Raw genomic sequence first — 230,686 nt, forward strand, 5'->3', positions numbered from 1 at the left:
TGAGCACCTTACTCAGGTGCTGTCGGTTCATTCGTGATGGGTGGAGTCTGCAGCGGTGGTGCTGCCGGTCCTTCCTCCGGAGTCTTGCGGCTTACACTCGGTACGTGACGCGACTCGTACTCGATCTCTGGAAAGGAATGCACCGAGACATACATACTCCCGCCATACGCCTTCGCCCGGATTAAGACGGGATAGGCGTATTTGTTTTGAAAGACGAAATCAGGACCATACCAGCTAACAGTAGCATCCCGTCCTGGCCGCACATAAGCGACGTGCCTGCTATGTGAATAGCGCTGGATAATTTGCAAGCCAGCCTTGTCCACCGCATTAAAAAGCGTGGAGGAAACCTGGCAGATGCCTCCACCGATTCCTTCCGACAGCTCTCCTCTGACGATGACAGGGGCTTGGAGATAGCCTTTTGCTTTCGTACGCTTGCCGACCACCTTGTTAAAGGAAAAGATCTCACCAGGCAAGACCACCGTGTTGTTGATCGCCTGTGAGGCTAGCGCGATATTATGTGAACGGTTTCGGTTGCCCGAATTAAAGTAGGTCGTATACTGTCCAATCACTTTTTTGCGCACCTGTGCCAACAAGGCTTGATCTACCTTGGGGTAAATCTCCTGGTAGGTAGCCTTCAGCGTTCCTGAGCCTGTTCCGTAATAATATTCATAGAATTGCTGTAGAAAGTCCGTCTCATTCAGCTTTCGTCCCTTTTTGTCCGGAACGACAGCGCCACTTTCGTTGATCGTCGCATTGATTGGCTCGACGTGCACTTTCTTTCCCAACCGTTCCATCGTCATCCTCAGATGGTTTTCATCAACGGTAGGCACGCCCTCCCATGGCACGGTGTAGTCGGATCTATCCAGCATCGCGACCGTCTCCCCTTCCATCTCTACTTGCAAAAAAGGAATGGGATCGAGGGGATTGACCAGCATCAGCAAAGCCAGAGTCCAAGCATAACCCATCCGGCTGCTCACCTCCTATGTGTAGTATGAGCAGCCTTTCGGGTTTCATGCGATTATTTGGTGACGGCTCACATTCTCACCAAAAACCGGCTCACATTCTCGCCAGTCGGCTCATGATAGCCTGGGCTACTGCTTTTAGCCGCTGCTGATCGGTCGCTTCGATGTAGATGGCATTCAATTGATCACGCAGCTCCTGCGCCACTGCGAGTGCAGCTGTCCCTTCTTTCATTTTTTGTGTGTACCGGGCTTTGATGTCGAACAGTTCATCTGCGTACTTCTCGTCTGTTCCGGGGGTAATCGCTCGTTCGTACATGTCTACAACTTCATCGGATGGCTTGCTCGGGAAGTATTCATGTGGTGCTGTACTGTCGAAGAGCGCCACGCTCTTTTCCGGCAAAATCACCATGTCCAAGCTATGCGGATCCAGACCACAGTGGTAAACTTCTACGTCCAGGCCTTGCTTCTGCGCTTCAGCGACCAGCTTTTTCAGCATGGTTGATTTTCCTGATCCAGGGCGTCCTTTAATGAAGTATCGTTTGTCCAGATGATCCGTCAGCTTCATGATGTGGTCGACTGGCCCCTGAGGCGTGGCTGCACCCAGATACATTCGTCTGACATGGGCGGTCTTGTTCAGAGGCTCTCCGGCAAAAAGCAAGCCCTTCAGCTCTTCCGTAACCTGATCGGCTTTTTCGCGATCCAGGTTTTCAATGTAGGGAGCCTCCCATTCGTCGTGGATTCGCAGCGCCTCCCCATAGGCCGCATACGCCTCCTGGCTTTTTTTGTCGATGCCTTCGAACCACCCTGCGATTTGAACCGCGTAGGGAGTCAGCAGGTCCACGTTCAATGCGGTCTGCAGATTTACATGAATCTCAATGACTCCCGGTGCCTGCGGCCGATATAGCCTCGGATAGCTGCTATCCATGATCGCAACCTTCCAGTCGTGTAAGATGACGCCATCGTATTTTCCATTTTCAAAAGGGGAATGAATCCACTCCACCTGCTCTATTTTTCTGCCCATCTCTTTGCCGATGCTCTCGATGATGGGAGACGTAATGCCCTCTACGACACCAGACAGGTAGTAAATTCGTCCGATGCCCTCCAATACCGAATCGTAAAACGTCCGGTACCCTCGCGCTGTGTTTCCTGCAGCATAAATATGTCGCTCTCTCTTTGTCAAAGCCATTCCCTCCTGTACTTCCTGATGCAAGTGAAATCCCTGTATTGTATGCATCAAGACACAATTAGGCATCTGCCTCCTTCCGTCAACGTTAGAAAACTTGGCTCAGGCACGCCTCTTGGAGGAGCCTTCGCTGCACAAACAAAAAAGCCGATGCAAGCGATGCTCGCAACGACTTGTTCCATCCATGACTATCGTTTTTATTTATTTGTTCAAATCCGTCATTTTGCCGGTGGACATGTAAATAATCCACTCGCATATATTCGTCACGTGATCGGCAATCCGCTCCAAATATTGGGCAACCAGAAGCAGATGTGTCCCTTGGGAGATCGCCGTACCATTTTTGGTCATGACTTCCATCAGGTCGCGGAAGATCGTTGAAAACAACTTGTCGACGATATCATCGCGTGCTGCGATTTCTTCTGCCGCGTCTTTGTTGCGTGCGATATACGCATTCAAGCAATCACGTACCATCGCTTTGACGTGATCCGCCATCAATGGAATATCGATGAGCGGCTTGACGTACGGCTCTGCCATGAGTCGTCGTGTCGTCTTGGAGATCGAAACTGCGTGATCGCCCATCCGCTCCAGATCCGTCACCAGCTTGAGCATCGTCCCCAAGCGGCGCAAATCGCTCCCCACCGGCTGCTGCAGAGCAATCAGCCGAAAGCATTCGCTTTGGATTTCCTGCTCCAGCTCGTTGATCACATGGTCGTTGCCAATGACCTGTTCGGCCAATTGCACATCCCGCTCGACCAGGCTTTTGATCGATTTATGAATCGCTTCTTCTACCAGCGTTCCCATCGTCATCAGCTTGCGGTGCAGGACGTCTTGCTGCTCTTCAAAAGCATGTCGTGACATATCCTCGTCCCCCTTTATTTGCTCTATCGCGCATCCATTTCGCATGTGTTTTTATCTGTCACGACAAATAGTACAAGGGGATTGTATAGAGTCGGTGAAGGCAATATGATCTTTGTGTAAAGGTTTTACAAGAACGGCAGCGTGACCGTAAATGTCGTTCCCTGCCCTTCCCTGCTTTGCACACTGATCTGCCCATGCAAATTCTCTACGAGATGTTTGACGATCGCAAGACCCAGCCCTGTTCCTCCAGAGTCGCGGCTGCGCGCTTTGTCTACCCGATAAAACCGTTCAAAAATACGTGGAATGTCCTTTTCCGGAATCCCAATGCCCGTATCAGACACCTGGATCAAGACTCGCTGTGCATTTTGTTCCGTATGGATGGTGATGGCCCCTCCCTCGGGGGTGTAGGCGACCGCATTTGAAAGCAGGTTGAGTACGATCTGCTGCAGACAATCCCGATCAGTCATGAGCAAAATCTCAGGCGTCTGATTCGGCAATGCGATCGACAGCTGCTTACGCTGTGCCTGATCATTCATGATCGCTACAGCTGACGTGATGAGTTCCTGCAGATGAACCTGATTCATTTGCAGTGGCAAACGTTTTTGCTCAATCTTGGACAAGTCCAAAATATCCCGGATCATCCGATAGAGCCGTTCACTTTCATCAGAAATGATCTGCAGGAAGTTGCGGCAGGTCTCTTCATCCTGCATCGCTCCCTCAAGGAGAGTCTCTGTAAAGCCTTTGATGGAAGTAATCGGAGTACGCAGCTCATGGGAAACGTTGGCGACGAAATCACTGCGCATTTTCTCCAGCCGGCGAATTTCTGTAATGTCATGGAGCACCACGACTACTCCTCGCGCTTCCCCTTTGAAGTTGATGTAGGGGGCGAAGTTGACATCCAGCACACGCTCCTGCGGGTAGTAAATGTGTACTTCTTCCCGGAACTTTTCGCTGTTGTCCAGACAGCGGTCGATATATTTGCTAAGCCCAAAGCTTTTACCTGCCTCGATGTGCAGCTTTCCTACGATTTCGTGACCCGCCGTCCCGAGCAGCTTCTCTACGGCCGGATTGACCAGCATGATCCGCCGCTGTTCGGAAATGAAAATAACCCCGCTCGTCATGTTCGTCAGTACGCCAGATAGACGCTGCTGATTTTCCGAGATTTCGTACATCTGCTGTTCCAGGCTGGAGGCCATGAAATTGATGGCACCGGCTAGCTGACCAATCTCATCCTTTGCCTTGATTCTGACGCGGCTCTCGTATTGTCGCTGCGTAATATTGCGGGCTACTCGGGTAATTTCCTCAATCGGTCGAATAATAGAAAAAGAAATGCGAGAAACAACAATCGATCCCACCACAAGTGTAACCAAAAGTCCTGTAAGCAAGCTGTACCACATGTTGTGGATGGTATCCGTAATATCCTTCATAGACATGGCGGAGCGAACGGCACCCACGATCTGCGTGTCTTGTATGATCGGAACAGCTACATACATCATGTCGTGACCGAGTGTTTCGCTGTAACGACGCGAAATGCCCGTCTCACCCTTTAAGGCGGCAAGAAACTCTGGCCTGTCATGATGATTTTCCATCTCCGGGGCATAGGTGGAATTGTCGTAAAGCACATTTCCCTTGGTGTCGATCAGGGTGAGTCTCACTTCATCCGTTGGGGCAACTTGTAGAATACGCTGCTCCAGTGTCTTCCTATCAGAGAAAACATCGGGAAATTGAACTGCCTGGGCGATCAGCTTCGATTCCCGTGACAGAAGCTCATTTAGAGACTGCAGATAGGAGTTTTCCAGGACCTTTGCGAAGTACATCCCCATTAGCAGCAGAACAAGTGAGATCAAGCCGAGAATGGTCAAGGTTAGTTTGATGCGAAAACGAGTCAAAAGTATTGCCCCCCGTTACCCTTCCAATTTATAGCCAAGCCCCCGAACCGTTTTGATGTAGCGCGGATTCTTCGTGTCATCCTCCAGCTTTTCACGCAAATGGCTGACGTGCACGTCTACAATACGGGAGTCGCCGATAAAGTCGTAGTTCCAGACAGCATTGAGCAGCTGATCCCGGGTCAATACACGTCCGTGGTGGCTGGCCAAATAATGAAGAAGCTCAAATTCCTTTGGCGTCAGTTCGACTTTGGCGTCTTTGCGAAACACTTCGTATTTTTCCGGATAGATGCGAATATCCCCGAACTGCAGGACGATATCCTCCTGGGTAACGGATACTTCGGGAGTCGCCTGAATCCGACGGAGAATCGCCTTCACCCGTGCAACGACCTCACGCGGACTGAACGGCTTTGTCAGGTAGTCATCTGCCCCCAGCTCGAGTCCCAAAATTTTGTCCAGCTCATCATCTTTCGCTGTCAGCATCAGGATCGGGGTGTTTACCCGATCTTGGCGCAAGGTTTTACACACGTCCATGCCATCCATTTTGGGCAGCATCAAATCAAGAATAATGAAGTCAGGCTGTTCGCTTTTCACCATGTCCAATGCCTGTTTTCCGTCAAAAGCGGTTACCACCTGAAATCCGGACTTCTCCAAGTTGAATTGCAACAGCTTCACGATGGAAGCTTCGTCATCCACTACTAATACTTTAATCATGTAAAATTCCCCCTAGAGTGTTACCTTGTTGCTGGCATAGAACTGGATCGTATGGAATCGCTTTTCTTCTCTCTACCTTCTCAGTCTGCCAAATCGGAGTTACGAAAGACAAGTTATTTTTTTGTAAAGACACCTTAACAATCCATTTACGTCATGTCGAAAAGCGGGGCTTTCGTTTTTCGGCAAATGCAAGACAGCCCTCAGGAAAATCGACGGGATCCACAAAGCTCCATGGCCCCTCCTGCTTCCACTGGCTCAGCTGAGCGGCTTTCTTGACCGCTCGCAGGACGGCACCGGACTGCTCCATGATCGTACCCGCCAGGCTTAATGCTGCTTTGTCCAAGTCCTCAGAAGGGAGCAGCTGATTCAGCAGGCCGATTCGCAACGCTTCCTGTGCTTCTATTACCTTTCCTGTGTAGATCAGTTCAGTAGCGCGGCTGGGTCCAATCAGTCTGATGATTCTCTGCAGAAAGGATGGGCCGATGGTGATGCCCAGCTTGCCTACCGGTATGCCCATTCTCGCATTCGCCGTCCCTACGCGCATGTCACAAGCCAATGAAAGGATAAAGCCTGCCCCCATTGCTGGGCCATCCACCACTGCCACGACTGGCATGGGCACATTTTCAAAAACACGGATGGCTTCTTCCATCTGTTGAAAAGCATGCTCTGCCTCTTCAATCGACATCTCACAAAACTCTTTGATATCTGCCCCCGCTGTAAATTGGCCCGGTGTGCCGCGCAGCAGGATCACTTTTGCTTTTGACGATTGGCCCGCCAGTCGCCCCAAACGAGCCAGCTCTCCCCACATATTTGCGGTCAGCGCATTGCGAGCAGCTGGTCGATTGATGGTGATGATGGCTATCTTTGACGTCTCCTGCAGGGTTATTTTCCCATCGGGTACGCGTTTGATGTGGACTCTCATGACAGGCAATCCCCTCTCCCTGTTCAGATTTTCACGTCATTGTAGTCTATTATTCCTCCGGGCATTTAAAAAGACGCCTTCCAGATGAAAGGCGCCTTTTGTATAGCGTTTGTGATCTTTATTTCAAAACAGCCAGTACGTTGCGTACGGAGTCAGCAGACTTGTCGAGAGCTACTTTCTCCTCAGCAGTGAGTTCCAGCTCAAAGATTTTCTCGATACCGTTTGCACCGAGCAGAGTCGGTACGCCCAGGTATAGATCTTGGTAGCCGTATTCGCCTTGCAGCAGAGCGATGGAAGGCAGAATGCGCTTCTTGTCCTTCAAGATTGCTTCCGCCATTTGAACCAGAGAAGCGGCTGGAGCATAGTAAGCCGAACCGTTACCCAGCAGGTTGACGATTTCGCCCCCGCCAGTGCGTGTACGCTGTACGATCGCATCCAGACGATCTTTAGGAATCAAGGTTTCCAGTGGAATACCACCCGCGTAGGAGTAGCGTACCAACGGAACCATGTCGTCGCCGTGACCACCCAATACAAAGCCCGTCACGTCTTCTACGGATACGTTCAGTTCCATCGCCACAAAGGTACGGAAACGAGCGGTATCGAGTACACCGGATTGACCAATGACGCGCTCTTTCGGGAAGCCGGACGTGGTGTAGAATGTGTAGGTCATCGCGTCGACCGGATTGGATAGAACGATAACAATGGAGGCAGGAGCATGCGTTTTTACCTGCTCCGCTACGGATTTCATGATGCCAGCGTTTGTGTTTACGAGATCATCGCGGGACATACCAGGCTTGCGTGCGATCCCTGCTGTGATGATAACCAGGTCAGCATCCTTGATGTCTGCATAGTCAGCCGTACCTGTAATGGTTGCATCAAAGCCGAGTACCGGAGCAGATTCCATCATGTCCAGTGCTTTACCCTTTGTCGGGTTTTCCAACTGAGGAATGTCAACCAGAACGACGTCACCCAGTTCTTTTTGAGCCAGGATGAATGCTGTAGTTGCACCTGTAAAGCCGCTACCAATCACCGCAATTTTTTTGCGTTGGAAAGCCATGAATAATCCCCTCCAAATGTGTGGTTTCTTATCCAATCAAGTACAACTTCTATCTTACATGTTTTTGATCAAAGCGTCAGCAAACTCGGAGCATTTCAGCTCGGTTGCGCCATCCATCAGACGTGCGAAATCATACGTTACTGTTTTCGCAGAGATGGTTTTTTCCATGGAGTTGATCAAGAGGTCAGCTGCTTCGTTCCAACCCAGGTGACGGAGCATCATTTCACCGGACAGGATCACGGAGGATGGGTTTACTTTGTCCAATCCAGCGTATTTAGGAGCTGTACCATGCGTTGCTTCGAAGATCGCATGTCCAGTCAGGTAGTTGATGTTGGCACCTGGAGCGATACCGATACCGCCTACTTGAGCAGCCAGAGCGTCAGATACGTAGTCACCGTTCAGGTTCAGGGTAGCTACTACATCGTACTCAGCTGGACGAGTCAGGATTTGTTGCAGGAACGCGTCAGCAATCACGTCTTTTACGATGATTTTGCCAGCTGCTTCTGCTTCTTTTTGTGCTTTGTCAGCGTCGCCGCCTTCAGCTTTGATACGATCGTATTGTGCCCAAGTGAACACTTTGTCGCCGTATTCTGCTTCAGCCACTGCATAACCCCAGCTTTTGAACGCGCCTTCGGTAAACTTCATGATGTTACCTTTGTGTACCAGGGTAACGGATTTGCGTTTGTTATCGATTGCGTAGTTGATCGCTGCACGAACCAGACGCTCTGTACCGTCTTTGGAAACAGGCTTGATACCGATACCAGAAGTTTCTGGGAAGCGGATTTTCTTCACGCCCATTTCTTTTTGCAGGAACTCGATCACTTTTTTCACTTCTGGAGTACCTTCAGCCCACTCTACGCCAGCGTAGATGTCTTCGGTATTCTCACGGAAGATGACCATGTCAGTCAGTTCTGGGTGTTTTACAGGAGATGGAACGCCATCGAAGTATTGAACAGGACGTACGCATGCATACAGATCCAGCTCTTGACGCAGCGCTACGTTGATGGAGCGGATACCGCCGCCAACTGGAGTCGTCAAAGGACCTTTGATTGCGATCAGGTATTCACGAACAGCAGTGAGGGTATCTTCTGGCAACCATTCGTTGTATTGGTTGAAGGATTTTTCACCAGCGAATACTTCGAACCAAGCGATTTTCTTTTCGCCTTTGTATGCTTTTTCTACAGCTGCATCCAGAACGCGTACAGAAGCATTCCAGATGTCAGGACCAGTACCGTCGCCCTCGATGAAAGGAATGATTGGATTGTTAGGTACTACAAGTTTGCCGTTATCAACAGTGATTTTTTCACCGGCAGTTGGTTGCGTCAGGTTTTTAAACACAGGAACCCCTCCAGAGTTGAAATAGTTGTAATAGGATTATTTCCAGACGTAGGGAGAACTACCACGGTTGGTGGTAGTTCTCCAGCAGGAACAGGACAGTTCGCCTGTTCCTGAAACAGGAAAGATCACCCGTTCCTGAAACAGGACAGTTCGCCTGTTCCTACACGCTCGGAAAAGCAATGAGTGTAAGCTTCGCTAAATGATGAGTTTAGCGGCGGTCGATCGGCACATAGTGCTGATTCACAGGACCCGTATAATCCGCGCGTGGGCGAATCAAACGGTTGTTTTCATACTGCTCCATGATGTGTGCAGTCCAACCGGACATACGGCTGATTGCAAAGATCGGTGTGAACAGATCGATTTCCAGACCCAGAGAAATGTAAACAGATGCGGAGTAGAAATCCACGTTTGGCTTCAGGCCTTTTTCGCCGGTAACCATATCGTCGATTTTTACAGACATCTCATACAGCTCAGGACGTCCGATTTGGGTAGTCAGTGCTTTGGACATTTGTTTCAGCCATTTCGCACGTGGGTCACCGTCTTTGTATACACGGTGTCCGAAGCCCATGATTTTTTCTTTGTTGTCCAGTTTGCTGCGTACATAGCCTTCTACTTTGTCCATGCTGCCGATTTCTGTCAGCATTTTTGCTACTGCTTCATTCGCACCACCGTGCAGAGGGCCTTTCAGTGTGCCGATTGCAGACACGATGCCGGAGTAGATATCCGTCAGAGTGGCAACGGTTACACGCGCTGCAAAAGTGGACGCGTTCAGCTCATGGTCAGCATGCAGGATCAAAGCTACATCCAGAGCTTTTACAGCTGTTTCAGTAGGCTCTTCCCCTTTGAGCATGTACAGGAAGTTTTGCGCGATGGTGTACTCAACTTTTGGAGCAACTGGCTCAAGGCCATTGCGCAGGCGTGCATAGGCTGCGATCAGGGTAGGAGTTTGAGCCATCAGGCGAATTGCTTTTCTGTAGTTGGCTTCAGTAGACATGTCCTGCGCTTCTGTATCGTAGAGCGCTAGCGAAGAGACAGCTGTGCGCAAAGCAGCCATTGGGTGAATGCCTTGTGGGTAGTTGCGGATGCTTTCGATCACTTCCGCAGGTACTGCGGCAGACTCGCCCAATTGCTTTTTCAAAGTTTCCAGCTGATCACGCTTCGGTAACGCTCCATGCCAGAGTAAGTATACAACCTCTTCAAAAGTTGCATGTTCTGCTAGCTCATCGATGTTGATCCCGCCGTAGCAGAGAACTCCATCTACGATCGAACAGATTGATGATTCGGCTGCAACGATGCCTTCCAGTCCACGGGTTGCTGTCATAGAACTCCCTCTCCTTTTCCACTTAAGTAATAATGCCTGACCAGTCGTCGCTTGTCCCGCTGACTGGAACACGCAGTGACGTAAAGCTATATAAATTTTGCAGGCAGCGGTTTCTTTCATCCACCACTCTTGTATAGAATGTCATCCACGCAGTCAGAAGTTGGTGCATGGAGAGAGAAAAGAATCCACTCAAGTCGACCCAATTATAAAAGATTATTGCAGTTTTGTGAATAAGGTTGGCGAAAAAATGTTTCAAAGGGTGAAACCCGGTTTTGTTTTTTTCGTTAACTTGCTCGACCTATCCGCATATTGCATAATAGTTACATAAGTATTAGCCCTCACGAATGGGTCAGAAAGGAGAACACTTTGAATCAGCAAAACTGGGTGGAGAGATTGTTCCAAATCATTCGGTTTTTATGGGTTTGCGTGCTTGTCTATCTGGTAATCTGGGTCTTCCAGTTTGCAACACCCTTACTTTACCCATTTCTAATTGCTTTAGTCATTGCGCTCCTGATCAACCGGCCCGTTACGTTCATGACGAGGAAGTTCAAAATCCCTCGTTGGTTGTCCGTGACGATCTCACTTCTGCTCCTTATGCTTCTGGCCGTAGGTGTGGTTACTCTAGTCGTGACAGAGACAGTCGTAGAAATTGGCGAGCTTGCGAAACGTCTACCTGGTTTTGCGGCTGAACTCTCTGATTATCTGCAGCGGACGATTTCCCAGGAGTTTCTCATGGGGCTATACAATCAAATCCAATGGATCTACACGCAGCTTGATCCTGACTTCAAGTTAAAAGTGGATGCTACGATCGGGAGCGGGATCTCGACCATCACACACACCGGGCAAGATCTGATTGTTACATTCTTGAATGGTCTTAAAAATTTCCTCGTTTCCTTGCCGAACATGGCAACCGTATCCGTCATTTCCCTGATGGGTGCCTTCTTTATCTCCAAAGACTTTCACTTGTGGGAAGCACGCTTTCGCCGCATTTTGCCGAAAGGCTTCAATAGCCGGATCGATCAAATCTTTCGAGATCTACGCAATGCCTTGGTCGGCTTTTTGAAGGCACAGCTGACACTCATCTCCCTGACAGCCGCCATCGTCATCATCGGGCTTTTAATCATGCGTGTGGAATACGCCATCACGATCGGGCTGATTACCGGGCTCGTGGATTTGCTGCCTTATCTGGGTACCGGGACGGTTTTCGTTCCATGGATTATTTACCTGTTCTTCAAAGGCAACTACACACTCGTGATCGGGCTGTCGATCCTGTACGCCGTCGTCCTGATCTTCCGCCAAATCATCGAGCCGAAAGTCGTTGCTGAAAACGTGGGTCTCGACCCGCTGCTGACGCTGGTTGCCCTGTTTGTCGGCCTGCAGCTCTTCGGATTTTTGGGACTTATTATCGGACCCGTCGCGCTTGTGATGATCAACGCCTTGGTCAAAGCGAATGTCTTTTCGGACGTATGGGGGTACATCAAGGGCAAACATACATAAGCAACGAAAAACCGCTCCGGGCATTACGCCTGCGAGCGGTTTTTTCTAACTTCCTATCTTTATCTGCGAAACAAAAGCTGGATTTTCCCAGTGGAAATCATGGACCACAGCCATTTTTTCAAGAAGTGCCGGATAATCAGACGCGTGTACGGGAGCAGCAGAATCAGCCCCACAACGTCCGAGAAGAACCCTGGCGACATGAGTAGGATACCGCCTGTCAGCACAAGAGCGCCATCCAGGAGCGTCTCTGTGGGCATCTGCCCCCGCGAGAGCTCAAACTGGAGAGTTCGAATGACCGCAATCCCCTGCTGCTTGGCGAGCCATGCCCCGACGACGCCAGTCAGGATCACCAGAGCGACGGTGTTCCAGCCGCCAATAATACTCCCTATGGAAATCAGCCCCCACAGTTCGATTGCCGGAATTACAATGAACAGAACCACAAGAATACGGAACATGATGCTCGCCACCCCTTTCTGCTGAATAGCCTGGACAGTCTGGACAGTCTGGACAGCGCGCAGCCTACCCGACAGTCACACCAGCATGCTGCTTCGCCAGCCACTCGTATAAGTCTGGCTCCGTACGCGATAAACGAATCGGCTTAAACTCGGCGTTCGTAAAGACATGCATGGTCCTGCCTGTCACCAGTACTTCCGAATCATCCACCCTCACGATCTCATAGGAAAAAGTAAGGCGAACCGGACTGATCTCAGACACATGTGTGCGTACTTCGACCTCATCGTCATACTTTGCCGGTCTTTTATAAGAAATGTCAGCGTCGGTCAATGGCAAAAGGATGCCTTGCTCCTCCAGCTGGCGGTAGGTTAAGTCCGCATGACGAATGAATTCGGTACGTCCGACCTCAAACCAGTTTAAATAATTCGTATGGTAAACCACACCCATTCGATCCGTTTCGCCGTAGCGGACACGCAAGCGATGGGAATGAACGACGGGATTCACTTTCAATCGCCCCTTTCTCTTTCTCCTTATTGTACCATAGACAAGCGGTTCTTTTGACTCACTACGTATGTCCATTTTGCCGTTTCGTCCATACTGGTACGGTATGACTGCAATTTTTCCAAAAGAAGGCGGGGTGGGCTCATGTGGGGGGTTTTTGGGATTTTACTGGTCGGCGTCTTCCTTGCTTGTCTGGAAGTGCCCTTGCTTCGGCGTCCAGGCTACCGCAAAGATTTGATCGTCTTTTCCATCCTGCTTATTTTCGGTATCAGCCTCGCCTGTGCCAAAGTGCTCAATGCCCCCATCCCGAATCCGGGGGACTGGATAGCCGCCCTCTTTCGCCCACTAAGCGATGCGTTTTCCCCACTACTACACTAGGAGGAAGTACGTTTGCCGACTACTGTCAAGATCACGGTCCGTCAAATGATGATCATCATCATCATGTTCACGATCGGAACGACGATTCTCGTGGCACCGTCCACGATGGCACAGGCTTCGGGACAGGACGCCTGGATCAGCGCATCCGTCGGTGTCCTGGTCGGTTTGGGCATTGGCTGGCTGTACGCCTCTATCGGAATGCTTTACCCAGGACACAATCTGCTACAGATCCACGAGCTCATTTTGGGAAAATGGATAGGAAAGCTTGTATCGCTTCTGTTCGTCCTGACGATGCTCCTTTTTTGCTCGCAGGTTCTCTATTACATTGGCAACTTTCTTGCCACGCAATTTTTTCCGAGTACCCCTATCCAGTTTCTGATTCTCTTGTTTTTGATTATTCCTGTTGTATCCCTGCGCTTGGGGATTGAACCCTTTGCCCGTGCCGCTGAAATCTTTTTTCCCTGGTTTCTTTTTTTGTTCCTCTTTCTCGTGCTATTCATCCTGCCCAAGGCGGAAATCACCAACATCCAGCCTGTTTTGGAGGCAAGCCCCAAAGATCTAGTAAAAGGTGTTCTCTGGTTCATCAGTATCACCTATTTGACGGCACCCGCCCTGTTGATGTTTTTCCCGCTGTGCATAAACGACACGTCTACTTTCAGAAGAGGATTCATGCTAAGCAATCTGATCGGCGGTTTTATGCTCGTATTGATCATCATGCTGAGTATTCTGGTTCTTAATCCGAAAATTACCGTTCTGTATAACTACTCTAGCTTTATTCTCGGGCGTCAAATCAATATCGGTGACTTTTTTCAGCGAATGGAAGCTGTCGTTGCCATTATCTGGTTTCTTACGATCTTTGTGAAGCTGACGATGTACTGCTTCTCTGCCATCACGGGTTTGGCTCAGCTGCTCAAGCTGCGATCCTACCGCTCGATCATCGTGCCCACAAGCGTGTTGATCGCCACAGGGGCGCTGATTGTGTATCCCAACAACGCTTACATGCAGAAGTGGGATACGGACACCTGGATCCCTTACAGCTTGCTGCTAGGCATCCTCTACCCTCTCCTGCTGTACGTCATCGGAAGCATACGAAAAAACAGGGAAGGACGAAAATCTAGTCCTTCCCTGTTTCTCTTTTTCCTCTCTAGCTAGCGGATTAACGAATGGGGCAAGCGCCACCCTCGCAAGATTCAGCAGTCGACAGGTCGGCATCTCCACCGGTTTCGAATTGCTGCAAAATCGCAGGGTCAAACGGCTTCATCGTTTGCTTCAAAGCCTCGTATTCAGCCTGTGTGCACTCCTCGTAAGGAGCGAGCTGGTAGTTTCCTCCATCCAGCTGCAGGAAGGAAACCCCTACGAAGTTGTCCCAATTGCCGTAAACGATCTCTTCCACTTCGCTCCACTCTTCTTTGCGAACCGTGATGGTGTTGGAAGAGTTGTGCTCGGTGTATTCCTTCTGGAAACGGAAGTAGGTATCGAACTGGCGTTTTGCGCTCACTTCGTTCTTCGTTTCCTTCGCCCCGGAAGCAACCGGGAAGTCGATAACCAACGTACGGGCATTCGCCATGCGCTCTTCATACGTATCGCCCGGCGTACCTACCTCTGGGTTCACTGTCCAGCCAAGCGCTTGCACCGCTTTTGCCAGTGGATCTTCCGCATTGATACGGATGCGGCGAATGTAGTAAGGCGAGTGAGACCAGTGCAGACCGCTGGAGACGCCGCCTGCTACCTGTGAAAGCGTACCCTCTGGCTTTACTGTGGTTACGAGCAGTGGCGAGTTCACGCGCAGCTCATATGCATAACGGTTGGCTTCATCACGTGCAGCATCTCCCAAGAGGCGGAGCAGCTCCAGCTCTTGCTCTTCGGTATAGCCCAAGGAAGCCAGGGCGTCTTTTACACCTGTCAGCGAGGTACCGAGCAAGCGGTCCCGCTGCTGTACCGTATCCCAGTGCGGCAGCTCCAAAGTCACCAGTGTCATACGCAGACCGGCACGCGCCGATTTTCGTTGTGCCTCCAAAAGGCCGTCCAGATCCAAATATTTGGAGCCATCCGGGCTGGTCTTCACGAACTCAGCCAGATTGACGGTAGTCAGGTTGCAGACACCATAGGAATCCAGCAAAATTTCCGCGCAAGGATTCAGGCCTTCTGCGTTTGGACGGCGGCGATTGGCTTCTTCCAGATTGACGAAGCCAGGCTCACCTTCCAACTGCATCAGGGTGAATACGAGATGCAAAAACTCGCGAGTCGGTTGCTTGGTGAAGGCGATCGAGTTGTTCGACATACGGCGATGGTCCAGTCCATGACGACCATCCCCAACTTTCTGGATGCTGTCAAACCATACAGGCTTGTGCTCGCCCAGCAGTTCCCCCACCCGGCGATGGTGTGCCAGCTGATCTTCTGTCCAGAAGCCGTTAATCCCGTATTTCGCCATCATGCACTCATAATCGTCATGGTCGAACAAGAAGATCTCCGCTGTACGGCGCACTCCGCCAACCACAACGTTTGCTCCAATCAGATTGCCGATGTCCAGGATGTGGATCGGGCGAATTTTGCCGTAGCCCTTTTCATCGCTGCCGATCGGTGCCAGATGTTGATCGATCTGGTTTTTCAGAACTTTATCGATACCCTCAAACATTTCGCGAAGCGGCTCATGTCCACTCGCGGTCCCGCCAAAGCGCTGCAGACGCTCTCCTTTTGGACGGACGCTGTTGTAGGAGATTTTCACGGTATGAATATGCTCATAGGTCTTGTCAGTCAAGATTTGCAAGTATAGGCGAAGCGATTCTACCCAGCCTTCTTTGCTGTCACCCACATAAATTTTGGCAAAGCCGTTTTCCAGTACGTTCAGCTCAGAGCGCTCCAGGCGTTGGTGCTTCGGCAGAGGCTTGTACTCAGAAGACAAGAGAGACACATTTGTGCGGATCGGCGTCAGTCCCTCTGCCATCTCCTTCGTGCACTTGAAGCCTACTCCAGTGCCTACCAGCAGCAGATAGAACAAGTCTCCGAGGTCATCCCATGACTTGATGTTCAGGAAGGAGCAGTTGAAGTTGGCTAGTGGATACAGGTCTGCCACGCCATTCTCTGCGCCTCCAACCCACAGTGTACGACCGGAAAGAAACTGGCGAAGGTTGAACATGTTGTCAAACAGGCCCTCCGCTTCTTTTTCCATCAGGCGCGAATCTGGGCGCAAGCCGATTTTGTTCAGATGTTGATAGGCGAGCTTGATATTGTAATCCACCGAGCGACGGCAGGTTTCCTTCCAGGTTTCCCGTCTTCCTTTTTCCGGTATAAAGCGAGAATAAGTACGGTAATAAACAAACTGCCCAAGCGGACTCATATGTTCAGGAAAATCTGGATATTGTTGCAAGAAATCATCCGTCAGAAAACGGGTTCTGGTAATCAGCTCAGTGGCCAGCATATCGGTTCCTCCTCTAAATGGTTCCTCTCTAGTTAACTATCTTTATCTAAAAAACTCAATAGTTTTACCTACATATAGTACGAAATAATTTTCGACAACACTAGATATAGTATTCCTGATAAAAAAACACTTGACACAGATTTCCCAGCGATGACGGGAGTACCTCCCTTTGCAGCCCCTATATGTATCGGTTTTCCTATCTGTGACAAATATGATTCTTTTACCCCAAAAATAGGGAGACCCTTGTCGAACGGTTCAAAATCTTCATCTCGTAAATGCTCCTCTAAGAGGCAACCAAACGATTTTACCAGATTGCCCCCCGCTTTTCATTACCTAAAACCAACCGTTATCTGGTAAATAACAGCAAATCAGGCGCTCGTTTTACTCGCCAAGCGCATGACAAAGAGGGTGACGAATAGTCACCCTCGAATCGGCTATGCAACAAAATGATTCTTAATACCTAAAACTAAAGTACGCGTGCGTGTCCAGAATATATATGTCCCCGCTCGGAGTCAACGGTCACGACTTGACCTTCCTTCAGGATCTCCGTAGCAAACGGCACCCCAACAATGACCGGAACGCCCACGTTGAGCCCTACGATCGCGGCATGAGAAGTCAAACCGGCCTCTTCCGTAATGACAGCGGCCGCTTTTTTGAAGGCATCAATCATGTCAGAATCCGTTCCGATGGTCACCAGAATGGAGCCTTCCTCCGTTTTTGCCAATGCTTCCTCTGCCGAACGAGCCAGCACGATTTTCCCTGTCACGACTTTGCGCCCAATTCCTTGGCCTTTGGCTACAACATCGCCAATGACATGGATTTTCATCAGATTCGTGGTACCTACTTCACGAACCGGTACACCCGCAGTAATGACCACGAGATCGCCATGGCGTACAAAGCCTGCTTCCAGCGCTTCCTGTACAGACATGTCCAGCATCTCGTCTGTCGTATTCGCCATTTCACCCAGGACAGGATATACCCCGTTGATCAGCGACATACGCCGAATCACGCTGGCATGTGGAGTCACCGCGACAATCGGTGCCTTTGGACGGAATTTGGCTACCATGCGCGCTGTATGACCGCTCTCTGTAGCCGTAATGATCGCAGCAGCATTCAGGTCCAGTGCTGCATTGGAAACGGCCTGGCTGATCGCGTCCGTGATCGTTACTTGCTTCAGCTGTGCTTGTGCGTACAGGATCTCCCGATAGTTGAGCTCCTGCTCAGCGCGCACGGCGATACGATCCATCGTTTCCACCGATTCTACCGGATATTTCCCCGCAGCCGTTTCCCCGGAAAGCATGATGCAATCTGTTCCATCAAAGATCGCATTGGCTACGTCACTCGCTTCCGCACGGGTTGGGCGTGGGTTGCGCTGCATGGAATCGAGCATTTGTGTCGCCGTGATAACCGGCTTTGCGAGCTCGTTACATTTTTTGATCAGCTTCTTCTGTACCAAAGGCACTTCCTCAGCCGGAATTTCTACCCCAAGATCCCCACGCGCAACCATGATTCCGTCTGTGACGACGAGAATTTCATCTACATTGTCTACGCCTTCCTGGTTCTCAATCTTGGCAATGATATCGATTTTGGCGTTGTGGCGTTCCAGAATTGCGCGGATCTCCAGGATGTCAGATGCTTTACGCACAAAGGAAGCCGCGATAAAGTCCACCTGCTGGGCAATCCCAAACTCGATGTCCTGTGCGTCCTTTTCCGTAATTCCTGGCAGATTGATTTTCACACCTGGAACGTTTACGCCCTTCTTGCTTTTCAGCGTGCCGCCGTTCTTGATAAAGCACACGATGTCTGTGCCTTTTACTTCTTTTACGGTCAGCCCGATCAGACCATCATCAATCAGGATCGTATCGCCTGGCTTGACATCCTCTGGCAGCTCTCCATACGTGATGGATACGCGCTCAGCCGTTCCTGCTACCTCTTCCGTTGTGAGAATCATGGTATTTCCTTCTACCAGCTCCACTGCATCGACAGCCAATGTACCCGTACGAATCTCTGGTCCTTTCGTATCGAGCAGGATCGCAATCGGCTTGCCTGTTTCCTCAGCGGCCTTGCGAATATTTACGATCCGTGCCGCGTGTTCTTCATGAGAGCCGTGTGAGAAATTGAGCCGAGCTACGTTCATCCCGGCATGGATCAGCTTTTTCAACGTCTCGACCGACTCGCTCGCCGGTCCAATGGTACATACAATTTTCGCTTTTCTCAACATAGGATTCTGCCTCCTCTTTTACCTAAAACCTGTCCTGTGTTAAATGGACAGCGTACGTGCCAGCTGATAAACGGATAAGTCCAGTTGGTGCTTCTTCGCCAATGCTTCATTGAAGTCGACATCGACAATTTGATTGTTTTGGATTCCTACCATACGGTCCCGCTTGCCTTCCAAGAGCAAGTCAACTGCTGCCGCACCCATACGGCTTCCCAGCATGCGATCCATCGCCGTCGGAGAACCGCCGCGTTGGATATGCCCAAGTACAGTTACGCGTGTCTCCCAGCCGGTTGCCTTGGTGATGGCATCCGCGTAGGAGGAAGCACTTCCGACACCTTCTGCTACGATGATGATGGAATGCTTCTTGCCGCGGCGCTGACCAGCATGGAGCCGCTCCAGAATGTCTTCCATATCCTGCGCTTCCTCCGGGATAATAATGGACTCTGCCCCTGCAGCAAGCCCTGCCCACAGAGCCAAATCTCCGGCATCGCGCCCCATTACTTCAATGATATAGGTGCGCTCATGCGAGGTAGCCGTATCGCGGATTTTATCGATCGCTTCCACAATCGTATTCAATGCGGTATCAAACCCGACCGTAAAGTCCGTGCACGGAATGTCATTGTCAATCGTCCCTGGAACGCCAATCGTCGGAAATCCTTTTTCCGTCAGTTTTTGTGCCCCGCGAAACGATCCGTCTCCTCCGATGACAATCAAGCCTTCGATCCCAAACTTGCGCAGCTGCTCTACAGCCCTCTGCTGTCCAGCCTCTGTCTTGAACTCCTCGCTGCGTGCCGAATATAGAATCGTTCCGCCCCGTTGAATAATATCCCCAACGGAACCAAGCGACATCTCTTGAATATCCCCACTCATCAGTCCCTCATATCCATGGTACACGCCGTACATTTGTACCCCGTGATAAGCAGCTCGTCGAACAGCCGCCCGTACAGCAGCGTTCATTCCTGGAGCATCGCCACCGCTGGTCAGAACCGCAAGCTTTTGCATGGAATCCACCTCTCCAATCGTGTCATCTTTAGCATGTCATGAAACGCCAACAGTATGTACCATATAGGGTATGAATCACACTGTATCATTTCACTTTTCATATCTGTTATACTAAGAAAAAGATATGTGTCATACTTTTCAAAAGATCTGATGATTTCTTGATTCGACTACGATTGTAGCAGATTTCCCTTGCAGAAAAAAGCCAAAAAACGCCCCCTGCAATCACAGGGAGGCGTATTCACCAATCTGTTTAAACTTTTCGTAACGATCCTGTATTAGTTCATCCGGAGTCATTTTACCGAGCTGTTCCAGTTGGTCTACGATCGTGGCTTTGACCATACTCGCCTGCTGAATCAAATCGCGATGCGCTCCTCCAAACGGTTCTTCGATGATGCCATCGATCACACCCAGCTCAAGCAAATCTGGCGCCGTAATTTTCATCGTCTCAGCTGCACGCATACCCAAGCTGGAATCTCTCCACAAAATGGCAGCGGCACTCTCCGGAGCAATCACGGAGTAATAGGAATTCTCGAGCATAAAAATACGGTTGCCCACACTGATCGCGAGCGCTCCGCCACTACCGCCTTCCCCGATGACAATGCAAATAATCGGTACACGGAAAGTAGCCATTTCACGCAGGTTGCGAGCAATTGCTTCACTTTGGCCGCGCTCTTCAGCAGCCTTGCCGGGATAGGCACCCGACGTATTGATAAAGCAGATGATCGGGCGACCGAATTTGTCAGCCTGCTCCATGATGCGGAGCGCTTTGCGGTAGCCTTCCGGATGCGCCATCCCAAAATTCCGCTTGATGTTATCCTTGGTATCTTTCCCTTTTTGATGCCCGACGATGGTTACTGGGCGTCCATCCAGCTTGGCGATCCCGCCCACAATGGAATGGTCATCCCCGTATAACCGGTCTCCATGCACTTCGATAAAATCAGTAAAAAGTAACTGTATGTAGTCCAGTGTTGTCGGACGTTCCGGATGGCGAGCCAGTTGTACACGCTGCCACGGTGTCAGGTTTCCATAGATTTGCTGAGCAAGATCTTTTGACTTTTGCTCCAGTCGCTTGATTTCATCCGAGAAATCAATGCCTTTTTCCTCGGTAAAACGACGCAGCTCCTTGATCTTGTCCTGTAATTCGACTAATGGCTTTTCAAAAGGGAGTTCTCCTGCCATGCTTCCACTCCTTCCCGCGACGTGTGCATCTCTACCAGTTTGGCTAGTGTAGCACGCATATCTTTGCGGTGCACCACCATATCGAGCTGACCGTTCTTCAACAAGAATTCCGCTGTTTGGAAGTCTTTCGGCAACTCCTGGCGAATCGTTTGCTCAATGACACGACGTCCGGCAAAGCCGATCATAGCTCCTGGTTCGGCGATATTGTAATCTCCCAATGAAGAAAAGCTTGCAGACACGCCGCCATACGTTGGATTTGTCATAACCGATACGAACAGCAGACGCTCCCGATCGAGTCTGGACAAAGCCGCACTTGTTTTTGCCATTTGCATGAGGCTGAGAACGCCCTCTTGCATACGCGCACCACCTGAAGCAGAGAACAAGATGAACGGCAAACGACGAGCGATTGCTTGTTCGATCGCTCTAGTAATCTTTTCACCTACGACAGAGCCCATACTGGCCATACGGAAGCGTGAATCCATTACCCCTATCACAATCCGGTTGCCGCCAAGCACACCTTCACCGGTAATGATCGCTTCATTCAGGTTCGTATTTACCTTGTCCTGCTCGAGTTTTTCCAAATACCCTGGGAAACCGAGTGGATTGGCTGTAGTCAAATTCGCGTCGAATTCCTCTGTCAGTGCACCTTCATCCAAGAGAGACACCAGACGCTCAGGAGCAGACATGGAATAATGGTATTGGCACCCTTTACAGACGCGCAAATTTTTCTCCAGATCCTTGGAATAGTGAATCGTCCCGCAGTGAGGACATTTATTCATCAATCCTTCAGGGACTTCCTTTTCTCTCGTTCCTGCTTCCTTAGAAGGGTCGGTGGAAGCAGGGACACGTGCGAGTGTCTCCGAAGGGACTGTAGCAAACTTGCGCTTTTTCCCAAAAAGATCTTTTAGCACTGGTACACCCCACCTTTCTCTTCAGTGAAGGATCGTGGCGAGTACTTCCTGGACTTCTTGCAGCTCGCCCTCCGGCACCAAAATCTCGTATTGCTTCGAGACTTTTGCCTCGCGAACCTTTACCAGGAATCCTTCATCTGTCAAACGTTGTTGAATCCGTTCTGCGATTCTTGCGCTAGGAGCGATGTAGATGACAGTCCACACGCTGGCTTCCTCCTTCATCGTCCAATACAGGTCTGCATCATCATATCACAGCCTTTGCGCCTGTCGCAAATGGGGGAAAATCATAGCTTACTGTTCTCCAAATGATGCCTCATTTTTTCAACAGCCGCTGTCGCATCGCCTGCGCGGATCGCTTCCATGATCTCGCGATGCTCCGCAACAGCCATCCTCGCCCTGCCCTCGCGAGACAATGATTCAATGCGGACACTGTTGCTGTATTCGACAAGAGGCGCCCAGATCCGATGCAGGATCGAATTGCGGCTAGAGCGGCAAATGACGCGATGAAACTGGTAGTCTTCTTCCGTGGGTACTTCCCCCCGCTCGACCCGTTCCTCGGCAATCGCCAAAATGCGTTCCATCTCTTCAAAGTGCTTGTCAGTCGCTCGTCTGCAGGCGAGCCGCACCGCATCCAACTCCAGGATTCGGCGCATCTCGATCAGATCCTTCTTTGTCTTGGCATCCCGCAGGATGAAAAATCCGAGGATGTCAATCAGCCGATTGTGCCGGTAACTCTTTAAGAATGTGCCTTCCCCTCTGCGAGTCTCGATCAATCCGAGAAGCTCCAATGCTCGGAGCGCTTCACGGACAGAGGAACGACCTGCACCCAGCTGCTCCGACAGTTCCCGCTCGGACGGAAGCTTGTCGCCGGGACGCAGATTTCTCTCTTGAACGATCTCATGAATCTGCAGGAGAATCCCTTCGTATACCTTTCTCTCTTGGGATGAGTCGAGCACCATTCGTCCTCCTTACGTAACACTTACTGTGAAGTGAAGCACCCCCCGGCGGCGCCTGGAAACACGGTGTCTCGGAGGGTGATCTTTACACGATTCCTATACTTGCTGGTAGGAGATCGCTGCCAGGTTCATGGTTTTTTGTTTCACATCTTCTGGATCGACAGTGATGCGAGCTACGCCGCTTTCCATTGCCGCTTTCGCTACCGCTGCAGCTACATTTGGAGCCACGCGAGCATCAAATGGAGCCGGGATTACTTTATCGGCAGACAGCTCTTCTGGCGTGATCAAATCTGCGATTGCGTACACAGCTGCCAGCTTCATTTCTTCGTTGATGTTGGTAGCACGAGTATCCAGAGCACCGCGGAAGATTCCTGGGAAGGCCAGTACGTTGTTTACTTGGTTCGGGAAGTCGGAGCGTCCGGTACCTACTACTTTTGCACCTGCCGCTTTTGCTACATCCGGCATAATTTCCGGAACTGGGTTTGCCATCGCGAAGATGATTGCGTCGCGGTTCATGGAGCTTACCATCTCAGCTGTTACAGCGCCCGCTACGGAAACTCCGATGAATACGTCGGCACCTTTCATCGCATCTTCCAGGTTGCCTTGGATCTTGTCGTGGTTCGTGATTTTTGCCATTTCCTCTTTTACCGGGTTCATCCCGAACGGACGGCCTTCATATACGATCCCTTTGGTGTCGCACATGATTACGTCTTTCACACCCATGGAAACGAGGAGCTTAATGATGGCGATACCTGCTGCACCAGCACCGTTTGCTACGACGCGAATATCCTCGAGCTTTTTGTCCACCACGCGCAGGGCGTTGATCAGACCTGCAGCGGTTACGATCGCTGTACCGTGTTGGTCATCGTGGAATACGGGAATGTTGGTTTCACGCTTCAGGCGCTCTTCTACTTCAAAGCACGCAGGGGCCGCGATGTCTTCCAGGTTTACGCCGCCAAAGGTAGGCTCGAGCAGCTTCACGGTTTCTACGATTTTGTCTACGTCTGTGGTATTCAGGCAGATTGGGAAAGCATCCACACCTGCAAAGGATTTGAACAGAACGGCTTTCCCTTCCATAACCGGCATAGCAGCTTCTGGGCCGATATTGCCGAGGCCGAGTACAGCAGTCCCGTCGCTTACTACCGCTACGAGGTTGCCTTTCATCGTATATTCGTACACTTTTGACTTGTCGTCAAAAATATCTTTGCATGGTTCGGCAACCCCTGGAGAATAAGCAAGGCTCAAGTCACGTGCATTGCGAACTGGCACTTTTGTGACAGCCTCCAATTTACCTTGATGTTTTCTGTGAAGTTCTAATGCTTCCTCTCGCAGATTAGACACTCATAACCACTCCATTCACGTTTATCTTTTTCTAGTACTGCTTCTAAAACCGCCTGTTGCTTTCCAATAATCGTCCAGTGGTCTGACCACTTTTCAAGTTATGTTCTCAATATATAGCAAACCCGTTCTTCTGTAAACCTGCCGAAAACGGCGAAAAAGGGAGGACATTCTTCATCCTCCCCACATTATGGGCATTTTTTTCGAGATTACGCTGTCACGTCCCACAATTTCTCTTGCTAGCTCCAAAAATGACTCGTCCAGCTCGACAGCAATCGTCTCTGGCAAGCGAATTGTCTGTCTTTTTCCCTCGTAGAACAAAATGACAGGAATCGTTCCTTTTTTTTCGACAAACAGCTGTTGAAGCTGTTGAAGCGTCGAATCTCGCTCCTGAGCCTCTGAAATTTTGACAAAAAGCACAGTCTCCTCTGTCGGCTTCGGAATCGCATCGGCTGACCAGAAACGGGATGCTAAAAGCTTGACCAGGTCATCCTGATGGTCGATGCGCCCCTCGACTACCACCATGCTCTCTTTGGTCAAAAGCTCGGCATGCTTGGCAAACACCTGCGGGAACACGACTACTTCGACCAGCGCCGTTTTGTCCTCGATGGTGATGAAAGCCATCGGGTCTCCTTTTTTCGTCTGGATGCGCCGCTCCTCCGTAATCATCCCGAATACCTTCACCGTTTTTTCCCGGGGCAGCTCCCCCAGTGCAAGGATCGCCGTCACCTCAGTACGACTGGCCAGATGCGCGTACTGATCCAGAGGATGTCCGGAGATGTAAACACCGAGCAGCTCACGTTCTTCCTTTAGCTGCTGGGCGCGCGAGAATGGCGGAACCTCCGGGTATTCCGAAAGCTCCCGCACCGGGGCAGCATCTTCCCCTGCAAAAAGGTTCATCTGGTCGGCATCCCGCTCCACACGTTTGCCATTTGCCTTGCCCACTGCTTCATCGAGCAGGACCAGAAGCTGACTGCGGTGTCCTGGCAGCGAATCCAGTGCGCCGCAAAGTGTCAACGACTCCACCACTCGCCTGTTCACGAGTCTGCCGTCTACTCGAGCGCAAAAATCAAATACATCGCGATAGGGTCTGCCCTGCCTCTCCTTCACGATTGATTCGATCGCACTGTACCCGACATTTTTGACAGCCGCCAGACCAAAGCGGATGGCATCCTGCTCGACAGTAAAATGCGCCTCACTGCGATTGACGTCAGGTGTGAGTACTTGCAAATGGAGACGGCGGGCTTCCTCCGTGTACTCTGCGATGCGCGTCTGGCTGCCGATGGACAGAGACAGGAGCGCCGCCATAAAGGCCAGCGGATAATTGGCTTTCAAATACGCCATCTGATACGCAATGATGGCATAGGCGACCGAGTGAGCCTTATTGAAGCCGTAATCGGCAAAGCGCACAATCAGGTCGTAGATTTCGTTGCCCAGCTCATCTCCATAGCCTTGCTTGACGCAGCCCGCGACGAATTTCTCCCGCTGCTCGGCTAAAAGATCCCGTTTCTTTTTCCCTACGGCCCGGCGCAAAATGTCCGCTTCCCCCAGACTAAAGCCCGCGAGCGTGGAGGAAATCTGCATGATCTGCTCCTGATAGATCATAAAGCCATGCGTCTCACGCAAGATCGGCTCGAGTACAGGATGAGCGTAGTGGACCTTGGTCTGACCGTGCTTCGCCGCGATGTACTGCGGGATGATCTCCATCGGTCCCGGACGATACAATGCCAGGACAGCAATAATGTCGTCCAAGCTCGTCGGCTTCAAATCGCGCAGCACGCTGCGCATACCGGAGGACTCCAGCTGAAAGACACCCGTCGTCTCCCCGCGCGTCAGCATGCGATAGGTCTCGGGATCATCAGTCGGAATGGTCTCGAGATCGACGTGGATGCCTTGCTGTGCAAGATTGCGCAAGGTTTCCGAGATGATCGTCAGGTTGCGCAAGCCGAGGAAGTCCATTTTCAAAAGTCCGACCTCTTCCAAAATCTCCATCGGGTACTGCGTGAGCGCCAGACCTTCGTTACCCGTCTGCAATGGCACGTATTCCGTCAGCGATTCACGGGAAATGACCACTCCCGCTGCATGCGTGGAGGCATGCCGCGGCAGCCCCTCTACTCCCCGCGCCGTCTCAATCAGCTGAGCCGCCTGCTTGTTCTCGGCACACACCTTGGCGATGTCCGGATTGATTTGCATGGCACGCTCGATCGTCATCCCGGGCGACTGCGGAATCATTTTCGCCATCCGGTCAATCAGCCCTAGCGACAAGCCTAAAGCACGCCCTACATCCCGAACCGCCGCACGTGCCGCCATCGTCCCAAAGGTAATGATCTGGGCAACGCGGTCATGGCCGTATTTTTTCGCCACGTAATGAATGACCTCGTCCCTGCGCTCCACAGCGAAATCGATATCAATATCCGGCATCGTGACCCGCTCTGGATTGAGGAACCGCTCAAACAGCAGGTTGTAGCGCAGTGGGTCAACATTGGTGATCTTAAGCACATAGGCAACCAGACTGCCCGCTGCCGACCCCCTGCCCGGACCGGTAGAGATTCCGTGCTGATGTGCGTAGCGCATGAAGTCCCAGACGATTAAAAAGTAATCGGTAAAGCCTGTCCCCGTAATAATTGCCAGCTCGTGGTCCAGACGCTCGCGAATTTGCGGCGTCAACTCTTTGTAGCGCTCGCGGCAGCCCTGCTCGCAAAGCTCACGCAAAAACGTCGTCGAATCCTGCCCCTCTGGCAAAGGAAATTTCGGCAAAATATGCTCGCCAAACGACAGCGTCACCTGGCAGCGCTCGGCGATCCTAGCGGTGTTTTGCAGAGCCTGCGTGGCAAAGGCAAAAGACTCTGCCAGCTCTTGCCCGCTTTTCAGATAATACTGATCCGTTTCATAGCGAAAACGGTTTTCTTCAGTAACCGTCTTCCCTTCTCCGATCGCGAGCAAAATGTCGTGGATGGCGTGGTCTTCTTTATGGATGTAGTGAACGTTGTTGGTGACGACCAGTGGGATGCCGGTTTCTTCGCTCAGCCGGACAAGGCGCGCATTCAACCTTTTCTCCGATTCCAGCCCGTGGTCCACCATTTCCAGATAGTAGTGGTCAGGTCCATATGTCTGGTGATACCACATTGCCGCTTCCTTCGCTCCTGCAGCATCTCCTGCCAGCAAGAGACGAGCTACCTCTCCCTCGCGGCTGGCTCCAAGTGCAATCAGCCCTTCCGTGTGACGGGCAAGGGCTTCTTTATTCAGTCTCGGCAGAATGTAATTTCCTTCTGTCTGTGCGATGGTCGCCAGCTTGAGTAGATTCCTGTAGCCCTGATCATTTTCCGCCAGCAGGATCAAGTGGCTGGGAGCAGGTGCGTTGCGTACGCGATCTGACAGATTCCCCTCGATTACGTACACTTCCATGCCGATGATCGGTTTGATCCCGGCTTCCAGGCAGGCTTTATAAAAAGGAATGGCTCCGTACAGATTGGCATGATCCGTAATGGCGAGCGCGTGCATCCCCAGTTCCTTTGCACGTGCTACCAGCGGTTCAATCCGTGCCGCACCGTCCAGCAAGCTGTATTCCGTGTGAACGTGCAGATGGACAAAGGTGTTCATCTTTGTTCCTTCCTCTCTCAATTCCGCTTCCGAATCGTTGTCTATTCCTCGCTTCGCCTTCCATTATACCCAAAAGCGAACAGGCTGTGGGAAAATAAGAACAAACGTTCCTTAGATATTTGCCACACTTCCTTTCTTTTGGTAGGATAATACCAGATTGGTAGAGAGGATGTATGCAGGATATGTGGTCCGCCTTTTATTTGACTGGCGTGCTAGCCTCGCTTGTCGCCAGCGTTTATTTCAGCATTCATGCCCGCAGACAGGGTACCCACCCGCTTGCTTCCCGCATGATATTGGGAAAAATGAATATCGCCCTGGGGCTTTTGGTTACTTTGTTCGGGATCAACCAGTTTACCTTTGAAGAGCTGGATACGATCCGCATCGTGGTCGCTCTCGTGATGCTTGTTGTGGGTGTGATCAATCTTTATTTGGGGACGCGCAATTATTTCCGTTATAAGACGCTTTGGCTTGCTGAAATGAAAAAAGGCGTATAGGGCTGCTGCCAGCACCTAGCGGATGGGAAGAGAGCTGGAAACATCTTTCCTCCGTTTCCAGCCGTTTCGTGTAGCAGACTGTTTTTCGGTACGCTATAATGACCCTTGTGTGATATCTTATTGCTTCAGACAACCCGAGTGCAGTGCCGACGGTTGTCCTTTTTTATTTTCTCCCTGTTGGCTCGCTTACGGCTTCGCCCACAGCTCCTCCGGGTTCAACTCGTAGATTCCGTTTTCCCGATACATATATTGATTCATGACAAATTCGCGCCGAATCGTGGCAAAATCCTCATGGAACGTCTTGATATACTCGTTGATTTCCTTTTCCTGATACTTTCTTCCTCTCTCCAGACCGCGGACCATGTGCTCGAAAACAAACAGCTTTTTCTTGCGCTGGGCCGGGATTTGCTTCAGCTTTCCATCCGGGGTAATAAAGCTTCGAATCACCTGCAGTGCCTCTTGTGCCATGCTCTCCCTCCTCTGCTCTGCTACCGAAATGTCATCCTGGAACTCATCGACACTCTCGTCCTTTGCCTTTGCCAGGAGATCCAGAATTGCCTGCGACTGTCGCTTCATATTGGCTTCATGCAGATAAAAATAAATGGTGTTCTTGTCCCTTCTCTCGTACACCGCTCCTGCCTCACGCAGCTTTGCCATATGGTGGGTAATCGTTGGGGCAGTCACGCCCATTTTTCCTGCCAGTGCCTGACCGTGCAGCGGTCCATTCGCCAAGACGGCGAGGATGCGAATGCGTGTCGGATCGGCCAGTGCTTTATGAAAGGTCACCAACTTATCTAATTGCATTTGTTATCACCTTTTTCCGTTTTACCTAATCCACATCCCCGATCGGGGTGAACATCTAATTAGACCTATATTTAATCAGATCGTACTCATTTTCTCCCCGTCTGTCAACGCGCTGGAAATTTGAAACAAGCCACTCAGTGGACAAACGACAGCGTAGTCCACGAGGATTTCATGAGCGGAGCGGATCAGCTCGACATTGACGGCGAGCTGGCAGGCGGCACCCGGGAGCCGATTTACGCCAAGGAACCTGGGTCCTTTTTCTTTAAAACAAAAAGCCATCTGACGAAGAAAATTCGTCCGGATGGCTTTCTTTCGTATTATCTTTCAATGATTTGCGCAGTCACCATTGCCTGGCCCACTAGCTGATCCCCTTGGTAGACCATTACTTCTACTTTCCCAAAGCGACGGCTGATATCAAGCAGACGGGGCTGCACTTCGATCTGGCTCTCCATTTGCACCGGCTTTAAGAAGTAGACCATCACATTTTCGGGAACCATATCGCCTCTGCGGTGCTGACGCAAAAGGTTACAGGCTGCCTCCACCATTACCGTCGTCATGATTCCGCTCGCGATCGTCCCGAGATGATTGGTCATCTGCGGGCTGACCTCTCCCAAATAAAGAAGCTCATCTGATTTTCGCTCTTCCCGGAAATGGGACATGATCAGATTCGGGAACGTCTCGCTCATCTGCGGCTGTTTGGCTGTGTACTGCAAAGCTTTTAGCACGTCATTTCGGCTGAGGACCCCGACCAGCTTCCGGTGATTGTCTACGACAGGCAAAAGCTCGATTCCTTCCCACACCATCATGTGTGCAGAGGAAGCTACTGATACGCGCGGAGAGGTCGTGATCGGGTTTTTGGTCATCACTTTATCGATCGTCGCGGTTTCTTCGTGTCCGATGATATCTTTGGACGTTACAATCCCGATCAGGCGCATTTGCTCATCCACGACCGGAAAACGGGTATCCTGGTAAAGTTCTGTGTACTGATGCCATTTTGCCACAGGATCGGACGGCAAAAGGACGGGTGTTTCCGCCAGTGGCTTGAGCACATCCTCAACCATGACGATCTCCTTTTTGATCAGACGGTCGTAAATGGCCCGGTTGATCATCGAAGCTACCGTAAACGTATCGTAGCTGGAGGAAATGATCGGCAGCGCGAGACGATCAGCCAATTGCTTGATTTCCTCGCTCGTGTCGAAGCCCCCGGTAATCAATACCGCTGCCCCTTGCTGCAGCGCAATTTTATGCGCCTGATAGCGATTCCCTACAATCAACAGGCTGCCTGCATCGATATAGCGCATCATCGCTTCGAGCTGCATCGCACCGATGACGAATTTATTCAGCGTCTTGTGCAAGCCTTCTCGCCCGCCCAAAACATGCCCGTCTACAATATTGACTACCTCGGCGAAGGTCAGCCGCTCTATGTTTTCCTTCTGTTTTTTCTCAATTCGCACCGTTCCGACACGCTCAATGGTACTGACGTATCCCTGGGTCTCTGCTTCCTTGATGGCCCGGTATGCCGTACCCTCACTTACGTCCAGGTCTTTGGCAATCTGCCGTACCGAAATCTTTGAGCCGATCGGAAGGCGATCAATGTATTGCAAAATTTGTTCGTGTTTCGTTGTCAAGTCGCGTATCCCCCTTCCTAATCTCCCACCCGTTCCATCTCTGGCTCCTTGGAACAATATACCCGAAGGAGAGGCAAAAAAAAAGGGTAGCTTTTTCAAGCTACCAAATCAGAAAGTATATCATTAAGGGGGTTTTCATCGTATGTTTATCTTATCCTTCTTATATTACAGGAATATTACAGGCGGTTTACAGTTTCTTTTCAGTTTTGCTAACCCAGCCAAATCGCTAGGAAGCTTTGAATCAAACCAATGAAACCGCCCAATATAAAGCCCAGAATGGTAATCATACGGAACTCTTTTCCCGAGATTCCCACTACCATCTCCTCGATCCTCTCAATTGGGAAGCCTTCTACCTGGCGTGTCACGATCTCTCGAATCGCCAGTCTCTGGAAGATTCGCTCCACATTCTTTTCCAAAGAATCTACCATCCACCGCGCCATGCGTGGTACGAGTGAAGTGGTTACCGCCTCTTGAATGGGGGAAGTTAACCGCGACACAGGCTCGTCCACAATACGCAAGCTCTGCTCCTCCAGCTTTGCAAACACAGCACGGGACCAATCCTCGACCTGCTGCGTTCCAATCCACTGCACAATCTCACCTACGTTTTTATCCAGCAGCTTGTCCGCTTCGCCACCGAGCATCTCACGCAATTTCTGGGATAGCTCCGGGCGCCCTAACAGATCGTCGAGATGAGGCAGCAGCTTGCCCAAAATCTTGTCGTCTCCGAGGAACATCCCAACCAAGCCGCCGAACATCCCCCCTCCACCACCGAGCAGCCCACGAATCATCGATTGCAGCGACTGCTGGCCCTCCGGAGAGTGCAAAAATTCACGGAATCTTTGGAGCAAAAGCTGGCTTACTGAATCCAATGCGCTTTCCAGCCGTTCTTTGCCTGCTGCTGGAATCAGCTCCCGCAATGTTTTTTCTTCATACTGATAGAGCTTACGATTGACAAAGGACTGCCAATGCAAAAGCACGGGCTGGCGAACGGATTCGCTCCACGCGCCATCCTCCTGGAACATCTGTGGAGCAGCCGCTTGTAAAAAATGACGCAGGCTTTGCTCGTCCTGCATCCAATTTTGCGCCACCCGATTGAGCCAGTCTGCCAGCTGATTCTCAAGCCCGCTCTGGGTAAGGGCACGCCTGACCCCTTCCATCGTTAGTAAGTGCTCTTCTACTAATCTGCCCATTTGTATGGCGATGTCGTCTCGCCGACTCGGGATTAAACCCGGAGTAAAGGGAACGCGCCAACGCCCGATATACCAAGGCTTCAGCGGACGGAAAAGCATTCGGATCGCCAGTTCATTCGTCACTCCACCAATGACGGAACCGATTCCAACGTTTATCAATATCATCCAAAAGTTCATAAACACTAACAACCTCTCTTCTCTGCAAGGAACCAAACCATTTCCCTACTCATACCATAGACTAACTTCATGCCTGATGGGAAGGGGATAACCATGTCTTACGTTCCAACCATCGTTCAAGCATACGAGCCAAAGTCGGAAGTAGACCTTTACCTGCCCCAGGCGCACATGCGCAAATGGAATCTCTCTTCGCCCACCCTCACCGTTCAATTCGGAAGTAAACAAGTTCGTGCCCGTGTAAGCAGTATGGATCGTACTAACCGTACGTTGATACGCCCTTCCATTGCCCAAGCGCTCTATCTGCCTACGGGAATTCCCCTGCTGGCCCGATACCAAGCGAACCAGCAGTCCCTTGTATTCGGCCCTTATGTGGGTGTACTTGTCTCGACCTACAACGCGCAATTCCCTCAATCCCCTTTTGGACCCCTGACTCCGTTCTTCAATGAAGTAGCGGATATTTGCCGAAAACGCGGTGGCGTCATCTGCGCGTTTCGATTGCAGGATGTCAACTGGGATGCGGGAATTGTCCGTGGTCTCACGAGAGTTGGCAGCGTCTGGCGACAAAGAGTTTTGCCGCTTCCCCAATGCATCTACAACCGTCTCGTTTCCAGGCAACGGGAACGAAGCGAACAGATGACCAATTGGGTGCAGCGATGTAAGGACGCTAACATCCCGTTCTTTAATGAGCAATTCCTAAATAAGTGGCACGTGCATTCCGCTTTAGAAAACCAGGAAGCTGCCGCCGATCATCTCCCCAGTATGGTCCGCTATCAGAGCCTAGATGATGTAAAGAATATGCTGTCCGCGCATCGCGTGGTTTACGCAAAACCGGCGAACGGCAGCATGGGTCGGGGAATCATCCGGCTGCGCCGAACAGATCAAGGCTATCAGCTCGCCAAACCAGGAGGACTCACCAAGACCTTCTCCAGTATACAAGGGCTGAACCAGTATCTCTCCAAACAGACAAAAGGCAAACCATACTTGCTACAGCAGGGTTTACCACTGATTGGCATCCAAAATCGACCAACTGATTTTCGCGTATTGGTCCAAAAAGATCGAAAAGGGGAATGGGCGGTCACCTCAATGGTGGCGCGTTTGGGGCAAAATCGGATCGTCTCCAACATTTCTCGAGGCGGCTCCATGCTGCCTCCCCAACAGGCTCTGCGCCTTTGCGGTCCGTGGGTAAGCGGGAATCGCCCCACACCGCAGACACTCAGAGCTGTTGCTTTAAAGCTGTCCGTGCTGTTAGAAGAAGCACTTCCAGGGAATTACGCGGAATTTGGGGTCGATCTCGGTGTAGATGTCCGGGGGCATGTGTGGCTGTTAGAAGTAAACAGCAAACCATCCAAGACGGCCAACACCGTACCCCTTCCAGAAGGTGAGGAAGAACCTCCCCGCCGCGCAAGGCCATCGGTTGTGCGGATGCTTGAATATGCCACATATGTAAGTGGTTTTCCCCGGGCAGCTAAACCAAAGCCAAAACCAGCAGCCAAGAAAATCAGGCGAAGGTGACCTTCATGAGAGCAAACCAGAGAACCTTAGGCATCATGACTCGCTGCCAAGGCTCCCACTTTATTGACAAAGGCTATTACAAAAAGCTGACGCTCTTCGGACGCAAGCAAGGCATCCGTGTCTTTGTATTTTCCCCGCGCCAGGTAAACTTTTCCTCCCGAACGGTAGCGGGCTTTGAATACAGAAACGGCGCCTGGCAATCGGACACATTCCCATTGCCAGCGTTCGTTTACGACCGATGCTTTGTCGGGCCAGCTTATCGCAACTATAAACCATTTGTGGAAAAGTTGCAAAACGATCGCAACATTACATTTTTGGGGCACGGCCTGTCCGGTAAGTGGCAGGTGCATCAAATGCTCATCCACTCGAAACAGCTCTCTCCACTGCTGCCTCCCACCGAGCTTTTCACGCACTCCGCCCTACAGGAAACACTGGATAAATACAACGCCGCCATCCTCAAGCCAATGGCGGGAACCCATGGGATCGGTGTCGTACGAGTCAAGAGGCGCAAGGGAGATTTTGAAGTATCCGGGAGAAGCAAAGATAACCAGCCTTTCCGCCGCATCCTCCAGGGAGAGGCCGGCCTCAAACGCTTTGTCTCTACCTTTACAAATGGACGCAAGTTTCTCGTACAGCCTTACCTCGAGCTGCATACACCCGATGGCTCACCATTCGACGTCCGTGTGCTGGTGCAAAAAAACGGGGAAGGAGAGTGGGAAACCACCGGCCGTGCTGTGCGGATCGGTGATAAACGAAGCATTACCTCCAACCTGCACGGTGGAGGCAAGGCCGTCCCGCTCGCCCCCTTCCTCTCTCGCCATTACAAGCCAGCGCTGCAGACGCGGATCATGCAAACCATCGATCAGGTGGCAGTTGAGCTCCCCCGTTTTTTAGAGCAGTCCCACGGCAGACTGGTAGAGCTCGGGATCGATGTCGGGATTGATACAGCAGGCAACGTCTGGATCATCGAAGTGAACAGCAGACCTGGCCGGACTGTATTCACCATGATCAACGATCCTGCTGCCCAATTCCATTCCATCACCCAGCCTGTTCGTTATGCTCACTATCTCATGAAAGAGCGTGTAGGAGGTTACTAAGCATGGAAACAACCCGAGTGCGACTCCGCTTCCTTCCTCATCCCCATGTCTACGGGATCATCCTGCCGATCAATCTCATGCAACAGCTGCAGCTCAGACCACGCCAACGAATTACGATCACGCTGGGTAAAAAGGAAGCAGTCGCCGTTGTCCTGAATGACAAGCGAAATCCCGATAGCAACGTCGTGAAAATCACAAGCCTGCTACAAGATGAGCTGAGCATTCCCCACGGCGGCTTAATCAATCTGAAGCGCGAAGGAGAAACGCTCCGGATCGGACCTGCGATCGGCATCGTCACCACAGGCGTTCGCAGGGATCCCCGAAATCCAATTGGACCTAGGACCTCGTTCTTCCAAAAGCTCTTGCAGGCACAGGAAGGCAAAGGCGTGTTTTACTATATTTTTTCTCCCCACGATGTTGACTGGAGCAAAAACGAAGTCGTTGCCTGGTTTTTGCGCAAAGGCAAGAACGGCAGCTACGTCTGGCGAAAAATGAAAACTGCCATGCCTGATGTCATCTATGACCGTGTTCCTTCTCGTTCTGCCGAAAAACACGAGGCCGTACGGGATTTCAAATACAAGCTGGCAAACTACCCGAACACCCCGATGTTCAATCAGGGCTTTTTCAACAAATGGGGCGTTCACCAGCTTTTGTACCCCAATCCAGAAGTCAACGAACACATTCCAGAAACCTATACCTCCCCATCCCTGCAAACGGTTCGCAATCTGATCAAAAAATACCCGATTGTCTATCTGAAGCCGAAAAACGGTAGTCTTGGATACGGAATCGTCAAGGTCGTGCGGAGTGGCGGCGGATACGATGTGTCTTACCACAACGGCTCTGGCAACGTCAAACGGCATTTCACCAAGCTGTCGGCTCTGTATCAGCATATTTTTCGCAGCCGTCGTGTCAGCTCCTACCTCGCTCAGCAAGGGATCTCCCTGATGACGTACCAAGGGCGCCCTTTTGACTTCCGTGTTCATCTTCATAAAAACCAGCTGAATCAATGGGTCGTTTCCTGCACAGCCGCCAAGGTCGCAGGCTCTGGAAGCGTCACTACCCATGTGCGCACAGGAGGTACCGTCATTCCTGGAGATGAATTGCTCCAGCATCTCTTTGGCAGACAAAAAGCGATGATGGTGGAGCGTATATCGGATGCTTCTATCCGCCTCGCCACAGCCATTGAAATGGCGAAGGGCATTGATCTGGGTGAGCTCGGACTCGATATGGGTATCGATACGCATGGTCATGTCTGGATGTTCGAAGCCAACTCCAAGCCAGGGCGTTCTATCTTTAAACACGCAAGGCTCAAGCAAGCGGACTATGAATCTCGCAAGCTGCTCGTCGATTACAGTTGTTATCTTGCGAATTTTTAATCCATGCGAACACGACCGTTTTTTCAGGAAGGAGGAACACCCATGCCTAAACTGAGCTCCGGGTGGTTAACCATCCTCCCAAGCGGCAAATGGTTTCTGCAACTTCCACGGCAAGCCCTAGCCAATCGCCCCAAAAAGCCGTTAATCGCCAGTCTTGGACCATTCGCTCATCAGAAACGGCTGCATACGGGTCTACCCAATCAACAGCCCGGCCGCATCCGCACACGGATCAACTGGAAGATGGTCAATAACTCCGTGCGACTCGGGCCATTGATCGGTATTCTGACTGTCGGCGATGGGGCAGCATTCTTGGGAAATCGGGATAACTTCAAAGACATTGCCCTCTCCGGTAAAAAATGGGGAGCACTTGTTTTCGTATTTACGCCGCAAGGGATCAACTGGGAAAAAAAGAAGGTCCGCGGTTATCTGTATAACGAGCGACAAAACCTCTGGCAGGAACTGATTCTCCCGTTCCCGCATGTCGTCTACAACCGCATACCCACCAGGAAAGCGGAACAGCGGCCGGAAGTACGCAAGACCCTTTCCCGGATCAACGACTTGCCAAATGTCACTCTGTTCAATCGCTGTTTTTTTGATAAACAGGAGCTTTTTCAAATGCTTGCCTATTACCCAAGCGTCCAGTCCTTTTTGCCAGAGACGAAAAAACTCGATAATCTCGCTCGCTTCCGCACTTTTTGCACCGAGCATCGCTTTGTCTACTTAAAGCCGGTGCGCGGGAAAGCCGGAGAAGGAATCATGCGGATCGACTACAAGAATGACATGTGGCGACTGGAACGGTTAAAGGATCAAAAAGCGATCATCCGCCGCTTTAGGGATTTGGAGGGTCTCTGGAAGCACGTCAAAGGTCATACCCGGGATAAACGGTATATCATGCAGCAAGGAATCAAGCGTGCCAGGTATATGGGCAAACCTTTTGACGTACGGGTTCTCGTCCAAAAGGATGGAAAAGGAGAATGGGGCGTCACAGGGGTGGGCATCCGAAGATCCGGATCCCAAAGCATTACCACCCATGTCCCTCGTGGAGGTTCCATTCACTCCCTGTCCAGTGTGCTGCATGCACTCTTCTCGACCGATCCAGAGAAAATGGAGTCGACGATCCACCATACCTCATTGACGATCGCGCAAGCACTAAACGAGGAGATTAAAGATTTGGCGGAAATGTCCATGGATTTGGGGCTGACGGAGGACGGGAAGCTCTGGTTTTTTGAGGCAAATGCGAAACCCGAGAAATTCGACGAACCTACGATCCGCCGCTTGTCACTGTCCAATCTCATCCATTACGCACAGTATGTATCCCGCCTGCCAAGCGGGCGAGGAGTAGTAGCGGGGTAACGAACATGAAGCTGAAATACATTATCATGCCGCCACAGGCATTGGCCGAATCCCAGACGACATTGGTCCGATTTACCCGCCAGGAAGGGGACCGCCGGATTACCAAGCACGCCATCAACTGGCTCACACAGCTCACTCCCAAACGGATGGCGGAGCAAGGGACTACCTTGGCTCTCGCAATGAATGGCAAACGGGTTGTCGGATTGTTCGCTGTCTCTCGCTGCGGTCTCGGCCAGTCTTTTCTGGTAGTCGACAAGCGATATCGCAACCGAGGAATCGGGAAGGCGCTCACGGCTCATCTCTGTCAAAAGCTGCCGAAGCTCTATGTGCGAGTCGCTCTCGACAACGAAGCCAGTCTCGCCTTATTTCGCGGGATGGGGTTCGAGCCGGTCAAAGCAAGCATCGGTCCTACGGGAAAGCCAACGCTGTGGCTTGCCTTCGGGCATTGGAATCCGAACGATTTGCAGGAGCATGCCGGTTGATTCATCCGGCATGTTTTTCATGCTTTCCCTCTCCAAAAATTGAATTTTCTTGTTTTACCACTTCATGCATGAGTTGGCCATCGATGGAAATGATATGGTTCAGGAGGTGGTCTTCTCATGACCTACAACAACAATATCATGCACTCACAACAACTACATATTCCAGGAGCAATGGGCCAAGCTAGCGCCATGTTCCAACCTGGCTACGCCAACACCAACACGCAGGAAGTCCAATACTGGAATCAGGGTGGTCAAACTTCGCATGCCCAAATTCCTTCCTATGGCATGTCCTACGGCGGCGGATTGGGTGGCACGCAAGCGATGTTCCAGCCTGGCTATGCAGGCACCAACACGCAAGAAGTTCGTCAGTTTAACCAAGGCTACTCCACCCCAAGCCAGCAAGGTTACCAGCAAACGCAAATGAACAGCTACCAGCAAGCGCAGCCAATCAACTATCTCCATCCAAACCAAGGAACAAACTACGTCCAGGCACAATCCACTTATCAGCCTGCGTTTGGTGCTGCTACGAACTCCATCTTTTCACCAGGCTTTGCCGGCACGAACGTCCAAGAAGTGCAACAACGCAACAACACGGGCTATGCGGGCATTTCCAACTATCAAGGCCAGGCTAACTACACCAACAACACTGGATATTCAGCCCAAACAGGAGGCAGTATTTTCTCTCCTGGCTTTGCAGGAACCAACGTTCAAGAGGTTCGTCAGCTCAACCATGGCGGCACCGCTTCTTCCGGGCTCATGAATGCTGGATACAATGCTGGATACAGCCAACAACCACAGCAACAAATGAGCCAGCAGCCCTACCAAAATTATGGCAATGCGATGGGAATCGGTTCCCAATCCGTCTTCTCCCCTGGCTTTGCGGGCACGAACGTTCAGGAGGTTCGCAGCCTGAACAACGGCGGTCAAGCGACTGCGCATACGGGCTCTATTTTCCCAGGAAGCTTCTAGGGAAATCTACGTAAAAACCTGGCTGCGTTTGACGATGGTGCCGTACAAAAAAGGTGTGGCTGTCTTTTCCGACAGCCACACCTTTTCCTATTTTCGCGCCTGCAAAATCGCCTCGTACAAGGCATGCAAAGCTTGCAAGCTCCGTTCATCCACAGTAAAGGAGATTCCTTCAAACCAGTAGGCATCCTCCTTCACGCACGTCCATTCCGGTCCGCTGTGCATCAGCTGCGCTTCGATACACACCGCTGTCTGATCCAGCTGGGATCGAACGCTGACATGCCTTTCCAACTCGGTACGAAAGCGCGCAAGCACCGCTGCCTGCCCCTCGTCCTGCTTAGCCAGCCGGAAAAGCGCCATTTCGATTTGCAGCCAGCAGGTCACATAAAAGTGAAACTCGAGAAACAACGTATGCACGGCCTCTCGAAGCTGGGCGTCATCGCCGCCTGCTTGCAGACGCTCCCATGCAGTACGCACCTCGTCTTTTTTCTCCTGGATCAAATCGTAATGACTGACAGCACCCCGATAAAACTTGCGCACGATGTTGTACAGCATCTCTGGTGTGCGCGGTGGAAGTGAGCTGTGACGGTTGGATACATCCCGCATGGCTTCTGTCGCCTCTTTCTCTGCACTCATTTTTCCCTATTGTACATGAAATCGGCTCGCCGTTGCGCTATGCGTGAATCAGTCTTTGCCGTTTTTCCAATATTCATAGGCATGCACAGCTTGACCCAGGTAAGAGGAGTACCCTCCCAGAAGCTGCGCCACTAGCTGCAACTGCTGGTTCATTTCTCCCATGCCTTCTTCAAAAAAGGTGACAAACTCTCCTTCGTGACTCTCTTTTGACTCTACGGCTACAACCAGCTTCTTCCCTTTGCTCTCGGCGTACTTCATCTGGCTTTCCACCAAATTCACGATTTGCTCTGCCTTGTCGCGAAAGGCCATCAATGTTGTATGATCCAGCTGATCGATCATCCAGTGGGAGAGTGGGACATCCGGATTTCCCGGTACAGCGGTATTATCCAGCCACGCAGCCAAATCGACACTGGTCTTTAGACCGTCTTTCTTTGCCTCGGCCACAAAGGACTCGATATTCCCCATCCATTGACGCAGAACTTCTTCTTTGTTTTCTTGCCAGCGCGGCAGCACGTACGGCTCGATGTCCAGATGCACCCCGCGAAGCTGTTCATCCGAATCCGCCTGCGCGTTGTACACTTTCACCCAGTTGACCAGCTTCAGGATCTTGCTTCTGTTTTCCTTGAGTGCCCAAATAGGGTGACCTCCTAAAGCGTGCACTTCGATTCCAGCTGCGGTTGCCTTCTTGAGAAACCTCTGATACATGGCCGGCGGCTGCTGCATGTCGATTCGGATATACAGCAGGTTGATCTCATTCTTTTCGGCAAAGGCGAGGATCTCGTCCTCCTCTGATTTCAAAGTCTCTGCCCGCCAGATGTAGGTTCCCCGATACTGGCTCGGAGCTGGTGGTGGAGCCGGTATCGTTCCGCTGGCTTCCTGCCAGTACCGATAATCGTGAATAGCCGTGCCGCTGTAAGACGAATGCTCACCCAGCCTGTCCGGCAGCTGATCCAGCATCCGATTCATTTCGCTGGCACCTTCTTGTGCGAAAGAAGCGTGGTCATCCTCGATTTCCTTCATATTGACAGCGATGAGAACCCTTCGTTCCAGCTTGTCGGCCTGTTCCATTTCCTCGTCTACCAAGGATAAAAGCCCATTTGGCCCGTCGAGCTTGTCCCGATAGGCCATGATGTTAATTGTATCGAATCGGGAAATCATCCATTCGGATAGTGGCAGATCGGGATTGTCTGGCGTGGGGATGTCATCCAGCCAAAAAGGAATCGCCACACTTGCCTCCAAATTCCCTATCTCGTTCAACTCAGCTGCAAATACCTTCACGTTTGATTGCCATTCCCGGATCACACGCTCCTGCTCCGTCTCCCATTGCGGCAGCAAATACGGCTCGATATCCAGCTGAATCCCCTTTATTCGTTCTGCTTGGGCCACAGATTCATTGTACTGCTTTACCCAATTCACAATCTTCAGCATTCTCTTCTGGTTGCTGACCAGTGCCCAAGCTGGGTGTCCCGCGACCGCATGGACCTCTACACCCTTCGCGGAAGCATCCCGGATAAAGGAGCGGTAGTAGTCATAAGGCTTGTTCATATCGATGCGCAAATAGATCAAGGTAATGTCGTTCTCTTCGCAAAAGGTCAGGACCTGCTGCTTGTTCTCTCCGACCGTCTCGGACTGCCAGATCCACGTGGCTTTACTCTTTTTTTCCGCAGGGGAAAATCCGTATAGAAAGCCGAGCGTAAGGCAGAGAACGCTCAGATAGATGCGCGCGGCTTTCAATCGTCATTACTCCTCTCGTTTGCTCGCATGAAGCCAGCTCTCGTAATCGTGGATCGCGCTGCCAGCAAAGGAAGGATTCTTTGCCAGCTCCTCTTGCAGAATCGCCAGCTGCTTCTCCATCTCTGCCGTGCCATCTGCATGAAAGCTGGTATTTGCACCTTCCTTGGATTCCAAAATGTTGACACCCACCACGACTGAGCCGCTTTTTCGAGAGTCGGCATCCGCCACAACCCTGTGAACGATGTCAATAATGCCATTCTGCCCCATGGCGTGATTTCGGTAGGCCATCAGTGTAATACTGTCCAGTCTTTCCACCATCCAGTTGCTGACCTTTTCCTTTTCTCCCGGAACAATCACAGAATCGATCCAAAAGGGAAGATCAGCACCGACCAATAAATCCGAGTCTTTCTTCGTCTCGGCGACCAAGTAGACAATGTTTTTCATCCATTGCTCAACGACAGCATCCTGGTCCTTTTTCCACTCCGCTAGCAGATACGGCTCGATATCCACGTGTATGCCCTGAAATCGTTCATCCGGCTTGGCGGAATGGTTGAAGGCTTTCACCCAGGACACGAGATCGCCGATGCTGCCGCGATTGGCGGCCAATGCCCAATTTGGATCGCCGCCCAAGGCTTCAACCTGAATGGATGCCCTTTTCGCCGTGCGGATGAAATCACGGTAAACCTGTGGGGAAACCGTAGTCGGCTCGACGTGCACATAAATCAGATTAATCTCGTTTTGCTTGGCGAAAGCGACAATCTCTTCGGTATGCGCAGGCAATATCCGGGCATTCCAAATCCAGGTCGCTTTTGTATAGGCAGGTTCAGGACGTAATTGCAGCATGCTCCCAGCGACGACCGATACACATAGGACAATCAACAGCCATACCCAATTGCGATGTATGGCTGTCCTTGCCCAACGCAGAATCAGCATCTTCCTCCTGTCATCTGCGCTTTCGGTGCTTGACTGTCATCGCTATTCTGCCATTCCTGAACCTCGCCGCCTACAAAAGCATACGGACCGACGATCGTATTCATCGGAACCTTGCTGCCTACTACGGTAGAGGAACTCACCTGCACGCGGCTGGAAATCACACTGTCCAAGATATGGGCGTTTGGACCGATCGCGCATCCATCTGCAATCCGTGTGCGTCCACTCAGGTAAGACCCCGGGTAAATGACGGTATCCAGCCCGATCACCACATCTGCCTCGATATACGTCGCTGCCGGATCAATGATCGTCACCCCATTCTTCATGTGGCGCTCGTTGATTCGCTTACGCAGCTTGTTCTCCATCTGTGCCAGCTGGATGCGGTCATTAACGCCTGCCCCTTCATCCGGATTGGCAGCCGCATACGCTCCGATCAGGCAGCCTTGCTCCTGCAGGATCGCCAAAACATCCGGCAAATAGTATTCTCCTTGCGCATTATCGTTGGATACTTGCGGAATGGTCTCAAACAGCTTGCGATTGTCGAAGCAAAAGATGCCTGTGCTGATTTCGCAGACCTTTTTTTGGCCTAAGGTAGCATCTTTTTCTTCCACAATCCGTCGGACATTTCCACTCTCGTCCCGGATGATCCGTCCGTAGCCAGTCGGGTCATTCACGATGGCGGTCAGCACCGTTGCAGCAGCGCCCCTCTCCTGATGATAGGAAAGGAGCTGATTCAATGTCTCTTTTTGTACGAGTGGCGTATCCCCATTCAGCACGATCGTCATGCCGTCCTGTTTTTCCAAAGCCTCTCGGCACATCCAAACCGCATGCGCCGTTCCCAGCTGCTCTTGCTGATGGGCGTACTGGACCCGGTTGCCGAGCTGATGCATCACGGCTTCTGCCCCGTGACCGATCACGACGACCGGCTTGTGGAAAGCAAGGTCTTCTACTGCTGCGACAACGTGCTCGATCATCGGCTTGCCGCACACGGGGTGCATGACTTTGTACAAGCTTGACTTCATGCGCGTTCCTTTTCCTGCTGCGAGTACGATTGCATATATATTCATCCGATTCCCTCCGTTCCGTCCAGCTCGCCTTTTCGATAGGGGCGAAGCTGAACGTCATGCTCGAAGTAAGGCTTCAATTCGTAAGTTAAATTGTCAATCATCATTCCCAGGTTGATGTCTTTCCTCTGCACGCCCAGCTGATAGGCCTGGAGCATGATCTCCAGCAAAACTTCCTGATTCAACGTCCGATTCGAGGTGCTCATTTGCCATGTCCTCCTTTTCGTCCTTCATTGAGAGTAAGGACGAGAGTGGCTATTCGACTGTTACACTTTTGGCCAAGTTTCGTGGACGGTCCACGTCATTTCCCAGAGCAACCGAGGTGTAGTAAGAGATGAGCTGCAAAGGAATCACACTCAGGACCGGGGTAAGCAGCGATTCTGTCGAAGGGATCAAGCACACATCATCCACAGATCGATGCAGCTCCACGTTGTCTTCGAGTGCGATTCCAAGCACGTTTGCTCCACGCGCCTTCACTTCCGTAATATTGCTGACCATTTTCTCGTGAAGCTCCGCTTGCGTAGACAACGCAATCACTCTTGTCCCCTCTTGGATCAGGGCGAGTGTTCCGTGCTTCAGCTCTCCGGCTGCGTACGCTTCCGAGTGAATGTAGGAGATTTCTTTCAGCTTCAAGGAGCCTTCCAGAGAGACCGCATAGTCCAAGCCACGGCCGATGAAAAACAGATGACCCTCGTCCTTGATCGAGTGAGCGAAAGAGTGGATGCCCTCTGCGTTAGCCAGCACCTGCTCCACCTGATCAGGCAGCTTTTGCAAAGCGCTGATCAAAGTCTGTCTCTCCTGTGCAGGCAGCGTCTCTTTCTCCTGTGCCAAATAAAGCCCGAGTAGATAAAAAGCGATCAGCTGCGAGGTATACGCTTTTGTCGATGCCACGGCGATTTCCGGACCGGCATTCGTCGTGATCAAGTGGTCGGCTTCCCGTGCAATGGAGCTGCCTACGACATTGGTAATCGCCAGAATGCTCGAGCCGTGGCGTTTCGCTTCCCGCAAGGCCGCCAATGTATCCGCCGTCTCTCCCGACTGGCTGACGACGATCGTGAGGCTCTTCCCTTTGAAAAGGGGGCGTCTGTAGCGAAACTCGGATGCTACATCTACCTCTACCGGAATTTGCGCCAAGCTCTCGATAACATGCTTGCCGATCATTCCCGCATGATAGGCTGTGCCGCAAGCTACTATGTAAACTTTCTCAATCTCTTTGATTCCTTCCGTGGACAATCCCAGATCCGGGAACAAAATGCGTTGGCACCCCTGGTCGATGCGTCCCGTCATCGTATTGCGCAAAGCGCGAGGCTGCTCATGAATCTCTTTGAGCATGTAGTGCTCGTAGCCATCCTTTTCCGCCTGCTCTTTGTCCCACTCGATCCGCATCAGGTCACGTTCGATCCATTCCTTTGTATCCAGACTCATGACTTGGACCGAATCCTTGGTCAATATAGCCAGATCGCCATCCTCGAGGACGTAGACATCGCGTGTATGCTCCAGGACAGCAGGAATATCCGAACCGATGAAATTTTCGCCCTTTCCTACCCCGATGATCAACGGGCTGGCGAGCCGTACCGCAATCAGCTTGTCCGGCTCATATTCCGTCATGACGCCCAGTGCGTATGCGCCGCGAATCTTTGCTGCCACCTTTTGTACAGTGGAAACGATATCTCCGTCGTAAGCCTCGGCGAGCAGATGGACGATGACCTCGGTATCCGTCTGCGAGGTAAAGACGACGCCTCGCTCCTCCAGCTCCTGCTTGAGATCCAAGTAGTTTTCGATGATGCCGTTATGCACGATCGCAAATTTTCCGGATTGGTCAAAATGCGGGTGCGAGTTTTCATCAGACGGACGGCCATGTGTCGCCCAGCGTGTATGCCCGATGCCGATCGCTCCCTGGAGAACGGATTTCCCGGCTTGCTCCTCCAGCACATCGATGCGTCCTTTGGCTTTGCAAATCGAGATATTCTCCCCGTCGCACACGGCTATCCCTGCTGAGTCATAGCCGCGGTACTCCAGTTTTTTCAGTCCATTGATCAAGATGGATTGTGCTTCTCTGTTGCCGATATATCCCATAATTCCACACATGTTACGCAATCCTCCCTTTTCCAAGCTTCCTAGTGAAAAGCTCCCATGCTTTACGCGAGCATGCTGACGACTTCTTTTTCCTGACGGATCGCAACTGGATTTCCCAGCTTGTAAATGTTCGGGTTGGTGATTCCGTCAAAGGCATTGCGGGTATCAATGATCGCCACTCCCAAATCAGCGAGCGCCTGATAGTCAAAGCAACGATGGTTCGTGATCAAAACCATGCAATCGTACTTCTTGAAGGCTTCCGGGTCGTTCTCGATGGACTGGACGACTCGCCCTTCCTTGTCTCGGAAGCTTTGGGCATACGGGTCAAAATAATCGACCTTCGCCCCGTTTTTCGCGAAGAGCTCATAGACTTCCAATCCCGGCGACTCGCGCAGATCGTCTATGTCTGGCTTGTACGCCATACCCAGAATCAAAATGCGAGAGCTGTTGATTGCTTTCGCGTAAATATTGAGTACCTGACCCGTCTTGTTCAGGACATAGTCTGGCATATTGTCATTAATCGACTGTGCGATTTCAATAAACTGGCTGTGGAAGCGGAAGCCTTTAGCTTTCCAGGACAGATACATCGGGTCGAGCGGGATGCAGTGTCCCCCAATTCCCGGTCCCGGGTAGAACGGCATAAAGCCAAATGGCTTCGTGGATGCCGCTTTGATTACTTCCCAGACGTTGATCCCCATCTTGTCGCACATCATCGCCATTTCGTTCATGAACGCGATGTTGACGCTGCGGAACGTGTTTTCCAAGAGCTTGGACATTTCCGCCACTTTCGGGGAGGAAACCGGTACGACTGTTTTGACGAGGTTGCCGTACAGCATCGTCCCCAGCTCGATGCATTTCGGAGTGGTTCCTCCGATAATTTTGGGTGTGTTGTGTGTCGAGAACGAGCGGTTGCCCGGATCGACGCGCTCTGGCGAGTAGCAGAGGAAGAAGTCTACTCCTGCCTCGTAGCCGAGCTTTTCGAACTCCTGCTGGATCAATTCCTCTGTCGTACCCGGATAGGTGGTGCTCTCGAGTGTGATCAGCAGGCCCTGTCTCATATACGTCTTGATCTGGTCGACGACATGGATGATATAGGAAGTGTCCGGGTCCTGATTGGGACTGAGCGGAGTCGGTACGCAAATGCTGACGGCATCCAGGTCTGCCAGAATACTGTAGTCCGTCGTAGGAAGGAATCTTCCCTGTGTCATGCACTCCTGCAGCGTTTCATTGGTGATATCCTGAACATGCGAGATTCCTGCCTTCAGATTCTCTATCTTTCTCGCATCCAGGTCGATTCCTGTTACGGGATAGCCGCTTTTGAGCGTTTCGATAGCCAAAGGCAGTCCCACATAGCCCAATCCGATAATCCCTACCTGTGCGGTTTTCATTTGAATCTTTTGTTTCAGTTCCTCGTATCTTCCCATTGTTGTCCCACTCCTTGTCTCTTTAGGAAATCAGTCGTTTTACACGCGCCTCCAGCTCCACGGGGGAAAAAGGCTTCGTAATATAATCAGAGGCGCCCAGTGCAAACGATTTTTGAACATCCTCTTCCAGACGTTTGTCTGTCAAAATCACGATTTTACTTTCGCGGTCATTCTCCGCATGCTTGATACGCTCCATCAGCTGATAGCCGCTCATCACAGGCAGATTCAGATCGGTGATGACCAAATCCGGCATGCTTTCCTCGTACTTCTGCATGCCTTCCACCCCATCGCTCGCGACAATGACCTGATAGCCTTTGCGCTTCAGATAGATGGTCAAAAAGTCGTTCACCGTTTGATCCGGGTTGACCAAGAGAATACTCGTCGGATCTTTTTCACTGCCTCCCGATACAGGATCAAAAATGTGGATCTCACCCTGGCTCTTTTGCTGTTCGAGGTTCTGCAGCATTTTCAAGAGCATCTGTGGAGTCGTGCGGGCGTTTTCGGGAAAGCTCGCAATCGCCACGCTGCCTGCCAGCAGCTGCTTCTCCCGTAAATAGTCTTTGACTCGCAAGGCGTGAAAATGGGTTGTTCCCAGCTTTTGCTCTTCCAGCAACACACCCAGTATATTTTTTGTCTTGTCGTAGTTGTAATGGGTCACAGCTGCAGGTGGTTCCTGCTCAAAATGATTTTTCAGGACTTCCAGATCATCCTTCGAGAGATTGCTGCAAGCCACGAAAATAATCCCTGACGATGTCTGTTTCGCTTCCATTTCACTCAACAGCTGAAAAAAAGCGGGTACGAGATTACTCATCCTCTTGCCTCCAAGCTCGAAATATTTTTGTTGCCCTCAGCCTGCCAGCTCTTGCGCGTCATCGTTCCCCACGAATTGTTGTTTCGCAGAAATTCGATGTGGCCCAAAAATCTCCAGATGACGCCCACCTGGCGATAGCCGAAGAACATCAAGATGGTATAGAAAAGCATTTTGACGATATCCCGAATTCGTGGATAGCGGCGAAATGCGATTTCTTCAAGGAGCAGCGCACCGACTCCCAACAGTACGCCGTAGATGACATTCAGCAGTCCATAAAGCACCAGAACGTTTGCATTCGTCATGTCCAGGAGCGTGTAGCCGATCAGAGCCAGCAGCCCTGTGATGCGGAAGTACGGATTGAGCGTCTCAAACAAGATATTGAAAGGCAAAGTAAGCATCCCGAATAACTTGTATTTCGGACGCAAAACCATGTGTTGTCCGTACTCGATCATGTTTTTCAGATTGCCGCGCCCCCATCTGCGACGTTGACTTCCCAGGATTCGGAACGAGTCCGGGGCTTGTGTCCAGCAGACCGCATCCGGGCAGAAGGCGACGCGATAAGGGAGTTTGTTTTCCAGCATGTATTTATGCAGCTTGATGATGATGTTCATGTCTTCACCCGGATAGCCTTCACGATAGCCGCCGACTTTGATGACGTAATCTTTGCGGAAGACGCCAAAGGCCCCTGACACGATAATCAAGCCGTTGATCGCGCTCCAACCGATCCGTCCTCCGAGAAACGCTTTGAGGTATTCGACTGACTGCATCATCGGCAAAAACTTGTCGGGCAAACGGATGTCGCTGACTACGCCGTCTTCGATTTTGCAGCCATTGGCGATCCGGATATCTCCGCCAATCGCGACCGTCTCTTCCGGATTTTCCATGTAGACCTTGGCGATCCGAATCAACGCATCCTTTTCCAGCAAGGAATCGGCATCGATCGAAGCGATCAGCGGATAGTGAGACAGGTTGATCCCTGCGTTCAGCGAGTCTGCCTTTCCCCCGTTTTCCTTGTCGATCAAATATAGATTGGGGTAAGCCGGATTGTGGTAAATCCCTCGGATGTTCGACGTTTGCAGCAGTGGCTGTATCGGCATATGCGCCGATGCTTCCAGCTTGAACTCACGAGTCAGCACCTGCAGCGTATCGTCTTTCGATCCGTCATTGACGACGATAACCTCGTACCGCGGATAGTTGAGTGCCAGCAGCGACCGAACATTTTCAATGATGGTCAGCTCCTCATTGTAAGCCGGTACGAGAATCGAAATCGGTGGAACATGCTCCGAGCCTGACAGCTTCTGAAACCTAGAATAGACGGAGCTTTTCAAGATCCCGAGGATGTTCTTGAAGGAGAACATCATGATGATGAAGTACAGCGAGTTAATCGCGATTACATAGTAGACGGCGAACATGCCGTAGTAGAGCAAAAAATCCCGCATAGCTTCCTCCCCTCCTGCTTATCTTTGCATCGCCTGCACGGGCGAGATCGTTTTTCGTCTCGAGCTCTGATAGAGATGCAGCTTTAGATTGTATTGCAGCTGTTTTTCCTGATCGGCAAGCTCCAGCTGCATTTTCGCTTTTTCCAGCTCCTCCAAGGCAACCTGATGAGCGATTTCCAGATGTCTCCCAAAGCGGCCCTCCTGCAAAATCTCGCAAAGTGCCTGAAAGCCTGCCACTTGAAGCTGTGCCAAAGAGTAGGCACTGTGATGGCTGACCCACCAGTTGGAATCGCCTACTGCCTTTTTCAGCGAAGGGATATGGGCGGATAGCCCGTGTGCACCGATGGCTTTAGCTGCCGCTGCCCGGATCTCCCAATCCTGGTGCGCCAAAAACTCTCGCACGCGCTTGTCTGTCAGCAGGCGCGAATCTTTGCACAGCAGCTTGACCGCTTTGATCCGTACCTCTTTTTCCTGGGCATGTACGAGCTTGTGCAAATAAGGCTCCACATCGGATGGATTGTGCACTGAAAGGCCGATCAGCCCGATCTCGATCAGATCAGCATCTGTCTCCTGCAGCAGGGCGATAAGCAGCTTCCCTGTATCCAGCTCGGATTCACTCAGGATATCGACGATCAGCTGATGGCAGTTTTTTCGATGCTTCACAAGCTGCCGGATCATGTCCCCCAAATCGTTTTGGCTGCGCGCGCACTTGGCGACCGCTCGCGCCACAATAAACAGGCTGGGATCGTACTCGAGCTTTTCCAAAAGCTGCAGCAAGCCAGGTACAGCCCGCTGGGAGCGCATGACTCCCAGATTGTAGGCCGCATCCACTCGCGTCCATTTCCACGTCCCATCCAGTCGCTTCAAATCAAGCTCTACCAGCCCCATATCCTCGCAAAGCGCTGCGAGCTTTTGACGATGCACGCCCGTGAAGGACTCCATCAGCTCAAACAGCTTCTTCTGGATGATTCGCTTCTCTTTCTGCTCCAATTTGCCATAGGGTGTATGCAGGCGCTCTTCCTCTTCTCCATGAGCCTGCAGGTAAACAAAGTAATCCTCATATTCAGCCAAAATGCGCTTGGTTCGTTTCTCTGCCGCTATATTGCGCAGCTTCAGTCCGAACAGAACGATCAGACCTAGCGTGGTTACCCCACACAGCACGTACAGAAATACGTATGCCGTCGCGAATGGTGTTTGCACCTCTTTCACACTCCTCTATCACTTTTGCAAGATGGACGGCTTGATTTCGCGATAAGCTTTTTGCAGGATCGAGTAGCTCTGCTTCTTACGTTCGTGATAGCGTACTTGCTCCCATGTCGGCCACGAATAGAGAGGAAGCTCGGTGACCCGAAACGGATTCGGCGACTCTGGCAGACTCGTCGTCTGCGGCTTCTCCCGATTGACAATCCACGGCAAGACACGAATTCCTTTCGTCGTCACTGTTTTGAACGTCTTGCCTTCTCCCTGATAGCTCATGACCGCAAGCGAGCTCGGATCCGTAAAACCGAGGAGCATCCACGGCACGCGCATCTCCACGACCTTGCCTTTTGCTTGCCACGCTGCCAACGAGTTGTAGTTGGGATCTTCGGAATTGGATGTCCCTTGCAGCAGCTTCCCTGCATCTACTTCTTCCATCGGGTAGTATTTTTTGCTATCTGGCGGCTCCATCTCAAGTCCCACCGCCAGCTTCCACGGTTTGAACACCCCGGAGTCATCTCGCTGCTCCTCTTCTTTGAGAGGAAGCATTCCGTACGCTTTTCCGTAAAGCCGCGTGTGGAAATCGTAGTTGGAGGCGATCCGCACCTCACTCTCGTCGTCCTTCCCCAAGCGGATGAGCGTCTCCAGCCCTTCATCGAGCTTGGTCCCGCCGAGCTCCGGTGCGTGGCGATTTCCGCCTGGCGTTGTGTCTACCCCGAAGTAGAGCTGTTCCTTTTGCGGATCAAACGAATGATCCAGCTGCGCCATCAGATAGACATAGCCTTCGTCGTGCGCCATCCATATTTCCTCAAAACCTGGAAGGGAGAGGTTGAGCTTCTGCTTTTCCTCTGGCTGCAGCTTGTCCCAGTCCGATCGTTCCCCATCGATGTTCAGCACACCATCCTTGTTTGGGTACATTCCCAAAATTCCAAACAGCGATTCGTTCGTCAGCACGTTGACCCAAAAGGAACGGCGATCCTCCGGCAGCTCAAAGCGCATCGTATTCCAGGTCTTTTTAAACCACTCATCCTGCCATGCAAACACGATTCCGCCTGCGTAGCCTTCCTCGCCGATTTCCTTCAGCAAGGCTGCATTAATCTCGCCTTGCTCCTTTTCGGTATGTCCGCCTTGATCTCGCCCGAGGTTGCCCAAATGTGCGATTCCCCAGGAGGCAGGAACACCGAACTCCGTCACCAGAATGGGCAGATCTTTGTGATAGGCTTTCAATTGGCGTAAATAAGCTTTGTAGGTATCGATCTCTCCTGCCTCGTTCTTCACCTGCTGCAGCGCTGTATCGTGTCTGAACAAGTCTGGATAGTACGGATAAACGTGATAGGAAGCGAAGTAGCCCGCCTCCCACGAAGCCGCCTTTACGTGCGTAGGGTCTACACTAACCAGGTCTTCCTGGTAGAGCGGCTCTCCCGGATGAGACAGCGGATCGGTTGTTACCCAATTCGTGAAGGTCATCGGGTGCTGCCAGCCTTGCTTGCTCTCCTCTTTTGCAACCGTATCTACCATCTCGGCCAGCCATGCTTCAAATGCAGTAGACTGCTCCGTAGTTCGGAAATAGGCACCTTGATAGGATGCTGACTTGGCATGGAGCTTGTTCGTATTCTGCACCATCACGGGATCCCATTCCGTTCCTGTGTGCCAGCCGATGAGATACTGACCCGCATTTGCCGTGTATTTCCCGCTTGCCTTCCCTTGTTTTTCGGGCAGTGTAATGTCTCCGTATACCGCCCCTACTGCATCCTGAATCTCGTGTCGAAACTCCTCTCGAATCTCAGGCAGGTAGGCGTCCTTCTTTTCGATGAGCATCTCCTCTGGGCTCCAAATCCCTTGCATTAAATAGAGAGGCTCTCCCTCCTTTTGGCGATTGTAGGAAACCAGTGCTTCATAGAAAGCAGGAGGATGAATTGTATACACCCGGATGACGTTGGCTCCCATCTCGTCAATCATGGCGAACCAGCGCAGGTAATCTTCTTTTGTAATTGGCAGCTCACCGGGATAATGACCGGGTAACGATGCCCCTAAATTCACCCCTTTTACAAAAAACGGCTGCCATTTCTGATCTTGATAAACTTCAATCTGGTCTCCCGTGGTGCGGAATTTCATATGGAACCCGCTTGCTGACTCCATACTCTCGACGCGGCTGCTATCCCAATACCACCAGAGATAGCTTATGCCTGCCACCATCAAGACGGTGAGACTCACCCATTTCACGCGACTTTTCTTTTGTTTCACACCCGTCAACCTCCGATTCATCGCCTAGCGCTTCTGATCAAATCAGCGGGCCTACCGACATAGTCATTGTAAACATAGGGACAAAAGCCTTCCCATAAGCTGAAATCACTATTATGCTTTTGTGAATGTTGTAACCAAAATGTAATATTCCATCGCAATAACCCAAATTGTCCTACGTTTTTTGGCGGTAAGTCCTGCAACCTCCCCTGCCATCCGTACCAGAACTTTTTGTAATTAGGTACATATGCTTGAGCCTTTTTTTTCCTGATCTCAAAGAAAAATGGTAGGTTGCTACCAACTAAAAAAATGGTTGTAAAGATTTCATGACCCTTTCTGTACGCTCTGTATGAACCTTTTTATCCGAACGCAAAAAATCCGTTGCCTTTTCTGGCAACGGATTCTCCTATTTATGTGAGATTTACTTGTACGTCCTACCTAATTTGAAAAGCTTCCCAGCATACGACCAGTTCGCAAGGCGCATCTCCCCCTATGCAAAGCTGGCAGGATCTGTGATTTTCGTCTAGGAACCGATTGCAAATACGGACGTGCAGTTCTTTCCTCTGCGCTTGGAGCGGTATAAAGCCTCGTCGGCAGCTCGCTTCAAGCCGTCAGCCGTGTTTGCATCAGCCGGAAAACGGGCGATTCCCACACTCACGCCAATCGGAATAACGCCGTCCTCCAGCACGAGTGGATGCGCGTGCAGATAATCTCGAATCGCCTGTACCTTTTCCTCTGCCTCTTTCAGGGTAGCTCCCGGCGAGAGGAGCATAAACTCATCTCCCGCATAGCGATAAGCGGAGTCCCTGTTGCCCAGGTTCACCTTCATTGCCTCCGCGATACGCCTGATCAGCTCGTCTCCGGAATGATGGCCATACTGATCGTTTACCGATTTCAAGTTATCGGAATCAAGCATGATCAAAGCAACAGAGGAACCGTCCTCGCCAAGCAGCTTTTCCAGCTCATTGTGAAAAGCTCGGTAATTACAGATCCCCGTCAGCTCATCCATAAACGACATCTGATACACGCGCTCGTACAATCTCGCTGTCTCGATCGCACTGGCTACCTGGAAGCCAATGATTTTGAGCAGCTCCTCATGCTCCTTTTTGTACGCGAACTCCCGATAGGACTGCGCGGAAATGACACCCTTCACCTGATTCCCCAGCATGAGAGGAACAAAAATACACGTGCTGGTGTCGATTTCCGGGCTGCCCCAGCGAATCATCTCCGGTTCGCTCGGCTCCTCTGCCCTGGATCGGATGTGAATGGTCTGCCTCGTATCGATGACATGAGAGATCATTCCTTGTCCGTACGGAACGGTGATCGGCCCGTAGTTTATCCCGCTATCGATGCTGATCGGTATGCGAATCTCGCTGTCTCCCTCGTCAAAAAAGGCGATGAAAAAAGCATCCGCCCGCATGACTCTGGAGACTAGCTCAAATGCTTTCCATAAAATCTTGCTCTCTTCAAATGTTTTCGCAAAGATGTGGCTGAGATCGTGCAAGATCTTCATGTGCTCCGATATCCACAGCATCTCGGTCACTCTACCTTGCAGCTCCCCGATCTGCTTCATGACGGTCCCGTGAAGACGGCTATCCTCTTTGGAGAGAATCGCTTCCAGCTCACTTGCGACCGCTTCGATCTCCCGGCAATCCACTTCTTCGATACGGCTCAGCCATTGGCTATAACGTTCCAACAACTGCCGTGCATATGCTTCTCTTACAGCGAAGTCGTCATGCATGTACACCCCTCCGGCTTGGGTAGCTTACATTTTTTTCTCATGATATCGCTCGACAGCAGCACGGATCGCTTGCAAAACAGCCCCCTGACCTGGTGCCAGAAATCGCTCCTGCACGACTTGCGTTATTTCCTGCATGCCTCCTGCTACAGATTTTCCTATCAGCAGTGCAACGAGAAACTCGCTCGTCTTGTCCATGACAAATGTAAAGCTAGCATCGCAAATCACATCATGATCCATGTCAATAATGAGTACACAGCCTATCATGGTGGAAACTTCATAGAGGGAGGTTCCTTTTGGAATTTGGGCAAAGCCCGCTGTCAGAACTGTCTTTTTCCCAGCATGATCAGCCATTTTTCGCTCCTCCCTCCCCATCTCTCATCCCCTGTTCTGCTTATCCATGAACAGGCAAGGACACTTCAACCGTAGTCCCTTGTCCGAGAACACTCGTCAGCCGCAGAGTCCCCCTGTGGTTTTCAATAATTCTACGGCTGACCATCAAGCCGAGGCCCGTACCTGACTCCTTAGTGGTAAAAAAGGCCTCGCCCAGCCTCGCCAGCTGATGAGGGGGAATCCCTACCCCGTTGTCCTCGAAGCGGATCACGGCTCGGTTGTCCTCGCAGCGCAGGCGCACGACGATCTCTCCGCCCCCCTGCATCGCTTCTATCCCATTTTTCAGAAAGTTGATAAAGGCCTGCTTGAGATGATTCTCATCACAGCGAATCATCGGCATTTCCGTCTCAAAGATCACTTGAATCATTACTTTTCGCAAAATCGCTTCTGTCTCCAGCAACGCCACCACATGACTGACCAGGTTAGATAAATCACGAGTCTCGAATGCAGCTTCGTGCGGCTTTGCCAAAACCAACAATTCATTGACGATCAATTCAATCCGAACAAGCTCAGAGCTCATGATGGAAAAATATTCAGCTTTTCTCATTCCATCTTTCTGCATCAATTGAACGAATCCTTTTAAGGATGTTAAAGGATTACGTATTTCATGTGCAATCCCCGCAGCCAGCTGCCCTACTAAAGCAAGCTTTTCCGAGTTTTGCAAAAATTCCTGCGCCCTTTTCCGCTCGGTAATATCGCGGATTAACAAATAACAAGACGGCTTCCCCGATATGACTGCGTACGTCCCGAGCACCTCCGCATCGATCATGATCCCATCCATGCGAATCAACTCTATCTCGAGAGGATGAACCGTCTCTCCACGCTCGGTCCGCTTCAACAGATCATCTACTACAGGGATGTCATGCGGGTGAAACAGCGAGAAAAAGGGCGTCTGCAGAACCCTGTTCAAATGCGGAGCACCTACCAGCTTCACACCGACCTGATTGGCATACTGCAAGCTGCCCGAGCGATAAATAAACACGCCCTCCTTGGATAAATCCGCAGACGCACACGACTCGCTGTCATTCCTCGTGCCCATGATCTCCTGGACAATCGCAAAATACCCGACAACTTCGCCATCTGTTTGGAACGAATCAAAAGTAATGCTCACTTGTACCGCATAATCAGTCTGATGCGCCAAATACGTACAAAATGGCCGCGGCTTTCCCTCCATGGCAAACTGGGTCTGTAATCTCACCATTTCCCTTTCTTCGGGGATCGCTAAACTCCAAAATGGCTTGCGCTCCCATTGCCACGGATCATATCCTGTCAAAGACTTACAAGCAGGGTTGCCGGTAAAAACCATGCCTGTCCGATCTAATAGAAAGGCTGCCTGGCCCAATTGGTCAAAGAAGGAGCGATAGAAAAGACCGCTCCTGATGCCACTCTCCAACAAGTCTCTCATCGTTTCCCTCCTCCTGGGACAAGAAAACGGCTACCCCAATGTAAAGGAAATAGCCTTACCCGCTCTCAATCCAGCTTTCATACCCAATATTACCCTATTCCCTGTGCTGTTTCCATCCCTTCCCATCGGAAAATATGCTGGAATCATTTTCGATAGACATAGAGAATGCCAGATTTCCAGATCAGACCGTCCAGGAAAAATCCTATTGAATAGGGAGAGAGTTCTTCTGAACGGCGAGAAGCAGCGTTATCGCTCCCAAAACGCGAAGAATCGGCTCAGCAAAAAAAGAGAGCGGCCACCCCAAATACAAATCCCATCCCTGTCTTAGGCTGTGGCCTCTTCTATTTTTCCTGCGCCGATGCTCAAAGTGATGAATGAAGAAACCGAAACCGATATCCCCGCTGCCGTAATATTCGCCATGAACACAAGTATCATGGCATTCACTAACCTCTGCGGCGATGTCAGGATCAGGCCGATCCTTGCTCGCCTAGCACATCCTCGATTGCGGGACGAACCTTGCTGCCTGCGCGCTGCAGTCTTTCCGCTGCCTCAGCGCGAGGCAAGCCTGATTTTTGCATCACGATTGCCAGCTTGACGTCCCCCATTGCCTCTGTAATCAGGCGCTCTGCTTCTGGATAGTCGACCCCTGTGACCTGCATGACAATATGTTTTGCTCTTTCCTTTAGCTTGTGATTGGTCGCCTGCACATTGACCATCCAGTTGCCGTATACTTTGCCTACACGGACCATGCTTGCGGTCGTCAGCATGTTCAGAACCATCTTGGTGGCACTGCCCGCTTTGAGTCGGGTCGATCCGGTCACGACCTCGGGACCTACTGACAGATTGATGCAAACATCCGCCTCCTGATTAATATCGGAATCGGGATTGCACGAGAGAGAAATCGTGACAGCAGATCGTGCCCTCGCCTCGGCCAAAGCGCCGATGACATATGGGGTTCGACCGCTCGCTGCTATGCCGACAACAACGTCTCCTGCCTGCACACCTCTTTCCCGGATGTCCTCCTGGCCGAGTGCAAGCGAGTCCTCGGCTCCTTCTACTGCGATCGTGAGCGCTGCGGGACCTCCTGCGATAATTCCCTGTATGAGAGCAGGATCTGTGCCAAAGGTTGGCGGGCATTCCGCTGCATCCAGCACACCGAGTCGGCCACTCGTGCCGGCTCCGATGTAAAACAGGCGCCCTCCGTTGTTCAACGCCTCGGCAATCAGCTCAACCGCTTGCGCTACTTCCGGCAGCACTTGCTGTACAGCCTGCGCGACCTTTTGATCCTCTTGATTCATCAATGTCACGATTTCGAGCGTGGACATCTGATCCAATTGCTCACTTGCAGCATTTCGCATTTCTGTCTGGAGTTGGTGCAAGTTTTCTCCCACTGCCTTCACTCCTCTTCTGATACCCTACCACTCAGCTGCAGCTGGTGTTGGATGTCTGCATGTATGGTCCATCCTGCCCTCTTCATGGCAGCGACTAGAGCACCTACTACTGGCGCCACATTTGGAATTCGGGCTTCAAAGGTCGCTTTTAGAAGCAGTTCTTCGCGCAGTCGCGTATTCGCCGTGAGCAGCCCTCCCGCGAGCACGACAGGCAAAAGGCTCTCTATTTTCCTTTGGCAGGCGGAGGCGAGCTCCTGCAAATCATCGGCTGCCAAAGAAATCAGCTCGCAAGCAATCGGATCGCCAAGTCTCGCCGCTTTTTCCACCAGCGTGCTGGTATCCGCCAGGTCCTTTCGGGGATTGCTCGCTCCGTAAATGCAGGCAATCAGCTCCTCGGGACGGCTCACTTGGTAATGCTCGAGATAGAGTTCGGTGAGCAGCGTCTCTGCTCCACGGCCATCCGACGCCCGCATCACGGCAACTGCTGCCCTGCGACCCAAGTCAAAGCCGCTCCCCTCATCTCCGACCAGATAGCCCCAGCCACCTGTGCGATACCTCTTGCCTTGCTGCGTGACCGCATAAGCGATCGACCCCGTGCCCGCGATCAGCACGATCCCCGGCTCCCCCCAGGTTCCCGCGTAAAGAGCAGCTACCGCGTCGTTGTCGAGCAGCAGTCGCTCCCCCCATTCGGCTCCAAATTCCGCCTGCAGCCGCTTCGTGATTTCTGGACGATCCGCTCCTGCAAGTCCGAGATAGACCGCTGCTACCTCTTCTTTTTTCACCCCTGCGTCTTTCATGACCTCGCTTATAAGCTGGCGAATCGTGGACGCTACATCCTCAAAGGAGCGAGAGAGCGGATTGCTCGCTTCGCCGTCAACGATTGCCTTGATTTCCCCTTTGTCATTGCAAATAGCGGCTCTCGTCTTGGTCCCTCCGCCATCAAGCGCGATAAACCATTGCGATTGATTATTTGACTGCACCAGCTGTCAACCCCTCCATGAACTGCTTGGACGCCATGAGGAACACGCCGATCATCGGCAACGCAGACAGCGTGAGTCCCGCAAACAGCAGGCTCCAGTCCGTTTCATACTCGCCAAACAACACCATCATGCCAACCGGAATCGTTTTTAAGGTATCTTCCTGGATGAATATCAAGGGAAAGAAAAAGTCGTTCCAGGCGTGGATGAAGTTGATGATGACAACCGTTGCCAGCGCAGGACGTATCAACGGCAAAAGCACGCGCCAAAAGACTTGAAAGTTGTTGCAGCCATCGATTCGCGCCGCCTCCTCCAGCTCTACGGGCAGCGTTCGGAAAAAACCGGTCAAAATAAAAACCGCCACTGGAATCCCGCTCGCCGTGTAAATGAGGATGAGCGACCAGAGGGAATTGAGCAAGCTCAAGCTTTTCATCAATAGAAACAACGGCACAATCCCCAGCTTGACCGGAATCATCAGTCCCAGGAGAAACACGAAGTAGAGCGCGGCTGTCCACTTGAAGGAAAAGCGCGCCAGGTAAAAAGCAGCCATGGCTGAAAAGATCGTGATCAAAAGGACAGACATCAGGCTGACGAAGATGCTGTTCCACAGAAAGTCAGCAAAAGGAACGACTTCCCACAGCTTTTGGTACGTCTCAAAGCTGAACGCTTTCGGCAGCGACAGTGGGCTTGTAAATATTTCCATATTTGTTTTGAACGAGGAGGCAACCATCAAGACGATCGGATATAGTGCTACCAACATAAACAGATACGCGACCACGTATTGCACGGCTTTGCCACCCATGCTCGTTTTCAAATGGATCTCCCCCTTTCTCGCCAAGCAGTACGTCTCAATGCTGGACCTCACGCTTGCGCATCAGGTAGACGGAGATCGCCGACACCGATGCTACGATAATGAACAGTACGACAGCCAGCGCCGAGCCAAGACCGAGGGCGGTTTCCCCTGCACCACCACTGCCTCCGAACGCCATGCGGTAAAAATAGACAGCCAGTGTGTCCGTAGAATAAAATGGTTCCCCCATGGATCCTTGCATCGCGTATACCAGCTCGAAGGCTTCGAAGGCCTGAATAAACGTAAAGACAGTCATAATGGTGATCGAAGGCATGCACAGCGGCAGAATGATCCTCCAGAGCATCGTCAAGCCTCTAGCTCCATCCAGCCTCGCTGCCTCGATCAGCTCCTCCGGAATAGATTGCAGCCCCGCCAGAAAGATCAGCATGGCAAAACCGACACCGAACCAGCAGTTGACGAGGATGATGGCCATCAGAGCCGTATCCGGGTCTCCCAGCCACGGCTTCGCCCAGTCCGCGAGCCCGACGCTCGTCAGCACGCTGTTTAACGCACCGTAGTTCGGATTAAAAATCAGCTTCCACAAAAATCCGATGACGATCACAGACAACAGGCGTGGCATGAAATAGGCGATCTTTAAAAATCCTGCGCCGCGAATTTTCCGGTAAATAAAGAAGGCTAGCATAAAGCCAATCCCGTTTTGTACCACCATCTCAACCACGAAATACAGGACGTTATGGCTCAATGCATTCCAGAACATTTCATTGAAGGGCTCCACCGTGAACAAGGTTGCAAAGTTTTTTAGACCAATGAACGCACCGCGCTTGATCCCTTGCCAATCGTACAAGCTGTAAACAAAGGCAGAAAAAATCGGGTAGACCAGAAAAACGAGATAAATGGCCAGAGCCGGAAGCGGAAACAGGTGGATCAACCAGCTTCTTCGTCTCTTTGGCCGGATGGATTGACTGTCTGTAGCGATGGTACCCACCCCTTTCTGTAGAGACGGAGGGAAAAGCCAGCTCTCCCCTCCGCATCCTACCCAAGCGCCCTTATTTTTTAAACGGTTCAAACCACGTTGCGGCCGATTTCTGTACTTCATCCACGACCTGCTCCGGTGTCAATTTGTTCAGGTACATCCCCTGAAGGGCATTCTCCAACGTTTTCTTGGTTGTTGGATTGCCTTCCGAGAAATGAACGATCATCAAGTAAGGAGTCGCGTTTGTTTGCGTCAGCTCTGTCAGTCGGTTTACGAGTGGATCCTCTGCGGATACTCCCGGAATCGGGCTGATCATTTTGAACTGGTTCGCATACAATTCACCAAACTTTTTGGTAGTCATAAACTCCATGAATTTCAACGCTTCCGCCTTGTGCTTCGATTTTGCGTTCACCGCGTAAGAGCCATCTACCCATGTCGTGATGACCTGTTTGCCATCATCCGTAGGCATCGGGAAAAAGTCCAGCTGCAAGTCCGGATTCAGCTTCTTGATCCCTTCCATTTCAAAGCTTCCGTTGATAAACATGGCAGCTTTGCCAGTGGCAAACAAAGTCCGCATATCATTTAGCTCAAGCCCAACAAAATTTTCCGGGAAATAAGGAATCAGTTCCTGCATGCGTTGAATAGACTTGAGGAATTCTGGGCTCTTCAGGTCGCTTTCGCCCTTTAACAATTTGTCCATGTAGCCATTTGTAAAGCTCGCGGGTGCAATGACACCGTGGCTCAGGGAAAGCAGCCAGCCTTCTTTTGCTCCAAAGGAGATGGGGATGATGCCTTTTTCTTTCAGAGCTTTTGAGGCAGCAATCAGCTCATCCCAGCTCTTCGGTATACTCACACCGTTGTCGTCAAAGATTTTTTTGTTGTAGAAGAACTGTGTAGTACTGAGCGTCAGCGGAACTCCGTATACTTTTCCATCTTTGCCTGTCGCACCCGCTAGTACCTCTTTCGGAATGTTGCTGATGCCAGGAAGGTTGTCGAGCGGCTCTAAATATCCGGCTGTAGCCAGGGCAGCACCTGTCGCATACGGGCGGAGCTGCAGGATGTCAGGACCGCTGTCGCTTTGCAGTGCCGTGTTTAAGATCGTGTTGTACTCCGTTGCCTTGAAAGGCTTGAAATCAATCTTGATATTCGGATTCTCTGCCTCAAATGCAGCAATGAGCTTGGCATAGCCCTCTGTGTCCTCCACACGCCAGCTATGCATGGACAATGTGACCTGCTGGCCTCCCCCTGCTTGATTCCCCCCTGAGTTGTTTCCTGGATCACTTGATGGCTTCGCCTCGTTTCCTCCGCCACCACTGCAGCCTGTCAGTGCCAGGGCAGCTGCGAGCACGACTGATGCTGCTGTGTGTAACCGAAATCGCTTCATACCTAACCCTCCCCCATTTTTCTCATGCCTTATTGTGACTCATGCTCTATCAAGTCAAGCCCGCTTTAAGTGGGCTGTGACTGCATCGTGAATCATTGGCCGCAGCCGCCGCAATTGATTATCGCGCCCTAGATGTACTGCGTTTGTAAGAAAAATGACGGCCCACTCGTGTACAGGGTCGATCCAGATGCTCGTTCCTGTAAATCCGGTGTGACCGTAGCTGTCCGGATGAAAGGTAGAACCGCAGCTGAGAGGATGGCTGGGATCGTTGGACTGCCAGCAATACCCTCTGCGCTCTGTTCCTGCAGGTGTCTGACAGCGAATAGCAGCCGCTCGCCACTCTTTGCTGATGATGGCGCGATCCTCGTCCATCCAGCTTTGTGCGTACCGAGCCAAATCGTCTGCTGTCGCAAACAGCCCGGCATGTCCGGCGATTCCGCCCATCACGAAGGCCTTCTCGTCGTGAACCTCTCCGACGATGTACGCCCCCGTGAGTGAATCAAACTCTGTATTGGCAATATTTTTTATAGAATGATTATTCGGACAATAAAGAGTATGATTCATCCCAAGCGGCGCGAAGACGCGCTGGGTCACAAACTGATCAAGCCGCACACCCGTTACCTTTTCAATCAAAAGGCCGAGCCAGATCATCCCCAGATCACTGTAGATGACCTTTTTTCCGGGTTCTTGGAGAAGCTTCTGCTGATACAGCAGGTCTGGCAGCAGAATTTGGCTTTTGCGCGTACGCTCCTCGAGGTCGGCAGGAAGACCGGACGTATGGGTAAGCAGCTGAGCAATGGTGATTGCCTTTTTGTCAGTAGGGCAATCGGGAAAGAAATATCCGATCGGGTCCTCCAATCGGATCTTCTCTTCTTGCAGCAAGAGCAGGAGGGCTGGCAGCGTCGCCGTTACCTTCGTCAGGGAAGCCAGATCGTACAGCGTCTCTCGTGTGACTGGCTGGCTTTTATCCACACTTGTAGTGCCTACATCGCAGGAGAAGGCTAGCTCACTCCCCTGCAAGACGCGCAGGGCTGCTCCTGGAAGCCACCCTTTGTCCACCCACTCCTGCAGCAAATCCTTCACATCGTCCATAGCCTCTTCCCCCTCAATTGGATGAGCGTTTTGTCCGACTCACAGCTACGCGCGTTTTTTCCAACAGCAAAATGACGTCCTCCTGCTTGCGGCTGACCATGGCGATGAACAAAATGTCGATTACATTCAGCTGAGCAATCCGCGATGCCATTGCGCCGCTGCGCACGCTTTTCTCGACCGAGCTGGTAAACAGCCGAATACTTGCCAAATCCGCCACAGGCGATGAGCCGAACTTCGTCAGACTGATGATCGTCGCCCCCTGTTGCTTGGCCTCCGTCAGTGATTGGATAATATCCTCCGTTTGGCCGGAGTAGGAAATGCCAAATGCCACGTCCTGCTCCGTCAAATTGACGGCAGAAGTCAATTGGGCATGAAAATCGGAATAGGCTTCGCACCACAGATTGATGCGGGAAAGCTTTTGTTTGATATCGTCAGCGATTACCGCAGATGCCCCTACACCATACACGTCAATCTTCCGCGCCCGGGACAAAGCGTCAGCAGCCCGCATGACTTCTTCACTGGACAGAACAGACAGGGTATCCTGGATCGATTGGATATTATTCCAGCTTACGGCCTGCATGATGGAATCGACCGAGCCCTCCATCATGATTTCCTGGTAGCTGCCGACTGCGGATGTCTGCTTGTTCAAATCACCTGCAATACGCAGCTTGAGCTCCTGGTAGCCTTTCATATTCAAGGATCGAGCCAGTCGAATGATGGTCGCTTCGGATACGCCGCTCAGCTCCGCCAGCTTTTGCACAGACAGTTTTACTACGTCTTCTGGATGAGCCAGAATGAACTGAGCCACTTTTCTCTCAGATGGCTTCAACTCGTCCAATATCGCTTGTAGACTGACAAGACCCCCATTTAGCATAAATGACACCGCTTTCTCCAGATCTTACCTCTCATTTTATGAAGCAATATTTCTTTAGTCAACCATTATCTAATAAACAATATTTCAAAAGTAGGAAAATAATGACTTCTCTGTCGATTCTCCCTCTTGACCTTTCCGTCACGTGGAGCCTTACGCTCAGTACCAGAACGTGAATGAAGGAGGATTTTTCATATGAATAGCAGGAAACGTTTCGTAATCAAAGGGTGCCAGATCCTCACAATGGTCCGGGGAGACCAGCCATTCTTCGGAGACTTGCTCATCGAAGGCGGATACATCACCCGCATCGCAGCATCCATCGATGAACAGGCGGATCATGTCATCGACGGGATTGGCAAGGTCGCGATGCCCGGGCTGATCAACGCCCACAACCATGCCGGGATGTCCTTGCTGCGCGGCTTTTCTGATGACTTGAAGCTGATGGATTGGCTGGACAAAAAAATGCTACCTGCCGAAGCTCGGATGACCAAGGAAGACATCTATTGGGGAACCATGCTCAGTGCTGCGGAAATGATCGCTTCCGGCACAACTGCCTTTGCTGATATGTACGTACAGATGGATGCTGTCGCACAGGCTGTCGTGGACAGCGGTATGCGTGCTGCGCTGACTCGCGGGCTCGTTTTTCTGGAGGATGACGGTGGGCAGCGTATGAAAGAAGCCCTCGATCTCATTGAAAGCTGGACAGGCGCTGGCGACGGACGCATTACGACCATGCTCGGCCCGCATGCTCCCTACACCTGCCCCCCTCAGCCTTTGAAAGAAGTGATCGATCTGGCGCGAAGCCGGAATATCCCGATCCACATTCATCTGGCAGAGACGGTCGAGGAAGTGGAAAAAATCAGTGAGCGGTATCAAAGGACGCCAACGGAATACTTGCATGAGCTGGGACTTTTCGCAGGCAATCACGTCCTGCTCGCCCACGGTGTTCACCTCACACAGGCGGACATAAAGCTCTTGTGCGGCATGCGCGGCGGGGTGTCGCATAACCCCGTCAGCAATCTCAAGCTGGCTTGCGGCATCGCTCCCATCCGCGGGATGATCGAGCAGGGAATTACGGTCGGTATAGGGACAGATGGAGCTGGGAGCGCAACGACGCTCGACATGTTTGCCGAAATCAAGGCTGCGGCGTGGATGCAAAAGCTGGACGCCGGTGATCCAACCGTCCTGCCCGCTGAGCAAGCCATGCGCATGGCGACGATCGAAAGCGCCAAGCTGCTCAGGATCGACTCGGAGGTAGGTACATTGGAGGTCGGAAAACGCGCTGATCTCATTCTCATCGACCTGAACAAACCGCATTTGCAGCCTGTGCACGACCTCTACTCCCTGATCGCCTACAGCGCCACCGGAGCCGATGTCGACACGACCATCGTCAACGGTCAGATCCTCATGCAAGGCCGTCAGCTTCTCAGCCTGTCCTGGGAGGAAACCCGCCTGGAGGCAGCAAAGCGGGCGAAACGATTAGTGTCGGGTTTATAGAACAGATGCCATAGGAGAACCCTTTATGGAGCCTTATGCTTATCCGTATTAGAAAACTTGGCTCCGCCAAGCTTTGCGGTGGAGGCTTAGTACCCAAAGGGCACAAGTCTCGCTAACTCTCTTCGTTCGAAGTCTCACTATGTTGCACTTATACTGGCTAAGAATCTTATAAATTCTTACTGTACAAAAGAAGCCGCCTTCCTCTCGCAAAGGAAGACGGCTTTTCACGCTCGCGTGCCTTACGACAAACGCAACGATTCTCCTGGCTTCAATGCTTTCCCGCGAATATCCTTCTCCGCCAGCTCTGCTACAAACGCTTCGCCATCTTGCTTGATCGGTGGGAAGGTGTCGTAGTGAATCGGAATCACATAATCTGCTTTCACCCACTCTGCAGCTGTCAGTGCATCTTCTGGACCCATCGTGAAGTGGTCACCGATCGGCAGAAAGGCAAGATCGATATCGTGGCGATCACCAATCAGCTTCATATCGCCGAAGAGACCTGTATCCCCTGCATGGTAGACGGTTTTGCCACCGATTTCAATGACAAAGCCACCTGGCATTCCCATGTACACGATCTGTTTTTGATCGTCCAAAACAACCCCTGAGCTGTGGAAGGCTTGGGTCATTTTTACTTTACCAAACGGTAGCGTAACCGTTCCGCCGAGGTTCATCCCGATCGTTTTGGCGCCTTGCCAAGCCAAGTAGGTCGCCAGCTCATGCGTCGCCACGATCGTCGCATCATTGGCCTTTGCCAGCTCGACCGCATCCAGAATATGATCCTGGTGACCGTGAGTCAGCAAAATATACTGCACCTGGATGTCTTCCAGCTTTGTTGTCGCCTGACCATTTCCCGTGATGAACGGATCGATCATGATGGAGTGTCCTTCTGCAGTCAATTGAACGGAAGAATGTCCGTGAAACCTTACATCTAACATCGTTTCCCCTACCTTCTTCGTAGTCTTTCAATCTCCCTACTATGTTACCACGAAGGGGGGTGGGAATAAAATCCACTGCACGGGCGCAAATGTGCCGCCATCTCGCCATGCCTTGGCAAAGCCTTAGTTGCACTTATACTGGCTAAGAATCCTATAAATTCTTACTGTACGAAAAAAGCTGCCGATTGCTCGACAGCTCGAGGGACCATGCAGGCTTTGTCAGCATGCCCGGTCTACTCTCTTAGCAGTTAGGGTCGTGTTCGGTTACCGCAATAATTTTGGAATCGCGAATAATGGTCCTGCGATTATTGTCATGCTCGCGGAGGATCAATGTCGTCGATTTTACTTCAACCAGTCGTCCAAAAAAATTGCCACGTACCGTTTCTACTCTTACATTTTTTCCTTGAAGCTTCTTCACCTGGTCACTAAATGCCATAGTCAATCCCTCCTTCTACAGCATCCTATGTACATTTGGCGTAGCCCTACTAGAGCAAAAGCGGAGAAGGACAGAAAATGTACTTGTACCCCTACATCATCTGTCCCGATTCCACGACTTTCATCACAGTCCGCCGGTATTTGTACGAACACTGCAGGAATTTGTCGCACGATTCGTTACAGGAAAACCACCATCTATCCAGAAACCGTATGGAAGATGGAAGGAAGAAAGACTGGAGGGATGAACGATGGGAAATGTCATTGAGCTTGTGGCACGGGAACGCACGTACAGCGGCAGAGAGGTTGCAGAAATGCTGGGGATTGGTGCAAGCACGCTGAGAAAGTGGAGCATGCTGCTCGAACAGCATGGCTACTGGTTTTTGCGAGACAGCCAAAACCGGCGGGAGTACAGGCAGCTGGATGTTGCCGTACTGCAGCGCTTTTACCGTTTAACCAAGGACCAGCTCTTCCCACAGGAGCAAGCGGCCCTCATGGTCGTCAATCATGTGACTGATGGTCCGATGCTTGCACAGCAAGAGACCGCTGTCACACTCGCTCCTGCGTTGAGTGTTCCTGCCTCCGTACCCGCTCCTGTTCAAACCAACAACTGGGAGGAAAAGCTGCATGCCCTTGCCGCTCACGTCCAGCAGCAGGACGCAGCCCATCACGCTTTGGTAGAACGTGTAGAAAAGCAGGAAGCCTATATCCGCTCCAGCCTGAAGGAACGGGATCGACGGTTGCTGAAAGCGATGAACGATATCATGGACGCCAAGGTACAGCTCGCCAAAATGAAGGACGAGCAGCGCAAAACCTCGATCTGGCACAAGCTGTTTCGCATGCAATAGCCAAAGGACAAGAAAAAACCTCCCGTCGCAAAGGACAGGAGGCTGATCATAACTGTTGCTGCGTGTTTATTCCACTTCCATCACGATTTTTCTCGCAGCATGGACGAACATTTTTACGCCTACCGCAAGCGCATCCTCGTCGATCGTAAAACGTGGATGGTGATGTGGATAGGTGATGCCTTTCTCCTTGTTGCCTGCTCCTACGTAGAAGAAGCAGCCCGGAGCTTTTTGCTGGAAGGCCGAGAAGTCTTCCCCGCCCATGTTCGGGCGCATATGATCAACCCACTCAGCTCCCAGAGCTTCTACGACGACGTCTTCCATCAACTGGGTTACTTCGGCATCATTGATGACTGGACGATAGCCAAATTCATAGGTGAATTCATAGGTTGCACCATGCGCCTCGGTAATCCCTTTGATTACACGCTCCATGAGCTTTGGCACTGTCTCGCGCAATTCTTTGTCAAAGCTGCGCACCGTTCCGCAAATTTCTACAGCTCCCGGAATGACGTTGTGCGTCGTACCGCCCACGAACTTGGTCACAGAGAGCACCAGATTGTCCAATGGATCGGTAGTGCGGGAGACGATATGCTGCAGGTTGGTTACGACCTGCGACGCAATCGCGATGCTGTCGATGGTTTGATGCGGAAGTGCTGCGTGACCGCCTTTCCCATACACGTTGATCCAGAACGTATCAGGGGCTGCCATCATCGGTCCAGGGCAGATCCCGATGGTTCCGTACTCCATCGTCGACCACAGATGGGTACCGATCACCAGGTCAACGCCGTCCATTACGCCTGCTTGCACCATTTCTTCTGCGCCGCCCGGATAGATTTCCTCAGCATGCTGAAAGAAAAAGCGCACTTCCCCTTTGATTTTATCCTTCATGCCAGACAGGATCTTGGCCGTTCCGAGCAGCATGGAGGTATGCCCGTCATGACCACAAGCATGCATGACACCCGGGTTTGTGGAGATGAAATCGAACGTGTTTTCCTCCGTGATCGCAAGCGCGTCAATATCCGCGCGCATCGCCAGCACCTTGCCCGGCTGGGAGCCGATCAGACGTGCCATGACACTGTTTTTGGTTGGACGTGAGAGCTCCAGATTGTCAAAGGTCGACAAGATATCATAGATGAACTGCGCCGTCTTCTCTTCGTGAAAGGACAGTTCTGGATGCTGGTGCAAATAACGCCGCCATTCAATTACTTGTTGCTTGACCTGCTCTACCGCTTGGTTTAGCTCTGCTGCTACTGTCATTTCCTTCTCCTCCTCCAAATGCCTCTCGTTTATCGCTTATTTCCCACTCGCCAAAGAAAGCACGGTACGATACAGGACTTGTGCGCCGTTCCCACAATCTTCTTTGCTCGTATACTCCGCCGGATTGTGACTGATACCATCCTTGGATCTGGCGAAGATCATCCCCACGGGACACAGCTCGGTAAGCTGCATGCAATCGTGTCCAGCCCCGCTTGGAAGGGTAATCGTCTCGAGTCCCTCGGCCGCACACGCAGCCTGGATCGCCGATCGAATTTCCTCGGAGCACACAGCTGGATTGATCCGCTGCAGCAGTTCTACTTGCAGCTTGACACCACGTTTGGCACAGATCGCTTCTGCTTCGGCCATGATCGCTTGCTCCACCTGATCACGCACCTGAATATCCACGTCCCGCAAGTCCAGCGTAAATTCTACGCGTCCCGGAATGATGTTGACGCCTCCCGGGAAAACCTGCAGCTTTCCGACTGTTCCGACACTGATTTCCTGACGAGCTGCCTGGCGCTCGATGACGAGCATCACTTCTGCTGCTGCTGCCAACGGGTCTTTTCTCATGTTCATCGGCGTGGCACCTGCGTGACCGGCCTCGCCCTCCAGAATGAACTTCAGCCAGAGCGGACCTGCTACCCCACTGACGATTCCGACAGACAGATCGCGGCTTTCCAGTACTTTTCCTTGCTCGATGTGCAGCTCCACGTACGCCTTTACGCTGCCAGGCTCTCTCGCTGCCTTGCTGATCTGAGCTGGGTCCAGGCCGACGTTTGCCATCGCTTCGGCAATCGAAATCCCTGCTTCGTCCCGACTGACCAGCTCGTCCTCTTTCAGCAAGCCCGCAATACCGCGGCTGCCGATCATTCCGTAGCCAAAGCGGGTACCTTCTTCATCTGTAAAAGCAATCACTTCGATGGGATGCTCGGTCTCAACGCCCTGCTCATTCATGGTTTGCAGCGCTTCGACACCGGAGAGCACGCCGAGCGGTCCATCGAAATTCCCTCCGCTCGGTACCGAGTCCAGGTGAGAACCAATCAATACCACAGGAGCATTTGGGTTTGTTCCCTCTTTGCGGCCGATCAGATTGCCTACCTCATCTTCTCTCACAGAGAGTCCCGCTTCTTTCATGAATCCTGTAACCAGGTCTTTGGCTGCACGCTCTTCCGGGGAAAAAGACAGCCTCGTGATTCCTCCCACTTCCTGAGTACCAATGGAACTCAGCTGCATCAATCGGTCCCACAAACGATCCGCATTGATCAAGATGAAGCACCTCCTCGTACGTCTATTTTTTACGTCGATTCTTTAATAACGGTTGATTTTCGGTTATGTCCTTTAATTGTATAGTAGTCTGTCTATTTTGAAAAGGATAACCCGAGTTGTCGATTCGGATTTTTTCTAGAAAGCTACCACGTAATCCGGTAAACTTTGCGAGGACGTCCCCGCGGATTCGGGCTTTCTTCTCCAACCACCTTCGCGAGCCCTTTGGATTCCAGCTCCATGAGGATTCGGCGAGCGCTGCGCGGCAAGATTTGCATCGACTGCGCCAGCTCATGGGCATTGATCTCCATGGTCTTTCGCTTACGGAGAATCGAGTCCAGCTTGGATAAGGTGAGCACGCTGAGCGATGTTTGTTCGCCGAGCTTCTGCAGCCGTGCAGAGACACTGCTGTAGGACAGCTGCTCACTGCTGCCCAATGGGCCAACAATGCTCTTGTCGTCAAAAAACACCATCCAGTTGGCAGCCCCTCTCTCCTTGGCATGGAGCAAAGCCGTTCCCGCATGGATTTCCGCTTCGTTGGCCGTCTTGCCAATCCCGATCCCGCATGTGACAGCGTCCGCCTCGATTCCAAAGCCTTCCTCCAGATCCGGCATCGTCGTAAAGCCAGTCGTCGCGTTCTGCAAAATGCCTCGGGTCGTAAAGATGGCATAGCGTCCCGGTCCCGCTGTTTTTAAAGAGCCGTGCAAATGCTTGGCGTAGCGCAGCAGCTTTTCCATCGTCTTGATTTCCGCATTTTGCCAGTCGTCTGTCGCAAACGTGCCTCCTGCCAGCTCGCGGAACGGGTCGATCTCCATCATCTGCACCGCGATCTGTGTGTCTTTGAAGTGCAGCATTTCATTGGTTCTCAGCAGCATGTGGATCACTGCCTGCACACCTGAACGAGTCGGAAGGACACGATGCACGGGTACTCCCCTTTCCCGCAGCTCCAAATCAGCTGTACGCAAGCAGGTCACCGCCGCACGGGTCTTGCCTTCCTTCCACAGCTGCTCATGGTAGTCAGCGAGCTCGCCTGCCGTGATCACGCCATCGTAATGCTTGAGCCAGCGATGACCGCCCTCGATCCCTGCTTCCTGCAGAAACAGGTCCAGCTCATCGACAGAAAACGTATCGAAGCTGACATCCTGAACCCGGATATTTTGTTGATGGGACAAATAAAGCAGTGTTCGATAAAGGCTTGCCCCCATATGCGGGACATACGCCATGGGGACCTTCACCTTCCCCCATGCCTTCACCAAGCTGTACGGTACTTTACCGGAAAATAGCCACATATCCGCATCGTGAACGTGCGGCTCTAGTAAATCAACGATGTCTTCTTCCTTCCAATAGACGATTTTCAGACATTCCAATTCCGAAAATTCTCGTGTGACAGACTCGATAATCTCCAAGGAATCGTCCGCGCCCAAGACCCCTAGACGTAGCTTCAAGGCGTGCCCTTCTTTCCTTCGATGTTTCTTTTACGATAGCAGATATGCGTTTGCGAGGAAACGCTTGCTTCTTACGTATCCTTTGGCTTGCTGACAAACTGCCCCAAACGATGGGCGCCATACAGGAGCGGGATGATCAAAACGACGTACGGCAGCGTGCTGAACACCATCGACCAGGTAATCACTCCCTCTGTGAACAAGCGGCTATACGCGAATAAGCCGTAGGGCAGCGTCAAAGTAACTGCAGTCACCACACCTGGCGTGTATGTGCGCAGCAGAAGACTCTGACCGATGTGGGTAAAGCTGTGCAGGAAAAGTACGTGTAGGCAGACGAGAAAAAATGGCAGAAACGTTCTCTCTTCCCAAGTGAAAATGGTGAGTATGACAGCGGAAGCCAGCACTACGAAGATACAGGTGACCGCTACTGCAAACTGCGCCGTGCTCATGGTCAACGACGGCTCGACCATCCCTTTGAACCAGCGCGGAGCTTTCTTGATGACGACCCCATTGTATTTTCCCAGCCACTCTTCTACGACGATCAATTCTTCCATGTCATGCAAGACAAAAACGACCAGCAAGAGCCAAATCCAGCTCGTTACCTCCAGCATCACACTACGCCTCCCATGCTTGATTCGATTAGGCTTGAAGCATACCGCCCGCCAACAGAGCCACGGCTTCATCTGCGAGCTGCTCCGCCGTCTTTTCTCCTGTCAGCAAAAAGCGAATGGTCAGCCGATGCAGCATCGCCACTATGGATTCAGCCGTGACCTCGACAGACAAATTTGCCTTCACATGACCTGCCTCCTGATTTCTCCGCAGATTGTCAGCTACGATCCCAGCCAGCCTGCGATGCAGGTCTTCCCCCTCCGCTTGAGTCAATACGATAGTGGTCAGCTCTGGCATCTCCATGAAAAAGCGAAACAAGTCCAGCAGATTTTCCTTCAATCTGCTCTGCACCTCGTGCGACTTCAACGGTGTGACTTTGCGTCCTGCATCGGATAGCTCCCAAAGCTTTTTGAAAAAACGATCCATGAGCTCCTGGTAGAGCAATTCCTTGCTTTCGAAATACAAGTAAAACGCTGCCTGCGTCAAACCAGCCTGGCGAACGATGTCACTGACTCGGGTGCGATGGTAGCCCTTGGCAGCAAATTCGGATGCCGCTGCTTGCAACAGGCGCGCACGGCTCATCTCTCCTTTTCGGACTTTCGCTTGTGTCATGTGTTCACCTCAAAAGTAACTCTAAAGTTATATAACTATATAGTTAGTTTTACATTATCTGGATCACCAGTCAAGTACCCCTTGCTTTTTTCAAAATCACTAGGTAAAATGATTGCTCAAAGGGAAACATTTGATGGCAATGAGGAAGAAGAGTAGGCATTGATGAGACTTCAGAGAGCTGATGGTTGGTGCGAATCAGTGTCAAGTGGATGTTGAATGGGCTTCCGAGCTCCAGACCGAACCCGCTTTTTTGCTGGCGACAGTAGGCTCTGGCGTATTCGTCCGTACGTTATCATCGGACACCGTATCATAGGTACGGGTTAAGAGATTTTGCGCATGACTTTTTGTGTGCGTGAAATAACAAGGGTGGCACCACGGTTCATTCGTCCCTGTCCAGGGCGGATGGACCTTTTTGTATTTATGTGAGCTTTTCTCCAAACGACTATGGGAAACAAGAAAGGAGCTTCACCACTATGAAAACCATTTTCTCCGGCATTCAGCCCAGCGGTATTCTGACCTTGGGCAACTACCTGGGCGCCATGAAGCATTTCGTACCCCTCCAGGAAGAATTCAACTGCTTTTACTGCATCGTGGACCAGCATGCGATCACGGTTCCGCAAGACCCTGCCGTTCTGCGCGAAAACATCCGTCGCCTGGCTGCCCTCTATCTGGCTGTCGGCCTCGATCCTGAAAAGGTGACCCTGTTCATCCAATCCGAAGTGCCTGCTCATGCCAAGCTGGGCTGGATCATGCTCTGCACCTCCTACCTCGGCGAGCTGGAGCGCATGACCCAGTTCAAAGACAAATCCGACGGGCGCGGTGAATCTATTCCTGGCGGTCTCTTGGCTTACCCGCCGCTGATGGCAGCAGACATTCTTTTGTACGACACCGACTTCGTGCCGGTTGGCGAAGACCAAAAGCAGCATCTGGAGCTGACCCGCGACCTGGCGACCCGTTTCAACAACCGCTACAGCGAAGTCTTCAAGATCCCCGAAATTCGCTTGCCGGAAACAGGCGCACGCATCATGTCCCTGCAAGACGGCACGAAGAAAATGAGCAAATCCGACTCCAACGTAGGCGGATTCATCTCCATGCTGGATGACCCGGATACCATCACAAAAAAGATCAAGCGCGCGCAGACCGACTCTGACAGCGCGGTACGCTACGACAAAGCCGAAAAGCCTGCCGTATCGAACCTGATGACCATCTACTCGCTTTGCTCTGGCAAGTCGCTGGAAGAGATCGCGTCGATGTACGAAGGAAAAGGCTACGGCGCTTTCAAAGGCGATCTGGCTGAAGTCGTGGTAGAGACCCTGCGTCCGATCCAAGACCGCTACAATCAGCTGATCCAGACCTCCGAGCTGGACGATATCCTCACAAAAGGTGCCGAAAAGGCGAGCGAAACAGCAAACAAAGTGCTTCATCGCGTGGAAAAAGCAATGGGTATGGCTCGCCTCGGATAATCGAGGAGAAAACGAAAAAGACGGGCAGAGACATCTCTGTAGCCCGTCTTTTTGCTATTCGGTCAGTCTTTACTTCGTTGTTTCCGAAACCGTCATCTGTCCCGGCTCGGTTACTTTTCTCGTAGCGAGGCTCGCCACCAGCATCACGATAACATTGACCACCAGGGCGAATACCCCGTTGTTCAAATCCTGAATCCACTGCGGCATTCCTGCAAACAGCATCGCCATCGTCGTTTTGGTAAAGGTCATGTAGACCACGATCCCTACCCCAAAGAAAATCCCCAAAAACGCTCCCTGCTTGGTAATGGCTCATTCGACCGCAGGCAGAGGAAAAGAATTCGGCAAAGGTAGCCAAAGTGTTTGTCGTTCTCCTGTCTCTCGTATGTGGAGGAATGGCTCTCGGCGAGAACAACACGCTGGCAACGCTGTACCTCACGTCCTTCTCGCTCGTGACACAGCTCGCACCCGCTCTGTATTGCAGCTTGATGAAACGCAAAACCGTATACATTCTTGGTTAGCATGGTTGCCGTCGACATCAGCATCATGGAGCCTGGTACCAGCGTGGACAACAGACCTGTCGCACCGATGATACCGACAAACCAAGGATCAAAGGTCTTCATCGATAGCTTCAGCAGGGCGTAGTCGCCATCTGCCCCCACCAAGCCCGGCACTTCCACAATCGCGGTGAATCCGACGAAGTAAACAAACAGGATCATCAGGGCATACAGCGGAAGGAGAATCGCATTGGTTCGGAAGGTTCGAGCACTTTTGGCGGCAAAGATCGTCGGCGCATTGTGCGGCCACATGAAATAGCCAAACGCACTGATCGCGACTGTTGAAATGAACCAGCTTAGGCTCATGCCTTTTTCAGGCAAGGTCAGAATGCCTTCTTTGGCTGTGTTCACGGCTTCAAACATCTGTTGAAAGCTACCGTGGTAATGGATAGGCAAATAGATTCCGAGGAACAGGATCACAAAGAAAATGAGAAAATCTTTGACGGTAGAAGTCCATGCCGATCCGTGAATACCGGAAATCATCACGTACACCACCAGCGCCACCATCCCGATCAGAATCGCGACACTAGGAGATATCGCTCCATAGGATGTAGCGGATACGAGAATCCCCATCGATTTAAACAAGAGGACAATATAAGGAACCAGCGCTACAACCCCGACGATCGTTACGAACACACCCAAAATCGGGCTGTCGTATTTCGAGGCGAAGAACTCCGATTGGGACACCAGATTATGCTTTTTGGCATATTTCCAGATCGGAGGCAAGAGCCAATAGGAGGTCATCGCGCCCAGGGTCGTAAAGGCGATCAGATAAAAGCCGACTGCCCCTTTCGAGTAAGCAAGACCGCTGGTACCGAGCAAGGTAAAGACCGAGTAGGTTTCACCCGCAAGCAGCAGGAAGACAAACAAGCTGCCGAAGCCACGGCCACCAATCGCCCACTGCTCCATCCCCATGTCCTTCCCTCTCCGTGGTCAGAGGAGATCAGCTCGATATCGCCTGCCTCCAGATGCTGCCACAGTCCTGCTACTTCCTCCGGATGACGCAGCGGCGGGTTGTTTTTCGCTTTTGGACCAAACTCATCCAGAGCGTTTATATCCAGCAGCAGGTACGGGTAGCAGGTCTCGCAGGTCACTTTTACGCCTTGAGCTTTGAACTGCTTGATCAAATCGATGGTACGAGGATGGCTCACATGGACGATGTGCAGCTTGACGCCTGTCCAGTACGCGAATTCCATCAGTTTGAGCACAGCACTCGTCTCCGTCAGAGGCGGGCGCGTCTCGTTGTGCGCTTTTGGATATACCTTGTTCGCCTGTTTGTATTCATCGATCATATCTACGATAATCTCGTCGTTTTCCGAGTGGAAGGCTGCCCGCAAGCCTGTCTGTTCGATCAGCTGCATCGCCTTGAGGATCTCTGGATCGGGAATGCGCGGGAAGCGATAGGCATCCGTCTCGAAGGTCGACATTTTAAAGGCAACGGCTCCTGCTTCTGCAAGCGGCACGATCTGTTCGGTACCGCCTGTTTTGGAGATCGTTCCCCACAAGCAGATGTCGACAACGGCTTCTTTCTCGAGCTGTTGTACCTTTTTTTCAAAGATTTCTACATTGGAAATGGGATTCGGCAGGTCGTAGGGCATGTCTAAAAAAGTCGTGATGCCTCCTGCTGCCGCGGACATGCTTGTCGGAATGAAGCCCTCTTTCGGATTACTGAAACAGTGGACGTGCACATCAATGGTACCTGGGAACACATAAGCGTTTTCAAAATCGAGTACCTTGTCTCCCAGAAGCTGCTCACCCGCAGGCTGGATGGTCGCGATCTTGCCATCCTTTACCCCGATCTGTCCCGAAATCACGCGGTCTTCGCCAACAATCTTGCCTCGTACTACCAAATCGTACTTCTCCATTATGTCTCCCACCTATCTTTACAGATAGCGCTGGATCGACTCCACAGCTGCTTTCAGCATGGCAACCAGTTCTTTTCCGTCCTTCTCGAGCATTCGGTCACGCGGTCCCGCGATGCTCAGCGATGCGGCTACTTGCTGATTGGAATCTAGGATGGGTACACCGTAGGACACGACTCCTTCGTCGATCTCGCCGTCCGAGAAGGCATAGCCTTTTGCTCGTATATCAACGAGGTCTGCTCGCAAGGCAGCCAGATCCGTAATCGTCTGATCGGTGTGCTTGCGGACATGTCCCTCAGCGAACAAGCCTTCGAGGACCTCCTCTCCCAAATAGGCCAGCAGCGCTTTGGAAGAGGCGCCGCCATACAGAGGGACGATTTGTCCTTGCTCCGAGGAAACCTTGATCGGCTGATGCGAAGGGACGGCCTCGAGGCAAACTGCCTGCAGATTGGAGTGAACCAAAAGAATCGACGTCTCTCCCGTATCTTTCGTCAGCTGTCTCATGACCGGCTGCGCAATTGCGGATATGTTCATGTCCAAACGAACGATTTTCGCCAGTTTCAAAAAGCGGTAACCCAAGCTGTAGTGGCCATTGGCCGATTCCATGACGTAGCCTTTTTCTTTCAGCAGCCGCAAATGACGGTAAACAGAGCTCTGGGGCTGACCCAGCTTGTCAGCGATCTGCGGAACGCTCAACGCTCTTGTATCAAAATCAAATAAATCCAAAATGTCTAATGTCTTTTCAGCACTCATCGGTATGTGTATCCTTCTTTCTTCTAGTGATCTCCCTCCTAACAGATTAGCACATGAGCGGATCACGTACCATTATCAATATTCGATAATTGATTATCAGTTATTAAATTTTGTGTATTTACTATAGCGTACGGGGAATCCAAAACACAACTCATTTTTTCATTTGCCAGAAAATAAAGCGCAAAAAAAAAGCCGCCATCCTTGTCGGATGGGGCTTTACGCTGCTTTTTTGTTTTCTCCTCGAAGCGGGATTCTCCATTTTACGATGGCCGACCCCAGCATAAGGACTAGACCAGAAAAGACAAACACATACGACACCGAGAAATGACCAGCGATAAAACCGCCGATCAAAGGCCCTGTCAAGTTGCCGAGAAATTGGCAGCTTGAGTTCAAACCATACGACCTTCCCGAAATGAAGTCAGGCGAACGCTTTTTGATCAGTGTCTGAATCGAAGGAAGCATCCCCCCGAGCAACAGTCCTTGGCAAAATCTCCAGGCATACAGCGGATAAATGGAATCTGTCCAGACCTGTTGAAAAATGACCAGCCCTGTGCAAAACATGATAATGGGGAGAATCTTGCTCTGACCAAACCTGTCCCCCAGCCTCCCCAGTATAGGAGAACCGATGATGTTCGCGATGCCTGTAACGGAGGTGACCAATCCCGCGAGAAACGCCAGATTGTTCACATCACCTACAATCGATCGCACAAAGATGGACATCATGGAGCTGGTGCTCATCGTCGCTGTCTGGATGGCAAAGGTCGCAAAAAACAGGATTGTCAGATTGGGATTGGCCAAAACTTCGCGAAACGTGCCTGTTTTTCTTACTTCCCCTGCTGCGACCTCTACCCGATCAGGAGGCAGAAGCCACTGCACCAGAAGCACCGTTATGATCATCAAGCCCCCCGTGACAGCAAAGACGGTATGATACCCAAACCAGTCGGACAGAGCCCCTCCAAACAGCGGTCCGATAATCCCGCCGCTCATTCCGCCCGTATAAAGAAAACCGATTGCCTTCCCGAGCTCCTCCCTCGGCGTCGTCTTCGATAAGTAAGAGTAAGATACCGTGATAAAGCCGGAGAAAAATCCGAACACAAAGCGCAAAACGAGCAAATACAACGGAGTCGTGGTGAAAAACATCAGGATGTTGATGATCCCCATCCCAATCCCTGCTCTTACCAGATTTGTCTTCTGGCCGTATTTGTCCGCTACAGCCCCCCATACCGGCGCCATAATCGCCGCAGACAAAAAAGTGGCCGAGAAAATCATCCCGGTCCACATACTGACTTCCTTCCCATGAGGCACTCCCATATCCATCAGGAACAGTGGGAGAAAGGGCATAATCATACTCATCGAGCCTGAAATGATAAAGTTGCAGATCCAGAGGATTCTCGCATTTCTTCTCCAACTCATGGCGCATCCTCCCTTTATTGTTAGAATATACCGAAAATTACTTTGTTCTGCTCATCCATTCCCCATGCTTGCTCATAGGGACCCGTAGCGGAGGCAGCTCCACGTGCAGCATTATATACCTAAGTAATTAAATTGTCCAGTTAGAGCCGCCATAGATCAATCCGCCATATGAATATCAATAAAAAAGCATGCTTGCCTGCGAGGAGGCCTGCATGCCTTTTTCTCCCAAACGGAGCTGCTCTTACTCCTCGGGCACTTTCATATTGCGAGCGATATACAGGATTGGCGTCGACGCCGCAGATACGAGGAATTTGATCAAATACGTAGTCAACAGGATCTCCCACCATACATCCATCGGGTACACGCCCCAAAAAGCAATGGTGCAAAAAATGATGGAGTCAAGCAGCTGACTGACCAGCGTGCTGCCGTTATTCCGAATCCAAAGCTGATTGCGTCCGGGACACTTTCGTTTCAGCCAGGAGTAAATTTTCACATCCACGAACTGACTGATAAAATACGCGCACAGACTTCCCAAAGCTACTTGCGGCATGAGCCCGAATATCGTTTTCAAGGCTGGCTGGGAAATATCCGATGCTTGCGGCTCGAACAGCAGAACAAGCTGCATGATGATCGTCGTCGCAATCAAGGTAAAAAATCCAAACCAGACGACTTTCTTGGCGGCCTTCTCGCCGTATTTTTCATTCAAAAGATCGCTTGTCAAATAGATCGACGCATAAATCGTGTTTCCCAGCGTCATCACCAGTCCGAACATCTCGATCGTTTTGACAACTTGAATATTGGCTAGCACAGTAGCCATTCCAAGCCACGCATACAACCCCATTCTCCCGAACAGGCGGTAGCAGAGCAGAAAGAGCCCGTAGTTTACCAGGGCAAATCCCACTCCCAACAGCACATTAAACATAGATAATGCCTCCTAGTTTTGATAACGCGGGAGTTTACGAACCGCGGCCCTTTTTGGGCATTTCATCATTGTACTTTTTTTCATATGCCTTGGCAATCCTGATCCTTCATCGATCCAGAAAACAAAAAAACAAAAAAAGCCCGTAACAGCTATTTGCCGTTACGGACGACTCCATCATTTATTTTTCGCGTACAGCCAGTTGTAATAACTGGCATGCTTCATCTCATCGGTCATGATTTCGAAAATGGTATCACGATATTGAACGGGAATGTATTTGTAAATCACTCGATATTTCTCAAACGCCTTCAACTCACCCATCAGTGCTTGCTCAATCCCATCCAGATAGCTTGCTGGCTTCTGAAAGGTTTCACCCTCTTCACTCACCCGCGGACGCTGGCCCGTCAGTTGCGTGTAAATTTGCCGGAAGTAACTATTGTGCTTTCGCTCGTCATTTCGGATCCCTGTAATGACCTGCTTTTCTTGTTCGGTAGGAGCAACGCTGAGCAAATAGTCGTAAAAAAGCTCGTCATGTCTTTCACCAGCAATCGCTTCTTGGATAAGTCGAAGAACGGTTTGCATCCGTTCCTGTTCTTGGCCGTGGTCATCGTGCTGCATGAACGGTTGGTAGGAAGCGTAGGCATAAGGGCCGTACCAATAGCCATTCATCGGAGAACACCCTTTCTTTTTTAACAAGTTATTCGCCTATGATTGAATGGGAGCCTGACCCGTTCCTGTCCCTTTTTACCAGATGCTTCATCTTGATGCGAACTTAGCCAATCTTTCCACTTTTTCAAAGTCTTCGTGGTACTCAAAAAAGCCGATGCGATTCCCCCAGGGATCGGCGAAGGTGGCCCATTTAACTGGCACTTCCTCCCTCTGGTATATCTCAAACCACTCTACCTGCAGCTCGTGAATCACGCGCTCTCGTTCTACCTCCAAGCTCTCTACGCCTAGCCGCAGCGGACCGCAGCCCGTGGCTTGCTCTCCTTCTGCTACCTGCAGCCAGCAGCCCGGGATCAGCTCCCATTCTGCGAACCCTTCATGTGGAATAAAATCCGGCTCGCGTTGAAGCAGCATCTGGTACCAGTGCTGCCCCCTCTCCATATCGGCGACACGGAACTGTATGGTCATCTCGTAGATCCTCAAGTGAACGCCTCCTCTCTTTCTTAACCAATTCGTGACAAATGAGCCGATTCCTTGAATAAGAGAAAAACCTCGCCGGTGCATAACCGTGGCGAGGGCTTCAACTGTTTTCCGCATGTATTTTATAGCACAAGCTCGTACGATTCGTGACGTTAAACTTGCGGTAAATGCTTTGCAGATGCTTTTTCACCGTATTGATACTGACAAACAGCCGCGCAGCGATCGCATCGTTTCCGTAGCCTTTCTGCACGAGCGCAAGCACCTCCTGCTCTTTCGCGGTCAACTCCCTCTCCTGTCCGGATTTGGCGGAAGCCTCCGGTTTGGAGAGCATGAGGGGAGCCATGCTTCGGCTCAGGAAACGGGCGATAAGCTCGAGGCACATCCGCTCTCGTTCTTGAAACGGGCTTTCTTTTTGCGAACGGACAAACGCGATACTGCCGAGCATCTGCCCATCGTTTATCAGGTAGGCCACCATCTGATGATAATAGTTGTGGCGAGACATAAACTCATGATAGTATTCGCTTTCCTTGTACTCATTTTCAGACAGCACGTCATGAATGCGCAGAACATGGTGATCGCCTAAGCGTTGAACAACCTTGTGCGGCATTAGTATATCGTGCTGGTAGCAGGAGGAAAGGTAGCTGTCCATGGCGTTGTCATCGATATTGTGCATGACGGGCCGGATGAGCTCGTCATGCTCATTGACCATCCAAAAGTTTGCCCTGTACAAGCCAAAGCGTCTTTCAAAGGACTGCAGAGCTCGATGGCGGAAATCTTCGACAGAGCCAGCCATATCGTCCATGAAAGCAAGCACATTTTGGTAATCCCTGTTTGAGAACGCTTCCATAAAGAATCACTCCCAGCCACAAATCTTCCCTGTCCTTGTATTATAGCAAATTTTCTTCGAACAAAAGATTACCCGATCGGGTAATTGTTCGAAGCAAACCCGTTTTTCCATAATGGAGGTAAGCCTATCGACGAGGAGTGACACTATGAGCTATTTAAATCTGGCACTGGTTCAAATCGCTTCCCCTAGCACAAACCCTGATCTGGAGGCACGAAAACGAGAAAATTACGAGAAGCTTGCCTATTATGTCGATACGATTGCCGGGATGAATCCGGCGGTTGATCTGATCGCTTTTCCCGAATTGTACCTAAACGGTCTAGACCCGGTGAACTGGCTGCAGATGGCAGAGACCATCCCCGGACCACTGACAGATTTGCTTTGTGAAAAAGCCAAGCAGCATAAAAAATGGCTCGCCCCCGGCTCTTTGCAGGAACGCGCTGAGAATAGTGATGAAGCCTACAATACCGCCATTTTGATTTCTCCCGAAGGAGAGATCGTCATGAAGTACAGAAAAGTGTTTATTCCTTATCCGCTCGAGCAATCAAAGCCCGGGAGCGATTTTCCTGTCTACGAGATTCCCAATATCGGCAAGGTCGGCTTCATGATCTGTGCAGATGGTCACTATCCCGAGGCTGCGCGCAATCTCGCGCTGAAGGGCGCGGAGGTAATTATCAAGCCAACCCTGCAAGGGGATTGGATCGGGGGAACGAGAAACAACCTTCCGATCGCTATCACCCGTGCCATCGAAAATCAGTGCTTTGTCGTCAGCATCAATCATCCGAACCCAATCGGAATGGGCCACTCGGTAGCCGTAGACCCTGAGGGCAGAATTATCGAGGAGCTCGGCGACTCCGAGTCCTTCACGATCGTTTATCTGAATCTGGATGAAGTGCGCCGTGTCCGGGAAAACGGATCGCTCGGCATGTTCGGCTTCCTGAAAATGCTCAAGGGCTTTAAGGAATCCGGCATTGAGGTGGATGAATGCTATGCCGCCGACCTTACAAAGGCAGCTGTCTATCAGACTTTGCAAAAGCCATACCCGAAAACACCTGCAGACATCGAGAAGTATCGAGGCAGCGAAGAAAAAGTGCAGCCTGTACGCAGCTAGTTCTCCCAAAAGAAACCACTGGTGGAAGGTTCACCAGTGGTTTTTCTACGTAAGGACGGGCAATACCAGATTGAGCAGGAACAGCCCGGAAATGACGTACATGAGAGCAGGTACCTCTCTTCTTTTGCCCAAAGCCAGCTTCAAGAGCGGGTACGCGACAAACCCAAAGGCGATACCGTCCACAATGCTGTAAGACAACGGGATGATCGCAATGATCAAAAAGGCAGGGAAGCCCTCTGAGAAGTCCTTCAGATTGATGTTTTGCACGTTTTGCAGCATCAATGCACCAATGATGATCAGGACCGGAGCGATGGCGCCATCCGGGATCATTTTCACCACCGGAATGAGTCCCAGTGAGCCCAGCAGAAGCGCGCCTGTCACGAGCGAGGTGAGCCCTGTCCGTCCGCCTGCAGCGATCCCGGCAGCACTCTCGACTGTCGCTACGGTTGGGCTGCTTCCCAGCATTCCCGACAACGCCGCAGATACAGCATTTGCCTGAAGCGCCCTGCGAAACTTCTGTGGCTGTCCCGCCATCGCCGTATGTCCATGGATCAACCCGATATTTTCAAAGACGATGACCATCGCCAGCGAAAACGTCGCGATCCAAAATGGCAGCGTCCAAATTCCGCCAAAAGAGAAGCCGGAAAAGACATTTGCGTATTCAGCAAAGGAAAACGAGCTGCCACCGCCTGGCGTAACGATCCCAAACAAAAAGCCAAGCCCGGTACCTGCCGCAATTCCGATCAGGAAGTTACCTGGCACGTTGCGTACAAACAAAATCAAGGTAATGACCAGAGTCGCCAGTGTCACAATCACATGCGGACTGGACAATTCCCCCAATGCCACAAAGGTGGACGGGTTCGTCACGATCAAGCCACCCTTTTGCAGGCCGATAAAGGTGAGAAACAGGCCAATCCCGACTGTAATCGCTTCTTTGAGGGAAGCTGGAATGGCGCGGGAGAGTACGGTCGCAGCCCGAGTGAATGCAATCACGGCAAACAAAATTCCCGAAACAAAAACCGCAGCCAAAGCTTCCTGCCAGGAGAGCCCCATCGTATGGCACAGCGTATATGTGAACAACGCATTGATCCCCATCCCAGGAACCAGTATAATCGGCGCATTCGCCCAAAAGGCCATCAGCAGCGCCCCGGCAAAGGCAGTGAAAACGGTAGCGAGTATGCCTGCCTCCATAGGAATCCCCGCATCCTGCAAGATCGAAGCGTTTACGGCAACAATGTAGACAATAGTGACAAAGCTGATAAAGCCAGCCATTAATTCTCGTCTGATCGTCGTGTCGCAAGCGCGCAGGTGAAAAATATTCTCCATCCACGTACGCACAAATCGTCCCTTCTTTCCGTTGTATCTTTTCTTAGAAAACTTGGCTACGCCAAGTCTATTGGCGGAGCCTTAGTTGCGCTTATACTGGATAAGAATCTTATAAATTCTTACTGTACAAGTCATGTGATGCAGATTATGCTATCATAGAGAGATCAATATGAAAAATATCCAGTAACTCTGTTTTCCATATCGAAATCATATAGTAATGTACTTGGTTGAAAGAAGGGACACCTATGGATATACGTCAGCTGCGCTACTTTATTGCCATCGCGGAGGAAGGACAGATTACGGGTGCTGCCAAGCGCCTCAACATGGCTCAACCGCCTTTAAGCCAGCAGCTCAAGCAAATGGAGGAGGAACTGGGTGTCATACTGGTGGAACGCTCCGGAAAGCGCATGGAGCTCACGGAAGCTGGCCATATCCTTTACCGGCAAGCGCTCAGCATCGTTCATCAGATGGAAGAAGCGCTCTTTGAAGTAAAAGAAACAGGCGAAGGAATTCGAGGGAGCCTGTCCATTGGTGTAAGCGCTTTATCCGCCTACTTCCTCCCTGAGCAAATCCGCCTGTTTCAACAACGATATCCACGCATTACCTACAAAGTCTGGAAGGGCGACACCCAGCTGCTCAATCAATGGCTGGAGCGTCGGACGATCGAAGTCGCCATCGTCCGCTTACCTCATTCCCTGACGAACTGCACCACGATCCCGCTGGAAGAGGAATCGTTCGTGCTGATTGTGCCAGCTGACACCCCGCACGCCTCCCTCCAGCAGATCCAGATGCGAGATCTCGCCGAGGTCCCTCTCATCATGCCGAGCATCCCTGGTCTCGGGATTTACGATCTGATTGTGAAGGAGTTTTCCCGGCTTGGCGTCGAGCCGCATGTCATCTGCGAGTGCCCTGACATCTCCCTCATCGTCAGCATGGTCGCGGCCAAGGTCGGTGCCTCTATTGTCCCTCGTTCGGCATGGGAGACGCACCGCAGCGAGCAAATCCATGCCATCGAGATCGCCGGAACCTCCATCACATCATCTGCCGCTGTCGTCTGGCAAACCGGACGACATCTGTCCAAGGCTACCAAGCGATTTATTGAGATGTTTTCGTAACAAATACGCGATTTTCCTGTGCCTGCTCGATCATGCGCATCGCGGCTGCGACTTCTCGTTCCCCTTCACTGCCTGTTTCCAAGCGGGAGATGATGGCCAATCGATCCTGCTGGCTGCGGTTCTGGCTCAGCTTGTATTTCGCCTCCATGCGCTCGACCTTGATTTCAAAACAAGTGATCCCCTTGAGCAAACCATCCATGAGCTTTTCCGGCACGGCATCCCATTTGACCGGTGCTGCTTGCCCTTGCTCATACTTGATCAGCAGCGCTTGCATCATCTCGGTGATCTTCGCCTGTTCGCGAACGATCCGTGCATGTCCGTAGGCGTGTACCGCCATATAGTTCCAGGTCGGCACGTTTGGCTGGCTGTACCAAGAGGAAGATATGTACGCATGCGCTCCCTGAAAAACAGCCAGGACCGAAGCTTCCGCCTGCTCAAGCATGTCGCCAATGGAGTTGTTGCGCGCAATATGTCCTGTCAGGTACAGCTCCTCGCCCCGTTGCTCTACCTCCAGAGGAATATGGGTTGCTTCCGGCTCTCCGCCTCCTGCCGAAATCAGCAGGGCGAACGGATGCTGCTGCATGAAAGCAACCATCTCCTCTCGCTGTGTTACTTCAAAATGTGCTGGTGTATACATCCTGTCGTTCACTCCCTTTTTCCCCATCGTAGCATGCAGACAGCATTCTGCTAGGGGCAATTTCGTTGGAACGGGCGAGGTCAATTCATGATTTTCGAAGGAGGCATGTGCGTCATGGATCTTGTTTTTCGCACTCACGAAGGCGTGTTCAATTATCGGGTGGCTGCCGTATGGATCCGCAGTGGACGAGTCCTGTTGCATCGTCTGCACTCGGAGCAAACCTGGTCTCTTCCCGGTGGCCGAGTCGCGATGGGCGAGGATTCTCGCCAAAGCCTTTCCCGGGAGCTGCTGGAAGAGCTGGGGATCAAGGTCAAGGTCGGCGATCTCCTGTGGTCGGTAGAAAACTTCTTTACCTACGCCGAACAGCCCTACCATGAATTCGGTCTATACTACCTGATCGACTCGGAGGATACACAGATTCCCGATACGGACGCTGCCTTTTATGGAGCAGAAGGTCCGCGCCTGATTTTCCAGTGGACTCCACTATCTCAGCTTCCCCAGACAAGCCTGTACCCTGCTTTTCTACGGACAGCGCTCACAGATCTTCCCGCCCATCCACGGCATCTCGTTGTGCGAGAGCCTTAGCCGAGCCGTTCAAACAACCGCTTTGGCGGACTGGACTCCACGATATGCCCGACAGTCAGCTCACACGGATACTGCTCCCACGCCCACTGCGTCGCCTGATCCTTTTTCATTTTCCGAACGATCGAGAAGAGAATTTGATGCAGGAATTTCTATTCGTGCAATAAGGCATTTACGCTCATCAGTATCCCCCTTTTAAAGAGTCTTTCTTTTTCAAAAGAAGGAAGATCGAAAAAATGTAATATGGTATAATATGTAAAAATTACAAAGGATTTGATAAGATTGCTTCCCCTGCAAAAAGTCCAGGTCGAAAATAAAACGTATTGGCAATTGGCTGCTATCGTTTTGTATCTCATTGGTGCACTCGTCACATGGAATGCGGTGAAGGATCAAAACAGGCAATTCAATGAAGATGCTTGGTCACAGCGTTCTCTGTTTACAGGGTACATGTATCAGATCGAGTTCGACAAAGTGATTGATGGCCAAAAAGGGGATCTGTACACATTCGGTACCCCCAGCGAGAAGTTGGAGCGAATGCAATATGATCAAGATGTTCAGCATGTGTTTTCCAGGATGGAAAGAGAAATCCGTTCCATGGCAAACGAAGAGGATGAAATTGTTTTTTCTGTCATCATGCTGTCATACGTTTGGCTCTGCTGGTTGGTCCTGCGCAAGTATCTTATCCATACCAACATTCTTTTCCTTCCTGTCCTCGCTTCCTACTATTTTGGCATGTCGATCTGGCATGATTGGCAATCTCTTCAGGATCGTGCGGAGGATGTCGCAAGATTTGTAAGCAGGCTGTAGCATTACTTGATGGACAAAAGGAAAAAAAAGCTCTCCGACAAAAGAATGAGAGCTTGCGTATTTCCTATGATTTTCTCGAGACGAGAATCCTCGCGGCATGACGAAGCGGGATTCCGCTCGATTGGCAATCAAAAATCATTTCTTCCGTGTGTACAGTTTCCCAGTCCGGAGCGATCTCCACCTCGGGATGCCGGGTGAAGGCAAATAGGACATGCAAACCGGCCGGCGCGGTGCATTCCTGCCACTGCTTGAATTGTTTGGCCCGATTTTCGGGATGAATATATTGCAAGGCTCCTATCGAATAAAGCAGGTCAACAGGCTCCGTAAGAAGAATTTGATTGATATCACCTTCCACCGTATGGAGCGTCGTTCCCAGTTCCTTTGCCAGTCGTTTGGCTTTTTCCAGACCGGCAGGAGCAAAATCCATAGCCGTTACAGCAAAGCCTTGCTTGGCCAGAACGTTTTTTCTTTTTCATCGTAGGGCTTCACGCGGCGTTAAGGTCAATCCTTTTTGAAAAAAAGATAAGAAAACCTCTATCGAGGCCTGTTCAAGGAAGAGCGACCGCATTTTAGCGGAAAGTTTTACCGAAGTAATGCCAGAATCGGACGCTGAGGCACTTCGTCATGCGCTCCGGAATTCATAATCGTAAAACGCTTATAAATTCCTACACGTTCAAAAACCCTCTTGCACCTTACGCGACGTCAGGTTTTAAGCTAAAGTCACCGGTAAGCAGCTAGCGCCTTGAAAGGAGTGGATTATGCAACAGCATTGGAAAGTCGGGGATCTTGCCAGTTTGACTGGACTTACTGTCCGCACTCTGCGTTATTACGATCAGATCGGCTTGTTTTCACCGTCCGAGCATTCCGATTCAGGTCATCGCATGTATAACGAAGCGGATATCCAGCGGCTGCAGAAGATCTTGTCTCTCAAGGATTTGGGATTATCCCTGGAAGAAATAAAAAGGGTTTTGGAAGGTCAAACATACAGCTCGTCCGAAATCGTATCGATTCAAATCGAGCGTGTCCGAAAGCAAATAAAAATCCAGCAAAAGCTTCTGGCTGAGCTCGAGCGTGTAGCTGAAAAAATGAACCAGCAAGAGCCACTTTCCATTGATGCCTTTCTTTCCCTTCTCGAATCGATGAAGCAAAGCCAGGAGAAATACGTGATTGCGCATCGGCTAAACTGGGAACGCCATTTGGATTTGCTCGGCGAATTTCTAAATGATAAATAATTTGGGAGATACATTTTCCTACAGGGAGGTTTTTTGGATGAGCCAACGCTTTACCACTCACTCTACTTTCAAAATTGAGCGGATGTACCGCGCTACCTTGGAACGTGTCTTTGCGGCGTGGTCGGAGCAAAACGCCAAAGCTCGCTGGTTTCAGCCAGCTGAGGAGTTCGATTTCCGCGTCGGTGGCCGTGAAGTTAGCCGCGGGGGTCCCCCAGGTGGACCTGTCTTTACCTTCGAGGCTCTCTACCAGGAAATCGTGCCGAATGAACGCCTCGTCTATACCTATAGCCTGGACCAGGAGGATATCCGGATATCCGTCTCCATCGCGACTGTCGAATTTATGCCCACCGCTGAAGGCGTGAAGCTGTTATTCACCGAACAAGGAGTGTTTTTCGATGGGCACGACACTCCAGCGCAGCGTGAACAGGGCACGCATGAAATGCTGGATCTTCTCGGCATCTCTCTCGGGGAAAGCCATCCCGACCGCTTCGAGCTTCTGTCTCGCCGGACACTGCCTGCCCCTCGCAGCCTCGTCTACAGGGCTTGGACAGAGCCTGCGCTGCTCGCCCAGTGGTGGGGCCCAAACGGATTCACAAACACCTTTCATACGTTTGATGCCAGCCCAGGAGGCATCTGGGAGTTCACCATGCACGGGCCGGAGGGGGCCAACTTCCCAAATCGAAATGTGTTTCACGAAGTCAGCGAAGATCGTATTGTCCTCCGGCACGAATCCAGACCCCACTTTATTCTGACCGCCACATTTGCGGACGTCAGCGGCGGGACCGAGATTACTTTCCGCCAAACCTTCGAAACCGCAGAGGACTACAACAATCTCAAGCCCATATGCGAGGAAGCGAACGAACAAAATTTAGACAGGCTCCGTGCAGTTTTGAAAGGACTGTCTTCCGCTGATTGATAGTCGCAAGGGGTAGTGTAGTGTATCAAACAAAAAGGGTCCAGACCTGGACAAACCACCAGGTGGACCCTTTTTCACGCTTTTAGAAAGGCAGCTCGATTTTATTCCCCATGCGTTTGCTCCGACTGTACTTCGATGCCATGCCGGCGAAATAGTGCTGCTGTCAAACCTGTCCCCGTCACCTTTTTGCCAGAAAACGTCCCATCGTATACGAACGTGCTGCCACAGGATGGACTGTTTTCTTTCAAAATCGCAGACGTGGCTCCCACGGTTTGAGCCAGCTTCAAAGCCTGGCGTGCCCCAGCGAGAAATTCTTCCGTTACGTCATTTCCTTTTTGATCGACGATGCGTGCTTTACCGTCCAATACGTCAAAGCCGTCTCCTCCCACGATCTCGGCTGGCGGACGAGGGGTAGGCAATCCTCCCAGCTGCTCTGGACATACCGGAATCACCTTGCCTTCTCGCAGCAGCTGCTCCAGCTCCTGGTCGCGGCAAGACTTTTGATCGTAACGGCACTCACAGCCGATCAAGCAGGCACTGATCATTTTCATAGTTCCCCGCACTCTCCTCTACAGCTTGCGAAGTTTTACACTCTGCACCATATGATCCTGCCCCTTATCGAGAATCAGCTGCGCACGGACACGGGTTGGCAAAATATTTTGGCGGAGATTGGCTCCGTTGATTTCTTGCCAGATGCCTGTCGCGACTTCCGTAGCTTCTTCATCAGAGAGGCTCGCATAGCGGCGGAAGTAGGAGGATGGATTGGAAAACGCCGTCTGCCGCAGCAGCTTGAAGCGCTCGACGTACCAATGGCGAATATCTTTTTCATCGGCATGAACGTAAATTGTAAAGTCAAAGAAATCGGAAACGATCACTTCCGAGATGCGCTGATCTTTATCCGTATCTCTTGGCGGCTGCAGCACGTTCAGCCCTTCGACGATCAGGATGTCGGGCTGGCGAACCATTTGCCATTCGTCAGGGACAATATCGTAAACCAAATGAGAATATACAGGTGCTTTTACTTCTGGAATCCCTGACTTCACATCGGACAGGAAACGTATGAACTTGCGCAAGTCATAGCTTTCGGGGAAACCTTTGCGTTTCATGATCCCCCGCTCTTCCAGCACACGGTTTGGATACAAAAAACCGTCTGTCGTCACCAGATCTACCTTGGGGTGGTTTGGCCAGCGGGACAGCAGCGTTTGCAGAATCCGCGCAGTCGTGCTTTTGCCTACAGCCACGCTGCCGGCAATCCCGATAATAAACGGGACTTTCCCGTCTTGATTCCCAAGAAACATATGGGTCGCCTGGTACAGCTCCTGAGTGGCACCTACATGCAAATTGAGCAGGCGTGAAAGAGGCAAGTAAATCTCCGCTACTTCTGTCATGGAAATATTCTCGTTCACGCCCTGCAAACAGGCTAGTTCCTCGTCAGATATGGTTAGCGGCGTGGAAGCCCGCAGAGCTCTCCACTGCTCGCGGTTAAACGTAACGTATGGTGATGCCATGGGAACGTACATCCTTTCCTGCATGAAAGTGCTTTCTTTTTATCATCACACAGCTAGTTTACACCAGCGGACGACTCTTGGGAACAAGGGGGTTGTCCTCATTACCGCAGAAAAGCATTTTCACGATCGAGAAAACCTTGGATGGAGACTCATACTGGGAAGAGTGAACTCGCCTGATACCATGATCTTCCTATCTCTGCATAGTAAGTAAAACGCGGAAAGTGCACCGCGTCCTTTGGTTTGGTGGTCGGTGGGGCTGTAGTGGAGGAGCGGAAAAGGGAGAAAACGCTCCAGCTTCTTGGTTCCCTTGCTGAGGGGTCATTCCTGCACGGTTCCATGAAAAAAGGGAAACCGCGTCCAAAGTGGCGGATTCATGATGCTGTTCAGAAGTGGACGCTTAAAACCGTGTTTCTCTTTTTTCATTCCACCTCGGCCGGGCCCCAAAGATCTTCGCTTTTTTCTCCCTTTTCCTCGTCCAGCTTTTCCTCTCCCTGCCTTCTTAATGATTTACACAAATAACCGTTAGGGTTTACCCTAACGGTTATTTATTCTTTAGCGGATATCTGAAAGCTGGTATTCATAACTATGCACCCCCTTGCAATATTCAGGATACATGAGACTTCCGCACAGCTCGTAGCCGAATTGAAGTAGCACTGTAGGATCTCATTCGTCCGTTGCTTGAAAGCTCCGAACAACTCCCAACGCGATTTCTCCAGTTTCATAGCACATCAAGAATAATAGTTGACGAATTCGTTCTCTCTTGCTTCCTTAGGAGACTGTTGAAAAAGGGCCAGCCCTGTAGCTATCCCAAATTTTATAAATTCCTATACGTTGAAAAAGACAAGCCAATACCAGCACTACCTGGCATCAGCTCGCCTTTTTGTCCCTCACGATTATTTGCCTAAAAACGATTTCAGCATCCAGACGTGTTTTTCCAGCGTCTCAGTCATGCCTAAAAACATGTCGCCTGTGGCTTCGTCATCAGCCGCCTCAGCAGCTGTGATTCCTTCTTTCAGTTCACTGACCATAGTCGTAAAGTCGCTTACGACCGCTTGCACCATTTGGTCAGCAGACTCTCCACCAGCTGCTTCCTTGATGGACGCGTTCTCCATACAGGATTTCATCGTCGAGACAGGCTTACCTCCGACAGCCAAAAGGCGTTCTGCCAGATCATCCACGTACTGGGCGGCTTCGTTGTAAAGCTCCTCGAACTTGGCATGCAGCGTAAAAAAATTCGGGCCTTGCACATACCAGTGAAAGTGATGGAGCTTTATATACATCACCGACCAGTTGGCCACCTGTTTGTTCAATACCTCAGTCACAGGACGGGTCATCGTCATGCTCAAAGAGACGCACCTTCTTTCCATGGGAATAGGTAGATCGTCTGTATTGTGCCGCCGTCCACCCCCAGATATACTCGTTATCCTCTGGGAGCCGTTTACTTTTCCGTCTGCAGACGCTTTGCGCGCTCCTGCAAAAAGGTCATGGCATTGAAGGCTTGCATCGCTGCTCCGACAGCCAGGCTCTTTTCATCCAGATCGAAGCGCGGGTGGTGCACCGGGTATACGCAATCCTTTTCCTCATTGCGTACGCCCAAATGGTAAAAGGCACTCGGAACATGCTCCGCAAAGAAAGCGAAGTCCTCTACTCCCATCATCGGAAAATCGTTTACGCGAACGTTTTCTGCCCCTAGCAGCGCTTCCCCGCAGCGTTTTACCTGATCCACCATTTCACTGTCATTGATCAGAGAGGTGTACCCTTCCTCGAAGAAAACATCTGCCTCGCCCCCCAGGCTGCGTGCTGTCAAATCGGCTACCTCGCACACGCGCTCTTTTACAAAAGCCCGGACGTTCTTATCCAGTGTGCGGATCGTTCCCGTCAGCTTCACTTCCTGCGCCAAAATATTCGATGCCGTGCCGCCGGAGATGACGCCCAAGGTAATCACTGCTGCCTCACGCGGATCTACGTTGCGACTGACAATGGTCTGCAGAGCTGTGATCACATGAGCCGCAATCACGATGGCATCCTTCCCTTTATGCGGATAGGCGCCATGTCCGTTCTCTCCACGCACCGTGATATGCAGATCGTCCGATGCAGCATTCATCTGCCCGTATTTCACGGCGATTTTCCCCACCGGCAGATCAGCTGAGACGTGCAGGCCGAAAGCAGCCTCGACGCGCGGATTTTCCAGCACGCCCTCACGAATCATCGGCAATGCTCCGCCTACCGTTTCCTCAGCCGGCTGGAAGAACAGTTTGACGACTCCTGCCAGCTCCTGCTTGGAATCGTTCAGAATCCGCGCCGCTCCCAAAAGGCAGGTCATGTGGGCGTCGTGTCCGCAGGCGTGCATTTTTCCTTGAACCTTCGAGCGGTAGGGCGTCTCGTTGCGTTCATCAATCGGCAGGGCATCCATGTCCCCGCGAAGCGCGACGACCGCGCCAGTCATCGCCCCTTCGATCAGCCCGACGACTCCCGTGCCAGCGGACTTGTAATAAGGAATCCCCATTTCCTCCAGGTAACGAATGATCTGCTCTTGTGTGCGGAACTCCTCCATGCCAAATTCGGGGTACTGGTGAAAATCACGGCGAACCTCTGTCAGCCACGGTAAAATCTCCTGCGCTTGTCGCCAAATGCGAGCGGTTTGTTCTGTACTCATACCGTCACACTCTCCTCGATCGTCAATTCGCAGCCCGTTGCATCCAGACTTGCTTCCACCCCGAAAGGCAGAGCCATATTGGTCGTGCCGTGTCCGATCTGCACATTCCAGAGCGTAGGTTTTCCATACGGTACGACGATGTTTTGAAAGACATCCAGAACGCTGAAGCCGTCCCGTTTTTTCGGCAAGCAATCCGTCCACGTCCCGATGATCACCCCTGCGCAATCGTCGAACAAGCCGCCAAGAGCCAGCTGTGTCAGCATGCGATCGATTCGGTACGGCTCCTCGTCGATATCTTCGAGAAACAGCAGCTTTCCTTTTGTATCCACTTGGTAAGGGGTGCCCATCAATGCAGCGACCAATGCCAGATTTCCACCCACGACCTGACCGCTTGCCTGACCTTCCACCAGACACGAGATCTCTTCACCTGGCGGGTTGACGATTTTTCCCAATGGCTCTGGACGTGTCATCGCGCGCAGCAAGTATTGCTTGGTCCAGTCGTTCAGACCGTGTGCAATATCAGAGGTCGCCATCGGGCCGTGCAGCGTTGCCAGACTCGCATGCTGCCCAAATGCCGAATGCAGGGCAGTAATATCGCTATAGCCGATGAACAGCTTTGGGTTTTGCGCGATTAAATCGTAATCGAGGTAGTTCAGGATTTGAGGAGCCCCATATCCGCCCCGCATGCACATGATTCCGTCTACTTCCTCATCCGCAAACATCGCATTCAGCTCAAACGCGCGCTGCTGGGGAGTTCCTGCAAGATAGCCTCCATACGTTTCCCGGCATGTACCGGAGACTTTCACCTTGAACCCGAAGTCCTCCAAGGCTGCTATCGATTTGACGAGCACTTCTTCTGTCGCCGGACTCGAAGTGGCAACTACTCCAATCGTGTCACCTGCACGCAACGCTTTTCCTTTGTTCATCCCGCATTTCTCCTCTTAGTCCATATATGCCCATTTGAAGTCGATTTTGCCGAGTGGATGGATTCGCACACCTTTGACCTTGTCGCTCTGCACCCAGGTGTTTACGTCGCTGAAAATGCCTGTTACCGGCATTTCCTCCATCAACAACGCTTCGGCTTCCAACAGGATTTGGGCTCGTTTTTCTGCATCTGACTCTGCGTATGCCTTTTGTATCAGCCCGGAATAGGCGGGGCTGTGCCAGCGCGTAATGTTGGTTGCGCTGTACTTATCTTTGAACTTCTGCAAAAAGTTGATCGGGTCGTTGTAATCCGCTGCCCAGCCAGATCGGGTGATCGCAAACTTGCCTTGCTCCTGATCGTCCAGATATACCTTGGTCTCTTTGTTTAGCAGCTTGACCTCCACACCCAGGACGTTTTTCCATTTTGCCTGCAGCGTTTCTGCGATGGCCTTGTTTCGATCGGACGTATTGTAGAGATAAGTGATCGGCGGGAGCTTCGTGATGCCGAGCTCCCGCATTCCTTCGGCCAACAGCCTTTTCGCCTCTTCGGGTTGATTGTCTGCAAAAAAACCGTCTGGCTTCAGACTGGCCGTGTACGCGGTAATGCCCATCAACGGCTTTTGGCCTGCCTGACCGATATACTCGGCAATCTCTTGCCGGTTGATGGCATAGGCAAAGGCTTTACGTATTTTCGCATTCGTAAATGGTGGACGCTCGGCATTGAAGCGCAGGTAGTAGGAACTGGCCTTTGCCTGGCTCCTCAGCCTGCCTTCCCGCTTGAGAGGCTCTACAGCATCGACAGGCAGTGCGCTGATCGGACCTCCCGCCCAGTCGAGATCGCCATTTTCAAACATGGCAAGCTCTGTGCTGGGATCCGCAATCATGGAGAACTCGATTCGCGCAAGCTTCACGACATCCTTTTCCCAATAGGTGTCGCTCTTTGTCAGGACGATTTTATTCTTATGCTCCCACGCTGCAAGCCTGAACGGTCCATTGCTGACCAGCGTCTTCGGGTCGTTCGCCCATTTTTCATTGGCCTGCACCGTCTCTTGGTGAATCGCCGGAAGAAAAGCAGCTGTGGTCGAAAAAAACGGAGAAGGATGCTCCAGCCTGACCTGCAGTGTCTTGTCGTCGAGTGCCTTGACCCCTACCTCCTCCGCTTTTGCCTTTCCCATCGTAAACGCCTGCCCATTTTTCAGGACATAGTACCGATAGGAAGCTGGCGATCCTGTCTTCGGGTCCAGTGCATGCTTCCAAGCAAATTCAAAATCGTGAGCCGTGACTCTATCACCGTTCGTCCATCTAGCGTCTCTGAGCGTAAAGGTATAGGTCAGCTTATCAGCAGAAACCTCCATGCCTGAGGCCATCGATAAGATCGGCTCCCCTTTGTCGTTCAATCGTGTCAGTCCGTCAAAAATAGCGTAGATAATCGCTCCAGAGGTAGAATCCTCCGCAAAGGTAGGATCGAGCGTTGCTGGCTCCTCCGCGTTCATACGCAGCACTTGCGGCACGCTTTTCTCAGGCTCCCTCTGCTCTGCAGCTGGCGAATGAGAGAGAGGGGATGCCGCAGCGTGTGCTGCTCCATCACCTGCCATGCTCGCTATCAGCAAGGTCGCCATGATGCTTCCAGAACGAATCAAGGTAAATAGAAACGACAAGTCATCCCTCTTTTCCATGATTACTGTTTCAATTTTGCAAAAACGATGCCAATCCGAATTCCTTTTGATTCGTGATCAGCCTATTCAACGGAGAATACGGATTCTCCCAAACGCCCGGTCAGCTTGTAGTTTCTCACTATTCCACGCTGAATACGACTATTCACGAGAGAATACCCATTTACGCAGCTTTCGACTGGCAGAAGGCTGGCTGATTCCGAGCGCTTCCGCTACCTTTATCGACGTCTTATGGATGTCAAAGGCGCGCTGCATCAGCTGCTTCTCCACCTCCTCCATCGCTTCCTGCATTTGCATGACCCGCTCCACCTTTATTCCCTGACTCGCACTCGCCTCCTGAGCATGGATGTATCGCGGGATCTGGGCCGGGGTGATCACCTCTTCATGCGAAGTCACAACCAGTCTCTCCACCACATTTTCCAGCTCGCGAACATTTCCGGGCCAGTCGTAGTCCTCAAGGATGCGGTAGCACTGGTCGCTGAGCTGCCGATCCAGGCTGTACTTTTCGGAAAAGACGCCGAGAAAGTAATGAACGAGCACGGGAATTTCTTCTCTTCGTTCTCGCAGCGGCGGGATCTCCAGCGGCACGACGTGAATCCGGTAGTACAGATCTTCGCGAAACTTGCCGTCCCTCACCATCTGCCGCAGGTTTTTATTCGTTGCCGTGATCAGCTTGACGTCCACTTTTCTCGGTACGGAGCTGCCAATCGGGGTGATCATTTTCTCTTGCAGTACCGTCAGCAGCTTCACTTGCAAATTGAGCGGAAGTTCACCAATCTCGTCCAAAAATAGAGTGCCCCCGTTCGCCTTTTCAATCAATCCTGATTTGCCGTCTTTATCCGCGCCTGTAAACGCCCCTTTTGCGTAGCCGAACAGCTCCGATTCCAGCAGCGTCTCCGGAATGGCACCACAGTTGATATGCACAAAAGGCTTGTGCGTGCGGGGACTGCACTCATGAATGTATTTCGCGAGTACGCCTTTGCCGACGCCGGACTCTCCCAGCAGGATCATGGAGGACTCCACCTGCGCTAGCTTTTCCGCCATAGCGGCAACCTGCTGCATGGAAGGGCTGCGGTAGATCAGAGCGGTATTTCCCTTTTGCCGCCCTCTCTCCTTGGTGATTTCACTTTGGTAAAGTGTCCCAATGTATTTGATTTCATTCAGCCCTTGCTCCAGCTTGTCCTGATCCGTGATGTCCACGTACGTATGCACGACCCCGCTTAAGCTGCCCTCCTGATCCCAGATCGGGGTTCCCTCCACGAAGAGCTTGCGGTTGCGGATGGTAGTCTGAATCGTTTGCACCTTTTTCCTGTCCCGAATCACACGCATGGTAATCGTGGGTAATAAGAGACCTTTGTGAAAAAAATCCTCGATGGGCTTGCCGAGCATATCCTGTGGATCGATGCCGAAGTACTCTGCATATCCGCTCGAGCAGTAGAGCGTCTTGCCTTGCGCGTCCGTGACATGGACCATGTCAAACAGCGAACCCAGGACGGCCTCATGATCGATCATCTGGCTGCCCCCTCCCGTTATTATTTGTGCACCTGGATGTAACGATTGGTCGGTCTGCCGATTCCACCGTAGCTGACGTCCAGTCGTACCTGTCCGACCTTCACCAGATAGTCCAGATAGCGTCTGGCTGTTACCCGTGCGATCCCGACGCGCTCAGCTACCTCTTCGGCAGAGAGAGACTGGCTTTCCTCGGCCAATTGACGTGCTATTTGATCCAGTGTAACAGCGTGCAATCCCTTGGGCAATGCCTCTGTTTCCCGAGCTGCATCGCCAGCTCGACCGGCCGGCTCGGACGTTTTGCGAAACAGGAGACGATCCACCTCCTCCTGCGAGGCAAAGCCGCCTTGTCCCAGCTGTAGACGGTACTGCCGGTACGATTCGAGAGATTGCCGAATCCGCTCGAACTGGAAGGGCTTGATGATGTAATCCACCGCTCCATTTCGCAGCATCGCCTGGATGGTCGGCTTGTCCTTTGCAGCGGTGATGACGATGACATCAACGGCCTCGTTATTGGCACGCAGCTGTGCCAGTGCTTTTAACCCGTCCTGGACAGGCATGAACACATCCATGACAACCAGATCGGGCGACAGCTCCCCAACCAGCCTCACTCCCTCTGCGCCATTTCCGGCAACGCCCACAACCTGATAGCCTGCGACACGCTCGATGAACTGCGTATTGATTTCCTGCACCATCGGATCATCCTCGATGACGACTACCCGTATCACTTCCTCTTTCACTGCTCGTCCACCTCCTTCATAGGAAACGTAATGAGAAAGCTTGCCCCTTCTCCTTGCCGAGACTGGCAGGACAGCTCCCCTCTTCCTTTTTTCACTTGCTGATGCACCAGATACAGGCCCAGTCCCCGATGCTGCCTTTCTTTGGTGGAATACCCGCGCTCCAGCATACGCGACAGTGTCTCTTCGTCCATACCGTCTCCATTGTCCTCTACCAATAGGGAGCAGATCTCGCTGTCCTGCTCGATGCTGATGGTGATTTCCTTGTCGGGGCGATCACTCTTTTCCAAGGAGTCAAAGGCATTTTCGATGAGGTTCCCCAGAATGAGCACAAAGCTGTGATGATCCATATAGGGAGGAAATTGCTCCAAATGGCTGAACCGGTCAATCGTGACACGGATGCCCAGCTCTCTGCCCCGGCTCACTTTGCCGAGCAAGAGGCCGGATACATTCTCGTCCGCAATCTGGCTGCTTAAAAAGGAGGTCAGCTCCTCCTGCTGATCGTGGACTTCAAACAGATAAGCAAGCGCCTTGTCGTACTCCTGGAGCTGGAGCAAGCCTGCGATCGTGTGCAGCTTGTTCATATGCTCGTGGTTTTGGACGCGCAGGGCTCCCACGAACTCCTTGACCCCTGTCAGCTCCTCCGCCATCCGGGCCACCTCCGTGCGATCCTGGAAAATCGCCAATGCACCTACGACCTTCTCTTCCACCCGGATCAGAAAACGATTGGACCACAGCAGGGTATTTCCTACGTGGATTTCCGTATTCGTGAAGTTCGTTTGCAGCTCCAGCACCTCTGGCAGTCTCGTGTCATGCAAAATGGAACGAATCGGCTTGCCTAGCACCTCGATGTCGTTATCGATACCGAAGATCTGCTTGGCGCGATCGTTGAATATCGTAATCCGCTCGTGGTTGTCAATCGCGATGACCCCCTCATGCATCGCATGAAAGGTCGCTGTCCGCTCGACCAGGATACGAGCGATTTCATCCGGCTCCAGATCAAACATCTGCTTCTTCATATGGCGGGCAAGCCGATACGAACCCCACACTCCAAATACCAAGGAAAGAAAAAACGTCATGACGATATTGGCACGCTCGCCCTGCATGATTTCCCATACTCCTGGCATGACACGGCCGACGAGAACCACGCCTACCTGCTGATGCTGATCGTCCATGATCGGCACATACGCCCGCAGCGCCACCCCCATCTCGCCCCTCACCTTTTGCAAGTACGAGTGCTCGGCATACGCTGCTTCTACGGCAGGGTCTTGAAACACCGTACCAATGCGCTCATCCAGCGGATCTGAGTAACGGACACGATCCTTGTTCAGCACCACGATATAGGTGACGTCATTGACGATGCGTAGCCTGCGTGCAGTCGGGCTGATCGTCTTCCAGCCATCCGCTTCCTGAATGCTTTTCTGGACATTGGGAATCTCCGCTACGGTACGAGCAGTCGTCATCAAGCGCTGGCCCAGCTGAGTCTCTGTCAGGCGAATCACTCCACCGATCAGAATCAGGCCGCCGATCAGCAAAGAAAACAGAACGATCCCAATCGAGAGCAGCATAATTTTCCATTTAATGCTCAAGCGTTTGAACAAAAAGTCTCTTCCTTCCGAGATGATTGCTTGCTACCCTATATTTTGGTACAGTACTCCCAGCAAATCAACTCATGCTAAGTGGGTGGCTTCTATGAAATCCTTTGTGTTTGTCCTGCTCGGTCTGATCAGTGCCGTCGTCATTGGGTTTGGTCAGGATCTCTCTCTTGCAAAATGGAGCTATGACGAGGAGCAAGAGAAGCTCTCAGAGCGCATTATTATAAAATTTAGTCACGTCGTCGCCGAAAACACGCCGAAGGGACTGGCGGTCGACCGCTTTGCCCAGCTGGTAAAAGCGAAGACAAAAGGCCGAGTCGAGGTACAGGTCTTTCCCAACAGTACGCTGCATTCTGAAAAAACGGAGATTCCCGCCTTGGTCAAAGGCGAAATCCAGATGATTGCTCCCGCCTTCTCGCATTTATCCGGTACGATTCCACAGTGGGCGGTTCTCGAGCTGCCTTATGTCTTCCGCGATCAAAAGGATGTCGATGAAGCCTTTCGCGGAGAGATCGGCCGGATGCTGTTCTCTACCCTGAACCAGTCCAATATGAAAGGCATGGCTTTCTGGGCGAATGGCTTCAAGCAGATCACGGCCAATCGTCCGATGATCACGCCGGACGACTTTTACTCGCAGCGAATCCGGATCATTCCCAGCGAAGTGCTGGATGCCCAGTTCCGTACACTCCATGCCATTCCGATCGGCTCTTCCTTTAACGATCTGTACAGTATGCTCGCCAGCGGAAAAGTCGACGGGGAGGAAAATACGATTTCCAACGTCTATACCAAACGGCTCTATCAGGTCCAGAGTCATATGACCGTCAGCAACCACAACTATTTAGGCTACGTTGTGATCATGAACCAGTCTTTCTGGAGCAAGCTTCCTGCGGATATTCAAAAGGCGATTGAAGAGGCGTTGGCAGAAGCGACACAGTTTAACAATGAACTGTCCGTATCCATGAATGAGAGCCAGTTTGAAAAGCTCAAAGAAATGAAGGTTATGGAAATTCACGAACAGACGGAGGAAGAGCGTGCCATGTGGCGTCAAGCTCTCCAGCCTGTCTACGATCAGTTCGCCCCCTCCATCGGCAAGCCGCTTATGGATCAAATCAAAGAGCTTCACAAGCTTCCCAGGTGAATTGGATCGCTTATATAATGGAATCAGATCCTTTCCGGGGAGCATCGACTGCGCCGGCCCTTACGATGGGCGAAGGACTTCCTTTTTTGCCACGTTCCCTACCGCTTTTGTGCTCAGTGCCTGCGGGTTGCCTTCACGTTGCACAGCAGCCGATCCCTGCCGCCAAAATGGGGAATGACGCTGTCCGATATTCTGTCGGAAACCGGAATCGCTGCGGAGCAAGAGCAAGCGGCGAGCGAACGATTTGTGCAGGCAGCTGCGCAGCATTGCGCGACATAAGGCCACTTCGCATGGAAATCGGCATCCGCACGATGTTCAACACGGTAGAAAAACTGCTTCGCTTCACAGACGCGCTCTACATGGCAGTCGGTGTCTATCATGGAACGGTATTTGAAAAGGTTGCAGCCCTGCTTTTGCGTCTGGGTGTAGAAAGAGGCATCGTGGTGCAGGGATGTGACGGTCGCCAAGCCAACCCGCACGCTGATCGTAGAAAACGGTGATTTCTCCCCCGCTACGATCGATCCCGACTCATTTGGACTTATGGCTGACGTACCAAAAACGGAATGGACAGCCGAGCTGCACTGGCAAACGGCAGACGCCGTTCTGCGCGGCGAGTCCCATCTGGCTTATCTGCTCAACAGCGGCCTTAGACTGTGGGTCACGAAGCATGCAGAGTCGCTCGAGGAAGGCATCTCCAAGGCCCGGACACACAAAAGGCCCGCTCCTTGTCAGCAACGCTGTCAGGGGCAGGCCTTTTTAAGCAGCAGATTTTGGCAGGATCACGGTAAAGGTAGAGCCAGCACTCGTACTCTCCTTGAGCAGCAGCTCCCCGCCAAGCGCTTTGGCAATCATCCGCGAAAAGGAGAGGCCCAGTCCTAGTCCCCGTACCTTGTCTTTCTTGTTGCTTCCACGGAAGAATCGCTCAAAAATCAAAGCTTGCTCCTCTTTGGGAATTCCTTGTCCGTTATCTTTTACATCGATCCGCATGTCTGCAGTTGTCTCGTACAGCTCCAGCTCGATTTTGCCGCCTTCCCCGATGGCCTGGCGCGCATTGTTTAGCAGATTGATCAGGATCTGCTGGACACGCCCCGGATCTACGAAGACTGTGACCTGTTTTTCGGGTATGTTCGTATAAAGAGACACCCCATCCGGGTCCTGCACGATTTTCCATTGGGAGGCAATTTCTCTGATGAGCTTGTTCAGATTCTGCTCTTCCTGCGCCACGGCGATAGCTCCTACCGCAAACGAGTTGAAATCGAGCAAATCCTCCACCATCTTTTGCAGACGCCTCGTTTCCTTCAGGCAAATCTCCAGAAACTCTTTTTCTTCCTCACCCGTGACTACTTCATCGTTGATCGCCTGCACGAGCCCGCTAATAGATGTGACCGGCGTCTTCAGCTCGTGCGTTACGCCCGCCAAGAGCTCTGTCCGCATACTTTCCAGCTGCCGCAGACGATCTGCCATCTCTTTAAAGGTGTAGACGAGCTCGTGAATTTCCCGTTCCTTGATCGCCTTGTTGACTGGCACATCGTAATTGCCCTCCACGATCTGTCTGGCAGCCATTACTACATTCTGAATCGGTTCTGATAGTCGCCGGGAGTGAAAGTAGATGACCGCCCAGCCCAGGATGCCCAGGCTCACTAGCATGATCACCAAATATTGGAGCTGTTCCTTGCTCACTTTGATATCCGCCTCGGGGAAGAGCAAAATAACTTTCCCGATTATTTTGTCATTATATTCCAAATCCTTTTTCACCACGTACAGGATGTCGCCATTTGGCTGCTTCACTTTTTCCGATCGATCGGCGCTGGAGAGCATCCTGTCGAGACCTTGCTGAAGCAAAGGAGGCAGTTGATCTGGACGGCTGTAGATCAAGTCCCCCTGCTCATTTCTGATGAACAGCAAGAGATTGCGGTCTACACCCATGAACTTGCGTCGATTGTCCAATACCTGATGCAGCGTCGCGCCCACGAGCAAATGACCGTCATCATCAACGACACGGTCTGCTACTTCCTCGGCAAATAGCCGTGTGACCTCCAGCTGCTTTTCTGTCGCCGCGTATTTGATCCAGTAGCCGGAGACGATCCCGACAATGACCAGCCCACAAATCAGTGTAATCAGGTAGCGTACCGTCCAATAACGCAGGAGGGATACTGGCTCACTGTTTTTGTTTTTGGTAAACACAGAACTGATACCCCACCCCTCGCAGCGTCTTGATCTCCCCTTCAAAGGAAGGCCAGTTTTCCAACGTTTTGCGAATTCGCTTGATCGCCAAATCTACTGCGCGATCGCTCCCGCCATAATCCATTCCCCACACCTGATCGATCAGCTGATCCCGCGTAAAGGTCTGATTCGGATTCTGTGCCAAAAACAGCAGCAGCGACAGATCCCGCGGATGAAACACCACTTCCAGTCCATGCAGCGTTACGTTGTGGGACTGAAAGTTGATTTTCAAGCTGCCATAGATGCGCGTCTCCTGGTCCTTTATCAGAATGGCTGATCGCCTCAGCACAGCATTTACACGCGCCACAACCTCTTCCGCCACAAAAGGTTTTGTGATGTAATCGTCCGCCCCTTCATTCAACCCCATCAGCTTTTGATCGGTTTGTCCGAGGGCGGTGATCATAATGACCGGACAGGCACTTTTTTCACGTATGTACTGCAGGATTTCCCACCCGTTGCGCTCGGGCAGCATGACATCCAGCAGAACCAGATCCGGCTTCTTTTCATCGAACAACTGCGTAGCCTCAAGTCCATCGACTGCCTGCCATACCTGATAGCCCGCCTTTTGCAAATAGGCTTTCAGCACTCTCGAAATTACCAGCTCGTCCTCTACCAATAGTATGTTTTTCATGGTAGCCGTTCCTGACTGATCGACATATCATCATTCCCCATTCGCGATCACCTTTTGATTCGCCCTTCTCTCTTTCTATACTATCAGTTTACCTCTTTCTTTTTATATGTGGATTTGCTCTTTTTGGAAATAGGAAAAAAGCCTTGCTTTCCCTTTATTGGGAGCAAGGCTTTTTGGGTTGTAGCATCAATTAAATTTCTTCGCCATCCAATTCGATTACTGGATCGTCATCGCTATCCAGATAACCTTCGAAATCGTAGAGATCTTCGTCGTCATCGCTGGAATCATAGATAGTACCGGAGATTTCTACATCATCGTAGAACTCATCCCATACGTATTCAACTACATCTTGGACCAGATCTTCCAGTGCCGCTGCGTCAAGATCGTCACCAGTTTCTTCTTCCCAAGCATCTTTGTCAATGTAGATATCTACTGTCAGATCCTCATCATCGCCATCCAACGAGAAGTCTACATCTTCAAAATCATCGTAAGTCTCGAATTCGTCAATTAGAGAATCTTCCAGGTCGGAAACTTCTTCATCGATATCATCGTCATCATCATCTTCGTAGTCAGACAGATCGTCTTCCAGACCGTCGATCTCGTCATTCAGATCGTCGATTTGCGCTTTCAGTCTAGCAATCTCCGCATCCTTCTGAGCCAATTCAGCTTGGTAGCCAGTGTCTACGGTGTCTTTCACATTGATCGTGTAGTTCGTGCCATCCCAAGTGATGTCTTTGTTGAAAACGCCTGCCATCATGCGCAGAGGGATGTAGGTGGTTCCGTTTACGATGAATGGCTCGATCGTAGTGGAAACTTGGCTGCCGTTATACAGGACTTTGATGTTGTTGTAGTTCGCTGTCAGGTTCTTCTTTGCTACTTGTGCGTCGGAGCTAGCAGGAAACAGTCCCGCTGTCAGAATCAAAGCAGAAGCAACCGCCAGATACTGTTTTTTAATCATGGTAGATCCTCCATTCTCCCGGTTGTATATACGTAACGTACGTTCTATGTACAAGTACTACTTTACCTGCGATTCATGTCGAGAGTATGTCAATGCCGACATTTTCCCTTGGCAATTTTCGGTACACGTTGCGTCCCTCTGGCAAGACCAAAAAGACCAAAACAACCAATATGACCGTATTCTATGAAACCGCTTCCCCATTCTATAAAATGCGAAACAAGACTATTGAAGACGCTTTCATCGCAGACGAGAAAGGACGGGGTCACATGCGGATCAATTTAAAAAATCTGACTGTGCAAGTTGTTATCGCCATTATTCTTGGAATCATCGTCGGTCATTTTGCTCCCAAGTTCGGGGCAGAGCTCAAAGTATTGGCGGACGTGTTTGTCAAACTGATTAAGATGGTAATTCCTCCGATCGTCTTCTTCACCGTTGTCAACGGAATCGCCAGCATGGGTGACATGAAGAAGGTCGGCAAGATCGGTGGAAAAGCGCTGATCTATTTTGAAATCGTTACCACGATTGCTCTGGCGATCGGGCTGCTCGTAGTGAACCTGATCAAACCAGGAGCTGGCTTTGACAAAACCGGCTTGACGAGCGGGGATGTCTCCCAGTACACGAAAGCTGCAGCGGAAAGCAATCACGGCTTTATCGACTTTTTTGTAGCCATCATTCCGGAAAACATCGTCGGAGCCATGGCCAAAGGCGAGCTGCTGCCGATTTTGTTCTTCGCCGTGCTCTTCGGTCTCTCGCTGGCAGCCATGGGTCCAGCCTCCCAGCCTGTTATCAAGCTGTTCGACAAATTGACTCACGGGTTCTTCGGAGTGGTCAACATGATCATGAAGGTCTCTCCGATCGCCGCTTTCGGTGCCATGTCCTACACGATCGGAAAATTCGGGATCGGCTCGCTTACCAGGCTCGGACTCTTGATGACCGCTGTGTACATCACGATGTTCCTGTTTATTATCCTGATTCTTGGCGGTATTGCCCGCTACTATAAATTCAGCATCTTCTCCTTTATCTCGTACATTCGCGAGGAAATCCTGCTCGTGCTCGGAACTTCCTCCTCAGAGTCCGCTCTGCCGCGCATGATGGCTCGCCTGGAGAAATACGGCTGCTCCAAATCGGTCGTAGGTCTGGTCGTTCCGACAGGCTATTCATTTAACCTCGACGGCACCTCAATCTATCTGTCCATGGCTGCCATGTTCATCGCCCAAGCCTATGGAGTAGATCTGAGCATTTGGCAGCAAATCACGCTGCTTGGCATTTTGATGATTACCTCCAAAGGAGCAGCAGGTGTGACTGGCTCCGGGTTTATCACGCTGGCTGCCACCTTGGCTGCCTTCCCGATGATCCCGGTAGAAGGAATCGCACTGCTCCTCGGGGTCGACCGCTTCATGTCCGAAGCGCGCGCGATCACCAACCTGATTGGAAATGGCGTAGCCACTGTCGTAATCGCGAAGCACGAAAATGAATTCCATCCTGAAAAGGCAGCCTCGGATTCCGAGCCTGTCACAGCCTAACGAAGAAAACCCCTCTTTTCGCATAGCGGTGAGGATCGACTCCTCTGCCGTTTGCGATCAGGGGGTTTTCTATTTCTACCTTCCCACTATCGTCAAATCAAGCCCAGCAGCTTTTGTATACTCGAGCGGCAGCTCTACGCGGGCCGTCTTCAACGGGTCAACTACCTGGCAAACACGCAAATCTCCGGCGGCAGACAGCAAGAAGGTCGCTTCTGCTTTTGGCAGATCCAGTTCGTCATGTAGAAAACGGACCATGTTGATCACCGCACGATCGGCTGCTTTGTCCAGTTCCTTTTCCGAAGCAATCGTCATCAGATGCTCCTCGTTGATCGCCATAGGTAATGGCCAGCTCTTTCCCTTAATGACATCCAGCTTCACGGTCACTTCTCCCGCGATCTCCACGCCACAAACAGCAACTTCTCCGTCCGCCATCGCTGCGTGCAGGTCGCCTAGTGCAAACAGAGCCCCCGGCACATTTACCGGCAAAAGCAGTGTGGTTCCTTCCCGCATTTGTTTGCAGTCCATGTTACCTCCATGGTCTCCCGGTGTCCCGCAAGAAATGGCTTCCTTTGCCGGAGCTGTTCCAATCACACCAATCATCGGGTTAAGTGGCACCTGCAGCTTGTCCGACAGAATGGCTTTTCCATCCTCGATGGGAATCATCTTGATGACGTTTTCTTGCAGCTCGAAGCCCATCACACCTAAATTCGGCCCCGTAACCATGACACCTCGGTTGTTAATCTCAATTTTCTGAATATGTACAGCGAGAATATCTCCTGGCTCTGCCCCTTCGATAAAGACAGGCCCGGACGCAGGATTGATCCGATTCCAATCCAGCTCACCAAAGGGTGTGTCGGCTGACTGGATCTGATCCTCAAAGCAGTCGCAGGTTTCAAAAGTGACCACACTGCCACTCTCGACGTGAAGAGTTGGCGAGTGATCAGGAGACATCGTATAAATCAGATCCTTTTTATCTACCTTGTACATCGTGCTTCATCCTCCCGCAAATCTTTTTGATCTTTTCCCAAAATCAAATGGCTCTCCGTGAAGTTCGTCGTTGTCTCCCTCTAGTAACAATATCATGAAAACAAAATCAAAGCACAAGGGTTCTGTACGAGTTTTGTAAATAGTATGTCACGTGGACCATCTGAAAACGACACTCAAGCAGTTCTCCTTTCCATTGCTGCTCCAGCAGATTTTGAACGCTTCGCTCATTTTTCTCGCCGTCATCCTTATTTATTTGCTTGGCAAGGAACTGATTTACTTTGCCCAAATGACATTCCTGCACGAGACGTCCCTCGGTGAATTCCTCGAGAAGATCCTGATCTTTTTTCTTTACTTTGAGTTCATCTCCATGATCGTGAAGTACTTCCGGGAGAACTATCACTTCCCCATGCGCTACTTTCTGTACATCGGCATTACCGCTATGATCCGGCTCATTATCGTCGACCATCACAATCCCGTACATACTTTGTTGTACGCGGGTGTGATCCTCACCCTGATAATCTGCTACTACATCATCAACAAAACCCCTGTCGAGCGTCCGGGGCGATAGGCAAAAAACCGGCAGTCCCGTCTTTAGAAAACGGGATTGCCGGTTTTGTTGTTTAATCCTGTGGCCACGTATTGCGTATTTCCTGCTCAAACACACGCAGCTGATCCGTCCGCTTTTGCAGCTGCTCCACTTCCCGCTCCCAGTTAGCCCTCTGCATCTGGCTGATGCTCTCTGCCTTCTTCTCCAGCTCTTTGACCTCGACTCGAAGCGCGATCACAATATCCAGAATCCCCTCCATGTCCATCTCCCGCATTTCCTGAATAAAACGCCATTCAGCCTCTGTAAGCCGGTACTGCTTGTTTGCCATTTGCGAACACCCACCCTAAAACATGTGTCAATTTATTATATAAATGTTTCATTTCAAAGCTTTTTTGTCGTCATTAATATATAATTATATCGTAATATGTTTGTCGACAAGTAAATCGCGGAAAAGGGGGGACATTACTAAAATATCACTGGAATGGCGATCATTCCAAATCTTATTTGCTTGTAGACAGTAAATGGTCAAAGGAGGTTGCGCATGTTTTCAATCAGAGAGTCAGATTTGCCGGGTATCGGACGGAAATACCAAGTAGAAACAAGAGGTGGCGACAAGCTCGTCATTATCATTCACGATGACGGACGAAGAGAGCTTTTTCACTTTGACAAGGACGATCCGGATGAGACTATTTCCATGGTGACCCTCGACGACGATGAAGCGAGGCAAATCGCGGCTATAGTAGGCGGTCTGACGTATAAGCCGTCTGCGCTGGAAACCGTTGAAGTCGCTCTGGATAAACTCGTCATCGAATGGTACAAATTAGAACCCGGAGCGCGTTGCATGGGAAAAACGATCGGCGAAATGAACATCCGTCAGGAAACGGGTGCCACCATCATCGCGATTATCGAAAAGGACCACCGTCAAACCATCAATCCAGGTCCAGAGTATGTTCTCCAGGCAGGGGCCACTTTGGTCGTAGCTGGCGAGCGGAAGCAGGTGAAAGCGCTAAAATCTACATTTAGCACAGGGGGTGAGTGATTTGGAGCACATTGTCTTTGAAGTCGGTCTCGCTCTCGCTTTAATTGCGCTGGCCGGCTTCCTCTCCGTCAAATTAAAATTCTCCATTGTTCCTTTTTACATTCTCGTGGGAATGGTCGTGGGCCCGCACGCTCCCGACATCGGCTTGTTTGACCTTCGTTTTATTCAAAGCGCACCACTCATTGAATTCATGGGCCGAGTCGGCGTACTCTTCCTGTTGTTTTATCTGGGACTTGAGTTTTCTGTAGGCCGTTTGATCAAAGCCGGCCGTTCCATCGCAGTCGGCGGTACCATCTACATCGTCATCAACTTTACCCTGGGCCTTTTGTTTGGTTGGGTCGCAGGCTTCCCTTTGAAAGAAATCCTCATTATCGCTGGAATCACAACGATCTCCTCCAGCGCCATCGTGGCTAAAGTCCTGGTGGATCTCAAACGTACAGCAAATCGCGAAACAGAGATGATCTTGGGGATCATCATGTTCGAAGACATATTTTTGGCCGTGTACATCTCCATCGTGTCCGGTCTCGTCTTGAGCGGAGCCACCTCTCTCATGGGTGTTCTCAGTTCCGCCCTGATTGCCCTCGGTTATATGCTGCTCCTCATCATCGTGGGGCGCAAACTCGTTCCCTTCCTCAATCGTGCCTTGAATATCAAATCAAATGAAGTGTTTATGATCACTGTTTTTGCCGCTCTGTTCCTGATTGCGGGCTTTTCCGAGACCATCCATGTTGCGGAAGCGATCGGTGCCTTGTTGGTCGGCCTCATCCTGGCAGAAACGCAGCACATGAAACGTATCGAGCATATGATTTTGCCTTTCCGTGACTTCTTCGGAGCGATGTTCTTTTTCAGCTTCGGCCTGACCATCGATCCGCTGTCACTAGGAGGCGCTGTGTGGCTCTCGATCGGTGCCGTCATCGTCACCATCATCGGGAATGTCGCAGCAGGTATGCTCGCCGGGAAAAGTGCTGGTTTGAACGCCAAGGCTTCTACCAACATCGGACTTACCATCGTCTCCCGCGGTGAATTTTCTATCATCATGGCCAATCTGGGAAAAGCCGGGGCACTCATGGAAATTCTCCAGCCGTTTGCAGCGCTTTACGTGCTCATACTGGCGATTCTAGGTCCACTATTGACCAAAGAGTCCAAGAAGATTTACGGCTTGCTTAGCAAGATTCTTCCCGTAGACAAAGCGGTCCCTGCCAAACAGACAGAAAATAACTAACCGAAATCTACCGAATGATTCCTTTTGCACGGATCTGAGAAAAAAAACAGCGGCGGTCTAAGAACGATCCATCATGTCTTAGACCACCTCTGCTTTTTTCTAGAGTGTGCAATTTGCCGTTGCAATTTTACCGCGCTTCAATTGCAATAATCTGTCCACAACAAAAGTTGATGTTACGCCCACCAGTCCGGATTGCCCGCAAGATTCGGTCGGTAGCAGTCACCTTTTCCCTCAGCGCCAGATTGAACGTTTGTCCGGAAGCTGTATATACCGCGACCGCTGTGCCGGCAGCTGTTCCGATGTCCTCTAATAATTCAAAACAAGAGCACCCAACCATTCTTCCCATGTCTACTCCCCCATCCCTGATCGGATGTTATCATAGTATTCCCGAAACGATAGCTTGACTGAGCGTATGATCCTGTCGATTTGCGGAAACGGAGAGGAACCATGGTATTCATCCAAATCGAGCTAATCCAACTGGGGGAAACGATTGGTGTGCATACCAAACAAAAGAATTACATTGGCTTCTTGGTGCCGACATTAAAAAGAGCGGCCATCCTGAGAAAATATGCTAACTATCAGTCCCATTCCCCCCTGTTTGCCTTCTCTTCGAAAAGCATCAACTGGAAATCGAGACGAATTACTGGACTCGAATATGTAAATGGAAGATGGAACAGGCGCTCGTTTCCTTTCCCGAAAGTGATCTATAATTGCTGCTATGGCGACAAAAGAGCCTTATTGAAGCGTTTCGAGAAGACGATCGGTCCCCAAAAGTGCTTCAATGCGCTTAGCCGGTTTAGCAAATGGGCGATTTATCAAATCCTTGCTGATTCCCCTTTGCAAAGCTATCTCCCGAAATCGCATACCTATGACTCTAATCAGTTGATAACGTTCCTGGAAGAGTACAGGACCGCCTTCCTGAAGCCGAATTATGGCTCAAAAGGTCAAGGAATACTGCGGGTGGAATGCAGCTTGACTGGAACTTATACACTGGCCGAACAGACTTGGGATCCCTCCTTTGTCACGAGCGACCCGAGTGCTTTAATCACTTTGCTTGAAAACAAAATGGGCACGAAAAAATACCTGATCCAAAAAGAAATCAGGATGAAGAAAATAAATGACCGCTCTGTGGACTTCCGCGTCATGGTTCAAAAGAACGGGCAAGGCAATTGGGCGATAACAGGTGAGCTGGTCCGCTTTGCCAATAGACAGAGCTATCTATCGAACTTGTTTACCAGATCCGATTCTCTACAGAACGTGCTTGCCGGCCTTTATCAACAGTGGCCCCAAAAAGCCGCTACCCTCATTCACGAAATCCATAAGGTGTGCTTGGGCGTTGCTGAAAGGCTTGATCAGCACTACGGACACATCGCGGAGCTCGGCATCGATATTACCATTGATCACAGTGACCAAATTTGGCTGATCGAAGTAAACAGCCGTCCATCCAAGATGATTTTTAAAGTTTTGGACCATTTCGCCTTCTCAATCACGCGAATCAATGTTTGCTCGATTTCTTCCGCTGTTTCATTCAGCTCAGAGCTGTTCAGAATCCCGAGTAAGGCAGTCGGCCTGGGTAAGCCAATGCGCACGTGACTTTGATCGACATACACAACGATCTTACAAGGCAAAAAGTACCCGACCAGCTCGTTGTGGCTCAACACCTTTGCCGCCTCGTGCGGATTGCAAACCTCCAGAATATGAAAAGGCCGCGTGTAATCCTCTATTCCTTTGTCCCTCAGCTTTTGGGTCAGATCCAATTGCCACAAGATGCCGAAATGTTCCGCTTTCAGTTGCGCATCCAATGCTTCGATGACGGCCTCGATCGATTTATGGGAAGTAACCGTGTAATGAAATTCCATTTTTCCTCATCCTTTCCCTGGTAGTATGCGGGAATCGGGAAGGCTTTATGCTGGAATCCACTCTATCAGAATACCTACTCCATGGACGAAATCATCTTCTCCATTTTTTCCTGATCCATCGGCCCAATGAATTTTTCACGGATGACTCCCTTGGAATCGATCATGTAACTCGTCGGTATCGATATCGCCTGAAACTGATTCCCTACCTGCTTGTCGATGTCTAAAAGTACAGGAAAGGTCATGCCGTACTCTTTGACAAAGGCAGTGACCTTCTCTACACTGCTCTCCGTTGCAGTCAGGTTGACCCCAAGGATGATGACATCCTTGTCTTTGTATTGCTCGTAAAAGGCTTGCATATCCGGTATTTCTGCTCTGCACGGCGGACACCAGGTCGCCCACAGGTTGACGATCACTTTTTTCCCTCGCAAATCAGACAGCTTGATTGCTTCCCCTTCTGCTGTCATTAGCGAGAAGTCGGGTGCCAAGTTTCCCCTCTGGATACCGACTGTTTGCGATACTGCTTGTTCGGGGGCAGCATCTTGCGAAAACCACCCCCAGGCAAGCAAAGCTACGAGCGCAATCAGAGCCAGCCCGCTACTTCTTTTCATGCGATGCACCTCCCATATCTCGCGCTCGACTGACCAAGATCCATGCTAGTACTGCAAACAGGTAGGAAAGCCACTGTTCACGGGACAAACCTGCGAGCACTGGAGAATGCTCTTGGGAAAAGAAGGCCACATACACCTGACTAATTCCAAACCACATCAAAAGGTTCAGCCAGTGAACCGCATTCGTCAGTGTTTTCCACTTGCGAATGACCAGCAGCAAAAAGAGGATGCCGATCGCCGCTTGCTGGACAGAATACCAGCCATCCTGACCTTCCACAGCCCAAGTAAGAAGAAAAGCCGCAGCCCAGGCTGTCCACCCGCCGAGTGCAAGCGATGCGGCGAATACTGGTATAGGTATCTCTCTTTTACGGACCGTTACCACCAAATAGACAAGAACAGCGATCATTGCCAGCCAAAATCCCCGGTCTCCCCCTGAGAAATAGAGAATAGATGCTGGCTGTTCCATGGCTTTTGACGGATAGAGAAGGATGTAACTGAACTTCCAGACCACAAACCCCAAGAGGATTCCGCCGCTCATTATCTCCCAGATGGTCTTTTTCAGCTCTCTCTCCTCTCGCAGTCGCAAGTGAACGGAAGCGAAAGCAAGCAGGATCGAAGCAACACGAATCAGCATGCTCATTTTGACCAAGAACGGTCCGAGCTGTATAACATCCGGTAAGCTCATCTAACTAGTTCTCCTCCATTTTCAAGCCTTTGTCCTAGGAATCGATCCATTCTTATCTGCAAAAAAAGCCTATCCTTTGAAACAAAGAATTGGCTTTTTTCTTTCTCTAACATGCTAGCATAAATCTTACGCACCGCCAGTACGCAATTTTAAAAGGAAAGGCTGACATTGGCGTCTTTGGCAAAGTCGAGGAAAGTCACGGCACCGCCTACCTCAATTCCGTCCACGAAGTCTTCCTTGGTCAAGCCGATGACATCCATCGCCATTTGACAAGCGATCAGCTTGACGCCCAGCTCCTGCGCCATTATTACTAATTCGGGAATCGCAGGGATATTGGCTTTTTGGAATCCTTGCGCCATTGCTTCCTTCCCTGCTGGCAGAGGCAGATTATGATGAGCTTCCTTATGAATGAGTTGCAGACCTTCAAAGGTACATGTTACTGCCTCCTCTTTTTTGGTTGTTTTATTACATATACCCCTATAGGTATACTACCTTCACCTCGATTGCTTTGTCAACAACTCAGGTTTTTTCCAAACTTCTCCTGCTCCACTTGTTTTTGTGCTATTTTAAATAAGACAACGTCGGATACGAGGAGGCTCACTGCCTTGACTGCTCTGCATACGCTTTTGCATAACAAGAATATTTCATTTGAAATGATTGCACACCCGCAGCCCATCCGCTCTGCACAGGATGGCGCCGATTATTTTGGCATCGAGATCGGGCAAACCGCTCCCACTCTTGTACTGGAGACGGATAGAGGCTATATCTCGGCAATCCTGTCCGGGGATCGTGGGCGTTTGGATCTTCAGAAAATCGCAGCGATTCTTGGCTGTCGGGAAGTGAAACTGGCTTCTCCCCAAAAGGTGGAAGAGATTACAGGCTTTCGCATCGGCACTGTCCCCTTGGTAGGACTTTTTCTCCCCTGCCTATTTGATCGCAGTCTCTTTCGGTATCCAGAGGTTTATGGAGGAACCGGAGAGACTCATTCTACATTGAAGATCTCGCCCGTTGATGTGGAGGCCCTAAATCAGGTGCTGGCCTATTTGGAGTACGCTTAGATATACGTAAAGGAGCGATATGTTTTGGATTCGAAGCAACAAAAGATGTTCGCTTTATGGGAGGTTTTCCGCGTATCATCGAGATTAGGTTTGACCTCGTTCGGAGGGCCAATCGCCCATTTGGGTTACTTTCATGACGAATACATTCGACGTCGAAAATGGATGGATGAACAGAGCTATGCAGAGCTTGTAGCGTTGTGTCAGTTTTTACCGGGACCAGCAAGTAGTCAGGTCGGTATTGGTGTCGGGATCATAAGGGCTGGACTCTTTGGAGGAATCGTCGCGTGGTTAGGATTTACGTTGCCCTCTGTAATCGCGTTGGTTCTCTTTGCGCTCCTGCTACAAGGCTTTGATATTGCAAATGCAGGATGGATTCATGGGCTTAAAATCGTTGCCGTAGCAATTGTAGCCCAAGCTGTACTCGGAATGGGTCAAAAACTTACGCCCGACCGTGACCGCGTGACAATCGCTGCAGTCGTTGCCTCTGTTGCGCTTTTATGGCCAACAGCTTATACGCAAGTGTTCCTAATTCTGGCTGCTGGTCTTCTTGGGCTTTGGCTGTACGGAAAGAATCCCGTTACTGGAGGCCGATTCCTACCCATTGAAATTGGCAAGCGGTTCGCCATCTCTTGCCTTCTCTTGTTTTTTGCACTCCTTATCGCGTTACCTCTCTTCAGGCAAACGATGCATTCCGAATGGATCGCGTTGTTCGACAGCTTCTACCGCTCTGGAGCCTTGGTCTTTGGTGGAGGACATGTCATGCTTCCCTTGCTGGAACGCGAGGTTGTTCCGACAGGATGGGTAAATCAAGAAGATTTTTTAACTGGGTATGGAGCCGCGCAAGCAGTGCCCGGGCCATTATTTACTTTTGCCGCATATCTCGGAGCGATGGCCCGTGGAATCGGCGGGGCGGTGGCAGCAACGATTGCGATTTTCTTGCCTGCATTTCTCCTGGTTGTCGGGACGCTGCCGTTTTGGAACGAACTCCGAAGCAGCCCGAGAGTGCACGGCGCACTGACCGGAATTAATGCAGCAGTAGTGGGAATTTTGCTGGCTGCGTTATACAATCCGCTTTGGACGACGTCCATCCAAAATCCCGCTGACTTTGCTTTTGCCCTTTTCTTGTTCATCCTGCTTGTATACTGGAAGTGCCCACCTTGGATCATCGTTCTTGCTGGTGCTCTTGGCGGCATCCTGATTGCGTATGTATAATAGGTAACCCCGAGCGAAAGGGTGGCCAACGTAAGGAAAACGCAGCTTGAGGACTGCGTTTTTTCATGCTGTGTTAGTCGTTATGCTTTGCCGAGAAACCCTTCCTTAAAGATTTTCAACAAATTTTCGAGTGTGGTAGGGTCGCTATACGAGGACGCCTCTGTGTCGATTTCAATCATGTGGTTTTGACTGACTGCAGGGATATTTTTCCACGAATCTGTCTTAAGGAAAGCATTCTCTTCACCCGTTGGCTTGCTCAAGATGATGTAATCTCCAGCAAATTGAGGGATCACTTCCACTGACATCATGTAATATCCGGGGCCAAGCGCTTCCTTTTTCACTGCGTCCGGCATGTTCAAGCCCATCGCCTGATACAATACCTCTGTTCCTCGCGCCCAGTTGTTCCCAAATACATAAAAGCTCTTCGCATCGTACTCAAAGACCGAGACAGTAGCTTTTTCGCCGATCTTGGCTTTGATCTGTTCACCCGTTTCCTTGGCACGTTTCGTAAAATCATCGATCCATGCCTTGGCTTCTGCTTCCTTGTTCAACACTTTCCCGATCTCCAGCTGCTGAGCCAAATAATCGAGCTTGCCCCACGTGTACACGATCGTCGGCGCAATTTTGCTCATCTTATCCAAATTTTTCAAGGTGGAGCCAGCGATGATAAGGTCGGGCTTCAACTCGATGATTTTCTCCAGATCTTCCTCTGAGACGGTTTCTACATCTTCCAGTTTGTCCTTGAAAAGAGGATTCTTTTTGGTCCACTGGTCTACCCCTACCAGCTTGCCGTCGAGAGACAGAATGTTCGGGGCGTTGGTCAGACCGATAATACGCTTCGGATCGGCCGGTATCTCTATAGGGCCATTTTCTGACTGATAGGTCACGGTTCCCGTTTTCGTTTCAGTTTTCGTTTCATTTCCTGCAGCAGCAGCATTCTCCTGTGGTGCTGGTGCTTCTTTTCCGCATGCACTCAACACCATCGTCAGGATGAGCAGTACAGGTAACAGCATTTTTCTCATGGCTGACTTCTCCTTTTATGTAAATGATCGCGCCTTTTCTTCAACGTGCTTCTTCCCTACGATGTGCCTCCCTTATGTATGGGAAAGTCCATTGCCTATACTTATTATCGATATTGATAATCATTATCAAAAATGAGCATACCAAACCGAATTCTGCCTGTCAATTGTTTCTTTCATTGGCTTTGCGCCCAGCGCTGATCCGAAGCACTTGCTCTACATTGCCGTAGATGATCCCCAAACAGAACTCCCCGCAGGAAATCATCCTCCCCTTATTCACTGAGATCATGGGAAAGAGCATGCACAGCCTCACTCGCAACGAAAATAACCTTTCGCATCCTACACAAAGAGGCTGCCGGATCGCTCCAGCAGCCTCTGATGTACATGAAATCGAATAGGGGGTATCCATTTGCTAATGAATATCTTTCTTCTTAAACCGTCCACCATGCACGGCGGATACATCCGTTGCAATCGTAAAGGCTTGCGGGTCCAATTCGCGGATGATATCTTTCAGCTTGGTTTCCTCTAATCGGGTAAAGACACATAAAATGACGCGTTTATCTTCACCGCTGTAAGAACCTTCACCGTGTAAATAAGTGACCCCGCGACCCAGGCGCTCTGTAATGGCGTCTGCAATCTCAGTCGTATTGTCACTTATGATGTACACGGATTTCATGTCGTCCAAGCCTTTTACGACAATATCAATCGTTTTAAAGGCAACATAATAAGTGATCATCGAGAATAATGCATTTTCTAAAGAGAACACAAAGGCTGCGATCGCGAAAATAATCACGTTCACGAACATGATGATCTCGCCAACCGAGAACGGCAGCCGTTTCTCCACCAAAATCGCCAGAGTCTCCGTTCCATCCAAGACCCCGCCATTACGGATGGTCAAGCCTACCCCTACCCCTAAAATGACGCCACCGAAAACTACGGCAAGCAATTCATTTTCGACTGCCGGTTTGACATGGTGCATAAAGGAAGTAGCAATGGAAAGCGCTACGATACCATACAACATGCTGATCGCAAAGGTTTTTCCGATTTGCTTATATCCCAGGAAAAAGAAAGGCAAGTTTAAAATAACCAAGAACAAGCTTAGATTGATCGTCGTGACATGGCTCAAGATCATGGACAAGCCTGTGACTCCGCCGTCAATGATATTGTTCGGGATGAGCACAGCTTCCAGGCCGTACGCCATAATGACGGCACCAATCGTAATAAAGATCGCCCTTTTAATAATATTTCGGATGGTTAATCGTCTATGATTCGCCTTCTTTTTTTCTTCCGTTGTGTTCATTCATTTCTCCTCCTGTTTTGCAGTCTCTCTATCCTCGATCTATTTTACCACATTCAAACCATGGATATATTTCCCTGTCCCTAGCACCTGTGAATCCATGCCCGTTTTCCTCTACGCTTGTCGCGTTTTTACAAGACTTGCTTCTGTAAGGAGCTGCGAGAATAACGAAAAGGGAGGCAGCCCTGCGCAAATGCAAAGCCGCCTCCCTTTTGCTTTTCACTTCTCAAACTGCTCCTTCGCAAGCACGTACAGCAGCTCGCCGTTACACTCTTCATCATCCCCAGATAGTCCTTGCAGTTCGCGTTCAAAAGTAAAGCCCAGCTTTTCAAAGATTTTCAAAGACCCTTTATTACGCGGATCAGCCTTCGCATAGATACGGTCTAGACCAATGACTTCAAACGAGTAGGCCGTCAGTGCACGTGCTGCCTCTGTCGCATAACCTTTGCCCCAGTCGTTTCGACCAATCAGATAATAGAGCTCTTTTTCTGGTGACATAAAATCCAGGACTCCTACCCCACACCAGCCGATAAAGGCACCTGTCTCCTTTTTAAAGATGGCAAAGGAGTATTTAAACGAAGCATCAAATGGCGTTTGATAGCTATTGATCAACCAGCTGAACAGCTTCTGATAGCTTTCTTGCGACATGACCCCGAAATGCAAATACGTGAACAGCTCTGGATCTTGCATCAGCTCAAAAGATTCCATCAAATCACTCTCGACGTATGGGCGGATGATGAGCCGTTCCGTTTCCAAACGCATCTTGGATAAAGCAGTATTCATACAAAATTCCTCCTAGTCTTGGGTTTTATACTCTAGGCAGACTAGCAGTGGATACTGGCATCGAAATCCCCACTTTCCGTTTCTTACCATTATTATAGAGTGATTAGCGGGCAGAAAAAAGCCATTCCCCTGACAGGAGTGGCCCTCGCCTTACGCGTCCCTATACCTTTTTCACAAACTCCGATTTCAGCTTCATCGCGCCAAAGCCATCGATTTTGCAATCAATGTCATGGTCGCCTTCCACCAAACGAATGTTTTTTACGCGCGTTCCTATTTTCAAAACGGAAGAGCTTCCCTTTACCTTCAGGTCCTTGATGACCGTCACGGTGTCCCCGTCGTTCAAGACATTCCCATTCGCATCTTTCACGATCTTCTTTTCTTCCGTGCTATCGGCACCTGCTTCTTTGGACCATTCATGGCTGCATTCCGGGCAGACCAGATTGGCTCCATCCTCGTACGTGTATTCGGAGTTGCATGTTGGACAGTTTGGCAAAGTTGACATGAATTCACATTCTCCCTTGTTCTTTTCAATTATGGTAGGGCATTTGCGCAAATATAGCAAATGACATAAGAAAACCTCTATCGAGGCCACCTCAAGGAGGAGCGACCGCGTTTTAGTGGAAAGTTTTCATGCGCTCCAGAATTCATAAGCAGTAAGCTTATAAATTCTTATACGGTTAGAAAACTTGGCTCCGCCAAGCTTTGTGGCGGAGCCTTAGTTGCACTTATACTGGCTAAGAATCTTATAAATTCTTACTGTAAAACAAAGACGCCTGATGGCTAGACGCCTGTTCCTCCTGCTAGCTGCGGAGCTTTGCCGATGCTTCAACGGCACCTTTTGTGACGGGCAGTCGAATTTCCAGAGTCGTTCCTTTGTTCCATTCGCTCTTAATATGGACTTCCCCGGAATGGTTTTCGATGATTTTTTTACTCACCATAAAGCCTAAACCGGTCCCTTTTTCTTTCGTGGATCGCATTTTTCATAAAGTTGATAAAGACCTGTTTCATTTGATTCTCATCACAGTAGACAACGGGTACCCCTTGTTGAAATTCCGTCACGATCTCTACGTTGTTCATGATTGCCTGGGTGTGCAAAAGAGTGATCGTCTGCATCATGATTAACCGGATATCTCTCGGCTCCACCTTGCTTGGATGCGGCTTTGCAAGAACGAGAAGCTCTGTAAGAATTTGTTCAATCCGTTCACATTCCGATGACATGATGTTGAAATATTCCTCTTTGTCCCCAAAACCCGACTTCATCAAATAGATGAAGCCTTTGATAACCGTAATGGGATTTCTGATTTCATGCGCGATTCCGGCTGCCAATTGACCCGCCACCGTTGATTTTTCCGAATTTTGCAGCATTAATTGAGATTTTTTCCACTCCGTAATATCCCTGAGAATGACGGACCAGCCATCCATCTTGCCCTCTGCATCATACACGGGGAATTTGGAGAACGCGACATCCAGTACCGCGCCATCTTTCCGGTAACGAACGGTTTCCAATCCCAAAATCGGTTTCTGCTGATCCATCTCTACTGCCTGTCTCTTGTCTGCAAGGATCTCAGGAGGAATAAAAGGCAGATCATACAAATGGACGCCAAGGATCTCCTCTTTTGTCCAGCCAAACATCGTTTCAAAGGCAGGATTTATTTCCAGCACCCTCTCTTCCAGATCGATAACCCATATCGCATCTGCATTATTACGGACGAAGGATTCCAGCCTTTCTTTTGTCTTCCGCAGTTCGTCCTGCTCCAAATACCGATCTGTAATATCCTTCGCGACTCCATAGACGCCGACGACTTCATCATTGATGATGATCGGCATATTGGTCACATCCACATACACAACAGAGCCGTTTTTATGAACCGCCTTTGTTTGGTATCTTTGCGTGACTCCACTTGCCGCTTTTTGGTAGAACGCAATGGTTTGCTCCACGTCTTCTGCAGATACAAACGGGATAAACGATTGCTGTAAAATTCCTCTTCACTGTACCCTAGAAGCTGTTCCATGGCAGGATTGACCGTCAAATACTTCCCTTCCAAATCAAAGGAAAAAACAGCATCCGGGTTTTGTTCAAACAGCGACTTGTAGTGCTGCTCTTTATGGGAAAGCACGATTCTTTGATTCGTAATGTCTTGGAAGTACACGCTAAGACCCGTTACAGACGGATACACCCTCACAGCAAACCACTTTTTCAGCGGAGGGAAAAATGCATCGAAAACTACCGAGGTTTGTTCGCGAATGGCTCGATGATACTGATCGTAAAACGCTAAATCTACGGCCTCCGGAAATTCCTCCCATAAATTCCTGCCTACCAAATCATTCCGATCCCGAAAGAGTAAACGAGTAGCTTCCGAGTTCACGTATGTAAAACTCCATTTCTCGTCTACTGCAAAAAAACCATCCGTAATTCTATCTAATATCTCATAGGCATTATCGATAGGATTACTCATTGGCATCCTCTCTTTACATGGTTATATGATTAGAATGATCAAGCATTTTCATTTTTTTATGAAAACCACCTTATTATAACATGATTTTCCATGATGTTATACAAAAAGGGCCTGCACAAGCTTGTGCAGACCTTCATGAAATTCCCTGTTTATTTGGAGGAAACTTCCTTCTCTTTCAAAGTGTCGTATGCCTCTCGCTCCATCCCGATATACGCCGGCCCAAAGATGGACAGCCCTTTTTCGGTTTCCCAAGCAGCCGGTGCGGGGAACGTCACAACGTCTACGATCATTCCTGCCTGACAAGACGGATTGAGGATGGGCTCCCCTGTTGTGTGATCGAGGATGGTCAATAGCTCTGGAATAATCGAGAGAATCTCCTCGCCTCGCCTTGCGATCATAAATTCATTTCGGAACCAGACCGTCAGCGGCTCACTGCCGTCCTTTTCCATCGGCGCAATCGTGACCTCGCCCTCGATGAAGCCCCCGACATCCTCCCACGTCGCTTCGCTTATGACGCCATGGATCAGCTGGGATCCGTTCCCTGCCGCTGCGATTGCGTAGGCAGGAATACTCCCCACTGCCCTCGACAGCCTCCGCGCTCTTCCTACCTTTTCTGCCTGTGACAAAGTTCCGGGGATGACAGACTCTCTCAGTCTTTTCCCGTCTACAGGATGGTCGCATACACCAGCCAAATTTCCGGATGTTGCAGCAAAAGCCCGGGCAATCTGCTCTGCTCGGTCATGATTGACGGCGTGCTGGACGATCAAGGTGTCCCCAAAACGATTGGCAAGGGCAAAAGGAGAAATCGATACATCGTAAATATGAAACGTGGTGTGAGCAAGATCAGGTACTGCCCGTCCCGCCGGATCTGCATCAATCAACGGAACACCCAAATGAATCGCCGTCTCGATCGCGCACGCTGTATTTCCACCGAGCTCCGTCGCGATCACTGCCTTGAGCTCTTTTCCTAAATAATCCTGCAACGCTTTCGCCGCGAGTGTAGCTACTTCATCGGGAAGAACCGGCAGTCCCTCCAAGCGTTTTCTCACTTCCTCGGGTGGAGGAGCTACAGAGCCCACATAATAAGGGGACGCAATCAGCCAGTCGTCCTCGACTTGATCCAGTGAAATAATCGAAACGGCTTTCCCGTTCGCATACAGCTTGCGGACCAGCTCCAGTCCTTCTGAGAGGCTCCCTCCTCCCCCCGTTCCAAAAATGCACGCTCCATAGAGCAAATCTTCTACTTCCTGCAAGGTTAACTTTCGCAAAGGCTAGTGCTCCCTTCTCCTGATTCTAGCTGTCCGAACCTACGCTTATTCCAAGATGTGACCTTCCGTTTCGGGTATGAACAGGATGATCAGAAGTGTAATCACCATGAACACCTGAATGAAGGATACAGTCGTGTTGAAAGCCCATCCCCAGCCAATAACCATCCCGATCATGGATGGCGCCAAGGTATTCGCCCAGCGCTGCGCTCCAGCACCGAAGCTGTAGCCCGGGACTCGTCCACTCGTCGGATAGATTTCACCAAACCATGTATTCCAGACTCCCCACGCTCCCAAGCTGAAAAAGGCGAGAGCGAAGTTGTAGATATAAAGCTGAACCATATCACTTGCATAGGCGAAGCCAAAGCCGCTTGCTACGGCCAGCGCAACGAAAGCTACCATGACCTTTTTCCGGCCGTATTTGGATGTCAGCCACGCTGCTACCATGTAGCTTGGGATCTGGAAGAGCGTCGACAAAGCGAGGAACGTCAAGCTCTGTGACATCGACAAGCCCTTTTGCGCCAGCAGCGTTGGAATCCATGTATAAAGCCCCCAATACCCGAACGCAAAGGCAAAGTTAACGACGGTCTGATAAGCGGTCAGCTTGCGAAAGCGTTTGGAGAAAATCGTAAAGTAGTTCCCTTTTTCAATCGGCTCCACCCACAGCTGCTCGTGCTCACCCACAACCATTTTGCCTTGGCTGAGGTAGCGGATCGCTTCTTTGGCTTCCGCTTGTCTTCCTTTGCTAGCAAGCCAGTAAGGGGATTCCGGAATCTTGCGCAGCATAAACGCCCACAAGCCTACCAAAGAACTCAGGATGATGACGCCACGCCAGCCCCACAGCAGTCCGTCTCCTTGCATAAATAAGGCAGTCACTCCCAGAGCCAGCAGCATTCCGAGCGGCCAGCCTGCCGATAGATAGACGACGCCCTTTCCCCTCTGCTTGACTGGGAGCATTTCTTCAAAATAGGGATAGCCGGAGATCATGACTCCCCCAAGTGCGATCCCTGCCACGAGCCGAACGGTATACAGCATCAGAAAGCTGGTGGAGAATGGTGTCAGTAAAGAAATGACACTAAAGCTGATCAAACTGTACATGAGTGTCTTTCTTCGCCCGACCCTGTCCGCTACGATCGCCCAGATATACGTTCCCGGGATCATTCCCAGATAGATAGACCCGATCAATGAGCCTTCCTGCAGCGGCGTCAACTGGAAGTCTGCGGCGATGGAGCTGCTCAGAAAGATAATCAGCATCATCTCCCACGCTTCAATCACGGAAACGATAAACAAGACAAACCCTACAAATAAGTGCATCTTCGTAAACGGCATTCGCTCGAACAATTCGCCTACTTTTACCAGGTGCTTCTTTTCCTTGGAGACTTCCATACGCTTCGCTCCCTTTTTTTGTGACTGCTTGTTGTCAACCCAAACACACGTAACCGGTCGACTGGCTATGGAAATAGACGAAAAGCTTTTTGTTCATGTTCGGGCGGTGATTGATACCCGACCTTTTTGCTATGGCTCCAGCTCATGTTCTTTTTGATATTCACTAAAAATTCCGCATATTTCACAGAAGCCAAGCTCACATCAATGACTGGCACCCCAAGCTCATCCTGCAGCTGTCGATAAAAGCCAAGCTCTGCCGTACAGCCCAAAACGATAATATCTGCCCCGTCACGCTCGATAGCTTCCCTAGCTGCCGCCCGTATCCGATTCATGGTCTGCTGGTGATCCTGTTGAAAGTCAAGGACCCCCATTTCCAGTGGCTTGATCGAGGCGAGCTTATGCGAAAAACCGTATTTATGCACGTTCTCCTTGATCTCGGGAATCCACTTTTGCCTCCCGACGATGATCGACACACACTCCCCTAGGGTAGTAGCGATGTGAAGAGACGCTTCGGCAGGTGCGACGATAGACATCTTGCTAGATATTTCGCGGCAGGCTCGCAGGGCTGGATCGTAAAAGCACCCGATGATTGCCGCGTCATATCCAGCTGCCTCTGCTTGTTTGACTATGCGAACAATGTCTGGCATCACCATGACTTCATAGCAGTTGTACTCCAGATGCAAAGGGCCTGGCTTGTTACCAATGGATACAACATCTACTGTCGTAATCGAATCTACAATCTGATTGAACTCGGAAGCGAACAGCCCTATATCCTCATCGCTGCATATAGGATCGATATACAAGATCCTCGTTCCCATCGATTGTGTCCTCCTCAGGTTTCATTGTCTGTTTTTTGGTTGCAGACATGTGCGGGAGAATCCCCACAGCATGTCTGCCTACACCAGCGTGCAGCTGAACTTATTGACGAAACTGTGCTCTCTCACTGGTTTCCCCGCGTAGCTCATACGTCACTGAGTCGACCAAGACTCCGTACTTCTGCTCCGCCTGCTCTACCGTCACATACCCATTCTTCGCATCCTGTGCCACCTGCTCAGCGGGGCGGTTGAAAGGATGACCATAGCCCCCGCCCGTTCCGGTGACCAGCTTCACGACATCGCCTTTATTCAGCGGATAGCGTGCATAGATCCCAAACGGTCCATCGATTTCCCCATTGGCTTTCTCCACATAAAACTCGTTGGGAGAGCCCGAATCCCCGCCATTGAATCCCCACGGCAAAAACTTGTTGCGTCCAAAAGTCACTGTCACCGCTTGCTGATCCGTCATGGCCCGATAGGAGCGCACCACACCTGATCCACCGATGAACTCACCTGCTCCCGCCCCGTCGCAACGCAGGCTGTACTCATCGACCATGACACCGTACCGTGCCTCCGCAATCTCTACGGGCATATTGTAGGTCTCCCCATCCCCGATGCAGAACTGTCCACGGACGCCATCCTGACCCTCCCCTGCTCCCCATCCGCCGACAGAAGGCTCGACGATCAGGAAAGGCTCGTCCGTTACATGATGCTTACCGGACAAAGTGACCGCGCAAACGGAAAGGAAATGGCCTGCTGTCAATCGCTTCGGCAGGATCGGTGCCAGAGCTTTCCATACGAGATCTCCCCCGGCCGATCCACTTTCCCAATACACAGAGACAGGAGCCGGTCGCTCAGCGGAGAAGATCGTACCCGGATCGGCAATAATTTCCAACGGCCGGAATACCCCATCGTTAATGTCGTGAGAAGGATTGGTGATCGCCAAGTAAATCGTGCGCACATCGGATACCAGTGTCGTGTAGGAGCAGTTTACTGGTCCCAGCACTTGCGGATGGCTTCCTCTGAAGTCGCAAATGAACTGATCGTCGGTGATCGTGACTTTCACCTGAATGCGAAACGGTCCATTGCCCATTCCATCCGAGTCGATGTAGTCTACCGCTTCGTAAACCCCATTTTGCAAAGAGACCAGCTCCTTGCGCGCGAGCTGTTCGCCATGATCGAGCAAATTCTCGATGGAAGCGGTAACCACGTCTTTTCCGTGTTTCTCACACAGCTCCTGGAATCGTCTTTCCCCCGTGCGCAGAGCCGCTACCTGTGCCCACATATCGCCCAGCGAAAGATCGGGAAAACGCACATTGGCTTGAATGATGTCCACCAAAGCTTGGTTGACGACTCCTTTATCAAACAGCTTGACGCAAGGGAATTGCAGACCTTCCTGGAAAATGTCCGTCGAGTCGTTCGTAAAGGACCCCGGATCTTTTCCACCTACTTCGGTCCAGTGTGCTTTGTTCGCAGAAAAGGCTACGATTTCGCCTTCGTAGTAAATCGGCATGACCAGACCTACGTCAGACAGATGAGAGCCTCCACCACTGTACGGATCGTTGATGATGATGATGTCGCCAGGAGACAGATTCTTGCCCTCTGCAAACTTCTTCACGGTATCCCGCACCATAAAGCTCAGATTGCCGATAAAGCCTGCTACCCCGTGCCCTTGTGTCAGCAGCTGACCCTGTGCATCCGTCAATCCGCACGCGTAGTCCAAAACTTCATAGATGATCGGGCTCATGGATGTGCGACCCAAGGTGTAAAACATCTCATCCCCGATGGCGATCAAGGAGTCTTTGACGATCTCCAGGCTAAACGGGTCTACTTTATTTACGCGCATCTAGTTCACCCCCGTGAGAATAATCAGGTTGCCGTACTCATCTACCGTAAGCGACTGCCCCGGGTGCATGACCGTTGACGAGGAACGCTCCTCCACGATCGCAGGTCCCTCGAAGCTGGCACCGGGCGACAGCTTATGACGGTCGTAGACGTCGGTGGTGACCCAGCCTTTGCCTTCGAAATAGACGGGACGTGATTCAATGATGGCTTCGGACACCAAAATATCGGTTTTCTCCAGCTTTTTGAGAGTAGGCTTCTGCACTTTGCCAAAAGCCGTTACGTGGAGAGATACGATTTCCGTCTCGGTCTGTTCGAGGCGAAACGTGTACGTTTTTTCGTGGAGTTGATGGAATCTTTCCACAATCTCGGCGAAAGTTTCTGCCTGCCACTCGCCATTTGGCACCTGAACTTTGACCGTATGCTCCTGCCCCACATAGCGCATGTCGGCAAAGCGAGTGTAGATCACCGCTTCCCGATTGAGCCCGTCTGCTTCGTACTGCTGCCACGCTTCCTGTTCAAGCGCTGCCCATGCTTGGTTGATTTCCGTGATGTCCAACTGCCCCAGACGCTTGATATATGTCTGAATATAGTCGCGTCGCAGATCGGTCATCAGCATGCCCCATGCCGAGAAAACAGATGATGCCGTCGGTACCACTACCTTTTTCACGCCCAGCTCTTTTGCCAGAATCGGGGCGTGCATCGGTCCTCCGCCACCGAATGCCACGAGGGTAAAGTCACGCGGGTCGTAGCCTTTGCGGACAGAGACGAGCTTCAGTGCATTGAGCATATTGGAGTCTGCGATTCGGATCATCCCGAGAGCCGCTTCCTCTACCGACATGTCAAAATGGCTGGCAACCGTCTCGTGAATCGCTTGCTTCACCTTTTCCAGATCAACGTTGTAGCCGAAGTTCCTCGCTGCCAACCGACCTGCTACGAGATTCGCGTCGGTCGTAGTCGGCTTCGTCCCCCCCAAGCCGTAAGCAACAGGCCCAGGGAGCGCTCCCGCAGACTCAGGTCCCACTTTCAGCGAGCCCGCATCATCGATCCAGGCGATAGATCCGCCGCCGTTTCCGATTTCCACGATATCGACTACAGGCACCTTGATCGGATAGCCAGCACTTCGCTCCGAGCGCTCGATGTAGTAGTCCGTAGATACCTTCACTCCTCCTTTGTCGATAAGCGAGCACTTCGCTGTGGTGCCACCGATATCAAAAGCGATCAGGTTTGTCTCCCCGATCAGCTCGCCGAGTACCGCAGCCCCGTACACACCGGCTACCGGACCGGACTCTACCATGTTGATCGGAGTTTCCTTTGCCTGGGCAAACGTGGTCGTGCCCCCGTTTGACTGCATGATGTAGTTGTAGCTGTCTACCCCATTTTCTTTGAGCTTTCCTTGCAGCTTGTTGATATAAGAAGCTGCTGTCGGCTTCACGTAAGAGTTCAGTACCGTAGTATTGGTGCGCTCGTACTCTCGCCATTCCTTCGTGACTTCATGGGATGCAGTCACGTGGACTTCCGGCCAAAGCTCTTTGATCAAAGCAACAGTCAGCTGCTCGTGAACCGGATTCACATAAGCGTGCAAATAAGCGATTGCAACCGCCTTTACTTCTTCCTGTTGAAAGTAGGAGACGATGCTTTTGACCTGTTCGCGATCCAGTGGACGAATGATTTCACCCTGGTAATTCAGACGCTCCTCCACTTCCAGCCGCAAATAGCGGGGAACGAACGGCTCAGGCTTGTGGTACCGCACGTTGAAAAGATCCGGGCGATTCCCACGGGCGATCTCGAGCACATCTCGGAAGCCCTTTGTGGTGATCAGACCCGTCTTGATTCCTTTACGCTCCGTCAGCGCATTGATGATGACGGTAGAGCCGTGAATGAACGTGTGGATCGCTTCTTTTTCGATGCCGCTTACCTCAATCACATCCATGACCCCTTGTTCAAAGTTCGGCGGTGTCGTAGGGCTTTTCGCGACGCCGATGTCCCCGTGCTCGTCCACGTAGACCAAATCGGTAAATGTGCCGCCAATATCTGTTGCCACTCTCATGGAGATCCCCCTCTTTTGCAAAAGCGTGTAATGGCTGTCTATCAAAAAATGACTGGCGTGAGTACGCAGAGCAGCTGTGTTTCTTCCTGAAGCGGGTTTTCGTACTCGTGCTCGATATGCGATGGGAAGTGAATGGAATCTCCTTCTCGCACGAAGTACTCCTCTCCCGCAATCTCAAATAGGACAGCCCCTTTGAGGACAAAGTAAAATTCCTCCCCGGGGTGGCTGAAGGTCTGTTCTTTTTTCTGATTCGGGGCCAACTTGACGATCATGGGCTCCAGCGAGCGTTTGGGGAATTCTCCCCCCAGTCGAATAAAAGAGGTAGCAGAGCTCTCCACGCGAAATGGCTTCTGTTCCTCTGTCTTCACATGGTAGTTGGCGTGCACCTGTTCTTCAAAAAAGAACGTCATGGTGACACCAAACGCATCCGCAATCTTTTTTAGCGAAGTAATCGCGACAGACGAAGCGCCACGCTCGATCTGTGATAAAAAGCTGACAGACAGATTCGTTTTTTCGCTTAAATCCTTCAAGGTCAGCCCTTGTTCGATCCGTAAATCCTTAATCTTTTTGTGAATATCATCCATGCTTCTTCACCTGCTCATCATCTATTACGGAATTGTAGTATTTGAATGACAATTCCATATATTCTTCATTTATTACGATATTACTATAACGAATTACTGTTTTACAATAATTTTTTCTTTTATTACTTCATTTATTTACACATATACGAGAATGAATACATTCATAGCGGAAAGAAGACCTCACGGCTCAAATCGACTTGTTCGTCGATATGCTGCTCAAGCGTGCAGAGGAGAACAAGAAAAAAAACTGCAGAAAAGCCAGTCTAACATGTACATGTTTGGACTGGCTTTTAGTATGATCCGAGGACAAGACGCGTCAGTCCTGCCTGGCTATGATTTTCCCGGACTGGCAAAAGCGGAGAACACACCCAAAGAAATATAAATCCAGCCTGTGATCCGATTTTGCAGCCTGGCCCCCACCTTGCTCCCCTTCATCCGCTTACGAATATGCGCGGCAAGAAGAGCATAGCTGCCATCGCTGAGAAAGGCCAAGACAAGAAAGAGAATCCCCAGCCCGATAAACTGTGCAGGGACGGAGCCTGCTGCAGGTGAGATAAACTGCGGAAAGAATGCGAGAAAAAACAATGCCGTCTTCGGGTTCATGATTTCTACTAGCGCCGACTGGTAGAGAATCTTCTTCAGATTGACAGCGGGTGCTTCTTCCTCTGTTTCAGCTGCCTCAGCTTCATTTCGATTGAACAAAGTCTTGCATCCTAAATAGATCAGGTAAGCTGCCCCTACATATTTCACGATGGTAAATGCAGTCGCCGATGTCATGAGAATCGCTGAAACTCCCAGCGCCCCTGCCACCACGTGAACGGCTCCACCAAGCGATACTCCCAGCACGGATATGACTCCCGCTCTTTTTCCCTGGTTGATACTTCTCGCCATAATGTAGAATACAGCTGGTCCCGGTATGATTAACATAGCTAGCGCCGCAACTACAAACAGCCAAATCGTTGTCCACTCCACCAAGCATGCCTCCTTTTCTAGAAATACCTTAAAAGAAGATTGCTCTCACCAAAAGGGGCAGTTTTCAATGGATGCTACAGGTCAGTGTGCTTGTATCTCGCGACGATATCTGACTAAAGCAAAAGCTGACAATCTTCAATACCTTATAGAAGCTGCTGCTTCGCTTGGTAAAGGAGAGTGGGTCAAACAGTGGGAAAAGGCAAGAAAAAAATCATAGTTGGGATTGCTTTCAACTCGAAAAAGCTAAAGTACAACCGCAAAAAGAGATTCTCAAAGCGTTGGATCAAGAGTCGCATGAAGATCTTTATGAAGTATACGAGAAGGAGCCTGCAAAGGCAGACCAGTCAAGGCTTTGATGCTCTCATAGAGTACGAAGACCGTTCCCGAAAACACATCAAGAAGCAGCTGCGAAAATACAAAAAGCTCCCGAGAAATATCAAGTTCATCCCGAAAAGCATGTATCAGAGAAGCATCAAGAAGCGTCTGAAAGGCTATCGTTATTTATACCTCGTCCGCCTGGATTCGGATGACCTGTACCGCAGAAGCTACATCCAGCAGCTCAGGAATCATCGCAGAAGAAAAGGCGTCAAAGCAATCATTAACCAGAATGGCTATATGTACGACTCGAAAAAGAAGCGAATTGCCCCGATGTATGCGAAGTCCCCTGCCTTTTATACGCTGATCTATAAAGCCAAAAGCTATCGCCGCGGCAAACGGTATAAGCTTCGCGGAGGGCATCCGGCTGTCATTCGCCTGCGTCATGACAAGCTGCGCCTGCGAAACTATGTGCATATCATCCACTCAGGCAATACGACTAGCAAATTTCGCTCAAAGCGCAACAAGATAATCGATAAACGTCGTGTGGTCAAAGATCGCCGCAGAGTCAGGAGAATCCTTTCCTCTTTCATGTAAAAGAAGCTGCCTAGTGAACTAGGCGGCTTTTTCTCACTCCAGCTCGGATTGACTTTGCGAGATTCGGATTTCGACACGTGTCCCTACATTCGGCTTGCTCACGATTTCCAGCTTGCCACCCATATTCTGAAGCCGCCTTTCTATATTGCGGAGCCCGACGCCCTTGCGCTTCATTTGCTGGGTCTTTGCACCAGCCGAAAATCCAGGTCCGTTGTCTTCTACCTGAATCACTGTCTCGTTGTTTTCAGCGTAGACAGCAAGCTTTACTTTCCCACCCGACAGCCTGGTCATCACGCCATGACGGATGGCATTCTCCACGATCGGCTGTATCGTCATTGGGGGGATATTGCCTAGCAGATCGTCCTCCACTTTATAGATCATATCCAATCGTTCTCCAAACCGTATCTGCTCAATGCGAAGATAGGCCTCTACCAGCTCCAGCTCTCGTTGAATGGGGATCAACTTTTCTTGCTGCTCGAAATCAAAGTTATGCCGCAGATACGTACTAAAATCAAGCAGCAAATCTTGCGCCTTTTTCATATCGTCATGGCTGACTGTCAGTATGGCCGTTAAAGCATTGAACAAGAAATGAGGCTTGATTTGGGAACGTAAAAACGCCATCTCTGCTTCGATCGAGTCACTGACAGAGCGTTTCATCTGTAAAAGCGTCTTCACCCTAGCTCGCAGCTCCAACGCCTCGACGGGCTTGGTGATATAGTCGTTTGCTCCTGCGGCAAAGCCTGCCAGCAGATCTTCCTTTTGGCCGCGCGCTGTCACCATCAGGACAGGCAGCTCAGAAGCTGAGTACTTTTCCCGCAGCCTCTGACAGACTTCGTACCCTGACATTTTCGGCAGCATCACATCGAGAATAACCAGGTCCCAATGGCGCTGCTTCTCCAATGCCTCCAGCGCCTCATGCCCGTCAGAAACGGCTACAATCTGGTACGGCTCTGTCGCGAGCAGCCTCATCATCACGTATTGATTGGTCGATTCATCATCCACCAGCAAAATGGTGGCTTCCTTTTTCTCTTTGGCTGATGCCTGCATAAATGGCAAAAGGGCAGGAAAGGGATTCTCGGAAGCAGCAGCTGCCAAACGTGCAACGGAATGCATCATGGCTGGCTCGATGTTACTTGGGTGGATGGTATCTCCACTCCTGCTTGCTGCAGGCATGGTAAAGGAAAAGCTGGTGCCTTGACCGACTGCAGAGGTGACAGAGATCTCGCCTCCGTGCCGTTCCACGAGCATTTTGCATATGTAAAGACCGAGTCCTGCTCCCTCCTGACTCGTTCTACGATCTCCCTGCTCAAATCTATCAAAGATTTTTTCCTGTCGATCCTCCGCGATTCCGATTCCCGTATCGGTAATCCGAATCTCCACCATGTTTCCTATTTGCTCCGCTTCGACTGTGATGGTTCCAGCCGGTGTAAACTTAATGGCATTGTACAGCAAGTTAAAGATAATTTGCTGGAATCGCTGCTCGTCCGCTTCTATCCAGTGCAGCTGCTTCGGCACTCGATTCACGAGTCGTACCGATTTTTCATCCGTCAAATAACGCATGACATCTAGCGCAACAGCCGTCACGTCGTGCACATCCAGGCTAGACAGCCTCAGCTCCATTCCCGCCTGCAGATGGGAAATATCCAGAAGATCGTCCAGCAGATAGGTGAGACGTCGTCCGATCCCCACGGCAAGCTCCAGCTCCGCCCTTTGCCGGCCAGTCAGCTCACCAGCCCCTCCATCCACAACGGCTTGCAAAATGCTTAACGTAGCGTGCAGGGGGGTACGCAGCTCATGCGATGTATTGGCAAGAAACTGGTCCTTCGTCTTGTCCAGAACCAGCAGTCGTTCGGTCAATTGCTCTGCTTTTTGCAAAGCTGTAAAGTACCCGCGCGTGCTTAGCATCGCCAGCGATAGTGCGAATACGATAATCTCCAGCGGAATCCAGCCGTCATCCTGCGTCCAGCCAAGTGCCCGCAGGTTTTCAAAGACTCCGTAGAAGAGCAGACTCAACGTGCTGATAACCACCCATAGCACACTGGATGGATTGTGCCACACTCTGCGAAGCATGAGGAGGAAATGATACAGAACCGTCATCCAGCAGAAGAAAATATAGACGCTTTGCAGAAAGGTAAATTGCTTGGCTTCCAGCAGCAGGACTGTGATCGCAGAGAGACTGATGAGCGCCAGCAGCACTCTGCTGATCGTATCCTTCGCTTTGGGTAGCACGATCTGTTTCATGAACAGGGAGTAGGTAAAAGCAAGTGCCAGCATGGAAAGAAACTGGATGCGTGTCGCCCAATCATAGGACAAGTCAAACCAGTCCAGAGCCACGCGCTCACGGCCGCTAACAAGATACAAAGCCGCAAAAAGATTCGACAAGGAGAAGTAAATGAACTCCCGGAATCGACGATTGTACGCATACAAAAGCAGGAAATACAGACTAAATAAAATAAGGACGCTTCCTGCCGTCGTATCAAAATATTCGGAACTGCGCTTACTCGCCAAGGTTTCTTGTATAGGACCAAATGTGATGGTACCAAATACGCGCCACCTGCTGCAAAGTCAAAATTGGCTATCTGCAGGACGATATCGACCTGGTTTCCCGTCACGTTTGCAAAAGACAAATAAGGGACGTTTTTTGCGATCACTTCTTCTGGATGAGACGATGGCTGGCCCTGCTGCCCTACGACCTGCCCGTTGATAAGCAGCAGATGGGAGGAGCCTATATTGGAAACCCGAATTCCCCAGATGCTCTGTTTCGCTTCTGGCAGCAGTACCTTAAGATGATACGCGTTGGATACTGCCATTCCCGGTGAAGTCCCAGCTGCTTGCGTCCAGAACACCTTGCTTGGCAAAAGGCATCACAGCCGGTTGGTACCAAAAGCCCCATGCTAGCCGAATCCCCATGAGCAGGAAAAAAAGAGTAAAGATCATTAGCAGTTTACCTTTATTGGCCATTCTTTCCCCCTCTTTCCTGATGGTACACTCCATACTTTGCCAGATAAGAGGTTGATGTTGTCAAGGACAAATAGAAAAGACCTCGCCAAAGCGAGGCTTTCAGCCTTAACCCAAGAGGGTCATTTCTCTATGATGAATATCCAGCACTTCCATTCTCACCGTTCCGCCAAGATGCTGGGAGACGAGTTCTGACAGCTCTTTTTGCGCCGTATGAAACTCATCGCTTCTGGATTCATCTATCAATTCCATACAAAGGAACGCATTTCTTGTATTTTCTGTCAGCATCGTTCTCTCGGCTTCTCGCCAATTCCAGCATCTACAGATGGCGCCTGCATCATCCTTGTAGACGATCTCTCCCTCGTACGGTGAAGCATTCTCATCGCTTCCCAATGGAATAAACGGTTCGCTGCCATTTGCCTGGGTAAGCCGAATATCGCCTACAAAAGTATCCAGATCTTCGCCACCACACGGAAGCCCATAACGCAGCGAAATGGAATTATAGATGTCCACCAGCGGATTTATCGTACCAATGTGATTGCCATTTTTCACCCTTTTTAATAAAGCTTCAATGGAGCATCTTGCGCCTTTCTTTGTCTTGAATTTCTGATAAGCTTCCCGCCAAACGGATATAACTGGATTGCTGCTGAACTCTTCCATTTGGAGAAATTGATCGGCATCTGTCTCTGCCTCCCTCAGCAGCTTCTCGTAGAGTTCTACATCTCTAATAGAATTATCCATTCCTCGGCTAATCACCACACCGATTTTGGCATGCGGAAACAGCGACCAAAACTCATCTTCCACGATAAATCTAGACATGAGATCCCTCTTTCCTTTTCCCGTTTTGAAAAAAGAGCTACTGCTAGATTGCAAATAGACAATAGCAGTCTTAGCGCGAGCAAGAAAAAGCTCTCACCCTATGTATGAGAGCTTTTTCATATTATTCTCCAGATTCCTGTCCTTGCAGCAAACGTTCTGCCTCCCGATCTCTACGCTCAAGCTCGCCGCTCCTCGTCCAGTCCAAAAAACGCTCGTCAAGCAGCTCTGCGAGAATGGCACGCTTCTGGCTCTCGGCCAAATGCAAGCGAAGAACGCGCTGCCGCATTTCTCCGAGAAACCGCGTGTAGTCGCCATACTCAGGGCCTACCCATTTCTCTATCTGCGTACGCAGCTTTTTCGCAAGTCCAGGGTTATTGCCTCCCGTTGAGATGGCGATCTGCATGTCGCCTCGCTCCACCACTGCCGGCACAGTGAAGGTGCACAGGTCGGGCCGATCTACGATGTTGATCCACTGTTGAGGCTGACATGCCTGGTAGACCGCTAGATTAACGTCTGGCTGGTTCGTAGCCGCTATGATCAGCACCGCTTTCTCTGTGTCCGATGGTTCAAAGAAACGGCGCTCCCAAGCTATTTCACCTTGCTGTGACCACGTGTCGATCTGATCCGTACACGAAGGGGCGACGACGTACACATCCGCGTCCGCGTCGAGCAGACCGCGGATTTTCCGCTCTGCTACCAGCCCGCCGCCTACGACCAGACAACGCTTCTTTTGCAGATTGACCATCACCGGGTAATAGCGCACCAGGCATCGCGCCCCTTTCGATTTAGCCTATAAAATGTTCATTCGTTTCTGCTTGTGCTGCCTCAAACCAGTTGATCTTGTCCCGCAATTGTACCACGTTTCCTACCAAGATAATCGCCGGGTTGGTGAACTCACGGTGTCCAGCCAAGCGCTCCTCGATGTCAGCAAGTATACCTGTCAGCGTCACCTGCTGGGGAAGGGTCCCCCACGAGATGATCGCGACAGGCGTCTGTGGATCTCGCCCATGCTTGATCAGCTGTGTGCGGATCAGCGGCAGGTTGGCGACACCCATGTAAAAGGCGACCGTATCGATGCCGGTAGCAAGCGCACGCCATTTCTCTGTCGCCAGCTCCGGTTTGTCTTCGCGCAAATGTCCCGTGACGACAGCAAACGACGATCCGTGCTCGCGATGCGTCACGGGAATCCCGGCATAGGCAGGGGCTGCTATGCCAGCAGTTACACCTGGAACGATCTCAAAAGGAATGCCACGCTCTGCCAAATGCTCCGCTTCCTCACCTACACGCCCAAACACGCAGGGGTCTCCCCCTTTGAGCCGCACGACCACGTTTCCTTCCAGAGCCTTTTCCGCCAGCAGCTCGTTAATCCGCTCCTGCTGCAGCGTATGGTTATCTGGCAGCTTGCCGCAGTAAATGCGCTCTGCTGCAGCTGGCGCGTGCTCCAGCAGCGCAGGATTCGCCAGACGGTCGTATACGACTACATCCGCCTGCTGCAAGCTCTCCAGCCCTTTTAGGGTAATCAGCTTGGGATCTCCCGGGCCTGCTCCAACTAAATAAACTTTGCCCGTGCTGCTCATCGGTCACTTACCCCTGCAGAGGCAAAGGTCGCCATTTCACTCACCATCCGAGCAGCCGCTTCGACAATCGGGAAAGCGAGCGCAGCTCCGCTGCCTTCACCCAAGCGCAGGTTCAGGTCTAGCAGAGGCTCCTTGCCTAAAGTCTTCAGTACAAAGGCGTGCCCTGGCTCCTGCGAGCGGTGTCCGCCGATCAAATAATCCGCTGCTTCCGGCTGCAGACGGACAGCCAGGAGTGCCGCTACGGTAGCGATAAATCCATCCAGCAGGATCGGGACGCGACGGGAAGCCGCTCCGAGGATTGCACCTGCCATCGCCCCGATTTCCATCCCGCCTACCTTTGCCAGCACATCGATTGGATCATCGACATCTGGTCGATGCAGCGCGAGCGCTTTTCTCACCACTGCTTTTTTTCGCTGCCAGCCCTCATCCGTCAGACCGGTTCCGCGTCCCACGATCTCATCCGGGTCTGCGCCCGTCAAAGCAGACAGGATCGCACTGCTCGCGGTCGTATTGCCGATGCCTACTTCCCCGACGATTAGAACTTTCGCTCCCTCTTCCACGATCTCGAGGGCCGTGTCCATACCGATCTGGATGGCGCTCTCCGCCTCCTCGCGAGTCATAGCGGCTTCCCGCAGGATATTTCCCGACGCAGCCTTGATGCGCTTTTTGGTGATGCCAGGTGCATCGACCTCCACCGCTACCCCTACGTCTACGAATTTCTGCAAGGCACCGATCTGACGCGCAAACACGTTGATCCCTGCTCCACCCCTCGTCAGGTTCAGCAGCATTTGGGCGGTTACTTCCTGCGGATAAGCGGACACGCCTTCAGTCGCAACACCGTGATCTGCAGCAAAGACGATGACTCCTGGTGGGGTCACGGCCGGGAACGCCATACCTGTCATTGCAGCCAGCTGGACTGCCAGCGTTTCCAAACGTCCCAGGCTGCCAAGCGGCTTGGTCAATTGATCGATATGCTGTCTGGCTTGTGCTGCCGCTTCTTCATTTATTGGCTCAATCGCGATAAGCTGTTTTCTTGTATTTGTCATCCTGCATGCACCGTTGCCAAAAGATTGTAAAAGTCTACACATCTCTTGTTTGCTTCCTGCTTCTTTGTGTCTGCTTTTGCTTAAGGCTACTCGCATTCGTGTGACACTCCACAGGCGTAAATTCGGATACAACGAATCCTACCTACTAGCCATAACGCTTTCCAGTTAACTTGCTAGTTTGGCTAGATTGAGAGCAGCGTTTACATCTCTATCAATCGTTAGCCCACAATCACACCTGAAAGTTCGGTCAGATAGCTTCAGATCACGCTTGATATGACCACAACTCGAGCAAAGCTTGGATGAAGGATACCACTTGTCTGCTTCAATAAACGAGATACCGTAGCGTTGACACTTATACTGCATCTGTCGTTTGAATTCATGCAGTTTCTGTTGGGCTATTGCCTTGGACAAGTATCGGTTCTTCATCATCTCTTTGAGGTTCAGCGCTTCCATCACTACCGCACTAGGCTTGGTTTTCGCAATAGCTGCAGTAGCTTGATGGATGTGATTGTTTCGGATATTCGTTAGTCGCCGATGAAGTAAACGGATGCGCTTTTCTACTTTCACAATGTTGCCTGTTTTGGCGTAACGGCTACCCTCCTTGTTCATCTCATATTTCCGAGATACTCTGCATTGCAACCTACGCAGACGTTTCTCGGTCTTTCTTATCGCCTTTGTTTTGTTGATATTTCGGAACATCATACCATTAGAGCAGACAGCAAGTTTCTTGATGCCCATATCTACGCCTATCACACCACTGGACCGTTTCGACTCTTCATTCCCACGCTCAACTCCGACAGACAGATACCAATACTTCCCATCAAAAGAGACTCTTGGGTTGGTGTAATTCTTATTCTCTGGAAGGTGTTCGAAAGTTTTGACCCATCCGACCTTTTCGATCAGTACAGACTTCCCTTTGACCTTCAGCTTTTCCGTGTCGTTGTAAAAGGACGGTTTTGAGCGTTTACGGCTTTTGAATCTCGGGCGGTCTGCACGCTTATTAAAGAACCTCTTGTATGCATCGCATGCATCTTTTACAGCTTGCTTGGTCACATTGTTGGATACTTCATAAAGCCATGAATACTCGGATGTTTTTTTGAGCTGAGTCAGTTCCTTGCGTAGTCTACCGTCTGGTATGAATTTGCCACCACTGCGGTAATTTTCTTCTTGCCTGTCCAATGTCCAGTTGTAAGCCCAACGTGCAGTGCCAGTTGATTTCCATAGCTGCTTTTCTTGCTCAGGCGTTGGCTTCAGCCTGAATTTATATGCTAGGATCATCAGTCACCAACTCCTTTAACAGCTTTCGAGCTTGATTTGCACGTTCTCCTGGTAACCTACAACTGAACTCGGTAATGATCTGTACCAAATCCTCGACGAGTTCCTGTTCTTCGGTTTTTACGCCATGTTCAATGATCTCGATTTGGGTTTCAAATCGTTTGAACAGATTGTCAAAAGCTCATATCCAAATCGAACAAGTCTGTCTTTATCCAAAATGACTACACGTTCCACTTTCCCTTGGATGACCAGATCAATCAGATTTTTGAGCCCACGTTTTTCGTAGTTGTTACCACTACCTTTATGCCATCAAACGAATAACCTTTGGCGATCATAAATGTCTCACGTTCTTAATCTGACGTTCCAACTCATCTTTTTGCTTATTGCTAGACACTCTGCAATAACCGATTGCAATACGATTGTGATCATGTACAGGCTTGCACAGACAAGAGTAAAGCTGATCTTCTGTGTAGTAACGGTAACCATTTTCATTGACAAGAGCAGGAATTAATTTTCCCTGTTTGCCCCATTCCCGTAACGTTTTTGGGGTTAAGCCAACCAATTTAGCGAATTTACCGATAGAGTACATGGTTTTTATCACCCAAAAACATTATACAATATTGGTAATAATGTATAAAAATGTTTATTGTTTTCCCTAACTAACACCTTCCTCTTTTTCCTGATAAAGCCTCATTTGCTCTTCGATAGCCTCTATGTTGACGTGCTTGCGGACGGTATCGCCCAACAGATCGTAGCCTTGCTCCCGCAGCGCCACAAAGGACGGGCGATCCATGATCGAGGAAAGTCCTTTCTGTTGTCGAATGGCATTGAGCAGCTGTGTGCGGAATTCATCGTTGTGGAATAATCCGTGGAAATACGTCCCGATGAGCTTCCTCTCCTGCGTGCAATAGCCGTCCGTGCGATCCGCAAGCTGAATAAACGGTGCGTCGTTCTCTGTGTAGACCGATTGCCCCATGTGAATCTCGTAGCCTTCCAATTCAAGCAGGTGGCCAGCAAAACGGGCAGTACCGCGAGAGAGTACTGTCGTCTTGCGCGGCTCCATGGTCGTAACCATCGGGATCAGGCCAAGCCCTGCCATCTCGCGCAGCGGCGACTCCACCCCATCTGGATCATGAATGGACTGGCCTAGCATTTGATAGCCGCCGCAAAGACCAACTACATACGTCTTTCCTCCGCTATGCAGCTCGTGGATGCGCTCTGCCAAGCCTGTTTCCCGCAAGAACTGCAAATCCTCCAGCGTGTTTTTGCTGCCCGGCAGAACGATCAGATCAGGGTCACCGAGCTCTTCCAGACGGCTGACAAAACGCATGCGGCAATCCGGCTCCACAAAAAACGGATCGACGTCCGTAAAGTTGGAAATGCGCGGGTACCGTATGACCGCGATATCAATATCTCTCGGTGTCTCCCGCTGACCCTGGTAGCGATGCAGGATGAGCGAATCCTCCGCATCGATCCACAAATCAGGGATAAAGGGAACGACACCGAGCACAGGCTTGCCTGTATACTCCTCAAACCAATCCAGGCCCGACTGCAAAAGCGTTAGGTCTCCGCGAAAACGGTTGATGACGACTCCGATCACCCGCTCCCGGTCCTGTGGCTCAAGCAGCTGAAGCGTCCCCACCAGACTGGCAAAGACGCCGCCCCGCTCGATATCCGCTACTAGAATGACAGGTGCATTCGTCAGACGGGCCACTCGCATGTTGACCAGCTCACGGTCGTTCAGATTGATTTCCGCCGGACTTCCCGCGCCTTCAATTACGATTCGGTCGTAGCTTTCTGACAGTCGAGCATAGGACTCGCTGATGATTCGCAAGCCTTGATCGTAAAATTCGGTGCGATACGCCATCGCTTTCATGTTTCCGTACGGCTCTCCGTTGACCACGATTTGCGACTCGGAGTCCCGCGTCGGCTTGATCAGGATGGGGTTCATATCCGTCGTGGCGAGCACTCCTGCCGCTTCTGCCTGCACGCCCTGCGCCCTTCCGATTTCCTTGCCGTCGATCGTCACGTAGGAGTTGAGTGCCATGTTTTGCGATTTGAAAGGAGCTGTCTTGTGACCTGCCTGGGCGAATATTCGGCAAAAGGCAGTCGCGATGGCGCTTTTCCCCGCATCCGAGCTGGTCCCTTGAATCATCAACGGAAGGGCTTTAGGCACGCGCGCCCACCTCCAGGCAGCGTTCGATCCAGCGCGCAACCAGCTCTGGATTCGAGCCAAAGTGCAGATGCGTATAGCCTGCAACCAGATTCCCCGCTGCAAAGCCCTCCGGTTTGGTCCCGCGAAGGCCCTTTGTCTCGTAGGCATGCGGCAGCTCGGCATCCGTAGCGTACGTGGAGTAGTGGAATTCATGTCCTTTTGCCTGCTGCTCGGTACCCAGGAGGAAGTTTCCTTCTTTTCCACGCACCTCGCGATAGCCCAGTGCAGCCAGTTTCTTTTGCATCGTCACTTTGCCTGGGATCAGTCCGACCATCGGATAGCTCTCTCCATCCGTCGTTACGATGGCTTCCGTCAAAAACATGAACCCGCCGCACTCAGCCAGCGTCGGCAGTCCGCCGCCAACGGCTGTGCGGAACGATTCCAGTACCGTTTGATTTTGGGAAAGCTCGGAGGCAAACTCCTCCGGGAAGCCGCCCCCTATGTACAATCCGTCCGCCTCAGGTGGAACTGTCTCCCCGGCTAGCGGTGAAAAGAAATGCAGCTTGGCACCGTACGCTTCCAGAAGCTCCAGGTTTTCTGGATAGTAAAAATGAAAGGCCGAATCCTTGGCCACGGCGATCGTGACACTTTTTTCTTCCGGCATCTGTGCAGCGATTGGTGCAAACAGCTTCGGCTCTGCCTTAAGCTCCTCCGCTTTCGCCAGCTCCCAGATCAGCTCCAGGTCTACCGTTTCCCCAATCAGATCCGCCAGCTTCTCGAACAAAGGAGACAGCTCTCCACGCTCTACAGAAGGAACCAGGCCAAGATGCCGCTCTGGAATCTCCAGCTCGTTCTCCCGCTTCAGGTAGCCGACCACCGGAATCCCGCACTCCTGCTCGATGGCTGCCTTGACGATTTTGTGATGGCCTTCGCTGCCGACCTTGTTAGCAATGACGCCGACGATTCGTGCCGCAGGATTCAAGAGCTGAAAGCCTTTGACGATGGCTGCTGCACTGCGCGCCATACTCTGGCAGTTGACCACGAGCAAGACGGGTGAGCCTGTCAAAATGCTGATCTCTGCTGTGCTTCCGCTGTCGCTGGTCGCTTCCTTTCCGTCGTACATTCCCATGACGCCCTCGATGATGGAAATGTCCGCGCCCGCCGACCCGCGAACGAAAATCTCCTTGACCGTGTCATGGGAGAGCATGAAGCTGTCCAAATTGCGTGAGGCACGCCCCGTGACCGCTGTATGGTAGGTCGGATCGATATAGTCAGGGCCGCATTTGAAGCCCTGCACGACGTGCCCCATGCGCTTCAGTGCCGCCATCAGTCCGATGGTCACCGTCGTCTTGCCTGCTCCGCTTCCGGTTCCGGCGATAACAATGCGTCGACTTTCGCCTATGCTCGCCCCGACGATACCGATGCGTCGACTTTCGCTCATGAGCGCTCCTCCTTCCCATACGGCATCAAGCCGACGGATATCGTTGTATTTCCTGATTTTTTCTTCGTCAGCACCAGCTTCTCAACACCCGCATACAGCTTGACTGCCGGTTCGCTCACACCATAGGCGCCTGTGTATTTAAATACCGTCTCCGATGGGTCCTCGATCGCTGCCTGGTTCAACTGCTCAGGTGAGTACCAGACAAAGGGCCAGCCGTATTTTTCGCAGACGGCGATCAGCCCGGCTTCGTCCTTCTTCAGCTCGATAGTGGCGAGCGCCTTTACGCTTTTGATCGAGAATTGCAGTTCATCCAGCGTCTCCTTGATCACGGCTTCGATCTCTTCCGCCGATGTGCCACGGTTGCAGCCCATGCCCAGCACGATCACCTTTGGACGGTACAGCACACCGTTGTCCAGGATCGACTGCTCCTCTGGCTGAAGCAGTCGGTGCGTGACGACCAGAGCGGCTTGCGGCTCGGCTGCCTGTGCCTCTGCGATGGTCGGGTACTCCTGGATAGAGGGAGGCATGGGCGTATCGTGCATCCACCAGTCTCGTTCCCCGGATTCATTCACAACAGCCACTCGTTCCTCGTTCACTACGGATGCACTGACTGGCGTTAGCTTTTCAGCCGAATCCCACTCCCAGCCGAAGCGGCGTCCGAACAAGTCCACCGGAATCGTCTTCTGTACATCGGAGGCCGTTGTTATGATCGGGCGTGCACCCATGACTGCCGCTACCTCGCGTGCCAGCTCGTTTGCCCCGCCGAGGTGACCGGATAGCACGCTGATCACGTTTTCTCCGCGATCATCGACTACGACGACTCCCGGATCCTTTTTCTTGTCCTCCAAAAGCGGTGCGATCATCCGCACGACAGCTCCCAGCGAAATGATGATAATAAGACCTTTATACGCAGGCCAGAGGGCGGGAAACAGCATCCGCACGCTGTTCGTAAACAGCTGAATCCCTCGCGACTCTTCATCTCCGCGCGCAAACTTGCTCATGTAGTACAGGTCCGTCCCCGGAAACTTCTGCGCCAGATCGCGTGCCATCTCGACTCCATGCTTCGTAATCGCCACGATCGCGTAATCCCCGCGCTGCTGGATGACCGGGATTTCTCCCTCTTTTAGTTCAATGACCATTACTCTTTCACACCTTTTCTGTACCCGTGCGTGAAGGTTTTGTCATAAAGCTTCGAGCGGTACTGCTCGTTTTTCTCGTGGATATGGGGATCAAGTGCCCAACCAGCCAGGATCATGGCATGCTTGCGGATTCCATTTTTGCCCATGTCTTCGTCGAGGTTTTTCAGCGTCGTACGCAGGATGAACTGATCCGGCCAGCTTGCGCGCTGTACCACTGCGACTGGCGTATCCTCGCTCCAGCCCGCCTCTACCAGCTCGCGCACGACCTTTTTGGTCAAGGTAGCGCTCAAATACAGGGCCAAGGTGCTATGATGCTCCGCGAGTGCTCGCAGCTTTTCCCGCTCCGGTACAGGCGTACGGCCTTCTGCACGAGTCAGGATCAAGGTCTGTGTCAGCTCGGGAATGGTCAGCTCTGCACCTACTGCAGCCGCTGCTGCGAATACGGAGCTTACGCCAGGGACAATCTCCACTTCGACGCCTGCTGCTTTCAAGAGCGCGATCTGCTCCATAATCGCTCCGTACACGGACGGATCGCCTGTCTGCAAACGCACGACCGTTTTCCCCTTGCTCACGCGATCTACCATCAGCTCTACCATTTCTTCCAAAGCCATGCCAGAGCTTTGCAGTACCTCCGCATCCGGATTGCCCAAGGCTACCAAATCCTCGTTTACGAGAGAGTCCGTATAGAGAATCACGTCTGCCTTTTGCAAGAGCTTCAAGCCTTTTACCGTAATGAGATCGGGATCGCCCGGGCCTGCGCCTACAATGTACAGCTTCATGATTTTTTCACCACCATCAAGGTAAGATAGCTGAGCTCAGCGCGCTCCAGCTCCCGAACATCTGTCCACACCATTTCCTCTGAAGAGGTCACTTTCGTAGCAACAGCAGTTTTGTCCACCAGATTCATTTCTTTCAGAAGTCCGATGATCATCGGGAGCACTTTCGCCACTTTCAGGAAGATGACGCAGTCGTGTGACGCAATCGCCTGACGCATCGCTTCCCTGTCTTCCGTCGCCGGGATGATCCCGATCTGCTCGTCGCCGTCTGCGAGCGGCAGATTAAAGCGGGAAGCCGCTCCCAAAAACGAGGAAACGCCTGGAACGGTCACGATCGGTACCTCGGGGTGCTCCTCCTGCATCACGCGCATCATATGGATAAACGTGCTGTAGAACATCGGATCGCCCTCTGTGACGAACGCCACGTCCTTGCCCTCGGATAGACGCTCCCAGACCAGCTCCACCGTGTTGTTCCATTCGCGCTCCAAAATCTCCGGATCACGGGTCATCGGGAAAACGAGCCCGAGCATTTCCTTATTGCCGGCAGCAGGCTGCACATACATCTCTGCGATTTGGTGCGCGTAGCTCTTGCTGCCCATTCGCTTTTTCGGATAGGCGATAACCGGCGTTTGCTGCAGCAGACGAAACGCCTTTACCGTAATCAGCTCTGGATCGCCGGGACCTACTCCCAGTCCGTACAAGGTACCGATCTTGGTCACTTGCTGTCTCCCCCTTTTTCTTCCTCGACCTTTTTGGCCCATGCTGTGATGATGTAGATCGGATTTAGTGCTTCAAATCGAGTCAGAGACAAGATCGGCTTGCTGCGCGACAGCTGTGCGAGCGTGACGGACGTCTCAAAGCCCTCTGCTGCAAAAGCCTGTGTCGCCTCATACAGCGTTTCGATGGTCGCGGCGTTCACTACGATCCGGCCATTTGGACGCAGACGTGTGCAGCAGATGTTCAAAAGCTCGCGAAGCTCTCCTCCGCTTCCCCCGATGAAGACGGCATCAGGGTCCGGGAACTGGTCTAAACCGTGCGGCGCCCGCGCATGTACCACGGTCAGATCCGTGCGAAACTTGGCCATATTCTGGCGGCAGTTTTCCAGGTCATCCGCGTTTTTCTCAACGCCGTATACTTCGCCTTCCCGTGCGATACGCGCCGCCTCAATCGCTACCGAGCCTGTGCAGGTACCGATGTCCCACATGATGCTCTTGGCATGTAGCTGCAGCTGAGCAATGCTCAGAATGCGCACTTCTTTTTTCGTGATCAAACCTTTGTCTGGCTTGCGCTGGGAAAATTCCTCATCTGCGATGCCAAAAGGCCAAACCGGACTTTCCCGACGCTTTTTCAGGATAACGACATTCAGATCGGAAAAGACGCCGTCGGCCATTTCATCCAGCGTGTACCATCCCGTTTTTTCCTCGTCGCTCCCCAGATTTTCCGCTACAAACGCGTCGTACTCCGTCATCCCAAACGACAGCAGGTAGCCTGCAATCGTTGCTGGACTGTTTTGGGCGTCCGTCAACAAAGCCACTTTTTCCTTGCCGTCGATGCGCTGCGCCAGCCCCTTGATGCTGCGTCCGTGTACGCTCAGCAGCGCCGCATCCTGCCACGCTTCTCCCATTTTGGCAAAGGCGAGCTGAATCGAGCTGTGATGCGGATAAATCTCCACGTTCAGCTTTTTGGCGAGTAGACTGCCAATTCCGTAGAACATCGGGTCGCCCGATGCGAGAATCACAGTCTTTCTCGTCTCGCTGCGTAGCTCTTCTACCAACGCCGTGAGTCCACCTTTTAGCACACGTTTTTCGCCAGCGTACTCAGGGAAAAACGACAGATGTCTCTCGCCGCCGACTAATAGTTCACTTTCTTCTATCCATGAACGGTACAACGGCAGCAGGCTTTGCTGTCCGTCATCCCCGATCCCGATCACTTTCATGGTCTGTGTCATCGATCGTCACCTTTCCCAACAGGGACCCTTTCATCGTAATGATCACGGTCTCCACCTCGATCCCGCCGCCTACTTCCTTCAGGGCGGCACGGCAGCATTTTTCGCACATGATTTCAAAGAAGGCAGGCGTGTCAGCCATCAAATCGCCGACCTGCGCAGCTGTATTCGCCTCGCGAATCTGGACGAGCAGCTCTTCGGATGCTCCTGCTTGCTCCGCCATCTGGGCGAGATGTCCAAAGTCTATGGGCGCACTTTTGGAATGCACCATCATGACTCCCTGCGCGACCTTGGAGAACTTGCCCATCATCCCGACGAGCGTCACCTTCTTCATTTTCTTGCGCTTGCATTGCTGCAGGGAAAAACCGACGAAATCGCCCATTTCTACAAAGGCCTCCTCCGATAGCTCAGGGTACATCTCGATCCCGTAGCTTTCGGTTTTGCCTCCTGTAGAAAGGACGATATGCTCGCAGCCAGCTTCCTTGGCGACATTGACAGCCTGTGCCACACTCGCCTTGTAGGCAGAAGTGGAAAACGGCACCACGATACCGCGCGTCCCCAAAATGGAGATGCCACCGAGTATGCCGAGCCTTCCGTTCAACGTTTTCTTTGCAATCTCTTCACCAGCTGGCACAGAGATCACAATCTTGATTCCCCGATCGATTTCAAACTGATCAAGGACCTCCTGCGCGGCTTCGCGGATCATTTTTCGCGGAACGGGATTGATCGCCGCCCCGCCGATAGGGACCGGGAGCCCTGGCTTGGTCACCCGTCCTACACCAACTCCTCCGTCCAAAATGATCCCTGGCTCATCCAGCCACTCCACCGTACTGATGATCAAGGCACCGTGCGTAGCATCCGGGTCGTCACCGCCATCCTTGATAGTAGACGCAGTCGCCATAGCTTCGGTGAACTCGCAGCTCTCCATCTGGAAAGTCACGGTTTCACCGATCGGCAGACGAATCGTTGCTTCCCGCTGCGGCTCTTGGGTGATCAGCGCGATCAAAGCAGCCTTCGTCGTCGCCGTTGCGCAGGATCCTGTTGTATAACCGTGGCGAAGGGGTTTTGCCCCTTTGTCATCCGTCGATGCTTTTGCCGCCATGGTTTTAGTCCAACCGTTCCGCCATGATGGAGATCGCATTCAATGCCGCAACCGTTACCGTACTGCCGCCTTTGCGTCCGATGTTCGTAATAAACGGAATGTCCAGCTTCGCCAGCTCTTCCTTGGACTCAGCAGCGGATACAAAGCCAACTGGCATCCCGATGATAAGGCCTGGTTTTGCTTCGCCTTCTTTCACCAAGCGGATCAGCTCGAGCAGGGCGGTAGGCGCATTTCCGATGCAGTAGATGCCGCCGTCCGCTTCCTTGATCGCTTTGCGCATGGAGATAATCGCACGCGTGGTGTTCAGGCGCTTTGCTTCCTCCATGACATCGCGGTCGGAGATGTATACCTTTACCTCGCCGCCATATTTTTCGATGCGGTTTTTGCTGATCCCCACTTGCACCATCTGCACGTCAGCTACGACCTTTTTCCCGCTGCGGATGGCTGCAATCCCTGATTGGATGGCATCCTTGTGGAATACCAGGCTGCGTCCGAGATCAAAGTCTGCGGATGCGTGGATAACGCGCTGTACGACAGGGAACTGCTCATCGGTAAAAGGATGCTCGCCCAGCTCGTCAGCGATCATCTGGAAGCTCAAGTCTTCAATTTCTTGCGGCTGTACCGTCACTGGTTTGAAATCTGTACGAAAATCCATGGTTAGTTTCCTCCTGTTACTAGGTTCAATTGGCCCAGCACATTTTCGTAATCAGAGTACTTGGTGCCATAGTCGATCTGAGGGCGGCCGATGACGATTGTTTCGATCCCCATCTCAAGCGCAGCCTCCACCTTTTCATCAAAGGCGCCTACCTTGCCGCTCTCCTTGGTAATCATCAGCGTCACGCCGTAATGGTCGTAGAGGGCTTTGTTCAGTTCTTTGGAAAAAGGACCTTGCATCGCTACGATGTTTTTCTGCTCGAGGCCCAGCTCTTCGCATTTTTGCATGTTGTCGATGCGCGGCAGCATTCTCGCTACCAACGTCGTTTCTGGCAGTCCAAGCAATCTGTCTGTAAAGGTCTTCAGCGTCTTGCTCCCGGTTGTCAGCATGATGACTCCGCGCTTGTCAGCAGCCAGCTCAGCTGCCTGCACATAGTCGTCCACCATGATCAGCTTTTCACTGCCCGGTGCAGTAAGGCTTTCCCGCTCATAGCGAATGTACGGAACTTCCGCAGCCTTCGCTCCCGCCATCGCGTTTTTCGAGGCTTCCTCAGCAAATGGATGACTGGCATCCACAACGGCCCGCACCCCCTTTGCCGCAATCAGCGCTTGAATGTCGTCTGCAGTCAATCGGCCTACCTGAACGGGGACCCCCGCTTCCTCCATGCTTTTGGCGGCGTTGTCCGTCACCACTGTCGTGAGCAGCTCGTAACCGGCTTGTTGAATCAAGATTGCCAGCTCCCGCGCATCGCTCGTTCCAGCCAATACGAGAATCATGTGGCGTTCCTCCTACTTGGTCACGTGGTCGTGGTCGTGGTCGTGATCGTGTTCATGTTCATGATCGTGGTCGTGATCATGGTGGTGGTGATGCCCATGATGATGGTGATGATGTCCGTGTTCGTCATCGTGGTGGTGATGGTGATGATCGATGTGCTCCATCGCTGCCAGTCGGTACTGACAGGTGTCGCAGTTCAGCTTGACTTCGCCGTGCAAGGCTTCCTCCACGCGGTCTTTCAGCACCTCTTTCAGCAGGGGATGGAATCCGAAATACTCCGCCATCGTGAACTGTGCGTCTGGATATTTCGCACGGAACTGCTCCAGCTGATCGCTCATCCGCTTGATCAATACCCCAGTGAACAGGAAGTAAGGCAGCACCACAACATGGCGTGCACCCAGCTTCAGGCAGCGCTCGATCCCTTCGTCATACAGGGGGTAGGTCACACCCATGAAGGCCGTTTCGACCCACTTCGCTTTATAGCGCTCCCAGAACAGTCGGGACATTTTGTAAATATCGCTGTTGGCATCTGCATCGCTGCTGCCGCGTCCAATGACGAGAACAGCCAGGTCTTCATGCTCTTCGCCAGAGGCAAAGCCAGCATCGTTCATCCGGGTCGTCAGGATGTTGATGACTTCATCGTGAATCCCGATCGGGCGTCCGTAGATGAACTGGACGTGCGGATGCAGCTCCTTCGCCTCATCGATTGCCGCAGGAATGTGGATTTTCGCATGTCCTGCCGAGAACAGAATGATCGGGATGACTGCTACGCGCGTCGCTCCGCGTTTGACGCAGGTGTTCAGCCCTTGCAGCATGTCCGGGCGTTCGAACTCCAGGAAACACGTCTCAATGATCGGTACATCCAGCTCGGGTGCAAGTGAATTCACAAACTGCCTAATTTCTTCATTCCCCTCTGGGTCTTTGCTTCCGTGTCCGACAAATAATACTGCGTCCATGTAATCTCCTCCTGAATTCTGTTTGGTTGTATGGCGAAAAGGTCAGCGCTGCTAGTCGCCGCAAGCCGCGTTTTCAATCTCTGCTTTCGCCGGTTCGCGCCAAGCGTAGCCTTCCAGCTCGCCTACCCGTTGGAAAAACTTGTGGAATCGCTCGTTCGGGAAGGCTTCCTGTTTGAAACGCGTCACGATGCGCTCCACCACGGAGACGATCTCTTCCTTAGGGATGCCCTCAGCGACCGGGATACCGGAATGCGCGTTGCGTCCGACTGTTTTCGCTCCGAGGAACAGATCGAACTTGCCTTTGCGAAACACGATTCCGATATCCTCCTTGACTGCGCCGTAGCAGGCCATCCCGCAGCCGTTGAAGCCGATTTTCAGCTCCTTGGGCATTTCCTTGCCACCCAGCTTTTGATGCAGCTCTTCCGCGAACGGAATACCATCCTTTTTCTCGCCATCGCAAAAATCGCATGCTTTCACCGATACGACGTCACCAATCGGGCTCAGAATCAGTCCGAGCTGGCGGAGCTTTGTCGTGATACCATCCGGATTGGCAGTCGGGACCCGCAGAATAATCTGATGATGCGGCGTGTACTCCAGTTCGCCTTTTTCCCCGGCTACCTCGGCGAGTGCCATCATCTGCTGCGGCGTTATCTTTTTGTTCGCAACACCCGGGCTGACCGCACACTCGAAAATCATTTCCGGCACAAAGGAGGATGCGGTACGCGCAGCTGGACTCGCGCTCTGTGGTGTGACGATTCCTTTGGCTTCATTGGCAATGGTCAGTGCCTGCATCGCCCAATCCAGCGGTGTTGCCTTAGACTCTGCCGCAGGCGGTGCCTCCAAAACAGCTGTCGCCGTCGTAGTAGAGGTATCCGCTAGGCTGGATGCGACTGGCCCTTCCAATGGTAGGGAGAGCGTCACCGACTTACTGCCCTTCTCTTCGCGGGCGGATGGAGCAGATGCGATCGAGCCTGCCGCTTCTGGCCTCATCTCGGCTTCTTCCGCCGCCTCCAGCGACCACGGCTCATTCTCTACACGCAAACGCTGATGCGGCTTAAGCGGCTGTTCATCCGCAGACAAGGTGTATTTACGCTGGTAGCCGCGCGGGGTAATCATCTTTCCATCGTAAACAAACGTCGAGGTGTTGCCGATAATCACGGTCGTCAGCATGCCGATATCGTGCTCGAGCATCTGCGCAAGCGTAGTGACTACGACATGCTCCCGTTCGCGAAACGCACTTTTGACGATCCCGACAGGCGTGTCCGGCGAGCGGTATTGGAGCAAAATGCGCTGTGCTTCTACAATCTGGCGCGTACGGCGACCACTGCGCGGGTTGTACAGCGCGATGACGAAGTCTGCCATCCCTGCCGCATCGATCCGGCGGGCGATCAGCTCCCACGGCGTCAAATGGTCACTGAGACTGATCGTGCAGGCATCATGCATGATGGGTGCGCCCAAAATCGCACCACAGGAGTTGATCGCTGAGATTCCCGGTACGATCTCGATGGGAACCCCGGTCGCTTCCGTCCAGCCCTTTTCCACCAGGACTTCGTAAACCAGACCTGCCATGCCGTATACACCGGCGTCGCCACTGGAGATCACGGCTACCTTTTTGCCCTCCTCCTCAGCTTGTCGCACGGCCTCCCGTGCACGAGTCACCTCTTCGGTCATCCCGGTGCTGACCACTTCCTGATCCGTCAACAGCTCGCGAATCAGATCCACATATGTCGAGTAGCCAATGATGACATCCGACTCCTGAATCGCTTCCCGCGCCCGTTTGGTGATATGCTCAAAACTTCCCGGGCCAAACCCGATCACAAACAACTTGCCGCTCATACGGCCCCTCCTCTCCACTGGCGATGCCAGCGCTCCTTTTTCGTACTTTCTCTCACGGTTTCTATGCGTTTGACACGTTACCCCAGCATGAAAGCTATCGCCATACAAATGAGTAGACATAGCAAGGAAACCAAATACATCAGTCGGACGGTCGACTGAATATCTTCTGAACGCAAGGGTCTTAGCGGATCACCCATCCTCGCTCGATCAGATGGGACTCCCTGATAAAAATTCAGACCGCCCAGCTGCACCCCTAGAGCCCCTGCCACGCCTGCTTCTGGCAAGCCGCTGTTTGGGCTTGGATGCAAATGCGCGTCACGGCGAATCATCGCCCAGCACTGCCGATAGTCCAGATTCGCCAGTTGACTTGCCAACACCAGCAGAAGGGCCGTGAGCCGAGCAGGAATGTAGTTCAGTACGTCATCAAAGCGGGCAGACGCCCAGCCGAGATTCAGATACTTTTCATTCTTGTAGCCCACCATCGAATCCAGCGTATTGGCTGCCCGATACGCCATCGCCAAGGGTGCACCTCCGATGGCTGCGTAGATCAGGGGAGAAACGATTGCATCCACGATGTTTTCCGCCACCGTCTCCACTGCACCCCGGCAAATTTCCGATTCGTCCAAATGTTCAGTATCGCGACCGACTACCATCGACAGCGAGCGCCTCGCCTGTGCAAAGTCACCTGCCAGCAAATGCTTCGCAATGTCCAAGCCCGCATCTGCCAAGCCTTTTGTCGCGATCGTCGTCGAAATGAGCCAGGCACTTACGCACCAGCCAAGGAGGGGATGAATCCATGCGGCAACCCAGACGATCAGCCACACTGCTGCATAGCTGCCTGTGACAATCAGCAGCGGAAACAAGAGCCCCGCCCTTTTCAAATGTTCTTCCTTTTTGACTCGTGCGCGGATGACAGTCTCCAACCGTGAAATCCACCAGCCAATGATGACAACAGGATGCGTCAAGCCGCGCGGATCACCTACCACCCGATCTATCAGGTAGGATGCACCCAATATCAAAGCCTCGTTCATCTTGATCCTCTCTCGTTTCTAAGAGATTGCTTTACAAAGCATTGGCCGTTCCATTCCACGAGCATGGCTTCGCCGTTTTTCAAGCCTTCTGTCTGCCAATAGCGACTTGGATCCTGCAAAAGCCAGGCTGACTGAAACCAGCGGATAACGCCCCCGTGCGTGACCAATACCTTTGTCGCTCCTTGCTTTTGCGCGAGTGCTTCACGAAGCATTCCGCGCAGCCACCCGTCGACCCGCTCCCCCAGCTGCAGCAAGCTTTCGCCGTCTGGCGGTCTGTACGCAAAGGGATCGTCGTACCACTGTGTTGCCCGCTCTTTGTCTTTTTGCATCAGTTCGTCGTATGTAAGCAGCTCCCATTGGCCAAAGGACAGCTCTCGCAGCGCAGGAACCGTTACGATCGGCACTCCCCGGCGAGACGCGAGGGGCTTCGCCGTCTGCAAGCAGCGCTGCAAATCACTGGAATAGAGCTGAACAGAACCGTACTCATCCCCCGCCAGTCTCTGTGCGAGTTCCTCTGCTTCATGCAGCCCTTGCTCGTTCAAAGAGACATCACTGTGGCCTAAATACCGCTTTTGCCGATTCATTTCTGTCTCTGCGTGGCGTATCCAGAGCCATTTCATCTCCACCAGCTCCCTGCCAATACGAGCAGCATGACTGCCTCGCTGCTCTCGATCACAGCCCCGTAGCAGTCGCCGTTCAGACCTCCAAGCTTGCCTGCGACCGTACGCGAAAACCACAGGGCAAACAGCAGCGATACCGCGATGGCTGCCACCGCTGCCCATCCACCGAGAAACCATCCAGCTGCGAGCAAGAAGAGATAGCTGAGCAAGATCGCAAATGAGGACAGCCCCTCGCTGATGCCCTTGCCAATCCCTTTCTCAGCGGATAGATACGGCCAAAAGCGGATCGACAGCAGCACATGCGTCCTCGCCGCGAATGGCACAAGGACGAGCAGCGCCCATTTGGCAGAAGCCAGTTCAGCCAGGGAAGCCGTTTTGAGCAGCAGCAGCAGAATCGCTGCCAGCACGCCCATCGCACCTACACGGCTGTCTTTCATAATGGCGAGAATTTGCGCCCGCGGTCGGCTGCTGCCCAGACCATCCGCCAAATCCATCCACCCATCCAGATGAAGTCCTCCCGTCATGTACACCCATATCACGAGAGTCAGAACAGCTGCCAAAAAGGGACTAAACAGGTACAGGACAGCTTGATGTACGGCCAATAAAATCAGCCCGATTACGATCCCTACAACGGGATACCCATTGACACTCTTCTTCCAAGCCGTATCCGAAGGCTTCAGCCACGGGACGGGAATTCTCGTAAAAAACGCAATCGCATGCCACAACGCATTCATCCTTTTATCCTCCAAGGAATCCCGGACAACACCGCGTAGACAGCATCCGCCTGCCTTGCCGTCATTTGATTGACGTCTCCCAACACATCGGCGAACCAGCGCCCCAGTCGGCTCAAGGCTACTCCACCGAGTCCGACCTCGCTGGTAACGGCGATGACCGTCTGCTTTTGACGAGCTGCCTTTATCGTCTCCAGCCATTCCTGCGCGTCACGAAGCACTTCCCGCGTAATGGCCTCGCTTCGCAGCTCCTGCTCGGGTACGCCCATCAGCCGATTGCTCACCCAAGTCGACAGGCAATCGATGAGCACCACCTCATAGCCGGCTGCTGAAGCAATAGTTGCGGTCAAACGCCCTCCTACCTCTACACATCCCCAGCTGGCGGGGCGACGTGCTTGATGCAGCGCGATTCTCGCTGTCATTTCTTCATCCCAGGCTTCACCCGTTGCTACATAGAGGACTGATTGGCTCGTCTTTTCTGCCAGCTCCTCTGCAAATCGACTCTTTCCAGAACGCACTCCGCCTGTTACGAGGATGAGACTCATCGCTCCCACCTCCCGCCGCACCAGATGTCAAGCAGGGCTGACACGAGCTGTTCGTTTTCCTCTCGACCACGAACAGCCAAGCGTACATCATGGGCAGTCAAGCCGGGATACATGGCACAGCTGCGGATCAGGATTCCTTTTTTGCCGAGCAGCTCTTGCAATTGCTCCGCTGTCTTCTCTTTGGGAGAGCGAACCAGCAGGAAGTTGGCTTCCCCAGCCCATACCTTCCACCCCAGCTCTTCCCGAATGAAGCTGGTGAGGAACGTCCGTTCCCCGGCAATCAGCTCTCGCGTCTTTGTCTCGTACTCCTGCTCCTGCAGACACAGCTCGCCTGCCCGCAGCGCCAGTGCATTCACACTCCAGCTCACCTGCTTTTCACGCATGCGACAGATCACATCTGGATGCGCTATGGCATAGCCGAGCCTCAGTCCGGGGATCGCGTACATCTTGGTCATGGAACGCATGAGGATGACGTGTGGAAAGCTTTCCAGCTGATCGGCCAGCGTATACTGTCTCTCCTCCTCCACGAAGTCGAGAAACGCTTCATCCACGACCAGCCACGTCTTCGTCTGCTCCGCCCAGTCCGCCATTTTCACAAGCTCATCCGGCTGGTACAAAATGCCCGTCGGATTGTTCGGAGATCCGACGAAAACCAGATCCGCCGCTTCGAACAATCGGTACACCTCGACCATCTCTGGCTTATAGCCGTTTTCTTCCACGCCGTAGCAGCTGACGACTTTTGCACCAAATTGGGTGGCCAGCTGCGCGTATTCAGAAAAGCACGGATAGACTACTCCGACCGTCTGCGGTTGAAGCCCTAGTATTGCCAGTGCCATAGCTTCCGCTGCTCCATTCGCTGGCAAGAGCCACTCTTTTGGCAAGCCCAGACGTGTAGCCAAAGCGGCCCGGAATACTCGATGCCCAGGGTCTGGATACTGCGTGACATCGGCAATGGAAGCCACCAGCATTCGTTTGACACTCTTTGGCATCCCGAGCGGATTGATATTAGCGCTGTAATCGAGAAAGTCCCCCGGAGACACTCCAAATCGCTCTGAAGCTGTCAGCAGGTTCCCTCCATGCCCAAACGTTTCTATGACGTTCATCAGAATTCCACTCCAAGGACGGCAGGAATTCCTTCGTCGTAATAGTGCTTAATCGGCTTCATCTCTGTGACCAGATCTGCCATGTCCATGATCTCCTGCTTGGCGCTGCGTCCGGTAATTACGAGGTGAATGTGCTTCGGTCTGCTTTTGATCGTCTCTAGGACGTCTTCCAACGGCAGCACGTCATCAATCGGGAAGCGGTCGATCGCCAGCGCATTGTTCAGCTCATCGAAAATCACGACATCGTAGCCCCCGTGAAGGAGCTGCTCTTTTGCATAGCCCCACGCAGCTTGCAGCGCCTCGCGATGCTCTTCTGGCGTCTTCGTCCAGGTAAAGCCAATTCCTTTTTGCACGATGTCGATGCCAATCTTGTCAAACACGAGCTTTTCGCCATAGGTACGATCCGGTGATTTGATGAACTGCACCATCAGCACTTTTTTCCCACGTCCCGTCGCACGTACAGCCAGCCCGAGCGCCGCCGTCGTCTTCCCTTTTCCGTCTCCTGTATAGACCAGCAGCAAGCCTCGTTTTGCATCTTGTTTACTCATAGAAAATCCTCCTGAAAATCAAATAAAAAAACGCTTTGTTCTCCCTCATGCAAAAAAAGGAAAACAAAGCGCGGATGGCAAGCAAGCAACGATCCTCACCTCTTCCTTTGACCCGAAGGAAATCAGTGTAAACACAAAAACAGGCAGGTCTCCTGGCTCGAGGATCATCGCTTTCCTTCTCCTTCCCGCTCCCTATTGGGCAGTGGATGGCAGACGCCGTGAAGAAAAGCTCCTCTCTTACAGTGGCGGGACCGCGTTGGCATTTCACCAAACTTCCCTTTTAACCTTGCTCCTGCAAAAGGATTTCGCAGAAACAAGGACCTGTTTGTACTAACTTATTCAGTTGTCATTCACTCCTATGACAAACACTTGTTTTAATAATAGCAAATGCCTGTCGGGATTCAAGCAAAAGCTGGCAAAAAGGTGTTTTCCCCCTATTTTCCATACAAGGTGTGAGAGAGATGTCATCTACATGGTTCAAAAGAGTCCAGCGTTTTCCGATCAGCTCATCACCTGGAATCAGCCTGGCCTTGATAAAATCTTTGGAACTTACGATGAAGAGCTCGGCGGATACCGATACCTCTATCGCTTCCATCCGGAGAAAAAAGGCACCTACAATCTCGAGGTAGCCTTCCAAATGGAAAGCGATGGGGTGAAAAGAGAAGGCAAAGCGAAAACAAAAATATACGTTCGGTAAGGAAAAACGGGTACTCCCGCAAGTCACTCTCTGGCTTGCAAGAGGTACCCGTCTTTTATTTGCTGCAAAGAGGGCTCCCCTCCCGTTTCTCCTTTTCTTGGATATTTTGGCAACTCTCTTAACAAACTAATCTTAATAAGGAGAAAGTTGGAAGGGAGTGAGCGAGTAACCAATGCTTGATGCCGTCCTGCAGAAATTGTCTTTGTCGATGGATGTAGCCGTTTACCCTGTCGTCTCCTCGCCTTACAAAATATCGCTTGTCTATGTGTCGAGCATTGTGGACAAAAACCAGCTGCTCCAGTTTGTCATCCGACCTCTAACTGAGCATATGCCATGCGTGACAGATGATCCCGCCGAGAGCTTCCGATGGTGCAACGAATATTTGCCTGCTGCTGAAAAACAACAGGCCTCATCCGTACAAGCGTGTGTGGAAGGAATTTTAGCGGGGAAATGCCTGATCGCCATCGACGGATTGTCTACTTGCCTCCTACTCGATACAGCCAAATTTCCGACCCGCGCCATTTCCGAGCCGACTGCGGAGACTTCGATACGAGGTCCCCAAGAAGGTTTTACCGAAGAACTGGAGATCAATATCTCTTTAATCCGCAAGCGCCTGCGTGATCCCAGGCTCCATTTTGAAAAAATCATCATAGGCCATACCACAAAGACAACGAGCAGTGTCGTTTACATATCTTCTATCGCGGCTGATGAGACGGTGGATAAGATATGCTCACGTCTGCGTTCCATACAGACAGACAGCGTCTTGGAGAGTTCCTACCTTGAGGAATGGCTGCAGGAAACCATTTGGTCCCCTTTTCCAACGCTCTTGAACACAGAGCGCCCTGACGTAGTGACTGCCCACCTATTAGAAGGAAAAGTAGCCATTTTGACAGAGGGCACCCCGACCGCCATATTGGCTCCCATGACCTTTTTTCAAATGTTCGTCACCCCCGAGGACTATTATCAACGGGCGGAGTTTGCCACCTTGCTGCGCTGGCTGCGGATACTGTCGTTTCTTTTGGCAGTGTTTACGCCAGGTTTGTATATTTCCATCGTGTCCTTCAACCAAGAGCTGCTCCCCACACCTCTTTTGATCAGCCTTGCCGCCCAAAGAGAAGGAGTACCTTTTCCCGCTTTTCTCGAGGCTCTCCTGATGATGACCATTTTCGAGGTACTGCGAGAGGCGGGACTGCGGATGCCGCGAATTGCGGGACAAGCCATTTCTATTGTCGGTGCCCTGGTCGTCGGTGAGGCTGCTGTCGCAGCAGGACTCGTTTCCACGGGTATGGTCATCGTAGTCTCTGTGACCGCCATCGCCAATTTCGTTGCTCCCAATTACAGCTTTGGCATCTCACAGAGAATCATCCAGTTCCTTTTTCTATTCCTTGCAGGCTTCATCGGGCTCTTTGGCCTTTTATGCGGCTTCCTGCTCCTGTTGATCCATCTCGTTTCCTTGGACTCATTTGGTACCGCCTATTTCGCTCCTCTTGCCCCGACTGTCCTATCTGACTGGAAAGACACGCTGGTCCGTGCACCTAAAAAGTGGATGCATACGATGCCGAGAATCTTTCGCCCCAAGCGGAAAGTGAGGTGAATGACTGATGCCCCCTGCCATATGGAAGCTGCCCGTTGTTGTGATCCTAGCCTCCTTTCTTCTCGCTGGATGCTGGGATATGAAAGAAATCAATCAACTGGCGATCGTCAATCTGATTGGGGTAGACACTCACAAGAATACTGACAAGCAGGAGCTGTACTATCAAGTGATTAACCCAAAGGGGATCGCGACACAGGCAGGAGCTCCCGAAAAAGCGACGGTTTACACGTACAGATTTATCGAAAGACTGGGCGATCAATTTGAAGATATTTCTCCCGACGTCATCCCCCGCCAGCTTTTTACGCAGCATTACCAGGCGATCGTCGTCTCCGAGCGGTATGCAAAAAGCGGTCTGCGAGAGTTGCTGAATTTTAAGGAGGGCCATCCTGAGCGCGGCACGAACGTCTATCTTCTTGTATCCGATGCGCCTATTGACCGGATCATGGATTCTTTCATTCCACTCGAACCGCTGCCTGGCCGTTCCATGCGATCCATCATTGAAAATCAGTCGGAAATGACCGGAAGAATCAGTACCCACACGAGAATGAAAGACCTGATCGAAAATATGGAGACGGGCCAGATCAGTGTCTTTCCGATCATCACCTACATCGGGGAAAAATCATCAGAGAACTCCAACCGACTCGAACATATTCAGGGCACCAATGGCAATATCGCTCTGCTCGGAGGGGCTCTGTTTATTCATGACCGCATGGTTGGAAAGCTAACCAAGGATGAAATGAAGTGGTATAACCTCCTGAATAGAAAGCACGAGCGCTTCCTGGAAACCCTGGTCATAAACGGCGAGTCTGTGCAAGTAAAGACGTTAAATACACGACTCATGAAAAAACTGGAGCTTCACGGTGAAGAGTTGATCCTGCACATCCAAATCTTTGCCAACACGAATCTCATCTTCAATGACCAAAAAGTCCCTACCACCACTACCCTCTTCAACCAGATTGAAGCCGAATTCAATCAGAGAATCCAAAAAGAGTCGCAGCGATTCATTGAGGACTCTCGCAAAAAGGGCTGGGACGTCCTGGGGATCCAATATCTGCTTCACTTAAAAAAAGGGGCCCAGTGGAAGCGGCTTGCCGAAGATAAAGACCGCTGGAAAAAAGTAAAGGTCGTCATCTCTTCCCACAACAAAATTGAGACGATCGGGAGCCTAATCAGCCCGTACAAAGGGGAGTAATCATGGAAAGCAAGAGCATTACAGCATGGCAGATGTTTCTCTTGGTTTTTAGCTACACATTGGGTACGGCCATTTTTCTAAGACCGGGAGAACTCATTTTCACAACCAAGCAAGATGCTTGGCTTGTCCCGCTGTGGTGCGGCCTAGCCGGGACGGTTCTCGCTATTTTCTGGCTGCTGCTTGCCCGGAAGTTTCATGGTCAAAGCATCGTACAAATCTGCTTGACGGTTCTCGGGAAAAAAGCAGGGACGCTCTTTGGACTCCTGTATGCCTGGTACTTCATCCATTTATCCAGCTGGGTGGTCCGAAATTTGGGTGATTTCATGTCAGCCACCATCATGCCGCGAACACCGATCACTGCCTTTCACCTCTTGTTTTTGCTCGTCTGCACCTACGCTGTCATCCAAGGAATCCGAACGATCGGCAGGGTTTCGGAATTTTTGACACCCTTGATCTTTTTGACTTTTTCCCTCGTCTGGATTACGAGAGGTGGAGATTGGAACTTTGAGAGATTCTTACCGGTTTTCGAGCTGAACTTGTGGAAATCGATTATTGAAAATCGGCAAATGCTTGCTTTTCCGTTCATGGAAACGAGTGCCTTTTTGATGATCTTCCCACTCGTCCACGACGGCAAGTATGTGAAGCCGTTTCTAAAGGGTGTCGTTTTATCGTCCTTGACGCTTTCTCTCGTGACCTTCCTTACGATTGGCATACTAGGTGTCGTCCGCGCATCACATTTGACCTACCCCCTGTTTACGATCGCAAAGGAAATCGATTTCGGCAACTTCATCCAGCATGTAGAGGCGACTACAACCATGTTTTGGATCTTTGCCATCTTTGTTAAACTAACCGTCTCGTTTTACTGCGCTACATTGGCGCTTTGCCAGCTATTCCACATCCAACAGCGGGGGGTTGTCGCCTTTCCTCTCATCTGGCTGATTGCAGGCATTGCCCTCTCTGATCATGCAAACGTCGTGGAGATGATGGATTGGGATCACAAGTATGACTTCGCCTATCAGCTCCTATACAGTCTGTTCATTCCGCTCCTGCTCATTGCTGTCAGCTGGGTGCGTAGAAATCATGTACGTCATGGGAGTGAGGAGTCCGTATGACCATGCTGGTCCTGATCTATGCAGCGGTAACCTTCCTGCCGATGCACGTCTTCGCTCGAAGGGGCTATGAGAAAGGGGAGATCATCCTCTTTTTTATCCTCTCAACCCTGGGCTTGTTCGTGTGGCTGAGCATTCTGCTCAAGCATCCGTTCAGTCCAGATACCATTGTTGCTTGGACTATCGATCGTTTTTTTGATCTTCTGCCTTAAGAGATTTTCCTTGGAAAAACAAGGAGCAACCCTATATACTCTTCGATCCGCGACGAATAATGGTATGATTAGAAGATAGTGGTTGTGACTCTCGCGGAGGTGGAAAGTGAACAATCAGCATGTTCAATTAAACGAGCTTATACAAATTTCAAGCGGCCATATCCTGTATTTTTACGAAGATCTTGAGAGCTATTTGGAAAATGCCGTTTCTTATATTCGAACGGGGATCGAACAGGGGCATCATCTGCTGCTGATTGATACCAAGCAGCATCTTTGGAAGATTGGCCAAAAGCTTAAACAGGAAACTTCGCAGGATCGGATGGGATTGGTTCATTTTGTTGACAGCCATGAATTTTATGCGGCACATCATGACTTTCATTCGCATACGATTTTGGAGCATTTTAAAAATATTCTGCGTCCCTTGCTGCATCAAAATCTCACAATCCGAACATGGGCACTAGTGGAATGGAAGGAGCAGGAGGAAATTCTCCAGAAGCTCGGGCACTTTGAAACAATTTCAGACCACACCGTGAACACTCTGGGGCTCCTGTCCGTTTGCGCGTACAATGGCAGGCAAGTATCCGCCTCTTTTATGAATGAGATGATGAAAACCCATGAGTACTTCATGACGGATAAAGAATTGAAGAAGTCTAGTTTTTATGAGAAAAGATCCGTCACCTTTCCGTCCCTGTCTCTTCAAGAAGAGCAGAAGCGGATCTGGGAGCAAAATAAGCATTTACATAATGAAACAAAGAGCAAGCTAAAGACAACCACCTATCAGCTGGAATCATTCATTACCCGGAATTTAGACCCGATTTTGATTTTTAATGATGACAATCAAGTCATTCGGACAAACGCTTCATTCGAGAAAGTATTCGGCTGGAGCTCCGATGAAATCATGGGAGTACACGCTGAAGATCTGCCGCTCATCCCCCATGAGCGAAAGTGGGAAGTCCAAAAAAATCAAGCGGAAACATTATTGGGGCGATATATTCAAGGCTTCGAAACCATTCGGAAAACAAAGGCCGGAAACGAGCGCAATGTGAAAATATCCTGTTTCCCATTGCGGGACGAAAGCGATCAAGTCAGTGGATGGGCTTCGATTATTCGCGATTTTACGGAAGAAAAACAGGCACGAGAGCTTCTGCTCCGAACAGAAAAGCTGTCTGTCGTAAGTGAGCTTGCCGCCGGTATCGCCCATGAAATCCGCAATCCTTTGACTTCTGTTAAAGGTTTTTTGCAATTGCTAAAATCTCAAGCCTTGGAAAACGGTATATACTACGACATCATGCTGTCGGAAATTGACCGTATAGACTTGATCCTCGGTGAAATGCTCCTGCTGGCCAAGCCGCAAATAGCTCATTTTCAGCGAAAGAATGTCTGCTCGCTGCTGAAAGAAGTGGTCACGCTTTTAGAGGCCCAAGCAAACATGTGTAACGTACAAATCGTGATGAAGTCCGCTGCGGATGACATCTATGTAACCTGTGAGGAAAACCAGCTGAAGCAAGTGTGCATCAACTTTATCAAGAATGCCATTGAAGCCATGCCAGATGGCGGGGAGCTGACGATTCAGCTGGAGGTGGAAAAGGAGACCGTCTCCATTCGCTTTATTGATCAAGGAGTTGGAATTCCCAAAGATGTCCTGGAGAAATTGGGACAACCTTTTTTTACAACCAAAGAAAAAGGAACCGGTCTAGGATTCATGGTAAGCAAAAAAATAATCGAAAACCACGATGGAACCGTTCACGTATCCAGCGAGGAACAGAAGGGAACAACCATTGAGATTCGATTATCCGGGCTGTAAAAAATCATAAGGATTTACGAATGTTTTTTTATAAAGTGAAGCAAAGTTTGACCAAGTGCAGTTAAGATAACTCCTCTCCCGTCACACTTTGGACAAGCTGCCTTTTCCTCGTTCGAAATTACATATTTTTTCCCATTGCAATGCGGGCATGGCAGCTCTAGATCATCGGTTGATATCGTGACTGACACTTTTCTCACCTTCCTTTTTTGGTGTACGCGTTCTACTGGATCTGCGAGCATCCAACACTTCCATACTTAGGTTACCATACCAAAAGATTAGAGGGTCCTTCAACTCATTTAGCGGCGGTTCAGACGATACTTTTTCGTCTTGAACCGCCCCTTTTCAGCTGGAGGTCTCTGCAAACTCGCTGGCGATACCCCTTCTTCTCCCTTTCCATCAGATAATTGCAGAAAATTAAATATAATTGCAGTTTACTAAAAACGAATTTTCCGTTACCATATTTCCTAAAGTCATCCAATCCTACCAAACATCAACCTACCAAGGAGGTGAACGATATGAACAACTATCCTCTGATCCCAGCAAAACACGATGATCGAACGGCTTACACGCCTCCAGTAGTGGAATGCGGCGAAGCGATGATCCCTCTCTCTACCATCTCACCCCGAATCACGGTCTACCCAGCCTACTATCATCTCGGCTATCCAGGCGCTCAGACAGAAGCTTACCTGCGCAAAGGAGTCGCTGACAGGCTGATCCTTGCCGCTGACAGTCTTCCCACTGGCTTGCAGCTGGTTGTGCTCGACGGCTGGCGCTCACATGAAGTACAAGCGTCCCTGTACGAAGGCTTTCGCCAGGATCTGATTGCACAGGGCTGGACGGACGAAGAGGAGATCACAAAAGAGCTGAGCAAATTCGTGGCCAAGCCTACCACCGATATTTTGATTCCCTCTCCCCATCTCACGGGAGGAGCCGTCGATCTGACGATAGCAGGACCAGAAGGCTGGCTTGACATGGGGACAGACTTTGACGATTTTACCGAGAAGGCGCTGACTCGCCACTTCGAAGAGCTTTCTGCGCCTAGCGAAAAGGACATCGAGATTCGCAACAATCGACGTCTCCTCTATCACATCATGATCGATGCCGGCTTCACCAACTATTCCAACGAGTGGTGGCATTACGAGTACGGCACCCGCTCCTGGGCACGTCAAACGAATGGGCAGCCATTCTACGGCGGGATTTTGGAAATGAACGAAAAAATTGTTGAATAACGTCAATATTTGCAATATATTAAAAATTAATTAAATATACTATAGTAATTGGGGGTCGAATTCATTGAAGCGTCGATGGTCATCTCTCTTCACTTCTTCCCTGCTCGTCCTCTCCCTGATGGTTTCTGCGTGTTCAAGCACGCCAGCAAGCCAATCCCAAGGAGAAGCCAAGCCAGCGGAAAGCAAGCCTGCCGAGGCCGCGAAGCCAGCGTCTACTACGCCTGCTGACACGCTCTTCGTCGGGATCACATCCGATCAAGGCACACTGGACCCAGCTGTCACATTCGACAACAGCGCTTGGAAAATCACCTATCCTACCTACCAGCGCCTGGTCGAATACGACGGTGGCACGACTGAAGTGAAGCCGGGTCTGGCAAAAGAATGGAAAGTGAGCGAAGACGGTCTTACCTGGACATTCACGCTCGCAGAAGGCAACAAGTTCTCCGACGGTACGCCTGTCACAGCTGAAGCAGTCAAATTCACCTTTGATCGCACACTGAAAATCAAAAAAGGTCCTGCAGATGTCTACAGCGTCATTAAAGAAATAAAAGTAGACTCTCCGACCAGCGTCACCTTCGTACTCTCGAAAAATTTCCCGCCGTTCCTCTCCACCTTGGCAGCCAACTATGGCGGCATCGTCAATCCAAAGGTCATGGAAAAGGAACAAAACGGCGATCTCGGCCAAAACTTCCTCGCAAACAACACCATGGGCAGCGGTCCCTATCAGCTTTCCGAATGGAGAAAAGGCGAATACCTCAAGCTAACACTCAATCCCAACTCCTCTGTGAAGCCTGCACTCCAAAACATCTTCTTTAAAATCATCCCAGATGCTACAGCACAACGCTTGCAGCTCGAACAAGGCGAGATCGATATCGCCGAAGGTATTCCAAACGAACAGCTCAAAGCTCTCAAAGACCTGCCAAACGTGGAAGTCCTGCAGCAGCCTAGCCTGTTTGTCGATTACATCTACGTAAACTCCACAAAAGGTAACCCGGCTCTGCAAAATCCAAAAGTACGCCAAGCGCTCAGCTACGCAATCGATTACGATGCGCTGACAGAATCTGTACAGGAAGGCTACGCGACGCAAATGCGCGGCCCAATTCCAAAAGGTCTGTGGGGCTATGACGAATCCGCCCCTCAATACAAGCGTGACGTCGAAAAGGCAAAAGCACTTCTGGCAGAAGCAGGCGCTACTAACCTGACGATCGACCTCTTGTACTCGGACAACAAAGCCTGGTGGGAAACAGAAGCACTCGCCCTGCAAGCCTTCTTCTCTGACATTGGCGTAAAGCTGAATCTGAAGAAAATTGCGTATGCGACTTCCCGTGAAATGATCGACAAAGGAGAGTTTGACCTCGCGATGGGTGTATGGAGCCCTGACTTCGGTGATCCGTACATGTTCATGAACTACTGGTTTGACTCCGTGAACTTTGGTCTCGCTGGAAACCGCGCTTTCTATAAAAATGACAAAGTGGACGAGCTGGTACGCAAAGCCGCTTCTATCAACGACAAAGCCGAGCGCGAAAAGCTGTACAAGGAAGCTCAACTGATCACAATCGACGAAGCTCCTTACCTCTATCTGTACCAGAAGGATTTCTTGCTCCCTGTCAGTAAGTCCGTAAAAGGCTTTGTTTACAACCCGATGCTAGAGGGGATTTACAACCTCGCCGAAATGTCAAAATAAAGCCGTTTGAAGGAGTGTCTTCCTCATGAGACAAATCATCACCAAACGCCTGTCCATGCTCGTGCTGGTTCTTTTGGGTGTGACGCTGATCACGTTCTTTCTCTCCCATGTCATCCCCGGAGATCCTGCTCGAATGATGGTAGGGCAACGCGCCAGTGAGGAAACACTGCAGGAAGTCCGCCGTCAATTGGGCCTAGACCAGCCGGTCTGGGTCCAATATTTTACGTATATGAAAGGACTTCTCGCAGGTGACTTTGGCAGCTCGATCCGTACACAGCAGCCCGTTGTCGACGATCTGATCAAATTTTTCCCTGCCACGCTGGAGCTAGCCTTGACCGCATTTATCATCGCGATTGTCATCGGGATTCCCATCGGCATCCTGTCCGCCGTCAAAAAGGATACAAGCTGGGATCACGCCGGGCGCTTTTTTTCCATCGCCGGTATCTCGACTCCCGTCTTCTGGAGCGGACTGATCGGGATTTTGGTATTTTACAAGTTTTTTGACCTGCTGCCGTCTAGCGGCCGCATCGATTTGACAGTAACACCGCCACCTACCATCACAGGATTGTACCTGTTCGACAGCCTCATCACGGGCAATTGGACAGCTTTTGGCAATAGTCTTTGGCATCTCGCTCTGCCTGCTTGCACACTCGCTTTTGCCCAGCTCGCGATCGTTACCCGCCAGGTACGCGCCAGCATGCTGGAAGTTCTCGGCCAAGAATACATTCGCACGGCTCTTGCCAACGGCATTCACGGGCCTGTCCTGCTTTTCCGCTACGCCCTGCGCAATGCGCTGATTCCCACCATAACCGTCGTTGGACTATCCTTCGGTTCCCTTTTAGGCGGAGCCGTCGTCACGGAAACGATCTTCAGCTGGCCCGGTATGGGAAAATACGTCGTCGAATCCATCGCGTTCCTCGACTTTCCGGCGATCATGGGCTTTACGTTTGTCATTTCGTTCGGGTACGTGATCATCAACCTGCTCGTCGACCTCACCTATTACGCACTCGATCCACAAATTAAGGAATAGAAAGGGGGATTTCCGATGTCTGGCATGACTGCGAATACAGAAAGTATCTCGAAAGTGGCAACCACGAAACCGGTCAACCCCTTTTGGTATAAAATCCGCAGAAATCCGCTGACGCTGTTTGGCTTGTTTCTGCTGCTTCTCATCCTGCTCGCATCGATCTTCGCACCCTTGATCAGCTCGTATGATCCGACCAAAATCAACATCACCCAGCGCTTCGCTCCACCGAGCGGGGATCACTGGTTTGGCACCGATGAAGTCGGCAGGGACATTTTCACCCGCATCCTGTACGGAGCGCGCCTTTCCCTCGGCGTTGGTGTCGCCGTCGTATTCGGCGCAGGTCTGATCGGTACCGTGATCGGAGCGATTTCCGGCTATTTCGGAGGAAAGCTGGATCAGATCATCATGCGTCTCATGGATATCGTGCTGGCGTTTCCTTCTCTCGTCCTGGCTATGGCCGTTGCTGCCACGCTGGGTCCCAACCTGCAAAACGCCATGCTCGCGATTGCCATCATCAAAATTCCTGTTTACGTCCGTCTGGCGCGTGCCGAAACGCTCGCCTTGCGGGAAAAGCTGTTTGTCAAAGCAGCTGTCACATTTGGCATCAAGCCTTGGCGCATTATTGCCCGTCATATCATTCCGAACGCACTCTCCCCTGTCGTCATCCAGGTCACCCTGGACATCGGCGACGCCATCCTGCTGGTCGCAACTTTAGGCTTCCTCGGATTGGGCGCACAGCCGCCAACTCCAGAGTGGGGCGCGATGATCAGTATCGGCTGGAAGTACTTGTTGGACTACTGGTGGTATCCCACATTTCCAGGGCTTGCGCTGTTCTTGGCTTCCTGCGGCTTTAATCTGATCGGCGACGGAATCCGAGACATTCTCGATCCAAAAGCCAACCGGTGAATGAAGGGAGAAATGGCACATGCTGCTGGAAATCAAAGAACTGACTGTTGAGTTTACCTCCATGCAAGACAAGATCAAAGCGTTAAAAAATGTCTCGATCTCCATCAACCAAGGAGAGATCGTCGGAATCGTCGGTGAGTCTGGATCGGGCAAGTCCGTTACCGCTCTGACCATTTTAGGCCTGCTGGAGAAGAATGCGTCCATCCCGGCAGGTTCAATTACCTACAAAGGAAGAAATATCCTCACTCTCGATAAAAAGGAATTGCAGGCTTTGCGCGGAAAAGAGATCGGTATGGTCTTTCAGGAGCCGATGACAGCCCTGCATCCTACGATGCGCATTGGGGATCAGCTCGCAGAGGTCATTCATCGCCACCGCAGAATCTCCTACCGCGAGGCCTACCAGCAGGCGGTCATTAGCCTGGCAGAGGTACAGATCAACGACCCAGAGCTCGTCGCCCGCAAATATCCGTTTGAACTGAGCGGTGGGATGAGACAGCGCGTCGTCATCGCGCTCGCTATGTCAGCTCCGCCCGATCTGCTGATTGCAGACGAACCGACTACTGCTCTGGACGTGACCATCCAGCACGAAATCCTCAAGCTCATGCAGGATCTCGCCGCCAAGCGCGGGACCTCTATCATGCTGATTACGCACGATCTGGGTGTCGTCGCCGAGGTATGCCAACGCGTCGTGGTCATGTACGCGGGTGAGGTCGTCGAGACAGGAACGACAGAGGAAGTGCTGCATAGACCGAATCATCCTTACACGAAGGCGCTGATTGGTGCCCTCCCCGATCTCGCAGTGCCGGGACAGGCGCTTTCCGCCATTCCAGGTGAATCCCCCGATCTGCGCAATCGCCCGCGTGGGTGTGTCTTTGCTTCGCGCTGTGCAGATTCGCTTCCGATTTGCGTAGAGGAATCTCCTGTGCTGGAGCAAGCGTACAACGGAGTTCATACCCATCAAGTCGCGTGCTGGAGGAGGGAAGCAGAATGAATCCATTGCTGCAAGTAGCAGGTATCGGCAAAGAGTACCGAAAAGGCAGTCAAAGCTTTCACGCTGTCTCCGGGGTCGATTTTTCCATCGCTCGAGGCGAAACTTTCGGTCTGATTGGCGAATCCGGCTCGGGAAAAAGTACGATCGGTAAAATGATTACAGGTCTGGAGCATCCGACAAGCGGCTCACTCCTGTATGACGGCACTCCACTTTGGACGGACAACAAATTCAATCGACTGAAGCCGGGCGAAATGCAGATCGTCTTTCAGGATCCGCAATCCTCGCTCGACCCTCGCATGCGGGTGCAATCAATCATTATGGAGCCGCTGCAGGCCCTGCCGGCTGCGGAGCGAAAAGCCAAGGGAACGACTGAAAAGCTGCATGCCCTCATCACACGTGTCGGGCTGAAAGTCGAGCATCTGAATCGCTTTCCGCATGAATTCAGCGGTGGGCAGCGCCAACGGATTGCAATCGCCCGTGCCTTGATCACAGATCCGGCTTTTGTCGTACTCGACGAACCTACTTCTGCGCTGGACGTGTCCGTGCAGGCTCATGTGCTGAATCTCCTGCAGGAGCTGAAGCGTGAGCGCAACCTTACCTATTTGTTCATTTCCCATAACATGTCTGTCATCCGCTATATGTGCGATCGCATGGCCGTCATGCAAAAGGGTCGCATCGTGGAAACGGGAACGGTCGCCGACATTTTCAACAACCCCAAGGACGCATACACCCAAACCTTGCTGTCCTCCCTACCTAGTCTCCATGCAAAGAAGGTTGATAATGAATGTTCAACGGAGCAGAGCTTAGAGAAATCCGCAAGCAAAAGCAGCTGACCCTGCAAAATCTCGCCGATAAGACTGGACTGAGCATGAGCTTGTTGTCACAGATCGAACGCGGACTGGTAGACCCCACCGTGGGCACCTTCTGGAAAATCTGTTCCGCATTGGAAGTGCCGATCAACCATTTCTTCCGAGTAAAGGACGATCATGAACCCGTCATCCGCAAAGGGCTGCACAAGATTATCCAGCTGAAAAATACGATGACGAAATACCATGTGCTCACCCCTCTGCAGGAAGGCAAAATCGAGTTTCTGCTGATTGAGATTGAGCCAGGAGAAACACTGGAGCAGGAGCAAATCTCCCACTCCGGGGAAGAGTGCGGCTACATTTTGCAAGGCGAGCTGAAAGTGCTTCTGGCCGATCGGGAATACCACCTGTACGAGGGCGACAGCATAGGCTTCAACAGCACCTCACCCCATCGATTCATCAATCCGGGCAAATCTGTCTCGCTCGCTGTCTGGGCGAGAGCGACGTAGCCATAGAGAAAAGAGGAGTTTCCCCCTGCTTCATCGGCGGAAGACTCCTCTTATTTTTAATTATTATAATTTAATATTGAATCTAAACTAATATCATGTTACTTTATTACCAGGAATTACATACCCAAGAACTACAGAAACGAGGAGAGACCTACATGACAGCACGCATCGGACTTCCCGCACCTGATTTCACCATGGACACCGTTACGTTTGAAAATGGCTTCCCCATCCCCAAGAGCCTGGTCGATTACCGCGGCAAATGGCTCATGCTGTTCTTTTATCCTTTTGACTTTTCCAAAGTATGCCCAACCGAGCTTCTCAGCCTGAATCGCAGAATCAAAGAATTTTCGGATCTGAATGTCGAGGTACTGGGCATCAGTGGCGATAGCATTCACACCCATAAAGCATGGATGCGATCCGGTGACGGGATTGGCCCGCTGTCTTTCCCTCTCGCATCTGACTATAGCAAAGAAGCGACCATGAACTACGGCGTCCTTGATGAAGCGACGAAAGCACCGCTGCGTGCAACGTTCATCATTGACCCGGAAGGTATCGTGCAATATTCCGTCATCTCCAATTCAAAAGTCGGGCGCAGTGTAGACGAGACGCTTCGGGTCATCTCCGCGCTGCAGTCTGGTGGACTGTGCCCGATGGACTGGAATCCTGGGCAAAAAACGATTTCCTAACCCCTAAACAAAAAACCGCACGTTCCCGAGGGATCATGCGGTTTTCGTTATGTAGGACGTTTTTAATCGTACCGTTCGTCTTCCATTCTCTCCTGTCCCTCTACGATCAGCTCCAGCTCCGTTTCAAAATTCAACCGAAGCTCGACAGGCAGAAGCTCCATGCTGGTTGCCATTTCTGGCAGGAGCAGCGCGTCCTCCAGGCTCGTTGGCTTTTGTTCCAGCTCTTTGTACCACTGACGTACCGCCTCGATCCACTTGTAAAAGGAAGCCTCGAACTGCTCGGCATCATCTGCAGCGTCATCTTCGTGGCTCTTCTTCATCTTTTCCCAGTTGTCGAGTACCGTCCGCAAAGCTTTTTCCAATGTTGCACACATCATGACCGTTCCTCACTGGCAGCTTACAGAACAGCTGCTTTTCCTCCATCAATGTTCACCGAAGTACCGGTGACGTAAGAAGCAGCACCTGATACCAGGAATGTGATTACCTTTGCCGCCTCTTCCGTTTGGCCAATTCGTCCGAGTGGAATCGCATGGCGAGGGTCTTTTGCAAACTCATCCCAGGTAAGCTCTGGCGCTGATGCTTGCCAGAAGCGCTCGATCTGGTCGCTGCGAATCAAACCGATGCACACCGCATTGACTCGGATGTTGTCTGGTGCGAGATCCTTGCTCATCGCTTTGGTCAAAGCCAGACCAGCAGCCCGACTCACAGAGGTTGGCATCGAGGAAGCGGACGGTGTTTTGCCGCCGACCGCCGTCACATTCAAGATCGCTCCGCCTCCGTTTTGACGCATGTACGGAACAGCAGCCCGCGAAAAATGAACCGCTCCGAACAGCTTCAAATCCAGGTCGGCTTCCCACATGTCCTGGGACACTTCTTCAAATGGACGTGCAGCAGACGTGCCTGCATTGTTGACCAAAATATCCACGCTGCCAAAGCGCTCTACCGTCTTCTCCACAGCCATGCGAACATCTTGCTCCTCGGACACATCTGCGGCAATGACCAACGGCTCCTGTCCCGTCTGTGCAGCAATCTGCTCCGCTGCCTTTTGCAAAGCCTCCAAACCACGGGCAACAAGCGCTACTTTCGCTCCTTCTGCTGCCAATGCCATGGCGGTTGCAAATCCGATGCCTTTACTGCCTCCCGTAACAATCGCTGTTTTTCCTTGCAAACCCAGATTCATCGCCTGATACCTCCTGCTCCATACCGATAGGTTGATAGGGACGTCTACATTCTTTGCAAATTTTTCCCATTCATTATACCGTCCCCCTGTCCTTTCAAACAGACGCTTCTTCCTTGGAAGTGCAGCCTCGGTTTCGGCTCTCGGCAGGAGTTAGTATCAGCGATCGATATACATGGGCAGGCTGGTCAGTGTAGAGCCATGGGAAACGAGATGATCCCAAGGGCGGTACCCCTCTACGAGACGAATATTGGCGAACTCCTTCATAAAAGATGTCATCGCGTACTGCGTTTCCAATCTCGCCAAAGGAGCGCCCAAACAGAAGTGCTGCCCGTTGCCAAAGGAAAGATGCTCCTTGCTGTTCTGCCGGTGAATATCAAAAGTCTCTCCGCCTACAAACTGGCGCTCGTCGCGGTTTGCAGAAGACATCCAGGCGATCACGATCTCGCCACGCTTCATGGGTACGCCGAGAACGTCGGTATCCTCCTTCACGGCACGGTCCAGGCTCGCGATAAAATGATAGCGCAGCACTTCTTCACAAGCCTGCGGAATTAACTCCGGCTGTTTGCGCTGCTGCTCATCGAAGAAGATCGGGTTATGCTCCCTCCTCACCGTTCAGAAAAATGTAGTTCCACTGCCACACTTTGGCGTACCTATTTTGTCCTGCCGTCCTATCCGTTACCCGTGTAAATCCGGATGACCATCAAGAACCCGTTTTCTTGTCGGGCCGTCCATAGTAAACTAACGATAAATAAAAATGCACGGCTCATGGCTTGGCAAGTAGGATAAGGTGATAACGGTGAGTAAAAACAAAACGATTCAACGAACACGCATGTGGAAGTATTTTGTGGAGGCTACGGCTGATATCATTCTGGAGGAAGGCGTACCCAACGTCACGATCCGTAAAATTGCCGATCGGGCAGGCTATAACAGTGCGACGATCTACAACTACTTCAGCGAGCTTTCCCATCTCGTGTTTTTTGCCGCCATGAAGTTTCTCAAGCCCTACACGGAAGCGGTTGTTCAGACCTATCAGGACCCACAGCTTTCGGCACAGGAGCGCTACCTGCGCGTATGGGAAATCTTTTGCCAGCATTCCTTTCAAAATCCGCAAATCTTTCATGCGATCTTCATCGCTGACCTGGGGAGCCAGCCAGAGGAGCTGCTCTCGCACTATTACAGCGTCTATCCTGCTGATCTGATTGCGATCCCGGAAGAGCTGCAGCCGATGCTGGGCACGTACAACATCAACAGGCGCGGCCTCATCAGCCTGGAGCTTCTCGTCAAGGAGGGCTTTTTGCTCCAGCAAAAAATCGAGGCTGTCAACGAGCTGACCCTCTTGATCTGGCAAGGCATGTTTACCGCTTTCCTGAACAATCGCAGCAGCTACGCGCCAGAGGAAGCCGCACGGCATGCGGTCCGCTACATTCGGGAAATCGTGCTGAATGCCAACCAGCTGAATCTCGAGGACGAAACGAGGGCAGGGAACACGTCCCCTCTGGCCCCCTCTCTATGAACGAAACAGAAAAGCCAGCGAAAGCCCTCATATAGGGGCAACCGCTGGCTTTTTTTCATGTTTTCCCGCTCAAGGGCGCAGGCGCTTCACCCAAAATCCGCCTCGTAACTGCTTCGGTTCCAGGGAGATAACAAACGCTTTCGGAGCAATTTCATAAATGTGATTCCACAACTTCTTTTCATTCGTGCGCTTGGTCAGGACCTGCATCATCAGGCGCTGGCCATCGCGTCCTTCGGCTACCCAAGATGTCACGCCAAATCCACATTGGCGCAGCTTGTCCGGCAGCTCCAGATCGACTGAATCGACAACCACTTGCAAGGTGACATAGCCGAGAGCCAAAAATTCCTCAATCTTGCTCCCAACAAACACACCCAATCCCCAACCAATGCAATACGCCGCCAGATTGACGGGATTGTCCAGGTTGTCTAGAACCATACCCAGCCCTTTCAAGTAAACGAAAACCTCGACCATGGCGACGATTGATGCCAAAAAACGATACCCTTTGATCACCATCAGTAGCCGTAGCGTAAAGAATGACACGTACAAAATGTTAATGCCAATGATGATCAAAACAAACTCCCAACCCATTGCGCTCCTACCCCCACCCAAACCGGGCAATCCTGTATTTTCGTAATCGTGATTATAATATAATCCATACGAAATACAAAATCCAGATGGAAAATTTGCACACAAAAGCGATTAGGAAAACCTCACACAAAGCATCGCGCTATCGCATTTTTTCCTTTGTGGCTCTCGTTCAGCTCATCCGTTGCCAGCTTTTCATCAGTCTGCGTCAGAGTAATGATCTGCGGAAGAACGAGAAAATACCGGTTCTCCATCAAGGTTTCAAGAAAGTATTTGTTCTCCTGGTCCCACGAAAGAATACCTGAGATAATTCTGGTCTCCACATGCATCCTCCCTCTCTCATTTCAACTGCGGCTTGATTATATAGCAAAGACGGGTATGTTTACCCGCCTTCGTTGTCGTGTTCGATCCTGTTGTCTACGCTTTACGGCTGTTCCCGCTTGAGACGTGCGTCCAGTACAAAATTGCCAAATGGAAGCAGTGACGCGATAAACGCACCAGCCACTTTCAAAATGGACCATCTTTTTTGGAAGGTCACATGTGCAAGTGCAAGTAGATAGAGTACGAAGAACAAGCCATGCAGGGATCCGGCCACTTTTACGGCAACGGGCACATCCAGCCAATACTTGAGAGGCATTGCGATCCCGAGCAACACCAAATACGAGATTCCTTCCACAATACCGATTACACGAAAACGTCCGAGAGCCGTATTCATCATGAGCGGGTACCATCCTTGAGTGTAATTACCATCATTATAAACGAAACACTATCAAAAGAATGGTAATTGTCCAATGTTCATAATAATTTCAAAATCGGTCGCCCATCCCACTTTCCTCCATCGAATCCAGCACTTATGACCCGCCTCGCCCCGGATTTGGTTCTTTGTGCCCTGTGGCATTCACCTGCACGCGCTCATTGCCCATCAGGATGATAAAGACGACGGCCAATCCCGCAGGAACCAGCGCCCACAGAAACGTATGGGCGATAGACGAGGCGAGGAAATCCGTGATCTGATCCAGGATGGGGGAAGGTATCGCTGCACGCGTTTCTGGTGTCAGGATCGCTCGTGGATCGCCTACGATTCCCTCTGGAAGACCGGATTGACCCGCAAACGCGTTTTTCATATCGCTCTCGAACAGGTTGCGCTGCACGATCCCAAAAATCGTAATTCCAAGCGTCATACCCAAGGAACGGAAAAACGAGCCTGTCGAGCTGGCCGATCCTCGTTGCCGCATATCAAACCCGTGAATGACCGCCATTCCCAGTACCGAGAAAGAAAAGCCTACCCCAAAACCAGTCAGTATCATGTAAATAGTGACGAGCCATCTCGGCACTTCCGGGCTCAGCGTGCTTAACAGGAAAATACCAGGGACAAAAAAGACGGCGGATATCAGCATGATGCGGCGAAAGCTTATTTTCGTAGTGAGCATCCCGCCCAGCTGGCTGCCTACGACGGAGCCTACCATCATCGGTGTTAACAGCAGACCGGAATTGGTGGCCGATCCCCCGTACACCCCCTGAATATAAATAGGAAGATAGACCGTTGAGATAATAAAAGCAGCGCCGTACAAAAGGGCAACGGCATTACTGGCCGCAAACAAACGGCGCTTGAACATCGCAAACGACAGGATCGGCTCTGCCGCTTTCGTTTCGATCCATAAAAACAGGAGAAACAGAACCAGGAAGCTCGTGAGCAAGCCCAGTATTTGCACCGATCCCCACGCGTATTGATTGCCGCCTAGCTCCAGGGAAAACATCAGGCTGACGACAGCTCCCACGAGGGTGATCGCGCCCCACCAGTCGATGCTTTGCTTTCGATGCTCCAGCGATTCCTTGTAATACACCGAAATGAAATAGAGGGAGAGGGCACCGATCGGCACGTTGATATAAAAGATCCAGTGCCAGCCGATGTACTCGGTGATGTACGCGCCAAGCAACGGCCCGAACACACTGGACGTTCCAAATACGGCACCGAAAAGACCCGTCATTTTCCCCCGTTTTTCTGGCGGAAACACATCAAAAATAATGGTGAAAGCGATCGGCATCAGCGCGCCGCCGCCAATTCCCTGGATCGCGCGGTAGATACTCAGCTCGACAATGCTGTTCGCTGTTCCACACAAAATCGACCCTAGCAGGAATACGATCAACCCGAACACATAAAACCGTTTTCGACCATACATATCGGACAGCTTCCCGAAAATCGGCATCCCTGCCATCGTTGCCACCATGTACGCCGAGGTCACCCAGACGAACTTGTCTAGTCCGCCTAGCTCCCCTACAATCGTTCCCATCGCCGTTGCTACGATTGTATTATCCATCGATGCCATCAACAGGCCCAGCAAAAGACCTGCGAGGACAAAATTTACTTTGCTCTCCTTGGTGATCAACCAATCATCTCCTTCATTGCGGCACTTCCAGTTGCTCTTCCAAATGTATCCGCTTTTCATTGCCTTTATAATGGTTCTACACGAAAAAAAATGCTCCTGCGCAAGGAGCATGGAAACCATCTCGTTCATTTATCTGGTACTAGGGCAGCCAGCTGTACATGTAGTTCGGATCCTCGTAGGAATGGGCCTGCTTGACGACTCGAAGCGGACGGAAGGTATCGATCATGACAGCCAGTTCCTTTGTTTCCTTTTTGCCGATGCTGCCTTCCATTTTCCCTGGATGCGGACCATGAGGCAGCCCGCTTGGATGCAAAGTGATCGAGCCCTCGGAAATTCCTTTGCGGCTCATGAATTCGCCAGCAACGTAGTACAGGACCTCATCGCTTTCTACGTTGCTGTGCACGTAGGGAGCCGGGACTGCCAGAGGATGATAGTCGTACAGACGAGGAACAAAGGAGCAAACCACGTAGTTGTGCCCCTCAAAGGTTTGGTGCACCGTCGGCGGCTGGTGGACACGACCTGTAATCGGCTCAAAGTCGTGAATGCTGAAAGCATAGGGATACAAATAGCCGTCCCACCCGACCGCGTCCAAGGGATGAAAATCATACAGGTACGACGTCAGCATCCCCTGCGCGCGTACGCGAACCTCGAATTCTCCCCGTTCATCCTTTGCCTCCAGTCGTTCGGGCACTCGAAAATCCCGCTCGCAAAACGGCGAATGCTCCAGCATCTGTCCATGTGCATTGCGGTACCGTTTCGGCGGGACGATTTCCGAATTCGATTCGACCACCAGAAAGCGGGCCTCGCTCGTTTCCAGAACAACACGATAGGTCGTGCCAATCGGAATGATCAGGTAATCGCCCGGATAGAAGGAAAGCTCGCCAAAGATGCTCTCGATTTTCCCTTCTCCCTCGTGGACAAAGATCAGCTCGTCGCCTTCCCCGTTCCGGTAAAAATAAGGCATGCTCTGTGTCGGACGTGCCACTCCGATCGTCAAATCCTCATTTCCCAGAAACATGACTCTCGCTTCCAGGAAGTCCCCGCCTGATTCCACGCTTGCCGTCCCAAAATGGCGGTGCTTGAGGGCGTCCTTTTCTTCCCATTCATAGTGAATGTCTTTGATTTTCTTTACGGCTTTCACCTGGGTAGGCGGGTTGATATGGTAGATCAACGATTGAATCCCGGAAAATCCCTTGGTCCCCATCAGCTGCTCATAGTAGAGTCCGCCGTCCTCTTTTCGAAACTGCGTATGACGCTTCGGGGGTACGTTTCCCAGCTTTACATAGTGCGGCATACATGCTCCTCCGTTTCCTATCCTTTATCACGTCTGTCTGTCAGCTCGATTTTCCTGCTGGAAGAACGCGCCCCGTCACTTCACCAAATCCGATCCGATAGCCTTCCCCTTGACACCATCCGGTTATCGTCAGACGATCTCCATCCTCAAGCCAGACTCGCTGTTCGCCGTTTTCCAGCTCAAGCGGCTCCGTTCCGCGCCAGGACAGCTCGAGCAAGCTGCCTCGCATCTCTTTTTCCGGTCCGCTGATCGTTCCCGAAGCCAACAAATCACCAGGTCTCAGGTTGCAGCCGCCTACGGTATGATGAGCGATCTGTTGCGCCATACTCCAGTAGAGATAGCGGAAGTTGCTGGCGGCAATCCGCTGTGGCTTCCCCATACTCGCTCCCTGCAAGGACACCTCGAGGCGAATGTCAAACGAACCTGCTCCAGTGGACCGCAAATAGGGCAACGGCTGCGGCTCCTGTTCGGGTCCTGCCACGCGGAAAGGCTCCAAAGCCTCAAATGGGATGACCCAGGGCGAGATCGACGTCGCGAAGTTTTTCGCAATAAACGGCCCGAGCGGCTGGTATTCCCACGTCTGAATATCGCGGGCGCTCCAGTCATTCACCAGGACAAGCCCGAAAATATGATCCTCCGCCTCTTCTACCGGTATTGGCTCTCCCAACGAATTGCCCGGACCGATCAGCCAGCCCATCTCCAGCTCGAAATCTAGCTGCTTGCAGGGACCGTAGACGGGTGCTTCTGCTGCCGGTGGCTTCATCTGGCCCTGTGGCCTGCGCACGTCCGTCCCGCTGAGAACAACAGAGCTTGCCCGGCCATGATAGCCGACAGGAAGGTGCGTCCAGTTTGGCATGAGGGCATTGTCTTTTCCACGGAACATGATCCCGACATTCGTCGCATGCTCCTTGGAAGCATAAAAGTCGGTGTAATCGCCTATCTGTGCTGGCATGAGCAGCTCGACGTCCGCCATCCGGTGAAAAGCCTTGTCCCGAAGCACGGCATCGTCGCGCAGGGTCGCTTCATCTGCGCTGAGCAGCTGCTGGATTTTCGCCCTCACTTCCTTCCATACCTTGCGCCCAAGAGCCATGTATGCGTTCAAGGAAGGCTGGTCAAATACGTTTTTGCCAGCCACACCAGTCGTCTGGAAGTGCCCGAATTTGTCTAGAACAGAAAGATCCAGGACGAATTCTCCGATGGCGACACCGATACGTGCAGTTCGGTCAAAGTGAGGACGAAATACGCCGTACGGCAAATTCTGGATGGGGAAGGGAGATTCTGCTCCAACCTCGATAAAGGAACGCATCATGGTCATTTCTCCTCCTGAGAGTAAAAGTGCAATCCTCGCAAATCGTCCCGCGGCTCGTCAAAGCTGCAGCTGCCATACGAGCACAAGGCCACTTCACGAAATCGTCTAATGCCTGCGGCAGAGATGGAAAGCCCTCGCCAAGTCAGCTCATCCGACTGAAAAGAGAAGTGCTCGGCTTGCTCATCCCCGAGTATTTCCTGAACGGTCTGTGCATCCAGCTGATGGGCGCAGGCAAGCAAGCCTGCTGTAAAAACGTTGAGAAAGCCATGCATCCGGGTCTGAACCTCCTGTCGGTACATACGAATGGGATGGTGCAGCCCTGCCGTAAATTTGAGGGCAATCCCGCGGTCCCGACAACCGATGAGAACAGCTGCCACCTGCTCCACCGTTGGGAACGTGTCTGCCGTCACGCCTCCGGTACGCAGCTTCAGGCCCAGCTTCATGTCCCCTTGTGCGTTGATCGCGGCGATGGCATCGAGAGCTTCCATCAAACGAGCTTCCCGCTCTGGATGAAAGGGCTCCGCGAGCTCGCAAAAAACGCGCAAGTCTCGCTTTTTCGCCTCCTCCGCGATGAATGCTAGCAGGCTGCCACCTTCCCAAGCAGGAGGAAGGGGCTGCTCCCAGACCCCAACCTTTCCCGACTCAGCGAATTCAGCGTGAAAGGACGCCACCTGGTTCAGGTCTTCCTGCAAGTACTCCCTGCAGCTTTCCTCATCTGCACTTTTCCGTCCCAGTGCAGCGATCTTCAAAGGCTGCTCTTTGGAAAACAGCGTCTTGTAGTGAGCCAAATTCATCAAGGCCGTAGCCGGAATGACGAAGTGCCCCAGAATCCAGGCGTCAGGATCTGCCTGATAGGAAGCGTAATGACGTACCGATGTCTCCAGCGGCAGACTAGCTGGAGGAAACAATCCAGCGTAGTCAATCAGATGGGTCAGAAAAGCTTGTATGCTCCCCACTTCCAACTTCCCCTCCCGATATACTTACATATTTCCACGCCGTTCTTGTTCGCGCTCGATTGACTCGAACAAAGCTTTGAAGTTGCCATCGCCGAATCCTACTGCCCCTTTGCGCTGAATGATTTCGATGAAAAGCGTTGGCCGGTCCACGATCGGCTTCGTGAAAATTTGCAGCAGGTAGCCTTCATCGTCACGGTCTACCAGGATATTCAGCTCCTGCAGCTTTTGCAGATCCTCATCAATATCCCCTACGCGGCTGGCCAGCTCTTCGTAATAGGTTGCAGGTGTCGTCAGGAATTCGATGCCATTTGCTTTCAGAGCAGCTACCGTTTTAATAATGTCATTGGTCAGCAAGGCCAGATGCTGCACACCTGCTCCATTGAAGTATTCCAGATATTCCTCGATCTGCGACTTGCGTTTTCCTTCGGCAGGCTCGTTGATCGGAAACTTGATTCGACCCGTACCATTCATCATCACTTTGGACATCAAAGCGGAGTACTCGGTAGAAATATTCTCATCGTCAAAATGCTTGAGCACCCGGAAGCCAAATACGTTTTCATAATAGGAGACCCACTTCTCCATCTCCTCCACGTTCCCTACGATATGGTCGATCCCGATCAGACCCGTAGACTCGGCTGCAACCGTTCCCTCATACGGCTCAAAGCCCGGCAAAAAGGCGCCCGTGTAATCCGTCGTTTCCACCAAGGTATGGATGGTGTCCCCATATGTACCGACTATCGCCTTTTTGACAGTTCCGTTTGCGTCCTTCTCTTCCCACGGCTCGCGAACCGCGATCGCTCCACGCTCGACTGCTCCCCAGTAGGCCGCCTCCACATCGGAAACCTTCAGAGCTATGTCGCTTGCTCCCTCTCCGTGAAGCTTGACGAAATCAGCAATCTCGGTATTCGCAGAAAGCGTCCCCGTCACGACAAAGCGGATCGCTCCCTGCTCGAGAACATAAGAGACTCGGTCCCGGCAATTCGTTTCCAGCCCTCGATAGAAAGTCATTTGAAAACCAAAGGCTTTGCACAAGTAATAAGCAGTCTGTTTGGCATTTCCTACGAACAGCTCAACGTGATGAATGCTTTGTACAGGGAAAATCTCTTCTCTTTGCTCGACTTTTCCAGTTACTTGTTGAACGGACATGAACATTTCCTCCTAGTGGTTTCCGAGTTTTCTTTTGAGGTGCGACTGAAATGATGAATGATTTTTACAATTCAAAATAGTAGAAGGAAATGATTGTCCGTGCAAGAACACGCGCCAACGCAGACGTGCTTTACCGGACTTGCCATGCGCTACATTAAAGCGGTTGGGATTTGATGCATGCTCTTGCTGAGATTTCCATACGGCTTATAAAATTCATTCCAGAAGATCCAATACCGTTTTATGCAAAAGGGGCGAGGAATATGGAGCATATCATCAAATTTTGTCCGTGCAATTTTGAGAGACAGCTGTGCGAGATAAAGGACAGGCTGAGGCAGCTGCCAAATGTCACCGTGACGGATGAGCGTTGCCTCAATTACTGTGGTCAGTGTCTGGAGAAGCCTTTTGCCCTGCTCCATAAAAAGAATGTTGTTGGCGATACGGCTGAGGAGCTCTATCGTCTACTCGTGGAAAATCTTGCTGTGGCAGAAAAGTCAGGAAGTACGTGATAGGTGGTCGTTTATGCTGTTGGGGAGGAGAGGAAAAGGGGGAAAACGCTCGGTTAGTAGGGCCACCTGCTCTGGGGTCATTCCTGTTCAGAGGTGGACGCTAAGAGCAGGTTCCGCTTTTTCCACTCCGCCTGGGCTGTGTCCCTAATGCCCTCGCTTTTTTCTCCCTTTTCCTCAGATTTTCTTCGGTGTCACTTCAAGAAATCAGGTGCCCAAAGCCAAGCAAAGACGTTAAAGCAGCGTGCTGGAAACCATTTTGATTCTAAAGTGTGTGGGCATCGCATGGGAGTGCATTTTGGAAGCGTAGTATGCTATGAACCGGATTGGAAGATCGAACGCTTCCCCGCATAAAAAAACACCTTTCCTGTTCCCGCCAGAAGGCAGAGCTCCAAAAAAGGTGTCGTTTGGGTTTGTCCGTTTAGTTTGTTTTCAAAACATCGTGGTCCACATAACGCTCGCCGTTCAGCTCGCTGATGACATTGATCGCCACTTTTGCTCCATCACCGGAAGTGATGATAGTATGTACGCTCACGCCAGCAACCGTACCAGCAGCCCAGATGCCTGCGACGTTTGTTTTTCCTTGTGCATCTACATCCACAACGGTCTTGATGCGAGGTTCTGTACCAGCTTTGGTAGCCACTCCCGCTTTTTCAGCCAGGTCTACCAGAGCACCAGTAGCCAGGATGACATGCTTCGCTTCAAAGGAGCCTTTTTCAGCCGTTTCTACAGTCAGGCCTTGCTCCCCTTTTACAATATTCGTTACTTGATCGGTAACCAATTCAGCGCCGAATTTGGCTGCTTGCTTTTTCCCCGTTTCAATCAGGTCAGGGCCGGAAATTTCCATGATTCCGTAATGATTTTCCATCCAAGCACGTTTTGTCATGCTTTTATCACTGTCGACCAACAATGTTTTTTTCCCTGCTTTCGCAGCAAACAAAGCTGCACTACCACCTGCGGGACCCGCTCCAATAATCACGATATCGAACAAGACAAGCAACCCCTTTCCAAAATGTGTTTCACAACATAATTATATACTATGTCTAAAAAAAGAAAACCCCTGAAGTGCAGGCTCTAGCAGATTAGCCTTTCGAATAAGCCAACGTACTCACTTATTTTGGCAGGAACGAATGACTTCATGCACCAGATCCAGCTGCTGAAAAAGGCCAGCCGTACGAGGTTCTCGTACCGGCTGGCTCTTTGATAGGGCCCGCTGCCTGAACAGCTCGCCATCGCTTTCTAGATTTCTACCAGGTTTTTGTTACCCCCGTTTTCATAGCATACCTCTCCGCCGATGATGGTCCTCTCAATCTTCGTGTTCAAAATTCCGTCGGCTTCGACCTTCATCAGATCCTGCGAATAGACGGTCATGTCGGCAAACTTCCCTCGACTCAGGGTACCTTTGACCGTTTCCTCGTTGGTAGCGAGTGCGCCGCCATAGGTAAAAATGCGGAGAGCTTCTTCGATCGTCAGGTTTTGACCCGGGTTATAGCCCGCATGCGTCTCTTTCGGTGCACGGCGTGTAACCGCAGCGTGAATCCCGAGCAGTGGCTCCAACGGCTCTACTGGTGCATCTGAGCCCCCGGCACACATGATTCCTGCCTCCAGCATGGTCTTCCAAATATACGCTTGATCCGCTCTGCCTTGTCCAATACGATCAGCTACCCAAGGGAAATCGCCTACCACAAATCTCGGCTGGATATCGGCAATCATCGTAGGACGCTTCAGTCGAGCAAGCTGATCAGGACGCAGGAGAGACGTGTGAATCATGCGATCCCGCAGCGCAACCGCAGGAAAGCGGTCCAAGGTATCCAGTACGTTGTCCAGCGCGAGGTCACCAATGGTATGAACCGCGATGGGCATATTCGCTGCCCGAGCCTCGCGGAAGATCTCATAAAGCCTGGCGTTGTCGTGAATCTCACTGCCTACGTTGCCCGCATCATCTGTGTAAGGCGCGGATAGCAATGCCGTTCGGCCCCCAAAGCTGCCGTCCGCAAAGACTTTGACTGCACCGATTTGCAGCGTTTCATTACCGTACCCTGCGTACATCCCCAGTTCCCGCACTCGCTGAATATGCGGATAGTAGATGAGCAGATTGCAGCGAAGTCTTTCCTGCTCCTGATTCAGCAGTTCATCGTACAGCTGCCAAGTCTGGTCGATGCCGCCAAAGGTGCGCAAATCCTCTGTATGTACGCCAGTCAAACCAGTACGAATCGCGTAACGAATGGCTTCTCGCAGGGAGTCCTTGTACTGCCGATAGGTAGGCTCTGGGATATGTCGCTCGATAATCTCCGCAGCGGTTTCCAGCAGCATGCCTGTCGGCCGCTTCGTCTGAGGATCCAAGACGACCGTTCCTCCAGACGGAATTTCCATTTCAGGAGAATACCCAGCAATCTCAAGCGCTTTGCTGTTCACCATATCGACGTGACCGCACACCCTCGTGAGGATAACCGGCCAGTGAGGGGCTACCCGATCCAGCTCCTCGATAGTAGGCATACCGCCCTCGGTAAAGCGGTTCTCGTCCCAACCTCTTCCCTGAATCCACCCATTCACTGGTGTTTCGTCTGCCTTCTCTTTGATTGCCTGGAGCAGTTGATCCTTTGTCGTGATCGATCCGAGATCCATCGTCATCATCTTCGTCGCAATGGAAGACAGGTGCAGATGGCTGTCAATCAGACCTGGCGTAACCATGCTTCCGCCAAGATCCTTCACCGCCGCATCGGCACGCCCCCACTGCAAAAGCATGTCACTGTGGCTTCCCAAATCGATGATTCTTCCATTTCGCACAACCACTGCCTCGACTGTCGGCTGATTCTGGTCAAACGTGTAAAAGCGGCCATTCGTATAGATCGTTGTCATAGATATCCGTCCTCCATCATTTGATAAACATCGCTGTGCGCCTCCACAATATCGTCTCGGGAGCGCATGCTGATCTGCACAGCTGCTTCCTGTGCTTGTCGAATCGCTTCCTTTTCGTCTATCGTCAGCAGCTTGCGGTCCTCCATGATGATTTGCCCATCGATGAGGACCGTCTCCACCTCGCTGCCTTTCGCCGAATATACGAGATTGGGTACGATATTGCGGATTGGATTGGTATAAACGGGGCTAAGACTCGGATCCTGTAAATTGATAAGGAGAAGATCGGCTTTTTTCCCTTTTTTCAAGCTGCCGATTTCATGCGCCAGACCGATCGCTTTGGCGGATTCGATCGTTGCCAGTCTCAAGGAAAGCCATGCCGGAAACACCCGGGGATCGGATCGTTTCACTTTATTTAAAATAGCAGCGAACTTCATTTCATTGAACATATTGTTGCAGTTGTTTCCGGGCGCCTGATCCGAGCCAAGTGCTGCTTGACCTCCTGCCTCCAGAAAGTCCATGATAGGTGGGACCAGTCCATCAATGATCCCGATACTGCCTGCGCAGTAGATCATCGATGCACCGCGTCTGGCTACCAGCTGCGTCTCTTCCACAGTGGCCTCCGTCAGATGCACCGCCATCAGGCGAGAATCCAGATAGCCAAGCTCATCGAGATACGGGATGGAACGTTTGCCGTACCGCTTGACCATCTGATTGATTTCGCGGTCACCCTGCGCCACGTGCATATGGATGCGCGTATCATACTTTTCTGCCAATGCTTTGACTTCCAGTAGCAGCTCCGTACTCATCATGTCTGGTCCCTGCGGCCCAAACAGCACCGTGATCCGCCCGTTTTCCTGCCCATGCCATTCCTCGAACAGCCGAATATTGTCCTGCAGTCTCTGTCCCCCTAGCCCTCTGTCAAAGGGATACAGCTCCCCGACCGGATTTTTCCCGATGTCATTCGGCAGCTCGTTGACCGTTTCCGCTACTCTGGCTCGTGCCCCTACTTTGGCGTAATGCTGTACGATCCGGTTCATACCGTAATCATAGTCGCAAAACGTCGTCGTCCCGGACTTGATTCCTTCGATGATCGTCACCAGAGAGCCGGCGAGTGACTCTTCCTGGGTCGTATTTTTCTTGAACGGCCACAAGCCTTTCTGCATCCAATGCGACATATCCTGAGCCATTCCTCTGTAAATGGAAATGCCGCTGTGAATGTGTGCGTCAATTAATCCGGGCATGACGAGCTTTCCCTTTGCTTCTATCACTCGATCTGCCTGATAGCCTGCAAGAATTTCCTCTGTTGTTCCTACATCGAGAATCGTGTCGCCTTTTACAGCGACCGCCCCGTTCTCGATCATCCCGACACCCTTGCCCTCCATCGTCATGACATACGCATGAGAAATGATCAAATCCGCTTTCACATCCACGCCTCCTTTTTCTCGAACGCAGAAAGTCTAATGATTGAGTACTTTGGAAAGGAAATCCTTTGCACGCTCGGTCTTAGGATGGGTAAAAAACTGTTCAGGTGGTGCCACTTCCACGATCGCTCCATCCGCCATGAATACGATCTGATTGCAAATTTCCCGGGCAAACCCCATCTCGTGCGTCACGACCACCATCGTCATTCCGGTAGATGCCAAGCTCCTCATCGCATCCAACACTTCTTTGATCATCTCGGGATCGAGAGCAGACGTCGGTTCGTCAAACAGCATCACTTTTGGATCCATCGCCAATGCCCGCGCGATCGCCACACGCTGCTGCTGCCCACCTGACAGCTGGCTCGGATACGAACCGAACTTCTCGCCCAAGCCGAGCGAGGTTAGCAGCTTTTTCGCCTTTTCCTCCGCCTGATCCTTGGGAACCTTCTTGACCTGGACCGGAGCGATGGAGACGTTTTCAACAGCAGTCAAATGCGGGTACAAATTGAATGACTGGAAGACAAAGCCGATGTCCGAACGCAGCTGGTTGATATTCGTCTTTTTTTCATGGACAGAAATTCCGTCCACGATGATCTCGCCCGTCTGAATCGACTCCAATGCATTTATGCTGCGAATGAGTGTGCTCTTTCCCGCTCCACTCGGTCCGATCAGTGCAAAGACATGCGATTCCGGCACCTCTAAATCGATGTTTTTCAATACCTGCACACTGCCGAAGCTTTTATTTACCTGTTTAATCTGAATCACTGGCGGGCCTCCTTCTTACGTTGATCGTACGGTTTCCCTATTCGGACACCCGGTATCTCCGCTCAAATGCACGAATGACTTGAGACAGAAAAAAGGTAATGCAGAAGTACATGATGGCAACGAAGCTCCATACTTCCAAAGATCGAAAAGACGTAGAAACGAGATTCTTGGCTACCAGCGTCAGGTCCACTACGGAAATGACGGAGACGAGCGAGGAGTCCTTGATCAGCGTAATGAACTGAGAGGCCATAGGCGGCAAAACTTTGCGCATTGCCTGCGGAAGCACGATAAAGCGCATCGCCTGCACGTAGGACATGCCCGAAGAACGTGCCGCCTCCATCTGACCGCGCGGTACCGCTTGGATACCCGCACGGACGATTTCTGCAATAAACGCTGCCGAGAAAAGACCTAATCCCATAACTCCTGACAGGAATGGTCCCAGCTTCAGCCATTTGCCTAGCACAAAGTAAATCCAGAACAACAAGACAAGCAAGGGAACCCCGCGTACGAATTCCACATAGCTGACAGCCAAAAACGATAAAATGCGATTGCGCGAAATACGGAGCAATCCCAAAAGAATCCCAATCGGAATACTGACAACCAATGCGCATGCGGATAATTGCAGCGTCAGCCACAATCCGTCCATTAATAAACCAATATTTTGAGGAATCACGTCCCAAGCGCTACCCATGTTGAGCAAGCCTCCTTCTGTACGGCCTTATTTGGTAGTAGGAGCGGGTAGCTACTGCTGCTGCACCTGATTGATCCAATCGTTGGATTTGAACCATTTTGTCGTCGATGCCTGATCATCCAATCCGTTGCGGTACGATGCCAGGAAGGAGTTTACCCACTGGATTGTCGCTTGATCGTTCAGAGGCAGAGCGATTCCCAGGTTTTCGGAAGACAGGATCTCATATACGCCGCGGACCGAATCGCTGTTCATCATTTCAAAGACGCGAACACCGGGCTCGTCAAAAATCAGGGCATCTGCCTGTCCCTGCTTCACTGCCAAAGCTGCGTTTGTAAAGCCGTCAAAATCCATGACCTGTGCATTCTTAAATAGCTGCTTGGCGAGTAAAGAGCCAGTCGACCCTTGTCCGACGGCAATCTTTTTGCCTGCCTGATCGAGCTCCTGCCAGCTTTTTGTCGTCGTATCCTTCTTTGGCACCATCACGACCTGCCCCGACGAGTAGTACGGATCGGAGAAGCTGACGGCTAGAGCACGGTCTCCGCGAATCGTCATGCCGGAAATGACCATGTCGATGTCACCTGTCTGCAAAGCAGGAATCAAGCCGCCGAAATCAGTAAAATCTTTAAATTCCACTTCAACCTTTAACGCGTTTGCAATCGCAGTCCCCAAATCCATGTCATACCCAACGAATTTGCCGTCTTTATCTTTCATTTCGAACGGAAAGTAACCACTGGAAGTACCAATAACAAGCTTTTTCTTGTCCAGCACCTTTTGAATCGTGGATGGCCCGCTCACTGTGCCTCCCGCTTCCTGCGAACATCCCGTTACGATCGCGAGCAATAATGCCAACCATAAAAACGCCCATTTCTTCATCTCTTTACCCCCTGGATTTGTTTTTTTGTTCCTTTTGTTGTAAATCAATTACAAAATAATAGAGCTATTTATATAAGCCAACTGGTGCTGGGTTATATACTTCATCCGAAAATGTTGTGTTTAGACAAGGGTGAGATAGCGAATGAATGAGAAGAACCGATTGGCGGACGCCGTGCGGTAAGTTGTGAGGTCTGGATGGATGTCTGTCGGAGGTTACTATCGATATATTCATGATATTTTATCTATAGGCGACTAAGCAAGAATACCATTCTGAATATAAAGAATATTGATGAATTGCGCAATTTTCTATAACATTTCCATATCAAGAAATATCTACCGAGGAAGAATCGTTGACTAGCATCGGAAATGAATGCAGGAAAAATCACGGCGGTTTTAGACCTAAAGCTCGATCCAAAACCGCCGTACGACATTTCCATCTTCTTCTATGAAAGCTGACTCAAATACGCCACCGTTTTTGACTATCGTCTTTTCCGAGCCGATATTGCCTTCGTCACAGGCAACCATGACCCTCGTCAGTCCCAGCTCTCTTGTTTTTTGCAAGGATTGGGCGAGGATCCTTGTCGCGTATCCTTTTCTTCTCTGAGAGGGGACGACTCCATAGCCAATATGTCCTCCCGTGTTCAAAAGCTTTTCATTCAAGGTATGGCGAATGTTAACCGCTCCAACGACCTGCTCCTGTTCATCCACGAGCCAGTAGGTGGAGTTAGCTACCCAGCCTGGTTGCAGCTTCTCGCCGCTCTTTTCCGCTTCCAAATACTGCAGGTACGCTGCAAGATCAGATGGATCTTTGTCGACAACCCAGGGAACGATCGGCTCTTGGGACTCTTTCCATTCCCGATAAAAAGCTAGATACGACTCTCGATATTGCATGGATGGCTCGACAAGATAAGCCTTTCCCATTGGAATCCCCTTCCTTCCCGTATAAATTCCGTTTATCTTATCACGCTACAGACAGGCGCTCAAGCGCTTTTTTATTTGGCGAAAAAAAGAAGCGTGACACCGGCAAACTTCTGCCAGCATCACGCCTTGGTGTATCATAACTGTTTTGCTTAATACTTGTTGAACATCATGATCCAGATGGAACCCGCAATGATCGTAAACACGATTACCAGACCCAAGACCAATGTCTGTACGTTGTAGCGTGGCTTTTCGCCTTCACGAACGTGCATGAAGAAGAACAGCTGAACGATAAATTGCAGGACCGCCATCACCAAGATCCAAATCACTGTAGTGGTCTTGTCGAGCATGTTGTTCATGACCATCACCAGTGGAATAATGGTGAGCACAATCGACAGGATAAACCCGATTACATAGGATTTCAACGATCCGTGATTGTGATGATCTCCATGGTTTTCATGTTGTGACATCCTACATCACCCCCATCAGGTAGACGACTGTGAAGAGGAAGATCCACACAACGTCCAGGAAGTGCCAGTACAAGCTCAGGTTGGTCACTTTGCGGCGTGTTACTGGTGTAATACCGCGGCGCTTCAACTGAATCATCAGCGCCACCATCCAGAACAAACCAACCGAAACGTGAAGTCCATGTGTACCGACAAGCGTAAAGAATGCGGACCAGAAAGCACTGGTTGCCATGGTTGCACCCTCATGCATCAGGTGCGTAAACTCGTTGATCTCCAGTACGACGAAGGCCAGACCGAGTACAGCCGTTACTGCCAGCCAAGAAATCATTTCTTTGACTTTGCCTTTATTCATTGCCAGAACGGCCAGACCGCTCGTAAAGCTACTGGTCAACAGGATAAAGGTCGATGCGATAATCCCTGGAAGTTCAAACAATTCTTTTCCTGTCGGGCCACCCGCGAAGTTATGCATCAATACCGCAAAGGTGGCAAACAGGGAACCGAATAAGATACAGTCAGTCACAACGAAGATCCAAAAACCGAGGACCTTTAGTTGTTCATGTTCTTCATGGCCATGTTCATGATCGTGTCCATGAGCGTGGTCGTGTTGAGTCGCCATTAGTAAACCCTCCCCAGTGAAGCCTCCGTGCTGCGCACTTCCTCCACTGGTACGTAATAATCCGTATCATATTGGAAGGAACGTGCCCACATGCACAGCGCCACGCCGATAAATCCAATTACCGCCATCCATACCCAGTGGAACGTAAATCCGAATCCGATCAAGAAGAAGAAGAGGGACATAATAAACGGAATACCCGAGTTTTTCGGCATGTGGATTGGCTCCAGATGCGCCGGCTCTTCTTTATACGTACCATTTTCTTTTGCTTGCTTGGTCAGCCACCAATCGTCGGCACCTTTTACCGTAGGAACGACAGCGAAGTTATAGAACGGTGCTGGAGAAGGAATCGACCATTCCAGCGTACGTGCATTCCACGGGTCGCCCGTTGTGTCGCGCTCACCGTGTTTGATGCTGTAAGCGATCTGCCATACTTGGAAGATGAAACCGATCCCCATCAGGAACGCCCCGACGGTAGAGATCAGGTTGAGGTCTGCCCAGCCGCGATCCCAGCCGTATGTGTAGTAACGGCGAGTCATACCCATGAAGCCCAGTGCGTATTGCGGCATGAAGCACACGTAGAAACCGATATTCCAGAACCAGAAACCCCATCTTCCGAGTTTCTCATCCAGTTTGAAACCGAACAGTTTTGGCCACCAGTAGTAAATACCTGCCAGGTAACCGAACACGACCCCACCGATCAGTACTTGGTGGAAATGGGCAATCAGGAAGTAACTGTTATGGTATTGATAGTCCGCAGGAGCAACGGCCAGCATGACACCGGTCGCACCACCTACGACAAAGCAAGGAATAAAGGCGATGGTCCAGAGCATTGGCTGTTTAAAGGATATCCGACCTCGGAACATTGTAAACAGCCAGTTGAATATCTTCACCCCAGTCGGGATCGCAATGACCATCGTCGATATGGCAAAGAAGATGATGACGCTGGCACTAGTACCCATGGTGAAGAAGTGGTGAGCCCATGTGAAGAACGATGCAACTGCAATCGACATCAGCGCCCACACCATGGATTTGTAACCAAAAATCGTTTTCTTCGAGAATGTCGCAACGACTTCTGAGAAGATACCAAACGCTGGTACAACTACGATGTATACCTCTGGGTGACCCCACATCCAGATGAGGTTGAGGTACATCATCGGGTTACCGCCGCCGCCCATGGTAAAGAAGTGAGCACCTGCGAAACGGTCAAGGAACAAGAGAGCAATCGTTACTGTCAAGATTGGGAAAGCAAAAATGATCATGATGCTGCTGGACAGTACAGACCAGCTGAACAATGGCATATTAGAAAGCTTCATGCCAGGCGCACGCATTTTCAGAATGGTTACGATGAAGTTAATCCCCGTCGCCAAACTACCAATCCCTGAGATCTGAATACCCCAAATCCAGAAGTTCTGACCTGGACCCGGACTGAAATCATTTTGAGACAATGGCGGATACGACAGCCAACCTGCATCAGGAGAGCCTCCGATAACGAACGACAGGTTGAACAGCATCGCACCGAGCATGAACAGCCAGAAGCTGACTGCATTCAAGAATGGATACGCAACATCTCGTGCGCCCAATTGCAGCGGAACGACCATGTTAAACAGACCAAACATCATCGGCATCGCCATGAACAAGATCATGATCGTACCGTGAGTCGTAAAGATGGCATTGTAGTGATCCGAATGCAGGAACTCTACGTTCGGGAATGCCAGCTGCACACGCATCAGCAGGGCGTCGACCCCACCGCGGAACAGCATCAGAAGCGATGCGATCAAGTACATAATCCCGATTCGTTTATGGTCAACAGTAGTCAGCCATTCACGCCAGAGCCAACCCCATTTTTTATACTTGGTAAGGACAAAGACGATCGCGACCATAGTCAGAGCAATCGAGACGTCTGCACCGTAAATCAACGGGTCACCAGTAACAAAGAACGTGGACGCAAATTCCTTAATGTTCTCCCACACTTGGTATTCCTCCTCCCTTTCTACTAATGTTTCATCCCGGAATGATCCATCCCAGGCATATTACTCATATCAGACATTTGATGCGTTTCATGTGAAGTTTCCTCTTTCTTTTCACCTGTCTGTGCGGCAGGTGCTACTGGATCCATCACATGATGCATATCGTGACCGTGACTATATTTCTGGACGATTTCTTCAAACAAGCCTTCTGGGAAAGCAGAATACATCTTATTCTCAGTCAAGCCAGGCTTTTTCAATTCCTCATAATCTTGCTTGGTCATTGCCGGTGCCGTGCCCTTCACCTGCTGTACCCACTGGTCAAATTCATTTTGCGGCTTGGCAACGACTTTGAATTGCATATGGGCGAATCCTTCTCCAGAGAAGTTCGCACTAAAGCCCTGGAACTCTCCTGGCTCATCTGCTTGCAAATACAATTCTGTTGCCATTCCAGACATCGCATAAATCTGGCCACCAAGCTCTGGTACCCAGAACGAGTTCATAGGAGCTTCCGCTGATACTTGGAAACGAACAGGAACACCAGCAGGAATTTCTAAATAGTTGACGGTTGCGACGTTTTGTTCAGGATAAGTAAACATCCATTTCCAATCCAATGCCGTAACCTGAATCGTGATCGGCTTCACTTCTTGATTCGGCGACTCTTTCAAAACGTAGGTGTCACGCACTGTAAAATATCCCAAAATCGCAATGATGATTACCGGAATGCCCCACCAAATTACCTCAAGGGTTGTACTATGTGCCCAATCAGGTTTGTAAGGTGCTTTGTTTTTCGGTGTATCCCGATATCGATAAACGATAAAAGCAGTAATCGCAAGAACCGGAACGATAATAACGGCGCACAATATCACTGAGATGACAATGAGATTGTACTGCGTTTCGGCTACAGGTCCCTTCGGATTCAGGACCAGATAATCACTTCCACATCCCGAAAGCAGGACGGTCGCTAGTGCTGCCAAGACCCAAAAATGAAATTGCCTCAGCATTTTTCCTCCACTCATTCTCCTAATCCCTCCCTCTTTCACACAACAACAGAAGCAATGCTTCTTTCTACACTTTTTTAGCACAAGTGAACACTTGGCGTAACCGCAACTACATACTATCAGAGCCAAGATGTTTTTGTACTCGTTTTTTCGCACGTTCAAGATTTCGTAGTTTTTCTGTTACAAAGTGTTCACGAAGCGGTCACTAGTTGATCATAATATTGCTATGAATATCCACCCCTCCCCAAAAATCCCCTTTTCCCCTTCATATTCAGGCACGCCAAAAAGCCCAATGAGGCCTTGGCATCACTGGGCTAATTCACTGTCAATAAAATTTTACTGTGTAGAAGACAAGCAGAACCGTCCTTTATCGGTGACCGTCACATTTGTGAACGCCTAGGTTCACCTCTTGTCACTTTTGACATTCCTGCCGAACAAACAAAAAACCTCTCATTTCATTAATATAGCGAAAATGAGAGGTCTCGTTTCCTATGCTTTTGTGATTGTAACTTTCTCACACTTCTTGTTTCCGGATGTTCATCAGACGAAATACCGTGCTCAGAAGGAAAATGTTCATACCTGCGATCAGGAAGCCGATGGATACCATCAATGGGAAATTCTCTGATCTGAAATCGCTTACATTAAATACAAACAATAACACTCCAACGATCGTAGCGGTCCAAGCCATCCATTTCAGTGTATCAGCTGCTTTTGTCTCATTATTCATATCACAAGACCCCTGTCTTTTTTATTTTCGTTTCTCTCTTATGAACACATTGTAACATAAAATTCATTTGTTGTTCATGTTTTGTTCAAATTTTTATTGAAAATTTGTCAAAAGTTTTTTCGCAAAGCTATTGGGGACTACCTTGTTACATTTTTCCTTTGTGTCACAAATGTGAATGGCCCTTTATTTCGCCATAAATGGACAAATGGCTCTTGTCCCGAAAACGCGTAAGGACGGGCTTACTAGAGGGTTTGTCTCGATCGTGGGTACGCTATACCCGAAAAAGCAGCATGGGATGAAAACAAGTGGCCGTCCTCATGACCATATTGTTATATAATATAGGTAAGTAAACGGTTTCATACTTCCGGATCTGTCATCAAAGGTGGTTTGCCCATGGTTTTCGCTCGCAAAAAAACGAGGGTCAGCCTCTTGACCCAAATGGTCCTGCTCATCTCTATCGTCGTTCTCATCAGCATGGGCATCGGGACCGCTCTCTTTTCCTTCATTTTAGATGATATTCTGGATCGCTACATCGGACAGCAAGCTATGACGGTTGCCAAAATGGCCGCCATGGATGATGACATTATCGCCGCTTTTGAGAAAGAAGATCCCTCGCGATGGATCCAGCCTCTCGCTGAAATGATTCGGACCACGACAGGCGCCAGCTATGTGGTCATCGGCAACAAGGAAGGCATCCGCTACTCCCACTACGATCCAGATCAAATCGGATTACCGATGGGAACGAGTAACGATCCTGTCTTTCTCGAAAACCGTTCCGTCATTTATCGCGGCTCAGGTATTTCTGGCCCTGCGATCAAGGCAAAAACCCCTATTGTCAACAGCAAAGGAGAAACCATCGGCGTCTCATCCGTCGGCTTTATTATGAGTGACGTCGAGAAACGGGTGGCGGAATATAAAGAAAGAGTCGTGGCCTTCTCCATGCTGCTTCTCATCGTAGGAATCATTGGCGCGATTATCATCGCCCGGCGAGTGAAGCGATTGATTTTTGGACTGGAGCCGGAAGAGATCTCCTTTTTATTCACGGAGAAAACAGCGATACTCGAATCCATCCGGGACGCTACGGTCGCTGTCGATATGCAGGGCCGTGTCGTGTCTATGAATAAGCGCGCCCGTGCTCTCCTGCAGGAAGATTTGACGCTGGGCAAACCCATCTCCAGCCCGCAAATTCGGGACATCATTCACACCATCAATCGAAATACACAGGATATGAACCAGAAAATTTTGCTGGGACACGAGATCTTTATTACGGATTACTCTCCCATTTTGAGCAATAACGAGGTCAGAGGTGTCGTTTTCACTTTCCGTCCGGAGTCCGAAATCGAACAGCTCACAGAGGAGATCACGAAAATCAGCTCTTTCTCCGACAATATGCGGTCACAAAATCACGAATATTTGAATCGTTTAAACACCATTTACGGGTTGCTCAAACTCAAGGAATATGACAAGGCTTTGGAGATGATCACGGATGAAGTGAAAGAGAGACAGGATATTCTCGCCTTTCTCATGAGTTCGGTACAGGAGCCGTTCATCGCTGCCTGTCTGCTCGGGAAAATCAACCGCTCGAAAGAACTGAAGGTGTCATTGGAAATCGATCAGGAAAGCCATCTCGGGAATGTTCCCGCGCCGATCGATCCCAAAATCCTTGTCACCATACTCGGCAATGTGATCGACAATGCGATGGAGGCTGCGCTTGCAAAAAACTGCTCCGATGCCATGGTACACGTCTCCTTTACCGATTTGGGTCAGGACATTATTTTTGATATTGAGGACAACGGTCCTGGCGTTCCTGCCGATATGGAATCCCGCATTTTTGAAAGCGGTGTTACTACAAAGCCAGGCGAAAATCGCGGGCTGGGTCTCGCCCTTGTCAAAAATTCGCTCGTACATTTGGGCGGTCATATTGTGATCGAAAAAAGTGATCTGGGAGGGGCTCGCTTCTCCATCGTCGTACCCAAACAGAGAGAGTAAGGAAAAAGGGGGTATCTACCATGTCTGATCAACCTATTACCGTTATGATCGTAGAAGATGACGAAGTAGCGGCCAAAATCTATGAGCAATTCACGCTCAAGCTGGAAGGATTCCAGATCATCGCCACGGCCTCTACTGGAAAGCAGGCGTTGGACATGCTCCACGTCGTCACTCCTGATATGCTTCTCTTGGACATTTTCTTACCGGATATGAACGGCATCGACCTTTTGCGGGAAGTTCGCAAGCATTTTCGAGGTATTGACGTCATCATGATTACAGCCGCGAATGACGTGGAAACCGTCCGTGAGGCAATACGAGGCGGAGCGTACAGCTATATCATTAAGCCGATTATGATCGATAAATTCATGTCGACTCTGGCGCAGTATGCGAGCACCCGGAGCCAGCTTCAGCAGCATACCACCATGGATCAAATGGCCGTCGACAAGCTGTTTACCAAAGCTTCCATCACGCCAGCTGCCAGAACAGCCGAGAACGTCACCACGCTCCCGAAAGGAATCGACAAGCTGACGCTCAAGCTCATTCGCGACAAGATGCAGGTGACGGCGCACAGCGTCAATGCCGATGATTTGGCGGCACTCGCTGGCATGAGTCATTCGACTGTGCGCAGATATCTGGAATTTCTGGTCTCCATCAATGAGGTTACCGTGGAGACATTTTACGGAACGGTCGGTCGACCGGAGCGAAAGTATCGTTGGGCAGGTGCGTAAGAAGAGTGTAAGGGCAGTCTTCCTAAGTGACTGCCCTTACATGGGGTTTTTTCTTCTATTTTCTTTCTGTTATCTAGCCTGAAGCTTTCCTTCCTCTTTTCTGGCAGCCGTTTGATTCTTCCGGGCGCCCTTGCCGCGAAAAATCGTGATTATCGCAACTGCCGCGATAATCAAGGCCGCCGCGACCCACGACTGGGTAGACAGCTGCTCATCCGCCAGCAGCCAGCCTAAAAATACGGCGACGATCGGATTCACAAAAGCATAGGTGGACACAAGCGAAGGCTCTGCGTTTTTTAGCAGCCAAATATACGCCGTATAAGCGAGAATCGAGCCAAATACGATTAAATACCCGAGGGCGACCCAGGAACGAAGGGATATTTGCGTAACATGCAGCTTCGTCCAATCGTCGAGAAACAGGGATGTTATGCTGAGCAGAATTCCCCCTACAATCATTTGCAGGGCAGTCGACATCAAAGGAGATGCGGGGAGCTTTGCCGTACGGGAATACAGGGACCCAAACGACCAGCTGATCGAGGCAGCCAGCAGCACGATAATCCCAATCGTATCGGCACCTTTACCTTCCGAGCCACCGGGGTGGACCACCAAAACAGCGACGCCCGCGAGCCCAACCAGGATTCCCGCCATCACTCCGCCCGACGGTTTTTGTCTGCTCCCTCCGGCCCAGTTGAGCACCAGAATCCAAAGCGGGACTGTCGCCACCAGCAAGGAAGCGATCGCAGAGGGCAGTCTCAGCTCCGCCCAGGCGACGACGCCATTACCTCCAAGAAGCAGCAGCGCCCCCACAATACCCGCACCTTTCCACTCGGCAGCACTTGGCAGTTCGGCTCCCTTCAAACGACTGAACAGGAAGAGAAACACACCAGCCAAAGTGAACCTCACCCCTGCCATAATAAAGGGCGGAATCGATTCAATGGCAATTTTCATGCCGAGATAAGTGCCTCCCCAAAATAAGTAAACGGTCAGCAAAGCGATCGTAATGGCAAAAAGCTTCGTATCCTTTTTTCCTGTCATCGCTTATTTTCCACCCTTGCTTTCAAATTTCTTTCCACCCATCTTCATACATGGTTGACAAGATAAAGGTCGTCGAGGTTTCCAACACTTCTTCATGCTTGACCATTTCATCTATCAGATTCGTGAGATCCTCCGGTGCATTCACGCGCACCTTCAGCATCATGCACCACTCCCCTGCGAGTCTCTGGCATTCCACGATCTTGACGTTTGGCACCTGCAGCTCCACGATCTTCCCTGCCATTTCCTTGAAGTTTTGACATCTCGCTTTCACAAAGATCAGCACCTTGATTTTTTGCTCCATCAGTCTCCAATCGATGATGCTGCGATATCCTTTGATCACTCCATTCTTCTCAAGCTTGCCGACCCGCTGATGGACAGCCGGACGAGAAATGTGCAAGATCTTGCTGATTTCCTCATGAGACAGTCTTCCGTTTTCCTCGAGCAGCTCCAAAATCTTCAGATCCACGTCATCCATCGCTGATCCCTCCTGTGGAAATAGTAACACAATTCCGTCATTATGAAACCATTCGTAATCGTCAGCCTTTAAACTCAAACGAATCGTAAAAAACAAGCAAGATTTCAAATAAAAACGTCAAAATCCCAGTCGGATTTCCGCTTAACGATTACGGATCGTTCGCCGTCATTGGTACAAATAGCTGCCCTGCTGCTAAATCGAACAGCGGCTGCCTAAGACCTAAAGACACTGTCTTAGACAACCGCTGTTTTCTTGCACGATTTTCAACCTCATGCCTTGAAGAAGGGAGATGAGCCCTACTCTTTTCCATCCCATTGATAAATGAGCTGCACCACGCCAGAGGAGAACGTTCTGGCTTCAACCTGTTTGAAATTCAACCTCTTTTTGATATCCATAAACAACGGTTTGCCTTCTCCCAAAACAACCGGGTGAACAGACAATCTAAATTCATCTACAAGCCCTAGGCTGATAAAGGTTGAAATGAGGCTCGATCCACCGTACAGCCAGATGTCTTTGCCAGGCTTGTTCTTTATTTTATTTACTTCTTCAAGAATGTGATCGTTCATAAAAATGGCTTTATCCCCAGTCCCTTTTTGCGTCCTGGAAAACACGTATTTCTCCTTGCTATGAACGACTCTCCAGATTTCTTTTTCCATATCGGAATGTGCCGGCTCCGGATGAAATTGTCCCCATAGCTCATAGCTTTTTCTGCCATAGAGAATCGTATCAATTTGATGCAAGAACGAAAGAAACCCCATCTCCTCGTCCATCATGCACCAATCCACTTCTCCATTTTTTCCTTCAATAAAACCATCTAACGTAACGGCTACATCCAAAATGATTTTCCGTGCCATGGTTGTTCCCCTTTTCATTGAGCTACCACCCATTCTAGCCATTTCAATATGCCAGCTGGTGGATCTGCACTAGCCAAGGAGGGGGGGCAGAAGAATTCGGCCTGCCTTAGTCCCAAAATGGTCCAACTGAAAAGTGATATGCAGAAGGCGTGGATCGACCATACGATCTGGACGAGAAGCTATATTGTCAGCGTCATGTCGAATCGTCCAGATGCGAAGGACGTATTGGATCGGCTTTTGCAGAATCAGCAGGACATCGGGAATCTGATCAAGCCTTATTATGGGGAAGAAGCCGGGAATAAGCTGTCTGAGCTTTTGAGAGAGCAGATTCAAATCGCAGGGAAAATTGTCGCAGCTGCCAAAACGGGCAATCAGGCGGATTTGAAAAGCCTGGATGCAGATTGGCATAGAAACGCTGACGATATCGCCAAATTTTTAAGCGCCGCGAACCCGAACTGGCCGTTTAAAACAACACAGGATATGTTTTATACACATCTTCAATTGATCACTGAACTGGGGAACATCGAGATCGATGGAGTTCTTGGCAGCAGCTACGTCGAAGAGTTTCTCGATCATTCTCGTTTCTCACCTTTTCCCCAAGTACAGTATACGGAACGGCCAGACGTCGTTTCGGCCGCACTTTTGGAAGGCCGGGTCGCTATCATTGTCGATGGTACGCCCATGGTGCTGCTCGCACCCGTCACGTTATGGATGCTGCTTCAATCAGCTGAAGATTACTATCAACGGTATATAGCGGGAACATGGATTCGGTGGATACGTTACTTGTTCGTATTTATATCCTTATTGCTTCCTTCGGTATATGTTGCGATTACGACGTTTCACCCGGAAATGATCCCTCCTAAGCTGCTCATGACCATTGCCGCTTCACGTGAAATTGTCCCGTTTCCCGCATTGATTGAAGCCTTTATTATGGAAATTTCTTTCGAAGCCTTGCGGGAAGCCGCTGTACGTATCCCCAAATCGATCGGTCAAGCCGTATCCATTATTGGGGCTTTGATTATCGGCACAGCTGCTGTCCAGGCTGGGATCGTTTCCGCAGCCATGGTCATCATCGTCTCTTTTACGGGTATTGCTTCGTTTATCATCCCTCACTTTGATCTGGGTCTGTCTATTCGCTTATTACGCTTTCCCATCATGATCTTCGCGGGGTTGTTTGGGCTTTTCGGCATCATTTGCGGTCTGCTTTTGATCTATATTCATCTCATCAATCTACGGTCGTTCGGAATGCCCTATCTGGCACCCATGACACCTTTAATCATAGGTGATCTTAAGGATACGTACGTAAGGGCTCCCTGGTGGTACTTGCGCAAAAGACCTTCCACTGCTGGAAAGAACAAGATCAGGCAAGGAAGCAAAAAAATCCAAGAGACTGAGCGAGAGGAGGATGGCGATTGAGCACGATTCTACCTTGGCGTGTGGCTATGCTTTATATCGTTGCTTTCCTCTCCTGCTTCGGATTGACTGGATGCTGGTCGTCTGTAGAATTGAATAATCGAAGTTTTGTACGCATCATTTTCTTAGATAAAGTCAACGATGGGGTCGAGGTCACCCTCTCTTTCCCCTTAGCCAACCGTCTCATTCCTGGACAGTCGGGTGGAACTGGTGAATTAACCGGCAAGCCTTATACTACTGTAACCAAGACTGGCCATGACATCGGTGAAGCGTATCGCCTCATCCAGTCCGATCTATCTCGTAGAATCACCTTTGGTCAAACAAGCGTCGTGGTAATCGGAAAGGAATTTGCCAAAGCCGGGATCAGTCAGGTTCTGGAATTCATTTCTCGAGAACCGCGGTTCCATATCAATACCAACGTGTATATCGCACCTGGTAAAGCAAAAGAAATAACGACGATCCCCATCATCTTTGAACGCTTTCCTGTAGATATATTGCTCGCCTATAGTAGAGAGCTTGTGACGCTCGATACGACAGCAAAGGATTGTTTGGCTGCTTCTTATTACGGTGGCGACATGTTAATTCCCATGCTAAAAGTCGAAACCAAAGCCATCCCGAGCGAAAAAAAACAGGTACAAAACTGGCTGGGAACAGACGGAGCAGCCATTTTCAAGAACGGAAAACTGGTGAATACTCTCACGACTTATGAAATGAGGGGGGCTATGTGGATTCTAGGGAAAATGAGGGACGCGGAGATTACGGTAATCGCTTCAACTGATGGCAAACCACTCGATTTTATGATCAACCAATCCCATTCCAAAATAAAGCCAATCATCGAGGGAGATCAAATCACGATACACATTCATTGCAAAGCGGATGCTTCCTTGATATCCTCGCAATCCACCATTCCATTGCAAGATCCGGAGCAAATTAAAAATTTGGAGGACAGCCTTGAAGAATTGGTAAAGATTCGGATCAAGAAAGCCATTGAGTCCTCGCAGAAAGTGGGTGCTCGTGAAAATCGCTCCTCATGTAGAGATCACTATAAAACGGCTGGGAACCACTAAAAATCCTATTCGCTTCCATCCAGAAGAGTCATCATCAGGGGGTTGAAATGATCATCGTAGCCATGGTATTTGCAATCATCTTTGGGTATGAGCTTCGCTATCTACATCATCAAAACCGAAAAAAGCGAACAAAACGGATCGTCGTAGGGATGGTACTTTTCTGCTTTCTCAGCTTTGAAGCCCTCTATTATTTTCGGGATTCTTTCCAGTTTGCCAAAGTAATTGAGTATGTTTTTCACCCGATGGAAAAGTTCATTATTTGGAGAGGCGAAAATGAATAAGGAGCTGGGGCAAGTATCACAATCACAGCTTTATATGTTGTTCACCCAGTACCTTTTTACAACTATGCTTGGCTTTCGCTTGACCGCTTTGGTAACGGAGGCAGGTTTTTCTTCATGGATCCCCCTCCTGATCGGAGCAATATGTGGTCTTGCCATTACCTATGTCTCCTTTCGAGTGGCCATAAAACGCCCAACCGCTTTCTTTGCTACCTATGGCAAATACATTGTTGGAAAGTGGCTGCACTATCCTCTCATCACCATCATGATTTTTACGAGCTTGTTCAGTGCAGCTTTCGTCTTGCGCGAATTGCAGGATTTCCTGGTCGAGGTCTACCTTCCCGAAACACCTGATTGGGCGGTTACAGCGCTTATTAGCATTTGTATTGCCTATGCCGTCCGTTCAGGCGTGCATGCTATCTTTCGGTGTGCGCAAGGGATCTTCTTCTTAACCATCCTCGGAATGCTGATGATACCCGTATTCGTCGTCCGTGATATGAATTTCCAAATGACCATTGCATTTTTTCAGCATATCCAGCAGGACAAACGTTATTCATCATCTTGACTAGCCTCATTTCAACCTTGCTCGTATTTGGACCACATTTAACAAGTGAACTGATTTACCCCGAGCTAGAGCTCATTCGTTTCATCCGAGCAGGTTCTTTTCTGGAGAATCTGGATCCTGTCCTGATTGCAGTGTGGCTCACCAGCCTTTTTATTAAAATCAGTTTGTTCCTCTTTATATCTGTGATAGCACTTACTCACAGCTTTTCCTTACAGGATCACAAACCATTTGCTCTATCCATGACAGCCATCATGGCGGGACTCTCTTTATTCATGGCCAGATCTAAAATGGAACTTGCTCATTTGACCAATCACGGTATGGTAAGCCTTCTTTTGGTAGCGGAAGTCATCCCTGTCCTTTATTTTGTTGTAGACTGGACGCGTACAGCTTTGACTAAACGGTGAAAGCAGACCATGTCGAAAAGGCACCAGCCGCAAGATGGCTGGTGCCTTTTCAGAGATATTACCACCGCTTACCTCCACCCAATGTTTTACTACCGGTTCTCCATGACAAAGGCTCTTTCTTGATGTATTCAGCCATTACAGTATCTCGATATAGCCTACTGTCCCATGCACACGAATTCGCTGTCCGTCTTTTATCAGCTTGGTAGCATTCTCCACGCCGACAACTGCTGGCAAACCATATTCTCGTGCGATCACTGCTCCATGGGTCATCAGCCCACCGACTTCGGTGACGAGACCTTTTATCGATACAAACAATGGTGTCCAGCCAGGATCGGTAAAAGTGGTGACCAATATATCTCCCTCTTCTAAATCAGCGTCTTCCATGCTTAAGATGACACGTGCGCGCCCCTCTATTACTCCGGAAGAAACAGGTAGACCTGCAATCGCTTTATCTGGAAGATTTTCCCTTTTGTACTCACCTGTAATGATTTCCCCATCAGACGTGATTACACGTGGCGGAGTTAGTTTTTCAAAAAACTTGTAATCGTCTTTTCGATTGCTGATGATCCGATCATCCAGCTTGTTTGTGCGTACAACCTCGTGAAGCTCTTCAAAAGAAAGATAGTAGATGTCCTCTTTTTCATGAATCACGCCAGCTTCGACCAATTGTTCGGCTTCCTTTAGCAAAGCCTGCTTATAAACCAAGTAGCGATGTATCATGCCGTATTTTGGATACTCCCTGTACCCGATAAAATTCCGGATTCTGTCAATCATTTGCTTGGTTTCTTCCGCTTTTTGCTCACCCTCCGGTAATTTTCTCAATCGCTCTAACAGGTCTTGTTCTTTTTCCAGCGCTTCCAGTCGTCCTTGCTCAAACTTTTGTTTGCCAGCATTCGGCTCAAAGTTTTTGATATTGCCTAGAATCAGGGGGACAAGTGTCAGTGGTTTTTCGATCCAACGCGTTCTCGTTATATCGATTTCTCCGGCACAGCGCATTCCGTATTGCTGAAGATAGGAGTAGATCGCATCTCGGGCTTTCTGTCCACCATCAAGGTCAGATAGTGCCTCCAAAAAGCTATCGTCTTTTACATGCTGCAAAAAAGCAATGACTTCTGGATAAGGACGAATCACATCCGCGACATCCATTAATGCCAGGCCCATTTCCGAAGTAATATTGTTCGGTACGGATTGGGAAAGCGTATCTGCTGCGTTTTTTTCCCCTAACCATTCGTACAGGTTTTCATTGATCCATGCTGAAGCGTTCATAGCGGTCATAAACACAGCCGTACTTTGAGGATCAAATAAAATTTTCTTTAATTGCTCGATGTCTTCTCGAATAAAATCGAGCAAGTCCGGCCCTGATTTCGCTTGGATGCTGCGCTTTAGCTCTTCGATCGAGGCTTGACTGCGCTTCATCAAATCAGAGACGATTGCGGAATCGCTTTCGATTTGAATTTGAGGACCCACAGGCGGCATACCTTTCTGATTTTTACCAGGCCCCGGTGCTTTTTTATCTTCTGGCAACGCTTGTATAAAATCTTCTCGCCCTATGATGGTCGTAAGTGCGTCCTTTAAGAGCGGATCGGATTTTCCGAGGGTATCCACCATGACTTGTCTGCTGTCAGGGGAAGCAAGCATATCGGTAATATCGACGAACAACCTACCCCCAGCTGTTCGCATAGGCGCACGAGTCGTTAACAGGAAAAAAGACAAGCCCAGTGGTTTAATGGGGTCAGTCATCATTTGCTGATGGCCTACAGATATATAGACGTGATTTTCTTGATCGTTCACCTCAGGGATGGGGTACAACGTCGTGATTGGCCGACTCTGGACGATAGAAAAAGTGTCATCAGCCAAGCACCATTCGATATCTTGCGGGCTGCCAAAATAAGCTTCAATCTGCCTTCCAATACGGGCGAGCTTTAAAATCTGTTGATCCGATAAAGTTTGCGTCTTTTGCAGATCTGGATCGATCTCCTGTGTCACTGTCCCGCCTTCTTTTCGCCCGTAGATCGCCAGTTTTTTGGCTGCAATCCTCCGATCGACGACTTCTCCCTCCAGTACTTTATAGCAATCGGCAGATACCACCCCAGAGACCAATGCTTCTCCAAGTCCAAAGCTGGCATCGATGGATAGCAGCTTCCGGTTGGACGTGATCGGATCAGCGGTAAATAAAATTCCAGATACCTGTGGGAAAACCATTCTTTGTACGATCACGGATAAATAAACTTGACGGTGGTCAAATCCATTTTGCATCCGGTAAATGACCGCGCGTTCCGTAAACAGGGAAGCCCAGCATTTGCGGATATGCTCCAAAATGGCTTCGATGCCGATGACATTTAAATAGGTGTCTTGTTGACCCGCAAAAGAGGCATACGGCAAATCTTCCGCGGTCGCGCTAGAACGAATGGCATACGCGTGTTCTTCTCCAAGCTGGGTGAGATAATGAGCTACGGCCTCCACCACATCCGCTGGAATTTCTACTTCGCTAAGGATTTGTCGAATCTTCCGGCTGATTTCACCAATTTGTTCTCGATCTTCTCCTTTTAGCATCGCTAGTTGATCCAACAAGGCATGGTACGTCTCGTTATGCGCGATGGCCTTTTGAAATCCCACTGTTGTCACACAAAATCCTTCTGGTACGTGGATTCCTTGCATTTTTGCCAATTGCCCTAAATGCAGCCCTTTTCCGCCAACGAGCAGTAGCTGGTCTTTGTGTATTTCCTGAAAACCGAGAGCCAAAGAACTCATTTTATATCTCCCCTAACCATTCAATTGAGAAAAAGCATTTGACACGAGGTTGCCGGCATGATACAATTAAAATATAATATGGGATAAATGTTGTAATTTTAACAAAACAGTCGTATTTCGATTATAGCATCGTGACTGTTTTTACGCTATAGAAAAGAACCTGGTAAAGCTGCCCAGGTTCTTCTTTGATTTTCGTTGCCATTCGGCACAGCAAAAAGCCCCCACCGTATGGCTAAAAGGTAGGGGCTTCTCTCTTTTTTCATCTTTTTGCTTGCGGCTTTTCAAACATGGCCATCCATTCATCCACCGAAATGGATACGACCTCCTCGCCTGTCTTTTCCACTGCAAAGTAGGTTTGGACCTCTGCCTTCGCCTCGGTAATATGAGCCGTTACCTGAGCTACCTGTTCTTCTGACTCCGTCGTTCGTCTCACCCAAGTCGCATAAGGGAAGGTCTTTTTGCGAATACGGGACTGGCCTTCTGCAAGACCTGCCTGCTCGATCCACTCCCGCCATTCCGAGCGAGAATAGCTGCGTACATGACTGGTATCCCGCAGCTTCTCCAGCGTGTTCACAAAACGATCCAGCTCTTCCTCCTCCGGCGCGATATTGTCAATCAGCACGAACTTGCCACCAGGCCTCAGGACACGTGCGACTTCCTGGACAAATGCCTGGGGATTGGGAAAATGATGAGCGGCAATTCGGCAGCCAACCGCATCGAACGTATCGTCGAGAAACGGGAGTGCCTCTGCGTCCGCTACGACATAAAAGACATTGCTGCAGTGCGCCTTTAGATGATTCCGAGCTGCCTCTAGCATCGGTCCGGTCAAATCCGTCGCAAAAGCCTGACCTACATGCGGAGCGATTTTCTTGGTAAGATGCCCCCCACCTGTCGCCACGTCGAGAAAGACCCAATCAGACGACGGATTCAGCCAAGGCGCCAGCAGGGAGAGATCATCTCCCGTCGCGTGTGTCTGGCTGGTCACATACTTTTCGGCATTGGCACCGAACTGCTGTTTGACTTCCTCTTTGATCTTTTTGTCATCTCGCATGCGTTTCACTCTCCTTTACCCTTCTACGTTCACCACTACTTTTTTCCCTCGCATTTTCATGATCAACGGAACCGAGATCCACAGAACCGCGATAATCAGGAAGACCAGAGATACTGGCTTTTCAATAAAGATGGAGAAGTCTCCGTTGGACGTCGTCAGTGCGCGACGCAAGTTATTTTCAATCATTGGCCCAAGCACCAAGCCCAAAACAAGTGGTGCCATTGGGAAATCATTTTTCGCCAGGAAGTACCCGACTACCCCACAGATTAGCAGCAGCACGAGATCAAATACCGAGACACGTACCGCGTACACACCGAAAATGGAGATTGCCACAATCATCGGGATCAAATACTTCGGAGGTGTTTCAATCAGCTTGGCAAAAACTTTGACGAGCGGCATGTTGAGAATCAGCAGCATCAGGTTACCGATAAACATACTCGCGATCAAGCCCCACGCGATGGTCGGATGCTCATCAAACAGCAGGGGACCTGGCTGCACGTTGTACATGATCAGAGCGCCCATCAGCACGGCGGTCGTCCCTGTTCCCGGAATCCCCAAGGTCAAAAGGGGAATCATGGCTCCACCCGAAGCAGCGTTGTTGGCTGACTCAGGGGCCGCCACACCCGCGATTGCCCCTTTTCCGAACTTCTCCGGATTTTTACTGATTTTCTTTTCCAGCAAGTACGCGAGGAAGGACGCCAGTGTCGCGCCTGATCCAGGAACAATTCCTTTAAAGAAACCAACCAACGAACCGCGGATGATCGGCCCTGCACTTTCTTTCAAATCCTGCTTGGTAGGCAAAATGCGAGAGATTTTGGCGATCTCCCCTTCGTTCGCATCGCGCTCTAGAATCGTTTTGAAAACCTCTCCGAGAGCAAATACCCCCACCGCAATGGTCAAAAATTCCAGACCGGAATAAAGCTCGGGCATGTCAAAGGTAAAGCGTGCCACACCAGACACGTTGTCCATCCCGATCGTCGCGAGCAAAAGTCCGAATACGGTCATAATCAAGGCCTTGGTGACTGACTTTCCTGCCAATCCGCTCAAGGCGCACAGCCCGAGGATCATCAGGGAAAACTCATCGGCAGGACTGAGCTTGAGCGCGACATCTGATAATGGCTCAGCCAAGAATACCAGACCGACAAGCGAGACAATCCCTGCTACAAACGAACCGATCGCAGCGATCGCCAGGGCGACTCCCGCCCGTCCCTGCTTGGCCATCGGGTATCCATCCAATACGGTAACAACTGAGGATGACTCACCTGGCGTATTCAACAGAATCGAAGTTGTAGAGCCACCGTACATCGCCCCGTAATAAACGCCCGCCAGCAAAATAATCGCGCTGGTCGCTGCCTCCTCTGGCGGGAGCCCGCCTGTCAACGATGCTGTTACGGGAATCAGCAGCGCGACGCCGCTAATCGGTCCGATCCCTGGCAAAACGCCTACTACCGTCCCGATCAGTACACCGACAAACGCAAAGATGATATTTTGCCATTGCAGGGCTGTAGCAAAGCCATTTAATAAGTAATGAAACGCATCCATTTGTCATCCACCTCCTAAAAGCCTAACCATGCTGGTAAACCGGGCAAGCTGCCATCGAGAACATTGACGTACAAGAAGTAGATACCAAAGGAAAATGCGCCGGAAATAAGCAGTGTCGAGAGCCATTTTCCCTTTGACATGGTCTGGAAGCCAACCAGCAAAAAGAGGAAGGTGCTCACCACATATCCGATTTCCTCCAACAGCAAGACGTATAAAAGTGCCGCTACGAGTATGATGAGAAATCGTTTGTAATCGAGCGCAGGTCCCTGCTTTTTCTCCTCTTGCTTGTATTTGAATGTTTCGTAAAACAAGCGCAGGCTTAGCAAAACCAAAAGAGCTCCGAGACCGAGCGGAAAGATATTCGGCCCGACATTGCTTCCGTACGCACTCGCGGAAATGTTTTGGCTGCCAATCAAAAATGCCGCTCCCAAGACGAGAAACAACAGGCTGGCGTAGCGATCAAATGTTTTGCTCACGTGCTCCTCCCCTTCTCACAAAAATTTAAGAATGGAGGAGGAGAAGAATCGCTTCTTCTCCGTCTCCGCTCTCAATTTTATTTATTTCGCCATATTGAGCAGACCCAGGATTTCCTTGAACATTTTTTCTTGATCGCCCAGATAAGTCTTGAAGTCTGCTCCGTTTTTGTAACCGTCATCCCAGCCATTTGTTTCTAGTTCAGCTTTCCATTCAGCCGTTTGTGTCATGGCTTTCAACTTTTCTTCCCAGTAGGCTACAGCATCCGGTGTCATATCTTTTGGCCCAAACACGCCGCGCCAGTTGATCAATTCGGTATCATACCCCGCTTCTTTATAGGTCGGGATGTCCTTGAATGTGCCTTTCAGTCTTTCTGGAGAAGATACGCCCAAGATTTTTACTTTACCGGATTTTACGTACTCACCAGCACCCGATACATCGGTAGCGAGTACGTCTGCATTTCCGCCCAAAAGCGCTGCGATCGCCTCTCCACCACCGTCGTAAGAGATGTATTTTACCGATTTTGGATCGATGCCCGCTTTTACTGCCGGCATCAAGAATGTCAAGTGATCGAGCGAGCCTGGAGCAGAGCCTCCTGCCACGGTTACCTTTGTCGGATCGGCCTTAATCGCATCCATCAGGGATTTCAGATTGTTGTAAGGAGAGCCGGCTGCCACAACGATGGCGCCATAGTCCTTCGTCAGCTGAGCCAACGGTGTCATATCATTGTAGGAATGAGGGCTGTTCCCTTCCTTTTTCAGGTTATTGATGATAATCGGTGTAGAAGGAAGCAGCAGCTTGTAATTGTTTTTCTTGTCCTGCGTCACGAAGTCTGCCAATCCTACTGCCTGACCGCCACCTGGCTTGTTTTCGACGGTGATCGTCTTCTCTACCAGCTTGCTTGCTGACATGACCTTTGCAACGGATCTCGCTGTTTTATCCAGGCCACCACCTGCACCCGATGGAGCTGTTATGACAATTGGCTTTTCCGGATAAGTTGAAGCTGCCTTCCCGCCTCCTGCTGCGGTTTGCCCACCGCCGCCTCCACAGGCTGCCAGGCTCAGTGCCATCGCTGTCGTAAGAAGTACGCCGCTCCACTTCTTCCATTTCTTAGTTTGATTCATCTGTATATCCCCCTTTGTTGATAGCGTTTTCAACTAAGGAGATCATAGCACCCTATGAAAGCGCTTCCTAGTTTGTTCGGATTTTTTGGATAAACGCTATTTTTATGATTATTTTCATATTTTTCACGCGAAACAGACCTGCTTCTCCATCTCGGGAGAACGCAGGTCTAGCTGTTGAAAAAAGACTTCATTCTTGCGTCATGCACTCGTTTCTTGAGGCGCCCCTCCTGCGCGGCGGCGACGGTTGATCCATGTACGCACCCCGAAGGAAAACAGCGTGAGCACAAACAGAACGCGAAACAGCTGAAAGGCTGTGACCAAGAGCGGGTCTGCCCCAAGAGTCAAGGCAGTCAAGCTCATCTCTGCAATCCCGCCCGGTGCATTCGCCAAAATCATGGTGATTGCCTCCGTCCCCATCCCATACGAGATGCCTACTGCCAGAGCGATTACCATCACGAACAGAAGAATGGAATGCATGAGACCGAGCAAGAAGTAGCGACGGCTGCGGGCGATGTCCTCTCGCTTGAAGCCTAGTCCGATCCCCACTCCGATCAGCACCTGAGCTCCTTTCACCAGAAAACCTGCCAGGGCTGGATGTCCGGTGGCAAGCGGCGTGTTCAGCATCACGACAGTGGTGAGCATCAGCGCACCGAGCAGAAATGGGGCGGGAAACGAACAACGGGAGGCAATCCACGCCCCACCTATTCCAACGACGAGGATCAGCAGCGTCTTTCCGAATCCCAGCACCTGATCAGGCACAGCTGCTTGCATCGCGGCATGATGCGGCAGCCACGTAACGAGGAAAGGCGTGCAAAGCACGATGATGACAGCGCGAATCGAGTGGAAAATGGATATAATCTGCTGGTTCCCTCCAACCGTCTTTCCAATCGTCACCATTTCGGATAAGCCTCCCGGGACGTTGCTGAAAATGGCGGTTATGCCGTCAACCTTGCCCACTTTCCAAAAGATCCAGGCATTGATAAGACTGATCAAGACAGTCAGGATGGTGGCGATCAGCATCAAACCGATGTGACCCGTCATGGCCTCCCAGATTTCGGGTGTCATGCGCAAGCCAAGCGATATGCCGATCACGACCAAGCCTGCTTGGCGAGACCACTTTGGAACCCACAGGTTTCGAACACCGAGAAACGTACATACAACCGTAGTAATCAAAGCTCCGAGCAACCACGGAAGCGGGCTGTGAATCGCGCTAAACAGCAAGCCTCCCAGTGCTCCAAGCAGCATTGTAAACGTTGCGCGCAGCAGCATAAACGTTTCCCCTCTGACGATCTGACGTAAAGTGCGGTTCTTTGGTGAAGTACCCCTAGTGTAGTACAGCCGCTCCCGCAGAAAAAATACAAAATGGTTATCGGCAGCGATTCCTTGGGTGAATGATGGCGGGCGGGCTGTTGTGGAGGGGAGGAAAAGAGAGAAAACGCTCGGCGTTCCTGTCCGATGATACAAAAAACCTGCTACCTCCAGCATGACTTCCATGCGGGTGCAGCAGGTTTTCTTTTCTTTTACTGAGGGACTTCTATATCGATCTGTTCCATGAATTGTACAAAAGCTTTGACCATCTGCAGATCTAGCGCGTCCTCATGATAGAACATCCACGTCTTTCGCTTGATCGGATCGCCTGCTGCGCTCGTCAGTCCGATCATGTACAGATCGTCTTTGCCGCTCAGAACTACCCGGGGCAAAATGGCGTAGCCTAGTCCGCTCGCTACCATTTCACTACACGTATCCGCCTTGTCGACCTCCATGCCGATCTGCGGCGGCTGGGAAAAATTCTCGGTCCACCAGCCGTCAACCAGTGCTCGCAGCATGGGATCCGTCTCGTAGTCAATTCTCGGCAGATTAGGCAGGTCTTCTATCTGGATCGGTTCCCGGGAGACAACACAGACGGCTTCTTCGAACAGCAGCAGCTTTTTGTCCGTCCAATTGTAATTCCCCCGGACGAAGCCCACGTGGACATCTTGATTGTACACACTTTTGTAGACATCTTTACTCCAGCCGGTGATGACCTTGTAATCGATGTTCGGGTATGCTTCTTTAAACCTCTTCAAAATCATCGGCAGCTTGTAGCGCGCGAAGTAATTGGAAACTCCCAGCCTCAGCGTTCCATTTACCTCGTTCCCCATATTTAACACATTTTCCTTGATGTTGCGCAGCCGCAGCAGCATCTCATCTGCGCATTTTGCCAGATATTCGCCTTGGGGCGTAAATTGCACCCCTCTGCTCCCACGCTGTACGATCTGCACCCCAAAATCTTTTTCGATCTGGCGCAATCGTTTCGTCAGAGCAGGCTGGGAAATATACAACGCCTCTGCTGTCTTTGTGATATTCTGCTCACGAAACAAGGTTTGCAGGATGTGCCAGTCGCGATATTCCATGTATTACAACGTCTCCGCGTGATCTTGTCCGATCTGATTGGCTTTTTCCTTTTCCGCTTTGCGCTTGAGGTAGTTCCCCACTGCGATGACGACCAATGCCAAGGCAACTGGCAAAATGATGTGCAGGGCAGGCAAGGTCTCTTCGATAAATCCCCCGACCAGCTTGTCTCCTACGACCATCTCGCCCGCCGTATAACCGAGTAATGCCGCTCCGAGCAGGACGATAATCGGAAAACGGTTCATCAGCTTCATCAAAAGCTGGCTTCCCCAAATGATCAGCGGAATACTGATGGCCAGACCGATCAACACCAGCAGCATGTTGCCGTTGGCTGCACCCGCCACCGCGATGACGTTGTCCAAGCTCATGATCAGGTCTGCGAAAATAATGGTTTTCAGCGCTTCCATCATGTTCGCACCGCCGCCGATGTGACTGTCCTCATCCTCACCTTTCAGCAGCTTGACTGCAATCCAGATGAGCAAGAGGCCACCAACAACCTGTACCAGCGGAATTTTCAACAGATAGATAGCGATAAAGGTCAGAATGACACGAAGTCCGATAGCCCCAAAGCTTCCCCAGAAGACTGCCTTCTTTTGCAGCTCCGGGCTCAAGTTTCGACAGGCAAGAGCGATCACAACCGCGTTATCGCCACTCAGTACGATGTTTACAATAATGATTTGCAAAAGACTTAGTAAAAACTCTGTCATGATTGCTCCCTCCTAAAAATGTAACGGTACTGTCAATAATAGACCTTTCTCTATTAATGTGCAGTAGTAATTTAATTACTTGCATAAATTTTATGGGAAGAAGTCCTGTTTTTGACTTGATACCTCTGGAGTAAAAGTTCTGCAAACCCGGTACGTTTGAACCAATTCGGGAAATTGTGGGTGGAGGCGTTCACCAGCTTGAGCCGGGAGAGTGGACAGATGATACTTCTATGGCTCTCTGCTTGGCGGAAAGTCTATTGCAGGCAAACGGGTTCGACCCGGCAGATCAAATGAAATGGTATCTCAAATGGTTCCGCGAAGGATATTTAAGCAGCAAGGACCACTGCTTTGATATCGGCAATGCAACCCGAGATGCCCTCCTCTCCTTTGAAAAAACAGGGCGTCCCTACGCCGGTTCAACGGATCCTTGGTCTGCCGGAAACGGTTCGATCATGAGGCTAGCGCCAATCCCGCTGTTTTATGCAAAGGACCCTGCTCTCGCCTTGGAAATGTGCGCTCGCAGCTCAGCTACGACCCATGCTGCGAAAAATGCCGTAGACGCCTCTCACATAAAAGATACCACGGGAGCTGTGTACGGTCAGTTGGCAGGTGCGTATTATGGCATGGAGGGATTGCCGCCAAAAATGTGCGCGATCATTAAACATCGAAAGCTCATCGAAGCCATTGCCGTCAGGCTTTATCAGAACAGGTATCATCCTAGCCGCCTCTTTCCTTGAACAAAAGACCCATGTGCCTCGGAAATTCCGGTTCACACGGGTCTTACTCGTCCTTCCTACCTATTCGCCGCCTCATCCTCTTCCGATGGCCAACCGCCCCATAAATAGGAATGCCAAGCACTTCATTGTACCATTTTACAGATACTTCCACATCTTTTACAGGCAGTTGCACAACGGCAAAATTGGTGATGTTGACCGACATTTCCCTCGCCCCTTCAAATGATTTCCACTTCATTTTACCATTTCTGCTGTGCCATCTGGCAAATAATTCAAAAATAGGGAAAATAAAAAGGGCGGGCTCCGATGCACAAGGCCTGCTCCTTTTATCCCGCCATAATCCTATACCGACTTCATGTACCGATACATCGCGTAATCCGTGCGTACCTTCCGAATCGCTAACCAGACCGGCAAGCCTCGCGCGACCCAGCGCAGTGCGGACAGGATATTTTGTTCGTCTTCAAACTGCTCAACGATGACCACTGTTTTTTCATTGATATACTGCTGAAGCTCGTCCCAGCCCATTTCGGAGTAGGCATCCCGCCCGTACGTTTTCAGGTCCAGAAAGTCCTGGCGCTTCGGCTCTTTGATTTGCATGAGACGGCTGATGGCTCTCGCGCAATCAGGGTGAATTGGATGGTGAGATGACATGCGATTATTCCCTTCTTTCCTTTATAACGGTACGGTCCTCAAATGAAAGGGTCGTTTTTTCGAAATCGAGAATAAAAAAAAGCAACTGTCCGTAAGAACAGTTGCTAATTTCTATCATTAGACTACAGTTTTACAACATTCTCAGCTTGTGGGCCACGTTGACCTTGAGTAATGTTGAATTCAACACGCTGACCTTCATCCAAAGATTTGAAACCATCGCCTGTGATTGCGGAGAAGTGAACGAATACATCGTCTCCACCTTCAACTGAAATGAATCCAAAGCCTTTTTCAGCGTTGAACCATTTAACTGTACCTGTTGTCATCAATAAAAACCTCCAAATTTCAAGTGAGCCATATGTGCCGCATAAGCACTATTACTCTAACAACTACTATAACACATTTCATTTAACTATGATAGAAATATAAAAATATATCGTTCGCAAATTTGTTTCCAATTTTATTTCACTGTTTAGCCTCTTCAAGCGAATCATAAACGAAAGACTATCGGGTAGAGAAAAAGAAAAGCTTAGTACCCTATTGGCACTAAGCTTTTCCTCTCTCCATCCACCAGCAAACAGGCTACTGAACAGTCGTGATGGGTTTATGTTCCACTTTCTTACGGAGCCATGGTCCTTTTCCAGCAAACAGGCATGGAATGTAAATGATGACTCCCACTCCCACCGCAATCCACAGCCAGGAATCCCAGCCGGAAGCAGCCACGACCAGAGGAGCAATCAAGGTAGTCAAAATGCCCATCATTTTGGATACGAGCCCAAACACCGCCCATGCAGAGGATTGCAGGGAAGGGTTGACGTCCTCAGCATTCTCCGAAAACAGGGCACACCATGGACCATAAGCGATACCGATCAGACCACCGAGAATGGAAGTATAGATCATCATGGCACCATCGGATACCTCTTTGCCAAACAGCGAGAGGAAGAACAGCATATAGAGGGCAAACAGAATAGCTCCTGTCAGCGATACGATTTTTCGCAGCTGAAGTCGGTCAGAGACCCAGCCTGCAATAAGCAGTGTCAGCAGGTTAAACAGCCAGAAGTACTTGGCGATGGATGCCGCCGCGTGAGGCTCATAGCCAAAAGCATCTACCAGCATTTTCGGGCCGAATGATGCGATCGTCAAATAGGTAAGCAAAAAGAAGGAAACACCGATGCTGAGCATCCAGATGTGGGGAATCCCCAAAATGTCGCGCATCTTCGGTTTGGTGATAGCCTTTTTGTCTTCTGATGCTTTTTTGTTTAGCTCCACTTCATTTTCAATGACATGAGCGCGAAGCTTTGGAGAAAGGTCACGAATATTAAACATGATGACGATCGCTGAAACGGTCGCAACGGATCCTCCTATAATAAACTGCGACTGCCACGACTGATAGATGGGCAGTGTCCATCCTGCCATTGCTGCTGCAAAAAAGTTGGAGCCCACTGGCCCAAACGTCCAAAAGCCAAAGGCGAGTGCACGGCCGAGACGTGGCGAGAAGTCACGCACCAAGCCTGCCGTCGTTCCCAGAGCCAGACCATCGACGAATGCGAGCAAAATACGCAGGAGTAAAAGTCCCGAGAGCGAGCTGACGAGAGCCATGCAAAAGACGCAAACAGCGGTGAGGAACAAGCCTGGAACCAAAAAACGGACGCGGCCGTATTTATCTGACAGAGGTGCGACGATCAATCCCGAGATGGCGGAGGCAATGACGGAAATCGCAGAGACGACGCCGTACTGGGCGAGCGTAATGTTCAAATCATTCAACAAGAGCGGCAGCACCGGTGCGATCTGAGCTTCGTAGGATGCGATAAAATTCGCGAGAATGGCGATAAACAATAACCAGATCCTTTTTCCTCCGACTGGATATTCCGTGAGTTCCCGGGACAATAATCCCGTGCTTTTTGGCATTTTTCGTCGCCTCCTTTAGTGGTAAAGCGCTTACAAATCCAAAGAATAAGAGCAAACTCAAACGAAACGCACCGAGTCACTAGCGTTGCATTTGGTAGGTGACGGCGTCCAGCAGACCTTGACTCGGTATCTTGCTGAACGCCGCGAAAGGAATGTTATTGGGAGACGACTCTATCCGTTTGTTTCCACTTCATCAAGGCATCGAGCGCCTCGACTTGCCCACCATTCACCCACAGCGGATTGATTTCCAGCTCCTGCAGACTTTGTTTTGCAGAAAAGGCAAGCTGGCTCACTTTGTAGATCGCATCCGTTACCTTCTCCAGATCGGCAGCGACTCTCCCTCGCGTTCCCTTCAGCAAAGGAATGCCGCGCAGCTCTTCCAGCATCACTCTGATCTCATCACGCTCAACCGGCAGCACACGCAAGCTGGTGTCCTTGAACACCTCGACGAAAACGCCGCCTATTCCTACCGCCAGTACCAATCCCCACAGCGGGTCATTGACAATCCCCACCAAAAGCTCCGTTCCCGGCGGCCGCATCGGGCTGACAAGCATACCTTCGATTCGACTGCCTGGTGCTCGTTTTTGTACATTCTCTAAGATCTCCTGATAGGCATCGGCTACCTCTGCCGCGGAAGCAAGTCCCAGCTTCACGCCGCCAATATCGCTTTTATGAGCGATATCCTCGGATTGGATTTTCATCGCTACCGGGTAGCCTACCTTCTCAGCTGCCGCGAGCGCATCCTCCAGCTTCGTCGCGAGCAAGCCAGGAACGACCGGTACGCCGTGCTCCTCCAGAAACTTGCGCGCCTGGTATTCGGACCATTCGCCGCCCGATACATCTACAGCCAACTGGGCCACAGGATGCGCTTTATTTGCCGCCGCCGCTTTCGTCGCCCGATATTTCTCGTTCCACCAGACCGCTTTTCCTAGTGCGGTAAGCCCGTGCTCCATCCCTCCCACGAAATGGAGGCCGTACTTGTCAGCCACCTTCTGTCCAAACGGCGTCATCTCCAGTGAGGTGTTCATCACGAGAATGACTGGACACGCGGCATTATTGACGATTTTGGACAGCTCTTCGTACTGCTCGTAGACGGGGGCGACGTCCTCCGGCTCTACCCTGGGCGGGTCTACCAATGAGATGATGAAATCCAGCTCAGGGTCCCTCGAGACTGCCGCCAAGGCCCGCCGCATCAAGGTTCTGTCAACAACGACGTACCCCGTCACATCGAGCGGATTGTGCACGGTTGAAAAGCTGGGGACGATCTCCTTGAGCGCTTGCACCGTTTGCGGAGAAAACTCTGGCAGCTCGATCTTCTCGTCGGCAGAGCGATCTGACAGAATATCGCAGGCCCCTCCAGAAGGTGTTACGACGCCCATTCTTCGTCCAAACAGCGGCGGTGTGTAACCTAATAGCCCAGCTGTCGTGAGCAGATCCTCCAGAGAGTTGACGCGAATCACACCGAGCTGACGGAACGCCGCGTCATTGACCGCGTCATCCCCGACCAGTGCACCGGTATGTGCCATCGCGGTATGTGCGCTTTTTTCACTGCGTCCGATCTTCAGCGCAACGACCGGCTTGCCGTACTGCAGCGCTTTTTTGGCTACCCGCGCAAACTCTTCAGGCTGCCGGATCGACTCCAGGAACAGGGCAATGACCTTTGTCGAGTCATCCTCAATCAAATAATCGATGATATCCGTCGCAGAAATCATCGTCTCGTTGCCCATCGCTACGAGAAAGCTCAGGCCCACATTGCGCACCTGCGCCAGCGTCATAATCGAGCTGGCCAATGCGCCGCTCTGCAGAACCACACCGACCGGCCCTGCCTTGAGCGGCGGCGTGATCGGCAAACCATACGGCGTCAGGCTCGAGGTAACGTTGACAAACCCGTTGCCGTTTGGTCCCAGAATCAGCTGATCATGCTCTTTGGCAAAGGCGAGCAGCTCCTGCTCCAGCTTTTGTCCCGCTTCCCCTAGCTCACTAAAGCCAGCCGTCAAGAGGACCAGATTGCGGATTTTTTTCTCTGCCGCTTCCTTCATCACCTGCATGATGTGACTGGAAGGGACCATGACGTATGCCAAATCAATCGAGTCCTCAATATCTAGCAGGGAGTGATACGCTTTTTGCCCGTGCACGACATCCCGATTGGGGTTGACGCAGTAGATTTCACCGCTAAAATTCATAATATTCAGATTTTTATAGGTAAAAACCGACCACATGGACTTGTCTGTTGCCCCGATCAGCGCTACATTGCGCGGATGGAAAAACTCCCGCAAACGTTCGGGGGATACGGCTACTTTTGCATTTCCACTCAATACCGACACCTCCAGTTCAATTCAACCTGCTTTGTAGCTAGACTAGCTTGAAATAAGGCAGAGTGAGATCATCGTCCACTTTCTCGAAGGTGACCGTAACCGGTTTACCGATGGCAATGTCCTCCCGATTCCCGGTGATCCGCGTCATCATCCGCACGCCCTCTGCCAGCTCAACGATCGCCACTACATAGGGAGCCTGATCAGCAAACGGACCAAACGCTCGATGAACAACGGTATAGCTGTAGATTTTTCCCTGTCCGCTCGCCTGTGTCCATGAGATCTGATCGGAAAAGCAGTGTGGACATAAGAGCCGCGGATAAAAAATGTGCTTGCTGCAATCATCACAATGCTGGATCATGAGCTCGTGGTTGTTCAAGCCATCCCAATACGGCTTGGAATCGCTGTCGACCACCGGCTTTGGAATTTGGCCCGCCATATTAATCCCTCCCCAGAATAACCGTTGATGTGGATGAGAGGACGCCGCCTGTACCGTTGACCAAAGCAAGCTTGGCATCTGGCACCTGACGCTCTCCGCTTTCCCCCCGAAGCTGGCGAGCCGCTTCGATCAGCAAGAAGATCCCGTACATGCCTGGATGGGTATAGGAAAGCCCTCCGCCGTTGGTATTCATCGGGAACGCCCCTCCTGGAGCGGTTCGCTGACCGCTGACAAACGCCCCGCCCTCACCTGGCTTGCAGAAGCCGAGTGCTTCCAAGGTGAGCAGTACGGTGATGGTAAACGAATCGTAAATTTCTGCCACATCGATCTCATCATGCGTCACTCCCGCCATCTCAAAGGCACAGCGACCGGACTCACGCGCTCCTGTCATCGTCAAATCAGGCATGTTGGCAATGGAATTGTGGGTATGCGTCTCCCCGTGTCCGAGAATCCAGACCGGACGTTTTTTCGCACGAGCCGCTGCCCGTGCAGACGCCACCACCACAGCCCCGCCGCCATCCGTCACCAGGCAGCAGTCCAGAAGATGCAGCGGCTCTGCAATCATCCGGGATTTCAGAACATCCTCGATCTCGATCGGCTCGCGCATCATCGCTTTTTCATTTTTCATCGCCCATTTGCGCGTAGCTACCGCGATCTCTGCCAGCTGCTCCGATGTCGTCCCGTACTGGTGCATGTGCCGCATGGCCGCCAGCGCATACGCCCCGACTGTCATGGGCAAGCCAAAGGATCGCTCATACTGCTCCGTGAGAGGAGCAAAAGGGACGGCAGCGCCCCGTGCAGGATTGGAGCGCTGGGTGCTTCCATAAGTGATCAGCGCTACGTCGAACAGTCCTGCTCGAATCCCTGCCAAGGCATGCCCGACATGCGACTCAAACGAAGAGCCGCCAATATTGGTTCCATCCGTAAATTTCGGCTTGATGCCCAAATATTCTCCCAGCATCAAGTTGGGCGCCCATGCCCAGTTCCCCGCGGTAAAGAGTGCATCCACATCATCTTTTGTGAAGCCAGCATCATCCAGCGCCGCTTTTGCCGCTTGTGCCTGCAGCTGCAGCACGTTTTTCCCTGGCACCAAACCTAGATCAGACTCGGCGACCCCTACAATCGCCGCTATACGCTCGGATTTCAAAACCACTCACCCCCACTAAACTGTTTTCTGAACGGTATTGGATTGCTGATGTGCAGACGTTTTCCTCTCCCGATGCGTCCAGAGCAGAAAGGCGCCGACCGTCAGAAGCAGCAGCCCACCGGAGAAGAAGAAAGGACTGCTCGCATGCACCGAGAACAGCCATCCGGCAATCAACGGCCCTAGCGTACGCCCCAAGCTGCCTACTGTGTTGTAGGAACCAAAACCGCTGCCCTGCAATGCCGACGAGATTCGCAAGGAAATCCCAGTCGTAATGGAAGGAAAAGCAAGACCACGACAAAGGGAAAGGAGCGCCACTGCGCCAAATGCCCACACCAGCAAATGAGAGAGTCCCAGAAGGAAGAAGCCGACTGCTCCAAAGGAAAAGCCAATCACAATCGTCATCATGTCTCCATAGCGGGTAAAAATACGGGCAAAGACGGTTGCCTGGGCTATCGCACTCACCCCTGCATTCATCATGAACGCCCAGCCCGCCATCGTCTGCGTCGACTGAAGCGGGCCTGTGATGTAGTAGGAAAGCGTTGAGGATATGCTCGCGTCCGCCAATGCGATAACAAACGATCCGAACAAAAGCGGCGCGATCATCCTGTTTTTCAGCAGTAGGCCTAATCGTTTTACCCCAGCTACCCATGCGTTTTCTTTGTTCACTTCCGGGCGGATCGCTTCCGAAGCCCCTTCCGCAGGCTTACTCCCTCGCGGCAAAAAGCGCATCGCCAAAAGTCCGTTGAGAATCGAAAGCAATCCGACACTGGCAAAGGGCACCCCAATGCCGAAGATACTGAGAAACGCTCCAACCGGCGGTCCGAAAATAAAACCAATGCCATTGATCGAGCCCATATAGCCCAGTATTCGCGGCCGTTCCTCGGCACTGGTCAGCTCTGTCACCAATGCCATCGAAGACGGAGATACGGCTGATGCCATCATCCCTGCCAGAAACCGCAGGATCAGCAATACCGTGATATTGGGTGCCAGCGCCAAGAGTGCGGAGGACAAACCATAGCCGACGATGCCCATGATCAGGACGGGGCGACGTCCGAGCCTATCGCTTGCCGCGCCCCAGAGAAAGCTGGAGAATAAGGAGGCGACCGAAAAGACGGAGATCGCCAGCCCCATTTCCAGAGGCGTAGCACCCAAGTGTTTTGATAAAAAAGGCAAGGTGGGCAAGATTACCCCAAATCCCAAGCTCGTGAGAAACATGGTTGAGAGCAGGAGCCAAATGGATGCCTTTCGCGTGAGATCCACCCTCTTTCATGCAAGACAGGAGGGATGGTCAGGCGGTCTGATAGTACGTAAGCGACGCTTCCCCGACTGTTAAGGCTTTTCCCTCTTCCCGTTCAATCCGAACCTCCAGGCCAACGGTACGCTCTTTCTCGTCCTTGGCTACCACCTTTGCATGGCAGGTCAGCACGTCTCCTGGAAAAACCATTCCGGCAAAGCGCACCTTCAAGCGGCTCACAAACCCATGCGTTCCCACGATCCCGGCAGCATGCTCGGCGAGAAAGCCCATGCTCAGCATGCCGTGGGCGATCACGCCAGGAAGGCCTACCTTGCGTGCCGTCTCGTCATCCGTATGAATCGGATTAAAGTCACCGGAAGCTCCTGCGTATTTCACCAATTGCACTTTTTCTATAGCCGTTTGAATCAATGGTTCCAGCTGCTGTCCTACCTCGATTTCGTCCCAGCGAATCGAATGCATGGACCTATCCTCCTTTCCTGACCAGCCTTACAGAATGATTGTGCTTCTTCCCGTGAATACCAGATTCCCATCCAAATCCTCGCCGCGAATTTCCGTTACCAGAAAGGTCATCGCCCCTAGTTTTCCTGCGCGCTCGTACACATCGACTACCTTGCTCGTGCAGCGCAGCGACTCTCCTGCGACGATCGGACGTACATAGCTATACTCCTGCTCGCCATGCAGCACGCGCGCCGCCTTGATTTGAAGATTGGGATTGGGTACACGGAATGTCGTCGGGAATGTCGGAGGTGCGACCAAGCTGGCAAAGCCGTGTTTTTTCGCAAATTCCTCATCCGTATAGAGAGGGTTGGGGTCGCCAATCGCATTGGCAAACGTCCGTATTGCCCCTTTTTCGATCTCTATCACTTTCGACTCGCTTGTGCTGCCAATCACACTGCGATCAAGCACCAAAGAAGAGCCCTCCTTTCATAGAATCGATTCGGTTTTACAAGAGCTCGCCCACTTTCACATGGCCTTTGAGCAGGTTGCGGGAGATCGTCCGTTTTTGGATCTCATCCGTTCCTTCAAAAATGCGCCACAAGCGAGCTTCGCGGTACCAGCGCTCGATTGGCAGCTCCTTGGTGTAGCCCATGCCGCCGTGAATTTGCAGCACGCGGTCCACGACCTGGTTCGCCATGACCGATCCAAACAGCTTGGCGATAGAGGATTGGTGACGGGCATCCATGCCGTTTTCCACCATCCATGCGGCGCGCAGCACGATCCATTTGGCTGCTTCGATCTCCACAGCAGAATCGGCAATCATCCATTGGATCGCTTGACGCTCTGCGATCGGTTTGCCAAAGGTAACACGCTGCTTGGAATAATCAATCCCCATTTGCAGCAAGCGTTCGGCTGCCCCTACTGCACGTGCTGGAATCGCCCAGCGCCCTTGACCAATCCATTTCATACTCAGGTTGAAGCCTTTGCCCAGCTCGCCCAAAATGTTTTCTTCCGGCACACGGACGTTTTCAAAGACGAGAGAGGCAGGTCCCCATTCGCCCATCGTCGGGATGTTTTCCGAGCGCCAGCCCATGTCACGGTCCACCAGGAAGCAGGTCACACCGCCATCTGCGCCTTTTTCCTTGTCCGTTACCGCGAATACCATCACGAAGTCTGCTTCGTTTCCGTTCGTGATGAATGTCTTTTCCCCATTCAGCACGTACTCGTTGCCATCCTTGACCGCTGTCATGCGAATGCTGCGCGCATCCGACCCCGCTCCTGGCTCTGTGATCGCAAAGCAGGAACGACGCTCGCCATTAATCAATGGGATCAAATATTTTTGCTTTTGCTCCTCGTTGCAGTGATACAAAATGTTATCTGCACTGCCGCCGAAGTTGAAGGGGACGAAGGTTCGGCCCAGCTCCATGGTAATCAAGGCACTCATGATCGGACCGAGATTGGCTCCGCCGTATTCCTCAGGTGTATTGATTCCCCAGAAGCCCGCTGCTTTCGCTTTTTGCTGCAAAGCTTTCACTTCTTCACGGGAGATCCCTGGCTTGCCTTCCCGTTCATTGCGCAGCACCTGCTGCTCATAGGGCATAACTTCCTTTTGTACGAAATCCCGTACCGTACGTTGTATCATGCGTTGTTCATCGGTTAATGTGAAATCCATCCTGCATTCCTCCTCTTAATTAGCGGCTGCCGCCGTTGATATAAATGACTTGACCAGACACATAGCTCGCATCGTCACTCACCAGATACGCCACCAGATTTGCTACGTCCTCCGGCTGACCCACACGCCGCAATGGGATTCGCTGCGAAGCCAGGCGCTGGTTTTCTTCAAAATCAGCCCCTACCCGCTCTGCTGTCTGGCGTGTCATGTCCGTCGCAATGAAGCCAGGAGCAACGGCATTGACGTTGATGTTAAATGGGCCAAGCTCTATAGCCAGTGTCTTCGTAAAGCCCTGCAAGCCTGCTTTTGCTGCGGAATAGTTGGCCTGCCCGCGATTGCCCAATGCAGAAGTGCTGCTCGTATTGACGATTTTTCCGTAGCGCTGTTCAACCATGTACTTTTGCGCCGCGCGACTGCACAGAAAGCTCCCCTTTAGATGCACGTTCATGACCGTATCCCAGTCGTCATCGCTCATCTTGAAGAGCAGATTATCCCGCAGCACGCCTGCATTGTTCACCAGGATGTCGAGTCTGCCAAACTTGGCGGCCACTTTGGCAAAGGCTCCATCTACATCTTTCGAGTCTGCCACGTTGCAGCCGATGGCGATCGCTTCACCGCCCGCTTCCTGGATCGACTGCACGGTTTCCAGGCAGGCTTCCTCTTTCAGATCGATTACGCCCACCTTTGCACCGTCTTTCGCCAGTCTTCGTGCCGTCGCCGCTCCAATGCCGCGACCAGCCCCCGTCACCACCGCTACCCTGCCTGTCAACTGCCCCATTCCCAAGCCTCCTTTTCTAAATCGCCCGATAGTGGGCCACCTTGCCAACCATCTGAACGGCAGCTCTAGCCTGCTCCTCCAGCAGGTCCAAATGCCCCTGAATTTCCGATAGCCCTAAAAAGATCGATCTTCCCTGTAAGAATGGAAAAAGTGCGTGGCTCAACTCATAAACCGAATGTGGATTCTCTCTCAAATGCTCGTAGATCCGCTCGCAGCGCTCCATTTGTTCGGTAAAACGCTTGTCAATTACGCGCCGATGCCCGCAATAAGCGGTACCATGACCCGGATAGATGGTCTGAAACGACAAATCGTACGTTTTCCGTAACGACTCGCGCAGTTGGATGAGCGGCTTTTCTCTCTCTTCCTGCTCTTGATCTGGCGGAGTAATGAAAGCGTTTGCGGAAATGTGTTCCAGCAGGTAGTCACCGACGAATGCGTCCCCCGTCCTTTCATTCCACAAACAAATGTCGCTCTGACTATGTCCCGGCACATACAGTACTTTCAGCGCTGCACCACCGGCCATTACCGTATCGCCATCTTTCACGTACCGAACGTGCCTCCACTCTTTCTGGCGATAGGGCTGCCTGCGCTGAAAAATATCTGCGGCTCCACACCGCGCAATGAACGAGTCAAAAAATGATTCCGACTGCTCGTGAACAGCTTTGCAGCAAGCAAGCTGTCTTCTTGCCTGCTCGTGGACGTAAATCGGAATGTCTACGTGCCTCTGGATGTCTGCCACGCCGCCACAGTGATCGTCGTGCATATGGGTCACAATGATTTGCTGCAGGTCGTGAAGGGAAAGCCCATGCTTGGCTAAGCCTGCTTGCAGCTGCTCCAATGACGCTTGCCCAGGTATCCCGCTATCGATCAGGGTAACGGGGTCACCCGCCAGCACGTAAACGTTCACGTCTCCTTCCATGTAGGTTGTTTCGATTTCAATTTGGATCACCTCAGAGATTAGACGCCCCTCCCCTCAGTATCTATCTGAATGTTCACACTCTTTATCTTTAGCAACAACCGTGCCAGTGAAGAGCAAGCTGGAATCCCTCCTGCTGTTCCACCCTGTCAGCCTGCGCTGTGCCTTGCCAAGTCAAATTTGATTTGCTCCCCGTCTTTCAGATGCGTTCATCGTAAGCCACAACTGAGTAACTTATTTTTGACTCATTAATTCATTTTTGTTTCACTGCCCGCCTTTGCCGCGCCCACGAAGGCGGGACGCGTAAATTGGTCCACATGCTCCGGATTCAGCTTGTGAGCCATGGCGTACTCCAGAAAGTAATCACCCAACGGCTCTCCCTTGCGAATCATTCGCTTCAAATGCTTGGCAATTCCCATCTGCTCATTACGTACGATAAAGGCTGCTTGCCCATGGTCCTTGCGAAAATAGATCACGTCCTGCAGGATCAGCTCTTCCGGCGAGCAGCCTTTTTTGATCGCCTGCTTGATCCGCTCCTCGCGACGCTCGATAATCTCCAGGTACTGCTCCAGCTTCCTCGGATACTCCTCCCGTAATACCATGCCCTTCTGGTGGGAGGTGAGGAAGTATTTCGCGTCTACCTCTAGCGTCATGCGAGCAGAAGCAATGAACTGATCGATATCGCTGTCAGGGCCAAAATACCAAGGCCCGAAGCTGGTCAAATCAATATCGCCGATCATCAGAATGCCATGCTCCGGGATATAGGGGCAGCAAAAACCCTCGCTGTGCCCAGGTGCATGGAGCATGATGACCGTCGTTCCTGACATGTTGATCTCCTGCTCATAGGGATAGATCAGCTGGGGGGTTCCGGCTGCTTTTCTGGCATCCGTGCTGCCGCTTCCTCCAGTCTTCCTCATTTCCGCAAACTGCAGGAGCCTTGTGTAGTCATACGGATTGATCAAGATTTGCGTCTGATCAAACAAAGGCGTCCCACTCGTATGGTCAGGATGAAAGTGCGTCAAAAAAATTTGTCGGATCGACTGCTCCCGCAAATAAGCGAAAACGGAAGGGCCGCCGCCGCAATCGATTAGTGTGCTCTCCCCACCACTCTTGTCGCGGATCAAAAGAGAGGTAGAGAATGGCGAACGGCTCTGACTCTCTCCGGGGACGATTTCCACGGGACCGATTTTTTTGTAATTCATGACGTTACCCCTGTGTCAGCAGCACGTTTTGAAATTCCGCCGTCAGAAGCGGTACCACCTCAAAGAGATCGCCCACAATTCCATAATCCGCCACCTGAAAAATCGGAGCTTCCGGATCTTTATTGATAGCTACGATGCATTTGGAATTCGACATTCCCGCCAAATGCTGAATCGCTCCAGAGATGCCGCAAGCAATGTACAGATCAGGGGTCACGACTTTTCCGGTCTGCCCGATCTGCATCGCATAGTGGCAGTATCCCGCATCGCAGGCACCGCGTGATGCGCCAACCGCACCTCCAAGTACGTCAGCAAGCTCCTTTAATACGGCAAAGCCTTCTGCGCTTTTGACCCCACGCCCGCCGGAAATGATGATCTTTGCTTCACTCAGATCGACACCGCCCGCCGTTTTGCGCACAATCTCTTTGACAATCGTTCGAATATCCTTGATCTCTGGCTGGAAGGGAACGATCTGCGTTTGCACTGGGTTCTCCACCGGCTGAAAGTTGTTGGCACGCAAGGTCGCAAAGATGACCCCTTCCTGGAATCCCCGCTTCTGAAATGCTTTTCCCGCGTAGATAGGACGGTCAAAGGCAATGCTCCCCTCTCTGTCTTCCATCGCGGTGCAATCGGTGAGCAGACCTAGCCCCAAACGAGCCGCCACTCGAGGTGCGATCTCTTTTCCGATCGCGGTATGCCCCATCAGGATGACATCGGGAGAAATCGTTTGGACCAGCTGGAGCAGCGTTTGTACATAGGCATCAGGCGTGTAAACAGCGAGGGCATCATCCTCCGCCACATACAGCTTGCTGGGACCGTACTTGCTGATGGCTTCCACATGAGCAGCTCCGCCATTCCCGATGAGAGCGGCGACAACTTCCCCGCCTGCTGCCAGCTTCTGCGCCACCGTCAGCGCTTCAAATGAAACATTTCTCAGCTTTCCATCCTTTGTTTCCGCAAGCACCATGACTTTTTTTCCCATGGGTATTCCTCCTCTATTAGATGACTTTCGCTTCTTTGCGCAGCAGTTGGACCAGCTCGCTCACCTGCTGCCCGAAATCGCCGGCGAGGATTCGTCCCGCCTTTTTTTGCGGTGGATAAAATTGATCGAACACGACCGTCCGTGCAGCCAGCTCTTCTTTGTTCATTCCCAAATCATCGACAGTCAGGTACTCCAGCGGCTTTTTCTTCGCTTTCATAATGCCTGGCAGAGAAGGGTAGCGCGGCTCGTTTAATCCTTGCTGTGCTGTTACCAGAAGGGGGAGTGGGACCTCGGCAATCTCGACGTCTCCTTCCACGTCGCGCTCGACGGTAGCTGTATCTCCCTCGATCACGAGCTTGGTCACCGCCGAAGCATGCGCGATACCCAAGGCCTCTGCAACGCGCAGCGCCACTTGGCCTGCTCCCGAATCTACTGCCATATTGCCCCCAATCACCAAGTCAAAGGGTCGTGTCTGAATCGCAGCCGCGAGCAGCTGGGCTATCGTCCATTCGTCACATTCGAGGTCTTCCGGATCAATCCGTACGCCACGGTCAGCTCCCATCGCTAATGCTGTGCGGATCGCATCCTCTGCCCGCTGCGGACCGACCGTGATCACCGTTACTTCACCGCCTACCTCTTCCCGCAGCTTGACAGCCTCTTCCACCGCGTACTCGTCGTACGGGTTGATGATAAACTGCACGCCATCTTCACTGATTCTCCCATTCTGCAGGACGACTTTTTCTTCTGTATCAAATGTTTGCTTGAGCAGCACCAAGATGTTCATTTGTGTCCCTCCCCTTTTTCCAGCCTTTTCGAAATGATGGATACGTAGGTTTCTTGAAGCACAAAGCGTGCCAAAAGAAAGAGTGTTCTCCCCGTAGCAGGGACAAAAAAAGACAGCCCTCCTGTCCCACGGAGGCTGCCTGAATGCTTCTCGTTTTTCCTTACAGCTTGTATTTTTTCAGCTTTCTGACGATCGTCGCCTGACTCGTTCCCAGCTCCTCCGCCATCTTGTAGGTGCTATGGAACTTTTGTACGGCCAGCGCAAGAATCTCCCGCTCAGCGATCTCGGCAGCTTCTTTTAACGTCATCACTCTATTGAGTTCACTGGTTACGGAATGGCTTCCTGCACATTCACACTCGGCATAGTCTACGGGCAAATCCTCGACCATGATAACACTTGACGGAACAGTGAGGACCAGACGCTCGACCAGATTCGTCAGCTCGCGGACGTTTCCCGACCACTTGTAATGGTAGAAGAAGCTCTCCAGCTTGTCATCGAATCGCTTCTCCGTGCTGTATTTGCGGTTCACTTTCTCGAGCACAGAATTGGCAAGCGGAACGATATCTTCCTTTCGCTCGCGAAGCGGCGGGATCGAAATCGGCAAGACGTTGAGCCGGAAAAACAGGTCTTCCCGAAACTTGCCCTCTGCCACCATCTGCTTCAGATCGCGGTTCGTAGCTGCGATCAAGCGCACGTCGATTTTTTTCGATTTCGTCGCACCGATGCGTTGAATTTCCTTTTCCTGCAGCACCCGCAGCAGCTTCACCTGAAGAGCGAGCGGCAGCTCACCGACTTCATCCAAAAATAGCATGCCATTGTCCGCCAGCTCAAACATGCCCGGCTTGCCCGTTTTGTTGGCTCCCGTAAAGGCACCCGCCTCGTAGCCAAACAGCTCCGACTCCAGCAAATCGTAAGGGATCGCACCGCAGTTTACTTTGATGAACTCTCCCTTTTGGCTGCGCTTGGAGGACGCGTAGAGATGCCGGGCCAGCACGTCCTTTCCGACACCCGTTTCACCTAAAATGAGAACGGTCGCATCGACATCTGCCACCCGCTCTGCCATATCGTAAATATCAATCATTTGCTTGCTTTCGACGACGACATCCGAATCGATCAGCTTCAGCTTGCCTTTCAACAGGTCCAGCTCGCGGCGGTAATGGCTGTTCAATTCAAAGGCCCGCTGCAGCTCGTTGTAGTAGTGATTGACCTCCGTCAGATCTCTTACGTTCGTGATGATCTTGTCAATTTCCCCGTTTTCTTTCAAAATCGGGATCCCTGTCGCGAATGCCTTCCTCTCCGATAACTGATACACGTAGTCGACTCGCTTTCTCTCCTCCAGCACTTTTAAGGTAATGGAGCGTTTCAGCGTCCCTTCCTTGACCAAATCGGCTACATTGTGCCCCACAAAGCAGTGCTTGGGATAGCCAGTCATCTTTTCAATCGCTCTGTTGACCTTCAATGTCACACCCTTCTCGTCAGTGATGTATATCCCGTCATTGGAGCTTTCCATCACGGCCTCCAGCTGCGTTTCCAGATTGGCGATCTCTTGGCGCAGCTGCTGTACCGGTGTGGTATCCGCTACGATGTACAAGGTGAACGGCTGCTCTTCTACCAGGATGGAATGGTGCAGCAAAACATAGGGACGGTTATGTAAGGTAACGGAAACAAGAAAGGATTCTTCTGGCTTCCACTGATCAAACACGGTTTTCACATCCGCACCAACCGTATCTCCACCAGCAAGTCTGGCAAAAAGGAAATTGTAATGCTCGATACAGTCCTCTGCATTCGTAATCACCAAAGGAAAGGGTAGAAACTCCAACCATTTTTGACAATGCTGCACTTTGGTTCCCTCCTGAGTTTCATGATCGAAAGCGTTTTCAAATCGACAGCTGACGAAAAGTCCACCAAGAAAAAACACACGAATGAGCAATCCCGTGCGAGCTTCCCTTGCTATTCAGTTTCCCTTAAATTGCCATTGTTTAAATAGTACAACATTTCTGAATACTTGTCTTGATCATTTTTGAATTTTTGATTCAACTTTGAATTACGGTCTTTTCCGTTCGCTTTAAAAATGATGTCTGTGTGGCTTCAGTGGAGAGGAGGAAAAGCGAGAAAACGCTCCGTTAGTAGGGCCACTTGCTACGGGGTCATCCCTGTCCGGCTCCATTCCAAAAGCGGACCCCGCGTCCAAAGTGGTCGTCTCTCGGATGCTTGTTCAGAGGTGGACGCTAAAGGCAGGTTCCGCTTTTTCCACTCCGCCTGGGCTGTGTCCCTAATGCCCTCCCTTTTTTCTCTCTTTTCCTCAGCCATCTATTTTGATTGAACGGGCTTTTTGTGGGGCTATTCAGGGAGTTCATAGATAGATCTTTTCTTTCTGACTTTGCGGAGAGGAGGAAAAGCGAGAAAACGCTCCGTTAGTAGGGCCACTTGCTACGGGGTCATCCCTGTCCGGCTCCATTCCAAAAGCGGACCCCGCGCCCAAAGTGGTCGTCTCTCGGATGCTTGTTCAGAGGTGGACGCTAAAGGCAGGTTCCGCTTTTTCCACTCCGCCTGGGCTGTGTCCCTAATGCCCTCGCTTTTTTCTCTTTTCCTCAGCCATCTATTTTGATTGAACGGGCTTTTTGTGGGGCTATCAGGGAGTTCATAGATAGATCTTTTCTTTCTGACTTTGCGGAGAGGAGGAAAAGCGAGAAAACGCTCCGTTAGTAGGGCCACTTGCTACGGGGTCATCCCTGTCCGGCTCCATTCCAAAAGCGGACCCCGCGTCCAAAGTGGTCGTCTCTCGGATGCTTGTTCAGAGGTGGACGCTAAAGGCAGGTTCCGCTTTTTCCACTCCGCCTGGGCTGTGTCCCTAATGCCCTCGCTTTTTTCTCTTTTCCTCTGGCCAGCTGATTGTTTTCGAGAATCAGCAAAGGCCTTCCTTGCGCCTTTATCAAACCAAAAACCCCTCACGAACGATCCATCCCATCCGTGAGGGGCTTGCTAACCTGCGATCAGCGATTTTTCTACGATTTCTGCGATGTCCAGTGCTTTTACTTGTTCCTCGGCTTCCTTTGCCTTGATTCCGTCGCCAAGCATGGTCAGGCAGTAGGGGCAATTGCTGCCGATCGTCGTTGGGCCAAGCTGGAGTGCTTGCTCGGTTCGCTCTACGTTGACGCGTTTTCCCTGCGTTTCCTCCATCCACATCATGCCGCCGCCAGCGCCGCAGCACATCGCGTCCTGCCGGTTTCGCTTCATTTCCAGGATCGAGACGCCAGGGACGGACGCCAGGATTTTCCTTGGGATGTCGTAAATGTCGTTGTAGCGGCCAATGTAGCAGGAGTCGTGATAGGCGACGGCTTCTTTCACCTCATTGGCTGGGACGATGCGCCCT

Annotated in this window: 224 protein-coding genes, 5 pseudogenes, 1 riboswitch and 1 other annotated feature (1 of these 231 cut by a window edge); of the genes and pseudogenes, 54 read left to right on the forward strand and 175 right to left on the reverse strand. The window is 51.1% G+C overall.

The features are described 5' to 3' along the window. Nucleotides 1-8: 8 nt before the first annotated feature. From EDM55_RS04455 to citZ, 9 genes are all read right to left on the reverse strand, one after another. Complete coding sequence (locus tag EDM55_RS04455) at nt 9-965, reverse strand: VanW family protein (protein ID WP_122959716.1); 957 nt, start codon at nt 963-965, stop codon at nt 9-11. A 91-nt stretch (nt 966-1,056) separates the two neighbouring features. Further along, nucleotides 1,057-2,148 (reverse strand): PRK06851 family protein, encoded by a 1,092-nt coding sequence (locus EDM55_RS04460; RefSeq protein WP_246070897.1) that lies wholly within the window; start codon nt 2,146-2,148, stop codon nt 1,057-1,059. A 198-nt stretch (nt 2,149-2,346) separates the two neighbouring features. Next, nucleotides 2,347-3,003: a phosphate signaling complex protein PhoU gene (phoU, locus tag EDM55_RS04465; protein WP_092266102.1), complete on the reverse strand. Its 657-nt coding sequence runs from the start codon at nt 3,001-3,003 to the stop codon at nt 2,347-2,349. Between the two features lie 125 nt (nt 3,004-3,128). Next, nucleotides 3,129-4,892 (reverse strand): two-component system histidine kinase PnpS, encoded by a 1,764-nt coding sequence (gene pnpS, locus EDM55_RS04470; protein WP_092266103.1) that lies wholly within the window; start codon nt 4,890-4,892, stop codon nt 3,129-3,131. A gap of 15 nt (nt 4,893-4,907) precedes the next feature. After that, nucleotides 4,908-5,603, reverse strand: a complete 696-nt coding sequence (locus EDM55_RS04475) for a response regulator transcription factor (RefSeq protein WP_092266104.1) — start codon at nt 5,601-5,603, stop codon at nt 4,908-4,910. Between the two features lie 151 nt (nt 5,604-5,754). Beyond that, a complete protein-coding gene (locus EDM55_RS04480) occupies nt 5,755-6,525 on the reverse strand; it encodes an enoyl-CoA hydratase/isomerase family protein (RefSeq protein ID WP_122959717.1) in 771 nt (256 codons plus the stop codon). A gap of 118 nt (nt 6,526-6,643) precedes the next feature. Then, on the reverse strand, nt 6,644-7,582 hold the full coding sequence (mdh, locus tag EDM55_RS04485) for a malate dehydrogenase (protein WP_092266106.1): 939 nt from the start codon (nt 7,580-7,582) through the stop codon (nt 6,644-6,646). Between the two features lie 54 nt (nt 7,583-7,636). Then, nucleotides 7,637-8,920, reverse strand: a complete 1,284-nt coding sequence (gene icd, locus EDM55_RS04490) for an NADP-dependent isocitrate dehydrogenase (RefSeq protein WP_092266107.1) — start codon at nt 8,918-8,920, stop codon at nt 7,637-7,639. Between the two features lie 208 nt (nt 8,921-9,128). Then, nucleotides 9,129-10,241 carry a citrate synthase gene (citZ, locus tag EDM55_RS04495; protein WP_092266108.1) on the reverse strand — a complete coding sequence of 371 codons (1,113 nt, stop codon included), beginning with the start codon at nt 10,239-10,241 and terminating at the stop codon, nt 9,129-9,131. A 366-nt stretch (nt 10,242-10,607) separates the two neighbouring features. Here citZ and ytvI point away from each other — a divergent pair, with 366 nt between their 5' ends. Next, nucleotides 10,608-11,738 (forward strand): sporulation integral membrane protein YtvI, encoded by a 1,131-nt coding sequence (gene ytvI / locus EDM55_RS04500; protein WP_092266109.1) that lies wholly within the window; start codon nt 10,608-10,610, stop codon nt 11,736-11,738. 59 nt (nt 11,739-11,797) lie between these two features. Here ytvI and EDM55_RS04505 read toward each other — a convergent pair whose 3' ends face one another. Further along, entirely contained in the window at nt 11,798-12,193 is a 396-nt protein-coding gene (locus tag EDM55_RS04505) for an FxsA family protein (protein WP_092266110.1), read from the reverse strand. A 64-nt stretch (nt 12,194-12,257) separates the two neighbouring features. Continuing rightward, entirely contained in the window at nt 12,258-12,695 is a 438-nt protein-coding gene (locus tag EDM55_RS04510; protein WP_122959830.1) for an acyl-CoA thioesterase, read from the reverse strand. A gap of 141 nt (nt 12,696-12,836) precedes the next feature. Between EDM55_RS04510 and EDM55_RS04515 the strand changes: the two genes are divergently transcribed. Next, complete coding sequence (locus EDM55_RS04515; protein ID WP_092266111.1) at nt 12,837-13,070, forward strand: hypothetical protein; 234 nt, start codon at nt 12,837-12,839, stop codon at nt 13,068-13,070. Nucleotides 13,071-13,082: 12 nt separating this feature from the next. Beyond that, on the forward strand, nt 13,083-14,222 hold the full coding sequence (locus EDM55_RS04520) for a GerAB/ArcD/ProY family transporter (RefSeq protein ID WP_122959718.1): 1,140 nt from the start codon (nt 13,083-13,085) through the stop codon (nt 14,220-14,222). 4 nt (nt 14,223-14,226) lie between these two features. Here EDM55_RS04520 and nrdJ read toward each other — a convergent pair whose 3' ends face one another. The 9 genes from nrdJ to EDM55_RS04565 all read right to left on the reverse strand — a co-directional run bounded on the left by nrdJ (nt 14,227) and on the right by EDM55_RS04565 (nt 27,692). Continuing rightward, the gene (nrdJ, locus tag EDM55_RS04525; RefSeq protein ID WP_122959719.1) at nt 14,227-16,488 is read right to left on the reverse strand and encodes a ribonucleoside-triphosphate reductase, adenosylcobalamin-dependent; all 2,262 of its coding nucleotides are present in this window, start codon (nt 16,486-16,488) and stop codon (nt 14,227-14,229) included. A 466-nt stretch (nt 16,489-16,954) separates the two neighbouring features. Then, nucleotides 16,955-18,709 carry a pyruvate kinase gene (gene pyk / locus EDM55_RS04530; RefSeq protein ID WP_122959720.1) on the reverse strand — a complete coding sequence of 585 codons (1,755 nt, stop codon included), beginning with the start codon at nt 18,707-18,709 and terminating at the stop codon, nt 16,955-16,957. 39 nt (nt 18,710-18,748) lie between these two features. Further along, on the reverse strand, nt 18,749-19,708 hold the full coding sequence (pfkA, locus tag EDM55_RS04535; protein ID WP_092266116.1) for a 6-phosphofructokinase: 960 nt from the start codon (nt 19,706-19,708) through the stop codon (nt 18,749-18,751). Between the two features lie 222 nt (nt 19,709-19,930). Then, the gene (gene accA, locus EDM55_RS04540) at nt 19,931-20,887 is read right to left on the reverse strand and encodes an acetyl-CoA carboxylase carboxyl transferase subunit alpha (protein WP_092266117.1); all 957 of its coding nucleotides are present in this window, start codon (nt 20,885-20,887) and stop codon (nt 19,931-19,933) included. Then, nucleotides 20,854-21,798, reverse strand: a complete 945-nt coding sequence (gene accD, locus EDM55_RS04545; RefSeq protein ID WP_092266118.1) for an acetyl-CoA carboxylase, carboxyltransferase subunit beta — start codon at nt 21,796-21,798, stop codon at nt 20,854-20,856. The genes accA and accD overlap by 34 nt, the downstream gene beginning before the upstream one ends. A 21-nt stretch (nt 21,799-21,819) precedes the next feature. Beyond that, on the reverse strand, nt 21,820-22,002 hold the full coding sequence (locus EDM55_RS04550) for a glutamate decarboxylase (RefSeq protein WP_092266119.1): 183 nt from the start codon (nt 22,000-22,002) through the stop codon (nt 21,820-21,822). A gap of 80 nt (nt 22,003-22,082) precedes the next feature. Next, nucleotides 22,083-22,754: a FadR/GntR family transcriptional regulator gene (locus EDM55_RS04555; protein ID WP_122959831.1), complete on the reverse strand. Its 672-nt coding sequence runs from the start codon at nt 22,752-22,754 to the stop codon at nt 22,083-22,085. Between the two features lie 96 nt (nt 22,755-22,850). Further along, complete coding sequence (ystJ, locus tag EDM55_RS04560; protein ID WP_092266120.1) at nt 22,851-24,095, reverse strand: NADP-dependent malic enzyme; 1,245 nt, start codon at nt 24,093-24,095, stop codon at nt 22,851-22,853. A 171-nt stretch (nt 24,096-24,266) separates the two neighbouring features. Continuing rightward, nucleotides 24,267-27,692, reverse strand: a complete 3,426-nt coding sequence (locus EDM55_RS04565; RefSeq protein ID WP_122959721.1) for a DNA polymerase III subunit alpha — start codon at nt 27,690-27,692, stop codon at nt 24,267-24,269. Between the two features lie 182 nt (nt 27,693-27,874). Here EDM55_RS04565 and EDM55_RS04570 point away from each other — a divergent pair, with 182 nt between their 5' ends. Next, nucleotides 27,875-28,186 carry a YtpI family protein gene (locus EDM55_RS04570; protein WP_092266122.1) on the forward strand — a complete coding sequence of 104 codons (312 nt, stop codon included), beginning with the start codon at nt 27,875-27,877 and terminating at the stop codon, nt 28,184-28,186. Nucleotides 28,187-28,372: 186 nt separating this feature from the next. Here the strand turns inward: EDM55_RS04570 and EDM55_RS04575 are convergent, their stop codons facing one another. The 4 genes from EDM55_RS04575 to EDM55_RS04590 all read right to left on the reverse strand — a co-directional run bounded on the left by EDM55_RS04575 (nt 28,373) and on the right by EDM55_RS04590 (nt 31,985). Beyond that, nucleotides 28,373-28,990, reverse strand: coding sequence for a DUF2087 domain-containing protein (locus tag EDM55_RS04575; RefSeq protein ID WP_092266123.1), 618 nt, complete (start codon nt 28,988-28,990; stop codon nt 28,373-28,375). 75 nt (nt 28,991-29,065) lie between these two features. After that, the gene (locus tag EDM55_RS31580) at nt 29,066-29,269 is read right to left on the reverse strand and encodes a hypothetical protein (RefSeq protein ID WP_307723924.1); all 204 of its coding nucleotides are present in this window, start codon (nt 29,267-29,269) and stop codon (nt 29,066-29,068) included. 38 nt (nt 29,270-29,307) lie between these two features. Continuing rightward, nucleotides 29,308-30,618: a DRTGG domain-containing protein gene (locus EDM55_RS04585; RefSeq protein ID WP_092266124.1), complete on the reverse strand. Its 1,311-nt coding sequence runs from the start codon at nt 30,616-30,618 to the stop codon at nt 29,308-29,310. Nucleotides 30,619-30,827: 209 nt separating this feature from the next. Continuing rightward, on the reverse strand, nt 30,828-31,985 hold the full coding sequence (locus EDM55_RS04590) for a DUF445 domain-containing protein (RefSeq protein WP_092266518.1): 1,158 nt from the start codon (nt 31,983-31,985) through the stop codon (nt 30,828-30,830). 93 nt (nt 31,986-32,078) lie between these two features. Here EDM55_RS04590 and EDM55_RS04595 point away from each other — a divergent pair, with 93 nt between their 5' ends. The 6 genes from EDM55_RS04595 to EDM55_RS04620 all read left to right on the forward strand — a co-directional run bounded on the left by EDM55_RS04595 (nt 32,079) and on the right by EDM55_RS04620 (nt 38,774). Continuing rightward, nucleotides 32,079-33,497: a YheC/YheD family endospore coat-associated protein gene (locus EDM55_RS04595; RefSeq protein ID WP_092266125.1), complete on the forward strand. Its 1,419-nt coding sequence runs from the start codon at nt 32,079-32,081 to the stop codon at nt 33,495-33,497. Nucleotides 33,498-33,502: 5 nt separating this feature from the next. Then, nucleotides 33,503-34,594 carry a YheC/YheD family endospore coat-associated protein gene (locus EDM55_RS04600; RefSeq protein WP_092266126.1) on the forward strand — a complete coding sequence of 364 codons (1,092 nt, stop codon included), beginning with the start codon at nt 33,503-33,505 and terminating at the stop codon, nt 34,592-34,594. Between the two features lie 2 nt (nt 34,595-34,596). Beyond that, a complete protein-coding gene (locus EDM55_RS04605) occupies nt 34,597-35,970 on the forward strand; it encodes a YheC/YheD family endospore coat-associated protein (RefSeq protein ID WP_092266127.1) in 1,374 nt (457 codons plus the stop codon). Between the two features lie 42 nt (nt 35,971-36,012). Then, entirely contained in the window at nt 36,013-37,323 is a 1,311-nt protein-coding gene (locus EDM55_RS04610) for a YheC/YheD family endospore coat-associated protein (RefSeq protein ID WP_092266128.1), read from the forward strand. Nucleotides 37,324-37,328: 5 nt separating this feature from the next. Then, on the forward strand, nt 37,329-37,805 hold the full coding sequence (locus tag EDM55_RS04615) for a GNAT family N-acetyltransferase (RefSeq protein WP_092266129.1): 477 nt from the start codon (nt 37,329-37,331) through the stop codon (nt 37,803-37,805). Nucleotides 37,806-37,922: 117 nt separating this feature from the next. Next, the gene (locus tag EDM55_RS04620) at nt 37,923-38,774 is read left to right on the forward strand and encodes a hypothetical protein (RefSeq protein ID WP_092266130.1); all 852 of its coding nucleotides are present in this window, start codon (nt 37,923-37,925) and stop codon (nt 38,772-38,774) included. 87 nt (nt 38,775-38,861) lie between these two features. Here EDM55_RS04620 and EDM55_RS04625 read toward each other — a convergent pair whose 3' ends face one another. From EDM55_RS04625 to EDM55_RS04725, 21 genes are all read right to left on the reverse strand, one after another. Then, nucleotides 38,862-39,407 carry a hypothetical protein gene (locus EDM55_RS04625; protein WP_307723925.1) on the reverse strand — a complete coding sequence of 182 codons (546 nt, stop codon included), beginning with the start codon at nt 39,405-39,407 and terminating at the stop codon, nt 38,862-38,864. A gap of 48 nt (nt 39,408-39,455) precedes the next feature. Then, nucleotides 39,456-41,141 (reverse strand): hypothetical protein, encoded by a 1,686-nt coding sequence (locus EDM55_RS04630; protein ID WP_122959723.1) that lies wholly within the window; start codon nt 41,139-41,141, stop codon nt 39,456-39,458. A gap of 6 nt (nt 41,142-41,147) precedes the next feature. Continuing rightward, nucleotides 41,148-42,074: a hypothetical protein gene (locus EDM55_RS04635; protein ID WP_122959724.1), complete on the reverse strand. Its 927-nt coding sequence runs from the start codon at nt 42,072-42,074 to the stop codon at nt 41,148-41,150. Further along, entirely contained in the window at nt 42,068-43,138 is a 1,071-nt protein-coding gene (gene glmU, locus EDM55_RS04640) for a bifunctional UDP-N-acetylglucosamine diphosphorylase/glucosamine-1-phosphate N-acetyltransferase GlmU (RefSeq protein ID WP_122959725.1), read from the reverse strand. The genes EDM55_RS04635 and glmU overlap by 7 nt, the downstream gene beginning before the upstream one ends. After that, a complete protein-coding gene (locus EDM55_RS04645) occupies nt 43,135-43,341 on the reverse strand; it encodes a hypothetical protein (protein ID WP_092266135.1) in 207 nt (68 codons plus the stop codon). Before EDM55_RS04645 ends, glmU begins: the two co-directional genes overlap by 4 nt. Before the next feature lie 49 nt (nt 43,342-43,390). Beyond that, nucleotides 43,391-45,223, reverse strand: coding sequence for a glutamine--fructose-6-phosphate transaminase (isomerizing) (glmS, locus tag EDM55_RS04650; RefSeq protein WP_122959726.1), 1,833 nt, complete (start codon nt 45,221-45,223; stop codon nt 43,391-43,393). A 50-nt stretch (nt 45,224-45,273) separates the two neighbouring features. Beyond that, nucleotides 45,274-46,635 carry a nucleotide sugar dehydrogenase gene (locus EDM55_RS04655; RefSeq protein WP_092266137.1) on the reverse strand — a complete coding sequence of 454 codons (1,362 nt, stop codon included), beginning with the start codon at nt 46,633-46,635 and terminating at the stop codon, nt 45,274-45,276. Nucleotides 46,636-46,657: 22 nt separating this feature from the next. Further along, on the reverse strand, nt 46,658-47,446 hold the full coding sequence (locus EDM55_RS04660; RefSeq protein WP_092266138.1) for a response regulator transcription factor: 789 nt from the start codon (nt 47,444-47,446) through the stop codon (nt 46,658-46,660). Continuing rightward, nucleotides 47,443-48,885 (reverse strand): glycosyltransferase family 2 protein, encoded by a 1,443-nt coding sequence (locus EDM55_RS04665; protein WP_092266139.1) that lies wholly within the window; start codon nt 48,883-48,885, stop codon nt 47,443-47,445. Before EDM55_RS04665 ends, EDM55_RS04660 begins: the two co-directional genes overlap by 4 nt. Nucleotides 48,886-48,903: 18 nt before the next feature. After that, a complete protein-coding gene (locus EDM55_RS04670; protein WP_092266140.1) occupies nt 48,904-50,085 on the reverse strand; it encodes a HEAT repeat domain-containing protein in 1,182 nt (393 codons plus the stop codon). An 18-nt stretch (nt 50,086-50,103) separates the two neighbouring features. Further along, on the reverse strand, nt 50,104-52,347 hold the full coding sequence (locus EDM55_RS04675) for a hypothetical protein (protein WP_092266141.1): 2,244 nt from the start codon (nt 52,345-52,347) through the stop codon (nt 50,104-50,106). A 499-nt stretch (nt 52,348-52,846) separates the two neighbouring features. Beyond that, the gene (locus tag EDM55_RS04680; RefSeq protein ID WP_092266142.1) at nt 52,847-54,064 is read right to left on the reverse strand and encodes a sensor domain-containing diguanylate cyclase; all 1,218 of its coding nucleotides are present in this window, start codon (nt 54,062-54,064) and stop codon (nt 52,847-52,849) included. Nucleotides 54,065-54,088: 24 nt separating this feature from the next. Then, nucleotides 54,089-54,415 (reverse strand): DUF3870 domain-containing protein, encoded by a 327-nt coding sequence (locus tag EDM55_RS04685; protein WP_092266143.1) that lies wholly within the window; start codon nt 54,413-54,415, stop codon nt 54,089-54,091. Between the two features lie 40 nt (nt 54,416-54,455). Beyond that, on the reverse strand, nt 54,456-55,859 hold the full coding sequence (locus tag EDM55_RS04690) for an ATP-binding protein (RefSeq protein WP_122959727.1): 1,404 nt from the start codon (nt 55,857-55,859) through the stop codon (nt 54,456-54,458). 467 nt (nt 55,860-56,326) lie between these two features. Then, entirely contained in the window at nt 56,327-57,250 is a 924-nt protein-coding gene (murQ, locus tag EDM55_RS04695) for an N-acetylmuramic acid 6-phosphate etherase (protein WP_092266145.1), read from the reverse strand. 5 nt (nt 57,251-57,255) lie between these two features. After that, the gene (locus tag EDM55_RS04700) at nt 57,256-58,230 is read right to left on the reverse strand and encodes an N-acetylglucosamine kinase (protein WP_092266146.1); all 975 of its coding nucleotides are present in this window, start codon (nt 58,228-58,230) and stop codon (nt 57,256-57,258) included. Continuing rightward, nucleotides 58,217-59,041, reverse strand: a complete 825-nt coding sequence (locus tag EDM55_RS04705; RefSeq protein ID WP_122959728.1) for a carbohydrate ABC transporter permease — start codon at nt 59,039-59,041, stop codon at nt 58,217-58,219. Before EDM55_RS04705 ends, EDM55_RS04700 begins: the two co-directional genes overlap by 14 nt. Before the next feature lie 34 nt (nt 59,042-59,075). Further along, nucleotides 59,076-60,134 carry a carbohydrate ABC transporter permease gene (locus EDM55_RS04710; protein WP_122959729.1) on the reverse strand — a complete coding sequence of 353 codons (1,059 nt, stop codon included), beginning with the start codon at nt 60,132-60,134 and terminating at the stop codon, nt 59,076-59,078. Further along, a complete protein-coding gene (locus tag EDM55_RS04715; RefSeq protein WP_122959730.1) occupies nt 60,085-61,395 on the reverse strand; it encodes an ABC transporter substrate-binding protein in 1,311 nt (436 codons plus the stop codon). The genes EDM55_RS04710 and EDM55_RS04715 overlap by 50 nt, the downstream gene beginning before the upstream one ends. A 54-nt stretch (nt 61,396-61,449) precedes the next feature. Further along, nucleotides 61,450-62,487 (reverse strand): serine hydrolase domain-containing protein, encoded by a 1,038-nt coding sequence (locus EDM55_RS04720; RefSeq protein ID WP_122959731.1) that lies wholly within the window; start codon nt 62,485-62,487, stop codon nt 61,450-61,452. Nucleotides 62,488-62,500: 13 nt separating this feature from the next. Beyond that, a complete protein-coding gene (locus EDM55_RS04725; protein WP_092266151.1) occupies nt 62,501-63,361 on the reverse strand; it encodes a MurR/RpiR family transcriptional regulator in 861 nt (286 codons plus the stop codon). Nucleotides 63,362-63,553: 192 nt separating this feature from the next. On the opposite strand from EDM55_RS04725, the gene EDM55_RS04730 reads away from it, so the two are divergent. Next, complete coding sequence (locus tag EDM55_RS04730; protein WP_092266152.1) at nt 63,554-64,855, forward strand: amidohydrolase; 1,302 nt, start codon at nt 63,554-63,556, stop codon at nt 64,853-64,855. Between the two features lie 239 nt (nt 64,856-65,094). On the opposite strand, the gene EDM55_RS04735 is transcribed toward EDM55_RS04730, so the two are convergent. Together EDM55_RS04735 and EDM55_RS04740 are read right to left on the reverse strand one after the other, a co-directional pair. Continuing rightward, nucleotides 65,095-65,790, reverse strand: coding sequence for a metal-dependent hydrolase (locus EDM55_RS04735; protein WP_122959732.1), 696 nt, complete (start codon nt 65,788-65,790; stop codon nt 65,095-65,097). A gap of 241 nt (nt 65,791-66,031) precedes the next feature. Then, nucleotides 66,032-66,226 (reverse strand): DUF2642 domain-containing protein, encoded by a 195-nt coding sequence (locus tag EDM55_RS04740; protein ID WP_092266154.1) that lies wholly within the window; start codon nt 66,224-66,226, stop codon nt 66,032-66,034. Nucleotides 66,227-66,473: 247 nt separating this feature from the next. Between EDM55_RS04740 and EDM55_RS04745 the strand changes: the two genes are divergently transcribed. Further along, the gene (locus tag EDM55_RS04745; protein WP_092266155.1) at nt 66,474-67,070 is read left to right on the forward strand and encodes a MerR family transcriptional regulator; all 597 of its coding nucleotides are present in this window, start codon (nt 66,474-66,476) and stop codon (nt 67,068-67,070) included. 66 nt (nt 67,071-67,136) lie between these two features. Here the strand turns inward: EDM55_RS04745 and EDM55_RS04750 are convergent, their stop codons facing one another. The 5 genes from EDM55_RS04750 to EDM55_RS04770 all read right to left on the reverse strand — a co-directional run bounded on the left by EDM55_RS04750 (nt 67,137) and on the right by EDM55_RS04770 (nt 72,250). Next, nucleotides 67,137-68,324: a M20 family metallopeptidase gene (locus EDM55_RS04750; RefSeq protein ID WP_092266156.1), complete on the reverse strand. Its 1,188-nt coding sequence runs from the start codon at nt 68,322-68,324 to the stop codon at nt 67,137-67,139. A 36-nt stretch (nt 68,325-68,360) separates the two neighbouring features. Further along, nucleotides 68,361-69,590 carry a Zn-dependent hydrolase gene (locus EDM55_RS04755; protein WP_092266157.1) on the reverse strand — a complete coding sequence of 410 codons (1,230 nt, stop codon included), beginning with the start codon at nt 69,588-69,590 and terminating at the stop codon, nt 68,361-68,363. A 143-nt stretch (nt 69,591-69,733) separates the two neighbouring features. Beyond that, nucleotides 69,734-71,032: a helix-turn-helix domain-containing protein gene (locus tag EDM55_RS04760; protein WP_092266158.1), complete on the reverse strand. Its 1,299-nt coding sequence runs from the start codon at nt 71,030-71,032 to the stop codon at nt 69,734-69,736. A 71-nt stretch (nt 71,033-71,103) separates the two neighbouring features. Next, the gene (locus tag EDM55_RS04765) at nt 71,104-71,640 is read right to left on the reverse strand and encodes an HXXEE domain-containing protein (protein ID WP_092266159.1); all 537 of its coding nucleotides are present in this window, start codon (nt 71,638-71,640) and stop codon (nt 71,104-71,106) included. Between the two features lie 28 nt (nt 71,641-71,668). Beyond that, nucleotides 71,669-72,250 carry a TetR/AcrR family transcriptional regulator gene (locus EDM55_RS04770; RefSeq protein ID WP_122959733.1) on the reverse strand — a complete coding sequence of 194 codons (582 nt, stop codon included), beginning with the start codon at nt 72,248-72,250 and terminating at the stop codon, nt 71,669-71,671. Between the two features lie 130 nt (nt 72,251-72,380). Then, nucleotides 72,381-72,644, forward strand: a binding site (T-box leader). A 79-nt stretch (nt 72,645-72,723) separates the two neighbouring features. On the opposite strand from EDM55_RS04770, the gene trpS reads away from it, so the two are divergent. Further along, the gene (gene trpS / locus EDM55_RS04775; protein WP_122959734.1) at nt 72,724-73,713 is read left to right on the forward strand and encodes a tryptophan--tRNA ligase; all 990 of its coding nucleotides are present in this window, start codon (nt 72,724-72,726) and stop codon (nt 73,711-73,713) included. 69 nt (nt 73,714-73,782) lie between these two features. On the opposite strand, the gene EDM55_RS04780 is transcribed toward trpS, so the two are convergent. The 9 genes and pseudogenes from EDM55_RS04780 to EDM55_RS04820 form a co-directional block, all read right to left on the reverse strand. Then, nucleotides 73,783-73,998 carry a hypothetical protein gene (locus tag EDM55_RS04780; RefSeq protein WP_122959735.1) on the reverse strand — a complete coding sequence of 72 codons (216 nt, stop codon included), beginning with the start codon at nt 73,996-73,998 and terminating at the stop codon, nt 73,783-73,785. 215 nt (nt 73,999-74,213) lie between these two features. Beyond that, nucleotides 74,214-75,197: pseudogene (locus tag EDM55_RS04785) on the reverse strand (sodium:solute symporter family protein); the annotation flags it as partial. Between the two features lie 17 nt (nt 75,198-75,214). Continuing rightward, nucleotides 75,215-76,132: pseudogene (locus EDM55_RS30735) on the reverse strand (dihydroorotase); the annotation flags it as partial. An 18-nt stretch (nt 76,133-76,150) separates the two neighbouring features. Then, entirely contained in the window at nt 76,151-76,882 is a 732-nt protein-coding gene (locus tag EDM55_RS04795; protein ID WP_092266167.1) for an IclR family transcriptional regulator, read from the reverse strand. A 216-nt stretch (nt 76,883-77,098) separates the two neighbouring features. Further along, nucleotides 77,099-78,295 (reverse strand): MFS transporter, encoded by a 1,197-nt coding sequence (locus EDM55_RS04800; RefSeq protein ID WP_122959738.1) that lies wholly within the window; start codon nt 78,293-78,295, stop codon nt 77,099-77,101. 241 nt (nt 78,296-78,536) lie between these two features. Further along, on the reverse strand, nt 78,537-79,217 hold the full coding sequence (locus EDM55_RS04805) for a queuosine precursor transporter (protein ID WP_122924298.1): 681 nt from the start codon (nt 79,215-79,217) through the stop codon (nt 78,537-78,539). 174 nt (nt 79,218-79,391) lie between these two features. Further along, nucleotides 79,392-79,883 (reverse strand): ferritin-like domain-containing protein, encoded by a 492-nt coding sequence (locus EDM55_RS04810; RefSeq protein ID WP_092266170.1) that lies wholly within the window; start codon nt 79,881-79,883, stop codon nt 79,392-79,394. Between the two features lie 87 nt (nt 79,884-79,970). Next, nucleotides 79,971-80,348: a VOC family protein gene (locus tag EDM55_RS04815; protein ID WP_122959832.1), complete on the reverse strand. Its 378-nt coding sequence runs from the start codon at nt 80,346-80,348 to the stop codon at nt 79,971-79,973. 112 nt (nt 80,349-80,460) lie between these two features. Then, nucleotides 80,461-81,207 (reverse strand): helix-turn-helix transcriptional regulator, encoded by a 747-nt coding sequence (locus tag EDM55_RS04820; protein ID WP_092266171.1) that lies wholly within the window; start codon nt 81,205-81,207, stop codon nt 80,461-80,463. 145 nt (nt 81,208-81,352) lie between these two features. Between EDM55_RS04820 and EDM55_RS04825 the strand changes: the two genes are divergently transcribed. Beyond that, on the forward strand, nt 81,353-82,315 hold the full coding sequence (locus EDM55_RS04825) for a carbon-nitrogen hydrolase family protein (protein WP_170184375.1): 963 nt from the start codon (nt 81,353-81,355) through the stop codon (nt 82,313-82,315). 45 nt (nt 82,316-82,360) lie between these two features. Here the strand turns inward: EDM55_RS04825 and EDM55_RS04830 are convergent, their stop codons facing one another. After that, nucleotides 82,361-83,641 carry an NCS2 family permease gene (locus EDM55_RS04830; RefSeq protein WP_170184379.1) on the reverse strand — a complete coding sequence of 427 codons (1,281 nt, stop codon included), beginning with the start codon at nt 83,639-83,641 and terminating at the stop codon, nt 82,361-82,363. Between the two features lie 245 nt (nt 83,642-83,886). Between EDM55_RS04830 and EDM55_RS04835 the strand changes: the two genes are divergently transcribed. Continuing rightward, entirely contained in the window at nt 83,887-84,756 is an 870-nt protein-coding gene (locus tag EDM55_RS04835) for a LysR family transcriptional regulator (protein ID WP_122959740.1), read from the forward strand. Here the strand turns inward: EDM55_RS04835 and EDM55_RS04840 are convergent. Then, nucleotides 84,737-85,393 carry an FMN-binding negative transcriptional regulator gene (locus EDM55_RS04840; protein WP_170184376.1) on the reverse strand — a complete coding sequence of 219 codons (657 nt, stop codon included), beginning with the start codon at nt 85,391-85,393 and terminating at the stop codon, nt 84,737-84,739. The two genes, EDM55_RS04835 and EDM55_RS04840, sit on opposite strands and share 20 nt — an antisense overlap. 114 nt (nt 85,394-85,507) lie before the next feature. Between EDM55_RS04840 and EDM55_RS04845 the strand changes: the two genes are divergently transcribed. Both EDM55_RS04845 and EDM55_RS04850 read left to right on the forward strand, forming a co-directional pair. Then, nucleotides 85,508-85,978 carry an NUDIX hydrolase gene (locus EDM55_RS04845; RefSeq protein ID WP_092266176.1) on the forward strand — a complete coding sequence of 157 codons (471 nt, stop codon included), beginning with the start codon at nt 85,508-85,510 and terminating at the stop codon, nt 85,976-85,978. Between the two features lie 279 nt (nt 85,979-86,257). Next, nucleotides 86,258-86,782, forward strand: coding sequence for a hypothetical protein (locus EDM55_RS04850; protein WP_122959742.1), 525 nt, complete (start codon nt 86,258-86,260; stop codon nt 86,780-86,782). Nucleotides 86,783-86,846: 64 nt separating this feature from the next. Here the strand turns inward: EDM55_RS04850 and EDM55_RS04855 are convergent, their stop codons facing one another. Further along, nucleotides 86,847-87,239 (reverse strand): class I SAM-dependent methyltransferase, encoded by a 393-nt coding sequence (locus tag EDM55_RS04855; protein ID WP_259676068.1) that lies wholly within the window; start codon nt 87,237-87,239, stop codon nt 86,847-86,849. Nucleotides 87,240-87,540: 301 nt separating this feature from the next. Here EDM55_RS04855 and EDM55_RS04860 point away from each other — a divergent pair, with 301 nt between their 5' ends. Then, the gene (locus tag EDM55_RS04860) at nt 87,541-88,014 is read left to right on the forward strand and encodes a MerR family transcriptional regulator (RefSeq protein ID WP_122959744.1); all 474 of its coding nucleotides are present in this window, start codon (nt 87,541-87,543) and stop codon (nt 88,012-88,014) included. Nucleotides 88,015-88,051: 37 nt separating this feature from the next. Beyond that, on the forward strand, nt 88,052-88,930 hold the full coding sequence (locus EDM55_RS31260; protein ID WP_122959745.1) for an SRPBCC family protein: 879 nt from the start codon (nt 88,052-88,054) through the stop codon (nt 88,928-88,930). Between the two features lie 101 nt (nt 88,931-89,031). Here EDM55_RS31260 and EDM55_RS04870 read toward each other — a convergent pair whose 3' ends face one another. The 9 genes from EDM55_RS04870 to EDM55_RS04910 form a co-directional block, all read right to left on the reverse strand. Beyond that, nucleotides 89,032-89,481 carry a 2-thiouracil desulfurase family protein gene (locus EDM55_RS04870; protein ID WP_122924280.1) on the reverse strand — a complete coding sequence of 150 codons (450 nt, stop codon included), beginning with the start codon at nt 89,479-89,481 and terminating at the stop codon, nt 89,032-89,034. A gap of 18 nt (nt 89,482-89,499) precedes the next feature. Further along, nucleotides 89,500-90,438, reverse strand: coding sequence for a type I pantothenate kinase (coaA, locus tag EDM55_RS04875; protein ID WP_246011056.1), 939 nt, complete (start codon nt 90,436-90,438; stop codon nt 89,500-89,502). A gap of 893 nt (nt 90,439-91,331) precedes the next feature. Further along, nucleotides 91,332-91,778 (reverse strand): Dps family protein, encoded by a 447-nt coding sequence (locus EDM55_RS04880; protein ID WP_373863291.1) that lies wholly within the window; start codon nt 91,776-91,778, stop codon nt 91,332-91,334. Nucleotides 91,779-91,876: 98 nt separating this feature from the next. Beyond that, complete coding sequence (locus EDM55_RS04885) at nt 91,877-93,094, reverse strand: M20 metallopeptidase family protein (RefSeq protein WP_092266184.1); 1,218 nt, start codon at nt 93,092-93,094, stop codon at nt 91,877-91,879. Next, nucleotides 93,091-94,020: a S66 peptidase family protein gene (locus EDM55_RS04890; protein WP_092266185.1), complete on the reverse strand. Its 930-nt coding sequence runs from the start codon at nt 94,018-94,020 to the stop codon at nt 93,091-93,093. The genes EDM55_RS04885 and EDM55_RS04890 overlap by 4 nt, the downstream gene beginning before the upstream one ends. 15 nt (nt 94,021-94,035) lie before the next feature. Beyond that, the gene (locus tag EDM55_RS04895) at nt 94,036-95,676 is read right to left on the reverse strand and encodes a peptide ABC transporter substrate-binding protein (protein ID WP_307723926.1); all 1,641 of its coding nucleotides are present in this window, start codon (nt 95,674-95,676) and stop codon (nt 94,036-94,038) included. 156 nt (nt 95,677-95,832) lie between these two features. Further along, on the reverse strand, nt 95,833-97,203 hold the full coding sequence (locus EDM55_RS04900; RefSeq protein WP_092266187.1) for a sigma-54 interaction domain-containing protein: 1,371 nt from the start codon (nt 97,201-97,203) through the stop codon (nt 95,833-95,835). A 20-nt stretch (nt 97,204-97,223) separates the two neighbouring features. Next, a complete protein-coding gene (locus tag EDM55_RS04905) occupies nt 97,224-97,895 on the reverse strand; it encodes a response regulator (RefSeq protein WP_246070901.1) in 672 nt (223 codons plus the stop codon). Nucleotides 97,896-97,936: 41 nt separating this feature from the next. Next, nucleotides 97,937-99,505, reverse strand: a complete 1,569-nt coding sequence (locus EDM55_RS04910; RefSeq protein WP_092266520.1) for an ATP-binding protein — start codon at nt 99,503-99,505, stop codon at nt 97,937-97,939. Between the two features lie 124 nt (nt 99,506-99,629). Here EDM55_RS04910 and EDM55_RS04915 point away from each other — a divergent pair, with 124 nt between their 5' ends. From EDM55_RS04915 to EDM55_RS30170, 3 genes are all read left to right on the forward strand, one after another. Next, the gene (locus tag EDM55_RS04915; protein WP_122959747.1) at nt 99,630-100,670 is read left to right on the forward strand and encodes a DctP family TRAP transporter solute-binding subunit; all 1,041 of its coding nucleotides are present in this window, start codon (nt 99,630-99,632) and stop codon (nt 100,668-100,670) included. Between the two features lie 138 nt (nt 100,671-100,808). Beyond that, a complete protein-coding gene (locus EDM55_RS30165; RefSeq protein WP_170184377.1) occupies nt 100,809-100,949 on the forward strand; it encodes a hypothetical protein in 141 nt (46 codons plus the stop codon). Nucleotides 100,950-100,960: 11 nt separating this feature from the next. Further along, entirely contained in the window at nt 100,961-101,170 is a 210-nt protein-coding gene (locus EDM55_RS30170; protein ID WP_170184378.1) for a hypothetical protein, read from the forward strand. 256 nt (nt 101,171-101,426) lie between these two features. Here EDM55_RS30170 and EDM55_RS04930 read toward each other — a convergent pair whose 3' ends face one another. From EDM55_RS04930 to EDM55_RS04940, 3 genes are all read right to left on the reverse strand, one after another. Beyond that, complete coding sequence (locus EDM55_RS04930; protein ID WP_122959750.1) at nt 101,427-102,854, reverse strand: HAMP domain-containing sensor histidine kinase; 1,428 nt, start codon at nt 102,852-102,854, stop codon at nt 101,427-101,429. Then, nucleotides 102,829-103,524: a response regulator transcription factor gene (locus tag EDM55_RS04935; protein ID WP_092266194.1), complete on the reverse strand. Its 696-nt coding sequence runs from the start codon at nt 103,522-103,524 to the stop codon at nt 102,829-102,831. The genes EDM55_RS04930 and EDM55_RS04935 overlap by 26 nt, the downstream gene beginning before the upstream one ends. A 190-nt stretch (nt 103,525-103,714) precedes the next feature. Further along, nucleotides 103,715-104,482 carry a stalk domain-containing protein gene (locus EDM55_RS04940; RefSeq protein ID WP_092266195.1) on the reverse strand — a complete coding sequence of 256 codons (768 nt, stop codon included), beginning with the start codon at nt 104,480-104,482 and terminating at the stop codon, nt 103,715-103,717. A gap of 266 nt (nt 104,483-104,748) precedes the next feature. Between EDM55_RS04940 and EDM55_RS04945 the strand changes: the two genes are divergently transcribed. After that, a complete protein-coding gene (locus tag EDM55_RS04945) occupies nt 104,749-106,005 on the forward strand; it encodes a dicarboxylate/amino acid:cation symporter (RefSeq protein WP_092266521.1) in 1,257 nt (418 codons plus the stop codon). A gap of 75 nt (nt 106,006-106,080) precedes the next feature. On the opposite strand, the gene EDM55_RS04950 is transcribed toward EDM55_RS04945, so the two are convergent. Next, nucleotides 106,081-106,992 (reverse strand): acetamidase/formamidase family protein, encoded by a 912-nt coding sequence (locus EDM55_RS04950; protein ID WP_092266196.1) that lies wholly within the window; start codon nt 106,990-106,992, stop codon nt 106,081-106,083. 151 nt (nt 106,993-107,143) lie between these two features. Here EDM55_RS04950 and psiE point away from each other — a divergent pair, with 151 nt between their 5' ends. Continuing rightward, nucleotides 107,144-107,560 (forward strand): phosphate-starvation-inducible protein PsiE, encoded by a 417-nt coding sequence (gene psiE, locus EDM55_RS04955; protein ID WP_122959751.1) that lies wholly within the window; start codon nt 107,144-107,146, stop codon nt 107,558-107,560. A 52-nt stretch (nt 107,561-107,612) separates the two neighbouring features. Here the strand turns inward: psiE and EDM55_RS04960 are convergent, their stop codons facing one another. Further along, nucleotides 107,613-107,867: a hypothetical protein gene (locus tag EDM55_RS04960; RefSeq protein ID WP_122959752.1), complete on the reverse strand. Its 255-nt coding sequence runs from the start codon at nt 107,865-107,867 to the stop codon at nt 107,613-107,615. Between the two features lie 213 nt (nt 107,868-108,080). Here EDM55_RS04960 and EDM55_RS04965 point away from each other — a divergent pair, with 213 nt between their 5' ends. Both EDM55_RS04965 and EDM55_RS04970 read left to right on the forward strand, forming a co-directional pair. Next, nucleotides 108,081-108,578, forward strand: a complete 498-nt coding sequence (locus tag EDM55_RS04965) for a cation:proton antiporter regulatory subunit (RefSeq protein ID WP_092266199.1) — start codon at nt 108,081-108,083, stop codon at nt 108,576-108,578. Nucleotide 108,579: 1 nt separating this feature from the next. After that, nucleotides 108,580-109,800, forward strand: coding sequence for a cation:proton antiporter (locus EDM55_RS04970; protein WP_122959753.1), 1,221 nt, complete (start codon nt 108,580-108,582; stop codon nt 109,798-109,800). A 127-nt stretch (nt 109,801-109,927) separates the two neighbouring features. Here EDM55_RS04970 and EDM55_RS04975 read toward each other — a convergent pair whose 3' ends face one another. Further along, nucleotides 109,928-110,146, reverse strand: coding sequence for a hypothetical protein (locus EDM55_RS04975; RefSeq protein ID WP_122959754.1), 219 nt, complete (start codon nt 110,144-110,146; stop codon nt 109,928-109,930). A 101-nt stretch (nt 110,147-110,247) separates the two neighbouring features. Between EDM55_RS04975 and EDM55_RS30750 the strand changes: the two genes are divergently transcribed. Beyond that, complete coding sequence (locus tag EDM55_RS30750) at nt 110,248-111,393, forward strand: YheC/YheD family endospore coat-associated protein (RefSeq protein ID WP_122959755.1); 1,146 nt, start codon at nt 110,248-110,250, stop codon at nt 111,391-111,393. On the opposite strand, the pseudogene EDM55_RS31265 reads toward EDM55_RS30750, so the two are convergent. The 4 genes and pseudogenes from EDM55_RS31265 to EDM55_RS05000 form a co-directional block, all read right to left on the reverse strand. Further along, nucleotides 111,339-111,659 (reverse strand): annotated as a pseudogene (locus EDM55_RS31265) (DUF302 domain-containing protein); the annotation flags it as partial. The gene EDM55_RS30750 and the pseudogene EDM55_RS31265 sit on opposite strands and share 55 nt — an antisense overlap. Nucleotides 111,660-111,733: 74 nt before the next feature. Continuing rightward, nucleotides 111,734-112,267, reverse strand: coding sequence for a peroxiredoxin family protein (locus EDM55_RS04990; protein ID WP_122959756.1), 534 nt, complete (start codon nt 112,265-112,267; stop codon nt 111,734-111,736). After that, a complete protein-coding gene (locus EDM55_RS04995) occupies nt 112,254-112,952 on the reverse strand; it encodes a hypothetical protein (protein WP_122959757.1) in 699 nt (232 codons plus the stop codon). The genes EDM55_RS04990 and EDM55_RS04995 overlap by 14 nt, the downstream gene beginning before the upstream one ends. 149 nt (nt 112,953-113,101) lie before the next feature. Beyond that, nucleotides 113,102-113,395, reverse strand: a pseudogene (locus tag EDM55_RS05000) (DsrE/DsrF/DrsH-like family protein); the annotation flags it as partial. Between the two features lie 162 nt (nt 113,396-113,557). Here EDM55_RS05000 and EDM55_RS05005 point away from each other — a divergent pair. Beyond that, a complete protein-coding gene (locus EDM55_RS05005; protein ID WP_122959759.1) occupies nt 113,558-114,010 on the forward strand; it encodes an aminoacyl-tRNA deacylase in 453 nt (150 codons plus the stop codon). A 45-nt stretch (nt 114,011-114,055) separates the two neighbouring features. Continuing rightward, nucleotides 114,056-115,222, forward strand: coding sequence for a chromate transporter (locus tag EDM55_RS05010; RefSeq protein ID WP_092266522.1), 1,167 nt, complete (start codon nt 114,056-114,058; stop codon nt 115,220-115,222). Between the two features lie 80 nt (nt 115,223-115,302). Here EDM55_RS05010 and EDM55_RS05015 read toward each other — a convergent pair whose 3' ends face one another. From EDM55_RS05015 to EDM55_RS05080, 14 genes are all read right to left on the reverse strand, one after another. After that, entirely contained in the window at nt 115,303-116,244 is a 942-nt protein-coding gene (locus EDM55_RS05015) for an iron-hydroxamate ABC transporter substrate-binding protein (protein WP_092266208.1), read from the reverse strand. A gap of 409 nt (nt 116,245-116,653) precedes the next feature. Beyond that, nucleotides 116,654-117,541, reverse strand: a complete 888-nt coding sequence (locus EDM55_RS05020; protein WP_092266209.1) for a YitT family protein — start codon at nt 117,539-117,541, stop codon at nt 116,654-116,656. Nucleotides 117,542-117,757: 216 nt separating this feature from the next. After that, nucleotides 117,758-118,321: a GNAT family N-acetyltransferase gene (locus EDM55_RS05025; RefSeq protein WP_092266210.1), complete on the reverse strand. Its 564-nt coding sequence runs from the start codon at nt 118,319-118,321 to the stop codon at nt 117,758-117,760. 160 nt (nt 118,322-118,481) lie between these two features. Continuing rightward, on the reverse strand, nt 118,482-118,823 hold the full coding sequence (locus EDM55_RS05030) for a zinc ribbon domain-containing protein YjdM (RefSeq protein ID WP_092266211.1): 342 nt from the start codon (nt 118,821-118,823) through the stop codon (nt 118,482-118,484). A 298-nt stretch (nt 118,824-119,121) separates the two neighbouring features. Then, complete coding sequence (locus EDM55_RS31375; protein WP_092266212.1) at nt 119,122-119,298, reverse strand: ATP-binding protein; 177 nt, start codon at nt 119,296-119,298, stop codon at nt 119,122-119,124. Then, on the reverse strand, nt 119,249-120,259 hold the full coding sequence (locus EDM55_RS05040) for a PAS domain S-box protein (RefSeq protein WP_122959760.1): 1,011 nt from the start codon (nt 120,257-120,259) through the stop codon (nt 119,249-119,251). The genes EDM55_RS31375 and EDM55_RS05040 overlap by 50 nt, the downstream gene beginning before the upstream one ends. Further along, a complete protein-coding gene (locus EDM55_RS05045) occupies nt 120,154-120,777 on the reverse strand; it encodes a PAS domain-containing protein (protein WP_170184392.1) in 624 nt (207 codons plus the stop codon). The genes EDM55_RS05040 and EDM55_RS05045 overlap by 106 nt, the downstream gene beginning before the upstream one ends. Before the next feature lie 149 nt (nt 120,778-120,926). Continuing rightward, a complete protein-coding gene (locus EDM55_RS05050) occupies nt 120,927-122,045 on the reverse strand; it encodes an S-methyl thiohydantoin desulfurase family protein (protein WP_092266215.1) in 1,119 nt (372 codons plus the stop codon). A 45-nt stretch (nt 122,046-122,090) separates the two neighbouring features. Then, a complete protein-coding gene (locus EDM55_RS05055; protein ID WP_092266216.1) occupies nt 122,091-123,428 on the reverse strand; it encodes an MFS transporter in 1,338 nt (445 codons plus the stop codon). 65 nt (nt 123,429-123,493) lie between these two features. Continuing rightward, the gene (locus EDM55_RS05060; RefSeq protein ID WP_092266217.1) at nt 123,494-124,246 is read right to left on the reverse strand and encodes an aspartate/glutamate racemase family protein; all 753 of its coding nucleotides are present in this window, start codon (nt 124,244-124,246) and stop codon (nt 123,494-123,496) included. Nucleotides 124,247-124,346: 100 nt separating this feature from the next. Further along, on the reverse strand, nt 124,347-126,089 hold the full coding sequence (locus EDM55_RS05065; protein ID WP_092266218.1) for a hydantoinase B/oxoprolinase family protein: 1,743 nt from the start codon (nt 126,087-126,089) through the stop codon (nt 124,347-124,349). Then, complete coding sequence (locus EDM55_RS05070; RefSeq protein ID WP_122959762.1) at nt 126,090-128,135, reverse strand: hydantoinase/oxoprolinase family protein; 2,046 nt, start codon at nt 128,133-128,135, stop codon at nt 126,090-126,092. A gap of 41 nt (nt 128,136-128,176) precedes the next feature. Then, on the reverse strand, nt 128,177-128,719 hold the full coding sequence (locus EDM55_RS05075; protein WP_092266220.1) for a helix-turn-helix domain-containing protein: 543 nt from the start codon (nt 128,717-128,719) through the stop codon (nt 128,177-128,179). Between the two features lie 330 nt (nt 128,720-129,049). Then, entirely contained in the window at nt 129,050-129,691 is a 642-nt protein-coding gene (locus tag EDM55_RS05080) for a LysE family translocator (protein WP_092266221.1), read from the reverse strand. 189 nt (nt 129,692-129,880) lie between these two features. Between EDM55_RS05080 and EDM55_RS05085 the strand changes: the two genes are divergently transcribed. Beyond that, nucleotides 129,881-130,603 (forward strand): glycosyltransferase, encoded by a 723-nt coding sequence (locus EDM55_RS05085; RefSeq protein WP_259676069.1) that lies wholly within the window; start codon nt 129,881-129,883, stop codon nt 130,601-130,603. Between the two features lie 33 nt (nt 130,604-130,636). Here the strand turns inward: EDM55_RS05085 and EDM55_RS05090 are convergent, their stop codons facing one another. From EDM55_RS05090 to cobO, 25 genes and pseudogenes are all read right to left on the reverse strand, one after another. Next, a complete protein-coding gene (locus EDM55_RS05090) occupies nt 130,637-133,111 on the reverse strand; it encodes a hybrid sensor histidine kinase/response regulator (RefSeq protein ID WP_122959764.1) in 2,475 nt (824 codons plus the stop codon). A gap of 273 nt (nt 133,112-133,384) precedes the next feature. After that, entirely contained in the window at nt 133,385-133,564 is a 180-nt protein-coding gene (locus EDM55_RS05095; protein WP_092266225.1) for a hypothetical protein, read from the reverse strand. A 105-nt stretch (nt 133,565-133,669) separates the two neighbouring features. Further along, nucleotides 133,670-134,380 (reverse strand): B3/B4 domain-containing protein, encoded by a 711-nt coding sequence (locus EDM55_RS05100; protein ID WP_092266226.1) that lies wholly within the window; start codon nt 134,378-134,380, stop codon nt 133,670-133,672. A gap of 121 nt (nt 134,381-134,501) precedes the next feature. Continuing rightward, nucleotides 134,502-135,143 carry a precorrin-2 dehydrogenase/sirohydrochlorin ferrochelatase family protein gene (locus tag EDM55_RS05105; protein WP_122959765.1) on the reverse strand — a complete coding sequence of 214 codons (642 nt, stop codon included), beginning with the start codon at nt 135,141-135,143 and terminating at the stop codon, nt 134,502-134,504. Between the two features lie 22 nt (nt 135,144-135,165). Beyond that, nucleotides 135,166-135,957, reverse strand: coding sequence for a uroporphyrinogen-III C-methyltransferase (cobA, locus tag EDM55_RS05110; protein WP_122959766.1), 792 nt, complete (start codon nt 135,955-135,957; stop codon nt 135,166-135,168). After that, nucleotides 135,954-137,003, reverse strand: coding sequence for a nicotinate-nucleotide--dimethylbenzimidazole phosphoribosyltransferase (cobT, locus tag EDM55_RS05115; RefSeq protein ID WP_092266523.1), 1,050 nt, complete (start codon nt 137,001-137,003; stop codon nt 135,954-135,956). Before cobT ends, cobA begins: the two co-directional genes overlap by 4 nt. A 165-nt stretch (nt 137,004-137,168) precedes the next feature. Next, entirely contained in the window at nt 137,169-138,281 is a 1,113-nt protein-coding gene (locus tag EDM55_RS05120) for an RNA-guided endonuclease InsQ/TnpB family protein (protein WP_122959767.1), read from the reverse strand. Next, nucleotides 138,265-138,867: pseudogene (locus EDM55_RS05125) on the reverse strand (IS607 family transposase). Before EDM55_RS05125 ends, EDM55_RS05120 begins: the two are co-directional and overlap by 17 nt. Before the next feature lie 66 nt (nt 138,868-138,933). Further along, on the reverse strand, nt 138,934-140,454 hold the full coding sequence (locus EDM55_RS05130; RefSeq protein WP_122959768.1) for a cobyric acid synthase: 1,521 nt from the start codon (nt 140,452-140,454) through the stop codon (nt 138,934-138,936). Beyond that, nucleotides 140,447-141,835 (reverse strand): cobyrinic acid a,c-diamide synthase CobB, encoded by a 1,389-nt coding sequence (locus EDM55_RS05135; protein WP_092266524.1) that lies wholly within the window; start codon nt 141,833-141,835, stop codon nt 140,447-140,449. Before EDM55_RS05135 ends, EDM55_RS05130 begins: the two co-directional genes overlap by 8 nt. A 35-nt stretch (nt 141,836-141,870) precedes the next feature. Continuing rightward, nucleotides 141,871-143,013 carry a cobalt-precorrin 5A hydrolase gene (locus tag EDM55_RS05140; protein ID WP_122959769.1) on the reverse strand — a complete coding sequence of 381 codons (1,143 nt, stop codon included), beginning with the start codon at nt 143,011-143,013 and terminating at the stop codon, nt 141,871-141,873. Continuing rightward, nucleotides 143,013-143,792, reverse strand: a complete 780-nt coding sequence (cobM, locus tag EDM55_RS05145) for a precorrin-4 C(11)-methyltransferase (RefSeq protein WP_092266232.1) — start codon at nt 143,790-143,792, stop codon at nt 143,013-143,015. The genes EDM55_RS05140 and cobM overlap by 1 nt, the downstream gene beginning before the upstream one ends. Beyond that, nucleotides 143,789-144,508 carry a precorrin-2 C(20)-methyltransferase gene (cobI, locus tag EDM55_RS05150; protein WP_122959770.1) on the reverse strand — a complete coding sequence of 240 codons (720 nt, stop codon included), beginning with the start codon at nt 144,506-144,508 and terminating at the stop codon, nt 143,789-143,791. Before cobI ends, cobM begins: the two co-directional genes overlap by 4 nt. Further along, the gene (cbiE, locus tag EDM55_RS05155) at nt 144,505-145,737 is read right to left on the reverse strand and encodes a precorrin-6y C5,15-methyltransferase (decarboxylating) subunit CbiE (RefSeq protein ID WP_092266234.1); all 1,233 of its coding nucleotides are present in this window, start codon (nt 145,735-145,737) and stop codon (nt 144,505-144,507) included. Before cbiE ends, cobI begins: the two co-directional genes overlap by 4 nt. Next, nucleotides 145,700-146,836 (reverse strand): cobalt-precorrin-5B (C(1))-methyltransferase, encoded by a 1,137-nt coding sequence (locus tag EDM55_RS05160; RefSeq protein WP_122959771.1) that lies wholly within the window; start codon nt 146,834-146,836, stop codon nt 145,700-145,702. Before EDM55_RS05160 ends, cbiE begins: the two co-directional genes overlap by 38 nt. A gap of 4 nt (nt 146,837-146,840) precedes the next feature. Next, nucleotides 146,841-147,491 (reverse strand): precorrin-8X methylmutase, encoded by a 651-nt coding sequence (locus EDM55_RS05165; protein WP_092266236.1) that lies wholly within the window; start codon nt 147,489-147,491, stop codon nt 146,841-146,843. A 2-nt stretch (nt 147,492-147,493) separates the two neighbouring features. Continuing rightward, nucleotides 147,494-148,267, reverse strand: a complete 774-nt coding sequence (gene cobK, locus EDM55_RS05170; RefSeq protein WP_122959772.1) for a precorrin-6A reductase — start codon at nt 148,265-148,267, stop codon at nt 147,494-147,496. A gap of 12 nt (nt 148,268-148,279) precedes the next feature. Beyond that, on the reverse strand, nt 148,280-149,221 hold the full coding sequence (locus EDM55_RS05175) for a sirohydrochlorin chelatase (protein WP_122959773.1): 942 nt from the start codon (nt 149,219-149,221) through the stop codon (nt 148,280-148,282). Between the two features lie 51 nt (nt 149,222-149,272). Continuing rightward, a complete protein-coding gene (gene cobJ, locus EDM55_RS05180; RefSeq protein ID WP_122959774.1) occupies nt 149,273-151,057 on the reverse strand; it encodes a precorrin-3B C(17)-methyltransferase in 1,785 nt (594 codons plus the stop codon). A 77-nt stretch (nt 151,058-151,134) separates the two neighbouring features. Further along, the gene (gene cbiB / locus EDM55_RS05185) at nt 151,135-152,088 is read right to left on the reverse strand and encodes an adenosylcobinamide-phosphate synthase CbiB (RefSeq protein ID WP_122959775.1); all 954 of its coding nucleotides are present in this window, start codon (nt 152,086-152,088) and stop codon (nt 151,135-151,137) included. Then, nucleotides 152,085-152,708, reverse strand: coding sequence for a histidine phosphatase family protein (locus EDM55_RS05190; protein WP_122959776.1), 624 nt, complete (start codon nt 152,706-152,708; stop codon nt 152,085-152,087). The genes cbiB and EDM55_RS05190 overlap by 4 nt, the downstream gene beginning before the upstream one ends. Continuing rightward, nucleotides 152,705-153,442, reverse strand: coding sequence for an adenosylcobinamide-GDP ribazoletransferase (gene cobS, locus EDM55_RS05195; RefSeq protein WP_122959777.1), 738 nt, complete (start codon nt 153,440-153,442; stop codon nt 152,705-152,707). Before cobS ends, EDM55_RS05190 begins: the two co-directional genes overlap by 4 nt. After that, complete coding sequence (gene cobU, locus EDM55_RS05200) at nt 153,439-153,984, reverse strand: bifunctional adenosylcobinamide kinase/adenosylcobinamide-phosphate guanylyltransferase (protein ID WP_092266243.1); 546 nt, start codon at nt 153,982-153,984, stop codon at nt 153,439-153,441. Before cobU ends, cobS begins: the two co-directional genes overlap by 4 nt. Further along, nucleotides 153,981-155,087: a threonine-phosphate decarboxylase CobD gene (cobD, locus tag EDM55_RS05205; protein WP_092266244.1), complete on the reverse strand. Its 1,107-nt coding sequence runs from the start codon at nt 155,085-155,087 to the stop codon at nt 153,981-153,983. Before cobD ends, cobU begins: the two co-directional genes overlap by 4 nt. Beyond that, the gene (gene cobO / locus EDM55_RS05210) at nt 155,087-155,635 is read right to left on the reverse strand and encodes a cob(I)yrinic acid a,c-diamide adenosyltransferase (protein WP_122924231.1); all 549 of its coding nucleotides are present in this window, start codon (nt 155,633-155,635) and stop codon (nt 155,087-155,089) included. The genes cobD and cobO overlap by 1 nt, the downstream gene beginning before the upstream one ends. Before the next feature lie 125 nt (nt 155,636-155,760). Then, a riboswitch (cobalamin riboswitch) is annotated at nt 155,761-155,975 on the reverse strand. A gap of 132 nt (nt 155,976-156,107) precedes the next feature. Here cobO and EDM55_RS05215 point away from each other — a divergent pair. The 6 genes from EDM55_RS05215 (at nt 156,108) to EDM55_RS05240 (ending at nt 162,243) form a co-directional block, all read left to right on the forward strand. Next, nucleotides 156,108-156,332, forward strand: a complete 225-nt coding sequence (locus tag EDM55_RS05215; RefSeq protein WP_122959778.1) for a hypothetical protein — start codon at nt 156,108-156,110, stop codon at nt 156,330-156,332. Nucleotides 156,333-156,504: 172 nt separating this feature from the next. Continuing rightward, a complete protein-coding gene (locus tag EDM55_RS05220; protein ID WP_092266247.1) occupies nt 156,505-157,926 on the forward strand; it encodes a spore germination protein in 1,422 nt (473 codons plus the stop codon). A gap of 7 nt (nt 157,927-157,933) precedes the next feature. Further along, nucleotides 157,934-159,118 (forward strand): Ger(x)C family spore germination protein, encoded by a 1,185-nt coding sequence (locus EDM55_RS05225; RefSeq protein ID WP_122959779.1) that lies wholly within the window; start codon nt 157,934-157,936, stop codon nt 159,116-159,118. Nucleotides 159,119-159,120: 2 nt separating this feature from the next. After that, nucleotides 159,121-160,230, forward strand: coding sequence for a GerAB/ArcD/ProY family transporter (locus tag EDM55_RS05230; RefSeq protein WP_092266249.1), 1,110 nt, complete (start codon nt 159,121-159,123; stop codon nt 160,228-160,230). After that, nucleotides 160,227-160,439 (forward strand): hypothetical protein, encoded by a 213-nt coding sequence (locus EDM55_RS05235; protein ID WP_139228055.1) that lies wholly within the window; start codon nt 160,227-160,229, stop codon nt 160,437-160,439. The genes EDM55_RS05230 and EDM55_RS05235 overlap by 4 nt, the downstream gene beginning before the upstream one ends. 106 nt (nt 160,440-160,545) lie before the next feature. After that, nucleotides 160,546-162,243, forward strand: a complete 1,698-nt coding sequence (locus tag EDM55_RS05240) for an ATP-binding protein (RefSeq protein ID WP_122959780.1) — start codon at nt 160,546-160,548, stop codon at nt 162,241-162,243. 14 nt (nt 162,244-162,257) lie between these two features. Here the strand turns inward: EDM55_RS05240 and rtpA are convergent, their stop codons facing one another. After that, on the reverse strand, nt 162,258-162,482 hold the full coding sequence (gene rtpA / locus EDM55_RS05245) for an anti-TRAP protein (RefSeq protein ID WP_122959781.1): 225 nt from the start codon (nt 162,480-162,482) through the stop codon (nt 162,258-162,260). A 276-nt stretch (nt 162,483-162,758) separates the two neighbouring features. Here rtpA and EDM55_RS05250 point away from each other — a divergent pair, with 276 nt between their 5' ends. The 8 genes from EDM55_RS05250 to EDM55_RS05285 all read left to right on the forward strand — a co-directional run bounded on the left by EDM55_RS05250 (nt 162,759) and on the right by EDM55_RS05285 (nt 170,081). Continuing rightward, the gene (locus EDM55_RS05250) at nt 162,759-163,472 is read left to right on the forward strand and encodes a M15 family metallopeptidase (RefSeq protein ID WP_092266254.1); all 714 of its coding nucleotides are present in this window, start codon (nt 162,759-162,761) and stop codon (nt 163,470-163,472) included. Between the two features lie 64 nt (nt 163,473-163,536). After that, nucleotides 163,537-165,156, forward strand: a complete 1,620-nt coding sequence (locus EDM55_RS05255) for an ABC transporter substrate-binding protein (RefSeq protein ID WP_218033697.1) — start codon at nt 163,537-163,539, stop codon at nt 165,154-165,156. 25 nt (nt 165,157-165,181) lie between these two features. Further along, the gene (locus EDM55_RS05260; RefSeq protein WP_092266255.1) at nt 165,182-166,186 is read left to right on the forward strand and encodes an ABC transporter permease; all 1,005 of its coding nucleotides are present in this window, start codon (nt 165,182-165,184) and stop codon (nt 166,184-166,186) included. 15 nt (nt 166,187-166,201) lie between these two features. After that, on the forward strand, nt 166,202-167,089 hold the full coding sequence (locus EDM55_RS05265) for an ABC transporter permease subunit (RefSeq protein WP_174769289.1): 888 nt from the start codon (nt 166,202-166,204) through the stop codon (nt 167,087-167,089). 19 nt (nt 167,090-167,108) lie between these two features. Then, nucleotides 167,109-168,080, forward strand: coding sequence for an ABC transporter ATP-binding protein (locus EDM55_RS05270; protein WP_174769288.1), 972 nt, complete (start codon nt 167,109-167,111; stop codon nt 168,078-168,080). After that, complete coding sequence (locus EDM55_RS05275; RefSeq protein ID WP_092266256.1) at nt 168,077-168,913, forward strand: ATP-binding cassette domain-containing protein; 837 nt, start codon at nt 168,077-168,079, stop codon at nt 168,911-168,913. Before EDM55_RS05270 ends, EDM55_RS05275 begins: the two co-directional genes overlap by 4 nt. Continuing rightward, nucleotides 168,865-169,395 carry a cupin domain-containing protein gene (locus EDM55_RS05280; RefSeq protein ID WP_092266528.1) on the forward strand — a complete coding sequence of 177 codons (531 nt, stop codon included), beginning with the start codon at nt 168,865-168,867 and terminating at the stop codon, nt 169,393-169,395. Before EDM55_RS05275 ends, EDM55_RS05280 begins: the two co-directional genes overlap by 49 nt. Before the next feature lie 155 nt (nt 169,396-169,550). Further along, nucleotides 169,551-170,081, forward strand: a complete 531-nt coding sequence (locus tag EDM55_RS05285) for a peroxiredoxin (RefSeq protein WP_122959782.1) — start codon at nt 169,551-169,553, stop codon at nt 170,079-170,081. Between the two features lie 62 nt (nt 170,082-170,143). Here the strand turns inward: EDM55_RS05285 and EDM55_RS05290 are convergent, their stop codons facing one another. The 3 genes from EDM55_RS05290 to EDM55_RS05300 all read right to left on the reverse strand — a co-directional run bounded on the left by EDM55_RS05290 (nt 170,144) and on the right by EDM55_RS05300 (nt 171,870). Further along, nucleotides 170,144-170,458, reverse strand: coding sequence for a hypothetical protein (locus tag EDM55_RS05290; protein WP_246070932.1), 315 nt, complete (start codon nt 170,456-170,458; stop codon nt 170,144-170,146). A gap of 20 nt (nt 170,459-170,478) precedes the next feature. Continuing rightward, on the reverse strand, nt 170,479-171,261 hold the full coding sequence (locus EDM55_RS05295) for an SDR family NAD(P)-dependent oxidoreductase (RefSeq protein ID WP_122959783.1): 783 nt from the start codon (nt 171,259-171,261) through the stop codon (nt 170,479-170,481). Nucleotides 171,262-171,417: 156 nt separating this feature from the next. Next, nucleotides 171,418-171,870 carry a cytochrome P450 gene (locus EDM55_RS05300; RefSeq protein WP_092266258.1) on the reverse strand — a complete coding sequence of 151 codons (453 nt, stop codon included), beginning with the start codon at nt 171,868-171,870 and terminating at the stop codon, nt 171,418-171,420. A gap of 187 nt (nt 171,871-172,057) precedes the next feature. Between EDM55_RS05300 and EDM55_RS05305 the strand changes: the two genes are divergently transcribed. Continuing rightward, nucleotides 172,058-172,774: a TetR/AcrR family transcriptional regulator gene (locus tag EDM55_RS05305; RefSeq protein ID WP_246070931.1), complete on the forward strand. Its 717-nt coding sequence runs from the start codon at nt 172,058-172,060 to the stop codon at nt 172,772-172,774. Nucleotides 172,775-172,843: 69 nt separating this feature from the next. Here EDM55_RS05305 and EDM55_RS05310 read toward each other — a convergent pair whose 3' ends face one another. The 8 genes from EDM55_RS05310 to hppD form a co-directional block, all read right to left on the reverse strand. Further along, the gene (locus EDM55_RS05310; RefSeq protein ID WP_122959784.1) at nt 172,844-173,362 is read right to left on the reverse strand and encodes a DUF2179 domain-containing protein; all 519 of its coding nucleotides are present in this window, start codon (nt 173,360-173,362) and stop codon (nt 172,844-172,846) included. Nucleotides 173,363-173,484: 122 nt separating this feature from the next. After that, the gene (locus EDM55_RS05315) at nt 173,485-173,682 is read right to left on the reverse strand and encodes a hypothetical protein (RefSeq protein WP_092266260.1); all 198 of its coding nucleotides are present in this window, start codon (nt 173,680-173,682) and stop codon (nt 173,485-173,487) included. A gap of 101 nt (nt 173,683-173,783) precedes the next feature. Next, the gene (locus EDM55_RS05320) at nt 173,784-174,077 is read right to left on the reverse strand and encodes a DUF3817 domain-containing protein (protein ID WP_092266261.1); all 294 of its coding nucleotides are present in this window, start codon (nt 174,075-174,077) and stop codon (nt 173,784-173,786) included. A gap of 133 nt (nt 174,078-174,210) precedes the next feature. Then, nucleotides 174,211-175,746 (reverse strand): MDR family MFS transporter, encoded by a 1,536-nt coding sequence (locus EDM55_RS05325; RefSeq protein ID WP_092266531.1) that lies wholly within the window; start codon nt 175,744-175,746, stop codon nt 174,211-174,213. A 139-nt stretch (nt 175,747-175,885) separates the two neighbouring features. Continuing rightward, entirely contained in the window at nt 175,886-177,040 is a 1,155-nt protein-coding gene (locus tag EDM55_RS05330) for a homogentisate 1,2-dioxygenase (protein ID WP_122959785.1), read from the reverse strand. Between the two features lie 40 nt (nt 177,041-177,080). Further along, on the reverse strand, nt 177,081-178,349 hold the full coding sequence (fahA, locus tag EDM55_RS05335; protein ID WP_092266263.1) for a fumarylacetoacetase: 1,269 nt from the start codon (nt 178,347-178,349) through the stop codon (nt 177,081-177,083). A gap of 2 nt (nt 178,350-178,351) precedes the next feature. After that, complete coding sequence (locus tag EDM55_RS05340) at nt 178,352-179,305, reverse strand: hypothetical protein (protein ID WP_246070930.1); 954 nt, start codon at nt 179,303-179,305, stop codon at nt 178,352-178,354. Nucleotides 179,306-179,329: 24 nt separating this feature from the next. Further along, nucleotides 179,330-180,451 carry a 4-hydroxyphenylpyruvate dioxygenase gene (hppD, locus tag EDM55_RS05345; protein WP_092266265.1) on the reverse strand — a complete coding sequence of 374 codons (1,122 nt, stop codon included), beginning with the start codon at nt 180,449-180,451 and terminating at the stop codon, nt 179,330-179,332. A 260-nt stretch (nt 180,452-180,711) separates the two neighbouring features. Between hppD and EDM55_RS05350 the strand changes: the two genes are divergently transcribed. Next, nucleotides 180,712-180,957 carry a DUF1450 domain-containing protein gene (locus tag EDM55_RS05350; protein WP_122959787.1) on the forward strand — a complete coding sequence of 82 codons (246 nt, stop codon included), beginning with the start codon at nt 180,712-180,714 and terminating at the stop codon, nt 180,955-180,957. Between the two features lie 418 nt (nt 180,958-181,375). Here EDM55_RS05350 and EDM55_RS05355 read toward each other — a convergent pair whose 3' ends face one another. From EDM55_RS05355 to EDM55_RS05410, 12 genes are all read right to left on the reverse strand, one after another. Beyond that, nucleotides 181,376-181,945: an FAD-dependent oxidoreductase gene (locus tag EDM55_RS05355; protein ID WP_092266267.1), complete on the reverse strand. Its 570-nt coding sequence runs from the start codon at nt 181,943-181,945 to the stop codon at nt 181,376-181,378. Between the two features lie 248 nt (nt 181,946-182,193). Further along, complete coding sequence (locus EDM55_RS05360; protein WP_122959788.1) at nt 182,194-183,813, reverse strand: amidohydrolase; 1,620 nt, start codon at nt 183,811-183,813, stop codon at nt 182,194-182,196. Then, nucleotides 183,810-185,237 (reverse strand): amidohydrolase family protein, encoded by a 1,428-nt coding sequence (locus EDM55_RS05365; protein ID WP_092266269.1) that lies wholly within the window; start codon nt 185,235-185,237, stop codon nt 183,810-183,812. Before EDM55_RS05365 ends, EDM55_RS05360 begins: the two co-directional genes overlap by 4 nt. Before the next feature lie 33 nt (nt 185,238-185,270). Beyond that, nucleotides 185,271-185,999, reverse strand: a complete 729-nt coding sequence (locus tag EDM55_RS05370) for an amino acid ABC transporter ATP-binding protein (RefSeq protein ID WP_092266270.1) — start codon at nt 185,997-185,999, stop codon at nt 185,271-185,273. A 37-nt stretch (nt 186,000-186,036) separates the two neighbouring features. Further along, nucleotides 186,037-186,690: an amino acid ABC transporter permease gene (locus tag EDM55_RS05375; protein ID WP_092266271.1), complete on the reverse strand. Its 654-nt coding sequence runs from the start codon at nt 186,688-186,690 to the stop codon at nt 186,037-186,039. A 51-nt stretch (nt 186,691-186,741) separates the two neighbouring features. Then, nucleotides 186,742-187,563 carry a transporter substrate-binding domain-containing protein gene (locus EDM55_RS05380; RefSeq protein ID WP_092266272.1) on the reverse strand — a complete coding sequence of 274 codons (822 nt, stop codon included), beginning with the start codon at nt 187,561-187,563 and terminating at the stop codon, nt 186,742-186,744. A 399-nt stretch (nt 187,564-187,962) separates the two neighbouring features. Beyond that, complete coding sequence (locus tag EDM55_RS05385) at nt 187,963-188,484, reverse strand: GNAT family N-acetyltransferase (RefSeq protein ID WP_122959789.1); 522 nt, start codon at nt 188,482-188,484, stop codon at nt 187,963-187,965. A gap of 149 nt (nt 188,485-188,633) precedes the next feature. Next, nucleotides 188,634-188,951, reverse strand: coding sequence for a cytochrome o ubiquinol oxidase subunit IV (cyoD, locus tag EDM55_RS05390; RefSeq protein ID WP_092266274.1), 318 nt, complete (start codon nt 188,949-188,951; stop codon nt 188,634-188,636). Nucleotide 188,952: 1 nt separating this feature from the next. Then, nucleotides 188,953-189,564 carry a cytochrome o ubiquinol oxidase subunit III gene (cyoC, locus tag EDM55_RS05395; protein WP_092266275.1) on the reverse strand — a complete coding sequence of 204 codons (612 nt, stop codon included), beginning with the start codon at nt 189,562-189,564 and terminating at the stop codon, nt 188,953-188,955. Beyond that, a complete protein-coding gene (locus EDM55_RS05400; protein ID WP_122959790.1) occupies nt 189,564-191,534 on the reverse strand; it encodes a cbb3-type cytochrome c oxidase subunit I in 1,971 nt (656 codons plus the stop codon). The genes cyoC and EDM55_RS05400 overlap by 1 nt, the downstream gene beginning before the upstream one ends. Nucleotides 191,535-191,557: 23 nt before the next feature. Beyond that, nucleotides 191,558-192,547, reverse strand: coding sequence for a ubiquinol oxidase subunit II (gene cyoA, locus EDM55_RS05405; RefSeq protein ID WP_092266277.1), 990 nt, complete (start codon nt 192,545-192,547; stop codon nt 191,558-191,560). Nucleotides 192,548-193,043: 496 nt separating this feature from the next. Continuing rightward, the gene (locus tag EDM55_RS05410) at nt 193,044-193,256 is read right to left on the reverse strand and encodes a hypothetical protein (RefSeq protein WP_092266278.1); all 213 of its coding nucleotides are present in this window, start codon (nt 193,254-193,256) and stop codon (nt 193,044-193,046) included. A gap of 393 nt (nt 193,257-193,649) precedes the next feature. Between EDM55_RS05410 and EDM55_RS05415 the strand changes: the two genes are divergently transcribed. Both EDM55_RS05415 and EDM55_RS05420 read left to right on the forward strand, forming a co-directional pair. Continuing rightward, nucleotides 193,650-195,245, forward strand: a complete 1,596-nt coding sequence (locus EDM55_RS05415; protein WP_246070929.1) for an ATP-binding protein — start codon at nt 193,650-193,652, stop codon at nt 195,243-195,245. A 20-nt stretch (nt 195,246-195,265) separates the two neighbouring features. Further along, nucleotides 195,266-195,973, forward strand: a complete 708-nt coding sequence (locus EDM55_RS05420) for a response regulator (RefSeq protein ID WP_092266280.1) — start codon at nt 195,266-195,268, stop codon at nt 195,971-195,973. A gap of 69 nt (nt 195,974-196,042) precedes the next feature. Here EDM55_RS05420 and yedA read toward each other — a convergent pair whose 3' ends face one another. The 3 genes from yedA to EDM55_RS05435 all read right to left on the reverse strand — a co-directional run bounded on the left by yedA (nt 196,043) and on the right by EDM55_RS05435 (nt 198,334). Next, entirely contained in the window at nt 196,043-197,005 is a 963-nt protein-coding gene (gene yedA, locus EDM55_RS05425; RefSeq protein WP_122959792.1) for a drug/metabolite exporter YedA, read from the reverse strand. Nucleotides 197,006-197,027: 22 nt separating this feature from the next. Then, nucleotides 197,028-197,480, reverse strand: a complete 453-nt coding sequence (locus EDM55_RS05430; RefSeq protein WP_092266282.1) for an Lrp/AsnC family transcriptional regulator — start codon at nt 197,478-197,480, stop codon at nt 197,028-197,030. Between the two features lie 296 nt (nt 197,481-197,776). Continuing rightward, complete coding sequence (locus EDM55_RS05435) at nt 197,777-198,334, reverse strand: dihydrofolate reductase family protein (RefSeq protein WP_092266283.1); 558 nt, start codon at nt 198,332-198,334, stop codon at nt 197,777-197,779. A gap of 138 nt (nt 198,335-198,472) precedes the next feature. Here EDM55_RS05435 and EDM55_RS05440 point away from each other — a divergent pair, with 138 nt between their 5' ends. Genes EDM55_RS05440 through EDM55_RS31380 form a run of 5 tightly spaced genes read left to right on the forward strand, consistent with a single transcriptional unit; the run spans nt 198,473 to nt 202,061 of the window. Then, on the forward strand, nt 198,473-199,750 hold the full coding sequence (locus EDM55_RS05440) for a spore germination protein (RefSeq protein WP_246070928.1): 1,278 nt from the start codon (nt 198,473-198,475) through the stop codon (nt 199,748-199,750). Further along, nucleotides 199,747-200,814, forward strand: a complete 1,068-nt coding sequence (locus tag EDM55_RS05445; RefSeq protein ID WP_122959794.1) for a Ger(x)C family spore germination protein — start codon at nt 199,747-199,749, stop codon at nt 200,812-200,814. The genes EDM55_RS05440 and EDM55_RS05445 overlap by 4 nt, the downstream gene beginning before the upstream one ends. Before the next feature lie 47 nt (nt 200,815-200,861). Beyond that, nucleotides 200,862-201,095: a hypothetical protein gene (locus tag EDM55_RS05450; protein WP_092266286.1), complete on the forward strand. Its 234-nt coding sequence runs from the start codon at nt 200,862-200,864 to the stop codon at nt 201,093-201,095. Next, nucleotides 201,088-201,657 (forward strand): GerAB/ArcD/ProY family transporter, encoded by a 570-nt coding sequence (locus EDM55_RS05455; RefSeq protein ID WP_170184391.1) that lies wholly within the window; start codon nt 201,088-201,090, stop codon nt 201,655-201,657. Before EDM55_RS05450 ends, EDM55_RS05455 begins: the two co-directional genes overlap by 8 nt. 17 nt (nt 201,658-201,674) lie before the next feature. Then, nucleotides 201,675-202,061 (forward strand): GerAB/ArcD/ProY family transporter, encoded by a 387-nt coding sequence (locus EDM55_RS31380; protein WP_375371890.1) that lies wholly within the window; start codon nt 201,675-201,677, stop codon nt 202,059-202,061. A 135-nt stretch (nt 202,062-202,196) separates the two neighbouring features. On the opposite strand, the gene ppsA is transcribed toward EDM55_RS31380, so the two are convergent. The 8 genes from ppsA to EDM55_RS05500 all read right to left on the reverse strand — a co-directional run bounded on the left by ppsA (nt 202,197) and on the right by EDM55_RS05500 (nt 212,101). Then, on the reverse strand, nt 202,197-204,812 hold the full coding sequence (gene ppsA / locus EDM55_RS05465; protein ID WP_122959797.1) for a phosphoenolpyruvate synthase: 2,616 nt from the start codon (nt 204,810-204,812) through the stop codon (nt 202,197-202,199). A gap of 259 nt (nt 204,813-205,071) precedes the next feature. Continuing rightward, nucleotides 205,072-205,863, reverse strand: a complete 792-nt coding sequence (locus EDM55_RS05470) for a class I SAM-dependent methyltransferase (protein WP_122959798.1) — start codon at nt 205,861-205,863, stop codon at nt 205,072-205,074. 15 nt (nt 205,864-205,878) lie between these two features. Further along, the gene (locus EDM55_RS05475; protein ID WP_092266291.1) at nt 205,879-207,405 is read right to left on the reverse strand and encodes a tripartite tricarboxylate transporter permease; all 1,527 of its coding nucleotides are present in this window, start codon (nt 207,403-207,405) and stop codon (nt 205,879-205,881) included. Nucleotides 207,406-207,419: 14 nt separating this feature from the next. Beyond that, complete coding sequence (locus EDM55_RS05480; protein WP_092266292.1) at nt 207,420-207,881, reverse strand: tripartite tricarboxylate transporter TctB family protein; 462 nt, start codon at nt 207,879-207,881, stop codon at nt 207,420-207,422. Nucleotides 207,882-207,962: 81 nt separating this feature from the next. Further along, nucleotides 207,963-209,003, reverse strand: coding sequence for a tripartite tricarboxylate transporter substrate binding protein (locus EDM55_RS05485; protein ID WP_122959799.1), 1,041 nt, complete (start codon nt 209,001-209,003; stop codon nt 207,963-207,965). Between the two features lie 198 nt (nt 209,004-209,201). Then, nucleotides 209,202-210,272 carry an AbrB family protein gene (locus EDM55_RS05490; protein ID WP_122959800.1) on the reverse strand — a complete coding sequence of 357 codons (1,071 nt, stop codon included), beginning with the start codon at nt 210,270-210,272 and terminating at the stop codon, nt 209,202-209,204. A 251-nt stretch (nt 210,273-210,523) separates the two neighbouring features. Then, the gene (locus EDM55_RS05495; protein WP_122959801.1) at nt 210,524-211,396 is read right to left on the reverse strand and encodes a LysR family transcriptional regulator; all 873 of its coding nucleotides are present in this window, start codon (nt 211,394-211,396) and stop codon (nt 210,524-210,526) included. A gap of 3 nt (nt 211,397-211,399) precedes the next feature. Beyond that, nucleotides 211,400-212,101, reverse strand: coding sequence for a TerC family protein (locus EDM55_RS05500; RefSeq protein WP_122959802.1), 702 nt, complete (start codon nt 212,099-212,101; stop codon nt 211,400-211,402). A gap of 176 nt (nt 212,102-212,277) precedes the next feature. Here EDM55_RS05500 and EDM55_RS05505 point away from each other — a divergent pair, with 176 nt between their 5' ends. After that, a complete protein-coding gene (locus tag EDM55_RS05505; protein WP_373863305.1) occupies nt 212,278-212,838 on the forward strand; it encodes an ADP-ribosylglycohydrolase family protein in 561 nt (186 codons plus the stop codon). A gap of 43 nt (nt 212,839-212,881) precedes the next feature. Here EDM55_RS05505 and EDM55_RS30755 read toward each other — a convergent pair whose 3' ends face one another. The 18 genes from EDM55_RS30755 to EDM55_RS05600 form a co-directional block, all read right to left on the reverse strand. After that, nucleotides 212,882-213,073 carry a hypothetical protein gene (locus tag EDM55_RS30755; protein ID WP_246070927.1) on the reverse strand — a complete coding sequence of 64 codons (192 nt, stop codon included), beginning with the start codon at nt 213,071-213,073 and terminating at the stop codon, nt 212,882-212,884. Between the two features lie 104 nt (nt 213,074-213,177). Continuing rightward, nucleotides 213,178-213,486 (reverse strand): hypothetical protein, encoded by a 309-nt coding sequence (locus EDM55_RS05515; RefSeq protein WP_092266298.1) that lies wholly within the window; start codon nt 213,484-213,486, stop codon nt 213,178-213,180. Nucleotides 213,487-213,608: 122 nt separating this feature from the next. Further along, nucleotides 213,609-213,809 carry a cold-shock protein gene (locus tag EDM55_RS05520; protein ID WP_092266299.1) on the reverse strand — a complete coding sequence of 67 codons (201 nt, stop codon included), beginning with the start codon at nt 213,807-213,809 and terminating at the stop codon, nt 213,609-213,611. A gap of 256 nt (nt 213,810-214,065) precedes the next feature. Continuing rightward, nucleotides 214,066-215,391, reverse strand: coding sequence for an MFS transporter (locus tag EDM55_RS05525; protein WP_122959804.1), 1,326 nt, complete (start codon nt 215,389-215,391; stop codon nt 214,066-214,068). A 155-nt stretch (nt 215,392-215,546) separates the two neighbouring features. After that, nucleotides 215,547-217,706 carry an acetate--CoA ligase family protein gene (locus tag EDM55_RS05530; RefSeq protein ID WP_218033696.1) on the reverse strand — a complete coding sequence of 720 codons (2,160 nt, stop codon included), beginning with the start codon at nt 217,704-217,706 and terminating at the stop codon, nt 215,547-215,549. 37 nt (nt 217,707-217,743) lie between these two features. Continuing rightward, a complete protein-coding gene (locus tag EDM55_RS05535; RefSeq protein ID WP_092266301.1) occupies nt 217,744-218,142 on the reverse strand; it encodes a Zn-ribbon domain-containing OB-fold protein in 399 nt (132 codons plus the stop codon). Between the two features lies 1 nt (nt 218,143). After that, complete coding sequence (locus EDM55_RS05540; protein ID WP_122959805.1) at nt 218,144-219,289, reverse strand: acetyl-CoA acetyltransferase; 1,146 nt, start codon at nt 219,287-219,289, stop codon at nt 218,144-218,146. Between the two features lie 15 nt (nt 219,290-219,304). Continuing rightward, a complete protein-coding gene (locus tag EDM55_RS05545) occupies nt 219,305-220,549 on the reverse strand; it encodes an MFS transporter (protein ID WP_092266303.1) in 1,245 nt (414 codons plus the stop codon). Between the two features lie 28 nt (nt 220,550-220,577). After that, nucleotides 220,578-221,003: a MaoC/PaaZ C-terminal domain-containing protein gene (locus EDM55_RS05550; protein WP_122959806.1), complete on the reverse strand. Its 426-nt coding sequence runs from the start codon at nt 221,001-221,003 to the stop codon at nt 220,578-220,580. 27 nt (nt 221,004-221,030) lie between these two features. After that, nucleotides 221,031-221,450, reverse strand: coding sequence for a MaoC family dehydratase N-terminal domain-containing protein (locus tag EDM55_RS05555; protein ID WP_092266534.1), 420 nt, complete (start codon nt 221,448-221,450; stop codon nt 221,031-221,033). Between the two features lie 37 nt (nt 221,451-221,487). After that, complete coding sequence (locus EDM55_RS05560) at nt 221,488-222,654, reverse strand: acyl-CoA dehydrogenase family protein (RefSeq protein WP_092266305.1); 1,167 nt, start codon at nt 222,652-222,654, stop codon at nt 221,488-221,490. A gap of 19 nt (nt 222,655-222,673) precedes the next feature. Then, complete coding sequence (locus EDM55_RS05565; RefSeq protein WP_092266306.1) at nt 222,674-223,432, reverse strand: beta-ketoacyl-ACP reductase; 759 nt, start codon at nt 223,430-223,432, stop codon at nt 222,674-222,676. A 16-nt stretch (nt 223,433-223,448) separates the two neighbouring features. Next, nucleotides 223,449-224,381: an MBL fold metallo-hydrolase gene (locus EDM55_RS05570; RefSeq protein ID WP_122959807.1), complete on the reverse strand. Its 933-nt coding sequence runs from the start codon at nt 224,379-224,381 to the stop codon at nt 223,449-223,451. Nucleotides 224,382-224,596: 215 nt separating this feature from the next. After that, entirely contained in the window at nt 224,597-225,550 is a 954-nt protein-coding gene (locus tag EDM55_RS05575; RefSeq protein WP_122959808.1) for an MBL fold metallo-hydrolase, read from the reverse strand. A gap of 4 nt (nt 225,551-225,554) precedes the next feature. Further along, nucleotides 225,555-226,529 carry an electron transfer flavoprotein subunit alpha/FixB family protein gene (locus EDM55_RS05580; RefSeq protein ID WP_122959809.1) on the reverse strand — a complete coding sequence of 325 codons (975 nt, stop codon included), beginning with the start codon at nt 226,527-226,529 and terminating at the stop codon, nt 225,555-225,557. 16 nt (nt 226,530-226,545) lie between these two features. Next, complete coding sequence (locus tag EDM55_RS05585; RefSeq protein ID WP_122959810.1) at nt 226,546-227,313, reverse strand: electron transfer flavoprotein subunit beta/FixA family protein; 768 nt, start codon at nt 227,311-227,313, stop codon at nt 226,546-226,548. A gap of 160 nt (nt 227,314-227,473) precedes the next feature. Further along, on the reverse strand, nt 227,474-229,153 hold the full coding sequence (locus EDM55_RS05590; protein ID WP_122959836.1) for a sigma-54 interaction domain-containing protein: 1,680 nt from the start codon (nt 229,151-229,153) through the stop codon (nt 227,474-227,476). Between the two features lie 1,142 nt (nt 229,154-230,295). Continuing rightward, nucleotides 230,296-230,686, reverse strand: the 3' portion of a protein-coding gene (locus EDM55_RS05600; protein ID WP_122959812.1) for a (Fe-S)-binding protein. Its footprint extends 1,676 nt past the window's final position; 391 of the gene's 2,067 nt are visible here — the last part of the coding sequence; the start codon falls outside the window, past its right edge; its stop codon occupies nt 230,296-230,298.

It is taken from the genome of Brevibacillus centrosporus, from assembly GCF_003710815.1.
Taxonomy (GTDB): Bacteria; Bacillota; Bacilli; order Brevibacillales; family Brevibacillaceae; genus Brevibacillus; species Brevibacillus centrosporus.

Bases quoted from the DNA above. Each gene is read 5' to 3' on its own strand.
- EDM55_RS04455 (WP_122959716.1), bottom strand. From the start codon at position 965: ATGGGTTATGCTTGGACTCTGGCTTTGCTGATGCTGGTCAATCCCCTC.
- EDM55_RS04460 (WP_246070897.1), bottom strand. From the start codon at position 2,148: ATGGCTTTGACAAAGAGAGAGCGACATATTTATGCTGCAGGAAACACA.
- phoU (WP_092266102.1), bottom strand. From the start codon at position 3,003: ATGTCACGACATGCTTTTGAAGAGCAGCAAGACGTCCTGCACCGCAAG.
- EDM55_RS04475 (WP_092266104.1), bottom strand. From the start codon at position 5,603: ATGATTAAAGTATTAGTAGTGGATGACGAAGCTTCCATCGTGAAGCTG.
- EDM55_RS04480 (WP_122959717.1), bottom strand. From the start codon at position 6,525: ATGAGAGTCCACATCAAACGCGTACCCGATGGGAAAATAACCCTGCAG.
- mdh (WP_092266106.1), bottom strand. From the start codon at position 7,582: ATGGCTTTCCAACGCAAAAAAATTGCGGTGATTGGTAGCGGCTTTACA.
- citZ (WP_092266108.1), bottom strand. From the start codon at position 10,241: ATGACAGCAACCCGTGGACTGGAAGGCATCGTTGCAGCCGAATCATCA.
- EDM55_RS04505 (WP_092266110.1), bottom strand. From the start codon at position 12,193: ATGTTCCGTATTCTTGTGGTTCTGTTCATTGTAATTCCGGCAATCGAA.
- EDM55_RS04515 (WP_092266111.1), top strand. From the start codon at position 12,837: ATGTGGGGGGTTTTTGGGATTTTACTGGTCGGCGTCTTCCTTGCTTGT.
- nrdJ (WP_122959719.1), bottom strand. From the start codon at position 16,488: ATGCTGGCCACTGAGCTGATTACCAGAACCCGTTTTCTGACGGATGAT.
- pyk (WP_122959720.1), bottom strand. From the start codon at position 18,709: ATGTTGAGAAAAGCGAAAATTGTATGTACCATTGGACCGGCGAGCGAG.
- pfkA (WP_092266116.1), bottom strand. From the start codon at position 19,708: ATGCAAAAGCTTGCGGTTCTGACCAGCGGTGGCGATGCTCCAGGAATG.
- accA (WP_092266117.1), bottom strand. From the start codon at position 20,887: ATGGCAGGAGAACTCCCTTTTGAAAAGCCATTAGTCGAATTACAGGAC.
- EDM55_RS04565 (WP_122959721.1), bottom strand. From the start codon at position 27,692: ATGAACACCTTTGTCCATCTGCACGTTCACACGGAATACAGCTTGCTG.
- EDM55_RS04570 (WP_092266122.1), top strand. From the start codon at position 27,875: ATGTGGTCCGCCTTTTATTTGACTGGCGTGCTAGCCTCGCTTGTCGCC.
- EDM55_RS04575 (WP_092266123.1), bottom strand. From the start codon at position 28,990: ATGCAATTAGATAAGTTGGTGACCTTTCATAAAGCACTGGCCGATCCG.
- EDM55_RS31580 (WP_307723924.1), bottom strand. From the start codon at position 29,269: ATGGCTTTTTGTTTTAAAGAAAAAGGACCCAGGTTCCTTGGCGTAAAT.
- EDM55_RS04590 (WP_092266518.1), bottom strand. From the start codon at position 31,985: ATGAACTTTTGGATGATATTGATAAACGTTGGAATCGGTTCCGTCATT.
- EDM55_RS04595 (WP_092266125.1), top strand. From the start codon at position 32,079: ATGTCTTACGTTCCAACCATCGTTCAAGCATACGAGCCAAAGTCGGAA.
- EDM55_RS04600 (WP_092266126.1), top strand. From the start codon at position 33,503: ATGAGAGCAAACCAGAGAACCTTAGGCATCATGACTCGCTGCCAAGGC.
- EDM55_RS04605 (WP_092266127.1), top strand. From the start codon at position 34,597: ATGGAAACAACCCGAGTGCGACTCCGCTTCCTTCCTCATCCCCATGTC.
- EDM55_RS04610 (WP_092266128.1), top strand. From the start codon at position 36,013: ATGCCTAAACTGAGCTCCGGGTGGTTAACCATCCTCCCAAGCGGCAAA.
- EDM55_RS04615 (WP_092266129.1), top strand. From the start codon at position 37,329: ATGAAGCTGAAATACATTATCATGCCGCCACAGGCATTGGCCGAATCC.
- EDM55_RS04620 (WP_092266130.1), top strand. From the start codon at position 37,923: ATGACCTACAACAACAATATCATGCACTCACAACAACTACATATTCCA.
- EDM55_RS04625 (WP_307723925.1), bottom strand. From the start codon at position 39,407: ATGAGTGCAGAGAAAGAGGCGACAGAAGCCATGCGGGATGTATCCAAC.
- EDM55_RS04635 (WP_122959724.1), bottom strand. From the start codon at position 42,074: ATGCTGATTCTGCGTTGGGCAAGGACAGCCATACATCGCAATTGGGTA.
- glmU (WP_122959725.1), bottom strand. From the start codon at position 43,138: ATGAATATATATGCAATCGTACTCGCAGCAGGAAAAGGAACGCGCATG.
- EDM55_RS04645 (WP_092266135.1), bottom strand. From the start codon at position 43,341: ATGAGCACCTCGAATCGGACGTTGAATCAGGAAGTTTTGCTGGAGATC.
- glmS (WP_122959726.1), bottom strand. From the start codon at position 45,223: ATGTGTGGAATTATGGGATATATCGGCAACAGAGAAGCACAATCCATC.
- EDM55_RS04655 (WP_092266137.1), bottom strand. From the start codon at position 46,635: ATGGGAAGATACGAGGAACTGAAACAAAAGATTCAAATGAAAACCGCA.
- EDM55_RS04660 (WP_092266138.1), bottom strand. From the start codon at position 47,446: ATGAGTAATCTCGTACCCGCTTTTTTTCAGCTGTTGAGTGAAATGGAA.
- EDM55_RS04665 (WP_092266139.1), bottom strand. From the start codon at position 48,885: ATGCGGGATTTTTTGCTCTACTACGGCATGTTCGCCGTCTACTATGTA.
- EDM55_RS04675 (WP_092266141.1), bottom strand. From the start codon at position 52,347: ATGAATCGGAGGTTGACGGGTGTGAAACAAAAGAAAAGTCGCGTGAAA.
- EDM55_RS04680 (WP_092266142.1), bottom strand. From the start codon at position 54,064: ATGCATGACGACTTCGCTGTAAGAGAAGCATATGCACGGCAGTTGTTG.
- EDM55_RS04685 (WP_092266143.1), bottom strand. From the start codon at position 54,415: ATGGCTGATCATGCTGGGAAAAAGACAGTTCTGACAGCGGGCTTTGCC.
- EDM55_RS04690 (WP_122959727.1), bottom strand. From the start codon at position 55,859: ATGAGAGACTTGTTGGAGAGTGGCATCAGGAGCGGTCTTTTCTATCGC.
- EDM55_RS04710 (WP_122959729.1), bottom strand. From the start codon at position 60,134: ATGAAGTACAGAAATCGGCCGCAACGTGGTTTGAACCGTTTAAAAAAT.
- EDM55_RS04715 (WP_122959730.1), bottom strand. From the start codon at position 61,395: ATGAAGCGATTTCGGTTACACACAGCAGCATCAGTCGTGCTCGCAGCT.
- EDM55_RS04720 (WP_122959731.1), bottom strand. From the start codon at position 62,487: ATGGACGATGTGAAGGATTTGCTGCAGGAGTGGGTGGACAAAGGGTGG.
- EDM55_RS04725 (WP_092266151.1), bottom strand. From the start codon at position 63,361: ATGCTAAATGGGGGTCTTGTCAGTCTACAAGCGATATTGGACGAGTTG.
- EDM55_RS04730 (WP_092266152.1), top strand. From the start codon at position 63,554: ATGAATAGCAGGAAACGTTTCGTAATCAAAGGGTGCCAGATCCTCACA.
- EDM55_RS04735 (WP_122959732.1), bottom strand. From the start codon at position 65,790: ATGTTAGATGTAAGGTTTCACGGACATTCTTCCGTTCAATTGACTGCA.
- EDM55_RS04740 (WP_092266154.1), bottom strand. From the start codon at position 66,226: ATGGCATTTAGTGACCAGGTGAAGAAGCTTCAAGGAAAAAATGTAAGA.
- EDM55_RS04745 (WP_092266155.1), top strand. From the start codon at position 66,474: ATGGGAAATGTCATTGAGCTTGTGGCACGGGAACGCACGTACAGCGGC.
- EDM55_RS04750 (WP_092266156.1), bottom strand. From the start codon at position 68,324: ATGACAGTAGCAGCAGAGCTAAACCAAGCGGTAGAGCAGGTCAAGCAA.
- EDM55_RS04765 (WP_092266159.1), bottom strand. From the start codon at position 71,640: ATGCTGGAGGTAACGAGCTGGATTTGGCTCTTGCTGGTCGTTTTTGTC.
- EDM55_RS04770 (WP_122959733.1), bottom strand. From the start codon at position 72,250: ATGACACAAGCGAAAGTCCGAAAAGGAGAGATGAGCCGTGCGCGCCTG.
- trpS (WP_122959734.1), top strand. From the start codon at position 72,724: ATGAAAACCATTTTCTCCGGCATTCAGCCCAGCGGTATTCTGACCTTG.
- EDM55_RS04795 (WP_092266167.1), bottom strand. From the start codon at position 76,882: ATGAGTGCTGAAAAGACATTAGACATTTTGGATTTATTTGATTTTGAT.
- EDM55_RS04800 (WP_122959738.1), bottom strand. From the start codon at position 78,295: ATGAGTTGGAGAAGAAATGCGAGAATCCTCTGGATCTGCAACTTTATC.
- EDM55_RS04805 (WP_122924298.1), bottom strand. From the start codon at position 79,217: ATGTTTAATGTGCTGTTGGGAGTGGGATTTGCCCTGGTAAACTACGGG.
- EDM55_RS04810 (WP_092266170.1), bottom strand. From the start codon at position 79,883: ATGAATGGCTATTGGTACGGCCCTTATGCCTACGCTTCCTACCAACCG.
- EDM55_RS04815 (WP_122959832.1), bottom strand. From the start codon at position 80,348: ATGACCATACAGTTCCGTGTCGCCGATATGGAGAGGGGGCAGCACTGG.
- EDM55_RS04820 (WP_092266171.1), bottom strand. From the start codon at position 81,207: ATGGAAGCGTTCTCAAACAGGGATTACCAAAATGTGCTTGCTTTCATG.
- EDM55_RS04825 (WP_170184375.1), top strand. From the start codon at position 81,353: ATGAGCTATTTAAATCTGGCACTGGTTCAAATCGCTTCCCCTAGCACA.
- EDM55_RS04830 (WP_170184379.1), bottom strand. From the start codon at position 83,641: ATGGAGAATATTTTTCACCTGCGCGCTTGCGACACGACGATCAGACGA.
- EDM55_RS04835 (WP_122959740.1), top strand. From the start codon at position 83,887: ATGGATATACGTCAGCTGCGCTACTTTATTGCCATCGCGGAGGAAGGA.
- EDM55_RS04840 (WP_170184376.1), bottom strand. From the start codon at position 85,393: ATGTATACACCAGCACATTTTGAAGTAACACAGCGAGAGGAGATGGTT.
- EDM55_RS04845 (WP_092266176.1), top strand. From the start codon at position 85,508: ATGGATCTTGTTTTTCGCACTCACGAAGGCGTGTTCAATTATCGGGTG.
- EDM55_RS04860 (WP_122959744.1), top strand. From the start codon at position 87,541: ATGCAACAGCATTGGAAAGTCGGGGATCTTGCCAGTTTGACTGGACTT.
- EDM55_RS31260 (WP_122959745.1), top strand. From the start codon at position 88,052: ATGAGCCAACGCTTTACCACTCACTCTACTTTCAAAATTGAGCGGATG.
- EDM55_RS04870 (WP_122924280.1), bottom strand. From the start codon at position 89,481: ATGAAAATGATCAGTGCCTGCTTGATCGGCTGTGAGTGCCGTTACGAT.
- coaA (WP_246011056.1), bottom strand. From the start codon at position 90,438: ATGGCATCACCATACGTTACGTTTAACCGCGAGCAGTGGAGAGCTCTG.
- EDM55_RS04880 (WP_373863291.1), bottom strand. From the start codon at position 91,778: ATGACGATGACCCGTCCTGTGACTGAGGTATTGAACAAACAGGTGGCC.
- EDM55_RS04885 (WP_092266184.1), bottom strand. From the start codon at position 93,094: ATGAGTACAGAACAAACCGCTCGCATTTGGCGACAAGCGCAGGAGATT.
- EDM55_RS04890 (WP_092266185.1), bottom strand. From the start codon at position 94,020: ATGAACAAAGGAAAAGCGTTGCGTGCAGGTGACACGATTGGAGTAGTT.
- EDM55_RS04900 (WP_092266187.1), bottom strand. From the start codon at position 97,203: ATGATCGATCATGAGGCCGTCCTGGGTTCGCTGTTTGACATGGTCCAT.
- EDM55_RS04905 (WP_246070901.1), bottom strand. From the start codon at position 97,895: ATGGTGCAGGAAATCAATACGCAGTTCATCGAGCGTGTCGCAGGCTAT.
- EDM55_RS04910 (WP_092266520.1), bottom strand. From the start codon at position 99,505: ATGCTGCTCTCGATTGGGATCGTTCTGTTTTCTTTGCTGATCGGCGGC.
- EDM55_RS04915 (WP_122959747.1), top strand. From the start codon at position 99,630: ATGAAATCCTTTGTGTTTGTCCTGCTCGGTCTGATCAGTGCCGTCGTC.
- EDM55_RS30170 (WP_170184378.1), top strand. From the start codon at position 100,961: ATGGAAATCGGCATCCGCACGATGTTCAACACGGTAGAAAAACTGCTT.
- EDM55_RS04935 (WP_092266194.1), bottom strand. From the start codon at position 103,524: ATGAAAAACATACTATTGGTAGAGGACGAGCTGGTAATTTCGAGAGTG.
- EDM55_RS04940 (WP_092266195.1), bottom strand. From the start codon at position 104,482: ATGATTAAAAAACAGTATCTGGCGGTTGCTTCTGCTTTGATTCTGACA.
- EDM55_RS04945 (WP_092266521.1), top strand. From the start codon at position 104,749: ATGCGGATCAATTTAAAAAATCTGACTGTGCAAGTTGTTATCGCCATT.
- EDM55_RS04950 (WP_092266196.1), bottom strand. From the start codon at position 106,992: ATGTACAAGGTAGATAAAAAGGATCTGATTTATACGATGTCTCCTGAT.
- EDM55_RS04960 (WP_122959752.1), bottom strand. From the start codon at position 107,867: ATGGCAAACAAGCAGTACCGGCTTACAGAGGCTGAATGGCGTTTTATT.
- EDM55_RS04965 (WP_092266199.1), top strand. From the start codon at position 108,081: ATGTTTTCAATCAGAGAGTCAGATTTGCCGGGTATCGGACGGAAATAC.
- EDM55_RS04975 (WP_122959754.1), bottom strand. From the start codon at position 110,146: ATGGGAAGAATGGTTGGGTGCTCTTGTTTTGAATTATTAGAGGACATC.
- EDM55_RS30750 (WP_122959755.1), top strand. From the start codon at position 110,248: ATGGTATTCATCCAAATCGAGCTAATCCAACTGGGGGAAACGATTGGT.
- EDM55_RS04990 (WP_122959756.1), bottom strand. From the start codon at position 112,267: ATGAAAAGAAGTAGCGGGCTGGCTCTGATTGCGCTCGTAGCTTTGCTT.
- EDM55_RS04995 (WP_122959757.1), bottom strand. From the start codon at position 112,952: ATGAGCTTACCGGATGTTATACAGCTCGGACCGTTCTTGGTCAAAATG.
- EDM55_RS05010 (WP_092266522.1), top strand. From the start codon at position 114,056: ATGTTCGCTTTATGGGAGGTTTTCCGCGTATCATCGAGATTAGGTTTG.
- EDM55_RS05015 (WP_092266208.1), bottom strand. From the start codon at position 116,244: ATGAGAAAAATGCTGTTACCTGTACTGCTCATCCTGACGATGGTGTTG.
- EDM55_RS05020 (WP_092266209.1), bottom strand. From the start codon at position 117,541: ATGAACACAACGGAAGAAAAAAAGAAGGCGAATCATAGACGATTAACC.
- EDM55_RS05025 (WP_092266210.1), bottom strand. From the start codon at position 118,321: ATGAATACTGCTTTATCCAAGATGCGTTTGGAAACGGAACGGCTCATC.
- EDM55_RS05030 (WP_092266211.1), bottom strand. From the start codon at position 118,823: ATGTCAACTTTGCCAAACTGTCCAACATGCAACTCCGAATACACGTAC.
- EDM55_RS31375 (WP_092266212.1), bottom strand. From the start codon at position 119,298: ATGCGATCCACGAAAGAAAAAGGGACCGGTTTAGGCTTTATGGTGAGT.
- EDM55_RS05045 (WP_170184392.1), bottom strand. From the start codon at position 120,777: ATGAGTAATCCTATCGATAATGCCTATGAGATATTAGATAGAATTACG.
- EDM55_RS05055 (WP_092266216.1), bottom strand. From the start codon at position 123,428: ATGGAAGTCTCCAAGGAAAAGAAGCACCTGGTAAAAGTAGGCGAATTG.
- EDM55_RS05060 (WP_092266217.1), bottom strand. From the start codon at position 124,246: ATGGGAACGAGGATCTTGTATATCGATCCTATATGCAGCGATGAGGAT.
- EDM55_RS05065 (WP_092266218.1), bottom strand. From the start codon at position 126,089: ATGCGCGTAAATAAAGTAGACCCGTTTAGCCTGGAGATCGTCAAAGAC.
- EDM55_RS05070 (WP_122959762.1), bottom strand. From the start codon at position 128,135: ATGAGAGTGGCAACAGATATTGGCGGCACATTTACCGATTTGGTCTAC.
- EDM55_RS05075 (WP_092266220.1), bottom strand. From the start codon at position 128,719: ATGGATGATATTCACAAAAAGATTAAGGATTTACGGATCGAACAAGGG.
- EDM55_RS05095 (WP_092266225.1), bottom strand. From the start codon at position 133,564: ATGGCCAATAAAGGTAAACTGCTAATGATCTTTACTCTTTTTTTCCTG.
- EDM55_RS05100 (WP_092266226.1), bottom strand. From the start codon at position 134,380: ATGTCTAGATTTATCGTGGAAGATGAGTTTTGGTCGCTGTTTCCGCAT.
- cobA (WP_122959766.1), bottom strand. From the start codon at position 135,957: ATGAGCAGCACGGGCAAAGTTTATTTAGTTGGAGCAGGCCCGGGAGAT.
- cobT (WP_092266523.1), bottom strand. From the start codon at position 137,003: ATGACAAATACAAGAAAACAGCTTATCGCGATTGAGCCAATAAATGAA.
- EDM55_RS05120 (WP_122959767.1), bottom strand. From the start codon at position 138,281: ATGATCCTAGCATATAAATTCAGGCTGAAGCCAACGCCTGAGCAAGAA.
- EDM55_RS05140 (WP_122959769.1), bottom strand. From the start codon at position 143,013: ATGGTCATTGAACTAAAAGAGGGAGAAATCCCGGTCATCCAGCAGCGC.
- cobM (WP_092266232.1), bottom strand. From the start codon at position 143,792: ATGAAGCTGTACATTGTAGGCGCAGGCCCGGGCGATCCCGATCTCATT.
- cbiE (WP_092266234.1), bottom strand. From the start codon at position 145,737: ATGACACAGACCATGAAAGTGATCGGGATCGGGGATGACGGACAGCAA.
- EDM55_RS05160 (WP_122959771.1), bottom strand. From the start codon at position 146,836: ATGGCGGCAAAAGCATCGACGGATGACAAAGGGGCAAAACCCCTTCGC.
- EDM55_RS05165 (WP_092266236.1), bottom strand. From the start codon at position 147,491: ATGGATTTTCGTACAGATTTCAAACCAGTGACGGTACAGCCGCAAGAA.
- cobK (WP_122959772.1), bottom strand. From the start codon at position 148,267: ATGATTCTCGTATTGGCTGGAACGAGCGATGCGCGGGAGCTGGCAATC.
- EDM55_RS05175 (WP_122959773.1), bottom strand. From the start codon at position 149,221: ATGGACGCAGTATTATTTGTCGGACACGGAAGCAAAGACCCAGAGGGG.
- cobJ (WP_122959774.1), bottom strand. From the start codon at position 151,057: ATGAGCGGCAAGTTGTTTGTGATCGGGTTTGGCCCGGGAAGTTTTGAG.
- cbiB (WP_122959775.1), bottom strand. From the start codon at position 152,088: ATGAACGAGGCTTTGATATTGGGTGCATCCTACCTGATAGATCGGGTG.
- EDM55_RS05190 (WP_122959776.1), bottom strand. From the start codon at position 152,708: ATGAAATGGCTCTGGATACGCCACGCAGAGACAGAAATGAATCGGCAA.
- cobS (WP_122959777.1), bottom strand. From the start codon at position 153,442: ATGAATGCGTTGTGGCATGCGATTGCGTTTTTTACGAGAATTCCCGTC.
- cobU (WP_092266243.1), bottom strand. From the start codon at position 153,984: ATGAGTCTCATCCTCGTAACAGGCGGAGTGCGTTCTGGAAAGAGTCGA.
- cobD (WP_092266244.1), bottom strand. From the start codon at position 155,087: ATGAACGTCATAGAAACGTTTGGGCATGGAGGGAACCTGCTGACAGCT.
- cobO (WP_122924231.1), bottom strand. From the start codon at position 155,635: ATGAGTAAACAAGATGCAAAACGAGGCTTGCTGCTGGTCTATACAGGA.
- EDM55_RS05215 (WP_122959778.1), top strand. From the start codon at position 156,108: ATGGTTCAAAAGAGTCCAGCGTTTTCCGATCAGCTCATCACCTGGAAT.
- EDM55_RS05220 (WP_092266247.1), top strand. From the start codon at position 156,505: ATGCTTGATGCCGTCCTGCAGAAATTGTCTTTGTCGATGGATGTAGCC.
- EDM55_RS05225 (WP_122959779.1), top strand. From the start codon at position 157,934: ATGCCCCCTGCCATATGGAAGCTGCCCGTTGTTGTGATCCTAGCCTCC.
- EDM55_RS05230 (WP_092266249.1), top strand. From the start codon at position 159,121: ATGGAAAGCAAGAGCATTACAGCATGGCAGATGTTTCTCTTGGTTTTT.
- EDM55_RS05235 (WP_139228055.1), top strand. From the start codon at position 160,227: ATGACCATGCTGGTCCTGATCTATGCAGCGGTAACCTTCCTGCCGATG.
- rtpA (WP_122959781.1), bottom strand. From the start codon at position 162,482: ATGCTCGCAGATCCAGTAGAACGCGTACACCAAAAAAGGAAGGTGAGA.
- EDM55_RS05250 (WP_092266254.1), top strand. From the start codon at position 162,759: ATGAACAACTATCCTCTGATCCCAGCAAAACACGATGATCGAACGGCT.
- EDM55_RS05260 (WP_092266255.1), top strand. From the start codon at position 165,182: ATGAGACAAATCATCACCAAACGCCTGTCCATGCTCGTGCTGGTTCTT.
- EDM55_RS05265 (WP_174769289.1), top strand. From the start codon at position 166,202: ATGTCTGGCATGACTGCGAATACAGAAAGTATCTCGAAAGTGGCAACC.
- EDM55_RS05270 (WP_174769288.1), top strand. From the start codon at position 167,109: ATGCTGCTGGAAATCAAAGAACTGACTGTTGAGTTTACCTCCATGCAA.
- EDM55_RS05275 (WP_092266256.1), top strand. From the start codon at position 168,077: ATGAATCCATTGCTGCAAGTAGCAGGTATCGGCAAAGAGTACCGAAAA.
- EDM55_RS05280 (WP_092266528.1), top strand. From the start codon at position 168,865: ATGTTCAACGGAGCAGAGCTTAGAGAAATCCGCAAGCAAAAGCAGCTG.
- EDM55_RS05285 (WP_122959782.1), top strand. From the start codon at position 169,551: ATGACAGCACGCATCGGACTTCCCGCACCTGATTTCACCATGGACACC.
- EDM55_RS05290 (WP_246070932.1), bottom strand. From the start codon at position 170,458: ATGATGTGTGCAACATTGGAAAAAGCTTTGCGGACGGTACTCGACAAC.
- EDM55_RS05295 (WP_122959783.1), bottom strand. From the start codon at position 171,261: ATGAATCTGGGTTTGCAAGGAAAAACAGCGATTGTTACGGGAGGCAGT.
- EDM55_RS05310 (WP_122959784.1), bottom strand. From the start codon at position 173,362: ATGGGTTGGGAGTTTGTTTTGATCATCATTGGCATTAACATTTTGTAC.
- EDM55_RS05320 (WP_092266261.1), bottom strand. From the start codon at position 174,077: ATGATGAATACGGCTCTCGGACGTTTTCGTGTAATCGGTATTGTGGAA.
- EDM55_RS05330 (WP_122959785.1), bottom strand. From the start codon at position 177,040: ATGCCGCACTATGTAAAGCTGGGAAACGTACCCCCGAAGCGTCATACG.
- fahA (WP_092266263.1), bottom strand. From the start codon at position 178,349: ATGATGCGTTCCTTTATCGAGGTTGGAGCAGAATCTCCCTTCCCCATC.
- hppD (WP_092266265.1), bottom strand. From the start codon at position 180,451: ATGTCCGTTCAACAAGTAACTGGAAAAGTCGAGCAAAGAGAAGAGATT.
- EDM55_RS05350 (WP_122959787.1), top strand. From the start codon at position 180,712: ATGGAGCATATCATCAAATTTTGTCCGTGCAATTTTGAGAGACAGCTG.
- EDM55_RS05360 (WP_122959788.1), bottom strand. From the start codon at position 183,813: ATGACAACGATCTATACGAATGGCCGCTTTTACACGTTTGACCAGAAT.
- EDM55_RS05375 (WP_092266271.1), bottom strand. From the start codon at position 186,690: ATGGGTAGCGCTTGGGACGTGATTCCTCAAAATATTGGTTTATTAATG.
- EDM55_RS05380 (WP_092266272.1), bottom strand. From the start codon at position 187,563: ATGAAGAAATGGGCGTTTTTATGGTTGGCATTATTGCTCGCGATCGTA.
- EDM55_RS05385 (WP_122959789.1), bottom strand. From the start codon at position 188,484: ATGGGAAAGGCTTATCTTGTCGAGCCATCCATGCAATATCGAGAGTCG.
- cyoD (WP_092266274.1), bottom strand. From the start codon at position 188,951: ATGTCACAACATGAAAACCATGGAGATCATCACAATCACGGATCGTTG.
- cyoC (WP_092266275.1), bottom strand. From the start codon at position 189,564: ATGGCGACTCAACACGACCACGCTCATGGACACGATCATGAACATGGC.
- cyoA (WP_092266277.1), bottom strand. From the start codon at position 192,547: ATGAGTGGAGGAAAAATGCTGAGGCAATTTCATTTTTGGGTCTTGGCA.
- EDM55_RS05410 (WP_092266278.1), bottom strand. From the start codon at position 193,256: ATGAATAATGAGACAAAAGCAGCTGATACACTGAAATGGATGGCTTGG.
- EDM55_RS05415 (WP_246070929.1), top strand. From the start codon at position 193,650: ATGGTTTTCGCTCGCAAAAAAACGAGGGTCAGCCTCTTGACCCAAATG.
- EDM55_RS05420 (WP_092266280.1), top strand. From the start codon at position 195,266: ATGTCTGATCAACCTATTACCGTTATGATCGTAGAAGATGACGAAGTA.
- yedA (WP_122959792.1), bottom strand. From the start codon at position 197,005: ATGACAGGAAAAAAGGATACGAAGCTTTTTGCCATTACGATCGCTTTG.
- EDM55_RS05430 (WP_092266282.1), bottom strand. From the start codon at position 197,480: ATGGATGACGTGGATCTGAAGATTTTGGAGCTGCTCGAGGAAAACGGA.
- EDM55_RS05435 (WP_092266283.1), bottom strand. From the start codon at position 198,334: ATGGCACGGAAAATCATTTTGGATGTAGCCGTTACGTTAGATGGTTTT.
- EDM55_RS05440 (WP_246070928.1), top strand. From the start codon at position 198,473: ATGCAGAAGGCGTGGATCGACCATACGATCTGGACGAGAAGCTATATT.
- EDM55_RS05450 (WP_092266286.1), top strand. From the start codon at position 200,862: ATGATCATCGTAGCCATGGTATTTGCAATCATCTTTGGGTATGAGCTT.
- EDM55_RS05455 (WP_170184391.1), top strand. From the start codon at position 201,088: ATGAATAAGGAGCTGGGGCAAGTATCACAATCACAGCTTTATATGTTG.
- ppsA (WP_122959797.1), bottom strand. From the start codon at position 204,812: ATGAGTTCTTTGGCTCTCGGTTTTCAGGAAATACACAAAGACCAGCTA.
- EDM55_RS05470 (WP_122959798.1), bottom strand. From the start codon at position 205,863: ATGCGAGATGACAAAAAGATCAAAGAGGAAGTCAAACAGCAGTTCGGT.
- EDM55_RS05475 (WP_092266291.1), bottom strand. From the start codon at position 207,405: ATGGATGCGTTTCATTACTTATTAAATGGCTTTGCTACAGCCCTGCAA.
- EDM55_RS05485 (WP_122959799.1), bottom strand. From the start codon at position 209,003: ATGAATCAAACTAAGAAATGGAAGAAGTGGAGCGGCGTACTTCTTACG.
- EDM55_RS05490 (WP_122959800.1), bottom strand. From the start codon at position 210,272: ATGCTGCTGCGCGCAACGTTTACAATGCTGCTTGGAGCACTGGGAGGC.
- EDM55_RS05495 (WP_122959801.1), bottom strand. From the start codon at position 211,396: ATGGAATATCGCGACTGGCACATCCTGCAAACCTTGTTTCGTGAGCAG.
- EDM55_RS05500 (WP_122959802.1), bottom strand. From the start codon at position 212,101: ATGACAGAGTTTTTACTAAGTCTTTTGCAAATCATTATTGTAAACATC.
- EDM55_RS30755 (WP_246070927.1), bottom strand. From the start codon at position 213,073: ATGAAGTGGAAATCATTTGAAGGGGCGAGGGAAATGTCGGTCAACATC.
- EDM55_RS05515 (WP_092266298.1), bottom strand. From the start codon at position 213,486: ATGTCATCTCACCATCCAATTCACCCTGATTGCGCGAGAGCCATCAGC.
- EDM55_RS05520 (WP_092266299.1), bottom strand. From the start codon at position 213,809: ATGACAACAGGTACAGTTAAATGGTTCAACGCTGAAAAAGGCTTTGGA.
- EDM55_RS05525 (WP_122959804.1), bottom strand. From the start codon at position 215,391: ATGCCAAAAAGCACGGGATTATTGTCCCGGGAACTCACGGAATATCCA.
- EDM55_RS05535 (WP_092266301.1), bottom strand. From the start codon at position 218,142: ATGGCGGGCCAAATTCCAAAGCCGGTGGTCGACAGCGATTCCAAGCCG.
- EDM55_RS05550 (WP_122959806.1), bottom strand. From the start codon at position 221,003: ATGCATTCGATTCGCTGGGACGAAATCGAGGTAGGACAGCAGCTGGAA.
- EDM55_RS05560 (WP_092266305.1), bottom strand. From the start codon at position 222,654: ATGGATTTCACATTAACCGATGAACAACGCATGATACAACGTACGGTA.
- EDM55_RS05565 (WP_092266306.1), bottom strand. From the start codon at position 223,432: ATGGGGCAGTTGACAGGCAGGGTAGCGGTGGTGACGGGGGCTGGTCGC.
- EDM55_RS05575 (WP_122959808.1), bottom strand. From the start codon at position 225,550: ATGAATTACAAAAAAATCGGTCCCGTGGAAATCGTCCCCGGAGAGAGT.
- EDM55_RS05580 (WP_122959809.1), bottom strand. From the start codon at position 226,529: ATGGGAAAAAAAGTCATGGTGCTTGCGGAAACAAAGGATGGAAAGCTG.
- EDM55_RS05585 (WP_122959810.1), bottom strand. From the start codon at position 227,313: ATGAACATCTTGGTGCTGCTCAAGCAAACATTTGATACAGAAGAAAAA.